This window comes from Duncaniella sp. B8 (genome assembly GCF_005304985.1).
Classification (GTDB): Bacteria; Bacteroidota; Bacteroidia; order Bacteroidales; family Muribaculaceae; genus Duncaniella; species Duncaniella muris.
The window spans coordinates 1,153,432-1,384,117 of record NZ_CP040121.1; the positions used below are offsets into that span (position 1 = coordinate 1,153,432).

Consider the following 230,686-nt stretch of genomic DNA (forward strand, 5'->3'; position numbering starts at 1 on the left):
ACTCACCCGACCCCCTCGAACTCATAGCCGACTACGGAGCCGACGGAGTCCGCATGGGCATCATGCTCGCCGCACCCGCAGGCAACGACATCTTCTTCGACAAAAAACTCTGCGAAAACGGCCGAAACTTCTGCAACAAGATCTGGAACGCCTTCCGCCTCGTCAAAGGCTGGGAAGTAGACCCGGCCCTCGAACAGCCCGAAAGCTCACGCAAAGCCGTCGAATGGTTCAGCGCCAAACTCTCCGAAGCAATAGCCGAAATCAACGACTCCTTCGAGAAATTCCGCATCTCCGAAGCCCTCATGACAGCCTACCGCCTCTTCCGCGACGAATTCTCCTCATGGTACCTCGAAATGGTCAAGCCCGACTATCAGAAACCGATCGACCGCGCAGGCTACGAAGCCACAATCAGCTTCTTCGACAGCCTCCTGCGCCTGCTCCACCCCTTCATGCCATTCATCACCGAAGAACTCTGGCAGCACCTCGCACCCCGCCGCGAAGGCGAATCAATCATGTACGCCTCCATGCCCCAGGCATCCGCGCCTGACACCGCCATCCTCGCCGACATGGAAACCGTCAAGGAAATCATCAACGGCATCCGCGGAGTCCGCTCACAGCGCAACATCCCCTCGCGCGACACCCTCCAGCTCAACGTCATCGGCGCCGACATCCCCATGCAGGCCGTAGCCATCCGCCTCGGCAACCTCTCAGGCATCGCCACAGTCAGCGAGAAAGACCCCGCAGCAGCCTCGTTCATGGTAAGCACAACCGAATTCAACATCCCCCTGCTCAACAACATGGACGTTGAAGCCGAGCTCGCCAAACTCACCAAAGAACTCGACTACCTCCGCGGCTTCAAAACCTCAGTCGAAAAGAAACTCTCAAACGAACGCTTCGTCAGCAACGCTCCCGCAGCCGTAGTCGAAGCCGAACGCAAAAAACTTTCCGACGCCACAACCAAAATCGAAGCCATCGAGCAGACAATCGCCGCACTCAAAGCCTGATAGCCACACAGGCCACGCCCCACACCGCAACGCCAGGAGAGACAAGCCCCGCGCCTGTCACCCCTGGCGTTTCCTTCACCACTCCCACACCCTCCTCCAGACCCGATTTTATAATTATTAAGGAGAAAAATACCTGCATTATGCAGGAATTTTGCTACTTTCGCTTGTTTATTCAACGAGGCAACTCACTTTCGACTATCGCAACCGTTTATTTATGGAAAGAATCAAGGTAAAAATCATCAATGAATCAGGCCACGACCTCCCAGCCTATGAAACCCCATCGTCAGCAGGCATGGACGTCCGCGCCAAACTCGACACCCCCCTGACCCTCCAGCCCCTGCAGCGGGCACTCATACCAACCGGACTGCGCATACAGCTGCCTCACGGCTACGAATGCCAGGTGCGACCCCGCTCAGGCCTCGCCCTCAAACACGGCATCAGCCTCGTCAATACCCCAGGCACCATCGACGCCGACTATCGAGGCGAGATCGGCATCATAGCCATAAACCTCTCCGACACCCCCTACACCATCTCTGACGGCGAACGCATAGCCCAGCTCGTCATCAAAGAATACGTCCGTGCGGAATGGCAACCCGTCAGCACCCTCGACCACACCGAGCGAGGCGACGGAGGCTTCGGACACACCGGAGTAAACTGACAACTAATCTGACTAATTGGACTAATTAGCCCAATTGGCCTAATCCACCCAACCCCGCCCCAAATGAAAAAGCTACCACTGCTAATCCTTGCCATACTCGCCCTCGGCGCCCTCTCGGCCCTCGCCGCCGGCCGCCAGCGGCAGGCGGGGACTGAAACCGAAGACACCCGCAAGGCCGACTACATCTACCTCGAAGCCCTCCGCGCAAAATCGCAGAGCAACCACGACGCAGCCTTCGCCCTCCTCCAGCGCGCCCACGAGCTCAACCCCGCCGACCGCGAAATCGGAGTCGAACTCTCCACCTACCTCCTCAGCCTCTCCCAGACCGACTCAGCACTCCTCACAAGCTCAATGGCCCTCCTCCGCGACTACTGCGAAGCCAACCCCACCGACATCTACTACGGCGGACGCTACGCAATGCTCAACGAACAGCTCCTCAACCGCGATGAAGCCCTCCGTACCTGGAAGCGGCTCCACACCCTCTACCCCGACCGCCTCGAAGTCACCTACCGCTACGCAGGAGCCCTCGCCCAGGGAGGCACTCAGGCCGACCGCGACAAAGCCATAGCCGTCTATGACTCCGTCGAGATAGCCGAAGGCAAAAGCATACCACTCTCCTCAAAGAAAATACAGCTCTACTACTCCCTCCAGGACACAGCCTCGATCCTCGCCGAAGCCGACCGCCTCCGCAACTCCGCCCCGCGCAACGTCGACTTCCAGGTATTCTCAGGCGACATCTACTCCATGTTCGGCCTAAACGACCAGGCCAAACAGTTCTACGACAGCGCCTGCATCCTCGATCCCTCAAGCGGCCTCGCCTACTACTCGCGCGCTCAGTTCTACCACACCCTCGGCGACAGCGCAGCCTTCAACCGCGAAGTCTTCCAGGCTCTCGAACAGAAAAACCTCAACGTAGAGACCAAGCTCGTCATCCTCCGCAGCTACATCCAGGAGATGTTCAACGACTCCACCAACTTCCCGCAGATCGGACAGCTCTTCGACGTACTCATCGACCAGCACCCCCACGAACATGACATCCACGACCTCTACTCCCGCTACCTCATCGTAACCAAAGACTACTCCAAAGCCGCCGAGCAGACCGAACGCGCCCTCGACCTCGACCCCGCCGACAGCGAAGGCTGGGAAATGCTGACCTCACTCTATCTCCAGGTTGACCGTCTCGACGACGCCCGCCAGGCCATCAAACGCTCCCTCCGCTACTACCCCGACAACAGCCGCCAGTATCTCGTGCTCGGCTCAATCTACGACCAGGAAGGCCAGCGCGACAAAGCAACCGCGGAATACCGCCACGCACTCTCACTCACCGACTCAACAGACGTAAGCCAGCTCTCGCGCATCTACGGAGCGATGGGCGACAACCTCTACGCCAGCGAGCAAGCCGACAGCGCATTCGTCTACTATCAGAAATCACTCCTCTACGACCCCGACAACACCCTCGCCCTCAACAACTGCGCCTACTACCTCGCCTGCGAGGGCCGCGACCTCGACCGCGCCCTTGAAATGATCGAAAAAGCTGTAGGCGCAGAACCCGAAAACGCCACCTCGATGGACACCTACGCCTGGGTCCTGTTCAAACGCAAAGACTACGCCAAAGCCCGCGAGATCATTGACCGCACCCTCTCACTAACCGACGAGCGCAGCGAAGAGATCCTCGAACACGCCGGCGACATCTACTTCATGGACGGCGACCCCGACGGAGCACTACGCTTCTGGAAAGAAGCCCTCGAACTCGCCCCTGACAACCAGCTCCTTGCAAAGAAAGTCAAACACAAGACATACTTCTTCAAATGACCCACCAAAACCGCCGCCGCCTCCCGCGGCTCCAAACTCTCGGCCTCCTTCTGATAACACTCACAGCCCTCCTGGCCTCATCATGCCGCTCCGGCCGCAACGCAGCCGGAAGCAACACCGGCGACTACAGCCAAAACACAGGCAAAACCCTCTCGCAGAGCCAGCTGAAAACCATGCTCAACAGCCTCAGCGACAGCTACGGCTCCTGGAGTGACGTAAAAATTCCACTAACCCTCCGCCTCAAAAGCCCCAAAAAGATCAGCATCGGAGGCACCCTCACCATGCAGCGCGACCGCAGCGTCCACCTCTCCCTCCGCTTCCTCGGCATGGAAGTAGCCTCACTCATGGTCACCCAGGACAGCATCTTCGCCCTCTACAAACTCGAAAGGCTCTACTTTGCCGAAAGCATCTCCGACCTGCTCGGAGGCTTCCCTGCCACAGTCGGCAACGTCCAGGACCTCCTGCTCGGACGCGCCTTCATCCTCGGCGACACCCCCCTGGCACCCTCACGCTGCACCCTCGCCGGCACCCCCGAAAACTGGACCATCACCCCCTCAGGCAGCCCCTCAGGCATGTCCTACGCCTTCACCCTCTCAACCCCCACAGGCAATCTTGAAAGCCTCACAGTCACCCCCGCCACCCGCAAACCGCTCACAGCCGAATACACCGACTTCGCCACCGGCCCCGTCGGCCCCTTCGCCGCCACCACCCTCCTCACCGCCGCCGGAGGCAAAACCACCCTCAGCGCCCAGCTTGAACTCAACGCCCGACGCGCCGAATGGAACACCGGAGCCACCAAAAACTGGTCCACACCCAAAGGCTACACCCGCATCAAAGCCGCCGACATTCTCAAAATAGTCACCAAAATGGCCAATTAGCCTAATCAGACCCATCTCAGTCTAATTAGCCCAATCCAATCAAAACCCGCCACCCAGTGCCCCATTCATCACCATCCGGAAACCTTCTGAAACTGTGCCGCAGCCTCGCGGTGCTCCTGCTTGTCGCCATCATAAGCGCAGGCAGCCCTGCCGACGCCCAGACCCGACGCAAGAACACCAAAACCACCACCACTCGCAAAACCGCCACAAAACAGAAAACCGCCACCCGCACCCTCGAATCAGTCAGAAAAGACAAAAGCACCACCGAAAAAAAAATCTCCGAAACCGCCACCAGACTCAACACCAACACCAAAGAGCTCCAGCGGCAGATCAACCGCCTCAACTCCCTCAACGGCGACATAGAAGCCAACCGCAGCAAAGTCCGCGACCTCCGCAGCCACATCGACTCGCTCGGAACAGCCATCAGCACCACCGCCGACTCCATCAAGATCCTCGAAGACGACCTTGAAGCCATGCGCCTGGCCTACGCCAAAGCCCTCCGCGAACTCCAGCCCCACGCAGCCAGCACCGGAGAACTCAGCTTCATCTTCTCAGCAAAAAGCTTCTCCGAAGCCTACAGCCGCATCCGCTACCTGCGCCGCTTCTCCGCATGGCGCGAACGCAGAGCCGAAAACATCCGCCGGGGGATAGACCGCATAGCAGCCCAGCGCGCCCGCCTCACATCGCTGCGCCACTCCCAGGACCTGGCCTACCGCAAAGCCGAAGAAACCCAGACCACCCTCTCACGCCAGCAGGCCGAATCTGAAAAAATGGTCACATCCCTGCGCAAAGAAGACTCAGCCCTGCGCGCCATGCTCAAAGAGCAGAAACGCAAATCGGCCGCTCTCGACCGTGAACTCGACCGCCTCATTGCCGCCGAACAGGCCCGCATAGCCCGCGAGGAAGCCGAAAGAGCACGCCGCGAGCGCGAGAAAGAAAAAAACAAAGCAAAAGGCTCTTCAGGCACCAAAGCCTCTGATACCGGACGCTCGGCCAAAGACGTAGCCTCGGCCAACGCCCCGACCCGCACCGCAGCCTCCACCTCTGCCTCGGCACTGACAGGATCATTCGAAGCAAACAAAGGCCGGCTCCTCTTCCCCGTAGCCGGATCATACAAGATAGTACGCCGTTTCGGACGCCAGCCACACCCCACCCTGCGCCATGTCGAAACCGAAAACTCCGGCATCGACATCGAAGTCAGCCCCGGCACACAGGCCCGATCTATCTTCGCCGGAAAAGTCTCGGCCATCTTCAGGCAAGACGGCTTCAACTCCATAGTAATGATACGCCACGGACGCTACATCAGCATCTACGCCAACCTCTCGGCCGTCACCGTCAAGCAAGGAGACAGCGTCAAAGCCGGACAGAACATCGGCACCGTCTTCTCCGACCCCGACGACTCAAACCGCACCACCCTCCACTTCGAGATCCGCAACGAGCGCCAGAAACTCAACCCCTCGCAGTGGGTCAGATAACAGCCCCGCCGACCGGATATCAGACTTCCGGCGGCATCTAACAGATTGTTTAAGAGTCCGTTTAAAAACCGGCTTTTAAAACAACGCCTCTAAACCAAACCTGTCTCTGACAGGTTATAATCACAAAACCGTATATATGACAACATTTGAAGAACTCGGCGTCAGCCAGCCGCTGCGCAAAGCCGTTGAAGAGCTCGGATTCGAATATCCTATGCCCGTTCAGGAACGCGTGATCCCGCGCCTGCTCGGCGACGCCAATGACATAATCGCCCTCGCCCAGACCGGCACCGGCAAAACCGCAGCCTTCGGACTGCCTCTGCTGCAGCGCATCGACCCCGCCGACCACACTCCCCAGGCCCTCATCCTCGCCCCCACCCGCGAGCTTTGCCTCCAGATAGGCAGCGACCTGGCCGACTTCTCGAAATACATCCCCGATGTCAAAGTGCTCCCGGTCTACGGCGGCTCAAGCATCGAAAGCCAGATCCGCGGACTCAAAAAAGGGGTCCAGATCATAGTCGCCACCCCAGGCCGTCTGATCGACCTCATAAAGCGCGGAGTGGTCCGCCTCGACGGAGTACACACCGTAGTGCTCGATGAAGCCGACGAGATGCTCAACATGGGCTTCCTCGACAGCATCGAAGAAATCCTCTCCTACATCCCCGCCGACCGCAAGATGCTGCTCTTCTCCGCCACAATGCCGCCTGACATCCTCAAGATTGCCAAGCGCTACATGAAAGACTACGAGGAACTCGTGGTCGGAACCCGCAACGAAGGAGCAGAAAACGTGCGCCACATCTACTACATGGTCAACGCCCGCGACAAATATCTGGCCCTCAAGCGCGTGGTCGACAACTCGCCCAACATCTACGCCATAGTCTTCTGCCGCACCCGCCGCGACACCCAGGAGATAGCCGACAACCTCATCCGCGACGGCTACAACGCCGAAGCCCTCCACGGCGACCTCTCCCAGCAGCAGCGCGACATAGTGATGAAGAAATTCCGCGACCGCGTGGTCTCCATACTCGTGGCCACCGACGTGGCGGCCCGCGGACTCGACGTCGACAACCTCACCCACGTCATCAACTACGGCCTACCCGACGACACCGCCGTCTACACCCACCGCTCAGGCCGCACAGGCCGAGCCGGCAAGTCAGGCGTCTCGATAGCCATCATCCACTCGCGCGAAAAAGGCAAAATGCGCGAGATAGAGCGCATCATAGGCAAGACCTTCGAACACAAAGACGTGCCCACTCCCGAACACATCATCGAAAAGCAGCTCTACAACCTCGCCGACCGCATAGAGCGCGTCAAAGTCAACGAAACCGAGATAGCACCCTACCTCTCAGGCATCTCGCGCAAACTCGAATGGCTCTCCGAGGAAGACCTGCTCAAGCGCGTCATCTCGCTCGAATTCAACCGCCTGCTCGACTACTACAAAGACGCACCGAAAATCGACTTCATCGACGCCAAGCCCTCTCGCTCGGAGCGCAAGGCCCGCAAGGCTGCCGCCGAGCGTGAGCACGAACGCCCCAAAAACGACCGCGAGAAAGACCGCCGAACAGCCGAACGCGGCTTCGAGAGAGTCTATGTCAACATAGGCAAGCGCGACGGCTTCTTCGCCGGAAACCTCATCGAAATGCTCAACAGACTCATCAACGGCAAGCGCGTCGACGTGGGCCGCATCGACCTTCTGCCAGGCTACACCCTCTTCGATGTCAAAAAATCCGATGCCCGCAAGGTGGTCGGAGCGCTCACCGGAGCCGAATTCTACGGAAAGCGCCTCCACAGCGAGATAGCCGATCCCGAACGCGACTACAGCCGCATAGCCGAAAAACGCAAGAACAAAGCCAAAAAGACCGCCAGCTGAGCCCCGCGGAACTCTTCACCGAAGCCAACTGAAACTCTCATTCAAAATTCCGTCACACAATGAAAAAACTCCTCCTTACAGCAACCCTGCTCCTTGCCGGAGCCTTGGGTGCGATGGCCCAGCTCACCGCTGCCGACGCCTTCACATCGGCTCCGCAGAACATATTCCCGCTGCTTGACCGCAACACACGTCTCGATATGGTCGACTACGTGAAGAGCGGCCTGTCAACCCCCTCGCAGAACAGCCTGCAGGGGCGCTCAGCCATAACCGAGATCTCGCCCGAATCACTGACCGTCAAGATGTCAGACTCATCGGCAGCCCAGGTCGCAGTGCTCAAAGGGCAGAAAGGCGATATCATAGCCCTGATAAGCACAGTGGCCACTCCCGGACTCGACTCATCCATCCGCTTCTTTGACAGCAGCTGGCAGCCGCTCGACGGCGCCGCCATGTTCACCAAACCCGGATGGAAGGAATGGCTCACCGACGCCGGACGCGACAACAAGGAAGAAGTCACCATGCAGGTGCCCTTCATGCTCGCCTCCTACCGCATCGACCCGGCCACCTCAGAGCTGACGCTGACCAACAATCTGGCCCGCTTCCTCGACAAAGATGTCTACTCCATGATCGAAAGCTATCTCCGCCCCTCGCTGACTTACAGCTGGAACGGCAAGAAATTCACTGCCCGCTGACCCTCCGCCTCCGGAAGGAACAGCGCACAGCCCTGTCTCCACGGCAGACACATCCGCGACCGCAGCCACAACCGTAGCTGCGGCCGCGTCATTTTCTGCCATTTCCACAGCCTCAGGCGTAGCCGCAGTCCGCTCAGCCTCCGCGCGCTGCAGTTCCCTGACATGCCGGCGCCGTTCGGCAGCCGCACGCGCTCTTGCCGACCGCTCCTTGGCCTTGTCGAGCTCCGGCTGTATCATCTTGAAAATCAAAATCGAATCCAGACCGTCGGCCAGCGTCGGCTCACGCCCCGCAGCAAGATAATCATCCACGTGCCGCAAGCTCTTGGCAGCCTGCTCCGACGGATCGTCCAGATAACTGACAGTCACCCCTATACGGCGTTCAATACCTGCATAAAACTCCTCTGACACCGGCCGGCGCAGCTTCTTAACCTTTCCGCGGCTCTTGCCGCCTGCAAATTTCTTATTCATAGCGATTAAAGTGATCAAAATTATTATTTACGGCAAAGATACGCACCGCCACCCCCCGCCGGGGTGCGATAATGCGGAAATGTTAAGATTTTTTATTGCCCTCCTTTAGAGGGTGTTCGCAATATTTTTTGTAATTTTGGGGCTGATATTCACTATTCTCACATCAATGAACACTAACAGCGTGAAAACCAAATCAATCATATTGCTTGCAGTACTCCTGCTCACCGGAGCTGCCTACGTTTCGGCAGGCACTGACAACGTGGCCGAGGAAGTAGCCTGGGTAGTAGGCGACCAGCCCATCTGGAAATCAGAAATCGAGGAAGCCTATCAGACCATGCTCTACGAAAAAATGCCCATTGCAGGCGACCCCTACTGCGTGATCCCCGAACAGCTCGCCATCGAGAAACTCTATCTCCACCAGGCCGAGCTCGACACCGTGGTAGCCCCTGACAGCTGGGTGATGAACCAGGTCGAAGCCTACCTCAACAACTACATAAACAACTTCGGATCAAAGGAAAAGGTCGAACAATACTTCCACAAGTCCATCCCCGCCATGCGCGAATCGCTGCGCGAAATGATCAGCAACCGCTCACGTGTGCAGCAGGTGCAGCAGAACCTCACCTCCAAGATCAAGGCCACACCGGCCGACGTGCGCCGCTACTTCGAAAAACTGCCCGAAGACAGTGTGCCCTGGGTGCCCCTCCAGGTCGAAGTGCAGATCTTCTCGGTATCTCCCTCTGTCTCACGCGAAGCCGTTGAAGACGTGAAAGCCCGTCTGCGCTCCTTCAGCGACCAGGTCAACAAGGGTGAAAGCCCCTTCTCGACCCTCGCCATCCTCTACTCCGAAGACCCCGGCAGCGCCGTCCGCGGCGGTGAGCTCGGCTTCATGGGCCGAGGCGAGTTAGTGCCTGAATTCGCGGCAGTAGCCTTCAACCTCAACGACCCCAAGAAAGTATCAAAAGTAGTCGAGACCCAGTTCGGCTACCACATCATGCAGCTCATCGAGAAGCGCGGCGACCGCGTCAACGTGCGCCACATACTCCTGCGCCCCAAAGTGGCCGAGAAAGACCTCACCGAGGCCGTCAACCGTCTCGACTCGCTGCGCATGGATATCAACGACGGCAAATTCACCTTCGAGGAAGCCGTCACCGTGCTCTCGCAGGACAAAGACACCAGAAACAACCGAGGCCGCATGGTCAACCCCACCACCGGCTCCACCCGCTTCGAAATGGCCCAGCTGCCCCAGGAAATCTCACGCCTGGTCAACGACATGCAGCCCGGCGACATCTCTCAGCCCTTCATCATGACCGACCCCAAGACCAACCGCGAGAAAGTGGCCTTCGTGAAACTTACCTCACGCATCCCCGGCCACCGCGCCAACATCAGCGACGACTACCAGCTGGTCAAGGACATGTATGAAAACTCACGCCGCGAGGAAGTGCTCAACACCTGGCTCGCCAAAAAAATCAAAAACACCTACATCCGCATCGAAGACGGCTGGAAAAACTGCGACTTCAAACACGACTGGAACAAGCAGCAGTGATGAAACTCTCACCTTTACTGGCACTCGCGGCGCTCGGAATAGTCAGCCTGCCCGCCATGCTCGCACAGGCCCCGAAAGACGGCCCCTCGGCCAAGTCTCCGGCGCCTAAATCAGCCCCGGCGCCCAAGAAAAGCGTCGTAAGGCCGATCATACCCGCGGCTGACCGCCACGACCCCGGAAAAGTGTTTCTCGAAAAAGCTGACCGCCTGATGTTTGACCAGGCGCGCGACTCCGACGTGCAGGTGCTTGTGGGCAACGTCATGTTCCGCAAAGGCGACATGTTCATGTACTGCGACAGCGCCCGCTTCAACGAAGCCACATCGTCGCTCGACGCCTTCAACAACGTCCACATGGAACAGGGCGACACCCTCTTCGTCTACGGCGACGAACTCTACTACAGCGGTGCCGACGAACTGGCCGAACTCCGCGCCTACCCCGGCAAAAAAGTCCGCCTCATCAACCGCGACGTCTCGCTGACAACCGACGTATTTTTCTACGATCTGGCCGAACACGTGGGCTACTACGAGACCGGCGGAACGCTGACCGACAAGCAGAACATACTCAAATCGCTCCAGGGCTACTACTACCCCGACTCGAAAGACGCCTTCTTCTATCTGAACGTAGACCTAACCGGCCCGCGCCCGAATGACACGCTCAGAATGTTTACCGACTCGCTCACCTACAACACCGGTACCAACATAGCCCAGCTGATGTGCGAGACACTTATTGTCAGCAAAGACGGCGAAATAACCTCCACCTCAGGATTTTATGACACCAACGCCGGACTGGCCGACCTCTATGACCGCTCCACGGTCCACACCCGCAGAGGCAACTATCTGACCGGCGACACCCTCTTCTATGACCGCAACAAAGGCTACGGCGAAGCCTTCGGCAACATGATTCTGACAGACTCCGCCAAGCAGTCGGAACTGCGCGGCGACTACGGTTTCTATGACGAGCTGAAAGACTCCGCCTTCATCACCGGCAACGCCCTCGCCCTCGAATACTCCCAGGCCGACACCCTCTACCTCCACGGCGACACCATCTGCGCCTACATGCTCACTGACTCCACGAAAGTCACTGACGTGTTCCACCGTGTGCGCTTCTTCCGCAATGACTGCCAGGGGCTCTGCGACTCGATGAGCGTGGTAGAGCGCGACTCCATATTATATATGTATTACAACCCGATCCTCTGGTATGGCGACAAGCAGATTGTAGGCAACGTCATCTACGCCCATTTCAACGACTCGACAGTCGACTGGGCGCGCCTGCCCGAATCGGGAGTGATCGGACAGCACATAGGCGAAGACTGCTATGACCAGCTCGCCGGCTCCGACATGACCGCCTGGTTCAACGACTCGACAATCCGCCGCCTCTACGTGGAAGGCAACGTGCAGGTGATAATGTTCCCGATGGAAAACGACTCGACCTACAACAAGTTTGTCTTCACCGAAAGCAGCACAATGGATGCCTACTTCAACGGCAACGAGATCGAGAAAATCAACATGTGGCCCGAAACCACCGGCAAGGCCACCCCGCTCTATCTGGCCAAACGCTCGGCCTACTATCTGCCCATGTTCCGCTGGTACGCGCCTCTGCGGCCTATGGCACCCGCCGAAGTCTTCGACTACCCCGCAGAGATGGCCGATCTGAAAGCACAGAAACTCATGGGCAAGATACGCCCCGACGCATACACCGTCCGCGGCACTGCCACCGGACGCCCCAGGCCGCTTGAGCCTGAGCGCACAGCGCTTTCCGCGACACTCCCGGCAGACTCACTGCCCGCCGACTCCCTCTCGCCGGCCTCCAGCCTCCAGCTGCCTGACTCGCTTGGCATTTCAGTGCCTGTGACTCTGCCTGACTCGATTGAGATTCCGGAACCCGTAGCCCTGCCTGACTCAATAGAAATTCCGAAGCCCGCCGATCAGCCTGAGCCAAGCGCACCCGTTGATCCGGCACCCGAAGCACCCGAAACTCCCGATGTGCCCGAAGCACCGTCCGCTCCCACACCCGATGCCCCCGGCACCACTGACATCTACAGAAAGGAGGTGATCTCATGAGCGATATCATCCGCCTTCTCCCCGACTCCGTGGCCAACCAGATTGCCGCCGGAGAAGTGATCCAGCGCCCCGCATCAGTCATCAAAGAGCTTGTAGAGAACTCAATCGACGCCGGAGCCACCTCCGTCACCATCATTCTCAAAGATGCCGGACGCACACTCATCCAGGTGATCGACGACGGCTGCGGCATGAGCGACACCGACGCCCGTCTCGCCTTCGAACGCCACGCCACCTCGAAAATAAGCCGCGCCGACGACCTTTTCAGCCTCTCTACAATGGGTTTCCGAGGCGAAGCCCTGGCCTCGATCGCAGCCATAGCCCAGGTTGACCTGCGCACAATGCTCAAAGGCGAGAGCGTAGGCACCCGCCTGACCATCAGCGGATCAAAGGTAGAGAGCCAGAAGCCCGAAGCCTGCGCGCCGGGAAGCAACCTGATGGTCAAAAACCTGTTTTTCAACGTGCCCGCGCGCCGCAAGTTTCTAAAGAAAGACTCCGTTGAACTCAGCAACATCATGCGCGAGTTCGAACGCCTCGCGCTTGTCAACATCGGCGTGGACTTCACCCTGATCAGCAACGACACCACCCTCCACGCCCTGCGCCGCGCATCGCTCAAACAACGCATCTCAGACCTATTCGGCAAATCGCTCGGAAAGCAGATCATACCCGTAGAGACCGACACCTCGATTGTCCGCATCAACGGCTTCATAGGGCTCCCGGAAAACGCCCGCAAGCGCAATCCGCTGCAATATTTCATGGTCAACGGCCGCAACATGCGCCACCCCTACTTCCACAAGGCCATCATGCAGTGCTACGAACGCCTGATTCCCGCCGACGAGCAGCCCAACTACTTCATAAATCTCACCGTCGACCCGGAGACTATCGACGTCAACATCCATCCGACCAAAAACGAAATCAAGTTCGAGAACGAACAGCCTATATGGCAGATACTCAGCGCCGCCGTGCGCGAGTCGCTCGGACGCTTCAACGCCGCGCCGGCCATTGACTTCGACGTGGAAGACGCTCCGGAGATACCGGCCTTCGTGCCAGACACAAGCGCTACCCACGAAGTGGAGCTTGACGACAGCTACAACCCCTTCGCCCAGGGCTCAGGCGGAGCTCGGAGAGTGTCGAAAATGTCGGCCATCGCCGATGACCAGGAGCCCTATTCCCCCTTCGCCCCCTCAGGCAACACAGCTGACAGCCCGTCATTCCGGACCGCAGACCCGTCGGCCCCCCGGCAGCCGCAGACCCGCCGGCGGAGCTCCAACTTCCAGGACTGGGAAAAACTCTATGACGACTTCATCAAAAAACGCGATGACGGCTATGCCTCGATGGTCGAAAGCAAAGTCAACCTCCCGGAAGCCGAAAGCGAGCTTGAGATGGAGAGCGGAGAAGTGACATCAGCCACCCTGCAGCTCAAAAACTCCTACATTCTGACCCCCTCGCGCGACGGACTGATGGTGATCGACCAGCACCGCGCCCACAAACGCATACTCTACGAGACATATCTCTCCAAGGCCCGCGAACACAGCTTCGTCTGCCAGAACACCATGTTTCCGGAGACCGTAGAGCTGTCAGCCGCGCAGAACGCCGTGCTCGCCGGCATAGCCCCCGAACTCGAAAACCTCGGATTCAGCATATCGCCCCTCGGCGACAACACCTGGAGCATCATGGGCATACCCTCGATTCTCAAAGACGCCAATCCGCGCGACACCCTGCTCGGAATGATCGAAAACATCACCGACAGCGGCGAAGACCTTGCCACAGGACTTCAGGAACGTCTGGCCATGTCGATGGCCCGCAGCAGCGCCATCAAGCGCGGACAGGCTCTGAGCGCCGCCGAGATGGACAAGCTCATCAGCGACCTCTTCCGCCTGACCTCGCCCGGACTGACCCCCGAAGGCAACACAGTGTTCACCATCATCAAGCTCGATGACATCTCAAAACTCCTTGGCTGACAAGACTATGACTGACGCGCTGAAAAGAATGGCCATCATGATCGCAGCCATGCTCCTGAGCCTGGCCGCCTCGGCGCAGCTCCCCTCGGAGACTCCGCGCATCTCGCTGCTGACCGCCCATGCAGGCGCGGAGATCTATCAGCTCGAAGGCCACACGGCCCTGCGCATCGTCCACCCCGACCGCGGAGACTACGTGGTCAACTGGGGGCTTTTCGACTTCGCCGCCCCAAACTTCGTCTACCGCTTCGTCAAAGGCGAGACCGACTATCTGGCCGGAGCCTCCTCCACCGACCGTTTTCTTGAAATCTACCGCCGCGAAGGGCGCAAGGTGGTGGAGCAGACGCTTGATCTCACCCCGGAGGAAGCTCTCAGGGTGGTGGAGCTTACCGACCTGAATCTCAGACCTGAAAACCGCGTCTACCGCTACAACTACGTGCTTGACAACTGCGCCACCCGCCCCCTGGCCGTCATAGAGAAAGCCATAGGCGACAGCCTGCGGTTCGGCTCCGACGGGCTCAGGCGCGAACCGTCGTTCCGCGAGGCCATGCGCTCGTATCACCGCGACTATCCCTGGTATCAGTTCGGCATAGACCTCGCCCTCGGAAGCGGCATAGACCGCCCCATAAGCCTGCGCGAGGAAGCTTTCGCCCCTGTGAAACTCGAACTTATGCTCGAACAGGCCACCCGGCCTGACGGACGGCGCATAGCCGCCCCGGCCGTCTGCCTTGTCAGGGAAAAAGACGGAAGAGTGCTGCTTCCCCCCACTCCGTGGTATCTCGGCCCGATGTTCTGGAGCCTCGTGGTGCTCGCACTGGCCCTCGCAGTCTCCGCCGGGCAGCTCAGAAGCCGCCGGCGCACCGCCGCAAGCCGCATTTTCGACAGCATCTACTTCACGCTGCTCGGTCTGACGGGCTGCGTCATAGCCTTTCTGGTCTTCGTCTCGGTCCATGAGGCCACCTCGCCCAACTGGCTGTTTCTCTGGATCAACCCCCTGTGTCTGACCGCCGCAGTGGCCGTCTGGTCAAAAAGACTTGAAAAGTTGTCGGTCTGCTATCAATTTGTTAACTTTGCACTCCTGATGGCACTCGCAGTCATTCTGCTCTGCGGAGTGCAGTCGCCCAACCCGGCCTTCATCCCCCTCATGGCGGCTGACGGCGTCAGGGCTCTGACCACCATATACACCTACTACCGAAACCGCCGATGTCAGCACGCAAAAGCCACCCGATAAGCACCCGGCTTGCCTCAGTGCTCGTTGTCTCACTCGCGACAATGGGCATTCTCGCCCACGCTCAGCAGACAGCACCCCGCCCCGCCACCGCCCAGCGCCCGCAGCTCGTGGTCGGCATCTTCGTGGAGGGCCTTTCTGCCGACTACATCAACCTGCTCCGCGACAACTTCGGCAAAGACGGCTTCAACCGTTTCATCCGTGACGGCGTCAGCATCGAGAACGTGGACTTCGGTCCCGGCATCGACGCCACGGCCGCCACAGCCATGCTGATGACAGGCGCCGCCCCCGGAGTCAACGGCATACCCGCCGCAAGGGTCTGGGACAACAACACGAAATCAGACTACCCGATACTGCTCGATCCGGCCAAGATAGGCAATTTCACCGACGAAACCTTCTCGCCGGGAGCGCTGAAAGTATCGACCGTCAGCGACGAGGTGCGCATCTCGGACGGCGGTCTGGGTCTGGTCCACTCGGTGGCACCCGACGCCCAGGTGGCCATCATCCTCGCCGGCCACGCCGGCAACAGCGGCTTCTGGCTCAACGACACGAACGGCAAATGGTGCACGTCGACCTTCTACCGCGACGTGCCCGCCGCCATAGCCAAACGCAACTACGGAGTGACGCTGGCCTCGCGCCTCGACACCCTGGCCTGGACACCCTCTATGGCGCTTGACCGCTATCCTGACCTGCCCGACTACAAGAAACTATACCCCTTCCGCCATACCTTCCCCGCGCGTGAGACCGACCGCTTCAAGGCCTTCAAGACCTCGGCGCCGGGCAACCGCGAAGTGGCCGCCATAGGCCTCGACTACATCACGTCGCTGAAACTCGGCACCCGCGGAGTCACTGACATGCTCAACCTCGGCTTCAACGTGTCGCCCTATCAGTACGGACGCGAGGCCGACAACCGCATCGAGACAATGGACGCCTATCTGCGTCTCGACTCCGACATAGCCCACATTGTCCGCGCCGTGGAGAAAGGTCCCGGCATGGCCAATTCGGTGATCTTCATAGCCGGCACCCCGGCCCCGACCGGCGGAAAGCGTGACGAGGAGCGCTGGAACATACCTTCCGGCCAGTTCTCGCCCCGCAAGGCCACATCGCTGCTCAACATGTATCTCATGGCCATCCACGGCAACGGAGACTATGTGAGCGGCTATCACAACGGCTACTTCTTCCTCAACCGCAAACTTCTGAAAGACCGCAATATAGACGAGAGCTCAATACGCCGGGAAGCGGCAGACTTCCTTGCGCGCATGAGCGGAGTCAGCGCAGTCTACACCCTCGACGATATCATGGCGCGCCGCGCGGGCGACGAACCTCTGGCCCTGCAGCGCAACACATCGCCCGTCCATGCCGGCGACCTCCTTGTGATGGTCAATCCCGGCTGGGAGATTTCCGATTCGGCGGACGATGAAGTGAACAAAACACAGAATCCGGTCGTTAGATGCGTGGCGACAACCTCGCCCGTCTATATTCTCGCGCCCGCGGTCAGCACGCAGAGCATCGACTCGACAGTCGACGCACGGGCCATAGCCCCGACTGTCACCCGCCTGCTCCGCATCAGGTCGCCCAACGCGGCCTCGGTGCCCCCACTGCGCCTTTCGGCCGTGCGCTGACCGCACACACGCCCCCATCCTCTCCCCCTCCTTTTTTTTTCATCACTCTTTCAGAAAACAAACTTCATCATCAATATGTCTTTACAATCATTTCTCACCAAGATTTTTGGCAACAAATCGACCCGCGACCTCAAGGAGATCGAGCCAATTGTAAAAAAAATCGAGGCTCTTGAGCCTGAGGTGAAACAACTTACCATAGACCAGCTGCGCGAGCGCATCCAGAACGTGCGCGACGACATCCGCCAGGCCATAACCGCCGAGCAGGAGGAAAACGCCCGCCTCAAGGTTGAAGTGGAAGAACTTCCCTTTGACGAACGCCAGCCGGTCTGGGACAAGATCGACCGCAACGAGAAGACCATGCTCGACACGATCGAGGACAAGCTCAACCAGCATCTGCCCGAAGTCTTCGCAGTGGTCCGCGAGACAGCCGCCCGCTTTGCGGCCAACGAGACCATCGTGGTCAAGGCCACCGAGCTTGACCGCGAACTGGCCGCCCAGGGCAAGGACTTCGTAAGCATCGACGGCGACAACGCCATCTGGAAAAACCACTGGCTCGCCGGCGGCAACGAAATCATCTGGGACATGATCCACTACCGCGTGCAGCTCATAGGCGGTATAGTGCTCCATCAGGGCAAGATAGCCGAGATGGCTACCGGTGAAGGCAAGACCCTCGTGGCTACCCTCCCGGTGTTCCTGCGCTCGCTCTCAGGCCGCGGAGTCCACGTGGTGACCGTCAACGACTACCTCTCCAAGCGTGACTCGGAGTGGATGGGACCGCTCTACATGTTCCACGGATCGACTGTGGACTGCATAGACAAGCACCAGCCCAACACCGCCGCGCGCCGCGCCGCCTACAACTGTGACATCACTTTCGGAACCAACAACGAGTTCGGTTTCGACTATCTGCGCGACAACATGGCCATGTCGCCCGCCGACATGGTGCAGCGCAAACACTACTATGCGATCGTCGACGAGGTCGACTCAGTGCTCATCGACGACGCCCGCACACCGCTCATCATCTCCGGTCCGGTTCCCAAGGGCGACGACCAGCTCTTCGACCAGTACCGCCCCAACGTAGAGAAGGTGGTCGAGGCCCAGCGCCGTCTGGTCACCAAAATCCTTGCCGAAGCCAAGACCAAGATCGCTTCAGACGACAAGGAGACCCGCAAGGAAGGCGCCCTGCTTCTCTACCGTGCGTTCAAGGGTCTTCCCAAGAACGGCGCCCTCATCAAGTTCCTCTCTCAGGAAGGCATGAAGAACCTCATGCTTGAGACCGAGGCCTACTATCTGCAGGACAACAAGCGCGAGATGCCTAAGGTAACCGACCCGCTCTACTTCGTCATCGACGAGAAAAACCGCAGCGTGGAACTGACAGACAAGGGTATCGACGAGCTGACCGGCAAGACTGACGACCCGCAGTTCTTCGTGCTCCCCGACATAGCATCGCAGCTTTCGGAGACCGAGCATATCGAGAACGCCGCCGAGCGCCAGCAGCGCAAAGACGAGCTGATGCAGGACTATGCCGTGAAGGCCGAGCGCGTCCACACCGTCACCCAGCTTCTGAAGGCCTACACGCTCTTCGAGAAGGATGTGGAATACGTGATTGACGAAGGCAAGATCAAGATCGTCGACGAGCAGACAGGCCGTATCATGGAAGGCCGCCGCTACAGCGACGGTCTGCACCAGGCCATCGAGGCCAAGGAGCATGTGAAGGTCGAAGCCGCCACCCAGACATTCGCCACCATCACCCTGCAGAACTACTTCCGCATGTATCACAAGCTTGCGGGCATGACCGGTACGGCCGAGACCGAAGCCGGCGAGTTCTGGGACATCTATAAGCTCGATGTTGTCACTATCCCGACCAACAAGCCGATAGCGCGCATCGACATGAACGACCGAGTCTACAAGACCAAGAAGGAGAAATATGCCGCCGTTATCGAGGAGATCCAGGATCTCGTGTCGAAAGGCCGTCCGGTGCTGGTGGGTACCACTTCGGTTGAAATCTCCGAGCTTCTGAGCCGAATGCTTACCATGCGCCACATCCCCCACAATGTGCTCAACGCCAAGCTCCACCAGAAGGAGGCCGAGATCGTGGCCCATGCCGGCAAGAAAGGCATGGTGACCATAGCCACCAACATGGCGGGCCGCGGTACCGACATCAAGCTCACCCCTGAGGTGAAGGCTGCGGGCGGTCTGGCCATCATCGGCACCGAGCGCCACGAATCGCGCCGCGTCGACCGCCAGCTGCGCGGCCGTTCAGGCCGTCAGGGCGACCCCGGATCATCGGTGTTCTACGTTTCGTTCGAAGACCAGCTGATGCGTCTCTTCGCCACTGACCGTGTGATGAAGATGCTTGACACTCTGGGGCTGGAAGAGGGCGAGCGCATTGAGAGCGGCATGGTGACCAACGCTATCGGCAACGCCCAGAAGCGAGTGGAGGAAAACAACTTCGGTATCCGCAAACGCCTGCTTGAGTATGACGACGTGATGAACAAGCAGCGTACCTATATTTATAACCGCCGCCACCATGCCCTGCTTGGCGAACGCATCGGCATCGACATCGCCAACATGATGTGGGATATCATCGAGAACCTCGTCAACAACTACAGCCCGGCTGAATATGAAGAGCTGAGCATGGAGCTGCTGCGGGTGCTCACCATCGAGGCTCCTTTCACCGAGGAGGAATACCGCAACATGTCGAAGGAAGATGCTATCGAGAAGATCCACACCGCTGCCCAGGAGGCTTTTGACCGCAAGGGCCAGAGAATTCTCGACGTGGCTCAGCCGGTGATCACCGACTGCGTTGAAAACCGTGGTTTCAAGGGCCGCATCGCGGTTCCGATGACTGACGGCAAGCGATTCTTCAATCTGGTGGTAGATATCGACGAGGCTTACCGTACGGGCTGCAAGTCGATCGTCAAGGAATGGCACAAGGCTGTGCTGCTTGTGAGCATCGACGAGCTCTGGAAAGAGCATCTCCGCGAGCTCGACCAGCTGCGCCAGAGTGTGCAGAATGCGTCATACGAGCAGAAGGATCCGCTGGTGATCTATAAGGTAGAGTCGTTCCATCTCTTCGAGGCTATGCTCAACAATCTTAACGTTAAGGCTATGGCTACTCTGATGCGCGGCCAGATCTATGTGCAGCAGCCGGCACCCCGGCAGGAGGCTCCGGCGGAGAATGCCGAGGGTGAGGCAGCAGCGGCCGAGGACGAGGGCGCAGAGGCTCCCCGTCAGCAGACTGAGGCCCCCAGGCCGCAGCCTAAGGTTGAGCGCGCTATGCCTGAACGTGCGAACGATTACTCGAAATACCGCGCAAGCCGCGAGAATCTGCCCGGCGAGGCCGCTCAGCGTGCGGCAGCCCAGGGTGCCGGTCAGCAGCGTGTGGCGCCTCAGCCGGTGAAGGCCGGTCCGCGCATCAACCGCAATGATCCCTGTCCCTGCGGTTCGGGCAAGAAGTATAAGAACTGTCACGGCAAGGGTCTCTGACCCCGGTGCCGGCGGCTGCCATGCGGCGGCCCAGACTTAGAATAAACAAGTATTGCAGGGGCGCTTCTGAACTGATGCGCCCCTGCCTTATAAAATAAACCGCTAAACTATCCATGATGAAAAAACTTTTGTTTTCAGTGCTTATAGCCGCCAGTGTGGTTTCGGTCTCATGCACGAAGCGCGTGGAGGGTATTCTGCGCGAGGAGCCTGCCGAGATTTCAAAGAAGGAGGCTGTGAAGATCAGATCTTACTATGAGGAGCAGCTCGCTACGGCTGAGGCTCTGCTTAACGATGGTAAGACGGCTGAGCTTGAGGCTTACCTGAAGGGCCCGGATTGGGCTCTTGCCGAGCGCTGCCACAGCAAACTCACCCAACTCCCCCCGGAACTGGCTACAGAGATGAATATAGCCGGTCTGGAGATAAATTTCGTGGCCTTTGTCAATAAGGTTATCGAGAAGGGTATTCCTCTGAGGGAAGTGGAGGAGGAGTGAGAGACTTGGGAGGCTTTTTTGAGAGCTTTGGGAGGCCTTTTTGAGAGCTCTGGGAGTTCTGGGAGAACTGGGAGTTCTGAGAATCTTTTTTGAAAGCTCTGAGAGCTCCCAAAGCACCCAAAGCTCCCAAAGCTCCCAGCTCTCCCAGAGCTCCCAAAGCTCCCAACTCTCCCAAAAACTCCCAAAACTCCCAGCTCTCCCAGAACTCCCAAAAACTCCCAAAAGCTCCCAAAGCTCCCAAAAATAAAACTTCAAACCTATCCTAAAAAAACTCAATTATCATGCAATCTTCCTTTCTTCCTCAACGTGGTCATTACAAAAGCCTGATCGTCTATCAGAAGGCTGAGTGTATCTATGATGTCACTTATATGTTTGCCCACCGTTTTCTGTCAAGAGGTGACAGGACTGTCGATCAGATGATTCAGGCGGCGCGATCGGGCAAACAGAATATCGCTGAGGGCTGTGCGGCTTCGTCTACTTCACGCGAGACTGAAATCAAGCTTTATAATGTCGCCAAGGCGAGCCTCCAGGAGCTGTTGGCGGACTATGAGGACTTTCTGCGTGTCAGAAGCCTCTGCCAGTGGGAACTGTCTGACCCTCGAAGCATACGCACCAGAAAGGGATGCTCTGAGCACTGCGATTCCGCTTTCTATCGCAATTCACTGCAAAATTCAAGCGAGGAGACTATCGCAAATATAGCCATAACTCTGATTCATCAGGTGGATATTCTTCTCCACCGTCTCATCGAACGGGCCAAAAAGAATTTCCTTGAAGAAGGCGGTATCAGAGAACAAATGACCCGCCACAGACTGGAATATCGCAAAAACAATCCAAAATAAGAATTCAATACCGCTATAAATGACAAGAGGGAAAGCTCAGTTTTAAGCTTTCCCTCTTGTTTTCTATAATACTAATTCTATTTCTTAATCTACAAATTTTATAAACTTAGTATTCTTAAGACCTGATACGCTGCAATAGTTCAGGATGTCACCTTGCAACAACACGCATTTACCCAAATTTGTCGGATTTGCATCCAATGCCAATGTCGCTCTTACAGCTGCCGGCAACTGTACGGGAATACAAAGGTTATAATCTTTGCAATCAGCCGTCGGAGCTAAAACAAGGTTTGTATTCACAGCGCCTTCTGCTGTAAATTGGGTATTTGAAAGCACTGTTTTGTTTGACGGCATAAAACCGACTATATAACCTTTTACATAGACACTTTTGCAACCTTCAGCAGGGGTGGTCTTATCAGTTGCGTTAAGGGCAATCACTTTGGCTACTGAATAGGGATCTGCTTCTGTTCCACTTCCATCAGCGGGGCCGGGGGTGGGGGTTGGATCTACGGGGCCGGGATTTTCACCGCCGCCGGCGTTGAGCTTGACGTTGGTCACACACCAGGTGGCGTACTGGGTGTCAGTTGTGGCATAGTAGCGGAAGCCGATGTAGACGATGCCGCTGAATGAGCTGAGGTCAAGCTCGCCTGAGTTGAGCCATGAAGAGTAGCCGCTGTCAGGTGCTGTAGGGAGCGCGGGGTTGAGCTTGGTCTTGGTGGCTGTGGCAGGATCGGCCGAGGTCATTACGTAGACTTCAAAGACGGTGGTTGTTGAGCCGTAGCCGTTGACCTGGGTGTCAAAGGAGAGTTTCTTGTCAGTGACTTTCGAGAGGTCTACAGCGGGGCTGATGAGCCATGAGTCGTAAGGCGGGGTGGTGCCTTTGTAACCGGTGCATGCCGCATAGGGAAGGTCGTTGAAGACGGTGGCATACCAGGCTTTGTCGCCGGCGGCTTTGACGAGGGTCCAGTCAGCGGGGATCTGCTTGTTGGGGAAGGTTTCATCAAGCGAGGTCACGGCGTTGCCGGGGGTGGGGTCTACGGGGGTGTCACCTCCGGAGATGGTTCCGTCGGTGAGGTTCCAGATAGCGATTCGGTCTTTGTTGACTGCTTGGCCTGAGGGGCATTCGTTGATGATTTCGAGGACGTAGGAGCCGGTGATATTGAAGTCGTGGCTGTAGACGCATTTCTCGAATTTAGTGATGCCTGACTTTTCAAGGATGTCGGAGGCTACTATGGTGCCGTTCTGCTTGATGTTGATGGTCAGTTTGGCTTTGCCGTTGTCATTGAACACCTGGGTGTAGTAGAACGAGAGGGTCTTGAGACCTCCTGAGAGTGTGGGTGAGGTGAGTATGCCGGGCTTGGAGGTGTTGCCGTTGAGGCCTACGGCGAATACAGAGGCGTCGCCGAAGACTTTGAACACGGGGCTTGCGTCTGAGTCACCTCCGCGGAGGAGCTGCGAGTTGGTTGCGGTCCAGCCGGTGGCCGAGGTGAGGTTGACGTAGTAGCCGGTGGCTTCGCCGTTGTTCATGGTGTTGAAGTCGGGGTCGAGGTTGCCGCCGGTGTCGGGGATGTCGAGTCCGTCGATGCGGAAGTTGGCGGCTGCGCCGTTGTTGCCGGTGAGGGCTGCCATGTCAAGAAGGGTTCCGAGGTTGCCTTTGAGCCAGATCTGCGCCTTGTAGTTGCCGGGGTTGTCGGCGAGGTTGCCGTACTGGCGGAGGGGCGAGTCCTGGGGAAGAGATACGACCATGCACTTGGTCCAGTCTTTGCATTCGGGGTCTGAGGCTATGACGAGGGTGTTGTCAAGGTCTACTTCGGCACCGAACTGGATGTCGGTATTGGAGGTCACAGACTGTACGCCTGGAGCTACGGCACCAACGATGTAGCCTGTGAGCCAGATGTTGTTGTCTGAGCCTCCGCCGTTGATTACCGATACGGCTTCATCTACGGTGTAGGGGTTGTCTTCGGCTCCGGGGCCCTGGGTGGGGTTGCCGACGTTCATGCAGCCCTTGCGGTCGATGAGGGTGAGCTGCCAGCCGCCATTTGAGTGATAGCCGAGGATGCCGACGATGTCGAAGTGGCCTTCGGGTAGGACGTCGGAGTAGAAGTTGGAGTAGCCGCTTGTGCGTACCACCATCGAGCTTCCGTCAGAGAGGGTGAGTGTGCGGTTGACAGTTTCCTTGCTTGTGGCGAAGGTTTCCTTGCCGCCGTCGGCGAAGTAGCAGTCGTTGAAACGCACGAGCTGGCTCTGCCATTTCACGAGGGTGGCGGCGCCGCCTCCTGAGATTTCAGAGAGCGAGCGGATGGTGATGGTGTCGAGATCGGCGGGAGCGGGCAGGCCCTGCATCTGGACATGCTGTTCGAAGAATTCGTAGGGCATGAAGGTGGTCTGTGCGCCGTATGACTCGGAGTCTTCGGGGAAGCCGAGCTGCTGGAGACCTGCGTATTTGCCGACTGTCATGCCGGTTACGTCGATGACGAGTTCCTGTCCGCGACGATATTTGTTGTTCATCGAGTTGGCGTTGATGCTCATTGCGAGCGCGCCGGTTGCGTCCTGGATGATGAGCGACTTGTAGATGTTGCCTGAAGCGTCAGATGAGATCACGCGGCCTTTGACGAGCACACGCTTGCCGTCAGCCGCGGCACCTACGGTGGCGTAGTAGTTTTCAGCATCCTGCCAGTATTCGGTCTTGAAGTCGTTGATCGACATGAGCTGATAGTTCTCGCTGTCGGCAAGCCAGGCCGAGGAGGGAGAGGACATTGCGGGATCGTCGAAATCGTCCTGGCAAGCGGTGAAGCCCAGGGTCGCGGCGAAGAGGAGTCCTATGTATTTATTGAATATTCTCATAATTTTCAGAGTATCTTTGGATTATTACTCGGTAATCTTAAGGTTTTTGACTCTCCAGGTGTCAGCTCCTTCAGCAGAAGAGCCGTATTTGAATCCAACCTGGATCTTCTTGCCGGCATAGGCCGAGAGGTCGATCTCACCGGCTGAGACGAAGTCCCAGCTTCCGGCTGCGGGCCATGCGGGAACTGTCAGTTCAGTCCAGTCCGAGGCACCTTCCTCGCGGACAACCACCGAGCAGAGAGTGCGGAGTGTGGTCTGGAATTTGGCGGTCTGATCGAAGGTCATTTTGGCCGAAGTGACGGCTGTAAGGTCGATGACGGGTGAGCAGGCGTAGGCAGTGGCGGGATAGGCCACGCCGCCTACAAAGGCGCTTGCGTTGAGATAGTAGAGACCGTTGTAGCTTTTCCAGGCCCAGATTTCGTTGACGTTTTCGGCCGAGTTGTCTTCAAAGGTCCAGTCGATCGAAGTGGCGTTTTCAGAGAGGCCGCTGTAGATTGCATCGCCTGCCACCGGGGGATTGACGGGGGTGTCAGGGGTGACGGGATGGTTTGCGGTGGTCTCGATGAGCACGTTTCTGATCTGCCATGTTCCGGCCTTGGAGGCTGTGGAGGTGTAGTGGAAGCCGATTTCGACTTTCTTGCCGATGAAGGCCGCAAGGTCAATGTCGCCTGAGTTTGCGAAGTTCCATGACATTGAGGCCGGATAGGCGGGAACCGAGAGGACGGTCCATGCGGTTGTTCCGGCTTCACGGATGCAGACGGAGGTCTCGGTCTTGGCAGTTTCGATGCTGGCGAAGAAGTTGAGGGCCTGGTCGAAGCTCAGGAAGGCTGCTGACTGGGCCGAGAGGTCGATTTCGGGCGACACGAGCCATGAGTCAGAAGCGTAGTTGGCTTTGTTGATGTAGGCTGTGGCGATAGCGTATTTGTGGGAGTCGTATTTCCAGATTTCAGACACACCTTCAGGGAGGAGGTCATTGACGGCTTTGAATTTGCCGAGGCCTGTAGCGAAGGTTTCAGAGAAGATTGCATCGCCTGAAGGGCCTGAGGGGGCATCCACGAATTCAAATCCGTCGATACAGCCTGACTGTGGGTCCATGACGGTGAGCTGCCAGGTGCCGTTGTAGTAGCCGAGGATAGCCACAACAGATCCGGTGCCTTTGGGTAGGATCTGTGAGGCGAATTTTGACTTGTCGCTTGTGCGGACAGTGATTGAATTGCCTTCAGCGTCCTTGAGAGTGCGGTTGGTTGATCCGGTCTGGCCGGGGTTGTTACACCAAGCCTCCTGGCCGCCGCCGTCAAAGCTTACGTTTTCGATCTTGACGAGCTGACACTGCCACTGGATGAGTTTTTCCTTGTCGTTTTTCCAGGCTTCGAGGTCGGAGATCTTGACGGTGTATGGCTCGGCGTCTGTCGCAGCGGGTAGACCCTGGCGCTGTGCGCGGCGGATGAATTCTTCCTTGTCCATGCCGCCAAGGCTTGTCGATCCGGTGTTGGGGTTGGTGTACCAGACGCCGATCTGCATCTGGGTTCCGTAGCCGCCCACGAGGAGGCCGGTGACGTTGATGCGCACTTCCTGGCCCATGTGGTAGCTCTCATTGAGATCGTAGCCGTAGATGCGGAAGTCCATCGCGCCGCTTTCGTCGCGGACGTAGATGCGCTGGTAGACGTTGCCGCTCTGGTCTGATGATATGACACGTCCGGCGAGGATGATGCTGTCACCGTCGGCGTTGACGGGGATGGTCTCCGGAGTGTTGTTCTGAGCCGCATTCCAGAAAAGTTCCTTGAATTCGGCGATCGAAGTGTTGGCCTCGTAGGTGGCCACGGGTACAATCACCGGCGGACGGTCGAGGTCGTCGTCGCAGCTGACGAGAGCGCCAGATGTGGCGGCGACGGCGAGCACGGCGAATATTGATTTATATAGCTTCATATATATTTATGATCTTTTTGGGGATTGATGTTGTGACAGAAATCAGAAGCGGATGCCTACGTTGAGATAGACCTTGATGCCCTGGGCGTAGAAATACTTGTTGGGGTATTTGGTCGAGTCGTAGTTGGTGTAGTCGAAGCGGCCCTGCTGGTAGGCGTAGGTCTGGATGTTTTTGTTGTTGAGGATGTTTTCAACGTTGAGGTTGAAGTTCATCGAGATCTTGCGGTTGATGTAGACGAGCTTGCCGACAGATGCGTTAAGGACGAAGGCGTCTTTGAGCTTGTCCTGCTCGGCGAGCTGGCCCATCTTGGCTTCGAGTTCCTCAAGAGTGGGATATTTCTCCCAGAGGTCGGGAAGAGCCTCGTGGCGGATCGGCGAGAGGTTTACGTAGGCGTCGCCCATCCATGAAGCGTTCACGTTGAAGAACCATGATTTGGGGGCAGCCCAGTCGATGCCGATGTTGGCTGCGGTCTGTGGAGTTCCGCCGATGTAGAAGTTCTTGAGATAAACGGTCTGGTTGATGTCGTCCATCATGCCGTTTTCATATGAGCGTGTGCCTTCGGGGCGGTTCTTGTACTGATAACGTGCGAAGGTTGCGGCTGCCGAGAGGGTGAGCGAGGGAGTGATCTTGTAGGCTGCGCCGATCTCGATGCCTTTGTAGCGGGTGTGTACGCCCTTGAGCACGTAGTTCATGAATGTTGAGTACTGGTCGTCATAGAAAGATGAGCGTTCGGTCTGGTCGAACATTTCGGTCCAAAATCCGGTGATTGCACCGCGGAAACGGCGGTAGTTCCAGGAGTATGATATGTCGCCTGAAAGGATGCGTTCGTTCTGGAGGCCGTCAATGGCGGTGTCTTTGATACGGGGCGAGATGTAGGCATATTCGAAGAGGGGTGCTACGGTCTCATATCCGGCGTGGGCCGAGATGAAGTTGCGTCCGTCGATCTTGTAGGTCGCGCCTGCTTTGAGAGCGCCTGTGTCGAAGCGGTGGGTAGCGCCCTTGCCGTAGGAGTTTTCGGGAGCGCGGCCGTTCTGCATCTGGCCGTCACGGAAGAACTGGGTGTAGCCGATCTTGAGGCCGTAGTTGATGTCCCACTGGGGAAGGGTGATGATGTTCTGGAGCCAGAAGTCACCGTGGAGGGCGTTGATGTAGTAGTCATAACCGAAGGTGTCGCCCTTGCCTACACGGCGGCTGGGGTTGCGGAGGTCGTTCTGGAGCATCTGCGGGTCGCTGGGGAAGTCGCGTTCGCTGTACTGGTCGATGTCGAGCCAGTATTCACCTCCGAGGAGGTCGCGGATGGTCTTGTAGTAGTGGGCGCGGGTGTAGTTGAAGCTTACGCCGGCCTGGAGGGTCATGTGGTCGTTGAGACGGTGGTTGAGCAGAGAGTTAAACATGAAGTTCAGCTGATTGCTGTGGCGGTTCTCAAGGATGTAGCTCGATGAGTGGTTGTCGGGGTTTCCACCGCGTCCGAACTGGTTGTTGAGGTAGTTGGCCTGGTAGAGCTTGTCCCAGTTGATCTGACGGAAGCTGTCATCGTGACGCCAGAGGTCGGTGTAGAGGTTGAAGGCTTCCTGGTTGTCGGCGAAGTAGCTGGGGAGGTAGCGGTAGTAGTCGGGACGGGGGTCGGCGGCGTTGTACCAGTTGAGAGCCGAGGTAGAGTAGTTGACGGCGCGGAATGCGGCACCGGTGTTCAGTGTGGTTCCGTTTTTGGGTTTCCAGATCCAGTTGAGCACGGCAGTGGGGTCGAATGTCTCAACAATCTTTGAAGAGCGCTTCTCGCCGTTCTGCCAGCCCCAGTTGGGGTTGTAGAGGTTGTTGCCGGTGAGCTGGTAGGCTTCTTCGTAGGTTGCGGAGTTGGTGGCGCGCTGGGTGGGGGCTCCCCAAACTGTGAGGTTCAATGAGTGCTTGTCATTGAACACTTTTTCAAGCGAGGCGAAGAGGCCGAAGGAGTTGTAGAAAGTTCCGTCGATCACGCCTTCATTGGCATAGCGTCCGATTGCTGAGACTGTGAATGCCCAGCCGTTCTTGTTGAGACCGGTCGAGTACATAGCCATAGCGCGGAGCATGTAGTTTGAGTTTGTGTAGGCAAGCGATCCGTTGAAGCCGGGAGCGTAGTGCGAGGCGCGGGTGTTGATGTCAGTTGCGCCGCCGATGTTGCCGAAGCCGAATGCGGCTGCTCCGAGGCCGAGAGCCGCAGTGCGGTCACGGAAAGCGCGGTTCATGCCGCCGAGGGTGGAGTAGTTAAAACGTCCGCGGGCCATGTCATTGAAGTTCACACCGTTGATGTAGGTTTCGGAGTATTTGGAGTCGTAGCCGCGAATGCGGAAGCGCATGGGCTGGAAGTCGTAGCTTGCGGAGTTGTAGTAGACGTCGTCGCTGGCGCCGGTGAGGGCTGCTATCGACTGTGCCGATCCTTCTTCGTCTTCAAGGAGGTTCTGGTCGAAGAGCATGTCATTCTGATCTTCATAGAAGACGTTGTTGAGGTTCGAGTCGAGCATCTTGATGATGCCGAGGTTGTCGATGACTCCGTTGACGATGTTGACGTTCATCGTGACGTCCTGATAGCCGTAGGCCACGATGACAAGCATGTCATCTCCGGCTTTGGCGGTGGAAATTCGGAACTCGCCCGAAGGGTCGGTCGTTGCCTGGAGTCCCTGGTTGTCGAGCATCACAGTTGCGCCCGAAACGGGAACGCCGGTGTTGGAGTCGACAACGGTACCGGCTACGCCTGTGGTCTGTGCAAGCGACGGTATTACGGCCGTCAGCAGCAGTAGCAGAAACAGTTTCAGTCTCATAAATTATTGATAATATGATTTTTGATGTTTTGATGTCGTTTTTTTTTCAATCCGGTTATGTCCGGTGTCAGTCGATGAATCCGCGCAGGCGGAGGTAGGCTTTGACGAGTTCTACGTTGTCTTTCATCTGCAGGCGTGAGGAGTCGAGCGTGAGGTCGTAGCTTTTGGCATCGCCCCAGGTCTTGTCAGTGAAGAAGTTGTAGTAGTCGGCGCGCCATTTGTTGGTCTTGCGGGCCATTGCTTCGGCTTTGTCGGCGGCGAGGGCATCGTTTCGGCCCATTATGCGGCGCACACAGTCGGCCATCGGAGCGTGGACAAAGATGTTGACGCAGCGGGGATGGTCGCGCAGGATGTAGTCGGAGCTTCGGCCTACCACCACAAACGATTTTTCCTGGGCAACGGACCGCAGGAAGTCGCTGATGCTTTTGTAGAGTCCGTCATCGGAGATTGATGATGCTCCGGTGTAGTAACACATCGGTGTCACGCCCATCGAGAAGCTGAAAAGACCCTGAAGGAAGGTTGGGAAGCGCTCGTCTTTCTTTTGGAAGAATTCGGGGTTTACTCCGGCGAGTTTGGCCGATTCGACAAGCAGTTCCTTGTCGTAGTAGGCTATGCCGAGAGCGTCGGCGAGGGCTTTGCCCAGTTCACGGCCTCCGCTGCCGAACTGTCGTCCGACGGTGATGACAAACGGAGGGCGGTGAGAGATGCGTGGGCTGGAATCGTTGTCCATCCTGTACAATATATTAAGGTGGTTAAACAAGAATCCCTGTTGGACGGGCGCTTACCGGCGTGTTACCTGCAGAAAGATTTCAGTCGGGAAGTGATCGGAGTATCCGTTGAGCCATGCGCCGGCTGCAAATGTGCGTTTGGGGTAACCCTGACGCTGGCCTTCGGTGTCAAAGAGGAAGTCGAAGTTGTTGACTTTGCAGGTTCTGTAGCAGAGGCGCGCGCCGTTTTTGTTGAGGAGTGTTCCGGAGACGATTATCTGGTCAAAGAGGTTCCACTGGCCTTTGTAGGCGAGGGTGCCGATGCCGCGGTCGAGGATTTTCCACCAGGGATTGTAGAACTGGTGAGGTCCGACGTTTTTCTCGTCGCGCTGCGCGCCGAGGCTTACGGCACATGATTTGTCCTGGGGGTCGTCATTGAGGTCGCCCATGATTATCACACCCTGGTTGGGACGGATGGCCCAGAGGGAGTCGGCGATCTGCTTTGACAAAGATGCCGCTGCTTCGCGCAGGTAGCTCGAACGCTCCTGTCCGCCAAGGCGCGAGGGCCAGTGGTTGACGATGACGCTGACGGTGTCTCCGCCAAGGATACCTGTAACACACATCTGGTCGCGTGTGCGGAAGCTTTCGTAGCCCGGAATCACAAGGCGGTGGTTTGTGACATCGAGGACTTTGAATAGGCGGGGGTTGTAGAGGAGGCCTACGTCGACGCCGCGGCGGTCAGGCGAGTCGTGGTGCACGACCTGCAGACGCCACTGGCGGATGTCTTTGGCGCGCACGAGGTCGTCGAGACAGCTTTTGTTTTCAATTTCAGAGACACCGATGATTGCCGGGCCCATCGGAGTGTTTTTGGTCACCATCTTGGAGATGCAGTAGGCCAGATTGTTGATTTTGCTCCAGTATTTGGAACCGTTCCACTGACGGGCACCGTTGGGAGAGAATTCAAGGTCATACTGGCCGTTGTTGTTGATGGTGTCAAACAGATTCTCAAGGTTGTAAAAAGCCACCCCGTAGACGAGGGGCTGCTTCGGGTCAGACTGGGCCGACGCACCAAACGCCATCAGCACAGCCAACAGCGGGAGTAGGAAAATCCTCTTCATAAGATTGATCAACAGTATTTTACGAGAAGTTTTTAAAAGACAATAATACAAGCCGGACACAACAGATATGCGCCACGGCTCTTTATCACGGTGTAAAAATAGTAATTATTTCACATCTATCCCAATATTAGCGGCTAAAAAATTATCACTGCAGACTGAAAATTGCTGAACGGTCTGTGCTGACAATCAGAAGATAAGCCTCGGCGAGAGGCTCCGTTAAACTTTATTGATTAAATTATTGTTAAACGTCAGCTTTATTATTGTCGGCAGAATGACTCTCTTAACAGATTTTTGTTAACTTTGCGAGTGATTTGGCAACGATTTGTCAGAAAACTATTATTCTATAAGATTGTTTTAGAATATACTGATCATCAACATACACACACCATACCAATTAACATGGCAAAAGTCACAAAAGAAATGGCGCTGGACTATCACCGTTATCCGCGCCCCGGAAAAATCGAAGTAATCCCCACCAAACCCTATGCCACCCAGGCCGACCTGGCCCTGGCCTACTCTCCCGGCGTGGCCTATCCCTGCCTTGAGATCAAAGACAATCCTGACGATGTTTACAAATATACCGACAAGGGCAATCTTGTGGCCGTGATCTCCAACGGCACGGCAGTGCTCGGTCTGGGCAATATCGGCGCTCTGGCCGGCAAGCCCGTGATGGAAGGCAAGGGTCTGCTTTTCAAAATATTCGCGGGTCTCGACTGCTTTGACATTGAAGTCGACGAGACCGACCCCGACAAGTTTATAGATATCGTCAAGGCTCTCGGCCCGACTTTCGGCGGCATCAACCTCGAAGACATCAAGGCGCCTGAGTGTTTCAAAATCGAAGAGCGCCTGAAGGCCGAAATGAACATCCCCGTGATGCACGACGACCAGCACGGCACGGCCATCATCTCGGCCGCCGCTCTGCTCAACGCCATCGAGATCCAGGGCAAGAAGATAGAAGAGATTCGTCTGGTGGTCAACGGCGCAGGCGCGGCAGCCGTGTCATGCACCAAGCTCTACTGCGCTCTTGGCGTGAAGATGGAAAACGTGGTGATGTGTGACAGCAAGGGTGTCATCAGCCACAAGCGCACAGACCTTAACCCGCAGAAGGCACAGTTTGCCACCTCGCGCGAGATCACGACCCTGGCCGAGGCTATGGTTGACGCCGATGTGTTCCTCGGCCTCTCGGTCAAGGATGTGGTGACCCCTGAAATGGTCAAGAGCATGGCACCGAAGCCTATCGTGTTCGCTCTGGCCAATCCCGATCCGGAGATCGCCTACGAGACAGCAATGGCCGCCCGCCCCGACATCATCATGGGCACAGGCCGTTCGGACTACCCCAACCAGATCAACAATGTGCTGGGCTTCCCCTACATCTTCCGCGGCGCTCTTGACTGCGGCGCGTCGGAGATCAACGAGACGATGAAGATCTATGCCGTAAGGGCCATTGCAGAACTCGCCAAGAAACCCGTACCACCGGTGGTGAGCGCTGCCTACAACCGCTCAGACATCCACTTCGGCCGCGACTACATCATCCCCACCCCCTTTGACCCGCGCCTGCTCACATCAGTGGCTCCCGCTGTGGCCAGAGGCGCAATGGACAGCGGAGTGTCACGCCGCCCGATCACCGACTGGGACGAATATGACGAAAAACTCCGTCTTCTCAAAGGCAACGACCGCAAGTTTACCCGCCGCCTGAACGAGGCAGCGCGCACCAACCCGAAGCGAGTGGCCTTCGGCGAGGCCAATACCGACAATATGCTCCGCGCCGCCGCCATCGCTGCTGCCGACGGTCTGTGCATCCCCATCCTGCTCGGCAACGAGGAGATGATCGAGAAACGCGCCCAGCGCCTCGGCCTCAACATAGAGGGAATCGAGATCGTCAACCTGCGCCACGACCGCGAGGCTCCGCGCCGCGAACGCTATGCGGCCATGCTGACCACCAAGCGCCAGCGCCAGGGCGAGAATTTCGAAAGCGCTCTCGACAAGATGTTTGACCGCAACTATTTCGGCATGATGATGGTGGAGACCGGCGATGCCGATGCCTTCATTGCCGGAACCCGCTCGGCCAACAATCCTACCGCGGACATAGCCCGCGAGGTGATAGGTCTGCGCGACGGGTTCAAGCACTTCGCAGCCATGCATGTGCTCGAAACCTCGAAGGGCACATACTTCCTGGCCGACACCATGATCAACGGCACCGCCGACGAGGAGACTCTGACCGACATCACCCGTCTGGCCCACGATGCGGTGAAGTTCTTCGCCCACGAGCCTGTCATGGCCCTCGTCTCATACTCGAACTTCGGCACCAATTCTGAAACCGAGCCGAAGACGGTGCACAACGTTGTCAGCAAACTCCATGAGGAGAATCCGGATATGATCGTAGACGGCGAAATGCAGGTCAACTATGCCCTGAACCGCGCCGTGCGCGACAAGGCTTATCCCTTCACCCGCCTCTACGGCAAGGATGTCAACACACTGGTGTTCCCCAACCTCAGCGCGGCCAATGCGGCTTACCGCATCATGCTTGAAATGGGTGTCGGCGAGTCGATCGGCCCGATCCAGATGGGTCTGAAGAAGCCTGTCCACTTCATGAACGTTGACGCGGAGGTGCGTGACATCATCAATGTCATCGCCATCGCAGGCCTCGACGCCGCCACTCTCGAAAACATGAAGTAAGAAACAGCCGGGAGGGTGTTGCCATAAAACACCCTCTAAAAAACCTAAACCCGGAAGAGCGTTTGTTACGGATGCTCTTCCGGGTTTCTTTATAAAACTAATTTATCTTGGCCGATAGCTGACAGCATGAGTGATACGGACGAGGCTGCGATGCGTGGCCGGCCCAGGGCTCATGGCTCCAAGAGGCGATCAATCATCGTCATCATCGTGATGATGATGGTGCTTCTTGTGCTTCTTATGTTTCTTATGCTTTTTATGATGGTGATGGTCGCCTCCGTCAGGGAAGTCATATTTATATTCATGCTCCATGCCCCAATGGGTTCTTACTGTGCCGCAAGAACTTGTCAGGCCGGACCCGACAAAGGCCAACAGGAGTCCGATAATATAAGCGAAAAATCTCTTGCGTCTCATAATCAGCAGGTAAACGTGAGTTAATCTATATAAGGTTGTTTTTAAACCACCTCTTAAGTATGATCAGGCGTTGAACACCTTCAGGATTTCTAACGTTAGTTATGATAAAAATGTTTATCACCGTTTAATTTTTTCTCATGTATTTTGCGTAATTTTGTGGCTAATGCCCGGTTAAACCATTTCGGCCGGGAGGTGTCATATCCAGAAATGACCGACTGTCGTTTCATCTGTAATTCAAGATATCAAAAACCACTGACCAAGTATAGATTATGAAAAAAATATTCCTCGTACTGTTGCTGGCAGTCACTGCCATCATAAGCGCAAGCGCCAAAGACAAAGCCGAAATGACATTTGTCAAAACCGCCCACGATTTCGGCACCATCAAGGCCGACGGGGGTGCTGTCACCGCCGTCTATGAGTTCACCAACACCGGATCGGCTCCGCTGACCATCATCAATGTGAGCAACGGCGGCTGCGGCTGCACCAAGCCCTCTTTCCCCAAAAAGCCAATAGCTCCGGGCAAAAAAGGCGAGATAAAGATTACTTTCCAGCCCAAGGGACGCGCCGGAGAGTTCAACCGCACGGTCAAGGTGAAGTCAAACGCCACGAAATCACGCATCAACCTTACGTTTAACGGTGTAATCATTCCTGAAACCAAATGATCAGACTGCGCACTATCGCCGCCATGCTCTTAGGCTCGGCGGCTTTCATGGCCCATGCCGACGGCCGGGGTATCTGGCTTGAACAGAAGCACGATTTCGGGGCTTTTGACGAGGATCTGGGCACTGTCTACTGTGACTTCCGCCTGGTCAACGCCTCTGACGAGCCTATAGCCATAATCAGCGCGCGTGCCAACTGCGGATGCACCAAACCGGAGTATTCGCGCGATCCGATAGCTCCGGGCGACACGGCCGTGATCCGCGTGGGCTTCGACCCCAAGGGGCGGCCGGGACGCTTCGTGAAATACGTCAACGTCGATCTCGATTCAGACCCCAAGCGCACGTCACTGACCATCCAGGGCACTGTGATCGGCGCGTCAAACACTCTGAAATCGCGCTTCCCGCTGACGCTCGGCCCGATGAAACTGCGCGGCGACATGATAAGCTACGGAAATATCTACAGCGGCCATACCGGCGGGCAGTATCTCGAATGCTACAATGCGTCGGCCGATACGATCCGCCCGCAGGTGATCAGCAAGCCGTCATATATAAATGTGATCATGCAGCCGGCCGAAGTTCCGCCGGGCGACAGATTCGTGATCTCGACCGTGTTTCACGGTGACCGGGTCAAGACCTGGGGCATAGTGACCGACTCGATGACGATAGCTCCCGATGCCGGATCGGCCGAGCGGATGAAGATCGAGACCGTGGCCATCATAGGCGAGGATTTCTCGAAGCTCACAGCCAAGGAGCGCGCCAACGCTCCGGTGATAGACACTGACGAGACTGCCATTGACCTGCGGCGCATCATCCGCGGCGACGCTCCGCTGAAGCGCACGTTTACCATCGTCAACAAAGGTAAGTCGAATCTGCTGATCCGCCGCATCCACTGTCCGGAAAAGGCTGTGGATGTCAGACTCAAATCCGACAAGATCAAACCGGGTAAGAGCGAGAAGGTGGAGGTGACGGTCAATCCGGCCCTCATCGGCGACACCGAACTGCTCAACGCCCGCATCAATATCATAGCCAATGATCCGGACCATCCCTCGACTATGGTCCGCGTAGTTGCCGAAGTAAAATAAGAGGTTGTCAGAAAACAGTCTCCAAGCATTCACTCATAGACCCACACACAGTCAAGCATCACATCAGTCATGGAACATATTGAAAACGACGATCAGTTCGGCGGCCTCACCGTCAACAAGGGCGTGAGCCAGCCTCCGGTAGTCAACCCCTATCTCAAACGCCGCAAGCGCAAGGCGCTGCCGAGCGCGGGCGAACTCGTGGAAGGAATACTCAAGGGCGACATCACCACCCTCGCCCGCGCCGTGACCCTCGTGGAAAGCCTTTCGCCCGACCATCAGGCCATAGCCCAGGAGGTGATAGAGAAATGTCTGCCCCACTCCGGGAAGTCGCGCCGCATAGGCATCACGGGAGTGCCCGGAGCCGGCAAAAGTACCTCTATAGACGTTTTCGGGCTCCACGTACTCAAGGGGGGCGGCAAACTTGCCGTGCTTGCCATCGATCCGTCAAGCGAACGCACCAAAGGGAGTATTCTCGGCGACAAGACCCGCATGGAGAAACTTTCGGTGCACCCTGACGCCTTTATCCGCCCCAGCCCTTCGGCAGGATCGCTCGGCGGCGTGGCCCGCAAGACGCGCGAGACCATAGTGCTCTGCGAAGCCGCCGGCTTCAACAATATCTTTGTGGAGACCGTAGGTGTGGGCCAGAGCGAGACAGCCGTGCACTCGATGGTCGACTTCTTCCTTCTGATCCAGCTCGCCGGCACCGGCGATGAGCTCCAGGGCATCAAGCGCGGCATCATGGAGATGGCTGACGGTATAGTGATCAATAAGGCCGACGGCGACAACATTCAGCGCGCACAGCTCGCGCAGGCACAGTTCCGCAGTGCTCTCCACCTCTTTCCGCCTACGGAATCAGGCTGGAGCCCGGAGGTGCTGACCTATTCGGGTTATTTCGAACTGGGAATTCCTGAGGTGTGGGACATGATAGACCGCTATTTCGCCTTTGTGGACGCAAACGGCTATTTCGAGCGCAAGCGCAGTCAGCAGGCCCGCTACTGGATGTATGAGACGATCGATGAGCAGCTCCGCGCCCATTTCTACAATAATCCTGAAATCGAGCAGATGCTTGCCGCCAAGGAGATCCGTGTGCTGAACAATCAGCAAAGCTCGTTTACAGCCGCCCGCGATATTCTCGACCGCTATTTCAACCGCTCGCTCTGAATGGGTCTGTTCTGAGCCGGACTGTTCAAAATCCGGGATGAAAGGCTCTCTCAGCGATGGCTGAGAACCCTGCGCAGACGGCGGACAAGCGCCATAGTATAACGATAGAGCGGGTTCGGGGCCGACACGATATCGGTGGCCATAGTCTCGGCCATAGTCATCGGAGCTTCGGTGCCGAACTGGCCCGGATAGAGCACTATGAGATTTGTATTGGCAAAGTATTTCTGCAGATATTCCGGCACGGTGTCCATGTCACTGTCAAACGATACCGATGAGCGGCGCGCACTCACCACTATGAGCAGATCATCGTCATTGACTTCCGCTGATTTCAACACGAAATCGTCATAACTTCTAACCTCGGCAAACGACATCCGTATGCCGAGGTTGCTTTGTCTTACGACCGTGCGGATCAGCGGCACAGTCGACTCCTCGCACCAGAATTCAATGCGACAGCCTATCTGGCGGCAGAGGTTGCCTACGGCCTGCACCCAGCGGCGGAATCCGGTTTCGAACTGGGCTTTCTTCGGCACGGCCACAAGGATGCGGGTGACAGTGTTGAGCGGGATGAAGCAGCGCGGCATGACCACCATGCGATTGGTGGAGCGCAGAAGCTGCTCCACTTTCTCGCCAAGGAAAGAGTCGATGATGCTTGTGCGACGGTGGAGGCCTACGATCAGTTCGGTTATGTCACGCTCCTCCATTGTGTTGAGCACTCCGGTTATGAAGTTGAGATCGAAGCGCTCTATGGGAGTTAGCGTGGTCTCGACGGCTGCAGCGGCTCTTTCGGCCACGTCAAGAGAATTGCGGCCTATGGCACGGGCCGACGCAGAATTGTCGTTGCGCACATGCAGCGCATAAAGATCGCCCGCCACAGAGCTGTCAGGGAAGCGCATCGAGAGGGCGAGGTCTACAATTCCGGGGGCTGTCAGCGGATTCGAGATGGCTATCAGGGTGCGCGGATGGGCGGCGGAATCGTCTTTAGAGTTTTCTTCCTCTTCCTGCTCAAGCATCTGGACCTTGATGCGCGAGGCTGCCCGCTCGGTTCCAAATGATGAGACTGTGCAGGTGACAAGGATCATGACCACCGTGCCGTTCAGCACCTGGATATCAAACAGATGCAGTTCATAGCCGATCATGACCACTGCGAGGGCCACGGCGGTGTGGGCGTTGGAGAGCTGATACATCATGGAGCGGTCAACCGGTGTCAGCCCGTAGACTTTCTGAGTGACAAGGGCGGCGAGCCATTTCGAGGCCATAGCCACGGCGCTCATCACGGCGGCGGTGTAGAGGGTACCCCAGCCGTCAAGCACGACACGCAGGTCGATCAGCATACCGACTCCTATAAGAAAGTAAGGGATGAAAAGAGCGTTGCCCACAAACTCAAGGCGCCCCATCAGAGTGGACCGCGCCGGGATGAAGCGGTTGAGCACCAGCCCGGCGAAGAAGGCGCCGAACACCCCCTCAATGCCTATGAACGAGGCGAGGGCGGCGGCTCCGAACACAGCCACCATCACGTAGATGAACTGGCTGATGCCGTCGCTGTAGTGCTTGAAGAAGTAGCGCGTTATGCGTGGGTAGAGATATGTGATGCCTACGCAGTAGAGGGCGAGATAGAAGAGCACCGGAACCAAGGAGCCCAAGGAGCCGTCGCGGTAGACACCGAGAACACCTGCAAGCACTATCAGCGATCCGAGCACGGTCATGATGGTGCCGGCTATGGCTATGATTACGGCCGGCGATTTGGTGACTCCGAATCGGTTTACAATAGGATAGGCTATGAGGGTGTGGGCTGCGAACATCGAGGCAAGCAGCACGGCCTCAAGCAGGTGCATGCCGAGCGCGGCCATCGCGGTGAGCGTTCCTAAAAGCAGTGGTATTATAAAGGTGAAGGCTCCGAAAGCCATGCCTTTGCGCAGGTTCTTGCGCAGGTGGTACATGTCAATTTCGATTCCGGCCAGAAACATGAGGTAGAGTATGCCTACCTGGCCGAAGACTTCGAAGCTCATGTCGCGGGCAAGCAGATTGAGCCCGTAGGGGCCTACGGCGACTCCGGCGATGATCAGTCCGATTACCTGCGGAATCTTCAGCCTGCTGAGCACGAGAGGTGTCAGCAATATAATGGCCATCACCGTCAGAAATATGGGTACGGGGGCGGTGATCAGAGGCGCAGTGGAGGGTATGGCAAATGACAGTAACATCGCAGTGCAAAATTACTCAAAAGTGCCCGAATTCCGCAAGTGCTGAAATGAAATTTTCACTGAAAAGACTGATTGAATGAACAAAGAGCTGCTAAAAAAGCGGGTCCCCCGCTCTGAGTGCATTGCGCACCCTGAGCGGGGGACGGTATGGTCAGTGAGCCGGATCTGAGGCGCGGGCTTGCGGAATTCAGCGGATGGCTTCGATCACATAAGTGGCTCCCGGCTCAGTGGGGAGATCATAGAGAGAGGTGGCGGGAAGTTCGAGCGCCGGGATCTTGGAGCTGTCTTTTATAACGGGTTTCGGGATGGAGTAGACGCTGTTGAGCGCGTTGGTGTTGGCTCCTTCAGCCGCTTTCAGAGGCTGGCCGCCGGCAAGACGGAGAGCCGAGGCGGAACGCAGGCGGAGATTGCCGCCGAGAGTCGAGCGGACGGTTGCCGACACGAGTTTTCCGTCGGCCCACTTCATGTCAGTGATCTCGAAACCGCCACGGGTGCGGAGACCTTTGACAGAACCCTTGGGCCAGGCATCGGGCAGAGCGGGGAGCAGGTGGACGGCTCCGTCGTGGCTCTGGACAAGCATTTCGGCTATGCCGGCGGTGCAGCCGAAGTTGCCGTCGATCTGGAACGGCGGGTGGGCGTCAAACATGTTGGCATACGTGCCGCCATCCTGATCCTTGATGGTGACGTTGGGATCTTTGAGGCGGAGCTGGTTGCGGATGAGCTTCATGGCGTGGTTGCCGTCGAGCAGTCGGGCCCAGAGGCAGACTTTCCAACCCATAGCCCAGCCACGGCTGGCGTCACCACGTCCGATGAGCGATTTTTTGGCTGCCTGGAAGAGTTCGGGGTTGGTGTATGGCGAGATCTGGTTGCCGGGATAAAGCCCCCAGAGGTGCGAGACGTGTCGATGGCTGCTGCGCTCCTTGTCCCAGTCTTCAAGCCATTCCTGGAGCTGGCCGTATTGACCTACGTGCATGGGAGGCAACTGAGCCTTGAGCGAGTCGAGGCCGGCGGCAAATTCGCTGTCCACTCCGAGCACTCCGGCAGCAAGAGCGGTGTTGTTGAGCAGGTCGTAGACCATCTGATTGTCCATAGTCACGCCGCTGAACACTGCAAGGCTCCGTTTCTTGCCTCCGGCATCCTCATAGGAACCGAGTCCGGGGTGGTTTTCAGGAGAATTTGAGGGGGAGACCACCTTGTAGCCGCTCTTCGGGTCGGTGACAAGGAAATCCTGATAGAATTCGCAGGCACCTTTGAGCACGGGATAGACCGATGCAAGCCAGGCCTTGTCGCCGGTGTAGAGATAGCGTTCCCACAGGTGAGAGGCGAACCAGGCGTTGCAGGTTGGCCAGATGCTGCACGAGGCATTGTCGACCGATCCGGTAGAGCGCCAGAGGTCGGTGTTGTGGTGGAGAGTCCAGCCGCGGCATCCATACATTTTTTCAGCCGATTCGCGTCCGGTGACGCTGACATCTTTCACAAGCTGAAGGAAGGGATCGTGACACTCGCTGAGGTTGGTGACCTCGGCAGGCCAGTAGTTCATCTCGACGTTGATGTTGGTGGTGTATTTGCTGTCCCATGCGGGATACTGTCCGGCATCGGGGTTCCAGATACCTTGCAGATTGGCAGGCTGTGTGCCGGGCTGTGAGGAGCAGATGAGCAGGTAGCGGCCAAACTGGAAGTACATGGCGGCAAGACCGGGGTCGTCAGACGAGGCGAATTCGGCTATACGGGTGTCGGTCGGCTTGGCCTCCTGCACGGGGTTGTGGCCGAGATCGAGGCTGACGCGGTTGAACATCGAGGCATAACGCGCGCTGTGGTCTGCCTTGGCGCGGGCATAGTCGCGGTCAAAGGCCGAGAGTGCGGCCATAGCCTTGGCATCGCTGTCGCCTGAAATGTCTTTATAGTTTTCAAAGTTGGTGGCGGAGGCCACGATGATCAGTGCGCTGTCGGCATTTTTGACCGTCAGCGTGCCTTTTGAGCGGTCGGCGCTCTGCTTTCCGCCATCGGCTATGATCTGTATATAGGTGGTGGCATGCAGGAGGTTGGGGATATTCTCCATTTCCGGCTGTCCGGGGAAGGAGCTTACCCGCAGCAGATTGTCGCTGCCTTTGACTACTTCGGCCGAGGTTTTGACGCGCTTTTCCTTTTCAGGGCCTTTGAATGAAGTAGTGAAGCTGATCTTGCCGCCTTTTGAGGCTGTCAGACGCATGACAAGCACGTTGTCGGCAAGTGAGGTGAAGATTTCGCGGTTGTAGCCCACACCGTCGGCGGTGTAGCTCACGCGGGCCACTGCGTCGGTCAGGTCGAGGGTTCGCGAATAGTCTGTCGGGGTTGCTTTCGGAGTCTTGAAGTCGAGCACGATGTTGCCGAGCGATTCATAGGCCATGCCGTGGGCGGTCACATTGATGTCAGCGGTGATGTTTGACATGGCCAGACGCTGAGCCTGCTCGTAGTCTCCGCGGTTGATGCAGTCACGTATTTCCTGCAGGTGGGCTTTGGCGTTGGGATTGATGTTGTTGTAGGGACTTCCGGCCCAGAATGTGTCTTCGTTGATCTGGATGGTGTCACTTGTCACACCTCCGTAGACCATCGCTCCGAGGCGACCGTTGCCGAGCGGAAGGGCCTCAAGCCAGTAATCGGCCGGGCGGTCATAACGCAGAGTCAGATAGTTCTGAGCCATAAGAGGGATAGCCGTCACGGCCATCATCATGTACATAAAAAGTTTTTTCATTCGGTATAGTTACTTTAGGTATAATTGTTTTATACAGGTTTCATGGGTTCAATCAGAAGGATGCTCAGTTTTTTGTCAGGGCGGTCTCTTCCCAGATGTAGAGGCGATCGGAGGGACGGATTTTGCGCGGCACCTTGATGGAGAAACTCTGGCCTTTCTTCACCACGGGCACGGGGTCGTAGTCCAGACGAAGTTCCTCGACAGTCATGATGATTGCTCCGGTGTCGGTTCCGGTGATTACCACCTCGTCGCCCACATGGAGTTCGCCGCCTTCCATCAGGAACTCCCCTACTCCGAGTTTCGGGAAATAGCGCACACCTTTGGCCAGATAGCGCTTTACGCGGGTGGCCGACGAGCCGTATTTGGCCGACCATTCGCCGAGGCGCTGGCCGAGATAGTAGCCGTTCCAGAAACCGCGGTTGAAGATCTTGGAGAGTTCTTCGTCCCAGCGGGCTATGCGGTCTTCGGTGAACTCGCCGCGGCAGATGGCCTCAATGGCTTCCGAGTAGGCCTGAACGGCGATTTTGACATACTCTGGACCGCGGGCGCGGCCTTCGATCTTGAACACTCTGACTCCCGCGTCGATCATCTTGTTGAGGAAGTGAATGGTCTTCAGATCCTTAGGCGACATGATGTATTTGTTTTCCACGGCAAGTTCGTCGCCAGTCTCGCGGTCGGTGACGGTGTAGCCGCGACGGCATATCTGAGTACAGGCTCCGCGGTTGGCGCTTGAGTTCATCTCGTGGAGGCTGAGATAGCATTTGCCTGAAACGGCCATGCAGAGCGCTCCGTGGCAGAACATTTCGATGCGCACTCTCTGCCCGTGGGGTCCGCGGATGTCCTCGCGCTCGATGGCGTCATGGATGGCCTTGACCTGGTCGAGATTAAGTTCGCGGGCAAGCACCACCACGTCGGCATATTGCGCGAAGAAGCGTACGGCTTCGATGTTTGTGACATTGAGCTGTGTGGAGATGTGGACCTCCACTCCGATGCTTCGGGCATAGCTGATGGCGGCGATGTCACTGGCTATGATGGCTGAGATTCCGCTGTCGCGCACGGCCTCGATGACGGCGCGCATCTTGTCGAGTTCGTTGTCATAGATGATCGTATTGACCGTGAGATAGGTCTTGACTCCGGCCCGGTCACAGATGGAGGCAATGTTGCGCAGGTCGTCAAGCGTGAAGTTGACCGATGAGCGTGAGCGCATGTTCAGCCCTTCGACACCGAAATATATGGCATCGGCTCCGGCCTCGATAGCGGCGTGGAGCGACTCGTAGCTCCCGACGGGAGCCATTATTTCAAAATCCTTTCTGTTCATATTCTGCAAAGGTACTACAAAACGCAAAAAAATACAAACTGCATAGCACAGCCAAGGCTCTCCGCACGGCTCTTTCATTTAAAAATGCTTGGAATTTTCAAAGTGCATGACTGATAGTTAGTTAAAAGTCATTAACCCTTTTATCCAAAATGAGATTAATACAGCCATTGCGTAACTGCTACATATAACTACTTGATTAACAGTGGCGCATTGTAGCATCAAAGTTAAATGAAAGAGCCTTGATTATGTTATCGTTATGCACCGGTGACTTTCAGCGCTCAGAAGAGTGGAGCGTCAGATGGTGCGGCCGGGATAGGCCTTGAGAGCTTCGGAAAGGATCTTCATGGCGCGGGCGAGGTCAGCCTTGTTGAGCACGTAGGCCATGCGGACTTCATCGTGGCCCATGCCGGGAGTGGTGTAGAAGCCTGAGGCTGGGGCCATGAAGATGGTCTCGCCGTTGAGATCGAAGTCTCTCAGACACCACTGGCAGAAGTCATCGGCATTGTCAACCGGGAGTTTGACCACGGTGTAGAATGCGCCCATCGGTATCGGGGTGTAGCAGCCGGGTATCTTATTGATCTCATCGATGAGGAACTTGCGGCGCTCCACATATTCATTATATGTGGCGAGCATGTAGTCAGGCGTGGTGTCGATCGAGGCTTCGGCCACGATCTGGCCAAGCAGAGGCGGGCTGAGACGCGCCTGGCAGAACTTCATGACGTTTGTTTTGAGTTCAGGATGCTTGGTGATGAGCGCGCCGACGCGGATGCCGCATTCGTTGTAGCGCTTGGACACAGAGTCGACCAGCACCACCTGCTCCTCTATTCCCGGCAGATGGAAGGCCGAGATGTAAGGGGCACCGGTGTAGCAGAATTCGCGGTAAACTTCGTCAGAGAAGAGGAAGAGGTCATATTTCTTGACCAGATCGCGGATCTGGAGCATCTCTTTCATGGTGTAGAGATAGCCGGTCGGGTTGTTTGGATTGCAGATGAGTATGCCTTTGGTGCGCGGGGTGATCAGTTCCTCGAATTTTTCAACCGCCGGAAGCGCAAAGCCCTGGTCGATGTTCGATGGAACGGTGACGATCTTCGCACCGGCTGAAATGGCGAAGGCCATGTAGTTGGCATAGGCGGGTTCGGGAACAATGATCTCGTCGCCGGGATCGAGACAGGCCATGAAGGCGAAGAGCACAGCCTCGGAACCACCGGTTGTGACGATGATGTCATCGACATCCACGTCAATACTGAAGCGGTGGTAGTATTCACGAAGTTTTTCGCGGAGCGACATGAGTCCGGCCGAGGGACTGTATTCAAGCACCTTGCGGTCAATATTTTTCAGAGCTTCAAGACCCTCAGGAGGAGTCGGTACATCGGGCTGGCCTATGTTGAGATGATAGACCTTGATTCCACGTGCTTTGGCATCATTTGCCAGAGGGGCAAGACGTCTGATCGGCGATGCAGGCATCAGAGTGCCGCGTTCGGAAACTTTTGGCATAGGCTTCAGAGGGTGTTTTCGTTGATGGTGATAAAAATTTCCTTGTCGACAGGGGTCAGCTCCTTGTGTCGGCGCGCCATCATGCGGGTGGCGGTGTCAAAGAAGCGATCCATGATCACAGGCTTCATGCCGAGAGTAGACCCCTCGGTGAACGAGGGTATGAACGTGCGCGGGAAACCGGCTCCGTAGAAGTTCACGCCTACGCCGACAACCGTGGCGGTGTTGAACATCGTGTTGATGCCGGCCTTCGAGTGGTCGCCCATTATCAGGCCGCAGAACTGCAGGTCGGTCTTGATGAAAGAGTTTTCCGCCATGCTCCAGACTCTGACAGGGGCATAGGTATTCTTGAGATTCGAGGCGGTGCAGCCTGCTCCGAGGTTACACCATTCGCCGATCACGGCGTTGCCGAGGAATCCGTCATGTGCTTTGTTTGAGTATCCGGTCATTACCACGTTGTTGAGTTCGCCGCCCACTTTGCAGTATGGGCCGAGGGTTGTGGCGCCGTAGATCTTGCCGCCCATGTTGACCACGGCATGTTCGCAAAGGGCTATCGGGCCGCGCAGACATGCGCCTTCCATGATTTCGGCGTCGCGGCCCACATAGACCGGGCCTTTGGTCACGTTGATGATCGCACCCTCTACCGTGGCTCCCTCTTCGATGAAGAGCTGCGAGGGATCGCCGATCAGACGGCATGTATCGCTCAGGGGTTGCGACTCGCGTCCGGCAGTCAGGCAGGCGAAGTCGCGGCGCAGGGCTTCGTCGTTGAGCATGAAGATGTCCCAGACGTGGTTGAGGGCAAGCGGATTGCCTTCATAGGCCTTGGTTTTCTGCGGTTCGCCGTTGCCGCGGCGGGCTATGATGGCGGCGCCCTGAGTCAGGGCTTCGCCGGGTTCGAGCGAGAGAATGGCTTCCACAAGTTCCTGATCAGGGTGGAGATTGCCGGCAATGAAGAGGTTGTCGCCGTCGGCGGCCTCTATCATGGGATATTTTGCAGACAGATAGTCCTGGGTGCTGTAGGAATAGGTGCCGGGGATGGCTTTCTGCCATTTTTCCGACAGAGTGGTGATGCCGTGGCGCAGCAGTGCCACAGGGCGGGTAAGGGTGAGGGGAAGCAGCCCCGCACGTGCTTCGACCGGGTCGAAGAGTATTATATTTTTCATATCCGGATTGTATTCTTGTTTTAATCTATTACTTTCTGCAAAAATACTAAATTTTTCAGACAAATGGCACCATCGGCCAACAATCTTTTGCGGCTGCAGACGGGGCAGGATCATCGGAACTTCTGCAAAGATATAACTCCCGGCCGCCGAAAGAGTGCGATAATGCGGTGTCACGGGCTACGAGTAAATCTGCGTCCTCCGGACGCCCATCCGGACCGGCTGCGGAAGCTGCCGTCAGGCCGTCTCCCCCCTCTCAGCCATAAAAAGCAACCCTGACAAACAGCTTGGCAGTCAGTCAGGGCGATTGTCTCCTGAAGTTCTTTAATTCTATAGTGGAAGAGACCGGGTTATTATATATAGTAAGTCAGGTTTAAATTGCATGTCGTTCTGTTTTTATGCGATTAAAGCCTGTGCTTACGGTCTTATTGCAGATTCCTCTGACGGCCAAGCGGTTTCACCTGTTTCCCGACAATAAGAATCCGATACGCAAAAGCCCGCGGAAACGGGGGCTTAATCACATATTCAGGATTCTGTCAGACGGGATACAGAACTTGGTGTTTCAAACTGCTGTCATTCAACGGAGAAGAGCCGTCCCATCACTTTCAGCCATCGCCCTCCCTCCGGAGGCGCAACCGGCCGAATTGCCGAGGTGATGTAATCTCCTGACCCGCCCAAAAGCAGGTTTTGCATTGCAAAGATAGAGATTAGTTGCTTATCAGACAAACCGGCATAAATATTTGGCCGGCCCGGACGGTTAAAAAATCTTAACAGATGTTTTTTCATTATTCCTGCTCCGAAAAACTTTTTACCTTTGCACTTGAAAAGAAACACCAAATCGGTTGCAATCCTTGGACTGATAAAAAATTTTACGCATTAAATTCACTTTTTGAGACTAAGGACAAAGGCAACTGCACTGAGCGGTCTCGTCGCGACGACGCAACGGCAAGTGACCAACTTGGTGTAAGTGTAAGTATGATATAATCTCTACATTATTGGAAAGGGATAGTTTCCTTTCATCACCGAAAGGAATCTATTTCGATTCAATGACGCCTTTTGGCTTTAGTCCTGTTGCTCCTTGATAGAAAGGGGCAGCGGACAATTTTTTTATACACCCCCCTGCTCTTTCGGGGCAGACAGACTGTTACGGTGAAGCAATATTCCGCGCGCGGGCGCGTTACTATAATATATATAATGATATTTTCAGAGGCAACAGTGTGGAGGATGCGCGGGCTGTTAAGGGCCGGGCTTCTCGTGGCGGTCGTGGCGCTTGTCGCGGCCTTTTCGGCTTGTTCGCCTAAGAAAAACACCGCGGCCACCCGTAACTATCAGGCTTTCATCACCCGCTACAATGTCTATTTCAACGGCGACGAGCATTTCAAGGAGACGCTCAAGGAGATGGAGCGCGCCTATGAGGACGACTATTCGGCCCAGGTGCTGATGCACCCTGTCGAGGCCTATTCCAACCCCAAGGCCCCGCAGCCGTCAGGCTCTTTCACCCGCTCGATCGAAAAGGCGCAGAAGGCCATACAGCTCCACAGCATCAAGAAGCGCCCGCGCCGCAAACCGGGCCACAGCAATGATCCGGAATACAAGAAATGGCTCAAACGCGACGAGTATAACCCCTTCCTCCACAACGCCTGGATGATGATGGGGCGCAGCCAGTATTTCAACGGCGACTTCCTCGGCGCGGCTTCCACCTTCTATTATATAGCCAAGCACTTCGGCTGGCTCCCAGAGACCGTTACCGAAGCCAAGCTCTGGCAGGCCCGGAGCTACTGCGCTCTTGACTGGCTCTTCGAAGCCGAGACCATACTGGTGCGCATCAAGCCCGATCAGCTGACAAGCAGCAGGCTGAAAGAGCTTTACAGTTTCACATATGCCGATTTCTACGTGCGCTCCCATGACAACGCCAAGGCCATCCCCATGCTGCGCGAGGCTATCGGATATGCCAAGGGTCCGCAGAAAACACGCCTCAGATTCCTCCTTGGCCAGCTCTACAGCGCCGAGGGCGATGCATCGGCGGCCTACGAGGCCTACCGCAAGGCCGGAAAATCGGCCGGAGCCTCATACCGCACCAAGTTCAACGCCCGCATCAAGCAGAGCGAGGTGTTTCAGGGGGCCGACATAAGCCCTGAGGTCAAGGCCCTGCAGCGCATGACCCGCTATGACCGCAACAAGGAGTATCTCGACCAGATCTATTATGCCATAGGCAATCTCTATCTCTCGCGGCGCGACACCGCCAATGCAATAGCCAACTATGTGCTTGCAGCCGAAAAGTCGACCCGCGGAGGCATCGAGAAGGCCATCTCGCAGGTGACGCTCGGCGGTCTCTACTTCGACCGCCACCGCTATGACCTCGCACAGCCATGCTATGCCGAAGCCGTCCCGCAGTTGCCCGACAATTACCCCGATCTGGCCCGCCTGCAACGCCGGTCAGACGTGCTCGACGAACTTGCTGTTTACTCTCAGAACGTGACTCTCAACGACTCACTGCTGCGTCTGGCAGCCATGCCGGAAGAGCAGCAGTTAGCCGTGATCGACAAAATCATATCCGACCTCAAAAAGAAAGAAAAAGAAGAAGCCGAGGCGGCCAAGCGCGAGGAGTATCTCGCTCAGCAGGAAGCCCTCGGCTCGAACCTCAACAACAGTTCGGCTTCGGCACCGACCACGTTTACGCTCAACACCGACAAGTCGTGGTACTTCTACAACACGGCCACCCGCAATGCCGGACGCACCGACTTCCAGCGCCGCTGGGGCTCGCGTAAGCTCGAAAACGACTGGCGCCGGCGCAACAAATCGTCATTCAGCATGGACGATTTCAGCGGTGACGGCGACGAGTCAGACGCAGACCCCGACAGCGGAGCCGACGAAGCCGACGACTCCTCAGCCGACAAGGCCGACAAAGAGCAGGAAGCAAAGGCCAACGACCCGCACCACCGCGAGTATTACCTGCGCCAGATTCCCAAGACCGATGTGGAGAAAACCACTGCCGGCGAGGTGATCCAGGAAGGGCTCTACAATTCCGGACTCATACTCAAAGACAAGCTCGAAGACTTCGATGCGGCCGATGAGGAATGGCGCCGGCTGATGAACAGCTACCCTGACAACGTCTACCGCCTCGACATCTACTACAATCAGTATCTGATGAACGTGCGCCGCGACCGTCAGGCCGAGGCCGAGCGCTACCGCCAGCTCATACTCAGCGAATTTCCCGACTCAAAATATGCCCAGGCAATGGCCGACCCGAACTATATCGACAAGCTGCGCTCCATGCTCGCCCGCCAGGAAGAACTTTATGAGAACGCCTACAGCGACTATCTCGCCGACCGCAACCCGCAGGTCCATCAGGCCTACGAGACAATGGCGCGCGACTATCCCCTCTCGCCGCTCATGCCGAAGTTCATGTTTCTCCACGCCCTGGCCTACGTCACCGAAAACAAGCCCGAAGAATTCGGCACCACCCTCAGGGAACTGCTCGAACGCTATCCGGAAACCGACATGACCCCGATGGCCTCGTCATATCTCAAAGGCCTTGCCCAGGGCCGGAAACTCCACAGCGGCACCTCCAACATGCGCAGCATGATCTGGGATATCCGCCTGACCAACGACTCGACCCTGCTTGACGGCGAAGCCGCCGATCTTGACTTCACGCTCGCACCGGAAGAGCCCCACTATCTGGTGTTGCTCTTCTCCACCTCGCAGATCTCGCCCAACCAGCTGCTCTTCGATGTGGCCCGCCACAACTTCACCACCTACATGGTGCGCGACTTCGACCTCGAAGTCATGAACTTCGGGCAGCTCGGCCTTCTCCTCGTCAAGGGATTCAGCAATGAAGCCGAGCTCAACCACTACCGCTCGCTGCTCAGCCAGGACCGCGGTGTCATCATACCCGAAGGAGTGCGCCCCGTGCAGATAAGCAAGAGCAACTTCGAGAAACTGCTCCAGGGAGGCGGATCGTTTGACGACTACTTCCGCTTCATCGGCGAAGAAAGCGTCCGCGAGACCCATGAATCAGTCCTGCCACCCGAAGAATATCCGGCAGCATCTGAAATGTACACCCCCGAACCAAACACGGAGACCCCTGAAGCCCCCGCAGAGCCTGCTACAGCAAAGCCTACTACAGCAGAGCCTACACAAACAAGCCCCGCAGAGCCAAAAGCGCCCCAAAAGCCCCAATCCCCCAGCCTCCCCAGCACTCCCAAAACTCCCAAAACTCCCAGCTCTCCCAAAACTCCCGCCCCGCCCAAAAAGCCAACCTCGCCTCCGGTCTACCCTGACTATCCCCTCGGCAGCGAAGGCGATGAAGACTGACCCTCCACCAAAACCCCATAACCAACCCCAACCGACAGCAGAATGCCATCAACCATACTCTGGGCCGACGACGAGATCGACCTCCTCAAACCCCACATAATGTTCCTCAAAGGCAAAGGCTATGAAGTGGTCACCGCATGCAGCGGCGCCGACGCCCTTGAGCTTGCCGGACAACAGAACTTCGACCTCATCATCCTTGACGAGAACATGCCCGGCCTGACCGGACTCGAAACCCTCCAGCGCATAAAACTCACCTCGCCCCACATACCGGTGATCATGATCACCAAAAGCGAGGAAGAAAACATCATGGACCAGGCCGTAGGCAACAAGATTGCCGACTACCTCATCAAGCCGGTAAACCCCAACCAGATACTGCTCTCGATCAAGAAAAACCTCCACTCAGACCGCCTCGTCTCCACCCAGACCGGCAGCGACTACCGCCAGGAATTCTCGCGGATCTCGTCGATGATCGACTCGGCTTCATCGATCACCGACTGGATGAACCTCTACCGTCTTCTGGTCCACTGGGAGATGCAACTCTCGGCCGCCGACACACAGATGGACGAACTGCTTGACATGCAGCGGAAAGACGCAGGCACAGCCTTCGCCAAATTCATCAAAAACAACTACGCCTCATGGATCGCCGACAAGAACACGCCCGGCCGCCCCATGATGTCGCCCGACATCTTCAAAAACCGGGTGTTCCCCCTGCTCGACACCGGCGAAAAGGTGTTTTTCATACTGATCGACAACTTCCGCCTCGACCAGTGGGCCGCAGTCAAGCCCCTGCTTGCCGACACCTTCAACTTCAGCGAGGAACTCTACTGCTCCATACTCCCGACCGCCACACAGTATGCCCGCAACGCCATTTTCTCCGGGCTGATGCCGGTCGACATCGAGCGGATGTTTCCCGACCTGTGGGTCGACGAAGACTCCCCGGAAGGCAAAAATCTCAACGAATCGCCCATGATAGCCACCCAGTTCGAACGCTATCGCCGCCAGTGCAGATTCTCCTACACCAAGATCAACGACTCGGCCGCAGGCGAGAAACTCCTCCGCGAGTTCTCCAATCTGCTTGACAACGATCTGAACGTCATAGTGTTCAACTTCATCGACATGCTCTCCCACGCCCGCACCGAGTCACGCATGATCCGCGAGCTTGCCGCCAACAACGCCGCCTACCGGTCGCTCTCCGAATCATGGTTCCGCCACTCGCCGGCCATCGAGATATTCCGACGCATAGCCGCCAAGGGCTACAAGATAGTCCTCACCACCGACCACGGCACCGTGCGCGTGGACAACCCCGTCAAGGTTGTCGGCGACAAGAACACCAACACCAACCTCCGCTACAAGATAGGCAAAAACCTCGCCTACAACGCCCGCCAGGTCTATGAGGTCAAGCAACCGGGCCGTCTGGGGCTGCCCGCGCCAAACGTATCGTCGACCTACATCTTCGCCACCGGGCGCGACTTCTTCGCCTATCCCAACAACTACAACTACTATGTGCAGTACTATGACGGGACCTTCCAGCACGGCGGCATCTCGCCCGAAGAAATGCTCATCCCGATCATCACTCTGACAGCCAAATAGAATCAAACAAAAGTCACTTACAATAAAAGTCACTTACCGCATGAAAAAGATAATGATTCCCTCCGTCGAAGCCCTTCCGCAGGCCGCTCAGGAGTTTCTAAGCCTTATGGACGACGCCACGGTCTACACCTTCGAGGGTGAGATGGGCGCCGGAAAAACAACTTTCATCAACGCCCTCTGCCGCGCGCTCGGTGTGGAGGAAGACCCGACAGGATCGCCTACATTCTCGATCATCAACGAATATCGCTCCGATACAACAGCCGAGCTGATCTACCACTTCGACCTCTACCGCATCGAGTCGCTCGAACAGGCTTTCGACATCGGCGTGGAAGACTATCTCGACTCAGGCGCACTCTGCCTCATCGAATGGCCCGACCGCATCGACGACATCCTGCCCGACGATACCGTCAGAGTCAAAATCGACGTTCTCCCTGACGGAGGCCGCTGCCTGACCATCGACAATCCCGCCGAAGCCTGACACTGAACCCAAAGCCTCATCATGGAGATAATAGAGCTTGAAGAGACAGCCTCGACCAACAGCTATCTCGCAGCCATAGCCCGCGAAAGTCCCGACGGACTAACGGTGGTCTGCCACCGTCAGACTGCAGGGCGCGGTCAGCGCGGCAACAGCTGGGAAGCCGAGCCGGGCAAGAACATCACCATGTCGCTGCTGCTCAGACCCGCCGGACTTCACCCCTCGCGCCAGTTTCTGATCTCTCAGGCCGTCTCGGTAGCCATCGCCGATGTGCTCGCACGCCATCTGCCCGGCATGGAGGTCAGAATCAAATGGCCAAATGACATCTATGTGGCCGACAGAAAGATCTGTGGCATCCTCATTGAAAACTCGATCACAGCCAACGGCATCAACCACTGCATAGTAGGCATGGGAATCAACGTCAACCAGACCGAATTCCGCTCCGACGCCCCGAACCCCGTATCGCTCTCCATGCTGACAGGCCTCACCTATCCGCTACGCCCACTGACCGAGGAGATCATCACCCGGATCATCGGTGAGACGGCCCGCATCTCATCAGCCTCCGATGACCTGCAGAAGCGCTATTTCAGCCTGCTCTGGCGCCGTGAGGGCTACTGGCCCTACACCGACTGCCTGCGCGGCGAGCAGATCATGGCGCGGATAGCCTCGGTGGCTCCTGACGGCATAATCACCCTCGCCCTGCGGCCTGAAGCTGACGGTGACGCCGGGCAGACCCGCAGCTTCGCATTCAAGGAAGTGGCAGCCTGCCTTCAGCCAATGCCGTAAGCGCGGTGCCGGCCAATATTTGTTAACTTTTATTGGGAACTCCCCCGCCACCTGCAAGCAAACCAACTCCCGACCGGGCGCGTTATAAAGGCATCGAACTGAATTTTTCACTCAACACCTTTATAATACGCCTTAACTATGAACGATTTCAATGAAATAATCGGCAGCAGCAAGCCAACACTCGTCGACTTCTTCGCCACATGGTGCGGCCCGTGCAAAATGCAGGGTCCCATCCTCGAACAGCTTAAAAACAAGGTAGGCGACGCAGCCAACATCGTAAAGATCGACGTTGACCGCAATCCCGACCTCGCAGCCAAATACCAGATCATAAGTGTGCCTACACTCATCATCTTCAAAAACGGAGAGCCACAGTGGCGCGCATCAGGTCTTCAGCAGCTTGAAATACTCGAAGACAAACTCCGCATCCAGGAAGAACCGGGCAAATAGCCCCGGCCTTCACACCTCCTCAAGCGGCTGCCAAAGAAAACAATTTTAAGCTTCCGTAAAATCTCTCGTCCCTCCGCCATGCACCCCACAGGCCATGACGGAGGGATTTTTTCATGGACAGCCCCGCACAGAAATTTTATTTTGGAAGATAGTTCGGGATTTCATAAATTTGTGCTTATATAGTTTAAAAACATTCATCATGGCTGAAACACTTGAAATTTCCGAAATCTACCGCGCGGCCCAGGTGTTGCGCGACGTAGCACGTCATCCGCGCCTGATCGGGGTGCCGAATATCAATCCTGAGGCAGAAGTCTACCTCAAGCCTGAAAACCTCCAGCACACCGGAGCCTTCAAACTCCGCGGAGCCTACTACAAGATCTCCCAGCTGACCCCTGAGGAAAAAGCCCACGGCGTGATAGCCTGCTCGGCCGGCAACCATGCGCAGGGAGTGGCACTCGCGGCCACCCGCAACGGCATCAAGTCAATCATCTGCCTCCCCGCCGGAGCGCCGATCTCAAAGATCGAAGCCACAAAGCGTCTCGGCGCCGAAGTCTGCCTTGTGCCCGGAGTTTATGACGACGCCTATCAGAAAGCGCTCGAACTTCAGAAAGAACACAACTACACACTCATACATCCCTTCGACGACCTCAAGGTCATAGCAGGCCAAGGCACCATCGGCCTCGAAATTCTTGAAGAGATGCCTGACGTGGAAGCCGTCATCGTGCCCATCGGCGGCGGCGGTCTGATAGCCGGCATAGCTTTCGCGCTCAAGCAGCTCAAACCCGACGTGAAAGTCTACGGAGTCCAGGCCGAAGGCGCTCCCTCGATGTACCGCTCGGTCAAGGCCGGCGAACGCGAGCGTCTTGACAAGGTGGCGACCATAGCCGACGGTATCGCAGTCAAGGAACCAGGAGTCAACACCTTTGACTTCTGCAGCAAATATGTCGACGAGATCGTGACCGTCAGCGAAGACGAGATCGCAGCCGCCATCCTTGCCCTGATCGAGCAGCAGAAGCTCGTTTCGGAAGGAGCAGGAGCCGTATCGGTAGCCGCAGCCATGTTCAACAAAGTCCCCATCCAGGGCAAGAAGACCGTCTGCGTGGTTTCAGGCGGCAATATCGACGTGACCATCCTCAACCGCGTCATCACCCGCGGCCTTGTCAAGAGCGGACGCAACTGCACCCTGACTCTCGACCTCACCGACCAGCCCGGACAGCTTTCAGGAGTCTGCCGTGTGCTCGGCGAAAACGGAGCCAACATCATCTCCGTCACCCACGAACGCAACTCCCACATGACATCCATCAACGGCTGTCTGATCCGCGTCGAAGTCGAGACCCGCAACAACGAACACATCGAGATCCTGCGCAAAGCCCTCTCCACCGCAGGCTACCACGTGGTCTGAACAATCGGTTCCGAATCCACCTTATACATATATAATATATAAGCTCATCCGTACAACACACTCACTGCCATTATGTATCGACGCTTCAAATTCATGCGGCTTCTGCCCGTTGTCGCCGCACTGACAGCCACTCTTCTGACCGTCAGCTGCAAGACCAGTGAAAGCAACTACCGTCAGGCCTATGAGACGGCGGTTGCCAAAAACCGTGAGGCTTCAGGGGTGGATTCGACAATCTATGCCCGCATACGCAACAGCGCGCAGACCTCTGATCTGATAGCCGGATCAGACACTCTGCCCATGCGCACAGAATATGTAGGCTATACGGAAAACGGAGGTGCCTCACGCGAGATGCTCAAGCGCTACAACGTGGCAGTCGGGCAGTTCAAACAAAAGTTCAACGCCCGCGAAATGCGTGCGCGCCTGCAAGCCAACGGCTATCCCGACGCATTCATAATCCACACCCGCGAACCGCTCTACTACGTCTGCACGGCCACCTGCCAGACCCCTCAGGAAGCCGCCACGGCTCTTGAAAAGGTGAAGACCGACAAGTCGATAGTGCTCCGCTCTCCCCTGCCCTTCATTCTCCGCCCGGCCCATCTGGCAAGATAACGGAGAACAGACCACACTCCCCTTTCAGAATCACAACTACATTCTCTATATCAGAAAACACTTGCAACATGAAACAGTCATTCCCATACATTCCGCCTGCCACTGACTCACAACAGGTCTACACAGACGGAGAGACAATGGACGAGGCTGTCGAGGCTTTTGAAAACCACGACTACCTCAAGTCACTGCAACTGCTGATCGATGCTCTCGACTGCGATTTCCGCGAACGCTACGGCAATCCGGAAGGCACTTCGTTCAGAATTCCCCACGGCTCGATAGTGGTCCGCATCAACATAACGCCAGAAACACTCCATATCTCGGCCGATTTCCTGCGTCTGCCCGAAAAAGGGCGCGTGGCCATGCTGCGCCAGATCGCGGAAATGAACATCAACAATCTCATGCTCGCCCGTTTCGTCAAGAGCGGCGACTATCTGAAGATGGAATACTCTTGCCCGCTGACTGACACTCATCCCCACAAGATCCACGCCATCATCCACAACATCTGCCTCATCGGCGACAAATATGACGATGAACTCTGCACCCGCTTCAATGCCGAGCGCTGCTACACTCCCAAAGTGACACCTTTCACTCCGGATGAAGTCGACACTGTCTATGACGCGCTCCATACCATCGGACAGCTTGCTCTCAATGCAGCCGCCGACTACAGTTCTCAGCGGCGCTACGTCTATGCCTGGACAATCTTAAGCGGTGCCATCCACCAGTTCACATTCATTGTCAACCCGCAGGGTCAGCTGATCAACGAAATCGAAAAGGCCATCGAGTCAATGAATGACGAGCGGCCGATCGAAGAACTTGTCTCCCGCGGCACATCGTTTCTCAAGAAACTCTTGTCGATGCCCAAGGAAAAACTGGCCGAAGACCTCTACACGGTCGAGATGATGGTGTCAATAAAGCCTAACGCACCACTCCAGAGTGTGCAGGATGATTTCGAGAGTCTCCACGAAGGTGTCACCGAAGCCATGCAGAAGAGAGACTATGACCAGGTGGCCGTGCGCATCTACTTCTCATTCTATCAGCTGCTCGCCGAAAGCAATATCTCTCTGCTGCTCGAATATCTCATCATCACCGCCCTGCGCGAGAGCGCAGGCCTGCCGCTTAAGGAGGCGGCTGAAATCCTGCTCAAAGCCCTTGACAAGATCATGGACGGCGACATCGAACCGGATGATGACGACGATGATGAAGAGGACGAAGATGAAGATGACGATGACGAGGATGACGAGGATGACGATGACGAGGACGACGATGACGAGGACGACGATGACGACGATGAGGACGATGAGGACGATGAAGAAGATCTCTCCGAGGCTCACGCCAACATCATGGCCGCACACCAGAAACTGGCCGAAGCCATGAGCGGCGAAGAAATCGTGGCGATCCAGCGTCAGATGGATGAAGCTCTGAAAGCCGGCAACATGACCGAATACATGCGTCTCGCCACCGAGCTCCAGATGCGTATGCTCAGCTCTCTCGGCTCATGAAACGTAGGCTGAAACGCCATGCTTCAACCAATTTTTTAGAGCTTGTTCTTAAACGACCTCTTAACCAATCATTCTCTACGCCTTATGAATCCAGAAATAAACAAACTGATATATAAAGTGACCCATGCCGATGGGTCAGGCAGCTGCTTCTACCTCCGGAAGCACGACATTTTCGTCACCAACTACCATGTAGTGGCCGGCTACCGCACAGTGGCCATCCATGACAATGACCGCAACCCATACGAAGCGCGAGTAGTGGCCGTCAATCCCGAACTCGACCTTGCTCTGCTGGCCGTCGACGCCGATTTCAGCCATCTTCCCGATTTCCCTCTCGCAGGAGACGATGATCCGGCCATCGGATCGAAAGTCCACGTTGCAGGCTATCCTTTCGGCATGCCTTTCACCATCACCGAAGGCTCTCTCTCTTCACCCCGCCAGCTGATGGACGGAAAATATTACATCCAGGTCGATGCCCCGGTCAATCCCGGCAACTCAGGAGGCCCGATTGTCAATGACAAGGGCGAGGTGATCGGTGTGACCGTCAGCAAATTCGCGACTTCATCGGCTGACAACATGGGTTTCGGCGTACGCATCGAGGCCTTGGCTCAGCTGCTTGACGCCATCGAGGATCTTGACCGCAGCGAGTTTCACGTGCAGTGCGACAGCTGCGATGAACTGATCAGCGGTGACGAGGAATACTGCCCCTCATGCGGCGCGCATCTTGACGAAAGGGTGTTTGCCACCCACGAAATGTCGCCCCTTGGAGAGTTCTGCGAAAGCGCCATTGCCCGCATGGGCATCAATCCGGTGCTTGCCCGCAGCGGCCACAACGTGTGGGTGTTCCACCGAGGCAGTTCCGAAATCCGGCTTTTTGTCTATGACCGCAACTATCTCTTTGCCGTATCGCCGATCAATCTTCTGCCAAAGAAGAATGTAGAGAAAGTGCTCGACTTCATGCTCGACACTGACTTCTATCCCTACAAGATGGGAGTTGACGGACGCCAGATCTATCTGTGCTACCGCATCCACCTCGCCGACCTCACCGAAGAGTCGCGTGAACGCATTCTCAACAACATTGTAGGTCTTGCCGAGAAAGTCGACGATCTTGACAATAAGCTTGTGGATGAATACGGCTGCGAGTTCTCGCTCTACTCCAAGGCCTGATCCCAATCCATAAACCTCCACGGGGGCTGTCAGAGGCTCCGCTCTATCGCAGCGAACGCTGTGCCCGTCTGAAAGGCACAGCGTTCGCTGTTTTTATCATTTACGCATGTCAGGCCCTGCTCACTCTTTCGGGGTCAGATAGGAGTTGTAGAGAGCGGGACTGTTGATGATCTCTACCGCGGCGGCAAACGTGGGGTCGAGCGGACTGACCACACGTGAATAGACAGACTGGTCATAGATGTCACGGCCTACGAGGCCTTTGACTATGGCGCGGAGCATCGGTTCGGAACGGCGGAACTGCGCTTCGTCATAGGTCACACCGTCAGCCGTACCGCGGTCTATGAGGCCCTGCATGATTTCAGGAGTGACGGTGAATCCGGCAATATAGCTCTCTTCTGTCGGATAGGCGCTCTTGATTTTAGAGCGGTTGGCATCTACATAATCGACAGTGAAATTATTGACCGCTCCTTTGGCTATAAGGTCACGGTAGTAGGTGGAATACATGGTGGTGTCAATAGGCACAAAGCGGTCAGGCATGATGCCTCCTCCGCCATAGACGGGGCGTTTGAGCCGGCGGGTATGGAAGAGCAGCGAATCGGCGAAATGATGGATGCTGTCAGCATTGGTGAACTCTCCGGAGTTATAGCGGTTGATCATGTCGAGCTGATAGCTTTCGTCATCGCCGTCAACGTAGGGTTTCTGAATGCAGCGGCCTGATGGGGTGTGGTAGCGCGATACGGTCAGTCGCATCATCGAGCCGTCAGGGAAGGGGAAGGGACGCTGCACGAGGCCTTTGCCGAAGGTGCGGCGGCCCACTATCACGGCTCTGTCATTGTCCTGGAGCGCTCCTGAAAGGATCTCGCTGGCCGAGGCGGAATACTGGTTGACCATCACTACCACGCGCCCGTCAAGGAAGGAGCCGTTTTTCTGGGTGATATATTCGGCTGTGCCGTTTTTGGGTGACTCGGTGTAGACCACCAGATCGCCTCTGCGGAGAAACATGTCTGAGATATCAGTGGCCGGACGCATGTAGCCGCCGCCGTTGTCAGTGAGATCGAGTATCAGATGGCGCATGCCTTTTTTCTTGAGCTTGCCCATAGCTTCGGCCACTTCTTCGGCTGTGGCTTCAGCGAAACGGCTGACGCTGATGTAGCCCACGGAGTCGTTGATCATATAGGTGGCCTCGACGCTGTAGATGGGTATGTTGTCACGCTCCACACGGAATTCAAGCAGCTGCGGGTTGCCCTTGCGGAGCACTTTGAGGGCGGCTATTGTGCCCTTGGGGCCGCGGAGCACTTTCATGATGCCGTTGTTCTTCATCTTGACTCCCGAAATAACGGTGTCGTTGCATGAGATGATGCGGTCGCCGGGAAGTATGCCTACCTTTTCCGAGGGTCCGCCGGCCACTGACTCGATGACATAGAGAGTATCGTTGTTCATCTGGAAGCGGATTCCGATTCCGGAGAAGTTGCCGTCAAGCGGTTCGGTCAGCTCGCGGGTCTCTTCGGGCGAGGAGTAGGTGGAGTGCGGGTCAAGGGTCTTGAGCATGGCCACGATCGCTTCTGTGACCACCTTGGCGGTGTCGATGCGGTCTACATAGTATGACTCGATGATCTGCTCGGCATAGCGCAGCTTGCGCTCAGGGGTAAACTCAATCTGCCCTACTGAGGTCAGGCAGACGGCAAGGAGGAGTATGGAGGAAAAAAACAGTTTTTTCATCAGTCGGTAAAATCAGTATATATGTGATGTTTGTTCTGTATTGAGATATCGCGCGCGTGTGTGCTGGTCCGGTCATGGCTTTCCGGGCCCTTCGGGCAGGAATTCGCTGACGTCACGGCCATAGGCCTGCAGTTCGCGGACCACCGAAGAGGATACGGCCGCGTATTCCGGAAGTGTGAACAGCAGCAAGGTCTCTATGCCTGAGATGCGCCGGTTGATGTCGGCGAGGTTGCGCTCATATTCGAAGTCGGCAACCGAGCGGACTCCGCGCAGCATCCAGCGCGCGCCCTCGGCCTCGCAGGCATCGACGGTGAGACCGCTGTAGGCTATGACCGAGACTTTAGGCTCTGCGGCATAAAGGGCGCGGATGGCGTCGAGACGCTCACGGGTCCGGGCTTCGCAGGCTTTCTGAGAATTGACTCCGATGGCTATCACTACGCGGTCGAAAAGCGGCAACACGCGCTCTACGAGCGACCGGTGGCCTACGGTGAACGGGTTGAACGAACCGGGAAACAGGATTGTATTCATCTTCTGAGTTGGTTACATTGACCGACGGTCTGAGGTGCTATCCGATCTGGGAGTCATCCTCAACAACAAGATTGTCAATGATAAAGTTCTGTCGTTCCATAGTGTTTTTGCCCATGTAGAATTCCAGCAGCTCGGCCACGGCATCTTCCTTGCGGAGGCTGACGCGGTCAAGACGGATGTCGGGCCCGATGAAGCCGCGGAATTCCTCCGGCGAGATTTCGCCGAGACCTTTGAATCGGGTGATCTCGGCATTGTCGCCGAGTTTCTCGATGGCGGCTATGCGCTCCTCATCGGTGTAGCAGTAGTAGGTGTCGTCGCCGGCGGCTGAGCCTCCGCGGGCGCCGCGCTTGGTGGTCTTGTGGTTGCGCACACGGAAGAGAGGGGTCTGGAGCACGTAGAGATGGCCTTTCTTGATCATGTCAGGGAAGAACTGGAGGAAGAAGGTCATCAGCAGCAGGCGTATGTGCATGCCGTCGACGTCGGCATCGGTTGCGATGATCACATTGTTGTAGCGCAGGCCGTCAATGCCCTCTTCGATGTTGAGCGCGGCCTGGAGGAGGTTGAACTCGTCGTTTTCATAGAGGATCTTGGCGGGAACGCCGTAGGAGTTCTTGGGTTTTCCGCGCAGCGAGAACACGGCCTGGGTCTCGACGTTGCGGATCTTGGTGATTGATCCGGCGGCCGAGTCACCCTCGGTGATGAAGATGGATGATGCGAGTTTCTTTTCCTCGTTTCCGCGGCTGTCGTTGAGATGCACCCGGCAGTCGAGCAGCTTCTTGTTGTTGAGATTGGCTTTCTTCTGCTTTTCGCGGGCCAGTTTGGTTATGCCAGCCATAGCCTTGCGGGCGCGTTCGCTCTCCTGGACTTTTTTCAGGATTATGTCGGCAACGTCGGTGTTGCGGTGGAGATAGTTGTCAAGTTCGGTCTTGATGAAGTCGCCGATGAATTTTGCCACGGTAGGTCCGTCGGGGCCCATGTCGCGGCTGCCGAGTTTGGTCTTTGTCTGCGATTCGAACAGCGGTTCCTCTACCTTGATTGAGATGGCGGCTATCATGCCGTTGCGTATGTCGGAGTAGTCTAAGTCGCGCTTGAAGTATTCTTTGAGTGTGCGCGACACCGATTCCTTGAAGGCTGCGAGATGGGTTCCGCCGTGAGTGGTGTGCTGGCCGTTGACAAACGAGTAATATTCCTCGCCGCGCTGGTTGGCATGGGTTATGGCCACTTCGATGTCGTCGCCCTTGAGATGGATGGGCGCGTAGAGCGGATCGGTGGTCATTGCGTCGCGCAGGAGGTCGAGCAGACCGTGACGCGAGATGTAGCGCTTGCCGTTGAACATCATGGCAAGGCCGGTATTGAGGTAGGTGTAGTTCTTGATCAGCGGCACTATGAACTCATCGCGGTAGGCATAGTCGCGGAATATGCTTGCGTCAGGAGTGAAGCGCACGAGTGTGCCGTTGGCTTCGGTGGTAGGCTCGATGTCGCTCTCCTCCACCTTGTCGCCGCAGCGGTAGAGCACGCTTTTCATCTGGCCGTCGCGCACGCTGCAGATGAAAAATTCGGTGGAGAGGGCGTTGACGGCCTTGATGCCGACGCCGTTGAGGCCTACGGATTTCTTGAAGGCCTTGGAGTCATATTTGCCGCCGGTGTTCATCTTGGATGATACGTCGACCAGTTTTCCGAGGGGCACACCGCGTCCGTAGTCGCGCACGGTGACGGTTCCGTCAGCTACATCGACTATGATCTGCTTTCCGAAGCCCATCATGTATTCGTCAATGGCGTTGTCGAGCACTTCTTTGATCAGCACGTAGATGCCGTCGTCAAAGTTCGATCCGTCGCCGAGTTTGCCGATATACATGCCGGGACGCCGGCGGATGTGCTCTTTCCAGTCAAGGGTCTTGATGTCGTCTTCATCATAGTCAGGGACAGGGGCTGGAGTGGCCCCGGCTGATTCCGGAGTCTCGATGTCATCGTGGATTAATTCGTCATTCTCGGTCATGGCACGTATCAGTTATGATAAGTAAGCACAAATTTACGAATTTTTCGCGGATTAAGCAATCATTTATTGCCAAGCTATTGTTAAGAGGGTGTTTCATAACAATAGTTAAAATCTGAGCGAAAGATTTGAGATGGATATGGCTCTGAATTGAAGGAGCATAGCGAGCTATGTGACTGAGATGAAGAGCCATAGCCACTCAAAGCTTTCGGAGGCGATTGTATTGCTTTTTTTTGTAAATAGTATATTCCATTTGTGAAAATTTTTAAGTTACCTGAGCCTTGGTGTCTCTTTTGCTAAATTGTTGAAACTCGTCAGTCGCATAGCTCGCTATGCTTCTTCCTCCTTTGCAACAATTTATCTAAAAGATACACCACTCAGATTTTAACTCTTGTTATGAAACACCCTCTAAGACGGGACAGACCGGTGATGGCTCGGAGAGCCTATGTTTACGAAACCCCTGGGTCTGCGAGTGCCGAGGCGGCAGCGGAGGCCGAGCGATGCCTGAGATCCATGTGCGTGGACACAGATCCATCGGCCCTGGGGTGAGGATACAGTGAACCCCGCTTGTCCGGATTCGGGCAGGCGGGGTTCGGTGTTTTTATGGATGACCGGCTTTTTGGAGCCGTCAGGATCAGAGTTCGGTGTGGGCTACGTCGACTGCTTCGGGGGCTTCGTCGCGGGTGACTACGGGGATATCAAAGGCGTCTTCGATGTCATCCTTGCCACCTACCACGATGCGTTCGTAGGAGCGGAGACCGGTACCTGCGGGAATGAGGTGTCCGCAGATCACGTTTTCCTTCATGCCCACGAGGTAGTCGACCTTGCCGTTGATAGCGGCTTCGTTGAGCACCTTGGTGGTTTCCTGGAATGATGCGGCCGACATGAACGATGATGTCTGCAGGGCGGCACGGGTGATACCCTGGAGGATCTGTTCGGAGGTGGCGGGCTGTGCATCGCGTACCTGGATGGGACGGAGGTCACGGCGCTTGAGCGATGAGTTTTCGTCGCGGAGCTTGCGTGCGGTGATGATCTGGCCGGGCTTGACGTTTTCGCTGTCGCCGGCGTCGGTGACAACTTTCTTGCCCCAGATGCGGTCGTTTTCGTCCATGAAGTCGCGCTTGTCGACCACCTGCTGTTCGAGGAAGTTGGTGTCGCCGGGATCGAGGATGTTGACTTTGCGCATCATCTGGCGTACGATGACTTCGAAGTGCTTGTCGTTGATCTTCACACCCTGCATACGGTAGACGTCCTGGACTTCATTGACGATGTATTCCTGAACGGCTGTCGGACCCATGATGTTGAGGATGTCGGCCGGTGTGGTGGCGCCGTCTGAGAGCGGGGTGCCTGCGCGCACATAGTCGTTTTCCTGAACGAGGATCTGTTTTGACAGGGGCACGAGATATTTCTTGGTCTCTCCGAGTTTGGAGGTGACGGAAATCTCGCGGTTGCCTCGTTTGACCTTTCCGAACTTGACTTCACCGTCGATTTCAGATACGATGGCGGGGTTGGAGGGGTTACGGGCTTCGAAGAGTTCGGTCACGCGGGGGAGACCACCGGTGATGTCACCTGCAGAGCCTGCGGCGCGCGGGATCTTGACGAAGATTTCGCCGGGTTTGAGTTCGGCGTTTTCGTCGACCATGAGGTGGGCGCCCACGGGGAGTGCATAGGTGCGGAGGATCTGGCCGTTTGCGTCAACGATGTTGGCTTCAGGCACTTTGCCGCGTTCCTTGGATTCGATGATGATTTTTTCGCGGAGACCGGTCTGCTCGTCGGAGTCGACGCGATAGGTGACGTTTTCGGTGAGGTTGACGTATTGTACCTTACCACCTGCTTCGCTGACAATGACGGCGTTGAAGGGGTCCCATTCGCAGATCACATCGCCTTTCTTGACACGTGCGCCGTTATCGAAGAAGAGTTTCGCGCCGTAGGGGATGTTTGCGTTGGTGAGCATCATCTTTGTGGTGGGGTCGATGATGCGCATTTCTGCGAGTCGGCCGATAACCACATCGACCTTACGTCCGCTGGCGTCGACCTCTTCGGTCTGCACGGTGCGGAGTTCGTCGATTTCAAGGATGCCTTCGTAGCGCGAGGTGAGCGAGTTGACAGCGGCGATGTTCGAGGCGACACCACCGACGTGGAATGTACGGAGGGTGAGCTGTGTACCGGGCTCGCCGATTGACTGTGCGGCGATCACGCCGACAGCTTCGCCCATCTGGACCATGCGGTGTGTGGCGAGGTTGCGGCCGTAGCACTTGGCGCAGACACCCTTCTTTGATTCGCAGGTGAGCACCGAGCGGATCTCGACTGATTCGATGGGTGATTCGTTGATGCGGTCGGCTGCAAGGTCGTTGATCTCTTCTCCTGCGGCGACGATGAGTTCGCCGTTGGTGGGGTCGATAATGTCATGGACAGAGACGCGTCCGAGGATGCGTTCGCCGAGTGAAGCGACGACTTCGTCGTTGTTCTTGATCTCGGTGCAGACGAGTCCGCGGAGGGTTCCGCAGTCTTCTTCGTTGATGATGACGTCATGGGCCACGTCGACCAGACGGCGGGTAAGATAACCGGCGTCGGCTGTCTTGAGCGCGGTGTCGGCAAGACCCTTACGGGCACCGTGGGTCGAGATGAAGTATTCGAGCACCGAAAGGCCTTCCTTGAAGTTTGCAAGAATCGGGTTTTCGATGATCTGGCCTCCTTCGGCACCGCTCTTCTGGGGCTTGGCCATAAGGCCACGCATGCCGGAGAGCTGACGGATCTGGTCTTTAGAACCACGGGCGCCGGAGTCGAGCATCATGTAGACAGGGTTGAAGCCCTGCTTGTCGGCCGAGATCTGTTTCATGAGGGTGTCGGCCAGACGTGAGTTGACGTGTGTCCAGATGTCGATGATCTGGTTGTAGCGTTCGTTGTTGGTGATGAAGCCCATCGAGTAGTTGTTGAGGACTTCCTGCACCTGTTCGTAGCCCTCGCGCACATATTCTTCTTTTTCGGCAGGGATGAGTACGTCGCCGAGGTTGAATGACAGACCGCCCTTGAATGCCATGTAGTAACCGAGGTTCTTGATGTCGTCAAGGAACTGTGCCGAGCGGGGAATACCGCAGTGTTTGATTACGCGCGAGATGATGGTACGCAGTGATTTCTTGGAGAGGATCTCATTGACGTAGCCGATTTCTTTGGGCACGTAGCGATTGACGAGCACACGGCCTACGGAGGTATTCTCGACGAGGTGCTTGATGGGGTTGCCGAATTCGTCGATGTCTTCGACTACAACCGACACGGGTGCGTGGAGTGTCACGCGGCCTTCGTTGTAGGCGATTTCAGCTTCTTCGGGTCCGTAGAATTTGAGGCCTTCGCCCTTGTCGCCTTTGCGGAGCTTGGTGATGTAGTAGAGACCGAGCACCATGTCCTGCGAGGGCACGGTGATAGGTGCGCCGTTGGCGGGGTTGAGGATGTTGTGAGATCCGAGCATAAGGAGCTGGGCTTCGAGGATGGCTTCGTTGCCCAAAGGAAGGTGGACTGCCATCTGGTCACCGTCGAAGTCGGCGTTGAATGCCGTACATGCGAGGGGGTGGAGCTGGATTGCCTTTCCTTCGATCATTTTGGGCTGGAAGGCCTGGATGCCGAGACGGTGGAGGGTCGGGGCTCGGTTGAGGAGCACGGGGTGGCCCTTCATTACGTATTCAAGGATGTCCCAGACGACTGGTTCCTTGCGGTCGACGATCTTCTTGGCAGACTTGACGGTCTTGACGATGCCGCGCTCGATGAGCTTGCGGATGACGAAGGGCTTGTAGAGTTCGGCAGCCATGTTTTTGGGGATACCGCACTCGTGCATCTTCAGTTCGGGACCTACGACGATAACCGAACGGGCCGAGTAGTCGACACGCTTACCGAGGAGGTTCTGACGGAAGCGGCCCTGCTTGCCCTTGAGCGAGTCGGAGAGCGATTTGAGGGGACGGTTGGCTTCGGTCTTTACGGCTGAGGATTTGCGTGAGTTGTCAAGCAGTGAGTCGACGGCTTCCTGGAGCATACGCTTTTCGTTGCGGAGGATGACGTCAGGGGCTTTGATCTCTATGAGGCGTTTCAGACGGTTGTTGCGGATGATGACGCGACGATAGAGGTCGTTGAGGTCGGAAGTTGCGAAGCGGCCGCCGTCCAGAGGCACGAGCGGACGGAGTTCAGGCGGAATGACGGGTACTGCCTGGAGGATCATCCATTCGGGACGGTTGCGTTCACGCGATGCGCGGAACGATTCAACCACCTGGAGGCGCTTGAGGGCTTCGGTCTTGCGCTGCTGCGATCCTTCGGAGTTGGCCTGGTCGCGCAGGGCGTAGGAGAGGTCGTCGAGGTTGATGTCTTTGAGAAGATCGTAGATTGCCTCGGCACCCATTTTGGCAACGAACTTGTTGGGGTCGGTGTCGTCAAGGAGCTGGTTTTCGCGGGGCAGACGGTCTATGATCTCGAAGTATTCTTCCTCGGAGAGGAGGTCGAGACGCTGTATGGGTTTCTCTCCTTCGGCTGCAACGCCGGGGTTGATGACCACGTAGCGTTCGTAGTAGATGACTGCATCGAGTTTCTTCGAGGGAAGGCCCAGGAGGTAGCCGATCTTATTGGGGAGTGAGCGGAAATACCAGATGTGGGCCACGGGAACCACAAGTTTGATGTGGCCCATGCGCTCACGACGTACTTTCTTTTCGGTCACTTCAACACCGCATCGGTCGCAGACAATGCCTTTGTAGCGGATGCGCTTGTACTTGCCGCAATGGCATTCGAAGTCCTTGACGGGACCGAAAATGCGCTCGCAGAAGAGGCCGTCGCGCTCAGGCTTGTAGGTGCGGTAGTTGATTGTTTCAGGTTTTAACACCTCGCCGCTCGACTTCTCAAGAATCTCCTCAGGCGATGCGAGCCCGATGGAGATTTTTGAGAAACTGTTTTTTTGCTTATTGTCTTTTCTAAAAGCCATATATATAATATGAGAACAATGTTAAAATTAAGGATGTCGCCGTGGCTGACATTACTGCTCAAGGTTGATGCTGAGACCGAGACCGCGGAGTTCGTGGAGAAGCACGTTGAGTGATTCGGGAATTCCGGCCGGCGGCATTGCCTCGCCCTTGACGATGGCCTCGTAGGTCTTCGAGCGGCCTGTGACGTCGTCAGACTTGACAGTGATGATCTCCTGGAGGATGTGGGCGGCGCCGAATGCTTCGAGCGCCCAGACTTCCATCTCACCGAAACGCTGACCACCGAACTGGGCTTTACCGCCGAGAGGCTGCTGGGTGATGAGTGAGTACGGGCCGATGGAGCGTGCGTGCATCTTGTCTTCAACCATGTGGCCGAGCTTAAGCATGTAGATCACGCCTACGGTTGCGGGCTGGTCGAAGCGTTCGCCTGTGCCGCCGTCGTAGAGGTAGGTCTTGCCGTAGCGTGGTATGCCGGCTTTGTCGGTCCACTCGTTGAGGTCTTCGAGGGTTGCGCCGTCGAAGATGGGGGTTGCGAATTTCTCGCCGAGTTCGCGGCCTGCCCATCCGAGCACTGTCTCGAAGATCTGGCCGAGGTTCATACGCGAGGGCACACCCAGCGGGTTGAGGACGATGTCGACCGGAGTACCGTCGGCGAGGAAGGGCATGTCTTCCTGACGCACGATGCGCGAAACGATACCCTTGTTGCCGTGACGGCCTGCCATCTTGTCACCGACGCTGATCTTACGCTTCTTGGCGATGTAGACCTTGGCAAGTTTCATGATGCCTGAGGGAAGTTCGTCGCCAATGGAGATGTCGAACTTCTTGCGGCGGAGTTCGGCGTCGATCTCCTTTGATTTGCGCAGGTAGTTGACGATTGTGGCGCGGATCATGTCGTTCTTGTGAGCGTCGGCTGTCCACTTTGAGAGATTGATGGTGTCGTAGTCGATCTCACGGAGTGTTCCGGCTGAGAATTTGGCTCCCTTGGGGATGATGTCTGTGCCGAGGAAGTCTTTCACGCCCTGCGATGTCTTGCCGTTGGTAAGGGTCATCAGCTTTTCAACAAGGAGGTCCTTGAGGGCGTTGAGACGGTCTTCATATTCTTCGTCGAGCTTGGGCAGCACTGCGCTTGCGCTCTTCTTGGTTTTCTTCTTTTCGGCTTTCTGGAAGAGGTGGGTTCCGATGACAACGCCTTTGAGCGAGGGCGATGCCTTGAGCGATGCGTCTTTGACGTCGCCGGCTTTGTCGCCGAAGATGGCGCGGAGGAGTTTTTCTTCCGGAGTGGGATCGCTTTCGCCCTTGGGTGTAATCTTACCGATCATGATGTCGCCGGGGACGATGTGGGCACCCACGCGGATGATGCCGCGCTCGTCGAGGTCTTTGGTGGCGTCTTCAGAGACGTTGGGGATGTCAGAGGTGAGCTCTTCCATACCGCGCTTGGTCTCGCGGACTTCGAGGGTGTATTCGTCGACGTGGACAGAGGTGAGGATGTCTTCGCGCACCACTCGTTCGTTGAGCACGATAGCGTCCTCATAGTTGTAGCCCTTCCAGGGCATGAAGGCTACCTTGAGGTTGCGTCCGAGTGCGAGTTCGCCTTTTTCGGTCGAGTAGCCTTCGGTGAGGATGTCGCCTTTCTTGACGCGCTGGCCCTTGTTGCAGATGGGACGGAGGTCGATGGTTGTGCTCTGGTTGGTCTTGCGGAATTTGGGGAGGTGGTATTCCTTGACGCTGTCTTCGAATGATACGAATTCTTCGTCTTCGGTGCGGTCATAGCGGATGCGGATGACGGTTGCGTCGACGAATTCGATTGTGCCTTCGCGTTCGGCCATGATCTGGGTGCGGCTGTCGCGGATGAGCTGGCCTTCGATGCCGGTGCCGACAATCGGAGACTCGCTGCGGAGCAGGGGCACGGCCTGGCGCATCATGTTCGATCCCATGAGGGCACGGTTTGCGTCGTCGTGTTCAAGGAAGGGGATGAGCGATGCGGCGATCGAGGCGATCTGCGTTGGCGATACGTCCATAAGCTCTACCTGGTCAGGAGCGACGATAGGGAAGTCGGCGTCCATACGGGCTTTGACTCGATCGTTGATGAAGCCGCCGTTGTCGTTGACCGGCGCATTGCCCTGGGCTATGATTTTGCCTTCTTCGATTTCGGCTGTGAGATAGACAACTTCGTCGTTCTTGAGGTTGACCACACCGTCTTTCACTTCACGGTAGGGGGTCTCGATGAAGCCGAGGTCGTTGATCTTGGCGTAGACACAGAGCGAGGAGATAAGACCGATGTTCGGGCCTTCAGGGGTTTCGATCGGGCAGAGACGTCCGTAGTGGGTATAGTGTACGTCTCGGACCTCGAAGCCTGCGCGCTCGCGCGAGAGACCGCCGGGGCCGAGGGCCGACATACGGCGCTTGTGGGTGATTTCGGCCAGCGGGTTGGTCTGGTCCATGAACTGCGAGAGGGCGTTGGTGCCGAAGAATGTGTTGATGACGCTCGAAATGGTCTTGGCGTTGATGAGGTCAATCGGGGTGAAGACTTCGTTGTCACGCACATTCATGCGTTCGCGGATGGTGCGCGACATGCGGGCGAGGCCTACGTTGAACTGGTTGTAAAGCTGTTCGCCTACGGTGCGCACACGGCGGTTGCTCAGGTGGTCGATATCGTCGACATCGGTCTTCGAGTTGATGAGCTCGATCAGATATTTGATGATGGCGATGATGTCTTCCTTTGTGAGCACCTTGACATCCATCGAGGTTGTGAGGCCGAGTTTCTTGTTGATACGGTAGCGGCCTACTTCGCCGAGGTCATAGCGCTTTTCAGAGAAGAAAAGGTTGGTGATGACTTCGCGCGCGCTTGCATCGTCCGGCGGCTCGGCGTTGCGGAGCTGTCGGTAGATGTACTGGATAGCTTCTTTCTCGGAGTTGGATGTATCTTTCTGGAGTGTGTTGAATATGATGGAGTAGTCGGAGGTGTTGGCGTCTTCCTTGTGGAGGAGTACGGTCTGCACGCCCGAATCGAGGATTTCCTGGATGTTCTCTTCTTCAAGGACAGTCTCGCGGTCGAGGATGACGTCGTTACGCTCGATCGACACAACTTCGCCGGTATCTTCGTCAACGAAGTCTTCAACCCAGGTCTTGAGCACGCGGGCGGCGAGTTTGCGGCCTACGGCTTTCTTTAGGTTTGTCTTGTTGACCTTGATTTCCTCGGCAAGTCCGAAGATTTCAATGATGTCCTTGTCACTTTCAAGGCCTATGGCACGCAGAAGAGTGGTCACGGGGAGTTTCTTCTTGCGGTCGATGTAGGCATACATGACGTTGTTGATGTCAGTGGCAAACTCGATCCAGCTTCCGCGGAAGGGGATGATACGGGCGCTGTAGAGCTTGGTTCCGTTGGCGTGGGTGCTCTGTCCGAAGAACACGCCGGGCGAACGGTGAAGCTGCGACACGACAACGCGCTCGGCACCGTTGATGACAAAGGTGCCCTTGTCAGTCATGTAGGGGATGGGGCCGAGATAGACGTCCTGAATCACAGTAGCGAAGTCCTCGTGGTCAGGGTCAGTACAGTAGAGTTTGAGCTTGGCCTTGAGGGGAACGCTGTAGGTCAGACCGCGTTCAAGACATTCGTCGATTGTGTAACGCGGAGGATCGATGTAATAGTCAAGGAACTCAAGCACAAAGTTGTTGCGGGTGTCTGCGATGGGGAAGTTTTCGGCAAACACCTTGAAGAGTCCCTCGTTTTTTCTTTTTTCCGGGGGAGTGTCGAGCTGAAGGAAGTCCTGGAACGACTTCAGCTGCACCTCCAGAAAGTCGGGATAAGGGAGAGGATTTTTAACCGACGCGAAATTTACGCGGGGTTTTGCTAAAGTGATATCTGACATCTAAAAAGAAGGATAATGAATTAAGATTTTTTAACTCCAAAAATTCGATGTGAAGAAGAGAATCAGAAGGGTTTGTAGCCTAAAAGACTAAAAATAGGGCAATTTGCCATGCCCGGCAGGGCAAATTTTTATTTTTAAATATAAATAATTATGATTTTTTATCTAAACCCGTCTATTGTAACGCAAATAGGTTAAGAAACTCCCTGACGGGAGAATCTTAACCCATTATAGCTTAAAAGGAGTATGCTTATTTGAGCTCTACTTCAGCACCTGCTTCTTCGAGCTGCTTCTTGAGGCCTTCAGCATCAGCCTTAGCCATGCCTTCCTTAACTACTGAGGGAGCACCGTCAACCATTTCCTTAGCTTCCTTGAGGCCAAGACCGGTGAGTTCCTTCACGAGCTTAACGACAGCGAGCTTAGAAGCACCGGCTGATTTGAGAACTACGTCGAAAGAAGACTTTTCTTCTTCAGCAGCAGCACCAGCAGCGGGGCCGGCAGCAACAGCAACAGCAGCAGCTGCGGGTTCGATGCCATAAGTTTCCTTGAGGATCTGAGCAAGTTCGTTTACTTCCTTAACGGTGAGGTTAACAAGTTGTTCTGCAAAAGCATTAAGATCTGCCATGATTTTATAGTTTTATTTGTTGTTTTTTAATTTAATAGAATTGAGGTTGAGCAGAGAGGCTTGGAGAATGGAGCTTGGCGCTTAGGCCTCCTTCTTCGAAAGAGTTTCGAGGATGCCGTGAAGTTTGCTGCCACCAGAAGTAAGGGCAGAGATAACGTTCTTGGCGGGAGACTGGAGAAGAGCGACAACGTCGGCGATGAGCTCGTTTTTGCTCTTGATTGCGCAGAGAGCGTCGAGCTGATCCTCGCCCATGTAGATAGTCTCTTCAACGTAAGCAGCCTTGAGGCGGGGAAGGACGGCGTCCTTGTCGGCCTTGCGGATATCCTTGATCAGCTTTGCGGGAGCGTTGCCTACGTTGGCAAGCATCAGCGAAGTTGATCCGTGGAGTGCTCCGTAGAGTTCAGAGTAATCGCCTTCAAGTGATTCGAGCGCCTTGTGAAGAAGGGTGTTCTTCACAACCATGAGCTTCACGTCGGCCTTGTTGCATTCGCGGCGTAGGGCTGTGGTCTTTTCGGCGTCGAGGCCGGCGGTTTCAGTGAGGTAGAAGCAGCTATACTCCTGGATAGTTTTAGCTATGTTCTCAATAGCAATGATTTTATCTTCCTTTTTCATTTTGTACAGTCAGCTTAAGAAGTTATTCGTCGATCGACTTGGGGTCAATCTTGATACCCGGACTCATTGTGCTCGAAAGATAAATGCTCTTGATGTAGGTACCCTTTGCAGCAGCAGGCTTGAGTTTGATCAAGGTGTTGATGAATTCACGCACGTTGTCAGCAGCGGCGGCAGCTTCGAAAGAGACTTTGCCGACTGACGAGTGAACGATACCGTTCTTGTCAACCTTGAAGTCGATCTTACCCTTCTTCACTTCTTCAACAGCCTTAGCGACATCGTTGGTCACAGTACCGCTCTTGGGGTTCGGCATGAGGCCACGGGGACCGAGAACACGGCCGAGGGCACCTATCTTACCCATGATAGCGGGCTGAGTGATGATCACGTCGACATCGGTCCAGCCACCTTTGATTTTATCAATGTATTCGTCAAGACCTACATAGTCTGCGCCGGCAGCCTTGGCGGCAGCTTCAGCGTCTGAGTTGCAGAGCACGAGAACGCGCACCTGCTTTCCGGTTCCGTGGGGAAGTGTCACAACGCCACGTACCATCTGGTTAGCCTTACGGGGATCGACACCAAGGCGAACATCCACGTCAAGTGAAGCGTCAAATTTGGTGAAAGTGATTTCTTTCACGAGGCTCACTGCTTCAGCAAGTGTGTAAACCTTTCCGGCTTCAACCTTTTCCTGGGCAATCTTTTGATTTTTCGTCAGTTTACTCATGTCAATTGAAGTTTAGAGGTTTTCGGGGAATGTTCCTTTCACGGTGATACCCATGCTTCTGGCTGTTCCGGCAACCATACGCATTGCCGAAGCTACGTTGAAACAGTTCAAATCGGGCATTTTGTCCTCGGCAATCGCCTTAACCTGTTCCCAGGTGATTTCTGCGACTTTCTTACGGTTAGGCTGAGCGGAACCGCTTTTGAGCTTTGTAGCCTCAAGGAGCTGGATAGCTACCGGAGGAGTCTTGACAACGAAGTCGAAGCTCTTGTCGGAGTAATAGGTGATTACTACAGGAAGTACCTTACCGGCCTTGTCCTGGGTGCGGGCATTAAACTGCTTGCAAAACTCCATGATGTTGATACCCTTGGAACCAAGAGCAGGACCAACTGGAGGTGAAGGATTTGCGGCTCCTCCTTTGATTTGCAATTTGATCTGTCCAGCAATTTCTTTAGCCATGATAAATCTAAATTTTGTTAATGATTCGGTTAAAACGATGACGTCTGTTCTTTCACCAAGATATCTCTCCGGCGTCTTTCGTAACCAAGTGCCGGAGAGCCATCATTGAATTCAGGCTCGGAAACTGCGTCATCTCCCGTGGCGCGGCCAACGGCTTTGCAGCGATTGACAGCGCCGCGCGATGTTTATTCACGCTCTACCTGCGAATTTTCGAGTTCCAACGGAGTTTTACGTCCGAAGATCTTGACCATAACCTTGAGTTTCTTTCTCTCGCGGTTGACTTCCTCGATGGTTCCGGAGAAACCGCTGAAAGGACCGAATGTCACTTTCACAGTCTCGCCCACCATGTAGTCGTTTCCTTCGTCGGTCGGGTCAATCATTTCATCGGCCGTTCCCATCATTCTGAGCACTTCGCTTTCACGAAGGGCTTCGGGGGCGGCGTTCTTGCCACGTCCACGCAGGAAATCAATCACATTAGTGGTGTTACGGAGTTCATACAGGACCTCACCGGTGAGGATACACTCCACAAAGACATAGCCGGAGTAAAGGTTTTTCTCCTTCACTACCTTCTTGCCGTTGCGGACGGACATAACCTTTTCGGTAGGAATCAAGACCTGAAAAACATAATTGCCGAGGCCGGTGTTGCGGATGGCTCCATCCAGAACTTCTTTAACCTTAGCTTCCTTGCCTGAGATAGCGCGAAGCACATACCAGGCTTTTTTCAATTCTTCCGCCATTGATTTTCTTCCTTTTAAAGATTACTGACCGAGGCTGTAAATGAAGTGCATAATGGTATTGACCACCTGATCCATAGCGAAGACAATCGCCGCTATAATGATGGAAGCTATCAGCACGATGACTGCGCTCTTGACCAGCTGGCCCCTTGTAGGCCAAGAAGTCTTATATCGAAGTTCGGTATAAGACTCCTCTATATCCGTAAGTAGTTTAAGTTTACTCATTTGTCGTGTTTTTTAGCACGGGACGAGAGGCTCGAACTCCCGACACCCGGTTTTGGAGACCGGTGCTCTACCAACTGAGCTAGTCCCGTATAGGAAAACCGACCCTCGATCCGCTTCGAGTGTGACCCGTCAGTGAGACAAGGGTCGGTTTTGGTTTTATTCAGTGACCGGTCTTAAAGACCGATTCGTGAATGACTTTATGAGTGGTATTACTCAAGGATCTCAGTGATCTGGCCTGAACCCACGGTACGACCGCCTTCACGGATAGCGAAGCGAAGACCTGCGTCGCAAGCAACCGGGTTGATGAGCTCAACGTTGATCTCAACGTGGTCACCGGGCATTACCATTTCTACACCTTCGGGGAGAGTGATCTCACCGGTTACGTCAAGAGTACGGATGTAGAACTGAGGACGATAGTGGTTGTGGAACGGAGTGTGACGGCCACCTTCTTCTTTCTTCAGGATGTAGACAGAAGCTTTGAACTTGCTGTGGGGCTTAACAACTCCGGGGTGGCAGATTACCATACCACGCTTGATATCTTTCTTGTCGATACCGCGGAGGAGAAGACCTACGTTGTCACCGGCTTCACCCTGATCGAGGAGCTTGCGGAACATTTCAACGCCAGTTACAACTGACTTCATGTCTGCGCCGAGACCCATGATCTGAACTTCGTCACCAACCTTTACGATACCAGTTTCAATACGACCGGTAGCAACGGTACCACGACCAGTGATTGAGAACACGTCTTCAACAGGCATAAGGAAGGGCTTGTCGATGTCGCGGGGAGGCAGGGGAATCCAGTTGTCAACGGCATCCATGAGCTCCATAACCTTAGCTTCCCATTCGGGTTCGCCGTTGAGGGCGCCGAGTGCAGAACCGCGGATGATAGGAGTTTCATCACCGTCATATTCGTAAGTCGAAAGAAGGTCGCGCATTTCCATTTCAACGAGGTCGAACATTTCTTCGTCGTCAACCATGTCGCACTTGTTAAGGAACACAACAAGACGAGGAACGTTCACCTGGCGAGCGAGAAGGATGTGTTCGCGGGTCTGGGGCATAGGACCGTCAGTTGCAGCAACCACGATGATAGCACCGTCCATCTGAGCAGCACCGGTAACCATGTTCTTCACGTAGTCAGCGTGTCCGGGGCAGTCAACGTGAGCGTAGTGACGGTTTGCAGTCTCATACTCTACGTGAGCGGTGTTGATTGTGATACCACGTTCTTTTTCCTCAGGAGCGTTGTCGATCTGGTCGAACGACTTAACTTCAGAGAGACCAGCCTTAGCGAGCACTGTAGTGATAGCAGCAGTCAGAGTGGTCTTACCGTGGTCAACGTGACCGATAGTACCGATGTTAACATGCGGTTTGGTTCTTTCGAATTTCTCTTTAGCCATAACTTTGCTATTATTTTCTTGATTAAATGATTGACTTTTCTAACAAGACGCCACGATAGCGTAAGCGCACTATCGGGGCTGTCATTTTATAGATTGGTTTGAGCCGATGGCGGGATTTGAACCCGCGACCTCTTCCTTACCAAGGAAGTGCTCTACCCCTGAGCTACATTGGCGGTATGTGTTAGAGCGGAAGACGAGGCTCAAACTCGCGACCCTCAGCTTGGAAGGCTGATGCTCTATCAACTGAGCTACTTCCGCATTAGGATTGTTTTGTGGGCGAAGATGGATTCGAACCACCGAAGGTATAAACCAGCAGATTTACAGTCTGCCCCATTTGGCCACTCTGGTATTCGCCCTTTCGTAAGTGAACCGCCGAGCGATTCGCTACGTTGTTAGTTTAGTTGAGCCTCTTGTCGGATTCGAACCAACGACCCCGAGATTACAAATCACGTGCTCTGGCCAACTGAGCTAAAGAGGCAACAAGTTATTGTGCGCTTGCTTTTGGAGGAGCGTTCCCTTTCAAAAGCGATGCAAAATTAGCGCAAATATTTTTACCGTGCAAATTTTTTCACATCTTTTTCACAAGAAAATTACAACTTTTTCGCAGCAAAAAGCGCACAATCACACACATCTCGCTAATTAGCAACTGATTAACGGCAGTGATTTTTTATCCACTCATAGTGCGCTTTTTCGGTCTGCGGAGTGGTCCAGTGCTCATTGATCGGTGTAAGATGCGCTTCCTTGGGGGTGGAGACGGCGTTGAACACTTCGTAGCTCGTGGTCGGCGGACAGGTGTTGTCATTGAATCCCCAGGTCATTCTGACCGGACATGTCAGATGGCGCGCGAAGTTCACCACGTCGTAATACTCCAGTGTGCGGATCTTCTCAGGAGTGGCAGTCTGCGGATCTTTGCGGAAATGATGCGGGTATCCGCCGGTCTTGTCGCCGAGATAGCCTGTCATATCGGAGAGCGCCGGATGATTCGCCACACATCCGTTGACTCTTTCGTCGAGCATCGCGGTTGTGATGGCCAGCGCTCCGCCCTGCGAGCCTCCCTGCGTAAAGAGATTTTTTCCGTCCCATTCAGGAAGCGATGTCAGCAGATCGAGGAATCGTCGGCATCCGAGATAGACGTCCTTCATATAATATTCATCCGGGTCATCGAGGCCGAATTTAAGATAATCGCCCTTGACCTTGCGCTCGGCGGCAAACTCAGCCTCGCTCAGTTCAGGATGCAGACCGTGGATTTCGATTTCCAGTCTGATCATCCCACCTTCTCCGTAGTAGCGGTGGGCCATCGGGTCTTTGATTGTCTTCACTCCGGCTCCCGGAGGGGTCAGCACGGCAGGATATTTGCCTCCCCCTTTCGGGATGAAGAGATAGCCATACATGGCCCGGCCCCGGTCATTGAGCTGCAGACGCACCAGCTGACAGGTCATTTTGTCAGTTGAGTATTTTTCTACCGGCTCGGAAGTATATTTCAGAGGATATTTCTTGTCTTCATCCACGGCTTTTTTCCAGAATGCGGCAAAATCAGTCGGCTCCTTGACAAAGGGCTGAAGTTTTTCGGGCGAGAAGCCCACTTTGACATGGTGGGAGAATTTATGTCCGCCAATTACGGTTTCAAGTCTCAGATCCCGGAACCCCGGCTTGTCCATAGTTCCGATATTGAGCACTCCCCTGCCATTGCTGTCAAGCACAAGACTGCCGTCGGTATCAGCCTGGAGCATATCGGGGCCGATGGAATAGTTTACGGTCATTTCCGAGGCAGGCACACCGTAGCGGTAAAGTTCGATTGAGATCCGGGCGCTGTCTCCGGTCTCATAAAGCCAGTCGGGATGATCTGGATTTGTGACCCACAGCATATCGCTGCGCGAAGGGTAGTTTTCAGCACTGACTCCGGCGGTAAGAGAGGCTCCTAATATAATTAAGGTGGTAAGTCGGAAAAGTTTCATGGTAAATCTGGTGTCAAGTCTCTTATTTTATAAATATGTAGCAAAATTAGCGATTTTCCTCAAAATGGCGTAATTTTGCCTTTAGAATATAATCATTACATGAAACGACAACTCATACTCGCCGCATTGTGCTGCGCCGCCGCAGGCGCCACCGTAGCCCAGGTCAACAGCCCTGATGCCGGAGGTTATCTCGAAAGAGGCATCCTCATGTTTGACGACCGCAATTATGAAGGCTGCATAGACCAGCTCGCCAGAATCCATAGCCTCAGCCCCACCCCGGAGCAGGCCGAACGTGCCCTTTATTATCTCGGACTGGCTTCCCAGGGGCTCGGAGATGACGAAGCTCTCGCATTGTTCCGCAAATTTCTTGCCGACTACCCAGTCTCGCCGCTCAGAGCCGACGTGATGATGTCAGTGGGCGACTACTGGTTCAACCGCGGCAACTATGCCGAAGCGCTGCAGGAATATGCTCAGGTCAACCCTCTCGCACTCACCGGAAACCGCTGCGATGACATGAGTTACCGCACCGCCTATTCCTACATGATGCTCGGCGAACATGCCACGGCGGCCAGCCAGTTCCGCACCCTCCAGAGCTCGGAGGAATACGGCAATGTGGCCCGCTTCTATCTCGGCTACATAGCCTACGTCAACAAAGACTACACTCTGGCGCTGCAATATTTCCGCAACGTCGACACCTCGCGCGAGCCTGGCAACGCGGCGCCCTATTACGAGGCGCAGATCGCATTCGCGCAGGGCGACTTCAACCGGTCGCTCGACATCTCGCGCCGCCTTCTGGCCTCAGGCTCCGTGCCGGCATTCACTGCCGAATGCAACCGTCTTGCCGGCGAATCGCTCTACAACCTGGGCGATGAGAGCGAAGCTCTCCCCTATCTCTGGAAATATTGCGCCGAAGCATCTGACCCGCAGCCTTCGGCATTCTACATACTCGGTGTGAGCGAATACCGGCGCGGCGACTACGATGCCGCCATCAAACTGCTCCAGCAGTCCATCGGGACCCACTCGGCAATGGAGCAGAGCGCCTACCTCTTCCTCGGACAAGCCTATCTCAAACGCGGCGACAACAACTCGGCCCTGATGGCTTTTGAAAACGCCTACCGCGTGGACTACGACCGCGAAGTGCGCGAAACCGCCTTCTACAACTACGCCGTGGCCCGCATGGACGGCGGACGTGTGCCCTTCGGCAACTCCGTGGCCCTGCTTGAAAACTTCCTCCAGGAATATCCCAACTCAACCTACAGCGCCGACGTGCAGCGCTATATCGTCAATGGCTACATGTCAGACAACGACTATGAAAGCGCTCTTGCCGCACTCGACAAAATACAGAATCCGTCAGCCGAACTCATCCAGGCCAAACAGAGAGTGCTGCTTGTACTCGGATCGCGGGAATACACCTCCGGAAAAATCTCCCAGGCCATAAGCCATCTCACCCAGGCGCGCCGCCTCGCCTCTGACAATCCATCAATCCGGCGCCAATGCGACCTTTGGCTGGGCGACTGCTATTACACACGCGGCAACTACGACGAAGCTGCCTCAAGCTACCGCTCATTCATAGCATCGGCACCGAAATCCGACACCCGCAACCGTGCCATAGCCTATTACGATCTGGGCTACACCCGCTTCTGTCAGGAGCGCTACTCCGACGCGCTGACCGACTTCCGCGACGCCGTGACAGTGATGCAGTCAGCACCTGCCGACATCTCGCGCTCGCTTCTCGCAGACTGCTATAACCGCATAGCCGACTGCCACTACTATCAGACCGACTTCACCTCTGCCGCCGAGGCCTACAACAAAGCCTATGACCTCAACCCCTCGTCAGGTGACTACGCACTCTATCAGCTCGCCATCATGAAGGGTCTCCGCAAAGACCACGCCGGCAAGATCGAAAGCATCGACGCTCTGTCAGAACGCTTCCCCTCATCGGGCCTCATACCCAACGCCCTGCTCGAAAAAGCCGAAAGCCAGTCAGCGCTCGGCCAGACCGACCAGGCGATAGCCACCTACCGCCACCTTGTGCAGCAATATCCCAATACCGCCCCCGGCCGCAACGGCTATCTGCAACTCGCCATCACCTATATCAACCGCGGCGAGCGCAGCCAGGGCATCGAGACATACAAGAAAGTCATCTACACCTTCCCTTCAAGCGAGGAGGCCCGCATCGCTGCCGACGACCTCAAACAGCTCTATGCCGCTGACGGCCGTCTGCAGGACTTCGTGGCATTCATCAACTCCGTGCCCAACGCACCGCGCTACGAAGCCTCCGAGCTTGAAAAACTTGCATTCCAGGCCGCCGAAAACGACTATGTGAACTCCGGCGCCACGTCCAAGCTCTCGGCTTACATAGCCGAATATCCTCAGGGAGCCGACCGCGCCCAGGCCCTCTACTATCTCGCCGATGCCGCCTGGAACGAAGGCAAGCCGGCCGAGGCCCAGGGCTATGCCATGCAGGTGATACAGACCCATCCCGACTCCGAAGTGGCCGAAGACGCGATGCTCATCAAAGCCGCAGCCGAAAGCTCGCTCGGCAAGACAGAGATAGCCTACTCCACCTATCAGCAGCTCGAAAACCGGGCTTCAGGCTCAAACATGCTGCGCGAGGCCCGCATCGGACTGATGCGCACTGCTGCCGACCTTGGCAAATATGCCGAAGTGGTCAACACCGCCGACAAGCTTCTCGCATCGACAGCCGCCAACTCGCCGGCCGACCTCAACGAAATCAGATTCATGCGCGGTATGGCCAACAACAGCCTGGGCAACTACGACAAGGCCTATGAAGACTGGTCGGAACTCGCCGAGAACCCCGCTGACATCTTCGGAGCCAAGAGCGCCTACTACATGGGCAACTCACAGCTCGATCGTGGCCTTGTCAAAGGCGCTAAATCGACAGCCGAAAAGCTCATCGACTCCGACACCCCGCACCAGTACTGGCTTGCACGCGGATTCATCCTCTACAGCGACATTCTGCGCAAAGAAGGCAAAAAATTCGAGGCAGACGAATATCTGAAATCACTGAAAAGCAACTATCCCGGCACCGAAGCCGACATCTTCCAGATGATCGACTCACGCCTCTGAACCTGACAGCAGGAAGCTGCCACGAACCATCACCACCCTTCACCACCCATTCATTTCAGACTCAAAGCAACAATGAATACAAGATCAACCATATTTTCACTCTGCCTCGCACTCGGCACCCCGCTCTTCGGCCAGGGGCTCCACAAGGAAATCAACGTAGAGCAGGAGATAGTCCCGGTCAAGCGCGACGCGGCCCGCATCACAATACTCCCCACCCTTCAGCTGCCAGCCGTCAGCAAACCGCAGCTGGCATTCAGCAACCGCGTGGTCACCACCCGTGTGCCCAACGCCATCTCGACTCTTGAGCCTGTGGCCTATGGCGAAAACCTCTTCTCGTCGCCCTACCGCGGCTATGTGGCCCTCGGCCTCGGCGCTCCGCTCTTCAACGGAGCCTTCTCGGCCGGTTACCGCATTCTCGACACCGACCGCACCCGCCTGAGCGCCTGGGGGCAGTATGACGGTGATATCTACACACAGAAAACAGACGAGCGTAAGGAATACTGGCGTGACCACAGCGCATCACTCGGCGTAGACCTCCATCAGGCCATCGGAAGCAAATCGTTTCTCAATGCCGGCGTGGACTACACCTACGGCTATCACACCATCCCCTCTGCCTGGGACTCATTCTCGCAAAGCATCAGCCGTTTCAACCTTTCGGCCCTTTACACTTCGCGGGCACAAGGCCTCGACTGGACCGCAGCCCTCCGCTACCGTCATTTCGGCTTCTACAACTCAAATGCACCGCAGAGGCTACACTTCATCTCATCTGTACCTGACACAGACTTCCCCATCCACATCTTCACTCCAGGCCAGACCGGCACAGCAGACTCGCCTGCACCCGGCCAGACCGAGGTCTACGCCGTGCCCGGCGAATCACCCGTACGCCAGAACCTCTTCGGCGCATCGCTCACCGGCAAGCTCTCGTTCGGCGACAACACATCGCTCGGACTTGACGCTGACGCAGACTTCCTGCACACCGGCAGCCATCTGAGTCCCCGCTACCCTTATCTTTCCTACGGCGACTACTCAGCCAAAGACGGCTCGACAGTCGGCCTGATAGCCCTGACCCCCCATCTCGACTACTCGTCGGCCACGGTCAAAGCCCGCATCGGCGCGCAGGTGGATGTCAGCATCAACAACGGCCGCGTCTTCCACATAGCCCCCGAAGCCTCCCTGGCCTGGACACCCTCGCAGCTCGTGGGCTTCGAAATCAAGGCTCACGGCGGCTCCGACCTCAACCAGCTTTCGTCGCTCTATAACGTGACCCCTTACCTCAACTCCTCGATGGCCTATTCGCAATCACACATACCCTATGCTCTTGACGGGCGCGTGACCGTGGGCCCCTTCTTCGGTGCCTACCTCGAATTCTTCGGAGGATATGCCAAGGCAAATGACTGGCTCATGCCCGTGGTAGCCGACAGCTATCTCGGAGGCGCAGTCTTTGACCGCATCGATCTTTCGGCCTGGCATGGCGGTGCCGCCGTCGGCTACGACTACCGCAAGCTGCTCTCGGCCCGTATCAGCTACGAGACAGCGCCCAATGACTATGACAACAGCTTCTATGAATGGCGCGACCGTGCCCGCCACGTGGTCAACGCCGAACTCAAGCTCCGCCCACTGACACCCCTGCAGATCACTCTCGGCTGGCAGTTCCGCGCCGGACGCCGCTGCTACGGCATGGCCCACAATCTCTCCGGCGCTACCGGAGATCTTCAGGTCTACTCGCCTCAGGCCCGGTCGCTTGGCTGCGTGTCAGACCTTTCGCTCGGAGCCTCCTATGCCGCCACCGACGCCCTCTCCATCTTCGCCGGCGGAGAAAATCTGCTCAACCGCCGCTACTACCGCATAGGCGACCGCTACTCGCAGGGCATCCGCTTCATGATCGGCGCATCACTCAAATTCTGACCACACAATTCTAAACAAATATCAAATCTCCATGAAAAAATTCGCAATGACACTGCTGGCGCTTCTCGCTTGCGCCACATCAGGAGTCCAAGCCCAGTACAGCACCTATTATAAAGATATGCCTGTGGAAGTCCGTCAGGTAGAACCGTTCGCCATAGCCGACCGCAGCGTGAACCTTGCCGAACGCGGAGCCACCGGTGACGGAGCCACACTCAACACCGACATAATACAGAAAGCCATCGATGAGCTCTCACAGGCCGGCGGCGGTCATCTCGTAATCCCCCAGGGTGTATGGCTCACCGGCCCGATCGAACTCAAGAGCGGTGTGGACCTCCATCTGGAGCGCAACGCCATACTCTATTTCTCGCCTGACAAGGCCCTCTACATAGACTCCAATCCCAAAGCATCGCGCGTACGCGCCTGCATCAGCGCCAACCGCTGCCGCAACATCAGCATCACCGGACTCGGCACCCTCGACGGCAACGGCGCGCAGTGGCGCCCGGTGAAACGCTCCAAGGTCAGCGACGTGGAGTGGAAACGCTTCCGCAAAATGGGCGGCGTTGAACGCCAGAACGGCTCGCTTTGGTATCCCTGGGAACTGAAATCAGGCTATCCCGACGTAGCAGACACCCCTGAGAAACAGGAGAAAAAGCGCAACGACCTCTTCCGCATAAACAACTGCGAGAACGTGTTGCTCTCCGGAGTCACTTTCCAGAATGCCCCGAAATTCCACGTCCACCCCTTCAACAGCCGCAACATTATCATTGACGGCATCACCGTCCGCTGCCCCTGGAACGCCCAGAACGGAGATGCAATAGACCTTAGCGACTGTCACCAGGCTCTCGTGGTCAACTGCACGGTCGATGCCGGCGATGACGGCCTCTGCATGAAAAGCGGCGAATACAAGCCCAAAGCACTCGTCAATGGCTGTGAAGACATACTCCTGCAGGACAACACCGTCTACCACGCCCACGGCGGCTTCGTGATCGGCAGCGAAGATATCTGCGGCATGAAACGCATAGTGGTGCGCAATTCGACTTTCTCCGGAACCGACACCGGTCTGCGTTTCAAAAGCGCTGTGGGCCGTGGCGGCAAGACCGAAGACATCTACATCAGCGGCATCATGATGGCCGACATCCAGGCCGAAGCCATAATCTTTGAATGCAACTACGCCGACCGCCCCGCCGGATCGAAAGACAGCGACATAGCAAGACCACAGGAAATGGTGAAGGTGCCCGAATTCACTGACATCCATATCTCCGACGTGGTCTGCCGTGGCACCGCCACCGCCATAGCCGCAAGCGGAATCGCCGGCCTCAACTGCGTTCATGACATCACGGTAGAAAACTCCACCTTTATATATACAGCCAACGCAACTGAAATCGACAGCGCGACAGCATCGGTGACTACCAAAAATGTAAAATTCATCAAAGACAAGAAGTAAGAGACCATCAGTAGGCCGGCAACCGTCCTAAGACCGTCTCACAAAACCTCATAGCCAGACAGTACACAGCAGTGTGCTGTCTGGCCGAAATGATCTACAACGAAGCCGAGGCCCTCTGTATGCTCGGAGGCAATGAGACCAAAGTGCGCAGCCTCCTTGAAGAAGCCGTGCGCCCCTATCAGCCCGGCTACAGCTGCACACTCTCAGGCGATGCGCTCCTTAGGCAGCCCTCAGGCTGTCTGACAGAAGGAATCCATACACGTCCCATCCGGTGGTAATGCCGGATGGGATTTTTAATTTTCCTGAATTTCAGACAAAATTCATTTATATTTCCACATTTCTCATCTGATATTGCAAATAATTTGACATTAATTTCGTACTTTTGCAGACATTTTATTATTTTCAAAAAAGTATTTATTTATAGCAGTTAGATGAACAATGATCAGATAAAGGTGATCTTTGCCGAAGAAGAGCATACAAAATATGCCGAGCAGATTGTCACCCTAATCTATGAATCAGCCCTTCAGCGCGGCACCGGCATAGCCCGCCGCACACCTGAATATATCGCACAGAAGATACGTTCGGGGAAGGCTGTCGTTGCTCTCTGTGATGACCGTCTCATCGGCTTCAGTTACATTGAGAGCTGGGAACATGGTGATTATGTGGCCACTTCAGGCCTTATCGTCGATCCGGAATTCCGACGATTGGGGCTCGCAGCACGAATCAAGGCCAAGACATTCGAACTTGCCCGCCTCCGCTTCCCGTTCGCCAAACTGTTCAGTATCACCACTTCTCTGCCGGTGATGAAGTTAAATTCACAGATGGGCTACAAGCCCGTCACCTTCTCGGAACTTACTGACGACGAGGAATTCTGGGCCGGATGCAAGGGCTGTGTCAACTATGACATACTCCAGCGCAACAACCGCCGCATGTGTCTCTGCACAGGCATGCTCTATGACCCCAAAGCCAAACTCGAACGGCCTTCCAAGCGAGCCCCCTACGTAATGTGGCTGCACAACCGCGTCAAAAAATTGCTCCACCTGAAATAATCTCCTCCGCGCGAGAGCCTGCAGGGCCCCATCACCCCTCTCCGGCGCTCTCCCGCCGACATCAAATTTAACAACATCATCCCCCCTAATCCAATAGATTCAATATTATGGAAAAGAAGAAAAAAGTGGTTTTAGCCTTCAGCGGCGGTCTCGACACGTCATTCGCTGCAAAATATCTTTCAGAAGACCTCGGTTATGAAGTGCACACCGCAATCGCCAACACTGGCGGATTCTCTGACGAGGAACTGAAGACCATCGAAGAAAAAGCTCTGCGCCTTGGCGCCGCATCTCATGCATCTCTTGACGTCACCGGCGACTACTATGACAAGAGCATCAGATATATGATAGCAGGCAACGTACTGCGCAACGGCACCTATCCCATCAGCGTGTCGTCAGAACGCATCTTCCAGGCTATCGCCATCGTCGAATACGCCAAGAAGATCGGAGCCGATGCCGTGGCCCACGGCTCGACAGGCGCCGGAAACGACCAGGTGCGTTTCGACCTCACATTCCAGATCCTCGCCCCCGAAATCGAGATCATCACCCCGACCCGCGACATGACTCTCACCCGCGAGTATGAGATCGACTATCTGAAGAAACACGGCATCGAGGCCGATTTCAAGAAGATGGAATATTCCATCAACAAGGGCCTCTGGGGCACCAGCATAGGCGGCAAAGAGACTCTCCACTCAGAGCAGACTCTCCCCGAAAGCGCATATCCCAGCCAGATCACCGAAAAAGGCGAGGAACACATGACCATCACCTTTGAAAAGGGTGAGATTTCGGCTGTCAACGGCAAGACTTACGCCGACAAGATCGACGCCATCCGCGAAGTGGAACGCCTCGGCGCCCGCTACGGCATAGGCCGCGACATGCACATCGGCGACACCATAATAGGCATCAAAGGCCGCGTAGGCTTCGAGGCCGCAGGCCCGATCCTAATCATCGCAGCCCACAAGATGCTCGAAAAACACACCCTGACCAAGTGGCAGCAGTACTGGAAAGACCAGATCGGCACATGGTACGGCATGTTCCTCCACGAGTCGCAGTATCTCGAACCCGTCATGCGCGACATGGAGGCCTTCCTTGAAAACTCTCAGCGCAACGTCAGCGGCACTGTAGAGATCATCCTCCGCCCCTACAGCTACACCCTTGTAGGCGTAGACTCACCCTTCGACCTCATGAAGACCGACTTCGGCGAATACGGCGAGGTCAACAAGGCCTGGAGCGCCGATGATGTCAAAGGATTCACCAAGATCCTCGGCAACCAGATGAAGATCTATCACAACGTGCAGAAACGCAACGGAGCCGAGGAGTAAGCCGATGAAAAAAATAGGAATCATAGGAGGAGCCGGCTACACAGCCGGCGAACTCCTCCGCCTCCTGATCAATCATCCGGAGGCTCAGATTGTATTCATACATTCCACCAGCAATGCCGGGCGCCCGGTCTGCGAGATCCACGAAGGTCTGACCGGCGACTGCGACCTGCACTTCTCTGACAGCTACGATCTCAATGCGGTCGATGTGCTCTTCCTCTGCCAGGGCCACGGCTTCAGCCGCAAGTTTTGGGAGGAAAACGAGCGCCCCGAAGGCCTGAAGGTGGTGGACCTCGCCCAGGACTACCGCGACGAGAGCGAAGGCTACACCTACGGACTCCCCGAAGCCAAGCGCGAGGCAATCCGCGAGTCATCGCTCATAGCCAATCCCGGCTGCTTCGCCACAGCGATCCAGACCGCCCTGCTCCCCCTCGCCGCAGCCGGACGGCTCGGCGGAGAGATCCACGTCACCGGCATCACCGGATCGACAGGCGCAGGCGTGAAACCCGGAGCCACAACCCACTTCAGCTGGCGCACCGACAACCTTTCGGTCTATAAGGCATTCGAACACCAGCATCTGGCCGAAATACGCCAGACACTCCGTCAGCTCCAGCCCGGCTTCGACGCAGAGATCAGCTTCATACCCGTGCGCGGTGACTTCGCAAGAGGCATCTTCGCCATGACCTATATCGACACCGATCTTTCAATCGAAGAAGCCACCCGCATCTACAAGGATTTCTATGCCGGAGCCGCATTCACTCATGTGTCAGACCGTCCGGTCGACCTCAAGCAGGTGGTCAACACCAACAAGGCGCTGATCTCGCTTGAAAAACACGGCTCGAAGCTGCTGATAATCTCCGCCATTGACAATCTTCTGAAAGGAGCCTCCGGCCAGGCCGTGCAGAATTTCAATCTCATCTGCGGTCTGCCCGAAGACTGCGGCCTGCGGCTGAAGCCCTCGGCATTCTGATGCGGTCACCGCTTTGGCTGCTCTCTGACACTCGACCTTTTTTGCTACCACACTCTCCCGTTCAAAAAATCATTTCTCTGAAAAAAGATGAATCTCTTCGACGTATATTCACTATATGACATCGAACCGGTCAAAGGACTCGGCTGCCATGTCTATACAGCCGACGGCACGGAATATCTCGACCTCTACGGAGGCCACGCCGTGATCTCCGTGGGCCACGCCCATCCACTCTATGTGTCGGCCATTTCCGACCAGGTAAGCCGTCTGGGCTTCTATTCTAACTCCGTGCAGAACTCCCTCCAGCAGAAATTCGCCGACCGACTGGGACGCATCTCCGGCTACGATGACTATGCCCTCTTTCTCTGCAACTCCGGAGCCGAGGCAAACGAAAACGCCATGAAACTCGCCTCGTTCCACACCGGACGCCGCAAGATCCTCGCCTTTGACCGCGCCTTCCACGGCCGCACCTCCGGAGCCGTAGCCGCAACTGACAATCCCAAGATCCAGGCCCCTTTCAATTCGACCGAAAACGTGGTCTTCGCCCCGCTCAACGACGTCGAGGCCACAGAGCGCCTTCTCGCCACCGGCGAATTTGCCGGAGTGATCATTGAAGGCATCCAGGGAGTGGCAGGTATCCGCATGGTCGATGACGACTTCATGCGCCGCCTGCGCGAACTCTGCACAGCCACCGGCACTCTGCTCATACTTGATGAAATCCAATCGGGCTACGGACGCACCGGACGCTTCTTCGCCCACCAGTACACCGGCATCCGCCCCGACATCATCACCTGTGCCAAAGGCATAGCCAACGGCTTCCCGATGGGCGCGGTGCTCATCTCTCCATCGATCCCTGCGGTCAAAGGAATGCTCGGCACCACCTTCGGAGGCAACCACCTTGCCTGCGTAGCCGCCATTGCCGTGATCGATGCTCTTGAAGGCGAGGCCATGATAGCCAACGCCGCCGCCGAAGGCGAATATCTGATGGAAGAGCTGCGCCGCCTGGCCACCGAGTGTGACGAAATCACCGAAATCCGCGGCCGCGGACTCATGATCGGCATCGAGATCAAAGGCTCGGCATCGGAAATCCGCAAGCGCCTGCTCTTCGAACACCATATCTTCACCGGAGGAGCCGGCGAACACACCGTGCGTCTGCTCCCAGCCCTCTGCCTGCCGCGCTCCCACTCGCGCCGCTTCATCGATGCATTCCGCCAAGTACTCACAACTAAAAAACCTTCCTGAAAAATGCACAACTTCACTAACGTCACAGACATAGGCCCTCTTGACCTCGCAGTCAAAGAGGCACTCGAAATCAAAGCCAACCGTTTCGGATTCAAAGAACTCGGACGCGACAAGACTCTGATGATGATCTTCTTCAACTCCAGTCTTCGCACGCGCCTGAGCACCCAGAAAGCCGCCATGAATCTCGGCATGAACGTCATAGTCCTCGACGTCAACCAGGGAGCATGGAAGCTCGAAACCGAACGCGGCGTAATCATGGACGGCGACAAGGCCGAGCATCTTCTCGAAGCCATCCCGGTGATGGGTTCCTACTGCGACATCATCGGGGTCCGTTCGTTCGCCGGTCTCAAAGACAAGGCCGAAGACTATGAGGAGAGAGTGATCAACCAGTTCATCCGCTACTCCGGCCGCCCCGTCTTCAGCATGGAGGCAGCCACCCGCCACCCACTCCAGAGCTTCGCCGACCTCATCACCATAGAAGAGTTCAAGACCAAGGAGCGCCCCAAGGTGGTAATGACCTGGGCGCCGCATCCGCGCGCGCTTCCGCAGGCCGTCCCCAACTCCTTCGCCGAATGGATGAACGCCACTGACTATGAATTTGTAATCACGCATCCTGAAGGCTATGAGCTTGCCCCTGAATTCGTGGGCAAAGCTCGTGTAGAATATGATCAGCGCAAAGCCCTCGAAGGCGCTGACTTCGTATATGCCAAGAACTGGTCGGCCTACGCCGATCCGAACTACGGCAAGATACTTTCGACCGACCGCGCATGGACAGTCGACAGCGAAAAGATGGCCCTGACAGACAACGCCTTCTTCATGCACTGCCTCCCGGTGCGCCGCAACATGATCGTGACCGACGATGTCATCGAGTCAGACCGCAGCATAGTCATTCCGGAAGCCGCCAACCGCGAAATATCCGCCCAAGTGGTCATCAAACGTCTCCTTGAAGGTCTGAAATGATGGAAGAGACAATCAAAGTGATCAAAATCGGGGGCAACGTGGTTGACAACCCCGAAGCCCTCGGCCGCTTCATAGACGACTTCGTGAAGCTGCCGGGCAAAAAAATCCTGGTCCACGGCGGCGGCAAGGAAGCCACCCGCATGAGTTCGCGCCTCGAAATACCCACCACTATGATAGAAGGCCGACGGGTCACCACCCGCGAGACCCTTGACGTGGTGACGATGGTATACGCCGGACTGGTCAACAAACGAGTGGTCTCCATGCTTCAGGCGGCCGGATGCAACGCGCTCGGACTGACCGGAGCCGACGGCAACGCCATCCGCGCCACCCGCCGCAAGCCGGAGCCGATCGACTACGGCTTCGTGGGTGACATAGCTCCGGAAGGTGTCAACGCCTCACTCATAGGCTCTCTGCTCGATGCGGGCGTCACCCCGGTGTTCTGCGCAATCACCCATGACGGCAATGGATCGCTTCTGAACTGCAACGCCGACACCATAGCCTCAGCTGTGGCTACCGGAACAGCGAGTCTCTCACCGGTCGAGCTGATCTATTGCTTCGAACAGCCAGGCGTGATGGAAGACATCGAACGCCCCGACTCCGTGATACCGCTCATCACGCCTGATATCTACAAGCGCCTGCGCGCCGAGGGTGTGGTCAGCAAAGGCATGATCCCGAAAATCGACAACGCATTCGCCGCAATAGCTGCCGGCGTCAGATCTGTAACCATAAAACATTCCGATGCCCTCAACCGGACCTCAGGCACTGTCATCAGAGATTGATCTGCTCAGACGCATGATCGCCACCCCGTCGTTCTCACGCGACGAGGCTGCCACCGCACAGCTCATTTTCGACCATCTCGCCGAAAATGGAGCCGCACCGAGACGCTATCTCAACAATGTCTACGCACTTTCGGAGGGTTTTGCCCCCGGCCGGCCAACCCTGCTGCTCAACTCCCATCACGACACCGTGCGGCCGGCTGCGAGCTACAGTCTCGATCCATTCAGCCCTGACATGCGCGAGGGTTGCCTATACGGACTCGGCAGTAACGATGCCGGAGCCTCAGTGGCCGCACTGACCAACACATTTCTCAGGCTGCGCACTGCCTCTCTGCCCTTCAACCTGCTCCTGGCCGTCACGGCCGAGGAGGAAGTAGGCGGCGAGAACGGCATGAGAGCTTTCCTCCCACATCTGAAAGAGGAAGGCATCGAGATAAGTTGTGCCATAGTGGGCGAACCGACAGGCATGCAGCCGGCCATAGCCGAACGCGGCCTCGTGGTGCTCGACTGCATAACCACGGGAGTCACCGGCCATGCCGCCCGCTCGGAGGGGATCAACGCGATCTACCGCGCTATGGCCGACATAGAAGCTCTCCGCTCGTTCCGCTTCCCGGATGAATCGAAGATACTCGGACCGGTCGGGCTGAACATCACCCAGATCAACGCCGGATGGCAGCACAACGCCATTCCCGACGAATGCAAATGGGTGGTCGATATCCGCACCACCGACGCATATACCAACGAAGAGACCGTCAGCCTTCTGCGCACTGCCGTCAGCCCCCACAGCTCGCTCACCCCGCGTTCAACCCGTGTGCGGGCCTCCGTCATCAGCAGTGACCATCCGCTGGTCAGTGGAGCTATAGGCCTCGGCCTGGCTCCATTCGTCTCGCCGACCACCAGCGACATGTCGCTGATGTATGACTTCCCCTCGCTGAAAATCGGGCCCGGAGAGTCATCGCGCAGCCATTCGGCCGATGAATTCATCCGCCTCAGCGAAATCGAAGAGGCCATTCCGGTCTACCACTCCCTCATCACCGGTCTGCGGCTCTGATAAATCCCCCCACACACAATCTCACACAACAAAACCCCGCAATCCACACATCAAGATATGAAACTCTGGAGCAAGGGCTTCGAGCCCGACAAAATGATAGAAGAATTCACCGTAGGCCGCGACCGCGAACTTGACCTGCGTCTGGCCCGATATGACGTTGAAGGCTCGATGGCCCACATCAGAATGCTCGAAAGCATTGGTCTTCTGAAAGCCGATGAACTCGAAGTGTTGCTGAAAGCCCTCGGAGAGATCGCCGAAGTGATCGAGCGCGGCGAATTCACAATCGAGCCGGGAGTGGAGGATGTCCACTCGCAGGTGGAATTCATGCTGACCGCAAAGCTCGGCGATGTAGGAAAGAAGATCCACTCAGGCCGCTCCCGAAACGACCAGGTGCTCGTAGACCTCAAACTCTTCATGCGCGACGAGCTGCGCCGCATAGCCGACGCTGTCAGCCGTCTCTTCAAGCGCCTGCAGTCTCTGAGCGAGGAATACAAGGATGTGCTGATGCCTGGCTACACCCATCTGCAGGTAGCCATGCCGTCGTCATTTGGCCTCTGGTTCGGAGCCTATGCCGAATCTCTTGCCGATGACATGCAGATGCTTGTGGCAGCCTACAACATAGCCAACCAGAATCCGCTTGGCTCAGCCGCTGGCTACGGATCATCATTTCCCCTCGACCGCGAGATGACCACCAGTCTGCTCGGATTCGAAACCCTTCATTATAATGTGGTGGCCGCACAGATGTCGCGCGGAAAGACCGAACGCGCCGCCGCGATGGCCATCGGGGCCATCGCCTCGACACTCGGCCATCTGGCTATGGACGTCTGCATGTGGATGTGTCAGAATTTCGGCTTCGTCTCCTTCCCTGACGAGCTTACCACCGGATCTTCTATCATGCCCCACAAGAAAAATCCGGATGTATTCGAGATCATGCGCGGAAAATGCAACCGGCTGCAGAGCATCCAGAACGAGATCGCACTGCTCACTGCCAATCTCCCCCTGGGCTACAACCGCGACCTGCAGTTGCTCAAAGACATCATATTCCCGGCCACGACCGAGATGACCGATTGCCTTGACATGGCTGACTTCATGCTTCAGCACATACGCATACGCCGCGACATCATCGATGACCCGCGCTACGACTATCTCTTCACCGTTGAGGAGGTCAACCGCCTTGTGCTCGGCGGAATGCCGTTCCGCGAAGCTTACAAGAAAGTAGGGCTTGAAGTGCAGGACGGCACCTACCGTCCGGTCCGCGCCGTCAGCCACACCCACGCCGGATCAATCAACAACCTCTGCAACCCCGAAATAGCACTGAAATTCCAGAAACTTTACGACCGTTTCGGTTGTCAGGCCTCTTGTAAGGAATCGTAAAAAATATTCGGTTCTGCAAGGCTTTTTTTACAAAAAGTTCTTACTTTTGCTTTCTGAAATTTATAAACCCAAATCAAGCACAACAATGTTAAACAACAAAGTTCAGGACGCAATCAACGCCCAGATCAACGCCGAATTCTGGAGCGCATATCTCTATCTGTCAATGTCGCTTCACTTCCAGGCTGAAGGAATGCCAGGAGTGGCAAACTGGTTCAAGATCCAATTTCAGGAAGAACAGGCCCATGCCACCATCTTCATGAACTACGTTAACCAGCGCGGAGGCCGTGTGGAACTGAAAGCCATCGAAGCCGTTCCCACCAGCTGGGCATCTCCGCTTGAGGCATTCAAATCTACTCTCGAACACGAAAAGAAAGTCACAGCCCTCATCAACGACCTTTACGCACTGGCCGAAGCTGAAAAAGACTATGCAACCCGCGATCGTCTCAACTGGTTCATAAGCGAACAGGTAGAGGAAGAAGACAACTGCCGCACTCTTATCGACAAGTATTCGCTCATCGGCAACGACGGCATGGGACTCTATATGCTCGACCAGGAACTTGGAAGCCGCACCTACACCGCGCCCTCCATCCTCTCTGAATAAGCCGGAAGCCGCGCAACAGACACACGTGTCGGCGAGAGCTGCCGCAAAGCAGCAACACCCGCCGCCCCCGATAACACAATACTCCTTCAGACCAATGAGCTGAAGGAGTGTTGTGTTATAGAAAGATATTTTATAGAGCTCAGTTAAATTATGTTAAATATTTCGGGGGGGGTAATTTTTTTAATTATTTTTGCTAAGTAACTCTGAAAAAATTAATTTATACTATATGCGGAATTTATTCAGAGGCAGAATCGAGGAATGAAGAGGGAGTTTATAGACATAAACGACCGATGAAGAACTTGATTCTGACCGGAATAAAACCGCAGAGAGTATAAAAGATCCTCCATAGGAGATACTAATGTACATTATATCGTTTAATTTTGAAGAGTTACTTATCATAAAATTAGAATTTAATTCGATTCTACATTCATATAGTTCAACCACAATTTTCAAAAGATATCTAAATTCTATCACCGCATTTCCACAAAATCTTTTAATCCAATTAACCTCAAAATGATTTTGTGGTTCCACTATAACTCATATAACCACTGATTTTACGTGTGTCTTGATCCTCATGGGCTACTTGAGGCCTGAAATCTACAATCGGAATGGATCTAAGACTATAATTTTATAATTTTTTTACAGACAAATTGTTACTACCGACGGAGGACATCGTGATGATGCCCTTCGTTATTTTTCATATCGGAAATGCAATGAATTTAGAGTAACTATTCAGCGAAAACAAAGGATGCGAAGATATAGCCCGTCAGTTTAGACGAGCGCCAATATAGCATCGAGAGGAGATTGTCCGTTTTTCCAGGCCGTGTCAGCAATGGAATGTAGTGCGTGGAAGGCATCGGCACCGGTACCGGAGCGGAAGCATCCGGATATTTTCTGCTTGACCTTGAGTTTTCGGATTCCACGTTCTGAAGCGTTGTTGTCAGATGGTATGGCCGGATTTTCAAGGAAGTTGAAGATGTAGTCCCTGCATTTTATTATCCCCCTCTTCAACTCATTAAACTCTTTGCGCAGACTGTCAAGATTCCGTTTGAGCAAGCCATCAAGCCTTGTGAGCCAGTCATCTTTCGGTATTATATCGACCGGTTTTTCGTTTCTCTGATGAATGGCCTCGCGTAATAAGGTCTGTACTTCCTTTGCCCATGTCTGCTCCTTGTCAATATCGTTAAGGTATTCCAGGTTTCTCAGCAGATGAGCCAGACATATCTGATTATTTAGGAAGTCGATGGCAAAGTACGCGCTGTGGCGGTCAGTTACGGCTGTCATTTTCTTCAATGAGTCACCAAAACGCTCTTCAAGCACTTTTGCACTACGGCCCGCACCGCGGAACACGAGGGTCAGATACGCAGTCTGTGCAATCCACGACCAGTTGAGCCTGCCTTTGACATAGCATCCGGACTCGTCAAAGCCGACTACGGATGATTCTCTGAGCAGACGCTCTATAAGTTCGATTGCCGGGCGGGATTTGTCAAGCGTCTCACGGACGATATTGACAAGCGTCCCCTGACTGATGCGTACATTGAACATCGTGGCGAACAGGGATTGCAACCGCTCGTAAGGCACGCATTGCACCACACTCAGATAAGTCGCAATGGCTCGTATGTTTTTGCCGAAAGTAATGGCATTACCTCCCCTGCGACGCGGTGCATAATCACGATTGCAACATCCGCAGATACAGACTTTTTTATAGAATCTGCGTTCACGATAAATTGGCCGTATCTGAGGCAGATCTATCTCTTGGCTGACATAATCAAGTTCTCCTTCAACATCCGACAGATCGCGCCCGCACTCACTGCAATAGCTGGATGACATATCCTGAATTTCGTCAGGCGTCTCCACCATTTTGCGTGTAGTTCCCTCATGCCCGTATTGACCGCCTACGGGTCTTTCCGATCTCTTCCGCAATGATTTTGTCCGGCGTTCCACCTCAGCCTTTATCGGTTCTTTCGATGGTGGAGTACTGCTGTTGCCGGAGTCCATCGGCGGCTTTTCATACTTCTCCAGACGCTTGCGTAACTCACGGTTTTCCTTAAGAAGTCTATCAACATTACGATTTAGCGAACATATCTCGGCATGCTGGGAATCGATAGTGCCCTGCATGGACTTGAGTTGTTCTGACATTCCGGATAGAATGGATGATATGTCGCTAATCTGTTGTTTCACAGATACAAAGATAGCTAATTTATTTGACATTTGCAAATACAATGATTCGGTAAAAATTACAGAAGTAGTTGAAACTTAAGTTAATATAACGAATTGTCAAATACAAATGAATCGCCAAAGCGTTCATTATAAAAATCTTAGCGTATGAACGTATTGACGATTCTCAAAGACTTCACCTTTCGGTGTAAGTCGGTATTTGAAAATACTACAACCAAGATGAGCAAAAGGTTCCTCAACTGGCTGATTTTAACAATACGCACTGTGGCGTTGATTCCGGGCAAAGTCAATTTTACCCGGCTGTCGCGCTATGGCGGTCGTACAGCCAAGACCTTTGCCTCCAATTTCAAGACACCCGTAGACTGGATGAAAGTCAACATAGGTATGGCACAGGATTGTTTTGGACCGTCCGATGACATGGCAGTGGCAATCGATCCGTCGTTTATCTCCAAATCCGGCAGCCTGACGTATGGCATAGGCCGTTTCTGGTCAGGGGTGGCACAACGTGTCAAACGCGGTCTGGAGATAATGGCGATCGGGGCAATAAGCCTGAGTAAACATACATGTGTGATGCTCGGTGCTGTTCAGTCACCGAACTTCAGGACTCTTGAATCTGAGAAACAAATGTCAATGCTTGACTGGTATGTGGCACTTGTCAGGTCAAAGGCGACAGAGCTGCTCTCACTGACGGATATTCTGGTTGCCGATGCCTTTTTCTCCAAATATGAATTTGTGAATGAAGTGGTTGGCATGGGCTTCCGGTTTGTCGGGAGATTACGTGCCAACTCATATCTGAGGTATCTGGCCATGCCGGATTCCTCCGCCCCGCGAAGACGCGGCAGAAAGAAAAAGTATGGAGAGAAAGTGGATTTCTCCAGCCTTGATATGTCCGTGTTCACTTCATTCATATATGAGGATTCCAAAGGAAACAAAACCCGATGTCACACGGCGGTCGTACACTCGAGGGCATTGAAACGCGACATCCGTATCGTGGTCTGTCCGGTTGAAAACGGAGAGCCTCTCCTGTACTTCTCCACCGACACCGACATGAGGCCTGAAAAGATCATCGGTTTCTACCGCACCCGCTTCCAGATTGAGTTCGGCATACGCGATGCCAAACAGTTCACAGGACTCCAGTCTCAGCAGACCCGGGACAGGGATCGGCTTGACTTTGCGTTCAATCTTTCCTTCACTGCCCTCAATGTCTGCAAAGAGGTCATAAGGAAAGATTATCCGGGTCTTTCGTTAGCGCAGTTCAAACGGCTTATGTTTGAATCTTATCTCGCCTCAACAATTATTTCGACTTGCGGAAAATCTCCGCATCTCAAAATAATTCAGAAAATAAATCATCGGTTGGCTCAGTTAGCGGCTTAGCCAAGGCTGAACAACCTCAAATTTTACCGAATCATTGCAAATAAATTAGCTATTAAATTACTGAAAGATCACGGCTCTTTCATTTAAGATTTCGTCTCATTCTCGACAAATGTGTTATTTTATAGCGAGAGCAGTACGGGCGGAGAGGCTTTAACCTCTGATTTTCAAGAAAATAAGTGCAATGAAAATTTGGCCAAGTGGCAGATTTTTAGTAACTTTATAGGTGATAATCAAAGAGTTACGCCAAAAATGAAGCCACTTGACCAAGTCTGTTCGACTGACGCCTATGCGCCTGATCATACTGCAAAAGTACACAATAAATTTGACACAAGGCGCAGTATTATGGAAGAACTTCGAGCGTTTGCCTCATCCGTGCCGGATTTCCGTAGATTGGACAAAGGCAATTTCCGTCACAGCCTCAACGATATCATCATGCTGATGATACTCGGACGTATGGCCGGATGCATCGGACGAGCCGAGATATTGGAGTTCGGCAGATACAACCTCAACAAATTACACAAAATGGGCCTGTTAAGGAACGGCGTACCATCTGAGGCCACGCTTTGCCGTGTGGAGAACGGCATCAACGATATGGATATGGCCGACAGGATGCAGCAGTTCGCAGACATATTCCTTGAAAGACTTACTTGCGCCAGCCGCATCATTGAAATAATCTGCATTGACGGCAAAGCCGAGCGCGGCACCGTTCAGGAAAACGGGCGAAGCCCGGATATCGTCTCTGCCTATTCGTTCAGCACCGGCATAACAATCGCCACCGAAGCCTGTCAGGAAAAGAGCAACGAGATAAAGGCCATACCGATACTTCTTGATAAAATAGATGTCGCAGGAAAGATTGTCACAGCCGACGCAATGTCTATGCAGAAGGATATTGTCGAGAAAATCAGAAAGAAAGGCGGAGACTTTCTGATAGAACTCAAAGCCAACCAGCCGTCATTGCGATACGGCATTGAGGACAGGCTAGTGGAACACACACCGGTATATTCTTACACCGAAGGTCCCGAACTGGCCCACGGCAGGATAGAGACGAGAACCTACCGCGTATATGACGGACTGGACATTATCGCAGACAAGAAGAAATGGGGCGGAAACATGACCATCATAGAGTATGAATCGTCCACAGTCAAAAAGTCAACAGGAGTACACACCTCAGAAAAACGCCTGTACGTCAGCAGTATGCCCACGGATACTCCGCAGCCCGGAACCATCGTACGCAACCACTGGTCAATAGAAAGTATGCACTGGGGGCTGGACTACAATCTTCAGCAGGACAATATAAAACGCAAGTCGTCGAGAGCTGCCCGAAACCTCGACACCATACAGAGAATCGTTTACTCGGTGTTCTCAATATGGAAAGGACTTCGCAAAAAACAATCGGATAAGAATAAAGGCATGGCCGAACTGATCAGACATATCTCGATGAGCTTTACCCGACTAATGCGATTTTTAAGCCAAAAATGAAAAAAATAAGATTTTAACGAAGAGATAAACAACTGAAATACAGATACAACAGATTACCCGCTTCAGCTCGAAACGGGTAAGGGCAGGTATACACTTTATTTTATCTTAAATGAAAAAGCCGTGCTGAAAGATAAGATCTTAATTCAATATCCTCAAGATTTGGTGCCTATATCTTCCATTCGCTGAATAGTTACTGCTAAGAGGGTGTTTCATAACAATAGTTAAAATCTTTCGGAGGCGATTGTATTGTTTTTTTGTAAATAGTATATTCCATTTGTGAAAATTTTTAAGTTACCTGAGCCTTGATGTCTCTTTTGCTAAATTGTTGAAGCTCGTCAGTCGCATAGCTCGCTATGCTTCTTCCTCTCTTGCAACAATTTATCTAAAAGATACACCACTCAGATTTTAACTCTTGTTATGAAACGCCCTCTTAGTCATTCGACTTGCTCCTCAGAGAGCCAGGCTGCATAGTCAGCGTCAATCCTGATCGCCTGCAGCCTGATAGGCTCCGAGGTTGGGGGCCTCCTGTAGACGGCTGACTCCATAGAAATCAGCCGAAGCCTCCGGCAGAATCAGTGCCGGGTCGGCTGCTCCGAGCGCCGGAGAGTCCGGCTTCAGGCGATAGTCGAAATAGTAGTCGCTGCGCACGGTGTAATAAAGCGGATCGGTGTCCCAGATGCAAGCGATGAAATTGTCATCGTCTTCTCCGTTGCTCTTCAGCAGGCAGCGGCGCAGAGTGACCAGAGAGCCTGAGAAGTCGCCAACTGACAGGTCAGTTCCGTTGCCATAGATGATGCAGTTGGTAAAATCTGCTGTCAGATAAGGCATGGACGAACCGTTGTCACTTTCAGCATCGTAGTGATCAAACTGCACAGAGGGCCCGCGCAGGGCGGCGAAGAGATAGTAATTGGCTATGGTTGTGTGATTGACCACTGCTTTTCCGCCTGTGAGCGAGAGGACACCGTCAGCAGCCTCTGCAAGCTCGCAGCCCACGATCCGCAGATCGGCATATCTGGAGCGCAGTGTGTAGCCGGCGCTGTTGCGCAGACGGCAGTTGACCAAGGTGACCTGCGAAAGCGAATCGGCCAGGACTCCGCTCACGGTGTTGCGGACAATGGTGTGGCTGAGCCTGTTGCCGCGGCTTTCAGGAGCAAACTCCAGTCCGCGCCACTGTGAGGCCATGAGGTCAAAGGAGATCTGCCCTACTACATTGCCGGTGCGGTCACCGCAGAAATTCACCGGGAGTTCCGGAGTGCCTTCGCTGACGAGAGTACCCTCCACGCGGCAATAGGCTTTGTCATGGAAATGCAGAGTGGTGCCTGGAGCGAGAGTCAGAGTGGCTCCGGGGCTGACCACGAGCGAATCGAAAATCTGGTAGGGGTAGACGGCATCGAAGCGGGTGTCGGTGTCAATGATCTCACCGTTCAGCTGTCTGACGTCTTGCCCCTCGGCGTTGATCACCACGCTGCGGGTCACACCGTTAGTGGTAAAGTCGATTGTCTGGTTGATTTCCGTAAGTTCAGGGCGTCCGTTAGGCGCGAGTGTAGCCTCGACAAACACGAAGATCGAATCCTTGGGCCGTATCTCCACATTGTGGAAGTTCTCTCCGGCAAAACCGTCGACGTTCAGGCGGAAAACCCGGCTCCCGCCACGGATGGAGATGTCACTGATGCTTATAATCCGGTTATGCCTGTTGTAGACCTTGAAGCGGCTGGTCGGAGTAGGCTGACCGGTAAATACGGTACCCATATAGAGGGTGTCCACTGAAAAATCGGGCTGCGAGGAGGGAGATGTGTCGATGCCGTCCTCTATACATCCGCCGAGGATGAGAGCGAGGGCTGACATGAGGACTATGCCGAGGAGTGTTTTCATTTTCTAAATTCAGATGTCATGTTATGGTAATCATGCCTACACATAACGCTCTGCAGCCCCTTTTTATTGTCTGTCTTACAGCCTGCGTGTCAGTCGGCTATGGAATCAGCCGGAGTCTCGTCTCTGAAATATGGCGCCAGACGCGAACGCAGAGTGTCAGAGGCCGCGCTGACCGAGCCTCCGCGGTAGACCTGATGACCAAGACTGTCAGTCACGATAAAGAAGGGCACATAAGGCACCTGGACAGCTCTCACGGCGTTGTGAGCCACGCCGCCGGGAAGCCATGCCTGGACCCACTTGGCGCTGTCGCGGCGAATCGAGGCCGCCCACGTGGCGCTGTCAGACATCACGGTCATCTCAATCTCCGTGAAGCGTTTCTTGGGAAGCGTGGACTGCATTTCACGGAGCACCGAGCGTATGCTGTCATGCTTAGACCTGCCAACGAAGACCAGCAGACTGTAGCTCTGCATGGCCGGGACATAGCGGACCACCGTGTCAGGCGCGGCACGGAAAGTCATGGTGCGCACATCGCCGCGCACTGCGGGCGTGAGCTGTTCGCCTACCAGCCCGGCAAAACCGCCTATGACACCCTCCGGACGCGCTTCGGGAGTCAGAGTGTTGATGAGCGAATCGGCAAGCAGTTCATAACCGCGGGCATTGAACCTGGTGGCAAGCAGCATAGCTGAAGATATATATGACGGATTCGCACGCACCTCGCGGGCTATCAGAGCATTGACAGCCGCCGCATCGCCGCTGCGCAGTATCGAGTCGTTGGCCGACAGGAAAGCGGCATAGCGCCGGGAGTCATCGTTTCCCTTGATCTCTATCTTTGAAGGATCGGCAAGTGACATCTTCACCTCCAGATCGTCGCCGTTACGGGCCACACAGCCGAACAGCCACTCACCGTCGACCGTAAAGACATCCACAAATACCGGCTCCTGCGAACTTCCGCGCAATGTCACCTTGTCATCGGCCGGATGGAAAGATGCACGGTGCAGCCCGCGGTCGGCATAAAAGATCTCGACCCCCTTGTTGCCGAGCCCCTTGATGTCACATTTGATAAGAAACTCTTCATCGTTGCCGCATCCGGTCAGCAGGCCGAGCAGCACCAACGGCAGCAGCATGAGTTGGACGAAAAGGCGCGGAAATATGTAGGAATAACGCATAGTGTCAGATTTTTGAGGCAAAAATACGAAATTATTCTTAATTTTGCATCCGGCTGACAACTCTTGTTTTCAAACTTCTTAGCCCCTCCGGCCCTCTGTAACGGCCATAGCCCACCAGACCAATCAGATGAAAAAACTCCTGCGCTTTGCCCTGACCGTCACCGTACTGACTCTGATTTCCGTCGCTGTCCCGCTGCGGACAAGCGCCCAGATAGTCAACATCAACAATGACGAGCTCGACTCCGACAGCGTCAGACGCGCCTTTGACGACGGCCCGTATTTCGGACTCTACAAGGACAACTACTTCATATTCGGCTGCCCCGTGGGCCAGCGTGTCACCCGCGAGAACACCAACATCAAGTTTCAGATCTCCATTGCCCAGCGCCTGACCCGAAGCACTCTTCCGGGGGGCACATATCTCTTCCTGTTCTATTCTCAGAAGTGTTTCTAGAATGTGCTTGAGAACTCATTGCCGATGACCGATCTGAATTTCAATCCGGGCATCGGTCTGACCAAACCGCTTTTCGTCAAAGACCGCTTTGTAGGCAAGATAAACCTTATAGCCGAACATGAGTCAAACGGCCGCGACGGAACCGCATCACGCTCCTGGAACCGCATCAGCCTCGGCGGAAGCATCATGATCGACCCGCAGGTGGTAGTCCACGGCAAAGCCTGGATTCCGATCATCGACGGCGTAGAGAACAAAGACATCCTCGACTATTGCGGCATCTATCAGGTCGGCACGAGCTTCACCTCGCAGAACGGGCGCTTCGGCCTCGCCGTGAACCTGGTCAAGCGCAAAGGCTGGAAACTGAACTATAACACCACGGTCGAACTCAACTACCGCATTTTCAAGCGCGACAACCAGTTTCTGTTTCTGCAATACTACAACGGCTACGGCGAAGGGCTCCTTGCCTACAAGGAATTCCACTCCACGGTGCGCGTAGGCCTCGTGATCAAGCCGCGTCTGTTCAGCGACTACTGATCTGCAACATCATCATCAGCCCCCTGACATAAACAGACATCCCCGATCCGCAGCATCCGTGAAGATGCCACAGCTGAAAAATGGGCAAAGATGATGCGGGAATTCATTTTTTTTGTATTTTTGCACTTATGAGATTAGTTATACAACGTGTAAAAGAGGCTTCGGTAAGCATCGGAGGCTCGCTTCACAGCGCTATCGGCCCCGGACTGATGGTGCTTGTCGGTGTGGCCGACGGCGACAGTGCCGATGATGCCCGCTGGCTCGCAGCCAAATGCACCGCCATGCGCATCTTCGCCGACTGCGAGGGTGTGATGAACCTCTCGGTCATTGATGCCGGAGGCGACATTCTTGCCGTCAGCCAGTTCACTCTGTGTGCATCGACCCGCAAGGGCAATCGGCCGAGCTACATCCATGCCGCCGGCCATAATCTGGCCATTCCTCTCTATGAGCTTTTCTGCTCTGAATGCCAGAGTCTGCTCGGACGCGAGGTCAGAAAGGGTGTGTTCGGCGCCGACATGCAGGTGGCGCTGGTGAACGATGGCCCAGTAACAATTGTTATAGACTCAAAACTACGTGAATAGAAACTACGCGGACAGAAGCCATGAAAATCAATTCTACACCAGATGATTCGATCTCTCTGCGCTCGCTGCAGGCAGTTGTCGACGAGTGGATCACCACCACCGGGGTGAGATATTTCTCCCCGCTGACCAACATGGCCATCCTGGCTGAAGAGACCGGAGAAGTGGCCCGCATCATGGCCCGCAGATTCGGCGACCAGTCATTCAAGCCCGGCGAAAACGCCGATGCCCTTGCCGATGAGCTCGCGGATGTGCTCTGGGTGCTGACCGCCATTGCCAACCAGACCGGCATAGACCTGACCGAGGCCTTCCGCCGCAACATTGAGAAGAAAAGCGTCCGCGATGCCACCCGCCACGCCTCCAACCCGAAGCTGCGCGATGACTGACAGCCACCGACACCTCAGCCTCCACCACCAACCAGTATTAATAAACTTGAAATATTAACCATAAAACCCTGAAAAATATAATCATCATGGATAAGTATCAGCAAGTCATAGCTGACAGCCGCGTGACCACATCTGACGCGGAAGTCGCAGCAAAGGTACAGGAGATTCTTGACAAGCATCTTGACGAGAACCGCACTCCTGAAGTCCTTAAGAAACTTTTCAGTTCCATTGACCTCACCACACTGAAATCCACCGACTCACAGCAGTCAGTGGCTAATTTCACTGAAAGAGTCAATGCCTTTTCCCACGAATATGCCGATCTGCCCAACGTGGCCGCCATCTGCGTCTATCCCAACTTTGTGCCCGTAGTGCGCACAGTTCTCGAATGCAGTGACGTCGACATCGCGGCTGTGGCCGGCTGTTTCCCCAGCGCCCAGAGCTTCATCGAAGTGAAAGTGGCTGAAATCGGTCTCGCAGTAGAAGCCGGAGCTGATGAAATCGACATTGTGCTCGGCCTCGGCGACTTCCTTGACAAGGACTATGAGGAAGCCTGCGACCAGATGATCGAGATGAAACACTCCTGCCGCGACTCCCTGATGAAAGTCATACTCGAAACCGGAGCCCTCAAGACAGCGGAAAACATCCGCAACGCCTCGATCCTGGCTCTCTATTCCGAAGCCGACTTCCTCAAGACCTCAACCGGTAAGGAATATCCCGGCGCATCGCTCGAAGCCACCTACATTATGTGTGAATGTATCAAGGAATACTACGAGAAAACCGGCCGCATGGTAGGCTTCAAGGCAGCCGGAGGCATCTCGACCACCGAAGACGCTCTGAAATACTACACCATTGTCAAGACAGTTCTTGGCGAAAAATGGGTGGAAACCGCTGAGTATTTCCGTCTGGGCGCATCGCGTCTGGCCAACTCCATCCTCTCCGACATTCTCGGCAAAGAGATCAAATTCTTCTGATCGGATGAAATACTGGATAATCATAGACAGCGTGCAGAAAGGCCCGCTGTCAGTCGAGGAACTTTATGCCATACCGGGTCTCAGCATGTCGACCCCGGTATGGCATGAAGGCCTTGCCGACTGGACCACAGCAGCAGCCATCCCCGAAATTGCCGCTATCATAGCTTCGCGTCAGAACGGATTCAGCAATCAGCAGCCTTACGGCCAAAACTACGGCGCCGCACCTCAGCATCCCTACGGCACCCCTTACGGCAATCAGTATTCACAGCCATATGGCGGAGCATACAGACAGCCGACATACGGACAGCCCCAATACGGCCAGGAACCCTTCGATCCTGAGCGTATGCCCCCCATGCCTGACAACTATCTTGTCTGGGCCATCATAGCCACCATCTGCTGCTGCATTCCCGCCGGAATCCCCGCCATCATCTATGCCTCGAAAGTCTCACCCGCCTACATGCGCGGTGACTATAACGGAGCGCTTGACGCCTCGTCGAAAGCACAGATGTGGATCATCATAGCCTTTGTGGCCGGCCTGATTTGGGCTCCGTTCTCGATGTTGCTCGGCCTCTTATGACAAAACCGCCGGTCTACATACCGCCCGAACCGCCTGCCGGCCCTCAGCCCACAGTCAAAGCGCGCGTCACTCGCCGCATGATACTGACAGCCGTCATCCTCATTGCCGCCACAGGTGCGCTTATCCTCTATGCGTCAGTAGACCCTTCGACCAATCTTTATCCGCGCTGCAGCTTCAGGATGCTCACCGGGCTCTCATGTCCGGGATGCGGCTCCCAGAGAGCGCTCCACGCATTGCTCAACGGAGATCCGGCCGCAGCCCTCCGCTTCAACGCTATCCTTGCCATCGAGATCCCGCTGATAGTGCTGCTGATAGTCTCGCGCCTTGCCGGCAACCGAGCCCCAAGGCTCCGCAAATTTCTCAGCGCGCGGGCATTCATCCTGCTCCTCCTCTCGACCATCATTATCTGGACCGTAGTCCGAAACATTTTAGAGATATGAACAAACTGCCATCCCGACAGCTTACATTCCGGGCTTTGCTATTCGTCATCGTGGTATCTGTCTCCGTCTACTTTCTTCCACGCACCAGCGAAAACCATTATGTTTTCGAGGAAGGACGCCCCTGGAGCTATGCCCTTCTCACTGCTCCGTTTGATATCCCCATCCACCTCGATTCACTGAGCGCGGCCAGGATCAGAGACAGCCTGCAGACTCATTTCGAGCCTGTGTTCACCCGCGACGTCACGGCCGAGAAGACCATCGTATCGGACTACACCACCAGGCTCAATTCCACCACCGGACTTGACATCACCCCCTCACAGCGCAACCAGATCATACGCGAGATCCGCAACATCTATGAAAACGGCATCGTGGACCGCGACACCTATAGCAAAATCGCATCAGGCCGGCTGCCGTCAGTGCGCTTCATCCATGACAACGTGGCCATCAGCATGCCCACTTCAGCCTACCTCTCGGCATTCCGTGCCTACGAACATCTCGACAGCATCTTCCGCGACAAGGGGATGCACCAGGCCCTGTCAGCCACACACCTGTCTGAAATTCTTCAGCCCAACATACTGATAGACACCGTAACCACCCGACGTCTTCTTGAAGAAGCACTCCAGAAAGCAATGGCCCCGGTAGGCATAATCCAGCAGGGAGAACGAATCATTGACAAGGGTGACATTGTGACCACTCGGCTCGCCACCGTACTGAAAACATATGAGGAGATTGCCGATGAAAGAGGCAAAGGCACCATCAGCCAGCACTACTATCCTCTGGCCGGACAGATTCTCTATATGGTGATCCTCTTCGGCGCTCTCTACGGCTATCTCTACATCTTCCGCCGCGACTATTTCGATGATGACCGCACGGTGCTCTTCATAATGACCATAATGGGGCTCTTCACCCTATTTGCCTTCGCCATGCAGGCGGCATTCAGAACCGGGCTCTACATCACGCCGTTTACCATCGTGCCGATTCTGATACTGGTCTTCCTGGACTCGCGTACGGCATATTTCTGCCATCTTATCCAGGTGTTGATCTGCGCTATCATCACATCATTCGCGCTGGAATTCGTGTTCATCCAGTTCATAGCCGGAGTGGTGGCCATCGACTCACTCAAAGACCTCTCGCGGCGCAGTCAGCTCATACGCACCGCCGCCCTGATCTTCATTGCCTACGCTGCCTGCTATGCGGCCGTCGAGATCATGCAGTCAGGCTCGCTCTCAAAAACAGAGGGCCGCATTTTCGGCTGCTTCGCCATCAACGCCATCCTCATATCGTTCAGCTATGTCCTGATGTTTCTCGTTGAAAGAGTGTTCGGATTCACCTCCCGCGTGACACTGGTGGAGCTCAGTGACATCAACAACCCGCTGCTGCGCGAACTTTCAGAAGAATGTCCGGGCACATTCAACCACTCTATGGCTGTCAGCAATCTCGCTTCTGCGGCCGCCGGCCGCATCGGAGCCAACGTGCAACTGGTGCGAACCGGAGCCCTCTACCATGACATAGGCAAAATCAAGAATCCGGCATTCTACACCGAAAACCAGCACGGAGTCAATCCGCACGATGCCCTTGACCAGATCCAGAGCGCTCGCATAGTCACCGGCCACGTCAGAGAAGGCCTCGCCCTTGCCGAAAAAGCCAAACTGCCCCAGATGATACGCCGTTTCATTTCCGAGCACCACGGAGCCGGCATGGCGCGCTATTTCTATACCACATACTGCAACGCCCATCCCGACGGAAATGTAGATCCGGCCCCGTTCAGCTATCCTGGCCCGAATCCTCAGTCAAAAGAGACTTCACTGCTGATGATGGCCGACGCTGTCGAGGCAGCCTCAAGGTCTATGCCCGAACACTCGCCGGAAGCAATTTCAGCGCTCATCAACAAAATCATCGACAGCCAGATTGCCGAAGGTCTCCACAACGAATCGCCGATATCGTTCCGCGATGTAAGCACAATCAAAGAGGTCTTCGCACAACGCCTGCGCACCATGTATCACTCGCGCATATCCTATCCGGAACTCAAAAAGGCATCTTCGGCAGAGGCTGACAATAAGAAGTTGTAAAAAAACGGCATCTAAGAATACAAATCAACCTACAAGTTAATAGACTCTCATGCTACGCAAATCACTCCTTCCACTCCTGGCCCTGGCCCTTCCGGCTTTCGCCTACGAACCGATAACACTTCCGGTCATCCCCTCTGATCCGGCAATCGAGAAAAAAGTCAGCGAGACCCTCTCCCGAATGACTCTCGACGAAAAAATAGGCCAGATGACCCAGATACAGCTCGATATACTCGGTGAAAACGGCCCTGACGGCTTCCGCCTCGTCCAGGCCAAACTCGACACTATCTTCGGGGTCTACAAAGTTGGCTCCATTCTCAACGCACCCTATTCCTACTGCCTTGACGCGGAGGCATGGAACGTAGTCATACCTCAGATTCAGGAAGCTTCGATGAAATACATGGGCATCCCCTGCATCTACGGTCTTGACCAGAATCATGGAACAACCTATACCAACGGAGGCACACTCTTCCCCCAGAACCTCAACGTTGCAGCCTCGTTCAACACCGAAATTGCCCGCAGGGCTGCGGAAATCACGGCTTATGAGACCCGCGCGAGCGACTGCCCCTGGACTTTCTCGCCGACTCTCGACCTGGCCCGCGACCCCCGCTGGCCGCGCTTCTGGGAAAACTACGGTGAAGATCCGCTGGTCAACGCCCTGATGGGCGCCGCTGCTGTCAGAGGTTTCCAGGGCGATGACCCGAACCACATCGACGGCAATCACATAGCGGTATCAGTCAAGCATTTCATGGGCTACGGAGTGCCATTCTCCGGCAAAGACCGCACACCGGCCCATATCTCACCGTCAGACCTACGTGAAAAGCATTTCGCCCCCTACCTTGAAGCCATCAAGAACGGAGCGCTGACCGTGATGGTAAACTCTTCGTCAATCAACGGCACTCCGGTCCACGCCGACTGGACTCTGCTGACCAAGTGGCTCAAAAACGACCTGCAGTGGGACGGCCTGATTGTCACCGACTGGGCCGACATCAACAATCTCTACACACGCGAGAAAGTGGCCCGCGACAAGAAAGATGCCATCCGCATAGCCATCAACGCAGGCATCGACATGGCGATGGAACCCTATAAGGTTGACTACTGCACCATTCTCCGCGAACTTGTGGAGGAAGGCAGCGTCAGCATGGAGCGCATCGACGATGCTGCCGCCCGCGCGCTGAGACTCAAATACCGTCTGGGGCTCTTCGACCATCCCAACACCACTCTCAAGGAGCATCCCGACCACGCTTCGAAAAAATTCCGCAAAGAAGCTCTTGAAAGCGCTGTCGAGACTATGGTCCTGCTCAAGAACGAAAACAGTCTCCTGCCGCTGAGTCAGGGCACACGCCTATTGGTGACAGGACCTACAGCCAACTCAATGCGCTCGCTCAACGGAGGCTGGTCATACACCTGGCAGGGCCATCTTACCGACAGCTATGCCAAAGATTACAACACAATCCTCGAAGCCCTCAGTGCCACCTTCGGAGCGGCAAATGTAAGCTATGTCCCGACTGTAAGCTTCAACAACGAGGGGCATTATGAAGACGAAACTGTCAGCGATTTCGCACCGGCGCTCAAGGCTGCCGAAAAGGCCGACGTGATCGTGGCATGCATCGGCGAAAACTCCTACTGCGAGACTCCCGGCAATCTGACCGACCTGCATCTCTCTGCCAACCAGCGCGAAATGGTCAAGGCCCTCGCCAAGACCGGCAAACCGATACTGCTCGTCATCAACGAAGGCCGTCCGCGCATACTGGCCGACATCGAACCACTGGCCCAGGCTGTGGTCGACGTGATAATCCCCGGCAACTTCGGCGGCGATGCCCTCGCCCTGCTCCTGAGCGGCAAGCGCAACTTCTCGGCCAAGCTCCCCTTCACCTATCCGCGTGAAATCAACTCGCTCGTCACCTATGACTACAAGGTCAGCGAGGAGGTAGGAAAGATGGAAGGTGTCTATGACTATGACGCCCGCGTCAACGTGCAGTGGCCTTTCGGCTATGGAAAAAGCTACACCACCTTCTCTTACTCAAACCTCCACGTAGACAAGCATCAGTTCGGCCCCTCTGACATGCTCACCGTCACAGTCGACATAACCAATACCGGATCAGTCGACGGCAAGGAAGCCGTGTTGCTCTACTCTTCTGACCACGTGGCATCCGTAGTGCCTGACAACAAGCGCCTGCGCGCCTTCGACAAACTCGCCCTCATGCCAGGCGAAACCCGTGCGGTACGCTTCACGATTCCAGCCTCCGACCTCGCGTTTGTCAACGCCCAGGGCCTGTGGACACTCGAAGCTGGCGACTTCACCCTGAGCATTGGTCCGCTCAGTGCCACTGTGAGCTGCTCCGAGAGCTACACCTGGACAAGCCCGAACATCTGATCTCCCCTCCTGACACATTAATATAGAAATATTATCTGACAAAATGAAGACCATCTTTCTCATCGGCTACATGGGCTGCGGCAAATCCACCCTCGGAAAGGCGCTTGCCCGGCGTTGCGAACTTGATTTCATAGACCTCGACGATTACATCGAGGCCCGCGCCGGCAAGAAGATCCGCGAAATTTTCGCCGAGGAAGGCGAGGAAGCTTTCCGCGACATGGAACGCCGGATGCTGCGCGAAGTCAGTGCCGACGGCAAGCGTGATGTTGTGGTGGCCTGCGGAGGCGGCACTCCCTGCTTTGCCGGCAACATGGAACTGATGCAGTCAAGGGGTCTGACAGTGCTGCTCGCAGCCTCCGAGGAACGGCTGTTTGAAAGGCTCAAACGCGGACGCCACAAACGACCGCTGATCGCAGCCCTCGGTGACAGCGAACTGGAAGAGTTTGTCAGAAAGCAGCTGGCCGCCCGCATGCCTTTCTACAGCCGTGCGGCCGAGATCTTCGACAGCACCTGCCTCGAAGACGAAGACCAGATAGAAGAAAAATGCCGGGCCTTCATCAGCCGTTTCGGTCTGCGGCTGAAAGAAAACGGATCTCAGGACTGAACAAAGTACAAGCATATGCCACAGTTCACCCACACACCCCAGGAACAGCCCCAGGAGACTCTGACTGACCGCCAGAGCCTCACCATAGGCCTGCCCGCCTGCCAAAGCCCCTCGGAACGGCGCTTCCCGCTGACACCAGAGGCGGCCGCCGAGCTGACTGAACGCGGTTTCCGCATAAAGATGGAAGCCGGAGCCACGGCGGCGATCAACTACACCGACAACCAGTATATGCGCGCCGGTGTCAGCGTAGGCACCCGCAGTGAGGCCTTAGGCTGCGACATCGTCATACACCTTGCCCCGCTTGAAGCTGCCGATGTGCGGAAAATGCGTCGCGGAACCATGCTCCTTACCCTGCTCAAGCCGCAGAACCAGCATACCGATGCCATAAAGGAACTTCTGAAGCGCCATATAATCGCCATAGCCCTCGACCTCATTGAAGACTCAGGCGGCTGCACTCCGTTTGCCGATATCCTTGCCGAAATCGACGGCCGGGCCTCGGTGGCTATGGCATCATCGCTGCTTGCCGACGCCACACGCGGAAAAGGGATACTGCTCGGTGGCGTGGCCGGAATCATACCCTGCGAAGTGCTTGTCATCGGGTCTGGCATCGCGGCCTGTGCGGCAGCACGGTCGGCAGTAGGGCTCGGCGCAACCGTCAGAATGTATGACAACGACGTCTATTCCCTGCGCCGCGCATCGCAGCAGCTCGGCCCGTGGGTGATAACCTCCACGCTGCATCCCCACACACTTGAAAACGCGCTTCGTGCGGCCGATGTGGTGGTGGCCACTCCCACCACAGAGCCTTTCAGCGCCGGATCAGAGCTTACCTCGGTGATGAAACGCGGCGTGCTTGCCTTTGACCTTTCCTCTGACAGCGGCAAGGCGTTCCCGGCCATGACACCCGTTGATCTCGCCGACGCATTGGCAGTAAGAGAATCGGCCTCTCTGCGTGAACGTATCTGCTTCGTACATGCAGGCTGCGCCGTTGCCCGCACAGCCGCAATGGCTCTCAGCAACACGCTGATCACCCTGATGAGCTCAATTGTCAGCTGCGAGGGAGTGAGCAATGCCCTTAAACTGCTGCCGGGCATGCAGAAAGCCACCTATACATTCTTCGGGCGCATTGTCAACCCACAGGTGGCCAAGGCTGCCGGGATGCGCAGTGTAGACATCAGCATTTATCTAACCCTTTCATAAGCTTCCTCCTCCACCTATATAATATGGCCCCACGCAAAAAATTCTATGTAGTCTGGAACGGCTTTGCCACCGGAGTCTTCGACTCCTGGGAAGAATGTCAGTTACAGGTCAAAGGTTATCCCGACGCGCGCTTCAAGAGCTTCGACTCGCAGGAAGCGGCTGTAGCAGCCTACCGCGGAGATCCGGCCGAACAGCTCGAACTTCTCAGCGCCATAGCCAAAGGCCCCTCCCATGAGCATGTCAACTATGAAGCCTTTCCGGAAATCCGCCTGGATGCTCTGGCAGTCGACGCCGCCTGCTCGCGCAATCCAGGTCCAGTGGAATATCAGGGCGTGTGGGTTCGCACCGGCGAGCGCATCTTCCATTCCGGACCGTTTGAAGGAGGTACCAACAACATCGGCGAGTATCTCGCGCTGGTCCACGGGCTTGCGCTTCTCACGCAGCAGGGACGACACAATGTGCCCATCTATACAGACTCGCGCACAGCCCGCTCATGGGTGCGCAACCGACAGCCTAAAACCAATCTGAAACCAACCGCCGCCAACGCACCTCTGTTCGAGATGATCAGACGCGCCACTCTGTGGCTTCAGACTCATGAGATCACCAATCCGATACTCACCTGGGACACTCCCGTCTGGGGAGAAATCCCCGCCGATTTCGGCCGAAAATAAAGCCAATCAAGGCCTGCGGCAAAACAGAATAGTTTTTCGCCAATTTGGGATAATTATCGTAAGAAAAAATTAAACATTTAATCTCCAAAAGAGGTTATATTTGCAGACCCGTTTCAGACACACATTTTACGGGCCAGGATCTCACGTTTTTCAACTAAGCTCCCAATCATGGCAAAACGCAGACTTTTAATCGCCTTGCTGGCACCTCTGGCGCTCGGCGCCGCCGCTGTCTCTCCCTCTGACATTCCTTCGGAAGGAAGCGTCATGAGCCTTGAACAGTGCCGGCAGCTGGCATTGGCCAACAACAAAGAACTCCGCCGTTCGGCCCAGCAGATCAAGGTGGCCGGTTACGAGAAAGACCAGGCATTCGCCGCCTATCTGCCGTCACTTGACTTTGCAGGCGGCTATATGTATAACCAGAAAGGTATTTCTGTATTAGAATCAGACCAGCTTCTGCCCATCAAGTCGTTCAACCCGGAGACCAAGGGCTATGAATTCGATTTCGTCAAGAACCCCATTGACGGAAAGCCGGTGATGGTCGACGGCAAACCCATCCCCTCACAGGTGGCCTATCTGCCCAAAGAAGCTCTGAGCTATGACCTGCACAACGTGTTTTTCGGCGCCGTCACCCTCACCCAGCCTATTTTCATGGGCGGAAAGATCGTGGCGATGAACAAGATAACCGGCTATGCCGAACAGCTTGCCACAGCCATGCACGACAACTCGGCGCAGGATGTCATCTACGCCGTCGATGCCGCCTACTGGCAGGTGGTCTCGCTTAAGGCAAAGCAGAAACTCGCTGTGAGCTATGTCAATCTGCTTGACACTCTCAGCCACAACGTCAGTCTGATGGTCAAAGAGGGCGTGGCCACCAAACGCGACCAGCTCACAGTAGATGTCAAACTCAACTCCGCCCAGATCGACCTGACGAAGGTTGACAACGGACTGGCGCTGTCGCGCATGGCCCTGGCCCAGGTGTGCGGTCTGCCTGTACACACTGTTTTCACTCTCGCTGACGAAGATACCGAAACCATTAGCACAACCGCGCCTGTAGCCAAGAGCTACGACATGCAGCAGGTCTACGCCTCGCGCGACGACCTCCGCGCCCTTGAACTCGGAGTGAAAATCTACAAGGAAAAAGAAACCGTGGCCCGCGCCTCAATGATGCCAAATCTTGCACTGGTAGGAGCCTACTCGTTCTCGAACCCCAACATGTTTGACGGCTTTCAGAAAAAATTCAACGGCATGTTCTCTGTCGGAGCCATGCTGACCATTCCTATCTGGCACTGGGGAAGCAACTACAACAAGCTCCGTGCAGCCAAGGCTCAGACAGTGGCCGCCAACCTTCAGCTCGACAACGCCCGCGAGATGGTAGACCTGCAGGTCAACCAGGCCTCGTTCAAAGCCGATGAGGCATTCAAGACTTTCAGCATGACTGAATCCAATCTCGCCAAAGCCGATGAGAACCTGCGTTGCGCTCAACTCGGATTCCGCGACGGAGTGATGACCGTTGACAATGTCATGGAAGCCCAGACCGCATGGCTCAAGGCACACTCCGAGAATATCGACGCCCGCATCGACGTATATCTCTGCGATGTCTACCTCAACAAAGTGCTCGGACGGCTTGACGTTCAGGCCGCACAATAAGTGGCTGAAACCTCTGAAAAGCCATCCGGAACTCAAGAATTCAAAATCAACATCATAACAAAACCACCTACAGTCATGTCAGACAAGCAGAACATATCCGCCGCCAATGCCCAGCGCAGCGAGAACCGTATCCTCATGACGGCTCTGGCCGTCATGGTAGTAATCTGTATCGTCCTTGCCATCATAGGATTCTGTTTTCTTAACAAACCATCGGAGATAATAGAGGGTCAGGCCGACGCCTCTTCGATCCGCATCTCCGGCAAACTTCCAGGACGTGTGGTCAGACTCTACGTCCATGAAGGAGACATTGTCCATGCCGGCGACACACTCGTCCACATCCACTCCTCACTTGCCGATGCCAAACTCATGCAGGCGGAAGGCATGGAAACCGTGGCCCGCACCCAGAATCAGAAAGTAGATGCCGGCACACGCAAGCAGATCATTCAGTCGGCCCGTGATCTTGCCGCACAGGCCGAGGCTGCTGTCACCATCACCCAGAAAACCTACAACCGCATGGAAAATCTCTTCCGTGAAGGTGTGGTTTCAGAACAGAAGCGCGACGAGGCCAAAGCCGCCTATGACGCAGCCGTGGCCGCACACCGTGCCGCACAGAGCCAGGTAGATCTCGCCGTGACAGGCGCTCAGAAAGAAGACAAAGAGAGCGCGGCCGCGATGGTCAACGTGGCCAAAGGCGGAGTAGCCGAAGTGGAAAGTCTGCTGGAAGACCAGTATCTGCTGGCACCGTGTGACGGACAGATCGACCAGATCTACCCGGCAGAAAGCGAGCTCGTGTCGCTCGGAGCACCGATCATGAGTCTTCTGAAACTCAGCGACAAATGGGTCACATTCAATGTGCGTGAAGAACTCCTTAACGACATGCCTCTCGGCGGCGAAATCGAGGTCATGATCCCGGCCCTCGACAAGAAGACCGTGAAGGCCAAAATCTACTATGTCCGCGATCTCGGCAGCTATGCCACCTGGCAGGCCACAAAGGCCACCGGGCAGTGGGACAGCAAGACTTTCGAAGTCAAGGCCCATCCGCTCGACACCATAGCCCAACTGCGGCCCGGCATGAGTGTGGTCTACTTCAAGAAATAATCCTCCCCTTTCAATCTGTTAATCGATGGTGCTTCTCGACATAATCAAACGCGAACTCCGGCGCTTGACCTCCCGCAAGATCTATGTGGTCATGATGCTGGTGGTGCCTCTTGCATGTTCATTCTTCTTACTGAATCTCATGCACGAAGGTCTGCCGCTGAAAGTGCCCGTAGGGATGGTAGACCTCGATCACTCTTCAATGTCACGCCAGATAGCCCGTTCGCTCAACGCATCTCCACTCATTGACATTGACTCTGATTTCGAAAGCTATCATGAGGCTATCAACGGAGTGAAAAGCGGAGATATATACGGTTTTTTTCTCATCCCCTCCGACTTTCAGCAGAAAGCGATAGCAGGAGAGAAACCCACGCTGTCGTTCTTCTCCAACATGACAATCTTCGTGCCCGGATCGCTCAGTTTCAAAGGCTTCAAGACAATAGCTGTCACCACAGCCGGAGGCATCGTCAAGACGACACTTGTCAGCGCCGGTGCCGACGAAAATATGGCAGGAGCCCTGATTCAGCCGCTTGTCATCCGCACTCATCCGCTCAACAACCCCTGGACCAACTATTCAATCTACCTCTGCCAGTCGTTCATCCCCTGCCTGCTGGCTCTGATAATACTACTCGTGACAGTGTTCAGTATCTGCCAGGAGCATAAAACCGGCACTTCGGTCGAATGGCTTGAGGAGGCTCGCGGCCATATGGGCATAGCCTTGCTCGGCAAACTCCTGCCGCAGACGGTGATCTTCACCTCCGTCGGACTCGCCATCCAGGCCGTGATGTTCGGTTTCCTCGGCTTCCCGCTCAACAACCATCCGGTCCACATGGTGCTGGCTATGCTGCTTCTGGTGACAGCCACCCAGGGATTCGCCGTGTTCATTACCGAGATGCTGCCAAACTTCCGCATAGCGCTCTCAATCGTATCACTGACCGGAATTCTGTGCTTTTCCGTGGCCGGGTTCTCGTTTCCGGTAGAAAAGATGTATGGCGGAATAGCAATATTCTCCTATATCGTCCCGATCCGCTACTACTTCCTGATCTACATCGACCAGGCCCTCAACGGAATCCCCATCTACTATTCGCGATTCTACTATGTGGCCCTGCTGCTGTTCACCCTCCTGCCTCTGATAGGGCTCAGACGGCTCCGCCGCCAATGCGAGCATCCGGTCTATATACCCTGACCTCCGCTCCGGGCCTCACTACTGATTCCTAAAGCACTCAATCCACCCCCTCCTACCTCCCTGACTGGTATATTCACTTCCGAGACTATGAACTGGTTTAAAAGCTTATTCCGCGTATGGCGCCGCGAGACCCGCCTGGTCTTCACCGACATCGGCGTCCTGCTCTTTTTCTTCGCACTGCCACTGGCCTACCCGATCGTCTACACCCTCATCTACAATCCTGAGGTTGTCAAGAAGATCGACACCGTTGTGGTTGACAACTGCCGCACAGCCGACAGCCGCGAGTTCGTGCGCAATCTCGGAGCAACCCAGGGGTTCAACATCATAGGCTATGCGTCAGACATGCAGGAGGCCAGACGCGCATGGATGGAAAAGAAAGCCTACGGAGTGGTGGAGATTCCGGCCGACTTCTCCCGCAAGATAGGCCGCGGCGAGCAGGCCGTCTGCTCCTTCTATTCCGACATGTCACTGCTTCTGCGCTACCGCCAGTATCTGTTTTCGCTGACCGACCTGCAGATGCATGAAGTCACCGCCATCACCGCCCGGAGGCTTGCCGACGGCGGCCTTCTGACGAGCACCGTGGGCGGACTCCCGGTCAACACCCAGGCCAACTTCCTCGGCGACGTCTCTCAGGGCTTCGCATCGTTTGTCATGCCGGGAATTGTAGTTCTCATTCTCCAGCAGAGCCTTCTGTTAGGCATCACCATGATAGCCGGCACCGCAGCTGACCGCCGCCGCAAAAACAAAGGCTATGACCCGCTCGACTATGAGACCGGGACACTCGCCACCGTCCTTGGCAAGTCGCTGTGCTATCTCATGATCTATCTTCCACTGAGCTACTACATACTCGAACTCATCCCCTGGATGTTCTCCCTGCCCCACATAGGCCGTTTCATGGACTTCATGCCTCTGATCTTCGTGATGCTTCTGGCCACCAGCTTCCTCGGTCAGACACTCCAGGTCTTTGTCCGCGAGCGCGAGTCATCACTGCTTGTCATAGTGTTCACATCTGTGGTATTCCTCTTCCTCTCAGGTCTGACATGGCCACGCTACGCTTTCAGCCCCTTCTGGAAAATGATCTCTGATCTCGTGCCGGCCACATGGGGCATGGAAGGATTCATCCGCATCAACAGCAACGGATCGACTCTCGCCGATGTCAGCCACTATTACATGGGACTGTGGGCTCTGACCGGACTCTACTTCATAAGCGCCGTGGTGCTACGCCACTTCACCTCAAAAGCGCATGCCGACTGTCAGCGTCAGGGAAGAGAATGTGCTGAAGTGAGTGAAATTTGAGTTGTAATACAGTGAGCCCGTTGACCGCAGCTGAGCCGAAGCGAAAAGCTTGCGGTGGTTGTAGACACAGCTCAGACAAGCCTTGTAGTTATTGGCCAGCAGGTTGCGGCTTGCGTCAGTAGCGTCCTCATATGTACGCTTGTAGCCTAGCGCGCCCATCAGAGTCATGTTCAGAAGCCATCGCCTCGGCTTGAGCACCCAGTTGCGGGCATAGCCGCCAAGCACCGCTATGTCGCGGTGATGAAACTTGAAATATGGCTGCTCAAGCGGCAAAGCATCGCGCATATCCTCAGGCAGCCCTGAAAAATCAAGATTTGAATCCATCTCGGCGAGATTCAGCCCCACGATGGCCGTGCCGGCCGTGCGCAGCTGATATTTCGAAAAACTGTAGGCCGCCGCATGTGAATACCGGCTGTGGTTGAAGAAATAATAAGCGTCGATATTCGTATTCTTGATGCTCACGCCGTCAAAATCATATCTGAAATCCTTCCCGTCGTTATAGTCTCCGAGACTGGTCAGAATCATGCCGCCTTCTGACGACACAGAACTATAGTTGATCGAGAATCGCGAACAGGTGAAATCGAAATTAAACGTGTGGCGCTTGGTGTTATGATCGAAAAGCTTGTCCATGTTCCACATATAGCCCACGCTGACAGCCATGAAACTGATATAGGCACCAGCATCGGAATAGAGATTCGAGTGCATGGACAGCAGCGAGTTTTTCGGAAACAGCATGGTCTGCGTCTCGGCCCAGCCGTAGGCCTTGCCCTGAAGCTTCCAGTTCGTGCCCGTACCGACCACATATCTCTCGTCATAAGAATTGAACGTGCGGTCACCCCAATTGTAGATATCAAGGATCACACGCGGAAAAGCAGGATAATATATAGTGGAGTCATGTATCTGGAAACGGTTATCGATCAGCTGTCCGATCCAGCGCGTCTGGCTCTTGCTGCCGGATACGGAATCAGCCGGCATTTCCAACGCCGACATTCCCAAGGGCGCTGCAAGTGTCATGACCGCCAGCAATATATGCCTTACTCTTATCCACATAACCTGTTTGAGACCTAAATTGAATGCAAAATTACGCAATTTTCCTGCAATTTCCTTGCGATTCAAGAGTCATTATCGTAAATTTACCAACAGTATATCCCATCATACATTTCAAAATTTCATTGTAAATCATTGTGGATTGGAATTTTATTACTACCTTTGCAGCGCCTTGACCTCCAGTGGGTCCGGGCAGAGTAATTAACCATATTTATTAACCCAATTAGTTTAATGTCTAACGAATTAAAAAACTCCCCTATCGAAGATTTCGATTGGGAAGCCTATGCCAACGGTGAGACCAAGGGTGACAAGACCCGTGAAGAACTCACCAAAACCTATGATGAATCGCTCAACACCGTGCGTGACAAGGACGTAATCGAAGGTACCATCATCTCGCTCAACAAGCGCGAAGCAGTGGTTAACATCGGCTACAAGAGCGATGGCATCATCCCCATGAGCGAATTCCGCTACAACCCCGACATCAAGGTGGGCGACACCGTTGAAGTCTTCATCGAAAACCAGGAAGACAAAAAAGGCCAGCTCATCCTTTCTCACCGCAAAGCCCGCGCAGCCCGCTCATGGGACCGCATCAACGAGGCTCTGGAGAAAGACGAAGTCATCAAGGGCTACATCAAATGCCGTACCAAAGGCGGCATGATCGTCGACGTATTCGGCATCGAGGCCTTCCTCCCCGGATCACAGATCGACGTGAAACCCATCCGCGACTACGACATCTTCGTAGGCAAAACTATGGAGTTCAAGGTCGTGAAGATCAACCAAGAATTCAAGAACGTCGTTGTCAGCCACAAGGCACTCATCGAAGCCGAACTCGAACAGCAGAAGCGCGAAATCATCGCCAAGCTCGAAAAGGGTCAGGTGCTCGAAGGTTCTGTCAAGAACATCACTTCTTACGGTGTGTTCATCGACCTTGGCGGCGTAGACGGCCTCATCCACATCACTGACCTCTCCTGGGGCCGCGTAAGCCACCCCGAAGAAGTGGTTCAGCTCGACCAGAAGCTCAATGTCGTTATTCTCGACTTCGACGATGAGAAGAAGCGTATCGCCCTCGGTCTCAAGCAGCTCCAGCCCCATCCCTGGGACGCCCTCGACGCAAACCTCAAGGTTGGCGACAAAGTCAAGGGCCGCGTAGTTGTCATGGCTGACTACGGTGCATTCGTTGAAATCGCACCCGGCGTAGAAGGCCTCATCCACGTAAGCGAAATGTCTTGGAGCCAGCACCTCCGCTCAGCTCAGGACTTCCTCAAGGTTGGTGACGAAGTTGAAGCTGTCATCCTCACCCTCGACCGCGAAGACCGCAAGATGTCACTCGGCCTCAAGCAGCTCAAGAACGATCCCTGGGAAAACATCGAAACCAAATACCCCGTCGGAAGCAAACACACTGCAAAAGTGCGCAACTTCACTAACTTCGGCGTATTCGTTGAAATCGAAGAAGGCGTTGACGGTCTCATCCACATCAGCGACCTCTCCTGGACCAAGAAAGTCAAGCACCCCAGCGAATTCACTCAGATCGGTGCCGACATCGAAGTGCAGGTTCTCGAAATCGACAAAGACAACCGTCGTCTTTCTCTCGGCCACAAGCAGCTCGAAGAAAACCCCTGGGATGTATTTGAAACCGTATTCACCGTTGGTTCTATCCACGAAGGAACCATCATCGAAATGGTTGAAAAAGGCGCTGTCATCGCCCTCCCCTACGGCGTTGAAGGCTTCGCTACTCCCAAGCACCTCGTCAAGGAAGACGGCTCGAAGGCCCAGGTTGACGAAAAGCTCAACTTCAAGGTGATCGAATTCAACAAGGACAGCAAGCGCATCATCCTTTCTCACAGCCGCATCTTCGAAGATGAGCAGAAGGGCGAACGCGCTGAAGCTCCCAAGAAGCCCGCTGCCGCACGTCGTGGCGCTGGCCGTCGCGAAGAAGCAGCTCCCGCGCTGACCACTCCGCTTGAAAAGACCACCCTCGGCGACCTCGAAGCTCTCGCTGAACTCAAGCAGAAATTCGCAGGCAAGTAATAAGCCTCAGTCCATGCGGCTGAACGCCTCCGGCGCTTAAGCCTGCCGACACAATATTTAAGAGCGATGATTCGTTATAACAAATGATGAATCATCGCTTTTTCATATCCCTGCGTCTGCTCGTCATCCTGCTTGCCTCAATAGCCGGATGGCAGGCCACAGCATCAGCCCAGAACCTCAACGACAAGCTGATGAACCGCCCCTATGCCGACCTGCGAAGATGGCATCTGGGCTTCTCAGTAGGCCTCCACACTCAGGACCTGACATTCACCCACAACGGATTCGTCACCGAAAACGGCGAATCGTGGTTTGTAGACCAGCCCGGTTTCCAGCCCGGTTTCTGCGTCAACGGCCTGATAGACTTCAGGCTCGGAACCTACTTCAGCCTCCGCTTCACGCCCGGAATGTATTTCGGCAACCGCGACGTCACCATGCGCGAATACAACAGCGGCACACAGCTGCGCCAGAACATCAAGTCAGCCTTCCTCGTATTTCCCTTCGACCTTAAATTTGCCGGACAGCGCTACCGCAACTCACGCCCCTATGTAACGGCAGGCGTAATGCCCACAGTCAACCTCGTGCGCAAATCCGGCGACTATCTGCGCACCAACAGCGCCGACTTCTATCTTACCTGCGGCTTCGGCTGTGACTTCTATCTGCCCTACTTCAAGCTCAATCCGGAAATCAAATTCTGTTTCGGCCTGTCAGACGTCCTTGACCACAAACGCACCGACATAGCCGAAGAGCCTGAGAAGTTCAAAATCACACAATCGCTCAAAAAGGCCGTCTCACGCATGGTCGTCCTAACCTTCTACTTCGAATGACACAGCCGCTCCGCATACTTTCAAAAATCACCTTTGCCATAATCCTCGCCCTCGCCGCCGGCATCCCGGCCGCAAGAGCACAAGGCGATGCCATGCTCACGCAATACTGGGCACTCCCCACCTATTATAATCCGGGAGCCGCCGGCGACACCGACAACCTGCGCCTGCGCGGCGGCGGCCGTCTCCAGTGGGTCGGCATCGACAATGCTCCCAAAACCTTCGTCCTGGCCGCCGACATGCCATTCAAACTCTTTGACAAGCGCTTCGGAGCCGGACTCGTGGCCCAGCAGGAATCAATGGGCCTTTTCAGAAACCTCACCGTCAACGCCCAGATAGGCTACAAGGTAAAGATCCTCAAAGGCGAGCTGACAGGATCACTCCAGATAGGCTTCCTCAACGAACAGTTCAGAGGATCGGAAGTCTACATACCCTCTGACGACGACTACCACCAGCCAGACGACGACGCCATCCCCAACCGCGACGTGGCAGGCAACGCCCTCGACCTTGGCGTGGGCCTCTTCTACACCCACCGCCGCTTCTGGGTCGGAGTATCGCTCCTCCACGCCAACAACCCAACCGTCACCTTCACCTCCGACGGCCAGTCGGCATCAGGCTCCACATCGGCCCCTTCAGGCGACGGACTTGCTAAAAAATATCAATTCACCGCAAAGCGTACAGCTTATTTCATGGCCGGCAGCAATATTCCGGTGAAAAACACGTTATTTGAAGTGATACCATCGCTTTTAGTCCGAAGCGACTTCAGCATCACAGACTTCGAAGTCACCGGACGCCTGCGTTACAACAAACTCTTCACCGCAGGCATCGGTTACCGTCACAAAGATGCCGTCTCCGTAATGCTTGGAGCCGAAATCAAAGGCATCTTCATCGGCTACAGCTATGACTATCACACCTCCGATATCTCCAGAGCCTCCTCCGGAAGCCACGAGATAGTGGCAGGCTACAACCTTAAACTCGATTTCTCCGAGAAAAACCGCAACAAACACAAGAGCATCCGCATAATGTAACCTATGAAAAAAATAATCCACCTCATCATAGTCATCACACTGCTTTCGGGCGCCGCATCGTGTGCCACCGGAAGCCGTAGCGCCACCGGCGGTGAAGTCACCGGCGTAGGCGGATCGTCATGGGCCGAACCCATACCCTACGGCATGGTCCTCGTCTCCCGTGGATCAGTCAAGATGGGCCCCGCCAAAGACGACTCCCTGTGGAACATCCGCGCCAACTCGCGAGGAGTGTCTGTCGACGCCTTCTGGATGGACGAGACCGAGATCACAAACTCGAAATACAAACAGTTTGTCTTCTGGGTGCGCGACTCCATAATCCGCGAGCGCCTTGCTGATCCGGCCTTCGGCGGCAATGAAGAATTCAAGATCGAGGAAGACCGCGAAGGCAACCCCGTCACCCCACATCTCAACTGGTCAAAACCGATCCCCTGGCGCAACGCCAACGAAGACGAGCAGCGGGCCATCGAAAGCCTCTACCGAACCAACCCGATCACCGGTGCACGCGAACTCGACCCCGAACAGCTCAACTACCGCTATGAGGTCTACAACCACACCGAAGCCGCCCGCCGCAAACACCGTCTCAACCCCGCGCGCCGCGAATATAACACCGACCGCCCCGTCCCCACAGCCACTCCTCTCATCTCGAAAGACACTGCCTGGATCAGCGACGAAGGCGAGATCATCCGTCAGACCATCTCACGCGGACTGACCGGCGACTTTGACTTTGTCAACACATATATAGTAAATGTGTACCCCGATACAACAGCCTGGATCAACGACTTCGACAACGCCTACAACGAACCCTACGTCCGCCTCTACTTCTCCCACGGCGGCTACAACGAATATCCCGTGGTAGGTGTCAGCTGGGAACAGGCCACAGCCTTCGCCAACTGGCGCACAGACTTCCTCCGCCGCTCGCTCGGACGCGAAGGCGTCTACATCGAGCCCTACCGCCTACCGACTGAAGCTGAATGGGAATATGCCGCCCGCGCAGGAAAGAGCGAAAACATGTATCCCTGGGACGGCGACCTGCCCATGACAGAAGACCAGGGTTGCTTCTACGCCAACTTCAAGCCTCAGGAAGGCAACTTCGTGCAGGACGGACACCTGATCACCTCGCGCGTAGGCACCTACTCGCCTAATGACTTCGGCCTCTATGACATGGCCGGCAACGTCAGCGAATGGACCTCGACGGCCTACACCGAGAGCATCGACAAGCTCACAAGCGACCTCAACCCCGAATACCGCTATAATGCAGCTCTTGAGGACCCCTACAAAATGAAGCGCAAGATTGTACGCGGCGGTTCATGGAAAGATGTGGCCCACAACGTCCGCTCCGACCTGCGCATGTGGGAATACCAGAACGAACAGCGATCCTACATAGGCTTCCGCTGCGTCCGCACCCAGATAGGCTTTGCCAAAGGCACAAAAGCCAAGAAATAAAAAAGCTCAACCCTCAACCTTAAAACATCCATCAGCCGTGACAAAAGAAAAGTTACAGACAAAGATAGAAACCATCATGCGGTGGGAAGGCGGACAGCGCCTTTTCAACTTCGCTTACAGCATAGGCGCCGCCATCGTGATCTGGGGTGCGCTCTTCAAGATCCTGCACCTCCCCGGCGGCAACACCCTCCTGTGCATCGGCATGGGCACGGAAGTCATCATGTTCATCCTGACAGCCTTTGACCGCCCGCCGAAAGAATATCACTGGGAAGACGTGTTCCCCGAACTCGACGGCGGCGAAAGCCGCGAACTTCCGCTGCGCGCTCCCGCCGCCGAACGCCAGGCCGCCACAGAAGAGATCGCCGCTACCGAGACCTCCCGTCCCGCTCCCGTAGCAGCTCCGGTGGCCGAAAGCGCCGACCTCTCGGAACTCACGGCAGCCACACAGAACTATCTCGCTCAGATGAACGCCATTTCCGAGCAGATGGAGCTCCTGCGTTCCACAACCGAAGCCCTCAACTCCGTGTCAGCCGTCCTGCTTGACAGCTACCGCGCAATCACCGAAAACTCAGCCTCCGTGACCGAAAACTCACGCGGATACATCGAGCGCATGGCCGATCTGAACCGCAATCTCGGCGGACTGAACACCATCTACGAGATACAGCTGAAAAGCGTCTCCACCCAGCTCGAATCAATTGACCGCGTCAACCGCGGCATCAAGGACATCCGTGACATGTACGAAAAAAGCGCCGCTCAGAGCGCCCGCTACTGCGAGGAAACCGAAAAAATGGCCCGCAACATGCAGCAGCTCAACTCGGTCTATGAAAAGATGCTCCACGCCATGACCGTCAACATGTATCGCCCGATGATGAATGACATCCCCGGCGCACAGTCATCAGGCACCGTCTGATCCACGTCACCCGCACGTCACACCATCCGCCCAGCCGTTCCACCACACTCCACCACAGTCCAACCCCCATCAAACACCATAAATGGCAGAATCAGTAGTCAGGCTCTCACCAAGGCAGAAGATGATAAACCTCATGTATATCGTCCTCACAGCCATGCTCGCCCTCAACGTCTCCAGCGATGTCCTTGACGGCTTCGTGCAGGTCGAGGACGGCCTCGCTCGCACCAACTCCACCGTGGGCCGACGCAACGACGCCGTCTACTCCTCGCTCGAATCGTTCACAGCCCAGAATCCCGAAAAAGGAACACCCTGGCTCGAAAAGGCCTCACAGATACGCCGGCACTCGGCCTGCCTCTACGCCACGATCGACTCCCTCAAGCTCGCAATTGTCCGCGAGGCCGACGGCGCTGACGGAAACCTACAGGAAATAAACCGTCGCGACGATCTTGAAGCCGCCGCAGTGGTCATGCTCAGCCCCTCGGCAAACGGAGGCCGCCGCCTGCGCGAGGCAATTGACGCCTACCGCAGCCATGTGACATCGCTCGTCAGCGACTCGGTCAAACGGGCAAGCATCAACGAAGCCCTGTCCACCGATCCCTTCCGCCGTCCGGGCACCGTCAGCCCGCAGAAGTGGGAAGAAGCCAAATTCGAGAACCAGCCGGTGGTAGCCGCCATCACTCTTCTGACAAAACTCCAGAATGACGTGAGATATGCCGAAGGCGAAGCCCTCGCCAACCTCCTCGCGGCTGTCGACGCAGGCGATGTCCGAGTCAACGAGATCAACGCATTCGTCATCCCGCAGTCACGCATGGTAATGCGCGGAGGCAAATACTCAGCCAATATAGTCCTCGCCGCTGTCGACACCACAGCGCGCCCCGAAATCTTCATCGGAGGCAAAAAACTCACCGATGAACACGGCCTCTACGAATTCGTGACCTCCTCCACCGGCACCTTCGACTACAGCGGCTACCTTGAAGTCAGCCACGGCGACGGCACCTCCACCCGTCATCCATTCTCTTCAAGCTACACCGTCATGGAACCCACGGCAACCGTCTCGGCAACCATGATGAACGTGCTCTATGCCGGAATCGACAATCCGGTCAGCATCTCAGTGCCCGGAGTGCCCATGAATGCCGTAAGCGCCGCAATGACCAACGGCACCCTCACCCGCAAGGGCGACGCCTGGGTGGCCCGCCCCTCGAAGATCGGCGAAAACTCCACCGTGACAGTCACCGCCACAATCGACGGCCGGCAGCAGACGGTCTCATCGACTTCATTCCGTGTGCGCAAACTCCCTGATCCGACAGCATTCATCTCCTACACCGCGCCAAACGGCACCAAGGAGCGCTACAAAGGCGGATCTGGCTTCTCAAAGACACTCCTGACCTCCGCTCCAGGCATCGAAGCCGCCATTGACGATGACATGCTTAACATCGGCTTCACCGTTCTCGGCTTCGAAACCGTGTTCTTCGACCAGATGGGCAACGCCATCCCAGAAGTCTCGCAGGGAGCCTCGTTCTCACAGCGCCAGAAAGACCAGTTCCGCCGTCTTTCACGCGGAAAGCGCTTCTACATCTCCCGCATTCGCGCCAAAGGTCCTGACGGCATCGAGCGCACACTCAATCCCGTCGAAGTCATAGTAAACTAATCACCCCTCTTGCATATACAATCCATGAAGAAATATCTTCTCACCGCCATAGTAATGTTGATCTCCGCCGCCGCTTTCGCTCAGCAGTCAAGCAGCAGCAGTGTAGTGCGCAGGCGTGGTGCCGATGACCGCAATTCAGCCAAATCGGCCACCGGTGTGACCCAGCGGATGCAGGCCCACTACGAAGACCGGGCCACCTCCGACTCCGAGATGCAGTGGATGCGCGTCATGTACCGTCAGCTCGACCTTAAAAAAGATGAAAACGCCGCCCTCTACTATCCCGACGAGCCGGTTGAAGATCAGGAAAACCTCTTCCGCATCATCATGCGCCACATGGCCTCAGGCAACCTCACCGGCTATGAATACCTTGACGGCCGCGAAGTCTTCTCTGACAACTACAAGGTCAAGATGGCAGATGTTCTTGACCGCTTCCACATACTCCACACCCAGGCCAAGGGTTCAACCGAAAAGAATCCGCGCTTCACTATCGAAGACGCCGACGTGCCCGCCTCGGAAGTCCTGAGTTACTACATCATTGAGCGCTGGGAGTTTGACAAGCGCTCAAACCGCATGCGCACACGCATCGAAGCTCTCTGCCCCGTGCTTCACCGCGACGGCGATTTCGGAGCCGAAGCCATCCGCTACCCCATGTTCTGGGTGCGCTACGCTGATCTCCGCCCCTATCTCTCCACCCAGAACATCTTCACTAACGATGACAACAATCTTGCCACCTGCACCTATGACGACTACTTCCAGCTCGGCCTCTACAAAGGCGAGATCTACAAGACCCGGAATCTGAAAAACAAGTCGCTCATGCAGCTCTACCCCGACCCAGACGCTCTGGCTCATGCGCAGGACAGCATACAGCGTCGACTCGAAACATTCGAAGACAAACTCTGGGTGCCTTCGCTTGAAGAACTCGCAGCACGCCGAGAAGCCGCCGAGAAAGCCGAACTCGCAGCAGCCGGCCAAAACTCCGCAGCAACTGATGCAGCAGCAAGCGAAGCTCCGAAAAAAAAATCAAGCGTCCGATCGAGCCGTTCGAAACGCGGATCTTCCGAGGCAAGCAAGAAAAGCAAACCGGCTAAAGTCAAAAAAGCCAAAGCCCCGAAAGCCTCATCATCGTCATCAGCGGTCAGATCGGTCCGTAACCGCAAACGCTGATACCCACCCGAAGCCCAAGGCAATCCTTGTCTCCAAAAGAACCCTGGATTCCAGCGCCACGGGTCCACCCAAAGCATTTCCCCCCTCCAGTCATTTTACTCCCGCCGGGCGTCTCCCCCACAAAGACCTTTCTCACAGCTTGCCAATTCAAAGGTCCGGAGCGCCAGGCGGGAGTCTTTCTGTAAACAATCCTGCCGCAACGGTTGTTATTCGTGTATATCTCCAACATGCACCCACCAATTTCAACTGTTATGAAGGCTAAATTATTCGCTATGGCACTGGCGCTGACCACCCTGCTTGGCGCACAGCATGCCGAAGGCTGCTCACGAGTGCTCTACGTCGGCTCCGACAGTCTGCGCATCGTAGGCCGTTCACTTGACTGGAAAACACCTATCCCCACAAACATATATGTCTATCCGCGCGGCATAAAAAAAGCCGGCAACTCTCTGCCCGGATCTGTGGAATGGACTTCGAAATACGGCTCTGTCTACGCCGTAAGCTATGAAGGCGGCATCACCGAAGGCATGAATGAAAAAGGACTTGTGGTCAACGGTCTGTTCTGCAAAGGCACCGTCTATGTCAACGACTCGACCCGAAACCGCCCGCCGATGTCGCTTGCCATGTTCCCCGCCTGGATTCTCGATCTCTGCGGGACCACAGACGAAGCCGTGGCGATGCTCGCGCGCCAGAACTTCAACATCTCCGGAGCCACATTTGACGAAGGCACCTCCTCGACACTCCACTGGGGCATCACAGACCCCTCCGGCAAATCGGCAGTGGTGGAGTTTGACCACGGCACAATCAAGATCTATCAGGGCCAGGACATGCGCGTGCTGACCAACGACCCGAATTATCCTGAAATGAACGCCATCAATGACTATTGGGTCAAAAAAGGCGGCTCACACACTCTGCCGGGCACCGTTTCGAGCCCCGACCGCTACGTCCGCGCCGACTTCTTTGACCGGAATGTAGAAAAGACCGGTGACGCAGATCTCGGAGTAGCCATCACACGCTCCATACTGTTCAACGTATCGGTGCCTTACACCTATACCATCCAGGGAGATGGCAACATCAGCTCCACCCAGTGGCGCAGTTTCTCCAACATCCGTGACCGCCTCTACTACTTCGACGTGGTCACCAATCCCGGCCTCTTCTACATCGACCTCAAGAAATGCGACCTCCGTCCCGGAGCCCCGGTAATGAAGCTTGACGTCTCAAAGAGCAAGGACTACATCGGCGATGTAACTCACAAGATGTTCAAGTCCAAACCCTTCACCCCGATGTATTGATCAACACAGAGACACTACTCTATCAACTATAAAAAACACACACTTACTGTTATTAACCCCTCATTCGCATAAGCTCCGGATGAGGGGAATTTTTTGTGTGGTGGATTTTTTTTATTACTTTTGTAATCCATATAGGATAATTTCAACCGGAAAACATGCGAAAACTGCTTGTCATACTGATTCTTGGACTGACATCGCTCCTCTCCGAAGCCGCCGCGCGCTGGGAGACGGTCGATGCGCCTGACCGCATGTTTACTGAAATGCGCTCCGACCCTGAGGCCCAGGCGGAGATGGCCGTCCGCGACAACTTCATCTACATCGCCGCACCGCGCCCCGTCACCGTCAAAGTGTTCACCATTCTCGGTCAGCTTATCTCGCAGACCACACTCCCGGCCGGAATCCACAGACTCCCCATGAGCGCAAAAGGAATCTACATTATTAAAATCGGAAGCTCCACCCGACGTGTAACTATCTGATGCCCAAAGCCCGACTAATTATCAACCCAATTTCCGGAACCAGAAACAAAGCCGGACTTGACCGCATGGTCCTTGATGTTCTCAGCCAGCTGGGCTGGGAGGTAGAGGTAGCATATACCAAAGGCCACGGCGATGCCACACGCCTCGCCCTCTCAGCCATTGAAAAAGGTTGTGACACGGTCATCGCCGCCGGTGGCGACGGAACCATCAACGAAACTGCCGCGGCTCTGTGTGGCACGGGGGTTATTCTCGGCATATTGCCCTGCGGATCGGGCAACGGCCTGGCCAGACATCTCGGCATACCTGTCGACCTTAAGGAAGGGCTGAAAGTCATCATCGAAAACCATGCGATGGAGATAGATTACGCAACCGTCAACGACTGCAAATTTTTCTGCACCTGCGGAGTCGGCTTCGATGCGGCAGTGAGCGCGGCTTTCGCAAAAAAGAAAACACGCGGCAAACTGACCTACATACAGAGCACCTTCCAGACATATGCCAGCTATGAGCCTGAACACTACACCATCATGGCCAACGGAAAGACTCTGACTGAAAAAGCCTTTCTCGTGGCTGTCTGCAACGCTTCCCAGTATGGCAACAACGCCTACATCGCTCCAAGCGCCTCGATCAACGACGGTCTGCTTGATGTCACCATCATCCACGCAGGCAATACCCTGTCAACCGCCCTTGTCGGAGTAGACATGCTCACCGGATTCATAGAGCGCAATATGCTCATCCACACCTTCCGCACCGACAACATAATCATCGAACGCGAGCGCAAAGGAGCCTCGCACGTCGATGGCGAACCAATGGAAATGGACCGCAGACTCTCGATCCGCTGCCACCACAACGGACTGAAGGTTTTCACTCCTACAGTCGTACATCCTTTCAGACCGATTCTCACACCGGTCTCAGCCATGTTCAACGATTTCAGGATCGCTGTCAACAATTTGTTTCAGAAATAAGAGGTTGTTTAAAAACAATAGTTAAAATCTGAGTGGTGTATCTTTTAGATAAATTGTTGCAAATGAGGAAGGAGCATAGCGAGCTATGTGACTGACGAATTTCAACAATTTAGCAAAAGAGACACCAAGGCTCAGGTAACTTAAAAATACTCAAACATGAAATTACTGAAAGAAAAAAGACAATACCCTCGCCTGCGAAAGTTTTGGGCGCCTATGACTCTTCATCTCAGTCACATAGCTCGCTATGCTCCTTCGATTCAGAGCCATATCCACCTCAAAACTTTCGCTCAGATTTTAACTATTGTTTTTAAACAACCTCTAACACATTTTATCATAGCGCCGGGTGAACACTACTGCCCGGCGCGACGTTTTTATAATGAACGTCAACTATTGTTTTTTATGAAAGGGATCGCAAGATTGTTAATGGTGTTAACAGCGTCATATCCCTTGGGCATATCCGCCCAGGGGATAGCTGATATTGTCTCAAAACTTGAATCAACAGGTTGCTACGAGTCACAGGCACGCTTCAGCGTCACACTTCCCCAGAGCGAAAACGATGTGGTCTACACCATCAGTCTCGCCTCTGCGCCGGCTCCGGCTGACCCGCTTGCTCCGTGCGACTATCTGACTGACTGGAGCCTTGAGACCCCTACAGGCACAGTCAACGGCTTCTCCGCCTACTTCAACGGCCATCACTACCGCTATCACAACGAACGCCTGCAGGAATACCACATGGAGTGGGACTCGATTCCCTTCATGCCGTCAGCACGCTCGGCCGGAGTGCAGGGAAGCGCCCAGTTCGCCGATCTCTACCCGGCCTTCATAGCCCGCGAACTCCGGAACATGGAAGCAGACCCGCGCTACAGCATCTCGGTAGCCGCTCCGGCAGTCTTCAACGGACGCAAGGCCATAAAGGTATCCACCACTCTTACCGTCAGTGATGTTGTGGCAAGCGAAAAAGACTTCATATTCGATGCAGAGACCATGCTCCCGCTGCGCATCGACACCGAAAGCAACCCCGGACAGATCACCGAGCAGACCATACTCGTCAGCTACAATTATCCGGCTGAGATGCACTGCCCGGAACTGTCAGACAGCTCCATGACAGCCCGCTACCCTGAGATCTTCGAAAAATATCGCGAAAACAACTTCCACATCGAGAATCTCGCAGGTGCTCCGATGCCCACTTTCACACTCCCCACCACTACAGGCGAGCGCTACACCCACCACCGGGGCGAGAAATTCGCGGCACCCACAGTAATAGTCCTCCTCGACCCGAACTCAGGCTTCAACTCCGAGATAGTAGAGGCTGTCCGCGGAGCCGCCGACTCACTCCCGAAGGCCTTAGACATCATCTGGGTCTTCAACTCGACAAACATTGATGCCATCGAAGCCGTGATACCCTCCATCCGCCCCGGAGAACATCTGCTGATGAACGGCAAATCGCTGACCCGCGACTGCGGCGTCACCTCTCTGCCGGTGATAATCATGACCGACAGCAACGGCACTGTCAAAAATGTCAACCTCGGACTCAACCGAGAGCTGCGGAATGTTGTTTTACAGACGATGGCCCTTGCCGACTGACAGAGTCACGGCTTTCCGCCTACAATAAACAAACGCAAAACTAAAAAAACAATATAAAGATATGGAAACCGTATTTTTCAAAGGACAACCCTGCCATACCTGCGGCACCGTTCCGTCAGTAGGCGAAACCGCACCCTGCTTCCACCTCTCAGGTCCGGATCTTTCACAGATGATCTGCACTGATTTTGCCGGAAAGCGCGTTGTGCTCAACATCTTTCCAAGCCTTGACACCGAAGTGTGCGCCATGAGTGTGCGCCGCTTCAACGAAGAAGCAGCCAGACTTGACGATGTGGTGGTCATCTGCGTCTCTATGGACCTGCCTTTCGCAATGGGCCGCTTCTGCACCATCGAGAATATCAAGAACGTGATGTTCGGCTCTGCTTTCCGCTCGCCTCTTTTCGGACAGAAATACGGTGTGCAGCTCGTTGACGGCCCATTGGCCGGACTGCTCACCCGCGCCGTCCTCATCCTCGATGAAAACCGCCGCGTGATCTTCCGCGACCTGGTGGAGGAAATCACTCATGAACCTGACTATGAAGCAGCTCTGAAAGTGCTTTCCGCAAAGGCATAGAAAGCACCGGACCGGCTCTAAAGAGTCAAAAGATATCACCGGGTGACTGTTCAACAGACATCACCCCCAAAAAAGCAATCACTCCCTGCAGCAGTTGATCCGCGCATACAGAGAGTGATTGTTTTTTTCTGTAGATATTACCGGGTGGTCAGGAGACCGCATCAATAGGCCACCACCTGCCAGAGGTCGCGGATGCGCTTTTCAGGATCCCACTTTCCATCAAAAGTCCACCGGGCAGTGACAGCATGAAACTCCGGAGAACCTTCGGCAGACGAGATATTGTCGGCCAACCAGCCGCTGTGACCGCCTTCGCGCACACAGCCGTAGTAGTAGACACGGTGTCCCCAGGGGCAGAGATCGAGATTCTTGCCCTCGGCAAGTTCCGGCTGCCGCTTGTAGGCATGATCGATATCTGAGTCAATGATGTTGCGCGACATACGGCAATTGAGGATCAGGAACTGCGAATCGTGGTGATAGCGACCGAGAGGCGTTGGCTTCAGGGCGTCGAATTCGGAGTTGGTCACAACGAATTTGTTGTTTATATCTCCGCGTCCGTCATGCCAGAGAATGGCGCGTGTGTCGCCGATAAAACGGCAGCGGGTGGCATAGCAGGTGCCACGCGGACAGATGAAATCCACTCCGGGACAGCGCAGATAGAGATCTGAGTGGTAATAGAGACCACCTCGGCCGTCTTCTCCCTTGCCCCAGAGCGAAAGCGCGTCATTGCCGTCGGAAATAATGTTGCTGTTTATGATTATGGTGCGTGTGGCTTTGCCGAATACGGCAAACTGGTGAGAGGTTGTGTTGGAGACCGTCGTGCCGTAATTATTGATGACCGTGAGGCCGCTTATCAGGCAGTCATCGGCCTTTTCAGTAAGACTGATGATGCCGCGCGGAGCTTTCTCGCCACGGAATTCACTGACCATCACTGAACCCTGGCCTTCGGCACCGACTATGATGCAGCTGTCACGCTGTTCGCCTACAAGAACTATGTTCGGGCGGTCAATGATCACCTTCTGATTGTAGAGGCCCTTGCGCACAAGAATCCTGTAAGGCTCCGAGCCGTTTTCAGGCGCTTTGTCAATGGCTGCCTGAATGCTCTCGCCACGGCTGACTATCGCATCGAAATGCGACTCCCTGACTTTAGGCTGCACTCCGAGGGTGAAAGTTCCGTTCTCGTTGGCACCCTTGGTCCGGAAGCTTATGCTGACCTTGTTCTGCGGATCATAGCGGTCGGCCCACTTGTCATAGAGATCGTAGAGTTCGGCCGGACGGTTGCCGAACCAGGCATAGCCGTTGCGGCGCTCGCTGCCTATGTCCTCAAGACTGCGGCGGGGAATCCCGTCACGGTCACAGACAAAAGGCACACAGTGGTCAAGATCGTAGTAACGCGCCCATATAGGCCCGGCAAGCGAATCCGAGGTGAGCACAGCATTCCACTTGCCGTTCTCCATAACCCTGCGGTAGCGCAGGCCTGTCAGTTTATACTTGTCAAACCAGGCCATAGCGGCATGCACTGCTGCTTTAACCTTTTTGTCAGGATCAGGGATTTCCATGAGCATCCTGACAATCCATGCGCTCTCCTGAGAGCAGTATGACGGCAGTTCATATGCGCGGGCAGGCGCAGGCTTAAGAGTCTCGCGGTCGTGTTGCTGACACCACACTGTCGCCACTCCGTCAGTGACGATTTGGGTTGCGAGAATACATTCCACTCCCTTATCAAAGGCCTTCTTCATTTTGTTTTTTCTCGTCCGATCGCAAAGATCGCCGCCGAAAGGTTCAAGGCCGAGACTGATATCGCGCAGCAGCACCATAGTGTTGACCATCGCATCATCATTGTAGGTGATATGAGGCTGATAGTCACGCTGCACGGGCCAGAACTGAGGCCAACCCCCGTTTTTATACTGTCCGGAAAGAAGATAATCCACTCCGGCGCGGAAGCCGGCGCGGTATCTCACATCGCCAGTGGCCTGATAGAGACGGGCGAGATAGATCATTTGGGTTGTGGTCGCGTCATTGTCGGTGGTCGAATCGTAGCGGCGCTCCTTGTTGGCAAGCACGGCGGCTTTTTCCTCCTGAGTCATCGGAGTGACCATGTCGATGTTCTTGGGCCATCCGCCGGTCACACGCTGCCAGAGCAGCACCTGATCACCGATGCGCCGGGCCTCGTCTGAACGGAGAAAGTCAGGGTCAGAGATGCGCAACATGCGTTTGGAATAGCGCGATCCCTTACCGACCTCTTTTGCACCACCGTCAGTGGCGGCGACAGCCTCTCCGAGACCGCCCATGAAGTTCGCGGCCCTCACTGACCAGCAGTCAGCCGAAGAGTCAGAACCGATATTGTAGACCGTATCGGTTGTAAAGGCCACTACTTTGCCATGACGACACACGGCATAGAGCAGAGCTTCGTCACTACCGGTCCATCTGAGCTGATTGTTTTTAACATGCACATTCTTTGGCAGTGGTGCGGCAGCTATAGCGGCATCAGGATTCCAGCCGTCGAGCACTGCGGTTTTGGTATATGAGCGTGCTTCGGCTTCTGTCAGCACCGGGCTGTTTGAGTGATCCTTTCCCTCGCGGTCCACATAGAGAGAGCGGCGTCCGGAAAGATCGAGGGCTTTGCCGGAGGTGAGGCAGGTATTGTATTCGGCGAAACGTGCCGGCCAGCCGCCGCTCATGTCGGCCCAGCCGTTATAGCCGCGCTTGTCTTTGGTGATGGGCGAGACATCGACCGTGGTGTTGATCCAGATAGCGGTCGGGGTGCCTTTGCCCCAGGGACGTCCGAGATAATATGTGACATCAGGTGTCTCGCTCTTTATGTAGCAGCTGTCCATCACATAGCCATACTTGCGCGGCACAGAGGGCACGGCCAGATAGCCTCCCTGGCCGCACTGCTGGAAAGTCACTCCGTCATAATAGACATCGCCTTTGCCGCAGATATAGTCAGTGCGGCCGCGGATGACTCCACCGTCAAAGTAGAAGCGGCCGTCTCTGTTATTGGAGACGTAGGTATCCTGATAGCCCCAGATGCAGATATTACGGGCTATGGTCTTGTCTGAGCGGTCATGGAGCACGATGTTGCGGCCTGTGTGGTCGGCCATGCCGCTTTTCATGGTCAGATCCTGAAGATAGGTGTCATGGGCGGGATATTCGATGATCAGCACATCGCCCTTGCCGATTCCCTCAAGCGGGCAAGAGGGACCGAATCCGTTGTCCCACGTGGCAGGAGGAGTGGTGTTGACAAGCACTGTCCCTTCACGGCTCTCGCCGATAATGGAGACATTAGGGGTTTTGAGCCATGAACGCGGATCGCCATATTCCTTGCCGTCACCGCCGGTGGTCTTTCCTGCTGTCGGGATCACATAGTCACCGTCCATCAGGAATATGCGGAACCGCGCTGTGGTGTCAGCGCGGTTATTGGCGGCTTCAATAGCCTCGCGGAAAGAACCGTCGCGCGGAACCACGAAGTCATAAAGTTTCTTCCCGGCGGCATCGGCACTGAAAGCAAGAGCCAAAGCCGCCACTAAAGGAAATAATCTCATAAATAAGTAATTCTTAGATTTAGAGGTGTTTAATTCCAAATGTGAAGACAAATCAGATCCGAACCCTATCTCAGGCTTCTGACCTTACGGCGCTCTTCCCTTATGAGTCTGGGAAGGATGCGGATGAATCCCCAGTATCTGGGAATGTTCTTTTTAGGCTGTTCAAATGCCCTGTAGAGCCACTCCAGCCTCATCCGGAGCATCAGTTTCGGAGCGCGGCGCACCTCTCCCACTCCGGCATTGAAGTTGAAAATGGCACCATAGCCGAACATCACGCCTCTTTTGAGATAGGGTTTCAGACGGGCCATGAACATCTCCTGCTTGGGAGCTCCGAGGCTCACCCATATGATGTCAGGATTGTCGGCATTGATCATGGCGGCGATCCCTTCATAGTCAAAATCATCGACGCTGCGAAACGGGAGGGTTTCGAAGCGCATACCGGCAATGGCAGGGTCAATCTCCGAGAGATTCTTCCTGAGCCCGTCAAGCACCTCGCGGGTATTGCCGAGGAAGAACTGGCGGAAACGCTTCATCTTTATATATTTGATAAAGATGTCGGCCCCGATGTAGCTGTCGATCGGCTCCTTGTGAATCCATGCAAGTATCTTGGCCAGCACACTTCCGTCACAGTTGTTGACGAGCGCGCCGTTGAGCACTTCAAGGAATTCCGGATTGCGGTTGGCCACGGTCAGATTGTTAGCCTCGACCGAGCAGCTGTAGCCGGTCTCGCCGGTCTCTATGGCCTTGAAGATCTTCCGGTCAAGGGCATCGCGGTCAAACTCGATCCTTACGTTGAAATATTTTTTCTCACTTGTCATAAGCAATCCCTATAGTCATAAATTTCATTTCAGTCAGCGCCTGCAGTTCGTGAAGCGATCCGGCGCCCACAAGGAGATAATCGCCCGGACGGCATTCATAGCTTTGGCCATCGACGGTCATCAGCCCTTCTCCCTCTATGAAGAGATAGTGCTCGTCCATAGTCGGATGACGGTGGCTTCCGGCTTTCTCTCCGGTCCGGAAGGTGGTGACGGCTATCTGGGTGACCGCGCTCCGGGTCTCTCCGGCCGAGAGGAGCACTTTCTTCAGTCCGACCGCATGGGCCGTCGGAGCAGCCTCGATCTCAGACAGACGGCGGTAAACAGTCTTTGCGCCGTCCATCACTTGCCGAGGCGCTGTCTGATCCATTCATACTGCTGGCGCAGTCCGTCCTCAAGGCTGACTTTCGGTTCCCAGCCGAGTATCTCGCGGGCTTTCGAATAGTCGGCGCTGCGGGCCTTGTCGCCCTCCGGCTTTGAGGTGTCGTAAAACGGTGTGATCTCTTTACCGCTGATTCTGATCACAGTCTCGGCAATCTCGGCTATAGAGGTGCACACCGAGGGACCTACCTGAATCCAGCCGTGGCCCCAGCCTTTTTCAAGCGCGAGCATCAAGGCGCTGACCACATCGTCGACATGTATGAACGCGCGGCCCTGCTTGCCGCTGCCCCAGACGTTGAACTCCTCCTCCGGATAGTTGATGGCCTTGCGTATGAGAGCCGGAATCACCTGGCTGCGCGCTCCGAAATCGCAGGGCGAGCCGTAGACATTGTGAAACTGCAGTGTGCAGCACGGAATTCCGGTTTCTTTTTCTATATAACCTATCTCAAGCTGCCCTACGAGTTTGCTCCAGCCATAGGCCGATTCCGGAAGGGCCGGGAAGAGTTCGTCTTCGCGCAGAGGCACTACGTCAAGCGAGTTCTGGCGCGTCAGCGGATAGCTGCATGCCGTGCCGACGTAGATGAGGCCCTTTATCCGGTCCTTTCCGGCCTTGCGCACAGAGTGAAAAAGATTGGTGTTGATCAGATTGTTCTGACGGAAAAGGTCGCCCTGATTGCCGAACACGTAGTCAATGCCGGCCACAATGTCGGCCAGATGGATCACGTATTCATTGGCGCTGACAATCGAGTCGACCTCCGGGCTTTCTTTCGAGAGGTCTATGCAGTGGAAACGTGAGGACGTGTCAATCACCGGCTTACCGTCGGGCCCGTCAAGATATTCAAGTTTCCCTCTCCAGAGATTGTCAATGACTGTCACATCGTGACCTTCGGCAACGAGTCGCTTCACGAGATTGCTGCCTATCATACCGCAGCCTCCGGTAACAAGTATCTTACTCATACATCTGTTTTATTCCTGCCGCAGCAGAGAGTCATAGATCTCTCCAAGCCGGCGGCCTATAGTTTCAATATTAAAATCTTCATCCGCAAGGCGTAGTGACTCCACCTTCATCCGCTCGCGCAGACCACTGTCTGACATCAGTTTCTCAAGTTGCCCGGCAAGAGCCTCGCAGTCGCCCGGCTCAAAGAGCAGAGCCTCGCGGCCGTCAGTCACGATGTCGGGCAGACCTCCGACAGGAGTGGCCACAACCGGCAACCCGTAGGCCCATGCCTCCAGCACCGCCATAGGGAATCCCTCGGCATAGCTTGGAAGGCAGAACACCGAAGCTTTGCGAAAAAGACGGTCCTTGGTCTCGCCTGCCACCCATCCTGTGAACTCGACCTGAGATGCAATGCCTAATTCTCCGGCCAAAGCATTCGCATGGTAAATCTCACCGCTTCCGGCAAACACCAGTTTCCAGTCAGGGAAACGCGGTGCTATGCGAGCGAAGGCCCTTATCAGTTCCGCATAGCCTTTACGTCTGTTTAGCACTCCGGCGTAAAGTATTCTTCGGTATTCGACTGATGCATCCGCAATGCCGTCCTTGTCGATTTGCGGGCAGGGATTATAAAGGACAGTCATTTTGCCCCGGAGATCAAAGACGGAACCCACAAGCCGTTCCCATGTGGGTGACAGCAACAACAGCCGATCAGATTTTCCGAAGAGTTTCCTGTAGACTTCCTTGTATGAACTTTCGATGGTCGACTGCATATCAAAGGCGTGAAAATGCACCACCACCTTTTTACGGGCAAGAAGCGCCAATCGGGCAAACAGCCATTTGCGTCTTGCCGACGGGGGCTCGCTGGTGTGGATATGGACTATCCGACACCAGGGGAGAAAGCAGAGATACTGCGTCATGCCTGCTGCAAGATAAGCAAGCTTGGTCAGCATCGAACCGCTGCGGTGAGTAGGAATCCAGCGGCAACGGTGTTCCCGCCATTGGCGTGTACGCTCATGGGCCATCACCACAGAGGAGATCCCTCCGTGACTATGGCGCGAGGTGGCAAGCACCAATACATCCGGCATTTTGAATTTCATTCCTAAAGATACTCTCGATTAAGAGGTTGCTTAAAAACAATAGTTAAAATCCGAGCAAAAGTCCTGAGGAGAAAAGGCTTAAAAAGCAAACTATGGCATCTGATCAGTGTTAACTGATATTAAAACGCTTTACCCTACACTTATATTGCATGGCATCAGCAGGTAATCGCACTGAGAGGTCGTTTAAAAACAATAGTTAAAATCTGAGTGGTGTATATTTTAGATAAATTATTGCAAATGAGGAAGGAGCCATATCCACTTCAAAACTTTCGCTCAGATTTTAACTATTGTTTCTAAACGACCTCTGAAAAATTTTGGGGCCGGCTTCATTCACATGGAGCCGGCCCGATGGGTTCAATTGTGTGCTCTGCCTGAGAGCTACACATGGTCAGGATTTAAGGCGATTCTACAGATTCATACCAATTGTGTATTGTTCATCAATTTTCTTTACCTTTCTCTATACCATCATATCTATCATCTTAATATTGCTCTTATCTATCTTCTTTTCTGTAGCCGTTAATCCCGGATGACGAAACCCGAAGGTGTTATCACCCGGCCGCAAATTTACAAAAAGAAACCAATCTACCAAAATAAAATTTCAAATTTTATAATTTTAATTTCGAAACGAAACCACAATCTTACTTCACTAAATCTGCAATCGCAACCATCATTCTGTGTTACAATCAATTAAAAAAAGAAACCCGATCTGTCTGGTGTGACGGATCGGGCTGTAAGACGGCATTCCGGAAAGCTGGAGCCAAGAGGCTATCAAAAAAACAACCTCTAAAGCAGCAGTCCGGCAGCTACTTCGTCGGCCTTGGCCTGCGAGTCAAGAGCCTTGATGATTGAAAGCGCGAAAGGAATTGCTGATGACGGCCCGTTGGCGGTGATGACATCGCGGTCCACAACCACACGCTGGTTCTTGTGGCGGGCACCTCCGGCTGCCAGACCTTCCTCGAATCCGGGATAGCAGGTGGCATCATAGCCGTCTATGATTCCGAGCGGCGCGAGCACCACAGCCGGAGCGGCGCAGATAGCAGCAATCTTGCCTCCGCGTTCATGCTGGGCTGAAAGCAGTTCACACACTCGCGCATTGGCAGCCAGATTTGACGCTCCTGGCATACCGCCGGGGCAGATAAGCATCCGCGCTTCCGGCTCACAATCGGCAAGCATCGTATCGGCAGCCACTTCTATGCCGTGGGCGCCTCTTACTGCAAGAGTCTTGTTGATCGACACGGTTTCGACTTCCACTCCGGCACGGCGCAGAAGATCGACAGTGGCAAGGGCTTCGACTTCCTCAAAGCCGTCAGCGAGGAAAAGATAAGTCTTTTTCATAAGCAGCTCTTATTTAGAGGGTGTTTCATAACAATAGTTAAAATCTGAGCGAAAGATTTGAGATGGATATGGCTCTGAATTGAAGGAGCATAGCGAGCTATGTGACTGAAATGAAGAGCCATAGCCACTCAAAGCTTTCGGAGGCGATTGTATTGTTTTTTTGTAAATAGTATATTCCATTTGTGAAAATTTTTAAGTTACCTGAGCCTTGGTGTCTCTTTTGCTAAATTGTTGAAGTTCGTCAGTCGCATAGCTCGCTATGCTTCTTCCTCCCTTGCAACAATTTATCTAAAAGATACACCACTCAGATTTTAACTCTTGTTATGAAACACCCTCTTATATTATATATTATGTATTGATGATTATATCCGGCTATTGAGAAACACACGGGGAAGACAAATTTATTGATTATTTTTAGATTCTTTGTAATTTTGAAGAAAATTTACCACTTATTCATGAAAACCATAAGCCGCTACTGCGCCGTCATACTCCCGATTGTATCCGTCATACTCAGCCTTGCAAGTTGTCAGGGAGGGAAATCCTACCGCACACTTCAGGGAGGAGTGTGGAACACCACCTATAATATAAGCTACTGCGCCGACCGCGATCTGCAGGATTCGGTCATAGCCGTGATGCGCCGGGTTGAGCTATCGCTCTCGCCCTTCTGCGACAGCTCTCTGATCTCGCGCATCAACCGAGGCGAAGACCTTACCGCCGACTCCATGCTCAGGCGCATATTCCTTGCCTCTGTCCGGGTCAACGCCGAAAGTTCCGGCGCATTCGACCCTACTGTGGCCCCGCTTGTCAACCTCTGGGGCTTCGGCTACCGCAAGACAGGCATTGAGCCCTCGCAGCAGGCCATTGACAGCATTATGCCCCTGGTCGGCATCGCGGCCTGCGCCATCGACTCCGCAGGCCACATCCGCAAGAAGTCACCGCAGACCGAATTCAACTTCTCGGCCATCACCAAGGGCTACGGCTGTGACCTTGTAGGCGAGATGCTGCGGCGCAACGGCTGCACCGACTATATGGTCGAAATCGGAGGCGAGATCGCACTCGCCGGTAAAAATCCGCGCGGTGACAAGTGGCACATCATGGTCGACGCCCCGGTTGAAAACGACAGCGCCGTGGTCCACGAACGTATGACCGTCATCGGTCTGACCGACGCCGGAATCGCCACCTCAGGCAACTACCGCAACTTCAAGACCACATCGGCAGGGCGAATCTGGCACACTATAAGTCCGGTCAGCGGCAGTCCGGCCCACACAGATCTGCTCTCCGCCACCGTGATAGCTCCCAATGCCATGCTTGCCGATGCCTATGCCACCTCATGCATGGCCATGAACTCCCGCGAGGCACTCGCCATGCTCGAACGGCTCGACGGTGTGGAGGGTCTGCTCGTCACCCTCAACCCTGCTGATTCAAGTTTCGTAGCCTCCGCCACCTCCGGATTTCCCGCCGGAAAATAGCGAATCAGCGATTTTAAGATTACTTAACATTGTTAATTAACATTTGCAAATCAGCTGACAGAGCACCTTTTTAGCCCGATTTTATGTTAAACAACATATTTTTATAGCATAAATTCAGAAATTTAATCTAACTTTGCACCGGGTTTAAGCGTATATAGTACAGAAGCGCCTCTCAAGAGGACGCACAGAATAAATAAATTAGAGCAACTATATTTTAAGATTGTTTTTAGGTTCAATTTAAATTTCTGCAACTATGACCAACATGCTTAAGGTTCTCAGAGCAGATGTCAACAACATCTTCCGCTCACTCGGCTCAAGTGACAGTTTCCGTGTCACCGGTGACTGTACCATCCGTATCAACGAAGAGACCAAGTAGAAAGATCGCTCTGAAGCAGAGTTTTTTCGGAAGCGCCACCTCACCGCGCATTCCACAATCAATTAACCCATGTATGTTAAACTTTTAAAATGAACACATTATGAAAGTAACAAAAATGGTAAAAAAAGCCATCGAGTGGTATTGCGAATCAGCAGCCCTCATGTATCACCCCGACCACAACAACGATCGCCGAGAAATCTGGTAATCGTAGAGTGCGGAGTGATACCCCTCCTCACTCCGAGGGACATTGAACGTCACTGTCAGAGGACAGAACAAAGCGTTCAGATTCGTTCCCACCGCAACACCGTCTGATAATCAAGCAATTATCGAAAGGACACACGAAAAAAATACACGAAGCGACCCCGAAAGTCACATTTCCGGGGTCGCTTTTTTTGTGTGAGTAACCACTCACACAAAAAAAGAAAACTTCCGACAAGCTGCCGGGCGAATTGTCATTGTTCCCCTTTCGGGGCTTTCGCAACAATGATGTTGCAAAGGTAAGAGGGTGTTTCATAACAAGAGTTAAAATCTGAGTGGTGATCTTTTAGATAAATTGTTGCAAGGGAGGAAGAAGCATAGCGAGCTATGCGACTGACGAGCTTCAACAATTTAGCAAAAGAGACACCAAGGCTTAAGTAACTTAAAAATTTACACAAATGGAATATTCCATTTACAAAAAGACAATACAATCATCTCCGAAAGCTTTGAGTGGCTATGACTCTTCATTTCAGTCACATAGCTCGCTATGCTCCTTCAACTCAGAGCCATATCCATCTCAAATCTCTCGCTCAGATTTTAACTATTGTTATGAAACACCCTCTAAAAAAGTCAAATGTAGGGTGTAAGATTAAAAATTAAGTCGTACTTTTGCGGAAAGGCTATACAAGAAGCCTCATTTTTTCAATCAAATCATTATCTCCCCAAAGCACCATGTCACTTTCCCGTAATTTAGCTTACGCCACTATGACAACCTTGGCTTTAGGCACATTAGCCGGATGCTCCAATCAGAAACAGCTCGCTTATCCGGCAGCCCCGTCTGACAACACAGTCGACACGATCTTCGGCATGACAGTACCTGATCCCTACCGTCCGCTCGAAAACGACACCGCAGCCGAAACCCTCCGCTGGGTCGAAGCCGAGAACAAGGTGACCGAAGACTACCTCTCGAAAATCCCATTCCGTTCGAAAATCAACTCCCGCTTGACCGAACTCAACAACTACGTCAAGCGCGGCATGACCTATCGGGAACATGACGGCATGTTCTATTTCTTCGAAAACGACGGCCTGAAGAACCAGTCGGTGCTCTACCGCAAACCCACCGTTGACAGCACCGAGCGCGAAGTCTTCCTCGACCCCAATACCCTGAGCGATGACGGCACAGTGGCCCTCACAGGAGTCTTCCAGTCAAAAGACGGCAAATACACAGCCTACACCATCAGCCGCAGCGGTTCAGACTGGACCGAAATCTTCGTGATGGACACAAAGACCAAAGAACTCCTTCCTGACCACATACTCTGGGGCAAGTTCACCGATGCTTCCTGGGACGGTGACGGCTTCTACTACAGCGCCTACCCCGTGCCGGAAGAAGGAAAGGAATTCTCCAACGCCAACCAGAACCACCTCGTCTACTATCACAAGCTCGGCACTCCCCAGAGCGAAGACACCATAGCGTTCAGCGACCCGCAGCACCCATTCCACTTCCACAGAGCACAGGTGGCCGAATCGCAGCCTGTGACCTTCGTTCACATCGGAGGTGCCGGTGTGGGCGATGCGCTTAAAGTGCGCAAAAACGGTGTCTGGACCGACATGCTCCCCTCTCAGGACTATAACAATAGTGTCATCGATGTAATCGACAACAAAATCTACATCGTAACCTCCTACGGCGCTCCCAAAAACCGCCTAATGGTGGCCGATCTCGCCAACCCGTCTGTTGAAAACTGGAAAGAGCTCGTCCCCGAAGCCGACGGAGTGCTCACCGGCGCGCAGTTCTCAGGCGACAAACTCTTCCTCACCTATGAAAAAGATGCAGCCAACCAGGTGGCCATCTATGACATGAACGGCAAGAAGGAGGCAGACGTAAAGCTTCCCGGCTACGGATCGGTATCAGTCTACACCGAACGCAAGCATCCCGGCGAAGTCTACTACAGCTTCTCATCATTCACAGCTCCCGCCGCACAGTATGCCTATGACATGGCAACCGGCGAAAGCAAACTCATCTTCCAGGCCGAGATCAACGGCGTGGACCTGGGCGAATACGTCACAGAACAGGTGTTCTATCCCTCGGCTGACGGCACAAAAGTCCCCATGTTCCTCACCTACAAGAAAGGCCTTGAGCGCAACGGCAAGAATCCCGTCTATCTCTATGGCTACGGAGGCTTCAACGTCTCGCTGACTCCCGGCTTCTCGGCCAACCGCCTCTTCCTCCTCGAAAACGGCGTGATCTACGCCCAGGCCAACCTGCGCGGCGGCTCGGAATACGGCGAGGAATGGCATCAGGCCGGAACCAAGATGAACAAGCTCAACGTGTTCAACGACTTCATCGCAGCAGCCGAATATCTCGTCAAGGAAGGCTGGACATCTCCTGACTTCCTCACCATAGAAGGCGGCAGCAACGGCGGTCTTCTCGTGGGAGCCTCAGTCAACATGCGCCCCGACCTCTTCAAGGTAGCCATTCCACGTGTAGGCGTGATGGACATGATGCGCTACCACCTCTTCACCATCGGCTGGAACTGGGCTTCGGACTACGGCACAAGCGCCGACTCGCCCGAAATGGCAAAATATCTCCTTGACTACTCGCCCCTCCACGCCATACGCAACGACGGCACTCCTTATCCGGCTATCCTTGTCACCACGGCCGATCATGACGACCGTGTGGTGCCCGCCCATTCCTTCAAATATGCCGCCGCCCTCCAGGCCGCCGACACCGGTGACGCTCCCAAACTCATCCGCATCGACTCAAAGGCCGGCCACGGAGCGGGCAAACCCATAGCCAAAGTGCTCGAAGAGTACACCGACATGTATTCTTTCATGTTCGAAAACCTCGGAATCGAGCCTAAATAAACCGAACCCATTCACACCTCTCCGAGGATCCAACACTTGATGAAACCACTGAACCGGCTCCCGCTTTTCATAACCGCAACATTACTCTCCATAGCACTTCACAGCTGCTTCACAGGCGTGGAATACACACCTAAAGTCTCGGAGCGCGATGTGCGGCGCGAAAACATAGTTTCCACTCCGGAGGACACCTTTCTGGCCAACGTGGCCGACAGCCCCCTCCCGGAGTGGAAGCCGGGGAAAAGGTTTTTCGTCACGGACGACAAAATCCGTCTCATCTTCGGAGCAACCGCCACGCCCTATGATTCGCTCGGAGGAAGCACCATCGAGTTTCTTGACGTGCATGAAGCCCCCTCGATAGTCGGCACTTCTGTGACCGACCTGACATTCGTTGCCCCTGACGGACGCCGCTTCGTCTACCGCATCAACCGGCCGCTTGCATCAGTCATGAACCAGGAAAACCTGCATGTGCCATTTACCATCCAGGAGAGCCTGGTAAACTCGGCCGACTCTCTGCTCCGGGGCAAAAAACTCTATGTCATGACCCGCACCTGGCGCGACGACGCCGACAACTCGGTCAGCGGACGCCAGTTTGTAGAGATCCGCGTCGACTCCGTGACTCCCGGCAACGACATCTACCCGATCAAGGTCTCTTTCACTGATCTTCTCGGCAACTCGGCCCGTATCTTCCTCCATCCCGGCCCACGCGGCCACACCCCACGCTCCTTCCCGGTATTCTTCTCTTTCACTGACCCGCGCCTGAAATATCCCGCCATCAGCGATGCCGTTTGGGAAAATATCATCAACGGCCGCGTGGCCCTCGAAATGACCCGCGAGGAATGCCGCCTTGCCCTCGGTGCACCACACGAAGTGGACCGCGGAGCCGACAATTCCTATCTGCGCGAAGTCTGGCTCTACGAAAACGGCATCTACCTCGTGTTTGAAGACGGACTCCTCAAACGTTTCCGCCGCTGATCCCAAGGTCTGACAGACCTCTCCGCTCTCTCTCCTCTCCCCGCTCTACACCTGACCTCCTCTCTCGTTCAACTGCAAACCGACAACCCGCCTGACATTCTTACCTTAAGAGGGTGTTTCATAACAAGAGTCAAAATCTGAGTGGTGTATCTTTTAGATAAATTGTTGCAAGGGAGGAAGAAGCATAGCGAGCTATGCGACTGACGAGCTTCAACAATTTAGCAAAAGAGACACCAAGGCTCAGGTAACTTAAAATTTTTTACAAATGGAATATCCTATTTCCAAAAAGACAATACAATCGCCTCCGAAAGTTTTTAACTGTTGTTATGAAACACCCTCTAAATTATAATCAATCCTTCTCATGTTTCTACGCTATTACCTATTTTTGCTATTCACATTGCTACTCTCGTCAACATCGCTTGCGCAAGAAGACGTAATCATCGTCAAGCAAGGCACCTGGAACGTTGATCCTACCGAAGCCGGCCGCCTATACCCGACGGGCAACAGCCAGTATGTCGGCAACATTACCGACGGCCACCTGTGGGCCTTGGAATATCAGGGGACAACCTATAATCCGGAAGGCTGGGAAGACTACTACAACAAGTCGCCCCTCAACAAGACTTTCACATTCAAGAAAAACGCCTCCGGATCATTGCAGACAGGTCAGACCGGCCAGAAATACAAGCTCCGCGCCACTCTCTCGGCCGACAAGAGCTCGATCGACCTGGAATTCCTCGTCCCCGACCCCCCAAGACCCATCACCACCACCATAGACTCAAAAAACATCACCCTCATAGATGACAGCGGAATAGCATCAGCCACGTTCACCTGCAACAGAACCTTAAACCGAAACAAAAAAGACATCACAATCGGCGCACTCTCTTTCGAGGGGCAGACCTACGGCATCGCAGAGCAGCCATCATTCACAGACTCACCTGATTCGCAGAGCCGCACACTCCGCCTCACCCCCGGCACAAACGCAGGCATCACACTCTCGGTCATCGGCTACTACACTCTGTCTGTCCGCACAGTCAATGGAGTTCCCGTAGAGCTTACTGTCCGCAAACTCGCCGCCGATGAAGAACCGAACACCCCGCTTTCCGCAACCTTCCCCGAAGCCATGCTCGGATGCTCCAATGCTCTGCCATACATCCCTGATGAACCGCTGACCCTTTGGTCAAACGAAGAGGGCTATGGCAGAAACCCCGTCGATGTAGGCAATTACGGAGCCAATTACAGCAATGTTTTCCTCCTTGGCAACGGAAGCCTCGGCATAGCCACCGAATGCAACCAGTCGGAAGGCATACTCATAAACGAGAAAACTAACTATGACTCCAACCCCGACCCTGACCACAAATATGTAAACACCGGCACCTACTGTCCGATCGGCGCACTCAAGATTACACGCGGCGGCGAAAGCCCGGCCCACGGAAGCACCTTCCTGCGCCAGCTCGACCTGACAACAGCCGTGGCCTCGGCCATGAACCGCTGGACAGCAAGCGGAAAAGAAAAAATCTACACCCGCGAATATCTCGTCAGCCGCGCCAATGACGTCGGAGTGCTCCACTTCACCACCAACGGCGAGGTCAAACTCAACTACTCTTTCGAATCAAGCATAGCCGGCAGCGGCTCTGAAGGTCTCGTCTCTGCAACCTCCGGCAACACCTCCAACTGCCGAATACGTTTCAACCTCACCTTCAAAGTGATTCAGAAAGGCGGCTCGCTGACCACCTCAGGCAGCACCGTAAGCGTGACCGATGCCGATGAGATCACCGTGGTCTTCGGCGTAGGCACAAACTATGACATCGACTCGCCCACCTTCTACTCCGGCGAGAGCGACAACCGTCTTGCCGAGCGCGTCCGCTCAACCGTAGAAAGCGCCGCGGCCCTCGGATGGCAAGCTCTATATGACAATCACATAGCTGAATACAGCCCCCTCTTCAACGCCGCCCGCTTCGAACTGGCCGAAGCCACAAACAACGCCCCGACCTCACTGCTCAAACAGCACTACGAAGGCGCTTTCACAGCCACAGCCGCTGACTCCGACGACCGGACCCGAATGATCGACATGCTCCTCTTCGCAATGGGCCGCTACCTCAACCTCGCCTCCTCACGCGGCGATCTCGCCCTCCCCAGCAACCTCCAGGGCATCTGGGCCAACCAAAGCCCGCAATGGAACTGCGACTTCCACGCCAACATCAACCTCCAGATGAACTACTGGGCCGCGGAAAACACCAACATCTCCTCAGCCCACATGCCCTTCCTCAACTACCTCAAAAAGATGGCGGCCACACAGTGGAAAGGCTATGCCGACAAACTCGTGGCAGGCACAGGCGGATGGACCCACCACTTCGCCACCAACACCTTCGGGGCATCAGGCGTCTACAACGGCGAATACACCGAAGCAGCCGCCTGGAACTGCACCCACATCTGGCAGCACTATCTCTACACACAGGACCGCCAGTTCCTCGCCGACTTCTTCGACACCCTCTACGGAGCCGCCCGCTTCTACTTCGGCTATCTGCGTGACACCGACGGCGACGGACTTCTCGAAATCCCCAACAACTACTCGCCCGAACTTGCCGGAGGCACATCTGTGGCAGTCCACGCCCAGCAACTCGTCTATCAGCACCTCTGCAACACCCGCGATGCGGCCGTCATCCTCGGCAAGACTGCTGAAGCCGCCAACTGCCAGTCATATATCGACCGCATGTACAACGGCATCGACATTGTCAACGGCGAACAGTGCGAATGGAAAGGAGCCCTCACCTCCGAGCCGACCCATCGTCACCTCTCCCACCTGATGTGTCTCTACCCACTGGGCCAGGTATCGCCCTATGACAGCGACCCCACTAACTTCAATGGTTCCTACAAGGCCCTGCTCAAACGCGCCGATGCCGACGGCGGTGAAGACGCCGCATGGAACACAGCATGGAAAATGTGCTGCTACGCCCGCTCGCTCAAAGGAGACCTCGCCCTGCGTCAGCTCGCCTACGGAATGGCTGAACGTATCACCCCCGACCTCCGCACCACCTGCAAACACACCTTCCAGATCGAAGGCGGAGCAGGCATCTCGGCCGCGATCGGCGAAATGCTCCTGCAGAGCTACTCCGGCACCCTCGACATTCTCCCCGCCCTCCCCTCCACATGGCCCACTGGCTCTGTCAAAGGACTCAAGGCCGAAGGCAACTTCACTGTCGACATCTCATGGGAAGAAGGAGAGATCACAGAGATCCGCATCGCCGACGGCCTGAACCAAGCCATCCGCGAAGGCGGTGTGCAGCTCCGCATCCATGCCGCCAACATGTCGGACAACGGCATCTATATCGACGGCAAACCCTATCAGAGCCGTTCATCAGCCCTGCTCTATGAACCCCGGACTGACAGCTACCTGCTGACAATCCCCGCCGGCACTCCCAACAACGCCTCAATAACACTCGGCGCCTCCACCACAACCGGAATCGACACTCCTGAGCTCGGCACCCCTGACAGCGAAGCGCCCGTCAGACTCTTCGACCTCCAGGGCTGTCCGGTCAGCGGAGATCCGCAGCCGGGCATCTACATCCGCCGCCAGGGCAACTCCGTCAGCAAAATCCTCATAGGCGGCTGCTGACAGCCGTTGAACTCCGCAGGGCGCGTCAGCGTTATAGTTGCAGTACTCATTGACAAAAACAGGATTCCGGACCTGTCCGGCATCGAATTTTAACAACCAACAATTATGATTACTGTAACATATCTCGACCACAGCGGTTTCGCGCTGACCACCCCCGGAGCGGTGATGGTATTCGACTACTACAAGGACCCTGACAAAAAACTTGAAAAAGTGCTGCGCGACTCGCCTGAAAAGCTCGTGCTCTTCTTCGTCTCGCACCATCATCCCGACCACTTCAACACCTCGATCTTCGAACTGGCCCAGGACCGCAAGCGCACCTACATCCTGGCCAACGACATCTTCTCTAAGTTCGTCCCGAAGACGGGACTCTCAGTTGCCTGGATGTCGGCCGGCGACGTGATCGACAGCATCCCCGGCACCACCCAGGTCAAAGCCTACGGATCGACCGACACCGGCGTAAGTTACGCCATCACCCTCACTGACGGGAGCGTCATCTTCCATGCAGGCGACCTCAATGACTGGCACTGGAGCGAGGAATCGACCGAACGCGAAGTGGCCAAGGCCGAAGAGCGGTTCAAGGTCATAGTAGACCGCATAGCCGAAGAGATCCCAGAAATCAAGATCGCCATGTTTCCGGTCGACGCCCGCATGGGAACTGACTTTGCCAAAGGCGCGCAGATCTTTCTCTCGAAAGTCAAGGTCGACAACTTTTTCCCGATGCACTTCTGGGGAGAGCCGCAGAAAGCTTGTGACTTCAACACCTATGTCCCCGTAGGCAACGCCACCCGCTGCTACTGCCTCGACCGCCCCGGCATGAACGTCGAGATCAAAGGCTGACACCCATCGGATTCTTCAAACCATACCGGCTCGAATGGGCTCTCTAAAGCCCATTCGAGCCCATGAAAATGTTCTTTACAAAAATTTTACTTTTGTAAGGAACATTTTTTGTAACTTTGTGCTCTTACCATATTATAATAGTTGCCTTAAGCAACATAACCAACCCGCCCGATAATGAGAAAGCTGATAGTCCTCCTGGCCGTAATAGCCTCAAGCGCCATCATAGTTACCTCCTGCGGAGGCAAAAAGACTGCCGAGATTCCCGCAGCCACCGCCGAAACAGTCGAAGGACAGAAATCGCAGCTCGCCGAAGCCCTCTCCACCGGAAATCTCCGGCAGGCATCAGCGATGGCTGACAGCATGTCGCTCTTCGTTGACGACTTCACCCCCGAACAGACCGTGCAGGTGCTCAGTGCCTTTGTCAAGGTCTATTCCGACGCCCAGTCGAAGCGTGAATCGAGACGCGCACTGGAAACCGTGCGCAAATACGTCGATGTCTATGACATAGCCCTGAGCGTCAACCCCAAAGACACCCGTGCGGCTTTCGAGAAAGCCCGCCGGGCCGGCACCGGACTCGATTTCGACTCCATAGCCCGCGCCTTCCGCGAAAAACTCTCCAACTATGACGCCATGCAGGACGGCTCGCTTACAGCGCAGAGCAGCGAACCCGCTGACACCGCCAAGGCCCAGGCCGACACCGTCAGCGCCACGGCTCCGGTAAAAGAAATCCCGCTCGAACACCGTCCCGCCGAATAAGAGGTTGTTTAAAAAAACAACGACCTCTAATCATCCACCAACACCCAACCACGTTCCACGCACACCCAACTCATGCAGTCAATAATCAGCCGTTATAAATCTCTCTTCACATTTCTGGCCGGCATCATAGTCATAGCCGGCATAGCATTCGCATTCTTCTACCCCGACGCCGCCGAGGGCAACCAGCTCCGCCAGCACGACATGCAGCAGGGCGCCGCCATAGGCCAGGAAGCAAAAGCCTATGCCGAAGCAACCGGCGAAGTTTCCCGCTGGACCAACTCGCTCTTCTCCGGTATGCCCAACTTCCAGATCTCGCCGTCATATCCCTCAAGCCGCCTCTTCAGCTGGATCGGATCAGTGATGAGCCTCGGACTCCCCTCCCCCTCGTCGCTCCTGGCCATGATGATGGTCGGATTCTTCATTCTGCTGATAGTCATGAAAATGCGCTGGTATGTGGCACTGCTCGGAGCCATAGCCTACGGATTTTCGTCATACTTCATAATCATCATCGGCGCGGGCCATATATGGAAATTCGTAACCCTCGCCTACATCCCGCCTACAATCGCCGGCATAATCCTCTGCTACCGCGGACGCTACCTTGCCGGCGGCGCTATGGCCGCGGTATTCGCCATGATGCAGATAGCATCGAACCACGTGCAGATGACCTACTACTTCCTCTTCGTCATCCTCGCCATAGTCATCGCAAAACTCGTCGCTGCCATTCGCGCCAAAGAGATGCGCCGCTGGGGCATAGCCACCGGAGTGCTTGCCATTGCCGCCGGACTGGCTGTGACTGCCAACTCGCCAAGCCTTTATCTGACCTACGAATACTCCAAGGAGACCATGCGCGGACGCCACAGCGAACTGTCGCAGCCCGCGACCGACAATTCGAACTCAACTGCAGGTCTTGACAAGGACTACATCACACAATACAGCTATCAGCCATCCGAAACATTCTCGCTCCTCATCCCGAACATAAAAGGCGGAGCCTCGGCAAAACCGGAGAAAGGACGGATGACAACACTGGGTCTCTCAGACCTGCCCGATGCCAGAGAGATGGTGGCCAATGGAAAGATCGACTCCATGCAGGAACAGTATCTAAGCTACATGAGCCAGTATTTCGGCGATCCGGAAGGCACCAACGGCCCGGTCTATGTCGGCGCGCTCATTTTCGTTCTTTTCATTCTTGGCTGCATGATAGTCCGCGGCCCAATGAAGTGGGCGCTGGTCATACTGACAGTATTTTCCATAGTCCTCGCCTGGGGACGCCACGCGATGGTCTTCACCGACATCATGCTCTCGATAGCTCCGATGTATTCCAAATTCCGCACCGTGGAGAGCATCCTCGTCATAGCCGAGTTCACCATGCCACTACTCGCAGTCATGGCTCTCCAGCAACTCGTGGCTGACCGCAGCCGTCTCGACTCCTACCGCCGCCCGGTGATCTGGAGTTTCGGCATCACCCTCGCCATCTGCGCCATAGCCTTCATAGCCCCCTCGATGTTCGGAAGCGTCATCACTGACAATGACCGCTACATCGACAACATGATCACCTCACAGCTCATGCAGCAAGGCTACGACGCCGCTACCGCCCGCCAGTTCAGCCTCCAGAATCCGGCCATCTACTCCGCCATCGAGAGCCTGCGCGAGGGGCTGATCTCAACAGACGCCATCCGCTCATTCGTCATCACAGCCCTCGGCTTCGTGATGATCATGCTCTACATCCGCCGCCGCATCTCGGCCGCCATCTCAATGGCAGTCATAGGTGTCATAGTCCTCGCCGATCTCTATTCGGTCAACAAGCGCTATCTGAGCCACGACAGCTTCGTGCCGCGCCAGCTCACTGCGGGAGCACCGATTGAAATGACACCGGCTGACCGGACCATCCTCCAGGACACCGGCATGAACTACCGCGTCATGGACATCCCCCGTTTCTACAGCGCCGATCCGTCGTATTACCATAAGATGATAGGCGGCTACCACGCGGCCAAACTGACCCGCTATCAGGATCTTATTGACCGCCATCTCGCCAACTTCACCCGCGGCACCGAGTCAGATGCCGACTGGAATGTGCTCAACATGCTCAACGCCCGCTACATAGTCGACATGCAGGGACAGCCGCTGCGCAACCCGGAGGCTCTCGGCAACGCCTGGTTCGTTGACCGTGTCAGCTACGTCGGCACTCCTGACGAGGAAATGGCGGCTCTCTCGGTCATCAACCCCGCATCGGCAGCCGTGGCCGACAGGAAATTCGAGTCAGCACTCGGCTCCTCGGCTCCAAAAACGCCCGGCGACACAATCATCGAAACCTCATATGCCCCCAACCGCCTGACCTACACAGCCAACAGCGCCAAAGGAGGAGTAGCCGTATTCTCTGAAGTTTACTTCCCCTGGGGATGGAAGGCCACAATCGACGGTCAGGAAGTGCCCCTGAGCCGTGTCAACTACGTGTTGCGCGCACTCCCCCTCCCCGCCGGCAAGCATGAGATCGTGATGACTTTCGACCCGCAGTCGCTCCACACCACTGACACAGCGGCCACCATAGCCGTCTTCCTCATCTATCTAGCAGCGGCCGGAGCCATCGTCACAGCGCTGCGCAAAGGCGGCAGGAAGCCGGAATCCGAGACCCAGACAGCAGAGACCGATGCCTCTGAAAGCTAAACTGCGCCTGACACTCCGCAGACTCTGGCGTCCGCTCGGACGCGCCCGCCGCAGCCGTGGCTTCGGTGTGCATTCGCCTTTTGCCTTCCGCTTCATCACCCTGGTGCTGCGTGACAGCCGCAGCGTCTACTATTCCACCGGAAAAATCCGCGACTTCGCCGCAGGTCGCCGCCGCCGGCGCAATCTGGCCATGCTCTTCCGCATAGTCTGTGACCGCAAGCCTCAGACTCTGGTCCTTCCGCCTGACCTGCCTGAAGCGGAGCGCCGGGTGATCCACATGGCCGATTCGCGGCTGCAGCCCATCACTCCGGCCGAAGCTCTGACACTGCCTGCCGGCTCCTGCCGGCTCTTCATCTGTCTTCCGGAACTTTCAGCTGAGAATCTTCAGGCCGGCCGCCGGGTGCTTTCTTCTGAAGACTCCACACTCGTGCTTCTTCGCGCCGACTCACACCGGCTCGCCACTCTGAAAGACGGACTTGACCACATCATGACTTTCACCAACGGAAAATATGCCGTGCTCGTAAGCCGCCACGGTCTCCCGATGCAGAATTTCGAGATCAATTTCTGACCGTCAACACCCACTCTGACCCCGATGCGTGACATCACTGACATACAGCGCATACTAAATGACTACGATGCCTATCTCTCCGTGGAGAAAGGCATGGCAGAAAACACCCGCGAGGCCTATCGCCGTGACATAGACAAACTCCATGCATGGCTCACGGCCGGCGGACTGTCGCTGCGCGATGTCACCATCGACATCCTGCGCGAATTTCTCGGCGACCTCCACGATGTAGGCATAGCCGAACGCTCCCAGGCCCGCATCGTCTCAGGCCTCCGCTCCTATTTCTTCTTTCTGAGCATAGAGGACTATCTCAACCCCAACCCCGCCGAACTGCTCGAACAACCCAAAACCGGACTCCATCTGCCCGAAGTGCTGACTCAGGAAGAGATCGACTCGATGATCAGAGCCATCGATCCGGAAAAAGCCGAAGCCTCGCGTGACCGCGCCATCATCGAGACCCTCTACGGCTGCGGCCTGCGCGTCAGCGAACTTGTCAATCTTGAGATCTCGAAGATCTACGGCCAAGAGGGCTATCTGATAGTACGCGGCAAGGGCAACAAGGAACGCATGGTACCCATGTCAGAAGTATCGCTCTTAGAGATCAGCGACTATCTGATGGACCGCATGCATCTTGACATCAAGTCTGACAGCCGCGACATACTCTTTCTGAACCGCCGTGGCGGACGCATGACCCGCGTGCGCATATTCCAGATAGTCAAGGACCTCGCCGCCGCCGCCGGCATACGCAAGACCATCTCGCCCCACACCCTGCGTCACTCCTTCGCCACCCATCTGCTCGAAGGAGGCGCCAACCTGCGCGCCATACAGCAGATGCTCGGCCACGAAAGCATAGCCACAACCCAGATCTACATCCACCTCGACCGCTCGACACTCCGCAGCGACATCCTCACCTACCACCCCCGCAACCACCCCCGCAGAGATTAGCCAAGCGTCATCTGTCTCGCCATCCTTCTATTCCTCTTTTCTCAAAAAATCGTTAGCGCAGAAAATTCAGAGGGTGTTTCATAACAAGAGTTAAAATCTGAGTGGCGTATCTTTTAGATAAATTGTTGGAATGGAGGAAGAAGCATAGCGAGCTATGCGACTGACGAGCTTCAACAATTTAGCAAAAGAGACACCAAGGCTCAGGTAACTCAAAATTTTTCACAAATGGAATACTCTATTTACAAAAAGACAATACAATCGCCTCCGAAAGCTTTGAGTGTCTATGGCTCTTCATCTCAATTCTTTCGCTCGGATTTTAACTATTGTTATGAAACACCCTCTTAGCAGTAACTATTGTCTATATCTTCCCAGATAGCCTCCGGCAACCTCTGCTCCATGATCCAAGTAAACTTCACGGCATTTTCAAATGTTATTCTTGTGATTACCAAATATTTTTCCTATCTTTGCGCGAATTGAAAAAATTAAGCAATGGGGAAACAGATCATTCTTTGGTTATTGGCAAACGCGCTGTTGCCGATTGCTGTTCCGGCTTTATTCCTTGCCGTCGTAGCATGGTTTATTGACGGATCGTTTCCTTTTGGGGATCTAATGATACAGTTGATCAAAGAAGGTTTCTACATTTTCTCCGCTCTAACTCTTGTTTTCAGCCTCTATGAAGAATACGACCTGCTAAAGAAATGTGTGGGGCCTCTTATGCAGACATGGCTCGTGCTGATGGCAATAGCTACACTTGGCATGTTCTATGTAATGAGGAAAGATGCCACCACCAATTATGTTGCAGCCCATCAGTTTCAATTCTATGTTGTCTGGATCGCAACAGCAATTTCTGCCATTGTTATAAAATTTAAAATTTTAAGATTAAAGACAAATCTCGGTTTATGAACTTCGATCTCACATACATAATAGATATTATCGCTATAGTAAGTTCCATTGTATCGGTTGCTATACTGTGGAACACAATCCGCGATGTTCGTAACACTAAGAAAAACTTGCGTCTGAAAAAGACTCAGACCGAGATCAACCTGTCTGACTACGATCAGATACTCCGCGCCACACATGAAATAGAAACCGAACGTCAAAGAAATCAGGGTTCGCATTTTGAAGATGAAACCGTCTATCTGAACCGAGCGAAATTAATACGGGAAAAATCGGCTTTCTTTTCATGGGTTAAATGATTGTCTATCACTATGGCCACTGAAACTCCGATTATCCAGCCTAACGCCGATGCTATCCGCAAACGCTATGAAACCCTTGTAAATCTTTACGTGGATGAGTTCTCCACAGGGTTAGGTGAAAAGTATTCGGAATACCTCTATCTATCCAAAGAGCTGCTTCACTGTGCTGTCAACGCTTACTTTGATGACATTGCCAAATACAAGGCCTATGCCGGCTCTCAATTTGCAGACCGCCACAAGCAGGGGGCTTTCACTATGATCTGGATTTCACGCTTCAAGCCCATACAGATCAAAGCCGGAGCCGAAGTGAATACCACATTCCTCACCATTAACGAAGCTTTTGCCATATACGCCGGATTAATGTTTCTTGATCCGGATGTAATGGAAGGCATGACCGAATCTTTTTATAATCATTTAGTTTATACACTTACCTACCGGCCTATAGCAGGTCGCGGATTGGCCACTGTTCTCTATCTGATGGAAAAAGCGGCACTCAAAGGTGTGAAATTCTGATTTCATCCAACCTCTTGGGTTCTTGTGAAACATTAGCCAATTAATGTTAAATAGCCTCCGGTCAGATTGGCCAATCCGATTATTCTCCCTATCTTTGCAGAAGTCAACAATTGGCAACCGTACATATCAAAATCAACAATATTCATTAGGGGTCTCGTAGCCGCAAGCATCGGGATTCTTTATTTTTTAACTCCCTCTTTAACAAAAATCCACAGCAATCATGGCTATAACTTTCATGACCAAAGAAGGTTACAAGAAAAAAATGGAAGAAATCGCGTTCCTCGAATCAGTTGAACGTCCACGTATATCAGCCGCAATCGCAGAAGCCCGTGACAAGGGCGACCTTTCGGAAAACTCCGAATATGACGCCGCTAAAGAAGCACAGGGCATGCTCGAAATGAAGATTTCGCAGCTCAAAGACCTCGTTGCAAACGCCCGCATCATTGACGAAAGCAAGCTCAACAACGAGGAAGTGCAGATTCTCAACCGCGTGAAAATCAAAAATACCGCCAACGGCATGACAATGGAATATACCATCGTGGCCGATTCCGAAGCAAACCTCAAGGAGAAGAAAATCGGTTCAAGCACCCCGATAGCCCAGGGCCTGCTCGGCCACAAGCTCGGCGAAGTGGTCGAGATCAAGGTGCCAGCCGGACTCATGAAGTTCGAGATCGTAGAAATCAACTACTAATCCACCTCACAAACTCTCAATCAAAATAGAGCTATGTCAACAATCTTCAGCAAAATCGCCGCAGGAGAAATTCCCTCCTACCGCGTGGCAGCCGACGAACGCCACTATGCATTTCTTGACATCAACCCCGTGGCACCCGGACATGTGCTTGTGATTCCCCGAAAGGAAGACGACTACATATTCCATCTCTCCGACGATGACTACCAGGCTCTGACTCTGTTTGCCAAGCGAGTGGCCGAAGCCATCCGCGAGGCAGTCCCCTGCAAGCGCGTCGGCGTGGCCGTCATAGGTCTGGAAGTGCCCCACACCCATATCCACCTTATTCCTATCAACACCGAGGCCGATATGAACTTCAACCATAAAGTGGAGCTCCCGGCCGAGGAAATGGAAGCAATCGCAAAAGCAATCGCAGCAAAATTCGACGAACTCAACGCTTAACCCGGAACCACAGACAGACCTGCTACAGATGAGCGCGACCAAGAGATCAAAAACCGCCTGCTGGATCGAAGCCATGCGCCTGCGCACACTCCCGGTGTCGCTCGCCGGGGTGATCTATGCCGCCGGACTCGGACTCCTCTCATGGCGTTTCAGTCTTGTCCCCGCGCTGCTCTGCCTGCTCTTTGCACTCCTGGCCCAGATAGCATCGAATTTCGCCAACGAATATTATGACTTCAAGGGCGGCCTTGACCGCGCAGGCCGTCAGGGTCCGCGCCGCGGAGTCACCGAAGGCGACATCACTCCCGGAGCCATGAAGCGGGCCACATTCGCCACGCTTGCCTGCGCCTGCCTTGCGGGCTGCATACTCGTATGGCTCTACGGCAGCTGGTGGATGTATCTCGTGGGCATCGCCACGGCTCTCGGTGTCATGGCCTACAGCGCCGGACCTTACCCGCTCTCCCACCACGGATTCGGAGAGGTGGCGGTAATCTGTTTCTTCGGCATCATCCCCGTCACCCTGACTTACATGCTCATGGGCGGTCCGTTCGGATGGTGGCTGGCAGCCGCAGCGGCCGGAATCGGACTGATGGGCGCAAACGTACTGATAGTCAACAACTACCGCGACATAGAGGATGACCGTGCGGTAGGCAAGCGCACTCTTGCCGTGCGCCTCGGCCTCCGCGCCATGTCAGCCATCTATCTCGCCAACGGCATTCTGGCCCTGATCCTTACCCTGCCGCCCTGGCTTGCAGCCGGTCCCGGCTGGTGGATAGTCCCGGCCCTCTACCTCTGCGGCCACACCGTACTCTATTTCAGACTCACGCATCTCAGCGGTGCCCGGCTCAACCCGCTCTTAGGCATGACCGCGGTGCTGATGCTCATCTATGCCGCAGGCTTTGTGATTACCGTAACCGCATCAGCCTGACATGCGGAAACTCCAGTCTCTCATCACACTTTACTTTTTGACATGAGCAACTTCTACGCCTGGTGCAAACGTTATCTCTCTCTGACACTTCTCGCCTCACTGGTGATAGGCTCTCTCGTGCTCTTCTTCAATGAAAACTCCCTGCTGCGCACGGTAGAGCAGGAACGCCGCATCACCGAACTCGAAGCCAGCATCAGCGAGGCTACTGACACCCTCAACTATTACCGCGACCTCAACCACTCCCTTGACACCGACAAGGAGACAATGGAGCGCATAGTCCGCGAGCAATACCACATGCAGCACCCCGATGAAGATGTCTATATCTTCGAATAACCCCCTCCTCTCTCACCCACACCAACCTCCCACACAACTCATCAATTCAGCTAATGGACAGAACATCAGCCTCCAACATAATGGTCACTGCCGGGCTCCTCGCCATCATGGCAGCCGCACTCTTCCCCCTTCTCCACATGGCCACCCAGTGGGGACGCTATCTCTACGCAGCAGGCTCTCTCATACTGCTTGCCGGACGCTTTGTGGCCCCGAAAGTCAAGGACGCCCCCCTGCGTCTGCGCCGCCTAATACGGGTGGAAGTCTGGACTGCCCTGATTTTCCTTGCCGGGGCAGTCTTCATGTTCATACCGTCAGCCGGAAAGACAGACTGGCTGGCCTTCACTCTCGCCGGCGGACTGCTGACCATCTACACATCCGTCATGATTCCAAGGCAGAAAGCTGATAATAAACGTTAAAACACCCGACTTATCCGGCACTCCGGAAGAAGGCAAGTGCAAAAATAGCCGTATGATGGCCGTGAAATTGCCACATTATTAGTAATTTTGCCACGCAAATAGAAAAAGCCACCGTCACTGAATGTCGCAATATCTGACAATTGATCAAGGCAACACCGAAGCGAAGATCTCGCTCTGGGAGGATAAAGAGCTCGTTGACACCGTCATCGACACACGTCTCACACCCTCGTCCGTCGAAGAATTCGTAGGCGGGCGCCGCCTCAAAGGGGCCATCTATTGTTCTGTGGTTCAGAACAACGGCCCTGTCATCAACAAACTCAGCCATCTGGCGCGCTGTGTCTACCGCCTGTCACCCTCCACCCCTCTGCCCATCAAACTCGACTATGCGACTCCGCAGACACTCGGAGTGGACCGCATAGCATCGGCCGTAGGAGCCTGGAGCGATTTTCCCGGACGCAACATCCTCGTGGTCGACGCCGGCACCGCCGTGACCTACGACTACGTAGACTCCACCGGCACCTACCGCGGCGGCAACATAGCCCCCGGCATCAACATGGAATTCAAAGCCCTCAACCAGTTCACCGCACGCCTGCCCCTCGTGCCGTTTCCGGAACACATGCCGGAGCTGCGCGACAAGGTGATAGGCCGCGACACCGTTGAGGCCATAACGCTCGGTGCTGTCTACAGCGTCGTAGCATCAATAGGATATTATCGCAGCCGCCTGCCGAAAGACACCGTGATAGTGCTCGGCGGAGGCTGTGGCCATCATCTCGCTTCTCTGTGCGACTTCGATGTTCTCCCAGACGAACATCTCGCCAGCAAAGGTTTAAACAGAATTTTGCTTTACAATGAAAATTAAGTCATTTCTCCTCCTCGCCGTCATGGCCATGACCGCAGCCCCCGCCGCGCTGGCCCAGACCACAAGTCCATACTCAAAATTCGGCTATGGCCTTCTTGGCGACAATGCCACTTCCGCACAGCGCCAGATGGGCGGAGTGGGCTATGCCATGCGTTCCGGAAGGCAGATCAATGTCATGAACCCGGCATCATATGCCGCCATTGACTCTCTGACATTCCTTTTCGACATGGGAACCGATGTCTCCATGTACTGGCGCAAGGACAACACCGGCAGCTCCAAGGACTGGGGAGGCGGACTCGAATATGTCACAATGCAGTTTCCCGTCACAAGCTATATCGGCGTGAGCGCCGGCATACTGCCCTACTCATCGGTGGGCTATGCCTTCGGATCTGACATTGAAAACGGTGTGGCCACCCACCAGGGCACCGGCGGCATCAACCAGCTCTACCTCGGAGCCGGTGTCAGACCGTTCAAAAACTTCACCGTGGGTTTCAACGCGAGCTATCTTTTCGGCAACACGTTCAACGACGTCTATGCCGTAGGTTCAACCTCATCGCTCTTCGAGCAGGTGATGGAAGTCCAGGATTTCCACTTCCAGTTCGGTATGCAGTACACTCTCAACCTTTCGCGCAAGAACGACCTGACTCTCGGCGTTACGTATTCGCCCGGCAAGACCCTCCTCGGCAAGACCTATGTGCTCAAATATGACACCTCGCAAGACAGCAAGCCCGACACCGTGGCTTCGACAAGTCTCCGCAACAAATTTTCGATAGCCGACACCTGGGGCGTGGGCATCAACTACGAATGGAACAAACAGTTCCAGGCCGAAGTCGACTTCACCTACCAGAACTGGGCCAAAGCCAAATTCACCGAAATAGAAGACTTTTCGTCGACCAAATTTGACAACCGCTGGCGCATCGGAGCCGGTGTGAGCTACATCCCCAATCCCCACGGAGGCTATTTCAAGCGCATCACTTACCGTGCAGGCGGATTTTACAACCGTGACTATGTCATGGTAAAGAGCAAAGACACCTATAATAATGTACGTGACTACGGATTTTCATGCGGTTTCGGTTTCCCGACCGTAAAATCAAAAAACGTCATCAATCTCGGTTTTGAATATCACCACCGCCAGTCGACCCCAAACGCACTGCTGACCGAACAGTATTTCAACATCACACTCGGCATAAACTTCAACGGCCTTTGGTTCTTCCAGCCCAAGCTCCGTTAAAGACCGCCGGGCCTCACCACCACTGATCCCTCAAGCCCCAAAAGGCCGAATCACACCAACCCTACAGCCACACCATGACGACCTCAACCGTCACCCGCCTGCGCCTGCTTCCAGCCTTGATCCTCGCGACCATCACCGGAGCCTCGTTTGTTGTCAGCGGATGCAAAGACAGCGACCCTGTGGCCACCGGCTCTGTCGATCCGACCCACACACCGACAATGCTCACCCGCGACGTCGAAACCCTCATCTCTGACTCAGGAGTGACGCGTTATCGCATCGTGACCCCGATATGGTATGTCTATGACGAGACTCCGGAACCGTTCTGGCGTTTTCCTGAGGGGCTGAGACTTGAGCGCTACGACAACTTTTTCCGAATCGAGGCCACTGTCACAGCCGATTCGGCCACATATTTCAAGAACAAGCAACTCTGGCGGCTTGACGGAAACGTCAGCCTGACCAATGTCATGAACGAAAAATTCCAGACCAACCAGCTATTCTGGGACCAGCGTCAGGAAAAACTCTACTCAGATTCGTTCATCCACATCGAGCGCCCCGACAAGGTGCTTGAAGGCTATGGCTTTGACTCAAACCAGAACCTGACGCGCTACACCATCCGCCGCGTTTCAGGCATCTTTCCGGCCGGAGCCTTCACTCCGGGCGGTAACTCATCAGCCCAGAGCCCGAAAGCTCCACAGCCTGCGGCTGATACTCTGCCGGCAGCCTCACGCCCGTCCGGAGCCAAGCCTGACAGAAATACCGCGGCACCGAAGATGCAAATCCAGCAGCCGCCACAACAAAAGGTATCCGCAAGCACGTCTGAAAGCCTCCAGACACAGACAACCCGCTTCTAAACCGCAAGCCAATGACACTCACCGCCTGGATTATACTCGCACTGATCTCTCTCTGCTTCTCCGCCCTGTTTTCAGGAGTGGAGATCGCCTATATTTCAGCCGACCGTGTCCGCATCGGTCTCGACACCAGCCGTGGAGGCATCATCAACCGGATAATAGGCCGCTACTATTCACATCAGGACTTTTTCATCTCGACCATCCTTGTGGGCAACAATATCATGCTCGTGATCTACGGCATGGGGGCGGCCGCTCTGCTCGAACCCTGGATAGCCGAACACATTTCGGACAATCAGGCTGTCATTCTTATTCTCCAGACCATTATCTCGACCCTTGTCATACTCTTCACCGGTGAATTTCTGCCGAAATCCGTGTTCCGCATCAATCCGAACACCTCGCTGAAGGTATCGGCTCTTCCGGTCTACTTTTTCTACATAGTGCTTTACCCGATTTCCTGGTTCACTTCATGGCTTTCAAAAATGCTCATGCGCATGGCAGGGATCAAGGCCGAGGACACCCGTCTCGGAGTGCTCTCCATCAATGAGCTCAACGATTATCTCGACACCAAGATCGACGATCTGGAAAATCCTGAGGAAGTGGAGGTTGATAACGAGGTAAAGATTTTCCACAACGCTCTCGACTTCTCGACCACACAGCTGCGCGACTGCATGGCTCCCCGCAACGAACTTGTGGCGGTGGACATCGACTCCACCTCGCGCGATGAGCTTTCGGAGCTCTTCACCTCGTCAGGCCGCAGCAAGATCCTGGTCTACCGCGATGACATCGACAATGTGGTGGGCTATGTGCATGTGTCGGAACTCTTCGATCCGACGAGTGACTGGAAGGAACATATCAAGGAGGTGCTCTATGCCCCTGAGACCCTTCTGGCCAACACCATGATGCGGCGTCTGCTGAGCGAAAAGCGCTCGATGGCGGTAGTAGTCGATGAATTCGGAGGCACCGCGGGCCTTGTCACTCTCGAAGACCTGGTAGAGGAAATCTTCGGGGATATCCAGGACGAACATGACAAGACACGGCTGACGGCATCTGAGGTAGCTCCCGGTGTGTTTGAATTCTCAGGCCGGATAGAAGTGCGGACTCTCCGTGACGATTTCCGTCTTGACATTCCTGAAGATGACGAGTACCAGACCCTTGCCGGCTATCTGATCAACTCGACCGGAACTCTCCCGGCACAGGGCGACACCATTGAGATCGACGATCTGAAATTTACAATCCTCGGACGGTCGGCCACACGCCTTGATCTGATCCGGGTGGAAAAGGCCCAGACTGAGCAATCATAGCGGATGTTTCATACCCCTGTTTAGAAAAAACAGCAAGAGCCCGTTCACACCGATGTCAACGACACCGGGAAACGGGCTCTTATAGCATCCCACAAAGAAACCCCGGTCAGGAGCGGGTTGCGGTGGTGGAAAGAGCAACACGTCACGCGAGAGGACCGGGGGAATTTGTAAATGTGTTGGATTTATGATATTAGGGGGATCTCAGTCGAGTTTATCGGCCAGATTCGATGCAGTATCGGCTATCGAATTGAGCGCGCTGGCAGCTCCTGATTTGATCTTGTCGATCAGCGGAGATGATTTTTCTTTAATATCGTCAAGTTTATCTGCCAATGTCTCTTTGGCGTCTGCAATCTTGTCGGCAAGGTTTTCCTTGGCTTCAGCAAGTTTTTCTTTTGCGTTTGCCTGAGCTTCAGCTGCAGTAGCTTTAATTTCAGCCTTATCGGCTTTATACTGGGCTTTGGCGGCGACTTCAGCGGCTTCCGCGCTGACTTTGGCAGCCTGAGCGGACACCTGGCCCGCCTTGTCAGCTATGTTCTGCTGCATTGATTCCATAATTCATTAAGCTTTAAAGGTTGTTTGTTATGTTTTTTCTCACATCTTTATAACAACCCTTAAGAAAGGGAGTTGCAGCAGAGTGTCTTAAATGAGCTTAAAGAATGTTTAGAGGGTGTCAGCTACAGAACCTACAGTACCGTCGGTGAGAGTGGTCTCGATCCTTACGCCCGGCGCGATATCGGCAACCGATGTCACTGCACGGCCGTTGACACGGGTGATGGAATAGCCGCGGCGAAGAGTGGCCAGGGGCGAGAGCACATCAATGAGCCGGCCGGCTGACTCAAGGCGCGATTTCTGTCGGTCGACAGCCGCCCGTGCAAGAGCTGGAATCCGCTCCGAGATCATATCGAGCTGCGATATGCGCGGACGCAGACGTCCGCGGACGGTTTCTGAAAGAGCCATCGCATAGCGGTCGAGCCGCCGCGATGAATTTTTGAGAGCTGTAGCCGGGAGGTGCGGCAAAGTCGCTGAAATGTATGAAAACTGCTCACGGGCTCCGCTGAGCATGGCTGAAGCTGTGTGATGGATCTCCGAGGCAAGCTGATCGAGACGGTCAAGGGCTTCTGCGCCACGGCCAATCAGCCATTCGGCGGCTGCTGTGGGGGTCTTGACACGCATGTTGGCAACATAGTCAAGCACCGTGACATCGCGTTCATGCCCTATCCCTATAATGACCGGCAGCGGGAACTGGGCAATGTTGGCGGCAAGATCATAGTTTTCAAACGCGGCAAGATCGCTCGTGGCTCCGCCGCCGCGTATGATCACCACCCCATCCCACATTTCCTCGTCGGCAGCTATCTGTTCAAGAGCCTCGATTATAGTGTAGGGAGCCTCACGCCCCTGCATCAGCGCCGGATAAAGGCGGATGGCAAAACGCAGATGACGGCGGTTGGTGTAGAGCTGATGGATGAAATCGCCGTAGCCGGCCGCTCCGGGGGCGGAAATCACAGCGATACGCGAAGGCACATCGGGCCACTGCAATTCACGGTTCAGTTCCAGAACTCCCTCTTTCTGGAGCCGTGAGAGGATTTCGAGACGCAGACGCATCAGATCGCCCATAGTGTAGGCCGGATCTATATCTGTGATATTGAGCGAAATCCCGTAGGAGGGATGGTAGTTGACCGAAACAAGGACTCTGACTTTCATGCCGCTTGCAAGACGGCTGCCGGTAGCGGCTGCGAAATCAGCGTCAATCCTGGCAAGAGCCGAGCGCCAGACAGTGGCGCGCATCCGGGCTACCGGCTCACCGGTCGACGGATTTTTCTGGACCAGTTCGAGATAACAATGCATGGCACGGCGCACGTCAGAGGTCTCGGCCGTGACCCAGACATTGCGTAGCGACGGTTCGGAGGCAAGCACCGCACCCAGACGCGAGGTAAGTTCTTCAAGAGTCAGCGTTTCAGAATTCATAAGTGCAAAATTACAGAAATTCATATTATCCACAGTCACCCACACTGCAAAAATACATCCCTGCGCCGGGCATTTCAGTGCGATAATGCGGAGCGGGAGGATTATTTTTTCGCTTTTGAGAGATTTTGTTTATCTTTGTGATTGCAAAATTATACATTAGCCAGAACGAATGAAAATCAAACGACTGCTTCTCTGCCTCATGGTCTTCCTCGGCGTAAGCCTCGGAGCCAAGGCCGACACATATTTCCAATATCCCATAGTGCCTGACTCGATCAAGCTCTTTCAGAGCCGTTGCGACTATATGGCTCGCCATTTCTGGGACTTCTGCGAGCTGAAAAAGGCCTTCTCGGCCAAACACAAGATGGCCCAGGAGTTCAATGTCTATATCTCGATACTGCGCAACGCCACTCCCGATTCGGCAATAGCCTCGGTCAACCGTTTTACCAAGAAGCTTGAAAAGCAGCCGGCTGACCAATTGTTCATGGCCGAATGTGCCGAAAACCTACTCTATGGCGATACCGCCGAGATGTGGATCGATGAGCTCTATCTGCCCTTTGCCGAGGCTGTGGCTTCAAACAAGCGCATTGACAAAGCCTCAAAAGCCCGCTTCGCGCATCAGGCCAAAATACTGAAAAACTCTATGACCGGCAAGCGCTTCGCCTCTCTGCCCTACACTACCCGCGAGGGACAGAGCAGGAATCTCGACAGTGACTCGGCCCAGGTTCTGGTAGTGTTTTTCAACGATCCAGACTGCGATGACTGCAACATGGCCCGCATACGCCTCGACGCCGACATATCAATGACCGAGCTTATCAGCGAGGGCAAAGCCAAAATAGTGGCCATTTCGCTGACAGAACCTTCGGATGAATGGAAACAGTCCGTGGGTTCCTACCCGTCGGCATGGAGCGTGGGAGCCAATCCCGACGCCGACCTTACTGTAGACCTCAGAAACGGCACTCCGGATTTCTACATCATCGACAAGAATCACAACGTGCGCTTCAAGCATCTTACCATAGACCAGGTGCTTGACGTGGCCCGACAGTTAAAGAAACGCTAATCAGAGAGATCAAAAAAATCTATGAGTTGGTATAATTCCTGGCCGGTCAACTGCTTCGTAAAGCTTTCCGGCTACACTTATTCGAATCTCGCACGACTGTTTATCCGTCTCTTTGTGGGCATGATGCTGCTGCAGTTCGGCATACGCCATCTGGTAAACTACAGTGTGCTCTGCAACTCTTTCCCGACGGTTCTGAACATGTCATCGGAATGCTCGCTGATCATCATGATCACCATCGAGCTCGTCTGCTCGCTGCTGATCATGGCAGGTTTCATGACCCGTCTGAGCACCCTCCCGCCTATTTTCGCCATGATCGCCGCCGAGTACTACATACTCCACGATATGGTGCCCTTCCTGCCGGTCTACGGTCTTGACAGCACCGACCCCGGCTATCTGCCCATCATGTTTATCGGCATCTATTTCTACCTGCTCATAGCCGGACCGGGCAAAATATCACTCGACTATTTAATATCACTCTATATCATCAACCTCAAAGGCAAATCAGAGGAAGAAGAGATGGAGGAGGTCTGATCCTCCCCCTGAAAACCCTACCGATGACTTTAGCAAAACCAAAGAACGACTGAATGAAGATTGCCGCACTGATATCAGGAGGCGTTGACAGCGCCGTGGCCGTCCACCGGCTTGTGGAGGAAGGCCATGACCTGCACCTTTTCTATATAAGAATCGGGCTTGACAACGGCGAGGGCGACTGCTCGGCCGAGGAAGACATCGAGATGTGCTCGTTCATAGCACGCCGCTACGGACTGCCATTTGATGTGGTGTCGCTCCACCAGGAGTATTGGGACAATGTGATGGACTATGCGCTCCGGACCGTGCGCTCCGGACTCACTCCGAACCCCGACATCATGTGCAACAAGATGATCAAATTCGGCTTCTTCGAAGAGCGCTGGGGCCATGAATTCGACAAAACCGCCACGGGCCACTATGCCACTACCCATGAGATCGACGGTCTTGTCTATCTCGGCACCGGCATTGATGCCGTCAAAGATCAGACCGATTTTCTATGCCGCATCAGCTACCCTCAGCTGAGCCATCTGATGTTTCCTATCGGCGACCTGCCCAAAAGCCGCGTAAGGGAAATTGCAGTGACCACACAGCTGCCCAACGCATTCCGCCGCGACAGTCAGGGCATCTGCTTTCTGGGCAAGATAAACTACAACGACTTCATCCGCCGCCACCTTGGCGAAAAGCCGGGCCCTATCATCGAGATCGAGACCGGCCGCAAGCTCGGAGAGCACCGCGGATTCTGGTTTCACACCATAGGGCAGCGCAAAGGCCTTGGGCTGAGCGGAGGCCCGTGGTATGTGGTGAAGAAAAACGTCAATGACAACGTGGTCTACGTCTCGCAGGGCTACGACACCGAAAAGCAGTATGGCAAACTGATCCATCTTGACGAGATGCACTGGATCACCCGCGATCCGTGGCCCGATGACTGTGACGGCGTTGAGATCCGGTTTAAAAACCGCCACTCGCCCGAATTTCTGCCGGCCCGCCTGAGCCGCATGGGGCAGGGCGAATATATCATCGAATCCGAGGTCCCGGTCCAGGGCATAGCCCCCGGCCAGTTCGGAGTCATCTATGACCGCGATGCCCGCCTCTGCTATGGCAGCGGAGTGATCACCGGCCGCAATATCTCATAGACTGAAAATAATAACCGAAAAACACCTCATATATAATATATATAGCAAGAGCCCATGTCAGAGAACGATGAAAACCGGGTAAGGCTCAAAGTGATGGGCCTTTCCTACAGCCAGATCCAGTCAGGAGCCTACGCGCTGATTCTCGCGCAGGTGGGTGGTCCGATGCGCATTCCGGTGGTGATCGGCGCGGCCGAAGCCCAGTCAATCGCAATGAAGATGGAAAACATCACACCGCCACGGCCTATGACCCACGATCTTTTCGTGAGTTTCGCCCACGCTTTCGGCGTGAAACTGACCGAAGTTTTCATCTACAAATTCGAAGACGGTATTTTCTCTTCGGAAATCACATTTTCTGACGGTGACCGGACTGTGACCATCGACTCCCGCACAAGCGATGCCATAGCGATAGCCATGCGCACCGGCGCACCTATCTATACCACTCCTGACATACTCGAAGCCACGGGCTTCGAAATGGAAATAGCCGATGAAACGACAGACGATGGAGACGTAGAAGCTCCGGCCTTCGGCGATGAAGACGGACACAGCGGCAGCCATTCCGAGCCCAAGCTGGAAAACTACGCCATAGAGGAACTCGAAAAAACTCTCGCCCGCCACATAGAGCGTGAGGAATACGAGGAAGCCGCCCGCGTAGCCGAGATATTGAAACGCAAACGCGCCAAAGACACCGATCAGGCCTGACAGAATCACACTGACGTCAGAAAAACATGACTCCCAATAGCTTAAATTATCTAAACCATGCAACTATAAGTAATTCATACAAGTTACTATAAAACAGAATTTAAAACTACACGGATATGGCAACAGCAAGATCCCTACAAGTAAAACTGGCTCTCCTCAGCTTCCTTGAATTCGGAGTCTGGGGCGCTTACCTGATTTCATTAGGCAACTATCTGGCTCGAATCGGACTGGCCACTCAGATCGGCTGGTTCTACACAGTCCAGGGAATAGTCTCTCTCTTCATGCCAGCTATCATAGGCATCCTTGCCGACCGCTGGATCCAGGCCCAAAAAATGCTCAGTCTCTGCCACATCCTCGCCGGTTGCTTCATGGGGGCCGCAGGTGTCTACTGCCTTACCACATCTCAGGTGGAGTTCGGACCACTCTTCGCTCTCTACACCCTCTCAGTGGCCTTCTTCATGCCGACAATCGGCCTCGGCAACTCAGTTGCGTTCAACGCTCTGACAGAAGCCAATCTCGACACCATCAAACACTTCCCGCCGATCCGCGTATTCGGAACCGTAGGCTTCATCTGCTCGATGCTCTTCGTCAACTTCACCCAGTTCCAGACCAACGCCTACCAGCTCATAACCTCGGCGGCCCTGAGTTTCATTCTCGCGGCCTACGCTCTGACAATGCCCGCCTGCAAAGTCAAGAAAGGCCAGAAAAGTTCTCTGGCCGACAGCCTCGGACTGAAAGCCTTCAAACTCTTCAAGCAGAAGCGCATGGCCATATTCTTCATTTTCAGCATGTTCCTCGGTGTCTCGCTCCAGATCACCAACTCTTACGGCAACACGTTTATCACCTCATTTGAAAATCTTGCCGAATTCGCCGACACCTGGGGTGCCCACAATGCCAATGCCCTCATATCCCTATCGCAAATCAGCGAAACCCTCTGCATACTCCTCATACCCTTCTGCCTCAAGCGCTTCGGCATCAAAGGCGTGATGCTGATGTCGATGTTCGCATGGGTGCTCCGCTTCGGGTTCTTCGGAATCGGCGACACCGGCAGCGGCCTCTGGCTCCTGATTCTCTCCTGCATTGTCTACGGCGTGGCCTTTGACTTCTTCAACGTCTCAGGCGGTCTCTACGTCGACAAGGAAACCACCAGCGACCTTCGCTCAAGCGCCCAGGGCCTCTTCATGATGATGACCAACGGGCTCGGAGCCACCATCGGTACTCTCTGCGCCCAGGCGGTAGTCAACCACTTCGTATTCTCACAGACCACAGCCGAAGCCCAGCACGAAGGATGGGTCACCTCTTGGATGATCTTCGCCGGCTATGCCCTCGTAGTGGCCGTGCTCTTCATGTTCATCTTCAAGGATGACAGCAAGAAAGCGACCCCGCAGATGGAAGAAGCCGTCATCGACGGAAACGGCTCGGCTGCCGACGGCATGGTCAACGACTGACCCTCCCCCGCCCGCGGGGAATCGCCTCTCGGTCTCAACCGGCAACGGCCCCCCCAGGGCCTCTTATAAACCAAGAATTTCACTGACAGATGATACAATTTTTCGCTCCTGACATAGCCACCTCTCCTGAGCTGCCCGAAAGCGACTCACGACATGCCGTGAGAGTGCTGCGAATGCGCGAGGGCGACGAACTCCAGGTGATTGACGGCCACGGCAACGCCTACCGCTGCCGGCTGGCCGACGCCCACCCGAAACATGCCTCGGTAGAGATCCTCTCCGTCAGCCCCATGCCCCTGCCCTGGAGCCAGCAGCTTGCAGTAGCCGTGGCACCCACCAAGCATCTGGACCGCATGGAATGGCTCGTGGAAAAGATGACCGAGGTTGGAGTCAACACCATCATTCCGCTGCTCTGCGACCGCAGCGAGCGCCGTGAGATCAAGATCGAAAGACTCGAAAAAATCGCCGTGGCCGCCATGAAGCAGTCACTCAAAGCCACCCTCCCCACCGTCATACCGATGACACCGCTCCGCGAAGTAGCCGCAATGATGCCCGGAGCACAACGGCTGATGGCCTACTGCGACCCCGACATACCCCGCAGAGACTTCACGCAGGTCTACCGGCCGGGGCTCGACACACTGATCCTAATCGGCCCCGAAGGTGACTTCTCTCCTCAGGAGATACGCCTCGCCCTTGACTCCGGATTCAGCCCCGTCACCCTCGGCAACAACCGCCTGCGCACCGAAACCGCCGCCCTCTACGCCCTCTCGGCCTGCCACATCCTCGACCAGAGCAGCGCTGCGCCGGAAAGCTGACCGCCGGCACTCCTCAGCTGAACCATAATATATCACCGTCAACTATTTTAACGGTGTCCCCTCGCCAATCACCTCCGGCCCCTGCCGGAAGCAAGCCGGACACTCCATCATATCCAATTCTGCAATGAACCTAAGAAAAATCGCAATCTCACTCCTGCTCTCAGCCGGTGCATTCAGCTTCACCGCCTCAGCCGAAGCACCCAACCCGATGAAAGAAGCGCTCATGAAGGCCTACCAGGCTCTTCTCGACGAAGATCCGCACGATGCGGAGACCCTCTTCCGCCGGGCCAACGAATATTACCTCCGCAACGACTACATCAAGGCACTCGATGACATTAACAACGCTCTCAAATATCTCCCGGAGGAAGACCTTGACACCCGCTTCCAGGCCATACAGCTGCGGGCCAACATCAACATGATGCTCCACCGCTACGAGCAGGCCATCGGCGACCTCAACTCCGAAATCTCGCTCGACCCGCAGAACTATGTGGCCGTCTACCAGCGAGGCACGGCCCTCTACGAACTCGGCCGCTACCCCGAAGCCAAAGCCGACTTCCGCCTGCTACAGCAGCGCAATCCCCGCAGCCAGGAAGCCCTCTTCGGGCTCGCCCGCGTGGCCGTCAAGGAAAACAACCTCGGTCTGGCCGACGAACTCTGCGACCAGGCCGTGGAACTCTCCCCGTCAAACAGCCAGGTCTACCTGCGCCGCGCCTCAGTGCGCACCCTTGCCGGAAATGAACAGGGCGCTGTCGACGACTATATCCTCGCCATCTCAACCGACCAGGAAAACACCCCGCGGGCACTCCGCGAACTGGTGGAAATATCCAAAACCAACTACCCCGTAGTTATAGCCGGCCTATCGACCGCCATACGCCAGGCCCCGCGCAACGGCATGTACTACTTCATCCGCGCCATGATAGCCCAGGGCCACTGCAACTACCTCGCAGCCATAGCCGACTATGACCGCATCATCAACGAAAACCTCGACTCATATCCCGGCCTCAACGCCGCACTCGCCGAATGCTACTACGCCCTCGGCAAGTTCGACACCGCCCTGCTCAACATCGACTATGCCATCAGCGCCACCCGCGACAACGAGCGCTACTATGTGATCAAATCGCAGATCCAGCGCGCCTTAGGCAACTATGACAGCGCCCTCTCCTGCGCTGAAACCGCCCTTGAGAAAGAACCGGACTCAAACGAAGCCCTCATAGCCAAAGCCCTCGCACAACTGCGCCTGGGCAACAGCGCCGATGCCTCCGTATGTCTCAGCGAAGCCACGATGAACGCCCCTGAAAACCCCTATCTCGCTATAATCCGCGGATGGGTGCTCAAAGACTACCGCCGGCAAAAGAAAAACGCCGACATGAGCTTCGAACGTGTGCTCGACATGGACCTGGCCCACGACCAGATAAAATCATACCGCGGATTCGCCCTCCTGCAGCTCGACCGCAAGGAAGAAGCCGACCGCTGGATAGAACGAGTGCTCGCCATAGCCGATGACTATGACGGCGAAGTCAACTATCTCGCCGCCTGCTACTACGCCCAGGCCGGCAACAGCGACAAAGCCTTCAAGTGCATGGCCGCATCGCTCGAAAAAGGCTATGCCAACTACTATAACTGGGCCGTCAATACCGAAGCCGATGTCAACGTGGAGCCCATCCGCAAAGACCCGCGCTTCAGCGCGCTGCTCAAAGCCAACGGCGCCATATTCGGCCGCTGATCCGCACCCACAGGCAAATTGTTAAACCGGGGGCTGTCTGATTTTCGTCAGACAGCCCCCTTGATTTGTGGCCGGTCTTTAACCCAAAGACCGGCCACACGTGTGTTTCGGAACCGTAATTCTCTTGCTTAGAGATACTAAATATTCGGTAAAATTAAGCAAAAAAAATGAAATTCTGGGTATTAAAGTGTTATTATTGGTTAAAACGATATGTTAATATGTCGGAAGATGTTTCACATATTTTTTCCGGCTGCATGGTTAGGGGCTTGTTATATAATATGTTGTGCGGGTTGGAGATCTCTAAGCAAGAGATACGCCATGCTATATGCCATCGCATTTCATACTATCACAGTAGCAAAAAGGGAAATAACAAGTAATTAAATAAATATCCAAATCTAAACCATGCGTGTATGAATTTTAGTCAGAAACTCCGTTACTGGTTTGTCTTCTTGCTGACCGTAACCTTCTCACTTTCAATCTGCGCCCAAAACATTTCCGTAAGCGGAACAGTTGTTGACGACACCGGCGAGCCCCTGCTCGGCGCCACCGTCATGCAGAAAGGAACCCAACACGGTGTTGCCACCGACCTTGACGGCAACTTCACTATCAGCGTTCCGGCCAAAGCCGTCCTCGTTGTGAGCTACATCGGCTATGACAACAAGGAAGTGCCCGTCAACGGCCAGACTCACCTCGACATCACCCTCTCCACCAACGCAACCATGCTTGACGAAGTAGTGGCCATCGGCTACGGTACAGTCAAGAAAAAAGACCTCACCGGCGCCGTCAGCTCCGTGTCAGGTTCTGAACTCGCCAAGGCGCCCGTGACCTCCGCGGCAGCAGCCCTCCAGGGCAAAGCCGCCGGTGTGAACATCGTGTCACAGAACGGTGCTCCCGGTGCTTCGATGAACGTCACTGTCCGCGGCGGTGCATCTCTGACCCAGAACACAAAGCCGCTCTACATCGTCGATGGCTTCGAAATGTCTGACGCACTTGCAAACATCGACATCAACGACATCGAAACAATCGACGTGCTGAAAGACGCCTCGTCGACCGCCATCTACGGTGCCCGCGGCTCAAACGGCATCATTGTGATCACCACCAAATCAGCTGCAGCCGGCAAAACCAAAGTCGATTACAACGGCTATGTTTCTTTTGACAGACTGTCAAAAAAACTCAGCATGATGAAAAATGTCCGCGACTACGTCGGATATCAATATGAACTTGCAGAGCTCCAAGGCAAAATCAACAACTGGTCTACAGTCTATGACGATGACTATGGAGTAGATATGGACGACTTCTACACCGGTGCATTTGACCGTATCGCATCACGCTATGGCAACAATCCTTACTCTGTCGACTGGCAAGACGAGGCTTTCGGCGGCCACGCAACCACCCAGAACCACAACGTATCTATCTCGACAGGCACTGAGAAAACCAGAGTCCTGCTTTCTTACAACCATGTCGACCAGGACGGTCTTCTCGCCAACCATGACTATCGCCGCAACTCCCTTCGCGCGAAAATCAACGCCGAACTCTGGAAAGGTGTAAAGATTGATTTCAACTCATTCTTCTATGACAATCTTACTCATGGCGGCGGTAACTACGGTCATATGGACTACGTGCTTCTTCAGCCCATCAACGGCGGCACACTCTTCACTCAGGACGAGCTCATGAACTCAGAGACTTCAATCCAGTTCAAAAAACTTGACTCCTTCTATAACCTTAACAACCCGCTTGTCCAGAATCTTGCATCTGTTTCATCAAACCACACCAAACGCTTTGAAGCCAACGCCGGCATCACCATTGACTTCCTCAAGTATTTCTCATGGCGTACACAGGGCAACTATACCACCTCATGGGGCAAAGGCACATCTTTTGCCGATGAACGCTCTACCGGCTATCTCTCAGATCCCGAAAACACCGGAATGCAGGGTTCTATCAAGAACTCAAGCAGTTCAGCCTGGCATATCTCCAACACCCTCAACTTCGTGAAGACCTTCGCTGAAAAACATGACCTCACAGTCATGGTCGGTCAGGAATACTCTTTCTCAAAGAGCGACAAAAACAACTGGTCTATGCGCAAGTTCCCCTATCCCAACCACGGGCTCAACGACATCAAGAATGTCGAAGTCTATGAAAAGGAATCAGGCTACTCAGAAGGCAACATGCTTTCTTTCTTCGGCCGTGTGAACTACGTTTATGACGACCGCTATCTTCTGACCGCCACAATGCGTGCCGACGGTTCTTCGAAATTCGCCAAAGGCAACAAGTGGGGCTACTTCCCCTCAGCATCAGCCGCATGGCGAGTGAGCCAGGAAAAATTCTGGCAGGAAGCAGGAATCAACAACTGGTTCAACAACCTCAAATTCCGCGTAGGCTACGGTGTCACCGGTAACAACGGCATCGGTTCAAACCTCTACGTAACCAACGCTTCGATGACAACCTACCCGATGGACGGCGATGTAAACTCACCCGCCTATGTGGTCGGCTCAACCCTCGGCAACAAAAAGCTCAAATGGGAAACCCTCCATGCAACCAACGTCGGTCTTGATATCGGCATGTTCAACAACCGCCTGAATCTTACAGTGGAATGGTATAACAACCAGATCTCCGACATGCTTATGAACTGTGTGATCCCCACTTCGACCGGCTACTCCAAGCAGTATCAGAACGTAGGCAAGATGCGCAACCGCGGTTGGGAATTCCAGCTCAACACCGTCAACATCGCCACCCGCGACTTCCAGTGGACATCATCACTCAACATTTCACTCAACAAGTCAAAAGTCATCTCCCTTGAAAGCGGCGAAGACCACAAGACATTCGGAGCCGGCGGCAGCCGTGCAGGCACAGTCACATATTATGCTACTGTCGGTGAAAGCCTCGGTGACATGTATGGCTACAAATATGAAGGCATCTACACCACTGATGACTTCGAGATCAATGAAGACGGTACTTACGGTGCCCTTAAAGACGGCGTTGTGCGTCCCTATTCAGGCACACCCAAACCCGGTGACATGAAATTTGCCGCCGACACCGAAAACGAAGACGGCACAAAACAGTTCACCCGCAAGCTCGTCAAGATCGGCAACGGCACTCCCGATGTGATCGGAGGTTTCAGCAACACCTTCACATACAAAGGTTTTGATCTCAACGTATTCATGAAGTTTAATATCGGCAACGACATCTACAATGCTACCAAGCATGCCATGAGCCCCTATGCATCGTTCGAGAACGTACCCACCGAGTTCGGCAACAACTACTACCGTCTCATCGATCCGTCAACCGGACGCGAGACCAAAGACGTGGCAACCATCAAGGCACTCAACCCCAATGAGTCAGACCGCACCTGGAGCTTGACAAAGACCAATGCCGAATATATCTCCTACCCGAACTCCTACTTCGTTGAAGACGGCAGCTACCTGCGCCTCGCCCAGGTTACTCTCGGCTACACCTTCCCTGCAAAATGGATGAAGAAAGTCCATGTAAGCAACCTTCGTCTCTACTTCACAGCCAATAACCTTGCCACTATCACCGGTTATTCAGGCTATGACCCAGACGCATCGTCGAAGAACGACAACATCATCTGTACTCCGGGCTACGACTCATCGACCTACCCCCTCTCACGCAGCTATGTTATCGGTCTCAACCTTTCGTTCTAACCTTAGTAGTCTAACATCAAGAATTCAACATGAAAAAGAACAAAATATATAGCATCCTCGCGGCTGCCCTTCTCTTCGGTGCCGCCCCGGCGCTCACCTCATGCGAGGATCTGCTGGAGAAACCGTCATTCACTGCTGATGACCTTGATTTCGTTTTTTCTGACGAAGACAAGGCAGAACTTTACGTGAAAGGCTGCTACCGCGCACTCGTCTTCTCTGAACTCTGGCGTCCATTCATTGATCCGGGTGTCACTGTAATCAGCGAGGACGCGATTGACGGCGGACGCCCCCGTTCAGCAAACTTCGCCTATGACCCCATCCTCCCCGCAACAGCCACTACCGTCTACAGCCAGTCATACAAGACCATCGAATCCTGCAACGTTGCGCTCAAACGCCTTGCCGGACTCCATGAGACTGCTAAGCTCAAAGCATTGAAAGCTGAGGTGACTTTCATCCGGGCTTTCGCATACAACGAACTTATCCGCTTCTATGGCGATGTGCCTGCCGCTTTTTCACCGATCAGCGAACAGCAGGACCAGTCATGGTATCCTAAGCGCACCAGCCGCGATGAGATCTATGACCGTATCATCGGAGAGATGCAGGACTGTGTGGACGATCTCCCCTGGTTCTCTGAATCAAATTACGGTTCTGCCCCGGAACGTCTGACCCGTCAGGCCGCAAAAGGCATTCTTGCACGTATCTGTCTGTATGCAGGCGGTTACTCTCTGCGTTGGGACCTTGAGACCAACGATGCCTCTTCGCTCCACTTTGACCGTCGCCCGGATGAAGCCCGCGTGAAAGAACTTTATGAAATCGCAGATGCCGCTCTTGCAGAGGTAATCGGAAAAGGTGAAAACAGCCTCATCACCCAGGGTCGCGACGGCATGAGCCCCTATCATACTCTTTTCTACAACTACTGCCAGCGCAATTTCGGTGTCAGCTCTCAGGAAATGATGTGGCAGATAGCCCAGCTTGGCGAATCAACCAACTCGGATTTCGGTATCTACAACGGACAGCCCGGATGTATGGGTGGCCCCTTCGGCGGCCGCAAGACTCTCCAGGTCAAACTGCCTACGTATTACCTTTCGTTTGATCCGGCAGATATGCGTCGCGATGTGATCTGCGCCAACTACTCTATCACATTCCTTAGCGATGCTGAAAAGTTCGATGGTACAAACTGCGCTACCACTTTCTCAAGCATCATGCCCGGCAAATACCGCATCCAGTGGTGTCAGGCTCCTCAGGCTGCTGCAAAACGCAACGTTGACGTGCCTCTTCTGCGCTATGCCGACATACTTCTCATGTATGCCGAAACCCAGAACTACCTCCACGGCCCCAATGACGCCGCCAAAGCTGCTCTAAAGCAGGTTCGCGACCGAGCCGGAATCGGAGCCATGCCTATCGCAGCCGCTAACAAGGAAGAATTCCTCGAAACCATCATGCAGGAACGCAAATGGGAACTTGGCGATGAACTTCTTGTCCGTGGCGACCTTATCCGCATGAACCTTATCGAAAAGGAAGTGCGCCAGGCTCAGCAGGACATCAAGGATCTTTCAGACCGCACAGGCAAATATGCCGATGTCCCCGCTCTGCGCATTGTCAAACTCCAGATGAGTTCATGCGAATATGGCGAAAAGGCTCTCACAGTGCCATATATCGAAATCTCAGATCCGGCTGAAATTTCCAAACTCACAGCCATGAAGAATGCCTCGACCGCAAGCAACCGAAACAAGCACAATCAGGCTGTGAAGGAAGTTCTTGCAGCACACGGCATAACTCCCTCTGACAGCGAAGTCTGGTACACTGTAAACATGTTCCAGGCCTGGACAAGCACATATAACAAGAACTCCCGCCGCTGCGCCGGTTACTCTCCCGCCGCGATAACCGCCCTCAACATCGGCTCTACAGTTTATACCAAACCGCTTGCCAGTTCCGAAAACAACGGAGCATATCCCGACTGGGTTGCAGGAGAATACGGTATTTATCACGGTTTCGTCAAGAACAAAACCGAGATTTGCCCGTTTGCCGGCAAGAGCGCAGGTCATCCGCTGATCGACAACCCCAACCTTACCCAGCATCCCGCCTACAAGTAAGGACGGTCTCAATTAGCAACTGAGTACTAAAAGTCTTTCATGACCTCTGTGTTAAACAGCGGTCAAAAACCGCAAGCAGAAACGGAGTTCTGACACTCCGGCATCCGGCTAATCAGAATTCCGTTTCCGCTTTCATATATCCAGATCATTATTCACCAAATAATTTTATATTCTATCAAACATTTCTACACAATGAAAAAATCATTAATCCTTTCCGCCGTTATGATGGCGGCTCTCGGAGCTAATGCAGAAGTCTTCACTTATGACTTCAATAACACTCCTCTCTACTGCAAGGCTATCTTCAGCCCCGCCGGCGAAATCGTTGACGAAGCAACTGAACTCGAAGGCCTCGGATTCGGATCAAACTATGATTTCATTGACAAAACCGGCATGGCTCTCAACACCTGCGGTTCAATGTTCAATGTAAAAAATGCAGATGGCAAATGGGAAGCTGTCAAAAACCGTTGCATCGACCTCGTTGACGGCCAGACCTACACTCTCGAAGGAGAAGACGGTGACTTCACTGCTATTGACATGACTCATCCTTTCATCTGCTGGAACCAGGATGGTGTTGGCCCGGCCCGTACACTCCTCATGAAAGGCTGGGGTGGAAATCATGGCGTAGATACTGACTACGGTGCAGCTTCAGAAGCTGATGCAGTGGAAACTACTCACGCCATCGCTTTCAACCGTAACTCAAACACCGGCAGCCGCACAGGTACTTACATCCAGTTCCCCGCTATCGGCAACCCGACCAAGCTCACTATCTGGATCGGCCATGCAGGTGGCAAATACATTGACAAAGGCCTTTACGCAGAAGTAACTCCCGTTGTCAACGGTGTTGTAGGCGAAACAATCGCAGTCAACGGTCCCTCTGATGCAAAAGAAAAACGCTACTACAAGCAGGAAGTCGCTCTCCCCGCCGGTCTCACAGGCAACGTTGCATTCCGCATCGGTTGTGGCGGTAGCGAACTCGGCCTCTACCATGTGGTAATGGAAGGTTCTGCACCTGAACAGTCAGGCATCGAAGATATCATTGCCAATCCTGAAACTGACGAAAACGCACCTATCTACAACGTGCTCGGCGTTCAGGTTGACGAAAACTACAAGGGTATCGTCATCAAAAACGGTAAAAAGTACATTCAGAAATAATCAGTCAGTACTGATAATCTAAAAAAATCTGAAATTGCCCCGCAGGGTTGCTTATAAAACCTTGCGGGGTTTTCAAAATCTAATCCAATCAAAATTTAACCATGAAATTTCTTAAAAAACTTGCTATTGCCTGCTGTGCGCTCTCTCTGAGCACAGGAGCGATGGCTGCTGACAACGGCATCCTCGCTTTTCCTGGTGCTGAAGGTTTCGGTAGATTCACCACCGGCGGCCGAGGCGGAGAAATCTACCACGTGACCAACCTTAACGATTCCGGAACCGGATCTCTGCGCGATGCCGTCAGCAAACCCAACCGCATTGTAGTCTTTGACGTCAGCGGCGTCATCGAGCTGAAATCAGTCCTGGTTTTCAGCAGCAACCTCACAGTCCTCGGCCAGACAGCTCCAGGCGAAGGCATACAGGTATATGGCAATCGCGTCTCATTCTCCAACGCAAACAACACTATCATTCGCTACATCCGCTTCCGCATGGGCATTAAAGGCGATAACGGCAAAGATGCCGCCGGTGTGGCCAGCGGTCATGACATGATCTTCGACCATCTTTCCGTGCTTTGGGGTCGTGACGAAAACTTCTCGATCTCATCAAACTCAAAAGGCACTGGTCCGCAGAACATCACTGTCCAGAATTCAATCATCGGCCAGGGCCTCCTGTCTCACTCCTGCGGAGGTCTGATCCAGACTGACGGCGGTGTGACTCTATACCGTAACCTCTATATCGAAAACAAGACCCGCAACCCGAAAGTCAAAGGGCTTAACCAGTATGTCAACAATGTGGTCTACAACTGGGGTGACGGAGGATGCTATATCATGAGCGACTCCGAAGGTGACTCCTGGGCTGACATTCAGAACAACTATTTCATGAGAGGCCCCTGGAACGGTGCGACAAAACCTTTCTCACGCGGCAAACAGGGATTCCGCTTCTATGGAGCCGGCAACTACTATGACGACAATAAAGACGGTATTCTCAACGGCTACCTCATGCCCGTAGAGGAGATGCTCGGCACTCAGTCAGACGGATCTCAGAGCATATACCTTGAAAGCATTGATGCCGTAAATGCTACAATTGATGAATTCAATGCAGCAAACGCCGATAAGATCGCAGCCGGTACTCAGATTGAAGTCCAGCACATAACTCCGATACAGAACATGATGACTGCGGAAGAATCTTATGCCTGGATTCTTGAGAATGTAGGCCCGACGCTTCCTGTCAGAGATGAAGTGGACCAGTATATTATCGACGAACTCGCATCATACGGCTCCAAAGGAACCAAAAACGGCATCAGCAGCGAATCGCAGCTTCCCCACAGAGGCACAGGCACAATCTCAGGCGGCGTGAAGCCCCTCGACACTGACGGTGACGGCATTCCCGATTCCTGGGAAACAGCAAACGGTCTCAACCCGAATGATGCTTCCGACGCTGCAAAAATCGATCCTGCCACAGGTTACGCCTGGATAGAGCTTTACGCCAACTCCATCACCGAGGCTTTCCCCTACATCAAGAAGCCCATCAAGTTCGCCATCGGCACTCCCTCAAAGACCTCGCTGTCTCTGAGCTGGGATGTCAACAAGAACACCGAACACGGTTTCGTTATTGAAGTCTCCACCGACGGCGGCCTCACATTTACCGAAGTGGCCACTGCCCCCGCCGGCGCCACTACCGCCGAGCTGACAACACTCCAGCCAATGACTGCCTATCAGATCCGCCTGCGCGCAACTGACGGCAAGCGCCTCTACTCGGACTACACCGACACCCTCTCGTTCGAGACCTCAGGCGACCCGACCGTGCCCTTCGCTTCTGAACTCATCTTCCCTGCCAACGGTGCCAAGGAAGGCATTGCCAACGGCATCAACTTCACCTGGAAGAACGACCGCAAGGCCTACGGCGGAGATGTGACCTACAGCCTCTTCCTCGGAACCGATGCCGAAAACCTCACCGAAGCCGTTTCCGGCCTCACTGCCACTGAATGGAACTGCACCACTCTCGAAGCCAACAAGACCTACTACTGGCGCGTCGATGCCACCAACTCTCTCGGCACCACCCCCAGCGAAGTCTTCAGCTTCACCACTACCGCAGGCGGTGTGCTCTTCTACACCGACTTCCACACATGCCCCGCATCTTATGCAGAAAAATTCGGTTCGAGGACAGACAACCCCAACGTGTTCAACGCCGCAAACCAGCGCGTGGAATTTGACGGCATGGTGATCGGCTCCGGCTCCAACGCCATCCGCGTCGTAGCTATGAGCGGCTGCTTCTCTGAAGACCTTAACGAGAACTACGGCCCGGCTTCTGAAGAAGACCGCGGAGCAACCGCAAAGGCACTCCAGTTCTACACCACCAAGGCTGGCGGCTACATCGAGACTCCCGAAGTGCAGGGTCCCTGCGTGCTGACCGTCTACTTCGGCAACACCGGCTCTTCTCAGCAGACCGTCAAGATCGTCACCATAGCAGGCGGCGAGGAAAGCACCGAAAGCTACGCCATCGGCGCCAAGAAGCGCATCTTCAAATACACCAAGACCTATACCAACGCCGGTGCAGTCAAGTTCCGCATCGACGCCAACGGAAAGAAGTTCAACATCAATGACATCCTCGTGGAACGCTACATTGCCCCCGAAGGAGACCAGCCCCTCGAACTCACCTCAGGCGAACAGAACAACTCGATCGACTACACCGACGGCAACATCAGCCTCGGCTTCAACCAGGAAGTCAAATATAACGGCGGAGCCACAATCTCCGGCATCAAGAGCTACGAAGACATCACAATTGCAGCCGGCGGCACCCGCATGACCGTCAGCTACGAAGCTCTTGACGCAAACTCCGAATACGTTATCAACTTCCCGGCAGGCGCTCTCACCGATGCCGGCGGAGAGAAATCATTCGTAGGCGAAGTGAAACTCACCACCGGCGACTTCCCCCGCGCCAAGCAGAGCGGCGAAACCCACTGGGGCAAAGCCATCAAGACCCTCCCTGTCAACTTCGCGCCGTTCAACACCGTGGCACCCTTCGAAACCGTAGGCGGCCTCGTGCAGACCTCGCAGAACGACTACCCCCACTGGTGCTACACCGCCGGCGGCTCTAACGCAGGCGAAGTAACCGCCGACCACGTGACCTTCCGTTCAGCCTCAAGCAACGACAAAGTGATGGCCTACTTCGACGGCACTGCCAAGAAAATCTACCTCGAAGTATCGGCAAGCGAAGGCTCGGCCTGCCGCCTCAAGATCCAGGAGACCCGCAACGCCGACATCGCACCCACCTGGCGCACAATCCGCGTCCTCTCCCAGGACGAACTTCCCTTCAAGGGCGAACTCGAACTCAACCCCGAATCGCGCTTCGTGAAGATCGTCCCCGCCTCTGTCAGCGGCGACGTCACCCTCAACGCCTTCCGCATCTCAGATGCCGACGGCAACTTCGGCCCTGACTTCAGCGGCATCGCCGACATCATCGCCTCAGACCTCAGAGTAAGCACCACCGCCGGAGGCATCCGCGTCAGCGGCCTCGCAGCCGGCATCCGTGTCAACGTATATGACATCGCCGGCCGCACAGTGGCAAGCGCTGTTTCTGACGGATCAGACACCGAGCTCGCTCTCGCCAAAGGCGGATTCTATCTGGTCAACGCCGCAGGCAAGACCTTCAAGATCCGCTTCTGACAACCGGCCTGCCGCCACACTGACGGCATGACATCCATCAGCGCCGCCTCCGCTCACCCCGGAGGCGGCGCTTTGGTTAAATAATGTTTCATAGATTTAATTTCCGTGTCAAAACTTCCCGCCGTTCGGGAATTAATGCTTACATTTGTGATATAATTCAGACAAGCATGGCCGCCAACCTTCAGCATCGGGTCGATAAAATCGAATCAAAGGCCGCGCTCATCCTTGAGCGCTACAGGCTGATATCGCAGGCCAGACAGGAAGCCGAAAACCGCATGAGAGAGCTCACCGGCACTGTGGAGCGCCTCGAACGCACCATCGGCGACCTCAACAGGCAGATTGAATACCTCAAAGTGGCCTCAGTGCTCACCCCAGACCACAAAGACGTTGAAGCCACGCGCGCGGTGCTTTCCGAATTAGTGCGCGAAATCGACAAATGCATCAACCAGTTAAGCATTTGATGAACGAAAAGATACTCAATATATCAATCCGCATAGCCGACCAGCCACGAATGGCGCTGCGAATCCCCGCCTCACAGGAAGAGGTGGTCAGAAGAGCCGAGGCCAACATCAACGAACTCTGGCGAAAATGGTCAGCGATGGCGGAATTCAAAGATAAATCCTCAGCCGAGATACTGGCAATGGTGACCTTCAGGTTCGCCCAGCTTTATTTCAGCGCCGAGGAAGCGTCAGTCAGAGCCGACAAGACCCTGGAGAGCCTGGAGAGGAGCCTCGACCGCATCATCCACAATCTCCCTGACACAGCTGACTGACACGCTGACCACCTCATCTCTGACCCGCCCGGCCATGCACGACAAGAGAGCCGGATAAGACATCCGGACGGATCAGACCCGAAAAAAACGAATTCACGCACGCTCAACACATCTGACGAGCGCCTCTCCCGCGGGATGCCGCGGCGCCTGAGAGGTCCGGATGGTTGACACGTGCATTTTTTATATACATACATTTTTCATACCTTTTTGTAGTCCTTAAATTTATGGATATATTATTCTACATCTGCGCCGCCCTCATAGGGGCCGCCATCGGAATAGTGATCATGGTAGCCGTCCAGCGATCAACCGCCCGCTCGCGCGCCAAAACGATAATCGACGATGCCAACCGCGAGGCAGAAGTGATCATGAAAGACAAACTTCTCGAAGCCCGCGAACAGGAACTCCGCATCAAGACCGAAGCCGAAAAGCAAGCAAATCAGCGCTTGCAGCGCATCCAGAGCGAAGAGTCGAAACTCAAACAGCGCCAGACTCAGCTCAACCAGCAGCAGAGCGAAAACGCCCGCGCCAGAAACGAAAACGAGCAGACCCGCCAGAATCTCGAAGCCCAGCTCGCCGTGGTCGACCAGCGCAAGGAAGAACTCGACCGCCTGCGCCGCACCGCCCAGGACACCCTCGAACACATCTCAGGACTCTCAAGCGAAGAAGCCAAGGAAAAGCTCATCGAATCGCTCAAGGACGAAGCCAAGACAGCCGCAAGCGCCTACATCAACGACATCATGGACGAAGCCAAGATGACGGCCAACAAGGAAGCAAAGCGCATCGTGGTCCAGTCAATCCAGCGCCTCGCCACAGAGACCGCCATTGAAAACTCCGTGACAGTCTTCCACATCGACAGCGACGAGATCAAAGGCCGCATCATAGGCCGCGAAGGCCGCAACATCCGCGCCCTCGAAGCCGCGACAGGGATCGAAATCATCGTCGATGACACCCCTGAAGCCATAGTGCTCTCAGGCTTCGACCCCGTGCGACGCGAGATAGCACGCCTCGCCCTCCATCAGCTCGTGGCCGACGGCCGCATCCACCCCGCCCGCATCGAGGAAGTTGTGGCCAAAGTGCGCAAACAGATCGAGGAAGAGATCATCGAAACCGGCAAGCGCACAGCCATTGACCTCGGCATCCACGGCCTCCACCCCGACCTCATCCGCATGGTCGGAAAAATGAAATACCGCTCAAGCTACGGACAGAACCTCCTGCAGCACTCGCGCGAGACCGCAAACCTCTGCGCCATCATGGCCGCCGAGCTCGGACTCAACCCCAAGAAAGCCCGTCGCGCAGGCCTGCTCCACGACATAGGCAAAGTGCCCGACGAAGAGCCCGAACTGCCCCACGCACTCCTCGGCATGAAACTCGCCGAGAAATACAAGGAAAAACCTGAGATCTGCAACGCCATCGGCGCCCACCACGACGAAATCGAACAGACCTCGCTCCTGGCCCCCATCGTCCAGGTCTGCGACGCAATCTCAGGCGCACGTCCCGGCGCCCGCCGCGAGATTGTCGAAGCCTATATCAAGCGTCTCAACGACCTCGAACAGCTCGCCCTCAGCTATCCCGGCGTGATCAAGACCTACGCCATCCAGGCCGGCCGCGAACTGCGCGTGATTGTCGGAGCCGACAAGATCGACGACGTCGAGACCGAAAAGCTCTCATCGGAAATCGCCCGCCGCATCCAGGACGAAATGACATATCCCGGACAGGTCAAAATCACCGTAATCCGCGAGACCCGCTCCGTAAGCTTCGCCAAGTAAGGGAGGGTCTGCGCCATGGAAGAAAAAGACAGAAAATGCCCCCGCGGAAAGCTCCATTGCTTCAACTGGATGGAGGATATTCCCGGCGGAGTGACAGACTTTGACATAGTCGAAGTCCAGTTCAAGAACACCCGCAAGGGTTTCTACCGCAACTCGGCCAACATCGACCTGGCCATCGGCGACACCGTGGCCGTCGAATCGGCTCCCGGCCATGACATCGGCGTGGTCACCCTGACCGGCAAGCTCGTGGCCCTGCAGATGCGCCGCGCCAACGTAAAGCCCGACGCCGAGATCAAGCGCGTGTTCCGCAAAGCCAAACCCGCCGATCTTGAGAAATACGAAGAGGCAAAGGCCCGCGAGAACGACACCATGATCCGCGCACGCAAGATAGCCGAATCGCTCAACCTCAACATGAAGATCGGCGACGTCGAATATCAGGGCGACGGCAACAAGGCCATCTTCTACTACATAGCCGATGAGCGAGTGGACTTCCGCCAGCTCATCAAGGTCCTTGCCGACACCTTCAAGGTGCGCATCGAGATGAAGCAGATCGGAGCCCGCCAGGAAGCCGGACGCATAGGCGGCATCGGCTCCTGCGGACGCCCGCTGTGCTGCGCGAGCTGGATGACCAACTTTGTTTCTGTAGGCACCAGCGCCGCCCGCTATCAGGACATCTCGCTCAACCCCCAGAAACTCGCCGGACAGTGCGCCAAACTCAAATGCTGCCTCAACTTCGAGGTTGACACCTACGTTGAGAGCGCCCGCCATCTCCCCGGCCGCGAGATTCGCCTCGAAACGGCTGACAACACCTATTTCCACTTCAAGACCGACATCTTCAAGAAGGAGATAACCTACTCGACTGACAAGCAGATCGCAGCCAACCTCGTCACCATCTCCGCAGCCCGCGCCTTCGAGGTCATCGACATGAACCGCCGCGGCGAAAAACCGCTTCAGCTCCAGGCCGACGATGCCGAAAAGAGCTCGGCCAAGGCCAAGCCAATTGACCTCGCCTCGCAGGACGACCTCACCCGCTTCGACAAAGCCAAAAAGAAAAAGCGCAAAAAGAAAAGCGGAGGCGGCAACGGACAGAAGCAGGAAGGCCAGCAGCAGAAACCTCAGGCCGAGAATCAGGATGCCCCAAAAGCGCCAAAAAACGCCGGAGAACAGCCCCAGAAGCAGCAGCGCAGACGCAACGACAACCCCGAAGCCAACGCCGCTACCCAGCAGCCCGGACAGCAGAAAAACCAGCGTCAGCGCAACAAAGACAACCGCCGCGAGCCAAAAGCCCAGCAGCCACGTCAGCAGAATGCCCCTCAGACTGAAAAGCCCGACGCTCCCGCCGAACGCCCCAACCGCATCCCGAAAGCCTTCCGCGACAACCAGGAATAAGCGATCGTTTTGACAACGCCTCCAGAAGAGATTATCCAGATGCGATCAACCACCTATATTATTATAGCAGCAATCTCAATTCTCGCGCTTCTCGCAGCCTGTGGCCGCGGGAAGCGCGATTACAGCAGCTGGCAGCAGCTTCCGGCTGACGGATGGGCCTACAACGACACCATCAGCCTCCTGCCGGTCGACACAACGCTCACCGACAACGACTCGATACTCAACGGCAGCACACTCCACGTGGCTCTGCGTCACAGCAACGCCTATCCCTACTCCAACATCTGGCTTGAACTGACCTACCACGGTGACGGTCCTTATCTGCTGCGTGACACCATCAACATGCCCCTCGCCGACCTCTACGGCCGTTGGCTCGGAAGCGGTTTCGGCGCCGGCTACCAGCACGAACTCATTGTCAACCCCGACACCCGCATCGACCTCACGCGCCCCGTGGCCCTGCGCCACATAATGCGCATCGACACCCTCCGCGGAGTCGAACAGATCGGAATCCTTGTAGAGAAAAATTAGAGAGCAAATCATAACAGAACACCCTCTCCCACCTCCCCACAAATGCAGAGGCTGCCTATCGGCTCCAAAACCGAAAGCAGCCTCTGTCTGTTTATCGTCCCTCACTTATCTTTTCACCTCCTTTGAAAGGTTATGAAAGAAAGCAATCAGATAGCACAAAAAGCCGATTGTCAGACATCCGAATGGCACCGATGTCAAAGATCCTCTGACAAAAAACACGACCGTCACAACGTAGATCAAGCTCCAGATAGCGAGCAGAATATTCTTATAAAGTCTCATGCGCAAGATGTCACATTAGGTTCTTCAAGATGTTGATTCTGACAAGATGAGAGGAAGCAACTACACATCAGAATACTAAAACTTAAAAACGCAAAAGTGCGAGGCCAAAAATACTAAAAATTTCCGGTATCTCCGCATTATCGCACTAAAACCGGGCATTCCCGGCATTAACTTTGCAAGCACAACCCCTCCCGCCCGCACACACACAACACTCCATTTCCAACAACAACCTCCAATTCTCCCACTCCCATGCGCACCATCACCGAAATCATCATCCACTGCACCGCCACACCCGCCGGCCGCCACGTCAGCGTGGCCGAAATCGACCTCTGGCACCGCCAGAGAGGCTTCCGCACCATCGGCTACCACTATCTCATCGACCTTGACGGCACAATCCACACCGGACGCCCCCTGAGCGAGACAGGCGCGCACTGCCTCGGCCACAACTCCCACAGCATCGGCATAGCCTACGCAGGAGGCCTCACAGCCGACAGCACCCGTCAACCCGCCGACACCCGCACAGAAGCCCAGAAAACCGCCCTCCTGAAGCTCCTGAGCGATCTCCGCCTCGCCTATCCCAAGGCCCGCATACATTCCCACCGCGATTTTGCCGCCAAAGCCTGCCCCTGCTTCGACGCCACCGCCGAATACGCCTCCATCTAAAAACCGCTTCACCCCTCCCCCTCTCGGCCACCCCTGAAAAAACAGACAGTCCCGGAAGATTGCTCTTCCGGAACTGTCAATATAATCAAGATGTGATGAATAGGCTTAGTCGATTTCTTCGTCAGCCTCGTAGCCACCCATTTCGCGGATAGCGTTCTTCAGCATGGTGTACTGCTGGAAGAGGTGGTTGACGGGCACTTCACCCTTGGTGTAGTCATGCATCGGGCTCTTGAGGAAGAAGCTCAGGAAGCGCTGGATGCCGTGACGGCCTGCACGTGCGGCGAGGTCGCTCAGAAGCACGAGGTCAAGGCAAAGAGGAGCGGCAAGGATAGAGTCGCGGCAGAGGAAGTTGATCTTGATCTGCATCGGATAGCCCATCCAGCCGAAGATGTCGATGTTGTCCCAGCCTTCCTTGCTGTCGTTGCGCGGGGGATAGTAGTTGATGCGCACCTTGTGGTAGTAGCCCTGGTGGCCGCCTTCCTCAGCACCGCCGCAGTTTGCGTTGTAGAGATCGGGCTGATCTTCGGGAACGAGGATTGACTCAAGGGTAGAAAGCTTGGAAACCTCCTTGGTACGGAAGTTTGCGGGTTCGTCGAGCACGAGACCGTCGCGGTTACCGAGGATGTTGGTCGAGAACCAGCCGTTGAGACCCAGACAGCGGGTGCCGATGATGGGGGCGAAGCCTGACTTCACGAGAGTCTGGCCGGTCTTGAAGTCCTTGCCTGAGATAGGCATGCCGGTCTTTTCGCTGAGTTCCCACATTGCGGGGATGTCAACGGTTGTGTTGGGAGCGCCCATGATGAAGGGAGCGCCCTCGCAGAGGGCTGCGTATGCATAGCACATTGAGGGTGCGATGTGTTCCTTGTCGTCAGCCTTCATTGCTGCTTCGAGAGCTTCGAGAGTTCCGTGGATCTTTTCGTCAACCGGAACATATACTTCAGTTGAAGCTGCCCAGAGCACAACAACGCGGTCAACACCTTTTTCTTTCTTGAAGTTGCGGATATCTTCGCGGAGCTGCTCTACCATTTCCCAGCGGGTCTTGCCGGCCATCACGTTGTCACCGTCGAGACGCTTTGCATAGTTGTGGTCGAAAGCGGCCTTCATCGGAACGATCTTTTCGAGTTCGTCCTTCACAGGCTCGATATCCTTGGGCTGAAGCACTTCAGCATAGACTGCGCTCTGATAAGCATTTGCAGGATAAACATCCCATGCGCCGAACACAATGTCGTTCAGGTCGGCCATCGGAACGATGTCCTTGTAGTGGAGATATTTTTTATCAGCTCCCTTGCCAACACGGATCTTGTCATATTGGGTCATTGAGCCAACAGGTTTTGCGAGACCTTTGCGGGCCATGAGGACGCCGGTCATAAACGTGGAAGTCACGGCGCCAAGTCCTACTACGAGTACGCCAAGTTTACCATTGGCGGGTTTTACAGTAGATTTAGTCATGATTGTTCGTTACTAACTGAATAGTAGTTTATTAAGGTTAATTTTTGATATCTGGTCTTTAGCTCGTCGCAAAGAGAGTTTCCAACTTTACATTTGAGCTTTCAAAAGTACTGAGTTTTTTCGGATTGTGAAATTATTATTATTTAAAAATTACCTTATTAATTTTAAAATATGCAAAATAGAGCGCATAACACTCAATTTTCATTAAAATCTGCACAAAAACACTGATTATTAGCAAACATATGTTAACACAGCCCCGAAAATCCGTCATAGCCACTCCTCCAGACCGACAGATATAACAGACCGCCGGCAGAAATCCTTCTGCCGGCGGTCATTGCCTTTCACGTCAGGCCGGAAAACCATATCCGGCCATGAATTTTAGAGCTTGCTCAAAAACAATCTCTTATTGAGAATCTGCTTATTCCACAGTCCAGGTCTCGCCGGCGAGAACCATGCCACGCAACGACGAGAAGTTCTTGCGGCCGCGCACCTCTTCGATCTGAGCGTCGATCTCTTCATTATAGACCGGAGAGTCAACATCGCGGATCACACCCAATGCCAGCGGCAGATCGTGGCCGTCCATCATGGCGAGCTGCTGGTGCAGGAAGTTCGACTGCGTGTGCGCGTCATGAACCAGCACATCATCCATCGTATAGCCGTCTTCGCCCACCTTCACTGCTTTCAGCAGGAAGCCGTCGCGCACGAGGCCCATCTCCTTGTCCTTACCGAAAAGCATCTTTTCGCCGTGCACCAGATGGATGGTGCGTTCAGCACGGTGTTCGCGGTCGGTGATGAAATTGTGGATACCGTTGTTGAAGATCACACAGTTCTGAAGCACCTCTACAACTGACACTCCCTTGTGGAGAGCGGCGGCCACAAGCACCTCCTGCGAGATCTGAAGCTCTACGTCTATGCTGCGGGCAAAGAAATTGCCGCGGGCGCCGAACACGAGTTCTGCCGGGATGAACGGATCTTCGGTTGTGCCGTAGGGCGACGATTTCGACACGAAGCCGCGGTCGCTCGTGGGCGAATACTGACCCTTGGTCAGACCGTAGATCTTGTTGTTGAACAGAATCATGTTGATGTCCACATTGCGGCGCACAGCATGGATGAAGTGGTTGCCGCCGATGGCGAGACCGTCACCGTCGCCTGAAATCTGCCAGACACTCATGTCCGGGCGGGCCACCTTGAAGCCGGTAGCGATAGCGGCCGCACGTCCGTGGATGGTATGAAAACCGTAGGTGTTCATATAGTAAGGCAGACGCGAGCTGCAGCCGATACCTGAGATGACTGCCGTCTTGTGGGGAGGCACACCCACGGTTGCCATTGCCTTGTGGAGTGTGTTCAGGATCGCATGGTCACCGCAGCCGGGACACCAGCGCACTGATTGATTGCTCTTATAATTGGCGGGGGTATATTGAGTCTGTTCCATGATTATTTGTCCTCCATGATTTTTTTGACACCGTTGACAACTTCGCTTACGAGGAATGGCTGTCCCTGAATCTTGTTGATGCGCTCTATGTGCAGATCAGGGAACTTGGCCTGGAGATAGTCGGCAAACATGCCGGTGTTGAGCTCGGCCACGATCACCCGCTTGTAGCCGCGCAGCACTTCGGCTGTGTTGGCGGGCAGCGGATTGATGTAGTTGAAGTGAGCGAATGCCACAGGACGGCCTTCGGCACAGAGTTCGCCGGCGGCAGTGCGCAGATGGCCGTAGGTACCGCCCCAGCCCACAAGAATTGTGTCAGCGCCCTTCGGATCGAGCACTTCGAGCGCAGGGATGTGGTTGGCTATGCGTTCTATCTTCTCGCGGCGGGTCTGCACCATTTTCTCATGGTTGACCGGATCGGTCGAGATAGCGCCGGTGTTATAGTCTTTTTCAAGACCGCCCACACGGTGTGCGGCTCCTTCGGTTCCGGGGATAGCCCAGTAGCGGACCAGATCCTCGTCCTTGCGGGTGTAAGGCTGCCAGGCTTCGTCGATGGCATTTGGAGCCAGCAGCGGAGGATGGATTTCGGGCAGATCTGACGCTTCGGGCACACGCCATGCGCTCGAACCATTGCCGATGAAGGCATCGGTCAGGAGAATCACCGGTGTCATGTGTTCCATTGCTATTCTCGCGGCCTCAAACGCCATAGTAAAGCAGTCGGTCGGAGTCGATGCGGCCACTACTGCCAGAGGCGACTCGCCGTTGCGGCCGTAGAGAGCCTGCATAAGGTCGGTCTGTTCAGTCTTGGTGGGCAGACCGGTGGAGGGACCGCCGCGCTGCACGTCGACAATCACCAGCGGAAGTTCGGCTATCACAGCCAGACCGATGCCTTCGCTCTTGAGAGCAAGACCGGGGCCTGAGGTCGAAGTGACCGCAAGATGGCCTGCGAATGATGCGCCTATGGCCGAGCAGACTCCGGCAATCTCGTCTTCCATCTGCAGAGCCTTCACTCCGAGATCCTTGCGCTTTGCAAGTTCCTGGAGTATGTCGGTGGCGGGAGTGATGGGATAGCTGCCGAGGAAGAGCGGACGCCCGCTCTTTTCAGAGGCTGCGATGAAGCCCCATGCGGTGGCGGTGTTGCCGTTGATGTCCGTATAGACGCCGGGCACAGCCTCTTCGGTCTCGATGCGGTAGGTGCTGACACTGGCGTGGATGTTGTTTCCGTAATTGTAGCCGGCCTCGATAACCTTGGCATTGGCTTCATAGATAGCGGGCTTCTTGGCGAATTTGCCCTTGAGCATACGGAGAGCGCCTTCAAGCGGACGGTCGAAAAGCCAGCAGACAAGACCGAGGGCGAATATGTTGCGGCACTTGAGGATGCTCTTGTTGTCCAGTCCCGACTCGGCCAGCGCGGATTTGGTCATCGAAGTGACGGGCACTTCCACCACCTGGGCCTTGATGTCGAGTTCCTTGAACGGATCGAGAGTCTCGAAAAGCGCCTTTTTGAGATCTGATTCCTTGAATGAGTCGATGTCGACAATCACCACACCGCCAGCCTTGAGAAACTTGATGTTCTGCTTGAGAGCCGCGGGGTTCATGGCGATGAGCACGTCGCAGAGGTCACCCGGAGTGTGCACGTCGACACCTACACTTACCTGAAAGCCCGACACTCCGCTGAGCGATCCCTGCGGAGCTCGAACCTCGGCAGGATAGTCGGGGAAAGTTGACACTTTGTTTCCTAACCCTGCGGAAACATTTGTGAAAATGTTGCCTGCAAGCTGCATGCCGTCACCGGAGTCTCCGGAAAAACGGACCACAACCTTGTCAAGGGTCTTGACATTGGTCTTGTCTAACATAATTAGATTGGTTTGATTAGATGAATGTGGTTATCATGGTTGATTATAAGTTCCTGTTTCAGGGCTTTTCGCCGGTCGTGCCGAATTCGAGCGCCATAGCCGCGCCGCTCTGCGGATCGGAACCGGCCTCGTAGACCACCGTTCCGTTGACCATTGTCATCTCGATCCGCGCCGGCAGAGTCATTCCGGCGAGCGGAGTCCAGCCGCAGCGGCTGATCACCTCCGAATCGCTCACCGCAGTCCGGCATCCGAGAGGATCCACCAGCACCAGATCGGCCCAGTAACCTTCGCGGATATAACCGCGCCCTTTGATGCCGAACAGATCGGCCGGACGGTGACACATCAGTTCCACCACCCGCTCAGGTCCGCAGCCTTCGAGTTGCGGATCTGACGCCACAAGCTCAAGCATGGCGCGCAGCGAAAACTGCACCATAGGCATACCCGACGCGGCAGTCAGCGCATCGCCCTCTTTCTGCGCGGGCAGATGCGGAGCATGGTCAGTGGCAATGGTGTCGATGCAGCCTCCGGGCTGGATAGCGCGCAGCAGCGCTATGCGGTCAGACGGTTCCTTGATAGCCGGATTGCACTTGATGCGCGCGCCGGCTCTCTGAAAATCATTCCGGTCAAAAAGTAGATATTGCGGGCAGGTCTCAGCCGTCACCTTCACTCCCTCGGCCTTGGCTTCGCTGACAAGCTGCAGCTCCTCGGCAGTGGACAAGTGGCAGATGTGCACACGCGCACCCGTTTTCCGGGCAAGTTCTATAGCCTTGCGTGTGGCTTTCACGCAAGCCTCGCGGGGCCTGACATCCGGATGTCTTTCAACCGGAATCGAGCCGCCGCATTCCTCCAGCAGCCTTTCGCGGGCCGCACGGATCGTCGCCTCGTCTTCCGCATGCACGGCTATCAGCGCCGGAGCGGAGGCGAAAAGTTCTTCAAGTGTATTGTTGTCGTCAACAAGCATGTTGCCCGTCGACGATCCGAGAAACAGTTTTATGCCGGCCGTCCGGCTGTAGTCGGCCTTCAGCAGCTCATCGGCATTGTCATTTGTGGCGCCGATAAAAAAGCCGAAGTTTGCAGCCGAGACTTCAGCTGCGCGCCTGATCTTGTCCCCAAGCGCCGCGCAAGTCACAGTGGCAGGCTTCGTATTTGGCATATCGACAACCGAGGTGACACCTCCGGCCACCGCCGCACGGCTTTCCGTGGCCATGTCGCCCTTTTCCGTCAGACCCGGATCGCGGAAATGCACATGCGTGTCAATCACTCCGGGTATCAGCAGTCGCCCTCCGCAGTCAACAGCCCTGTCGGCTGTCTGCTTCAGGCGCATACATTCGGCGCCGTCGGCCGTGCCTTCGCCCACTCGGCCTATCTTCTGCCCGTCAACAAGCACATAGCCTCTGAACCGGCGGCCTTCGTTGGCAATCTCTGCATTATATAATAAGGTGGTAGCCATCTGCAACGCTTGAGTTTAAAATTTATCAGATAGAGGAGGCTTACACTGTCTTGCGTTCATATTTCGTAAACAGACTCGACCATTTCAGCCTCATCACCCCGAAAAATCCCTCGCTGAAGATACCGGAGCTCATTTTCGAAGTTCCGAGCACACGGTTCACAAAGATGATGGGCACTTCCTTGATCCTGAATCCATACTTATAGGCCAGGAATTTCATCTCGATCTGAAATGCATAGCCCTTGAAACGGATACCATCCAGAGGCAAGGTCTCAAGCACCCGGCGGCGGTAGCAGACAAATCCGGCCGTAGCATCGTTGATCGGCATCCCGGTCACAACCCTCACATAGCGCGAGGCGTAGTACGACATCAGCACCCTGCCCATAGGCCAGTTGACCACATTGACACCCGTCACATATCTCGACCCGATGGCCAGATCGGCGCCGTCCCTGGAGCAGGCGTCATAGAGCTTCAGCAGATCGGCGGGATTGTGCGAGAAGTCGGCGTCCATTTCAAACACAAATTCATAGTCCCGCGCCAGAGCCCACTTGAATCCGGCTATATAAGCCGTGCCCAGTCCCTGCTTGCCGGCGCGCTCCACCAGATGCAGGCGTCCGGCATACTTCTTCTGGAGATCTTTCACTATCGCGGCTGTGCCGTCAGGAGAATTATCGTCAATTATCAGCACGTCAAACTCACGTGGCAGTCCGAAGACAGCCTCGATAATCGCAGCCACATTCTCCTTTTCATTATAGGTGGGAATGATGACCACGCTGTCGACAATATTTTTTTCAGAAACCGGTCCGGTCGCCAGTTGCTGGCCGCCTGCCGGCTCTTTCTGTTCCTGCTGCATGATGTCAGGCCTTAGATTTTTATAGATTGGTTAAATTCCAAATTACACTTGTAGATTTCCGTTTAAAAAAAGCTCTGCAATTAAGAATTTTTGCAAATTTAGAAAATAAACTTTGATCCCTCCAACCTTTCCTTCAAAAAAATCCACACCCATGCAATCTTTTTTCACTACCCCTTTCATATCATTTTTAACTGTCAGGGCCAACCATTATCATCCACTCGCCCGCTATTCCGACCAATAATTCTACGATTTCTCCCTTTTAAGCCCTATTTTTCAAAAAAATCGAAAAAACTTTCAAAAACATTTGGTCGATTCAAAAATCCTCTCTACCTTTGCAACGCTTTAAGCGAGAAAGGGCGCTTAGCTCAGCTGGTTCAGAGCGTCTGCCTTACAAGCAGAGGGTCGGGGGTTCGAATCCCTCAGCGCCCACCAACTCAGAAACTTTCTCGCATCTAAAGCAAAACCGGATAGCGCAAGCGGCGCAATCAAAATCCGGGCGCTTAGCTCAGCTGGTTCAGAGCGTCTGCCTTACAAGCAGAGGGTCGGGGGTTCGAATCCCTCAGCGCCCACCAAAGAAACCCACGGTCAGATTCATCACCCCCTTGAATCAGGCCGTTTTTCTTTGCTCCTGGCGGCAAATGTTAAAACAAGACCTTCCCGAATTACAATATTTTACATAAATTCACACGCAAAATCAAAAGCCGAAACCGCCCGACATATTTTATAGTATTTTCACATTGACGTCCAAACACCTGACAAACAATCCGATACAAACCGAAATTAAACTCTGTTTCCCAAAATTCACACTTTTTATCCCGCCCGATTTTTTTCAATCGCCTCAAAATGACTAAATTTGGAAAGTGCTTACGAAAACCGTAAACATCTGTTAATCGTCACTCTAAATGGAACAGACTCTAATCATATTCAAGCCATCAGCAATCGAGCGCGCTCTTGTCGGCAAAGTTCTCTCCCGCTTCGAGCAGAAGGGCCTCACCATTACCGGCATGAAAATGATGCAACTCTCCGAAGAGCTTCTGCACCAGCACTACTCTCACCTCGTCAGCAAACCATTCTTCCCTTTGATACTACATTCGATGACCGCATCGCCCGTCATCGTCATGGTCCTCCAGGGAATCCAAGCCATCTCTGTGGTCCGATCGCTCACAGGCGCCACTAACGGACGCGAAGCTCTTCCCGGAACAATCCGCGGCGACTTCGCAATGTCGAATCAGGAAAACATCATCCACGCATCCTCCTCACCCGAAGATGCCGAAACCGAGATCCGACGCTTCTTCCGCCCCGAAGAACTCTTCCCGCGCACTGCAGCAGCCACCCCATTCATCAATTCAACCGACGAGCTCGGCATCCCGGCCAGTCCCCCGCAGGGAACCGACAGCCAGGATAAAAAAGCATAACCATCAACTCTCCATCTTCTTGCCGGAAAAAATTTTGAATACTCCAATGAAATTACTAAAATTCAATACACTCCTCATCTCACTCCTCGCTTCAGCGGCAGCATTCACCGCACAGGCACAGCTAAAACTCCCCGAATTACACACCAACCAGCACAACTCTCTGATAGCCAACCAGCGGCCATCAGTCAACCCCTTCAAGATCGAAAACAACGACCTTCTCCTAAACCAGATCAAAGCTCGCGAAGCCGCCATTGACAACGAAATCTTCAACTCTTTCTGGAACAGCGAAAGCGTCAACCCCTACGGAACAGCAGTCACAATCCCTGACCATCATGACATCGACGTCTCGGAATTCGTGTCACCTTGTCCCGGCCACATCACATCAAACTACGGCTACCGCTCTCGCTTCGGACGCATGCACTACGGAACTGACCTCAAGCTCCAGGTTGGCGACACCGTCCGCGCAGCATTCTCCGGAAAAATCCGACTCACGAAATATGAAGGACGCGGCTACGGCTACTACGTAGTGATGCGCCACGAAAACGGCCTCGAAACAGTCTACGGCCACCTCAGCCGCTTCCTCGTGAAACCCAACCAATACGTCAAAGCCGGCGACCCCATAGCTCTCGGAGGCAACACAGGCCGTAGCACCGGACCACACCTCCACTTCGAATGCCGCTACCTCGGAATCCCCATCAACCCAGCAGCAATCATCGACTTTGAAAACCAGGTGCCCCACAAAGACATATTCGCCTTCGACAAACGCACCTACGGAAAATCTCAGAAATACGCCCCCGCCAAAAAGCGCAAAGCCAAAACCACAGCATCACACAAACGCAGAACCAAACGAGCCCGCAAATAACCCAGGTCCCAAAAGAACCCTCAGGCCACCACCCTTGACCAGAACACCCTGGCCACCTCAAGCCACACCGGAAGTTTCAGACCATCCGGAGCTACCGGCACTTCAGATCCTCATCGTCTCCTCTTTCTTGGCTAATTTGCAAATATTTTGTAATTTTGCAACCAAACCGGAGACTTTGATGTTTATTTGACACAAAACACATCAAATCGACGGCTCTAACGCAAATCCATCTTACAATTTCTTTATGTCATCTGAGCACTTGCGCGGCATGGGAGTTGCACTCACCACGCCATTTCTCGAAAACGGAGATATCGACTTTCAGACACTTGACGCCCACCTTGATTATCTGGTCGACGGCAAAGCCGACTACATTGTAGCCCTCGGCACAACAGCAGAAACACCGACACTCACCCCCGACGAGAAACACCGCCTCGCGCTCCACATACTCGACCACATCAACCACCGTTGCCCCGTAGTGCTCGGAATCGGCGGAAACTCAACCCGCTCCGTAGTCAACGAACTCCTGACCACAGAGCGCCTCGACGAATTCGACGCAATCCTCTCAGTGGTCCCCTACTACAACAAACCGACCCAGGAAGGCATGTACCGCCATTTCGCCGAAATAGCCAAGGCATCGCCAATCCCCGTAATCCTCTACAACATACCCGGCCGCACAGGAGTCAACATGAACGTTGACACCATCATACGCCTTGCCCGCGAATTCCAGGGCAAAATCATAGGCATCAAAGAAGCAAGCGGCAACATGGAGCAGGCGCAGAACGTAATCACCCGCCGCCCGGAAGGCTTTCTCGTAATCTCAGGCGACGACTCCCTCGCCCATAGCATGATCCGAATCGGCGGCGACGGCGTAATCTCCGTGCTCGGCAACGCCTACCCCGAACGCTTCACCGAAATGATCCACGCGAGCATGACCGACGAAACCCCCGATCACGCCGCCAAACTCCACCAGCAATTCTCAGCCCTCTACTCCCTCCTATTCAAAGACGGCAACCCCGCCGGCATCAAATGCCTGCTCCACATCCTCTTCCCGCGTTACAAAGAAGTCCTCCGCCTCCCCCTTGTCCCCGCCACCGACGAAACCCGCCACGGCCTCGAACGCGAAAAACTCTAAGAGATTGTCTAAAATCTATATCACTTTGCTATTGAAGGCCTTGTCGGTGTCTTTTTACTTATTCTTAGACAATCTCTAAAGATAATTTGCACTTTTTTTATATGGATGACCTGATTATAATAATCGCTTTAATACTTCTCAACGGTGTATTCTCAATGTCGGAGGTCGCCCTTATATCAGCACGAAAATCCAAGCTGTCGGCAGAAGCCAAAGACGGCAATCGTAGTGCCGCCAATGCCTTGAAACTCCAGAGTGAGCCAGATCGGTTCTTATCGACCGTACAGATAGGAATAACACTTATCGGGATTCTTACCGGTTTGTTTTCAGGTGCTACAATAGCAACGGAAGCAGGCAATTATTTGACATCAATAGGTCTCGCCCCAAAAATGGCGATGAATATTGCGAAATTTGTCATTGTCGCGATAGTAACTTATCTGTCGATAGTTGTTGGTGAACTTGTGCCGAAACGAATCGGCATGGGACATGCTGACGGGATTGCCAAACTGGCGGCGGGTCCAATGAGACTGCTTTCTCTAATAACATATCCCATTGTATGGCTGCTGTCTGCGTCAACATCGGCCATTGTCAAGATTTTCAAACTTGGAAACAATACATCAAAAGTAACTGAGGAAGAAATCAAATCTTTGATTCAGGAAGGCATAGATTCCGGAGAAGTGCGTGAGGTTGAACAGGACATCATGGAGCGAGCATTAGTTATGGGTGACAGCCGTATCGGCGCGATTATGACCAGTCGTAAAGAAGTGGCGACTCTGACTATTGATATGGATGAAGAGAGCATCCGGAAAGTATTATGCGATGACCTTCATTCCTCATATCCCGTTTTCGACAGAGATAAAGAAGACATCTGTGGTGTTATATCTCTTAAAAGTCTCGTGCTGTCGCTCGGCAAGCCCGACTTCAATATCGAAAAAGCGATTATACCTCCTATGTGTCTTCCTGAGTCCATGACGGTATATGACGCGCTCGAAACGTTCAAAACCACCGACAACCACTTTGCTCTTGTTTACGATGAGTTCGGTAGCTTCCAAGGCATTATAACACTCCGCGACATACTCGACGGTCTTGTTGGCAATATCGCCCAGTCCGGAGAAGGGCCTATGATTGTGAAGCGTCCGGATGTGGACGAATGGCTCGTTGACGGGCAGTGCCCCATATATGATTTTCTTGCATATTTTGACTGTGAGGAGCTGTACAAACCGGCAGGATATACGACAATCGGAGGTCTGATAATGGAGACTCTGCGCAAAGTACCCACTGAGGGCGACACAATAAAATGGCATTCTTTCAAAATTGAAGTCGCGGACATGGACCGTGTTCGCATCGACAAGGTCGCGGTGTCCCGTCTTACTGCCGGCAACCTATAATCATGTCCGGACGAAAGATTCCGTTTTTTATACAAGCCCTTCATAACACTTCAGCCGTACGGTTCTTATGAAGTGCCTATACCGAACTCACGTTAAATAGGAGTATTCCATTTGTGAAAAATTTTGAGTTACCTGAGCCTTGGTGTCTCTTTTGCTAAATTGTTGAAGCTCGTCAGTCGCATAGCTCGCTATGCCTCTTCCTCACTTGCAACAATTTATCTAAAAGATACACCACTCAGATTTTAACTCTTGTTATGAAACACCCTCTTATAGTTCATTACACCCGAACGATTGGTCCGAAAAGTCATAACTCGCCATCTGTCAAATGAAGTGCTTCAAGAAATCGGCACACTGTTGCTTCATCGCCGGAATATTTGCCTTTGTCTTCGCTTAACTTACATGTGCTGCAATAGAATGTCCATGATTCGGTAATCTTCACCGCGACAAGTTTGATGACTATGTTACGTGGTCTGACATCCTCGAAATCATTGGTAAAATGAGTGCCAATGCCAAATGATGGTATGCACTTGTCTTCGGCATATCTCTGTATCTCGATTGCTTTATCAACATTCAAGCCGTTACTGAACACAATCTGCTTGGTGCGTGGATCAATGTTAAGACTCCTGTATTTTTCGACAATGAGATCGAGTTCATGGCAGTTATCGCCGCTGTCCACTCTCAGCCCCTTGAACATATTGGCATAATCCTCAGAGAAATTAAGGCTGAAAATCCGCCAGCCATAGGTGTCGTAAAGGAATGTGCCCAACGCACCCCGATATGTAGATGCCCATGTTTTCATGGCAAGATAATTTGCCATCTGCGGACCATACATTCCGGCAATGGCACATATAAGTTCATGGGCCATCGTCCCTATTGGCACGAGATCATATTTCATGGCGAAATACACATTGCTGGTGCCTATGAATCTTCCGGGGCCAGACATTGTGTCCTGACAATCTTTCATTGCCTTGACCACCGTGTCCTGAGCCTGAAATGATGCTCGGCGGCGGGTGCCGAAATCACTGAACGTGCAACCGGCCTCAATCAGTCTCCGTGCTTTGTCATGCGATTTTCGGTAGTATCCTTCATAATCGAGTTTCTCTGCTTCTCCCGTCATTATATAATACAGTTCCGAGATGATTGCGAGGACTTTCACTTCGAGAAGTATTGTGTTGCTCCAACAGCCTTCGAACTCTATGTCAAGATGTCCGTTTTCATCTTGATTTATCCTTACCCATTTGCTGTCATACCGAAATCCTTTGAGATAGCTGCAAAACCAAGCGGGGATATAGCTGCATTTTTCTTGCAAAAACGCAATTTCCTCTTCGGTGATTATCACGTCTTCAAGCATTTGTATCTGACGAAGGAGCTCATCGGCAAAGCCATCAGGATAAACGGTATTGTCCCGGTCATTAAATTTGTAACGTACCTGTGTGCGTGGGAAGTTTTCAATTACCGCGCAGCACATTGTGAACTTATACAAGTCGTCATCAGTAAAATGTCGTATTATCTGGCGCATATAATTTATTTTTGGAGATTAGCATATCTTTATGCAATTGTTTATTGCAAATATAACAATCCGGAACAGAAAAACGCGACACTAAGAGGGTGGAAGATTTAATTTTTGTTAATTCATAGTACTATGTATTGCATAGTACTTTGCCAATCCCTACCTTTGCAACGTCCGAGAGACAAAACCGGTAGTCACTCCGACAGAAAAACATCCAAAAATCATGAACATAGACAATCTGAAATCCCAGATGCGCAAAGGAATGCTGGAATTCTGCGTACTGCTCATACTCCGGCGCGGCGACGCCTACGCCTCCGAGATGATAGCCCGGCTAAAAGAAGCGCATCTAATCGTAATGGAAGGCACTCTCTATCCGCTGCTGACCCGCCTCAAAAATGACGGACTCCTCGCCTACCGATGGGAAGAATCCCTCCAGGGGCCGCCGAGGAAATACTACTCCATAACCCCGCTTGGGCTCGAATTCCTCGGACAGCTCCAGGCCTCCTGGGACGAGATCAGCAACTCCGTCAACCTCCTCCTCGCAAACCCTCCTATTATAACACCCATCACACCCAACCCTCTCAGACTCAAAGACTGACATGAAAAAGAGCTTCCCCGCCAACATAAACGGCAAAATCTTCTACATCGACGAAGACGCCTACACTCTCCTCCTCGACTACCTCTCCCAGCTCCGGGCCACTTTCGCCGACAACGAAGCCGACGAGATAGTCAACGACATCGAACAGCGCATCTCCGAACACTTCGAAGAACGCATTGCCCGCGGAGCCAACGTAATCGTCATTGACGACGTCAACCGCGTCATCGAGACAATGGGCCGTCCCGAAGAACTCTCCGAAGAAGACCCTGACAGCACCTCCCGCCACAGCAGCGAACCGACCGGCGCCACCCCTCCCGACCCCAAAGCAGCCCCACAGAGCCGCCACAGCACCGGTCAGGCCACACCGCCCCCGCCGCCAATCCACAAACGGCTCTACCGCGACGTGCGCCATAAAGTGTTCGGAGGTGTCATAGCCGGCCTCGCGCAGTATCTCGGCTGGGACGTAACCGTCATGCGCATCCTCGCCACCATCCTCACCGTCTGCACCTATTTCTGGCCCTGCGTAATAGTCTACATGGTGGCATGGATGATCATCCCCGTGGCCCACACCCCGCGTCAGATCCTCGAAATGCAAGGCCAGCCCGTCACACTTGACAACATAGGCCAGACCGTGATCAACAACTCCACACCCCCCGCAGCCCCCGTGCCTGACGAAAACTCATCGTCATTCGCCACCTTCATCAACACCTTCTTCTCCATAGCCGCCAAATTCATCCTCGGATTCTTCGGAATGGTCTGCGCCATAGTAGCCTTCGTGATGCTCTGCCTCATCCTCTCGCTCGTAGCAGGCATAATAGTCTACTCCGTCACCGGCAACCCCAACATCCTCGACGGACTCGACATATTCTCCGAAAACTCACCCGTCACCACCGCCTGGGCCTTCATCTGCCTCTTCTTCTCCATCATGCTCCCCTTCATACTGATAGCCCGCTACGCTGCCGTCCCGCTCCTGCGCTTCAAAGTACCCTCGGCAGCAACGCTCATCACCGCCATCATCATCGAACTGCTCTTCATCACCGCCACAGTGGTCCTCTACAACATAGCCTACAACTTCGACAGCGCCGGCACCGTCTTCGCCGTCGTGCAGACCACCGGCAGCCTCGGAGCCGACCCGATCCACAGCCTGCTCCCCTTCGCCGCCGCCATACCCGCCAGCATGCTCCTCGCCCCCTCCATATCAGCCTGATCCATCAGCCTGTAGGCCCGTTCTCCTCTCTCCTCTCCCACCTTCAACCCGCACCCGCCTGAGAAGTTTCCTGCAAAATCAGCGCAAAAAGATTTGCTTCTTACAAAAACATTTCCTATATTCGCGCTAACGGCAAACCAACCGAAGCCCCGAATGTTATGGAACTGATCAATCAATTCCTCGACCACCTCAGCCACGAGCTCAACTACTCGACGCTGACAGTCAGTGCCTACCGCACCGACCTCATGGCGTGGGCCGATTTTGCCACGGCAGGCCGTCCCGAACTCCTGCACCCGCTTGACGTCACCACCTCGGATCTGCGCCAGTGGATCGGCTCTCTGGGCCGCGAAGGCCGCTCGCCCCGCACCATCCGCCGCAAGGCTTCATCGCTGCGATCATTTTTCCGCTTTCTGATGTGTCACCACGGGCTCAAATCAAACCCCGCATCGGCTCTTACACTCGCCAAAATACCCAAAGACCTTCCGGTCTACATACGCCCCGACGACACAGCCCGCGTTCTTGACGACGCCCCGACCGACACCTTCGCCGAACTCCGCGACCGTCTGATCATAGACCTGCTCTACTCCACCGGCATCCGCTGCTCTGAGCTGACAGGCCTGCTCGACCGCGCCACCGACACCTCCAGAGGTGAACTAAAAGTGCTCGGAAAGCGTAATAAGGAGAGAATAATCCCGATCGGGCCCGAACTCTGCCAGGCAATAGAAGACTATCGGTTGACGCGCGACTCCTCTCCGGCCACCGCCATCTCTCCGGCCGACCCGACAGCACCGCTCCTGGTCCGCGACGACGGACTTCCGCTCTACCGGAAATTTGTCTACAACGTGGTCCACCGCACCCTCTCCGAAGAGGGAGTCCATGCCAGCCGGCTGAGCCCCCACGTGCTGCGCCACTCCTTTGCCACTGACATGCTCAACTCCGGAGCGCCTCTCACCTCAGTCCAGACCCTGCTCGGACACCAGTCTCTGACATCTACACAGGTCTACACCCATGTGACCTACAGTGAACTTAAACATAATTACCAACTCGCACATCCGCGTGCATTAAAAAAAGGAGGAAAAAATGGAAACTAACATCAAAGCCATCCACTTCGACATCAGCGAAAAACTGACCTCTTTCATCAACAAGAAAATCGAGAAGCTGACCCGCCGTTATCCCGAAGTGATGAGCGCCGAGGTTTCGCTTCGTGTGGTAAAACCCGAAACAGCCCTCAATAAACAGGCCATCGTCAGCCTGAGCGTACCCCAGGAACGCGAACAGGTAGCCGACAAGACCGCCGACACTTTTGAAGAAGCCATTGACCTCTGTCTCGAAGCCCTCGACCGTCAGCTCGAAAAAATCAAAAACAAGAAATAAAACAATCGTCCCCGGATGCCTGGCAGCATAGCATAGGGGATACACTGAAATCATAACGCCTCCGGATGCCTGGGTTTTCCGCATCCGGAGGCGTTTTTTTGGGCCAGCAGCAAAACCCGGCTGAAACGTAAAAAAACTATCCGAATGTGAAATGATTTAGGCACAGCGGATTCCGGGTGCCGCGAATTCCGAGACCATCCGGAACGGTAAATCGGTGTCCTCAACCGGACACCACATTGGTTTTAATGTCTTCTCCCCGACACCTACGCGCAATGCGCTACGGTGTCGGGGGCTATGAGTAAATCGGTGTCCTGCCGGACACCCGCCGACCACGGCCAAGACGAAACCCGCATTGCCGGAAACCCGACATCAACAGCCCGGACGGAACACATCTCGTCTGACATGGGAACTATCCGGATCACGCTGCGCGTACTGAGGCCGGATGGTGATGTCCGACAGGACATCGGTTTACTCATAGCCCGTGACACCGAAGCGCACAGCGCGAAGGTGTCACGGGGTTGCCGTCTTCCCCTGCATATGGTGTCCGGTCGAGGACACCGATTTACCGCTCCGGACGGGGGCTCTCCGCATTATCGCACTCCCGGCGGATGTTTTAAATTCTTTTTCAACAACCATTTTTACCATTTCCCCCTGACCTGACGGCCCTGACAATAGCCTCGGTGGCCGGGGTAGAGAAGGTGCATGGATAGCTCTGAAGTCCTCTCACGGCTTTCAGCCCCTTCTGATGATAGCGCCATACTGACAGCCGTGAGGCCCAGCCAAGCAGAGGATGGCGGTCAAGAAAAGCATTGACCCGGCGCTTGAACAAAACGGAAGGCTTGTCGGCAGGCGCCGAAACCACACGTCTGATCAGAGCCTCGGACTCAGACTCCGGCATCCCGGCGCACTCCGAAAGCAGAAGTGTGAGCCCGCGGACAAAGCCGTCGAACTCCGGCCGGTATTCCGGCGAATTCTTGATCACCGATGACGGCACGGTGATCTGCGCCGCAGAATTGCGTATCTGCTCGCGGGCACTGTAGAAGCAAGGCAAGGTGGCATAGCAGCCGTGGATCAGCATCGAGTTATGAAAAAACTCCTCTGCGAGATACAAATTGCAGAAACGCGGCTCCCCCTTGTCGAAACAATATTGATAGGTGCGGATGAAAGCATCGGTCCTCACCACCCCGTAGAGCACCGAAGCATACATTCCGAACTGACCGGTTAGTCGCTCCACAGCGCTGTCACCGTCCACACGGCTGTCGAAACTGCGGATATAGCGGGGAGTGAAGCGCACGCCGTCACCGCAGGGGGTGAAGGTCAGATAGTGGCCCTGCGCGCAGCTGTATGACGGATTCCGGTCAAGAAACTCCGCAATCTCACAGACCGCTTCGGGCACTATGAAGTCATCGTCGGCACAGTAAAACACATAGCGCGTGCTGATCATGGGCAGTATCTCCCTTATCTTAAGCAGGAAATGCAGACCCGGACGGTGGAGATAGACCACCTGTTCCGGATCCATACGCCCGGTAAACAAAGCGTCTGACGAGTCGGGGACAATCACCCGCAGGCCTGTGCCTCTGTAATAATCGAGCAGGCGCTGCAGACGCTCCGGCCGGTTGTGGGCCGGGATTATCACCGTGACATTCTCAAGTATATCCATATCCTTTCAGAGTTATTGCAAATAGATTTTTTCAGAGTTTCAGGCGCCCTTTGGTCAGATAGCCTATGCTCTCGCGGAACACTACGGATTTCAGCCTCCACATCAGCAGACCGTAGAGCGCGGCGGCCATGAAGATCTTGGCAAGAAGCGAGACAATGGCGCTTTCGATCCGTGCGGTAGCAGCTACCGTGACGGCCATGACGGCAAGTGACACAGCTATGTAGGGCATCATGCTCTTAAGCACCCCGGAGAGGCGCAGCCCGATGTGTCGGGCCGCAAAATAGTGCCAGACAAAAAGCCAGCATACATTGACTCCGGCATAGACCTCAAGCATCACCGTCAGCCCGTAGGGGTAACTGAGCATCACACAGAGAAGCTGCATGAGCCCCAGCGAGATAGTGTTCCACATATATATGTTCGGACGGCCAATGCTGTTGAAGAGGTTGCCGTAGAGAGTAGCCACAGGCATGAATGCGCCCCAGACACAAAGAATCTGCATCACCGGCACACACGGAAGCCACTTGGCCGTCACGCTCAGCACAATCAGTTCTCTGGCCACGATTGCCAGGCCGAACATGGCCGGAAAGCAGACAAAGGAGGTGAAACGGAGCATTTTGAGAAACACCCGGCAGAGGCGCTCACGCTCTTCGGATGCCTCGCGAAACACCGGCTGGGCCACACTGTTGAGCATTCCGGAGATGGTCGAATAGCCCATAGTGGTCCACTTGCTGCCCTGCGTATAATAACCCGTGGGCTGCATTCCGTAGAAGCGGCCCAGCAGCACGGAGAAGAAATTGTTGTTGATGTGGGTGAAGAGCGAGGTCATCAGCTGCCGGGTGCTGAACGGTAGCATCTCGCGCAGCGGGGCCATGCGGAACGATAGCGTGGGATGCCAGGGCGAACGCAGCCACAGCAGCAGCGCGTTGCAGCCTGAATAGGTGACCGTCTGGGCCGCTATGCCCCAGTAGCCGCATCCGAACGCGGCGCAGGTGACACCGACGGTGCCGGAGAGAAGTATGGCGCAGATCTGTATCTGGCTGCGGAGCTTGACATTGAGACTGCGGAAGAAGTAGGCCGACGGCGCGGTGGCTATTCCTCCGAAAAGGAAGCCCAGGAAGAGAAAGCGCGAGAGCCACACCATTTCGGGCTGATTATAGAAGCGGGCTATCAGCGGGGCAAGCGCGAAAAGCAGCCCGTAGAGGCCGAGTCCGGCCACAATGTTGAACCAGAACACGGCGTTGTAGTCGTCATGGCCGATGTTTTTCCTGTTGACTATAGCCAGAGTGAAGCCGCTTTCGGCAAAGAGTCCGGCCATAGCCGAGAATATGGTCAGCGCCCCGACCACACCGTAGTCGGCCGGAGAGAGAAGTCTTGACAGGAATATGCCGAAAAGCAGATTGAGCAGCTGCATGGTGCCGCTGCCTATTCCGCCCCAGAGAAGCCCCTTGGCGGTTTTCTGTTTGAGTCCGCTGTCTGACATTCGGTTGATGTGATTGTTGGATTGGTTCAGTTTGGTTTTGGTCGACTGTTGTTTCCCAGAGCTGGGAGAGGGATTCAGACCTGCCGCGAGGTCAGCCAAGGCTGTCGAGAAGCTGCACGGCGGTCAGTCCGAGGAGCGGATGGCGCCACGACGGATCGAGTTGCGACAGAGGCCGGAGCACAAAGTAGCGCTCATGCATGCGGGGATGCGGGATGATGAGCTCCGGAAGCGAGACCACAACTGAACCTACGGCTATCAGATCGATGTCTATGGCGCGGTCAATGTAGCGGCCCTCGCTGTCGCGGTGGGGCGAGGGGTCGATTCCGCACTCAATCTCTCTGAGACGCCTCAGCAGACCTATGGCAAATGCTTCCATGTCGGTGCTGTCAGGCAGGGAGACCACGGTCATGAGACCAAGGTTCAGAAAGGTATTGTCTGACTCGAAGCCCCAGGGTTCGGTCTCGATGATATCCGAGCGGAGCACCTCTCCGCCCAGGGCGGAAGAAACGGCGGCTGCCGCGCGCTCGATCAGAGCGTGGCGGCAGCCGCTGTTTGAGCCTATGTTGATATGGATATTGTGCGTCATAGAGCTGCGGCACTTAATCCTTTCATTTTCCTTTCACTCTCCTTTCAGGGTCCGTATCAGTCCCCCAGGTCAGAGAGTCTTCTTAACCTCGACTTCTTCGTAGGCTTCGATGAGGTCGCCTTCCTGCACGTCGTTGTAACCGGCTATCGAGAGACCGCAGTCATAGCCAGAGGTGACTTCCTTGACATCGTCCTTCATGCGCTTGAGCGATCCGAGCTCACCGGTGTAGCGCACAATGCCGTCGCGGATCAGGCGCACTTTGCAGCTACGCTTGATGCGTCCTTCGCGGACAATGGCACCGGCGATTGTGCCGACCTTGGAGATGCGGAATGTCTGAAGCACTTCGGCGGTACCGATGACTTCTTCCTTGATTTCGGGGGCGAGCATGCCTTCCATCGCGTCCTTGACCTCCTCGATGGCCTGATAGATGACCGAGTAGAGGCGGATCTCCACACCGTCACGCTCGGCGGCACGGCGGGCGGCCTGCGAGGGACGCACCTGGAAGCCGATGATGATGGCATCAGAGGCGGCTGCGAGGGTGACATCGCTTTCGGAGATGGCGCCGACAGCCTTGTGGAGCACGTTGACTTTGACTTCTTCGGTCGAGAGTTTGATGAGCGAGTCGGAAAGAGCCTCGATCGAGCCGTCGACGTCACCCTTGACGATGATGTTGAGCTCGTGGAAGTTTCCGATGGCGCGGCGGCGGCCGATCTCTTCGAGAGTGGTGCGCTTGGAGGTACGCAGACCGAGTTCGCGCTGGAGCTGTTCGCGCTTGGTGGCGATCTCGCGGGCTTCCTGCTCGGTTTCCATCACATTGAAGGTGTCGCCTGCAGTCGGAGCGCCGTTGAGACCCAGGATGAGGGTAGGTTCGGCGGGACCGGCCTCGGTGATGCGCTGGTTACGTTCGTTGAACATAGCTTTCACGCGGCCGAAGTGGGTTCCGGCAAGAATGATGTCTCCCACACGGAGTGTGCCGTTCTGCACGAGCACTGTGGCCACATAGCCGCGGCCCTTGTCAAGCGACGATTCGATGATCGAACCGGTGGCGCGGCGGTTCGGATTGGCCTTGAGGTCGAGGAGTTCGGCTTCGAGAAGCACTTTCTCCATGAGGTCCTCTACTCCGATGCCCTTCTTGGCAGAGATGTCCTGCGACTGGTATTTGCCACCCCATTCCTCTACGAGATAGTTCATCTGGGCCAGCTCTTCCTTGATCTTGTCAGGGTTTGCAGCGGGCTTGTCGATCTTGTTGATGGCGAATACGATGGGCACACCGGCAGCCGAGGCATGGTTGATGGCCTCGATGGTCTGCGGCATGACATTGTCATCAGCAGCGACGATAATGATACAGAGGTCGGTCACTTTGGCACCGCGGGCACGCATGGCGGTGAAGGCCTCATGGCCCGGAGTGTCAAGGAAGGTGATGTGGCGGCCGTCCGAGAGTTTCACGTTATAGGCACCGATATGCTGGGTGATGCCGCCGGCCTCGCCTGCGATCACGTTGGCATTGCGGATATAGTCGAGAAGCGAAGTCTTGCCGTGGTCTACGTGGCCCATGACGGTCACGATCGGCGGGCGGGTCACGAGTTCGTCTTCCGAATCCTCTTCCTGCTGGATGGCTTCCACAACCTCAGCCGAAACGTATTCGGTCTGGTAGCCGAATTCCTCGGCCACGATGTTGATGGTCTCGGCGTCGAGACGCTGGTTGATAGACACCATCACACCAAGGTTCATACAGGTGGCTATGACGTTGTTGATGGGCACGTCCATCATTACCGCAAGGTCATTGGCGGTCACAAACTCTGTGAGCTTGAGCACCTTGCTTTCAGCAGCTGCCTCGGCGGCCGCTTCATGGGCACGGTGGGCCACAGCCTCGCGTTTTTCCTTGCGCCACTTGGCGCCTTTCTTCTGGTTCTTATCTTTCGAGGTCAGGCGGGCGAGAGTTTCGCGCACCTGCTTCTGAACGTCTTCTTCATTGACTTCGGTGTGAACCGGACGTTTGTTGCGTTCGCGGTCTCGGCCACGTCCGCGGTCATTGCCGCCACGGTTGCCGCCGCCGTTGTTGTTACCGCCGCCGTTTCCGCCACGGTTGTTGCCACCTCCGCCGTTGTTGCCACCGGCGTTCTCACCGCCCTGGGCTGCTTTCTCGATGTCTACCTTGCCACCGATACGACGACGCTTCTTGCGGTCGCCGCCCTGCGATGAGGCATTGGCACCGGCCGCACCCTTGATGCGTTCGTTGCGGCGCTCTTCCTTTGATTTCTTTTTCGGACGGGTAGACTGGTTGAGGGCCGACAGGTCGATATGGCCCACCACTTTGGGAGCCACTACCTGGGCGTCAGACTGATAGCGGAACACTTCGTCTTCCGCAGGTTTTGCAGGAGCCGGTTCGGCAGGCTTCGCCTCGGCCTTAGGAGCCTCAGGAGCTTTCGGAGCTTTCGGAGCCGTGGGAGCGGGGGCCGCCGGCTTGGGAGCCTCAGGGGCTTTCGGAGCCTCGACTGCAGGCGCGGCGGCCTTGGCGGGTTCTGCCTTGGGGGCAGAAGTTTCAGCCTTGGGCGCGGGAGCCTCAGCCTTGGGGGCTTCAGGAGCCTTGGGGGCCTCGACCGCAGGCGTGGCGGGCTTGGGAGCTTCGGCCTTCATCTCTTCCTTCTTCACGGCAGGTTCAGCCTGAGCGGGCTCGGCAGGCTTGGTCTCAGCCTTCGGAGCCTCAGGGGCGGGAGCTGCGGGTTTCGCAGGCTCAGCCTTGGGCACAGGAGCTTCGGCTTTGGGGGCTTCAGGAGCCTTGGGAGCCTCGGCCGCCGGCTCAGACTCAGGCTTTGCGGGAGCCGCAGGTATGGGGTTATTGTTTTTGTCAAGCTCTATCTTGCCAATGACGCGGGGTCCGTGGGTGACAGAGGCAGCCGCTTCACGGTCAGATGAAGTAGCGACAGCTGATTTTTCTTTTTCTTTCTGACGCATGCGGTCGATACGCTCGCGCTCCTTGCGGTCGGGCTGGAAAGCCTCGACGAGGATATCATAGGCGCTCTCATCCAGACGGGTGTTAGGATTCGAGGCATCGATTGTGATACCCTTTTTACTCAACTGGTCAGCTAACGACTGGATAGTGACGTTGAATTCTTTAGCGGCTTGACTTATTTTTATTCTCGGCATATTGAGAGATTGGTGTTACAATTTTTATTGAGGAGGAGAGGTGCGGAATTCCGCCGGCGGAAGGCATCACAGTGCCTTGTGTGCTTATTCAGCTGGTTCTTCGGCGGGAGCTTCTTCGGCAGAGACAGCGGCTTCAGCCGAGGGAGCGGCTTCTTCGGCCGCGGGAGCCTCAGCAGGCGCTGCGGGAGCTTCGTCTTCGAATTCGGCGCTGAGGATGCGGATCACGTTGTCAACGGTGTCTTCCTCAAGGTCGGCCTTGTCAATGAGTTCCTGACGCGGGGTGCGGAGCACGCTCTTGGCGGTGATGCAGCCCATGTCCTTGAGGGCGTCGATAACCCAGCCGTCGATCTCGTCCTTGAATTCGTCGAGATAGATATCTTCGTCGATTTCCTCAGGGCTGTCGCGGTAGACGTCGATCACATAGCCTGTGAGCATCGAGGCGAGTTTGATGTTGAGACCGCCCTTACCGATTGCCAGCGAGACTTCTTCGGGGTGGAGGAAGACTTCAGCCTTCTTCTCTTCTTCATCGAGGTGGATGCTTGAGATCTTGGCGGGGCTGAGAGCGCGCTGGATGAAGAGCTGGGGATTGGCGGTGTAGTTGATCACGTCGATGTTCTCGTTGCGGAGCTCGCGGACGATGCCGTGGATTCGCGAACCTTTGACTCCCACGCATGCGCCCACGGGGTCGATGCGGTCGTCAAAGCTCTCGACTGCAATCTTGGCGCGTTCGCCCGGAATGCGGGCCACGGCGCGGATGTTGATCAGACCGTCGACAATTTCAGGAACCTCGCGTTCGAAGAGGCGGCGGAGGAAGGTCTCGTTTGTACGTGACACGGTGATCTTCGGGTTGTTGTTCTTGTTGTCGACGTTGGCGATAACGGCAAGCACGTTTTCACCCTTGCGGAAGAAGTCGCCGGGAATCGACTCGCTCTTGGGGAGGAGAAGTTCGTTCTTCTCATCGTCGAGCAGCAGAGTCTCGCGTGACCAGGTCTGATATACTTCGCCTGACACGAGCTGGCCTTCAAGTTCCTTGAACTTGGTGTAGATGGCCTCTTTCTGCAGGTCGAGGATCTTCGACTGGAGGGTCTGGCGGAGGTTGAGGATGGCGCGGCGGCCGAAGTCGGCAAAGAAGATTTCCTTGGTGTGTTCCTCGCCGATCTCCACGTCGGGATCGTCATCGGCGCGGGCGTCGGTGAGCGAGATCTGGAGGTTGGGGTTTGTGACTTCGCCGTCAGGCACTACTTCGAGATTCTGGAAGATCTGCACGTCTCCCTTGTCGGGGTTCATGATGACGTCGAGATTCTCGTCGGTGCCAAACATTTTGGCGAGCACGTTGCGAAATGACTCTTCAAGCACACTGATCATAGTGGTCTTGTCGATATTTTTCAGTTCCTTGAATTCGGCGAAACGCTCCACCATGTTGGGAGCTTCTTCTTTTCTTGCCATAGGGGTGGTTATGATATCTTTGTGTTTACTTTTTTATTCTTCTGTCTGTTAAAAAACCGGTCTGCGGCCGCTCACTTGAAGTTGATGACGTAGCAGACCTGCTTTGCCTGGGCCATAGGGATCACCGTCGGCTCGGCCACCATCACGGGGCGCTTCGCTCCGGGTTCCTTGACCTTGCGGGTGACTTCGAGGGTGAAGTCTTCGTCAGTCACGGCTGTGAGCACACCCTTGAGTTTCTTGCCGTCGCGGGTCAGCACTTCGACCTCGTTGCCGAGATTCTTCTCATACTGGCCTTTGACTTTGAATGGTGCGGTGAGCGAAGCGGTGCCCACTTCGAGGCTGTAGTCCTCATCCTCGCGGTCGAGTTTTTCGTTGAGACTTCTGTTGAGGTCGGCACAGAAGTCGAGATCTATGCCGGTGGCGCTGTCAAGCTCCACCACAATATCGTTTGCGGCCGAGACGGTCACGTCAACCACAAAGGCATCGGTTCCGGCAATGGCCTCTTCCACCAGGCGGCGGACTTCGTTCTTGTCAATCATTTGTACTTTTCGCACTTATAAAAACAATGGAGGAAGCTCGTGGCCTCCTCCGTGACTTTCTGAGTGCAAAGTTAATAAATTTTAGTTTTTTCAGCAAATCAAGCGACTTACCCACAGAGGAAGAGCGCCTTATTTAAGTTTTTTTAACCTCCGATTCGTTCTTCGGGGCGGTAGATGAGCGTGCAGGCATGGGTGGGATCGAGCACACGGCGTGCGGTGGCCACGACCGACGAGGTGGTCACCCTGCGGTAGGCCGGGACGATGTCATTGATATCCTCGCCGTGCATCTCGGCCATAGCGAGTGACTGCGCGCGCTGCAGATAACTGAGCGATGAGAAGGTGAATTCACTGGCGAAGCGGTTGATGGCGCGTTCGACCTCGAAGGGACTTACGCCGTCAGGACGGGCTTCGGCGTGGACATAGGAGAGGCGGTCGGGGCGGCCGGCGTGATAGCAGAGCCGCGAGGCCTCGTCTTTGAGACGGCTGACGGCCGTGCGGGCCGCCTGGGCCGAGTTGTCGGTCAGACGCGCCTGGAGCATCAGCATTCCCGGCTCCTCGCTTCCGGTGATCATGGCGTCGGCTGTGGCAAAGAGGTCGTCGCCGAGCACGAGGCGGCGATAGAAGCGCGACGAGTGGCCTGAGGCGAGAATGTCGGTGATAAGGTCACACTCTATATAGCCGGGCTCTCCGTAGCCTGGCATGGGATATGCCACCACCACACAGGTCTGAGGGACGGCTCCGCTTACTTCAAGCTCGCGGGGCGCAGTGACCGGAGGTTCCCGGTAGTATTGGCGCGGGCTGACCGGACGCGAGGGGATGGAGCCGAACCAGCGCTCCACACTTTCGCGCACCTGCTCCGGGCTGACGTTGCCGCTGACGGCGAGCACGGCGTTGTTAGGCGCATAGTGGGTGAAGAAAAACTGTCTGACATCAGCATCGGTCACTTTCTCGATGTGAGAGGGCTCCTTGCCGATGGTCGGGAAGCGGTAGGGGTGCGATGTGTAGACCAGTCCGCGCAGATAGTGGTGGAGATCGCCGTATGGGCGGTTGAGATGGGTTTCCTTGAACTCTTCGATCACCACGCTGCGCTGCACTTCGAGCGCCTTTGGCGAGAAGGCCAGGCCGAGCATACGGTCGCTTTCGAGCCAGAGAAGTGTTTCGAAATTGCGGGCCGGGGCCACGTCATAGAAGTTTGTGAAGTCATTCGAGGTCCATGCGTTGTCCATGCCGCCGGCGCGTTCCATCTCGGCATCGAAATCGGGGATGTTGACCGAGCCTCCGAACATGAGGTGTTCGAACAGGTGGGCCAGGCCGGTCATCGAGGGGTCTTCGTCGCGGGCACCTACGTTGTAGAGAACGTTGACGGCAACCATTGCCGTCGAGGGATCATAGTTGTGGATGACCCGCAGTCCGTTAGAGAGTGTGAATTTATGGCAGTCGATCATTTTTTTGCTGAAATCTGGACTTCAAAGTTATAAAAAAGCGCCGATATGGCATCGAAAAAAGCAAAAAGAGTGGATTATAGGGCTTTTAGCAAATAATTTTTAACAGATTTCTTGGAGATATAACTTTTTTGTCCGTATATTTGCAACATGAGCAATAGGTCATAATGGCAAGCCTATACTTTCCGGCCCTTTTACTCTCAATTATCTTTTATTAATCTTTTAATCTCAAACTCATCGCAATGAAAACTCTCGTTGAACAGCTCGCTTCCAACTTTGAAGCTTTCGCAAAAGACGCACAGGCTCAGGTTGAAAACGGCAACAAAGCTGCCGGTGCCCGCGCACGCAAAGCATCTCTCGAAATCGAAAAACTCCTCAAGCAGTTCCGCAAGGAGTCTATCGCAGCAGGCAAGTAATCAGAAAGCCCGCCTCCTGGGGGATTATCTCTTTTTGCCTCCCTTCAACAAACAAAAAGAGAGCAAAAAATATAAACCGCTGCCAGTCGAAAAGACCGGCAACGGTTTGTTTTTTTGTATAGCGGGTAGGTCTGGGCGGTCACCTGATGCAGTGGCGCAGAATGGCGTTGAGATCCTCGCGGGTGAAGCGGAGCGCCACCGAGGACTGGGTGGAGGCGTGGATGTAGAGCGAGATGGCGCGCGTCATCAGCACATCGTCATGGCAGCCCTTCATGGCCGAATAGCCGCCGTCAGGCAGGGCCTCATACTGCATCAGTTCATCGCAGGCCGTGGGGCAGCGCTCGGTGTAGGCCCCGTCGCGCACATAGGCCACGAGATTGGCTATCAGCGCCGCCTTGGTGCGTACATTGACGTGGAAGCCCGGCAGGCGCTGCCCGCTCTCGCCGCTGCGGCAGTAGAGGTAGGGATATGACTGCCTGAGAGTTTCGAAGATGTAGTGGCCGTGGCCCTCCGAGGAGCTTTCCCATGAATTGCTTTCTACAACGAGCATGGCATTGTTGAAATAGCGTCCGATGGCCGAAGCCTTGGCTGCGAGAAGATCATGGTCGATGTGGCCGCGCCACTGGCCCACTATCTCCGGCCGTCCGAGGGTGTCGGTGTGGCGGTCGAGCACGGAGATGACCGAATAGTCCGACCCGCGCGAGCGGCCCCCGATGTCGACACAGACAATGTAGGCCCCGCCCCTCCGCGGCTCTTTCCAGCGCACGAAAAGCCCTTGGGGCGAGGGTGAGAAGCGGGGCACTCCACCGGGACGGCTGACATCGCCCTGCTCCGAGAGCACCACCTCTCCCCTCTCGCCTTCCTCGCCGCAGCCTGCGCGCAGGCGCTCCACATCAGCCGGGGCGAAGACTCCGCGCGAGGTCGACTCGAAGGCCTCGGCGGCCACGGTGGGATATTCGGCTTTCATAGAGCGGTGGTCGGGGAAACCGAGCCGCTTGTCGTGATACCACTTTATGGCCTCCAGAGTGCAGCCGTGGTCGGTCCACAGACTGCGTTCGTAGGCATCGAGAGAGTCCCAGAGCTGCTGCGGATCGTCTACTTCGGAGCGATTGATGTCTATCTCATGCCAGGGCACGAAGAACGGAATCTTGTCACTGCGCCCCGGAGTGCAGGCGCGCATCCATTCGCGGTGGAAGAAGTTGCCGGTGCCGTTGGCGGTGCTTTCCATTGCTATGAACGAGAGCGGTTTGGAGGCAATGCCTGAGGTGACCGAGCGCAGCAGGTCGGCGGGATTGTGGAGCGGGGAGTCTTTCCAGAAAGCCACCTCGCTGAGATGGGCCAGCGCATAATCCTGGCCGCGTGTGGCTTCCTGATTCTCGCTCGAACAGACCGTCACCTTGCACTCGCGGCCGGGAATGACGCGGGTGTTGGTCATGCGCTCGAAGGGGCGGAATTCGGGTTTCACCTCCTCTTCCCAGTATTCTTCGGGATAGCGGGCAAGGAGGCGCGAATACATGCCTCTGATGGTAGCCGAGGTGTCTTTGACATGGGCGCAGATCAGCGAGTTCCAGCCACGGCAGTGGATTATCTGTATCCAGGCGAAGTAGATCTGTATCAGAGTCGAGCCGCCCCACTGGCGCGCTTTGAGCATGATCAGGCGCAGAGGATGTCCGGCGCGGCGCTCGGCCTCAAGAAGCGCTGCGAGCCTGCGCTGCGGACGGTTGAGGCGGAAAGGGATGTCGCGCGAGGAGATCTTGTCGGTGATCACTACGCAGCTGACGGCCCAGAAGGGGAAGTCATATCTGAACCGCAGGCGGGCTAAGTCGCGTTCAGAGGCTGCAAGACGGAGTTTCGGGTCGTCAAGCATTTCGGCCGGAATCCAGTAGGTCTTTCCGCCGAAGCTGTAGGGGACGCGGGTGGGATCCGAGGCATCGCCTGTCACCGGATCCGGATCATCGGCAAGTGCGGCATTGCGCCGCGCGTTTTCAAGGAGTATTTCTTTCATAAGTCAAGAGGTTTTCAGAGGGTGTTTAATAACAACCTCTTAGTACTGCCCGATGCGGAAGTCTCCGACTGCCACGCGGGCGGTGAGCGAGAGTGTGAAGCGGTGACGGTGGGGAGCGTGGAGTGCCACCGGAGGCAGATGGGTCAGCAACCCGGCGATCTCATAAGACGCAAGCAGATCGGAGTAGGCACCGCCGCAGCCGTTGTCGCCGAGCAGACTGACGCTGCCTTCGCCAACCTGCCCTCTGAAGGGCATCACAAATCGGCGCCAAAGCGCTGACGGTGCGCCGGGGCTGACCGAGACCGAGGCCGCAAAGGCTATCTCGCATTCCTCATCAAGCTCTTGGGTGAGATCATAGAGCCTGCCGTCAGCTCCTGCGCCCCAAAGTCCGGGCGGATGGCTCAGAAGCGAGGCAAGAGGCTGACAACTGCGGGTGAAGCGCACACGGCCGTCAGGCGAGGTGACGGCCACCGGTTCTGCGGCTTCGGCGGGGAAGCACCACAGCTCATCGGCGGCGCCTGAATAGCCGAGTCTGACGGCTCCGGCCGAGGGCCTGATGGTGGTGACACGGCGCCCGCTCACGCTGACCAGATCGCCTCCGGCAATGGCGGCGACCGAGGCCGAGGTAACGCAGACTGCCTCACTGCAGGAAGTGGGGCGCGGATCGAGGGTGCGCACCGTCAGGCGGCTGCGCAAGGAGTTGACAGTCAGACTCTGTATGCCTGACTGCCCGAAGAGATAGAAGCGTGAGCTTTCAGAGTCCCGGCCTGAGGCTCCTCCTACGGCGGCTGTGATGGCTACCGGGGCGGATCCGGCGTTTTCCACAGCGGCCTGAGGCGAAAGCGGCGAGGCAAGGGTGCTGACGGCAAGCATTCCGGGGAAACGGCGCGACACGGGGGCTGAGGCGGGGAGCACGAAGGCCGGAAGCGATTCGGTCAGCTCCACCGGAGCGGCCGAGGGGTGGAGCCAGTAGGCCATCGAGCCGGAAGGATCGGGGCGGAGGCTGACGCGGAGCACCGAGCGGCCGCAATAGAGCCTCATCTCCACCGCGTCAGGCGAGGGATAGACCAGCAGCGGCGACAGGAGGCTGACGGCAGGGCTTTTCCCTACGGCACTGCGTACCACCGACGATCCGTCGGCAAAGACAACTTTCACGGCCATTGGCTGAACCTCGCCGGAGCCGCTGTCAAGCTTCACGGCCATTTCGGCCGGCAGACTGCCGCTGAAACGCCGGGCCGACAGTCCGCCGGCCACTATGCAGTCGCCGCTGAGGCCCATGACAGATGCGCTCATCACGTGGGGCGGACTCAGCGCACGGATAGCCTCGCCGACAGGAGTCAGAGGCTTCACCGGTGCACCGGTCACAGAGCGCAGGGCTTTGAGATCGGCCCGGCAGTCGCGGCGGTCGGCATACCAGGGGTTTTCAAGCCCCTCCCACTCTCCGGCGGCGCTGTCGAAGCGGGCCGAGCCGAGGGTTTCGAGCGCGCCGCTGTCAAGACGGGCAAGGACGGCGGCCACCTGCGAGCTGAGCAGCGTGGCCGGAGCGGCCGGTGAGGCGAGGCTGTCATGCACTCCCGGCAGGCGCAGAGAGAGCACTGCCGAGGTGGCCGTGAACGAGCCGAGGGTGTGGGCGGCACGAAGGTTCCCTTCAAGCGGATGGAGCTGCGGGCTTACCTGGAGCTCGACGCTGCTGATCGTCCGGGCCCACAGTCCGTCAAGACTGCCGCGCAGACGCAGGCTGAATGTGCGGGCGGTGAGAGTAGTGGCCGCGACCTCGCTGAGAGAGCCGCCGCTGAGGCTGAAGGCGGCTCCGGTGAGCTGCGGTCCGCTGTCTGGGCCAAGGAGCACGGGCTGGGAGGTGTAGATGACACGGCCGTCGGCCCCGCGGAGGCGGTAGCGGGCTATGACGGGCTGAAAGAACACCCGCCGGGCCACTGCCCTGTCGCCTATTGCGAGATAGGCTTCGGTAAGCGCCGACTGCATGGAGGCAAGATCGGCCGACGTGAGACCGGCGGAGCGCGAGCTGTAGCTGCCGCGGAGGCTGCGGGCGTCGATCGTGGCTGAGACCAAGCCTTGGTCAATGCGCTCTATGGTCAGGGGCGGCGGGAGTTCAGAGGCACTGCGGGCGGTCCAAAGTCCGCTGAGGCTGTCGCGGCTCAGCATCTGAGGGTCTTCACCCTCGGAGGTCATTAGCAGAAGACTTTCGCCGGTGGCCACGGCACAGCGGGGAGTGCCTGAGGCTCCGGCTGGACGGTAGACTTCCTGACCGTCAAAGCAGAGGAGTCCGCTGTCATCGGCAAAGAAGAGGGTGAGCACTCCGGCGGAGTCGCAGAAAACTCCGCCGGGCAGAAGCCTGGCGCCGGGAATGACCTGGGATGTGAGGTGACGGGGCGGTCCGACAGGCACGAGGGAACTGCCTGCGGCGGCGGGACGCAGATTGTGGCAACGGCTGACTGATCCGTCATCGCGCAGCGGGCCAATAGGGAAACGGAGAGCTGGTGGAGGTGTGGTTTTCATGAGCAGGAAGCGGGTTCATTGACTGAGGCTTAGAGGGTTAATGATTCGGATTAACAATTCACGGAGTAATGGAGTCGGTGTGGAGCTGATGATTTTCTGATGCAAATTTACGGTCTCAGGAAGCGGATTTGGTGCGATAATGCGGAGAGAGGCAAAAAATTGTAAAAAAATTTCTGAGAAGCATATTGACTTGCAGGATAAAAAGTTGTAACTTTGCGTCAAATCGGCCAATTGCATAATCGACCGGAGACAATGGCAACTGATCAGCGTACACGCCCGGCAGTCGCCTGAATACCATGAAGAGTTTTATACCTTAATATATATAATAGGAATCAAAGATTATACATAACACTAATTCATTTAATACCAATTCAACTATCATTTAATTCTACACCATGATTAAAAGAATCAGGAGCATGGTCCTTGTTCTGGCATGTCTGTTGGGGGTTTCCCAGGCCAATGCAGAATTCAGGAATTTCAAGCTCAACCTCGGAGAAGAGGGCCTGCTAACAGCCGACGAAATTGCCGGCAAACAATCAGTTTCTTTTGGAGTTGTGGTCAATGCCGATGGATCGCTCACACGCGTCGATGCATCTGACACTTCAGCTAACTTGTTTTTTTCAGGCAATTACCACAGCGAACACGGCTGCACCGGAAGCACTCTGAAATTTGCCGTTGACGGCCCGGTAAAAATCACTCTCGGCACATGCCAGTTTGGCACAGGTGATGCCACCGTCACCAATGCCGCAGGCGAAACCGTGGCTTTCTTAAACAGCAACAACGGCACATGCTACCACGGCAACCGCACTGACAATGTCGTATCGGCCTATTATAAAGGTGGTGCGGCACAGCTCACTCTCACTCCCAAGAACTACACTCCCTACATCGCTGTAGAAGTGGCTGATCCTTCTGAAATCGTTGAAGACGCAACCGTCAGCTTCGATTTCGGCGAATATGCCGGCGCCGGTGTGCTCCCGGCAGGAGAAAAAGTAGAGATCGGCAAGACTTTCACAATCCCCAGCAACTACACAATCTACCAGGAAGGCAAAACCCTCGTAGGCTGGACCGATGGAGCTAAAAATTACGAGATCGGCGAAATCGTCACTGTCAACGGAGATCTGACCCTCACTCCCCGCTTCGTCAGCAACACCGTAAGCCTCGCCGACCGCACCGAAGCTCTGACACTCAAATGGAACTTCCGTCGCGACCAGGGTGTTCCCACAGTGGCTTGGGAAGGAAAAACAGGCGTATTCATGGTAGCTCAGGCCAAGATCGGCACTGAAATCATTGATGTCCAGCTCCCCATCTCTACCTCGCCAGGCAAATTCAACAACGGCAGCAACACCGACTGGGCTCAGGTTAACTCAGGAACCACATTCACCGTACCTTCATGCAAAGGAGCTATTATTTCTTTCGAATCATACAACCTCACAAATTCCAAGACTCCCGTCACTACAATTGACGGACAGACTATCAAATCAAGCAAGAATCCTTCATTCCAGATCGCAGGCAATGCCGAAACTGTTGATATCGTGGCCGGTTCTGACATCGGCTACATGCGCTACGTACAGGTTGTGCTTCCCGTCGCAGAATCAACCGGAGGCAAAACCTTCGACAACGTTGCGGGCACTCTCACCTGGGCCGTCGGTAACGAATCCGAACCCTCTGCAGACAGCGCCATCAACGGAGCCTACTCCACAGCCGGTGTGAACGCCGGATCAAGCCTCAAGGTCGAGACTGCCACTTATTTTGACCAGGAGATGGCTAAATATACTCCTGAGTCAGACAATCTCGGAACCGTAGCGGGCGCTATGATTGAATATCGCATCAAAGCCGCCAAAGGCATCACTTTCACTCCTTCGGAAGTGAAATACGATGCTGTCAAGGTCGGCACAGACAACGCAACTTTCTCCTACAGCTATGTGCTTGACGGCACCGAAAGCACCATCACCAAGGTAGATGCTTCAACCGTGCTGCGCAACAACGGCGCAAACGCCGCTACAGCCCAGCTCGGCCACTCTGTGACTATTCCGGAGAAAGCTGTCAACGAGTTCGCGTTCCGCTTCTATATCTCCAACACAGCAAGCACCAAAAACATTGCACTGAGCAACATCATTATCAACGGTGTGTTCAACGGCACTACCGAGGAAGTAGCCCTCTACACACTCAACGCATCTGTAAGTCCTGAGGAAGCAGCAGCGCTTACTGTCTACCCCAAAGCGGCTGAATACGAGGCCGGCAGCGAAATTTCACTCTCTGTAAACCCCAACTTCGGCTTCCACTTCGTGAACTGGACCGATGCAAGCGGCAATGTCGTTTCTACCGATCCTCAGTTCACCTACACTCTCAACGAGAACTCTGACCTCACCGCCAACTTCAAGTCAGTTGCAACCTATGAGCTGAAATATGACGTTGAAGGCGGTGCCAACACTTACATGGTGGAAGTCTCTCCGGCCCCGACTGTTATTGACGGCAAAAACATGTATGAGACCGGCTCTAAAGTCACACTCAAAGCCACCTCCAATTCAATCCTTACGTTTAACAACTGGAACGACGGGACAACATTCCCTGAAGTTTCACTGACAATGGATTCCGACAAGGAGATGACGGCTGTCTATTCGGCCATCGATTATATCATCGGCTGGGACTTCTACCGTCCAGGAAACAACGGCCGTCCCGCAGACTTTGCGTCGACTCCTGAAAACGAAAGCGTGGCCCTTGTGCTTTACAACCCCGAAACCAAGGAGACAAGCGGCTGGCTTGACAAATCTACAGAAGCAGCCGGAGGCTATGAATCGCTCCTGGGTGCCGCTGTCAACTGGACCAAAGGCTCCGCCGATGGCGACATAGGCCACAACTATTTCCAGACCACTGCCATCAACGCACGTGATTTCTCCAACATCAAGGTCAGCGCTGATCTTCTCTACAACTACAACGCCTATACCCGCGTGATCCTTGAATATTCACTTGACGGTGAAGAGTGGAAAGAAGTAGCTGACGTCAACATGCCGGTTGAAAAGACAGTCTACCCCATTGCAGGCACACTACCCGCTGAGGCAGACCATGCCGAGACTCTCTATCTCCGCTGGCGTCCTGACCTTTCAAGCTCTATAAACGGAACTAAATCTGCTAATGACGGCACAGCCATCGCCAACATCTATCTCACCGCCGATGCCGCTATCTATGACGATGGCACCGCACCCGTGGTTCTTTCTACTGTTCCTGCTGACGGAGCCGAAGGCGCATCTGCGACCGGCAAGATCGTCATCAACTTCGACGAGAAGATCAAACTCACAGACAATGCCAAAGCCACCCTCAATGGCGAAAGCATCGAACTCGCTGTTTCAGGCAAGACTGTTTCGGCAAGCTACCGAAACCTCGCCTACGCTACCGAACAGACTTTCGAACTTGCCGCAAACTCCGTATGTGATCCCGCCGGCAACACACTCACTTCTGCCGTGACCGTGAAGTTCACCACTATGGAACGTCCGACAGTCGAGAAGGCTCTCTACCACCACGAAGTCAGCACCACTGAAGAATTCCTTGCCGCCCTCGAAAAGGCCAACACCCGTCAGAACACAGGCGAACGTTACCGCATCTATCTCCACAACGGAACTTATGACCTCGGCAACCGCTGTCTGACCGCCATCTCAGGCAACAACATCTCGATCATCGGACAGAGCGAAGAAGGTGTCATCATCGTCAACCATCCTCAAGATGAAGGTATCGGTGTTACAGCTACCCTCTTCAACACCAGCACCGGCCTCTATCTCCAGGACATCACTCTTAAGAACGCCTACAACTATCTCGGCACTACCGGCCGCGCTGTCTGCCTCCAGGACAAGGGCGACAAGACTATCGCCAAGAATGTCAAGTTGCTCTCATACCAGGATACATATTACAGCAACAAGTCAACCAGCCGCTTCTATTGGGAAGATTCTGAAATCCACGGCACTGTCGACTTCCTCTGTGGCGGTGGCGATGTTTACTACAACCGCGTGAACCTCGTGCTTGAAAAACGTTCAGGCAACGTTATCGCAGCCCCCAACGGTCAGCTCAAATACGGCTACGTATTCCTTGACTGCGAGATCAACGCTGTTGCAGGCGGAGAATCTACCGTAAACGGCGCTTACACCCTCGGTCGTCCCTGGGGAGCTGACTGCCGCGCCCAGTACATCAACACCCGCATGAATGTCACTCCCTCTGCCGCAGGCTGGGCTGAGATGGGCAAGAACAAGCCCCTGGTATTTGCAGAATATAATAGTACTGACAAAAACGGAACTCAGATCGACCTCTCGTCACGCAAAGTGAAATTCGACGGTGGAACTCAGGCAAGCGCCATCCTTACAAAGGCTCAGGCCGACGAACTCTCTATCGAGAACGTGATGGGCGGATCTGACAACTGGAATCCGCTTGCCTTCACCGAACAGGCTCCTGCCCCCACCAACGTAACTATCAATGAAAATGGTGAGATCAAATGGGACCGCAGCGACTATGCACTCTGCTGGGCTGTCTGCAAGGACGGCAAAATCATTGCCTTCGTGACAGAACCCACCCACACAGTTGAGGCTGAGGTTTCACGCGCGGCTGCTCCCGTCTACACTGTCCGCGCCGCCAATGAAATGGGCGGTCTCGGCGAAGAAGTCAAGGCAGTCTATACTGAAACCACCGGCATCACAGACATCACAGCCGACCAGGAAGTAGTCTCAACCGTCTACTACAACATCCAGGGCATCGCCGTAAGCCCCAACACCACCGGCCTCCTCATCAAGGTAGAGACACTTGCTTCAGGCGCAACCCGCACAAGCAAAGTGATTGTGAAATAAGTTCAGCCGAAAAATCAGACACCATCGGCAGTCAGCACTGACTGCCTCCCCCACTCCACCGCGGCCCGGCACCACGCCGGACCGCGGTCTTTTTTCAACCGAAGCTTCAATCAGACCAATCAGGCTAATCAGGCCAATTAGACCAATTGGTCAAAACCCAAAAAGAAAGCGCTTTCAGGCAAATCAATAACCTGAAAGCGCTTTATGCTTTTAAATCCTAAGGCCTTACTCCGTCACCGTTCCAAGCTCACGGACAGAACCTGTCAGCGGATTGAAATGCAGGTAAGACGGAGACTTCTTATTGGTAAACAGGCTCGGATCAAGTCCGAAGACAACTCCATACTGCGCCACATCGAAAGTATCTTCGGCAAGAGTCTCGTCGTCATAGCTCAGGGTCACACGCGCAGTGCCCGGAATGCGGTAAGCCACACCCCCCTTGGGGAAAGTCTTGGTAATGCCCTTCTCATTGACCGGCAGCTCGCCGCGGGTCTGCGGAGTGATCGAGATATAGATCGGCGCACCGGAAAGATCATTGGCGTCCACAAGGCCGTCCAAAGCCGACAGGCGAGCCACCACCTTGCGGCTCACAGCTCCGTCGTCAGGCAGATAGACCGTATAGGTGCGGACCTCGACTGACTTCTGGACAGTGCCGAGAAACATCGCCGTCAGAGCCTCTTCCTGCGAGGCAAGCTGATCAAGGGCAAGCTTCATGGCAGCGCCGTCAGAGGGCATAGCGTCAGCCTGACCGGAGATGATCTCGTTGCGGTTGTTGCGGAACTCATAGATCTTGTCGGCGGCAAGCTGTGCACGCTTGGCCAGTGACTTGCTCTGGATCATCTCAGGCGTGATGGCCTGCTGTGCCACCGGAAGCTGCAGAATGGTCGGTTCGGCCTCTACCGGCTGCGGAAGCGGCGAGAGGCTGACTGTGGCCTCGTATGACTCATCGTTGACCGACAGCGGAAAATTCAGGTCGCTCACGGTCATGTAAGTGCCGGCTCCGCCCTTGAATGTGGCCAGATAGCGTTCCTTCTCATCGGCTATGGCTATAGGATTGACCACCGCCTCGGTGATGCGCCAGCTTGTCGACGGCTTGAGGATCGGAGTCGCGTTGAGATAACGGCGCGCATACTGATAGAACTCTCCGGGAGTGCTGACGGTCTTTTCAACCGCCACTGTGACCTCAAAGGCGGTCAGCGGCAGAGTGTAGATCAGGCCATACTCGCTGGCCTTTGTCGCGCTAAGTTTTGTTGAAGTCTGGGCAGCGGCCGGAACAGCAGCGGCGGCCGCTCCGAGCAGCAGTATTGATAGTAGCTTTTTCATCTTGACTGTTATTGCTGTGAATTATGACAGATCTGTTTGTAAGAAACCCTGCGGTGCAGACTCGGCCTGACGGAATCAGGCGCCGAGAATCGACTTGATGGCCTTGCCGGTGGCGGCGGCTATGTCGCCCGCCGTGGTGCCGTACTCGCCCTCTTCGGCTGCGGCTATGTCACCCGCAAGACCGTGGATATAGACTCCGGCGGTAGCGGCTGTCTCCGATTTATATCCCTGGGCAAGGAGCGCGGTGATGATGCCCGTGAGCACGTCGCCGCTTCCGGGAGTGGCCATTGCCGACGAGCCTGTGGAGTTAAAAAACACTTTGCCGTCAGGGCGCACAGTGGCACTGTAGCGGCCTTTGAGCACAATGATCAGCTTGTATTTATGGGCCACTTCGAGAGCTTTCAGCAGACGGGTCTCCGCCGAAGCCTGCGAGCCGAAAATGCGGTCGAACTCCACAGAATGGGGAGTCAGTATCGACCCCGGAGTCAGGTGGTCGATCAGCGCCGGATTGCGGGCTATGATGTTGAGCGCGTCGGCATCGAGAACCATCGGGCGCTTGATGGTCTTGATCAGAGTTTCAAGCGCGCCCTTGGTGGCATCGTTGGTGCCTATGCCTGGACCGGCCCCGATAGCCGTGTAGTTGAAGCGCGGGGTCATGTCGGAAATTACGTTCTCCTCGCGGTCGGGCAGGAAAAGCGCCTCCGGAACTGAATTCTGAATCACGCCGAAACCACAGCGCGGCGAGTGGACCGTCAGCTTGCCGACCCCTGCGCGCAGAGCGCCGCGGGCAGCCATGACGGCAGCTCCCATCATGCCGTAGCAGCCGGCAAAGAGCAGCGCATGACCGAAATCGGCCTTGGAGCAGAAATCAGGACGGCGTTTGAGCACCCGGCAGACGTCATCTTTCTCTATGAGATAATATTTCGTGGTGGTTTCCTCGATGGCCTTGCGGCTCAGACCGATATCTACTGTCTTCCACCGCCCGACAAGCTCGGCGTTGTCGCTCAGGAAAAATGCGAGACGGGGGAACTGAACGGCTATGGTGAGATCGGCGTGGACCACATTGCGCGCGAGCACACGGGTGTTCCAGTCGCCGAACATGCCTGAGGGCACGTCGATCGACACTACCGTAGCGCCCGACTCGTTGATGTAGCGCGCCATAGCCATGTAGCCACCCTCAAGCGGATTGCGCAGGCCGGTTCCGAAAAGGCCGTCGATCACAAGGTGGTCGGGGGTAAGGGGCGGAATGTGGGCTGTGTGCACGATCTCAGTCATCGAGACATTGCCCATGCGCATCAGCTCCTCGCGGGCCATACGGCAGTCGCGCGAGAGAGAGTCGCCCTTGACATTGATGAGCACCACGTGGGGATTGAAGCCGGCCTCGATCAGCAGCTTGGCCACTATCAGGGCATCGGCGCCGTTGTTGCCCGCGCCGGCAAAGACCATAGTGGGTTTCGACTGACGCCAGCGGCTGAGAATCTCATTGACCACACCCTCGGCCACCCGATGGATAAGCTCCATAGAGCTGACACCCTCGTCGTCGATGGTGACGCGGTCAATGTGGCGTATATTTTCAGTAGTAAATATTTTCATGATCCGGAGATGAGTCTGTGAGTGACGGAAGCCCGACAGCCGGCTGTCGCTTTTCAGCCTGCGGCCCAATCACTTCTATTGCAGATTACAAAATTACAAAACAAGATTGTCATGAGCAACCCCACCCCGAAACTTTTTCATCTGATCACTACGAAGCCGCCACCGGGCTGCATGGTGACCGACGGGGCTTTTTTGCCGGCTGTCAGATCTTTTCTGACAGGATTACGGTCGGCATCGTCGCAGTAGAGCGTATAGGCATCGCCCTTGGCAAGACTGTCAAGAGTGACTGTCACGGGCTTGCCGGTGGCATTTACCCCGGCTATGTACCACTTGTCGGCATGGCGGCGCGCCAGCACCACATAGCGGCCCGGATAGCCTTCGATGAAACGGGTTTCGTCCCATACGGTGGGCACCTCGCGCAGATAGTCCATGCAGACGGCCGGCGCGT

General features: G+C 55.0%; 174 protein-coding genes, 7 tRNA genes and 1 pseudogene (2 of these 182 running past the window's edge). 121 read left to right on the forward strand and 61 right to left on the reverse strand.

All coding sequences use genetic code 11. The annotated features are described in order from the left end of the window. From FDZ78_RS05175 to FDZ78_RS05250, 15 genes are all read left to right on the forward strand, one after another. Positions 1-1,004: the end of a valine--tRNA ligase gene (locus FDZ78_RS05175; protein ID WP_136408161.1), read on the forward strand. The gene continues 1,618 nt to the left of window position 1, outside the view; 1,004 of the gene's 2,622 nt are visible here — the last part of the coding sequence; its start codon lies beyond the left edge, outside the window; its stop codon occupies positions 1,002-1,004. Positions 1,005-1,227: 223 nt separating this feature from the next. After that, on the forward strand, positions 1,228-1,662 hold the full coding sequence (gene dut / locus FDZ78_RS05180) for a dUTP diphosphatase (RefSeq protein WP_107032966.1): 435 nt from the start codon (positions 1,228-1,230) through the stop codon (positions 1,660-1,662). A gap of 63 nt (positions 1,663-1,725) precedes the next feature. Then, on the forward strand, positions 1,726-3,474 hold the full coding sequence (locus FDZ78_RS05185) for a tetratricopeptide repeat protein (protein WP_123397972.1): 1,749 nt from the start codon (positions 1,726-1,728) through the stop codon (positions 3,472-3,474). Further along, positions 3,471-4,352 (forward strand): DUF4292 domain-containing protein, encoded by an 882-nt coding sequence (locus tag FDZ78_RS05190; RefSeq protein WP_123397971.1) that lies wholly within the window; start codon positions 3,471-3,473, stop codon positions 4,350-4,352. Before FDZ78_RS05185 ends, FDZ78_RS05190 begins: the two co-directional genes overlap by 4 nt. A gap of 56 nt (positions 4,353-4,408) precedes the next feature. Next, positions 4,409-5,827 carry a murein hydrolase activator EnvC gene (locus FDZ78_RS05195; RefSeq protein ID WP_123397970.1) on the forward strand — a complete coding sequence of 473 codons (1,419 nt, stop codon included), beginning with the start codon at positions 4,409-4,411 and terminating at the stop codon, positions 5,825-5,827. A gap of 136 nt (positions 5,828-5,963) precedes the next feature. Next, positions 5,964-7,694 (forward strand): DEAD/DEAH box helicase, encoded by a 1,731-nt coding sequence (locus FDZ78_RS05200; protein WP_123397969.1) that lies wholly within the window; start codon positions 5,964-5,966, stop codon positions 7,692-7,694. A gap of 59 nt (positions 7,695-7,753) precedes the next feature. Beyond that, entirely contained in the window at positions 7,754-8,383 is a 630-nt protein-coding gene (locus FDZ78_RS05205; RefSeq protein ID WP_107032943.1) for a DUF3256 family protein, read from the forward strand. A gap of 634 nt (positions 8,384-9,017) precedes the next feature. Further along, on the forward strand, positions 9,018-10,394 hold the full coding sequence (locus FDZ78_RS05210) for a peptidylprolyl isomerase (RefSeq protein ID WP_107032945.1): 1,377 nt from the start codon (positions 9,018-9,020) through the stop codon (positions 10,392-10,394). Next, positions 10,394-12,454, forward strand: coding sequence for an OstA-like protein (locus FDZ78_RS14725; RefSeq protein ID WP_136408162.1), 2,061 nt, complete (start codon positions 10,394-10,396; stop codon positions 12,452-12,454). The genes FDZ78_RS05210 and FDZ78_RS14725 overlap by 1 nt, the downstream gene beginning before the upstream one ends. Beyond that, positions 12,451-14,412 carry a DNA mismatch repair endonuclease MutL gene (gene mutL, locus FDZ78_RS05220; RefSeq protein ID WP_136408163.1) on the forward strand — a complete coding sequence of 654 codons (1,962 nt, stop codon included), beginning with the start codon at positions 12,451-12,453 and terminating at the stop codon, positions 14,410-14,412. The genes FDZ78_RS14725 and mutL overlap by 4 nt, the downstream gene beginning before the upstream one ends. Continuing rightward, positions 14,405-15,640 (forward strand): DUF4105 domain-containing protein, encoded by a 1,236-nt coding sequence (locus tag FDZ78_RS05225; RefSeq protein WP_168181947.1) that lies wholly within the window; start codon positions 14,405-14,407, stop codon positions 15,638-15,640. Before mutL ends, FDZ78_RS05225 begins: the two co-directional genes overlap by 8 nt. Then, a complete protein-coding gene (locus FDZ78_RS05230; RefSeq protein WP_136408165.1) occupies positions 15,613-17,259 on the forward strand; it encodes an alkaline phosphatase family protein in 1,647 nt (548 codons plus the stop codon). The genes FDZ78_RS05225 and FDZ78_RS05230 overlap by 28 nt, the downstream gene beginning before the upstream one ends. Before the next feature lie 75 nt (positions 17,260-17,334). Continuing rightward, positions 17,335-20,745 (forward strand): preprotein translocase subunit SecA, encoded by a 3,411-nt coding sequence (secA, locus tag FDZ78_RS05235; protein WP_136408166.1) that lies wholly within the window; start codon positions 17,335-17,337, stop codon positions 20,743-20,745. Between the two features lie 113 nt (positions 20,746-20,858). Continuing rightward, positions 20,859-21,236: a hypothetical protein gene (locus tag FDZ78_RS05240; protein ID WP_107032951.1), complete on the forward strand. Its 378-nt coding sequence runs from the start codon at positions 20,859-20,861 to the stop codon at positions 21,234-21,236. Positions 21,237-21,517: 281 nt separating this feature from the next. Next, entirely contained in the window at positions 21,518-22,075 is a 558-nt protein-coding gene (locus FDZ78_RS05250; protein WP_107032952.1) for a four helix bundle suffix domain-containing protein, read from the forward strand. Positions 22,076-22,159: 84 nt separating this feature from the next. Here FDZ78_RS05250 and FDZ78_RS05255 read toward each other — a convergent pair whose 3' ends face one another. The 5 genes from FDZ78_RS05255 to FDZ78_RS05275 all read right to left on the reverse strand — a co-directional run bounded on the left by FDZ78_RS05255 (position 22,160) and on the right by FDZ78_RS05275 (position 31,463). Next, positions 22,160-24,916, reverse strand: a complete 2,757-nt coding sequence (locus FDZ78_RS05255; protein WP_136408168.1) for a DUF5689 domain-containing protein — start codon at positions 24,914-24,916, stop codon at positions 22,160-22,162. A gap of 24 nt (positions 24,917-24,940) precedes the next feature. Continuing rightward, positions 24,941-26,842 (reverse strand): DUF5689 domain-containing protein, encoded by a 1,902-nt coding sequence (locus FDZ78_RS05260; protein ID WP_123397959.1) that lies wholly within the window; start codon positions 26,840-26,842, stop codon positions 24,941-24,943. 42 nt (positions 26,843-26,884) lie between these two features. Then, on the reverse strand, positions 26,885-29,638 hold the full coding sequence (locus FDZ78_RS05265) for a carboxypeptidase-like regulatory domain-containing protein (protein WP_123397958.1): 2,754 nt from the start codon (positions 29,636-29,638) through the stop codon (positions 26,885-26,887). Between the two features lie 67 nt (positions 29,639-29,705). Then, on the reverse strand, positions 29,706-30,368 hold the full coding sequence (locus FDZ78_RS05270) for an AAA family ATPase (RefSeq protein ID WP_107032956.1): 663 nt from the start codon (positions 30,366-30,368) through the stop codon (positions 29,706-29,708). 51 nt (positions 30,369-30,419) lie between these two features. Beyond that, positions 30,420-31,463, reverse strand: a complete 1,044-nt coding sequence (locus tag FDZ78_RS05275) for an endonuclease (protein ID WP_107032957.1) — start codon at positions 31,461-31,463, stop codon at positions 30,420-30,422. A gap of 399 nt (positions 31,464-31,862) precedes the next feature. Between FDZ78_RS05275 and FDZ78_RS05280 the strand changes: the two genes are divergently transcribed. Further along, the gene (locus FDZ78_RS05280) at positions 31,863-34,139 is read left to right on the forward strand and encodes an NADP-dependent malic enzyme (RefSeq protein WP_123397957.1); all 2,277 of its coding nucleotides are present in this window, start codon (positions 31,863-31,865) and stop codon (positions 34,137-34,139) included. Positions 34,140-34,328: 189 nt separating this feature from the next. Here FDZ78_RS05280 and FDZ78_RS05285 read toward each other — a convergent pair whose 3' ends face one another. Next, entirely contained in the window at positions 34,329-34,550 is a 222-nt protein-coding gene (locus tag FDZ78_RS05285; protein WP_133166551.1) for a hypothetical protein, read from the reverse strand. Positions 34,551-34,819: 269 nt separating this feature from the next. Between FDZ78_RS05285 and FDZ78_RS05290 the strand changes: the two genes are divergently transcribed. From FDZ78_RS05290 to meaB, 3 genes are all read left to right on the forward strand, one after another. Beyond that, positions 34,820-35,212, forward strand: a complete 393-nt coding sequence (locus FDZ78_RS05290; RefSeq protein WP_240740349.1) for a DUF1573 domain-containing protein — start codon at positions 34,820-34,822, stop codon at positions 35,210-35,212. Then, a complete protein-coding gene (locus FDZ78_RS05295; protein WP_136408170.1) occupies positions 35,209-36,291 on the forward strand; it encodes a DUF1573 domain-containing protein in 1,083 nt (360 codons plus the stop codon). The genes FDZ78_RS05290 and FDZ78_RS05295 overlap by 4 nt, the downstream gene beginning before the upstream one ends. Before the next feature lie 69 nt (positions 36,292-36,360). Further along, positions 36,361-37,452 carry a methylmalonyl Co-A mutase-associated GTPase MeaB gene (meaB, locus tag FDZ78_RS05300; RefSeq protein ID WP_107032962.1) on the forward strand — a complete coding sequence of 364 codons (1,092 nt, stop codon included), beginning with the start codon at positions 36,361-36,363 and terminating at the stop codon, positions 37,450-37,452. A 50-nt stretch (positions 37,453-37,502) separates the two neighbouring features. Here the strand turns inward: meaB and FDZ78_RS05305 are convergent, their stop codons facing one another. The 6 genes from FDZ78_RS05305 to FDZ78_RS05330 all read right to left on the reverse strand — a co-directional run bounded on the left by FDZ78_RS05305 (position 37,503) and on the right by FDZ78_RS05330 (position 47,136). After that, positions 37,503-39,650, reverse strand: coding sequence for a cation:proton antiporter (locus FDZ78_RS05305; RefSeq protein WP_136408171.1), 2,148 nt, complete (start codon positions 39,648-39,650; stop codon positions 37,503-37,505). A gap of 187 nt (positions 39,651-39,837) precedes the next feature. Beyond that, positions 39,838-42,381: a glycoside hydrolase N-terminal domain-containing protein gene (locus FDZ78_RS05310; protein WP_123397952.1), complete on the reverse strand. Its 2,544-nt coding sequence runs from the start codon at positions 42,379-42,381 to the stop codon at positions 39,838-39,840. Between the two features lie 64 nt (positions 42,382-42,445). Further along, positions 42,446-43,699 (reverse strand): peptidase U32 family protein, encoded by a 1,254-nt coding sequence (locus FDZ78_RS05315; protein WP_123397951.1) that lies wholly within the window; start codon positions 43,697-43,699, stop codon positions 42,446-42,448. Positions 43,700-43,993: 294 nt separating this feature from the next. After that, positions 43,994-45,193, reverse strand: a complete 1,200-nt coding sequence (locus tag FDZ78_RS05320; protein WP_107032237.1) for a pyridoxal phosphate-dependent aminotransferase — start codon at positions 45,191-45,193, stop codon at positions 43,994-43,996. 5 nt (positions 45,194-45,198) lie between these two features. Next, positions 45,199-46,353, reverse strand: a complete 1,155-nt coding sequence (locus tag FDZ78_RS05325; protein ID WP_123397950.1) for a putative sugar nucleotidyl transferase — start codon at positions 46,351-46,353, stop codon at positions 45,199-45,201. A 570-nt stretch (positions 46,354-46,923) separates the two neighbouring features. Beyond that, on the reverse strand, positions 46,924-47,136 hold the full coding sequence (locus tag FDZ78_RS05330) for a hypothetical protein (protein ID WP_136408172.1): 213 nt from the start codon (positions 47,134-47,136) through the stop codon (positions 46,924-46,926). 408 nt (positions 47,137-47,544) lie between these two features. Here FDZ78_RS05330 and FDZ78_RS05335 point away from each other — a divergent pair, with 408 nt between their 5' ends. The 9 genes from FDZ78_RS05335 (at position 47,545) to FDZ78_RS05375 (ending at position 58,636) form a co-directional block, all read left to right on the forward strand. After that, positions 47,545-50,664 carry a tetratricopeptide repeat protein gene (locus FDZ78_RS05335; RefSeq protein WP_205746911.1) on the forward strand — a complete coding sequence of 1,040 codons (3,120 nt, stop codon included), beginning with the start codon at positions 47,545-47,547 and terminating at the stop codon, positions 50,662-50,664. A gap of 42 nt (positions 50,665-50,706) precedes the next feature. Further along, a complete protein-coding gene (locus tag FDZ78_RS05340; RefSeq protein ID WP_123397949.1) occupies positions 50,707-52,254 on the forward strand; it encodes a bifunctional response regulator/alkaline phosphatase family protein in 1,548 nt (515 codons plus the stop codon). Between the two features lie 40 nt (positions 52,255-52,294). Further along, a complete protein-coding gene (gene tsaE, locus FDZ78_RS05345; protein ID WP_107032234.1) occupies positions 52,295-52,732 on the forward strand; it encodes a tRNA (adenosine(37)-N6)-threonylcarbamoyltransferase complex ATPase subunit type 1 TsaE in 438 nt (145 codons plus the stop codon). Positions 52,733-52,753: 21 nt separating this feature from the next. Next, on the forward strand, positions 52,754-53,515 hold the full coding sequence (locus FDZ78_RS05350; protein ID WP_136408173.1) for a biotin--[acetyl-CoA-carboxylase] ligase: 762 nt from the start codon (positions 52,754-52,756) through the stop codon (positions 53,513-53,515). Between the two features lie 138 nt (positions 53,516-53,653). Beyond that, positions 53,654-53,962: a thioredoxin gene (gene trxA / locus FDZ78_RS05355; RefSeq protein WP_136408174.1), complete on the forward strand. Its 309-nt coding sequence runs from the start codon at positions 53,654-53,656 to the stop codon at positions 53,960-53,962. 199 nt (positions 53,963-54,161) lie between these two features. After that, positions 54,162-55,364, forward strand: a complete 1,203-nt coding sequence (gene ilvA, locus FDZ78_RS05360) for a threonine ammonia-lyase (RefSeq protein WP_107032231.1) — start codon at positions 54,162-54,164, stop codon at positions 55,362-55,364. A 72-nt stretch (positions 55,365-55,436) separates the two neighbouring features. Next, the gene (locus FDZ78_RS05365) at positions 55,437-55,973 is read left to right on the forward strand and encodes an SPOR domain-containing protein (protein ID WP_136408175.1); all 537 of its coding nucleotides are present in this window, start codon (positions 55,437-55,439) and stop codon (positions 55,971-55,973) included. Between the two features lie 68 nt (positions 55,974-56,041). Next, a complete protein-coding gene (locus FDZ78_RS14605) occupies positions 56,042-57,472 on the forward strand; it encodes a YbjN domain-containing protein (protein WP_168181949.1) in 1,431 nt (476 codons plus the stop codon). A gap of 84 nt (positions 57,473-57,556) precedes the next feature. Next, a complete protein-coding gene (locus tag FDZ78_RS05375) occupies positions 57,557-58,636 on the forward strand; it encodes a serine protease (protein ID WP_136408176.1) in 1,080 nt (359 codons plus the stop codon). 120 nt (positions 58,637-58,756) lie between these two features. Here FDZ78_RS05375 and FDZ78_RS05380 read toward each other — a convergent pair whose 3' ends face one another. The 18 genes from FDZ78_RS05380 to FDZ78_RS05465 all read right to left on the reverse strand — a co-directional run bounded on the left by FDZ78_RS05380 (position 58,757) and on the right by FDZ78_RS05465 (position 78,416). Further along, complete coding sequence (locus tag FDZ78_RS05380; RefSeq protein ID WP_136408177.1) at positions 58,757-60,355, reverse strand: S41 family peptidase; 1,599 nt, start codon at positions 60,353-60,355, stop codon at positions 58,757-58,759. A gap of 72 nt (positions 60,356-60,427) precedes the next feature. Continuing rightward, positions 60,428-60,883, reverse strand: a complete 456-nt coding sequence (coaD, locus tag FDZ78_RS05385) for a pantetheine-phosphate adenylyltransferase (RefSeq protein WP_136408178.1) — start codon at positions 60,881-60,883, stop codon at positions 60,428-60,430. A gap of 37 nt (positions 60,884-60,920) precedes the next feature. Then, positions 60,921-62,879, reverse strand: coding sequence for a DNA topoisomerase IV subunit B (locus tag FDZ78_RS05390; protein ID WP_136408179.1), 1,959 nt, complete (start codon positions 62,877-62,879; stop codon positions 60,921-60,923). A 631-nt stretch (positions 62,880-63,510) separates the two neighbouring features. Beyond that, positions 63,511-67,833: a DNA-directed RNA polymerase subunit beta' gene (rpoC, locus tag FDZ78_RS05395; protein WP_107032224.1), complete on the reverse strand. Its 4,323-nt coding sequence runs from the start codon at positions 67,831-67,833 to the stop codon at positions 63,511-63,513. 51 nt (positions 67,834-67,884) lie between these two features. Further along, positions 67,885-71,700 carry a DNA-directed RNA polymerase subunit beta gene (gene rpoB, locus FDZ78_RS05400; RefSeq protein ID WP_107032223.1) on the reverse strand — a complete coding sequence of 1,272 codons (3,816 nt, stop codon included), beginning with the start codon at positions 71,698-71,700 and terminating at the stop codon, positions 67,885-67,887. Between the two features lie 247 nt (positions 71,701-71,947). Next, on the reverse strand, positions 71,948-72,322 hold the full coding sequence (gene rplL, locus FDZ78_RS05405; protein ID WP_107032222.1) for a 50S ribosomal protein L7/L12: 375 nt from the start codon (positions 72,320-72,322) through the stop codon (positions 71,948-71,950). A gap of 81 nt (positions 72,323-72,403) precedes the next feature. Next, entirely contained in the window at positions 72,404-72,934 is a 531-nt protein-coding gene (gene rplJ / locus FDZ78_RS05410; RefSeq protein WP_107032221.1) for a 50S ribosomal protein L10, read from the reverse strand. 22 nt (positions 72,935-72,956) lie between these two features. Then, complete coding sequence (gene rplA, locus FDZ78_RS05415) at positions 72,957-73,652, reverse strand: 50S ribosomal protein L1 (protein ID WP_107032220.1); 696 nt, start codon at positions 73,650-73,652, stop codon at positions 72,957-72,959. 12 nt (positions 73,653-73,664) lie between these two features. Continuing rightward, positions 73,665-74,108 carry a 50S ribosomal protein L11 gene (gene rplK / locus FDZ78_RS05420; protein WP_107032219.1) on the reverse strand — a complete coding sequence of 148 codons (444 nt, stop codon included), beginning with the start codon at positions 74,106-74,108 and terminating at the stop codon, positions 73,665-73,667. Between the two features lie 185 nt (positions 74,109-74,293). Continuing rightward, complete coding sequence (gene nusG, locus FDZ78_RS05425) at positions 74,294-74,845, reverse strand: transcription termination/antitermination protein NusG (RefSeq protein ID WP_107032218.1); 552 nt, start codon at positions 74,843-74,845, stop codon at positions 74,294-74,296. 21 nt (positions 74,846-74,866) lie between these two features. After that, the gene (gene secE / locus FDZ78_RS05430; RefSeq protein ID WP_107032217.1) at positions 74,867-75,067 is read right to left on the reverse strand and encodes a preprotein translocase subunit SecE; all 201 of its coding nucleotides are present in this window, start codon (positions 75,065-75,067) and stop codon (positions 74,867-74,869) included. A 16-nt stretch (positions 75,068-75,083) separates the two neighbouring features. Further along, positions 75,084-75,156, reverse strand: a tRNA-Trp gene (locus tag FDZ78_RS05435). A gap of 120 nt (positions 75,157-75,276) precedes the next feature. After that, positions 75,277-76,461, reverse strand: a complete 1,185-nt coding sequence (gene tuf / locus FDZ78_RS05440; protein WP_107032216.1) for an elongation factor Tu — start codon at positions 76,459-76,461, stop codon at positions 75,277-75,279. 101 nt (positions 76,462-76,562) lie between these two features. Beyond that, a tRNA-Thr gene (locus FDZ78_RS05445) sits at positions 76,563-76,634 on the reverse strand. Positions 76,635-76,646: 12 nt separating this feature from the next. Continuing rightward, positions 76,647-76,719: transfer RNA gene (locus tag FDZ78_RS05450), tRNA-Gly, on the reverse strand. A 15-nt stretch (positions 76,720-76,734) separates the two neighbouring features. Next, positions 76,735-76,817 (reverse strand) — tRNA-Tyr (locus FDZ78_RS05455). Positions 76,818-76,865: 48 nt separating this feature from the next. Further along, positions 76,866-76,939 (reverse strand) — tRNA-Thr (locus FDZ78_RS05460). Between the two features lie 172 nt (positions 76,940-77,111). Beyond that, positions 77,112-78,416: an acetylxylan esterase gene (locus FDZ78_RS05465; protein WP_136408180.1), complete on the reverse strand. Its 1,305-nt coding sequence runs from the start codon at positions 78,414-78,416 to the stop codon at positions 77,112-77,114. 99 nt (positions 78,417-78,515) lie between these two features. On the opposite strand from FDZ78_RS05465, the gene FDZ78_RS05470 reads away from it, so the two are divergent. From FDZ78_RS05470 to FDZ78_RS05530, 13 genes are all read left to right on the forward strand, one after another. Continuing rightward, entirely contained in the window at positions 78,516-81,506 is a 2,991-nt protein-coding gene (locus FDZ78_RS05470; protein WP_136408181.1) for a tetratricopeptide repeat protein, read from the forward strand. A gap of 72 nt (positions 81,507-81,578) precedes the next feature. Beyond that, a complete protein-coding gene (locus FDZ78_RS05475) occupies positions 81,579-83,411 on the forward strand; it encodes a TonB-dependent receptor (RefSeq protein WP_136408182.1) in 1,833 nt (610 codons plus the stop codon). Between the two features lie 31 nt (positions 83,412-83,442). Continuing rightward, positions 83,443-84,855: a glycoside hydrolase family 28 protein gene (locus tag FDZ78_RS05480; protein ID WP_124075444.1), complete on the forward strand. Its 1,413-nt coding sequence runs from the start codon at positions 83,443-83,445 to the stop codon at positions 84,853-84,855. 71 nt (positions 84,856-84,926) lie between these two features. Continuing rightward, a complete protein-coding gene (locus FDZ78_RS05485; RefSeq protein ID WP_136408183.1) occupies positions 84,927-85,133 on the forward strand; it encodes a hypothetical protein in 207 nt (68 codons plus the stop codon). A 153-nt stretch (positions 85,134-85,286) separates the two neighbouring features. Continuing rightward, entirely contained in the window at positions 85,287-85,904 is a 618-nt protein-coding gene (locus FDZ78_RS05490; RefSeq protein WP_107032210.1) for a GNAT family N-acetyltransferase, read from the forward strand. Positions 85,905-86,011: 107 nt separating this feature from the next. Beyond that, the gene (argG, locus tag FDZ78_RS05495) at positions 86,012-87,223 is read left to right on the forward strand and encodes an argininosuccinate synthase (protein ID WP_124075446.1); all 1,212 of its coding nucleotides are present in this window, start codon (positions 86,012-86,014) and stop codon (positions 87,221-87,223) included. A gap of 4 nt (positions 87,224-87,227) precedes the next feature. Then, positions 87,228-88,190, forward strand: a complete 963-nt coding sequence (argC, locus tag FDZ78_RS05500; RefSeq protein WP_136408184.1) for an N-acetyl-gamma-glutamyl-phosphate reductase — start codon at positions 87,228-87,230, stop codon at positions 88,188-88,190. 87 nt (positions 88,191-88,277) lie between these two features. Next, entirely contained in the window at positions 88,278-89,429 is a 1,152-nt protein-coding gene (locus FDZ78_RS05505) for an aspartate aminotransferase family protein (RefSeq protein ID WP_136408185.1), read from the forward strand. Positions 89,430-89,432: 3 nt separating this feature from the next. Beyond that, complete coding sequence (locus FDZ78_RS05510) at positions 89,433-90,389, forward strand: acetylornithine carbamoyltransferase (RefSeq protein ID WP_136408186.1); 957 nt, start codon at positions 89,433-89,435, stop codon at positions 90,387-90,389. After that, on the forward strand, positions 90,389-91,168 hold the full coding sequence (gene argB / locus FDZ78_RS05515; RefSeq protein WP_136409153.1) for an acetylglutamate kinase: 780 nt from the start codon (positions 90,389-90,391) through the stop codon (positions 91,166-91,168). Before FDZ78_RS05510 ends, argB begins: the two co-directional genes overlap by 1 nt. Continuing rightward, positions 91,128-92,216, forward strand: a complete 1,089-nt coding sequence (locus FDZ78_RS05520) for a M20/M25/M40 family metallo-hydrolase (protein ID WP_136408187.1) — start codon at positions 91,128-91,130, stop codon at positions 92,214-92,216. Before argB ends, FDZ78_RS05520 begins: the two co-directional genes overlap by 41 nt. 57 nt (positions 92,217-92,273) lie before the next feature. Beyond that, on the forward strand, positions 92,274-93,590 hold the full coding sequence (gene argH / locus FDZ78_RS05525) for an argininosuccinate lyase (protein ID WP_240740350.1): 1,317 nt from the start codon (positions 92,274-92,276) through the stop codon (positions 93,588-93,590). Positions 93,591-93,675: 85 nt separating this feature from the next. Then, complete coding sequence (locus FDZ78_RS05530; protein WP_107032203.1) at positions 93,676-94,191, forward strand: ferritin; 516 nt, start codon at positions 93,676-93,678, stop codon at positions 94,189-94,191. Between the two features lie 771 nt (positions 94,192-94,962). Here the strand turns inward: FDZ78_RS05530 and FDZ78_RS05535 are convergent. Beyond that, the gene (locus FDZ78_RS05535) at positions 94,963-96,330 is read right to left on the reverse strand and encodes an IS66 family transposase (protein WP_240743525.1); all 1,368 of its coding nucleotides are present in this window, start codon (positions 96,328-96,330) and stop codon (positions 94,963-94,965) included. A gap of 186 nt (positions 96,331-96,516) precedes the next feature. Here FDZ78_RS05535 and FDZ78_RS05540 point away from each other — a divergent pair, with 186 nt between their 5' ends. Continuing rightward, complete coding sequence (locus FDZ78_RS05540) at positions 96,517-97,743, forward strand: transposase (protein ID WP_136408189.1); 1,227 nt, start codon at positions 96,517-96,519, stop codon at positions 97,741-97,743. Positions 97,744-97,992: 249 nt separating this feature from the next. Beyond that, positions 97,993-99,222 carry an ISAs1 family transposase gene (locus FDZ78_RS05545; RefSeq protein WP_240740351.1) on the forward strand — a complete coding sequence of 410 codons (1,230 nt, stop codon included), beginning with the start codon at positions 97,993-97,995 and terminating at the stop codon, positions 99,220-99,222. A gap of 477 nt (positions 99,223-99,699) precedes the next feature. On the opposite strand, the gene FDZ78_RS05550 is transcribed toward FDZ78_RS05545, so the two are convergent. Together FDZ78_RS05550 and FDZ78_RS05555 are read right to left on the reverse strand one after the other, a co-directional pair. After that, the gene (locus FDZ78_RS05550) at positions 99,700-101,094 is read right to left on the reverse strand and encodes a hypothetical protein (protein ID WP_136408190.1); all 1,395 of its coding nucleotides are present in this window, start codon (positions 101,092-101,094) and stop codon (positions 99,700-99,702) included. A gap of 89 nt (positions 101,095-101,183) precedes the next feature. Then, positions 101,184-102,260, reverse strand: a complete 1,077-nt coding sequence (locus tag FDZ78_RS05555; RefSeq protein ID WP_136408191.1) for a hypothetical protein — start codon at positions 102,258-102,260, stop codon at positions 101,184-101,186. Positions 102,261-102,387: 127 nt separating this feature from the next. Between FDZ78_RS05555 and FDZ78_RS14810 the strand changes: the two genes are divergently transcribed. From FDZ78_RS14810 to FDZ78_RS05630, 16 genes are all read left to right on the forward strand, one after another. Beyond that, entirely contained in the window at positions 102,388-102,711 is a 324-nt protein-coding gene (locus FDZ78_RS14810; protein WP_240740352.1) for a hypothetical protein, read from the forward strand. 3 nt (positions 102,712-102,714) lie between these two features. After that, positions 102,715-103,245 carry a phospholipase A gene (locus FDZ78_RS14815; RefSeq protein WP_255575978.1) on the forward strand — a complete coding sequence of 177 codons (531 nt, stop codon included), beginning with the start codon at positions 102,715-102,717 and terminating at the stop codon, positions 103,243-103,245. 128 nt (positions 103,246-103,373) lie between these two features. Beyond that, complete coding sequence (gene dtd, locus FDZ78_RS05565; RefSeq protein WP_136408192.1) at positions 103,374-103,826, forward strand: D-aminoacyl-tRNA deacylase; 453 nt, start codon at positions 103,374-103,376, stop codon at positions 103,824-103,826. Between the two features lie 20 nt (positions 103,827-103,846). After that, complete coding sequence (locus FDZ78_RS05570) at positions 103,847-104,209, forward strand: nucleotide pyrophosphohydrolase (RefSeq protein ID WP_107032199.1); 363 nt, start codon at positions 103,847-103,849, stop codon at positions 104,207-104,209. Positions 104,210-104,295: 86 nt separating this feature from the next. Next, complete coding sequence (deoC, locus tag FDZ78_RS05575; protein WP_136408193.1) at positions 104,296-105,180, forward strand: deoxyribose-phosphate aldolase; 885 nt, start codon at positions 104,296-104,298, stop codon at positions 105,178-105,180. A 4-nt stretch (positions 105,181-105,184) separates the two neighbouring features. Beyond that, positions 105,185-105,757, forward strand: coding sequence for a CD225/dispanin family protein (locus tag FDZ78_RS05580; RefSeq protein WP_136408194.1), 573 nt, complete (start codon positions 105,185-105,187; stop codon positions 105,755-105,757). Next, complete coding sequence (locus FDZ78_RS05585) at positions 105,754-106,197, forward strand: DUF2752 domain-containing protein (protein ID WP_123397921.1); 444 nt, start codon at positions 105,754-105,756, stop codon at positions 106,195-106,197. The genes FDZ78_RS05580 and FDZ78_RS05585 overlap by 4 nt, the downstream gene beginning before the upstream one ends. Continuing rightward, positions 106,194-108,266 (forward strand): HD family phosphohydrolase, encoded by a 2,073-nt coding sequence (locus tag FDZ78_RS05590; RefSeq protein ID WP_160630690.1) that lies wholly within the window; start codon positions 106,194-106,196, stop codon positions 108,264-108,266. The genes FDZ78_RS05585 and FDZ78_RS05590 overlap by 4 nt, the downstream gene beginning before the upstream one ends. A gap of 49 nt (positions 108,267-108,315) precedes the next feature. Continuing rightward, the gene (locus FDZ78_RS05595) at positions 108,316-110,640 is read left to right on the forward strand and encodes a glycoside hydrolase family 3 N-terminal domain-containing protein (RefSeq protein WP_123397919.1); all 2,325 of its coding nucleotides are present in this window, start codon (positions 108,316-108,318) and stop codon (positions 110,638-110,640) included. A 43-nt stretch (positions 110,641-110,683) separates the two neighbouring features. Next, the gene (locus tag FDZ78_RS05600) at positions 110,684-111,244 is read left to right on the forward strand and encodes a shikimate kinase (RefSeq protein ID WP_123397918.1); all 561 of its coding nucleotides are present in this window, start codon (positions 110,684-110,686) and stop codon (positions 111,242-111,244) included. 15 nt (positions 111,245-111,259) lie between these two features. After that, complete coding sequence (locus FDZ78_RS05605; RefSeq protein ID WP_123397917.1) at positions 111,260-112,441, forward strand: hypothetical protein; 1,182 nt, start codon at positions 111,260-111,262, stop codon at positions 112,439-112,441. Between the two features lie 23 nt (positions 112,442-112,464). Beyond that, entirely contained in the window at positions 112,465-113,112 is a 648-nt protein-coding gene (locus FDZ78_RS05610; RefSeq protein WP_124075448.1) for a viroplasmin family protein, read from the forward strand. Positions 113,113-113,280: 168 nt separating this feature from the next. Beyond that, complete coding sequence (locus FDZ78_RS05615) at positions 113,281-114,759, forward strand: TolC family protein (RefSeq protein WP_124075449.1); 1,479 nt, start codon at positions 113,281-113,283, stop codon at positions 114,757-114,759. A gap of 75 nt (positions 114,760-114,834) precedes the next feature. Further along, the gene (locus FDZ78_RS05620; protein WP_137426186.1) at positions 114,835-115,857 is read left to right on the forward strand and encodes an HlyD family secretion protein; all 1,023 of its coding nucleotides are present in this window, start codon (positions 114,835-114,837) and stop codon (positions 115,855-115,857) included. Positions 115,858-115,882: 25 nt separating this feature from the next. Then, positions 115,883-117,040, forward strand: a complete 1,158-nt coding sequence (locus FDZ78_RS05625; protein ID WP_123397914.1) for an ABC transporter permease — start codon at positions 115,883-115,885, stop codon at positions 117,038-117,040. A gap of 87 nt (positions 117,041-117,127) precedes the next feature. After that, a complete protein-coding gene (locus tag FDZ78_RS05630; RefSeq protein WP_123397913.1) occupies positions 117,128-118,336 on the forward strand; it encodes an ABC transporter permease in 1,209 nt (402 codons plus the stop codon). On the opposite strand, the gene FDZ78_RS05635 is transcribed toward FDZ78_RS05630, so the two are convergent. Further along, complete coding sequence (locus tag FDZ78_RS05635; RefSeq protein WP_160630691.1) at positions 118,274-119,350, reverse strand: DUF4421 domain-containing protein; 1,077 nt, start codon at positions 119,348-119,350, stop codon at positions 118,274-118,276. The genes FDZ78_RS05630 and FDZ78_RS05635 overlap by 63 nt on opposite strands. A gap of 264 nt (positions 119,351-119,614) precedes the next feature. On the opposite strand from FDZ78_RS05635, the gene rpsA reads away from it, so the two are divergent. The 12 genes from rpsA (at position 119,615) to tpx (ending at position 133,307) form a co-directional block, all read left to right on the forward strand. Beyond that, positions 119,615-121,411, forward strand: coding sequence for a 30S ribosomal protein S1 (gene rpsA, locus FDZ78_RS05640; protein WP_107032186.1), 1,797 nt, complete (start codon positions 119,615-119,617; stop codon positions 121,409-121,411). A gap of 83 nt (positions 121,412-121,494) precedes the next feature. After that, a complete protein-coding gene (locus tag FDZ78_RS05645) occupies positions 121,495-122,235 on the forward strand; it encodes a porin family protein (protein ID WP_136408195.1) in 741 nt (246 codons plus the stop codon). Further along, a complete protein-coding gene (locus FDZ78_RS05650) occupies positions 122,232-123,260 on the forward strand; it encodes a PorP/SprF family type IX secretion system membrane protein (RefSeq protein ID WP_123397911.1) in 1,029 nt (342 codons plus the stop codon). Before FDZ78_RS05645 ends, FDZ78_RS05650 begins: the two co-directional genes overlap by 4 nt. 3 nt (positions 123,261-123,263) lie before the next feature. Continuing rightward, entirely contained in the window at positions 123,264-124,703 is a 1,440-nt protein-coding gene (locus FDZ78_RS05655; RefSeq protein ID WP_123397910.1) for an SUMF1/EgtB/PvdO family nonheme iron enzyme, read from the forward strand. A gap of 37 nt (positions 124,704-124,740) precedes the next feature. After that, entirely contained in the window at positions 124,741-125,613 is an 873-nt protein-coding gene (gldL, locus tag FDZ78_RS05660) for a gliding motility protein GldL (protein WP_240740354.1), read from the forward strand. An 82-nt stretch (positions 125,614-125,695) separates the two neighbouring features. Beyond that, a complete protein-coding gene (gene gldM, locus FDZ78_RS05665; RefSeq protein WP_123397909.1) occupies positions 125,696-127,261 on the forward strand; it encodes a gliding motility protein GldM in 1,566 nt (521 codons plus the stop codon). Positions 127,262-127,285: 24 nt separating this feature from the next. Continuing rightward, positions 127,286-128,425 (forward strand): gliding motility protein GldN, encoded by a 1,140-nt coding sequence (gene gldN, locus FDZ78_RS05670; RefSeq protein WP_123397908.1) that lies wholly within the window; start codon positions 127,286-127,288, stop codon positions 128,423-128,425. Positions 128,426-128,676: 251 nt separating this feature from the next. Then, positions 128,677-129,714, forward strand: coding sequence for a linear amide C-N hydrolase (locus tag FDZ78_RS05675; protein WP_161553567.1), 1,038 nt, complete (start codon positions 128,677-128,679; stop codon positions 129,712-129,714). Between the two features lie 155 nt (positions 129,715-129,869). Beyond that, positions 129,870-130,190, forward strand: coding sequence for a T9SS type A sorting domain-containing protein (locus tag FDZ78_RS05680; RefSeq protein ID WP_107032180.1), 321 nt, complete (start codon positions 129,870-129,872; stop codon positions 130,188-130,190). Next, complete coding sequence (locus tag FDZ78_RS05685; RefSeq protein WP_107032179.1) at positions 130,190-131,152, forward strand: diacylglycerol kinase family protein; 963 nt, start codon at positions 130,190-130,192, stop codon at positions 131,150-131,152. The genes FDZ78_RS05680 and FDZ78_RS05685 overlap by 1 nt, the downstream gene beginning before the upstream one ends. A 447-nt stretch (positions 131,153-131,599) precedes the next feature. Further along, complete coding sequence (locus FDZ78_RS05690; RefSeq protein WP_137426187.1) at positions 131,600-132,736, forward strand: hypothetical protein; 1,137 nt, start codon at positions 131,600-131,602, stop codon at positions 132,734-132,736. 61 nt (positions 132,737-132,797) lie between these two features. Beyond that, positions 132,798-133,307, forward strand: coding sequence for a thiol peroxidase (gene tpx, locus FDZ78_RS05695; protein ID WP_107032177.1), 510 nt, complete (start codon positions 132,798-132,800; stop codon positions 133,305-133,307). 161 nt (positions 133,308-133,468) lie between these two features. On the opposite strand, the gene pelA is transcribed toward tpx, so the two are convergent. The 7 genes and pseudogenes from pelA to FDZ78_RS05725 all read right to left on the reverse strand — a co-directional run bounded on the left by pelA (position 133,469) and on the right by FDZ78_RS05725 (position 141,414). Beyond that, positions 133,469-135,595: a pectate lyase gene (gene pelA, locus FDZ78_RS14820; RefSeq protein ID WP_240740417.1), complete on the reverse strand. Its 2,127-nt coding sequence runs from the start codon at positions 135,593-135,595 to the stop codon at positions 133,469-133,471. A gap of 363 nt (positions 135,596-135,958) precedes the next feature. Beyond that, positions 135,959-136,849 (reverse strand): annotated as a pseudogene (locus FDZ78_RS14950) (pectinesterase family protein); the annotation flags it as partial. Between the two features lie 65 nt (positions 136,850-136,914). Continuing rightward, positions 136,915-137,667, reverse strand: a complete 753-nt coding sequence (locus FDZ78_RS05705; RefSeq protein WP_123397904.1) for a WecB/TagA/CpsF family glycosyltransferase — start codon at positions 137,665-137,667, stop codon at positions 136,915-136,917. Then, the gene (locus tag FDZ78_RS05710) at positions 137,657-138,034 is read right to left on the reverse strand and encodes a cupin domain-containing protein (RefSeq protein ID WP_240740355.1); all 378 of its coding nucleotides are present in this window, start codon (positions 138,032-138,034) and stop codon (positions 137,657-137,659) included. Before FDZ78_RS05710 ends, FDZ78_RS05705 begins: the two co-directional genes overlap by 11 nt. Next, complete coding sequence (locus tag FDZ78_RS05715) at positions 138,007-139,002, reverse strand: NAD-dependent epimerase/dehydratase family protein (RefSeq protein WP_136408198.1); 996 nt, start codon at positions 139,000-139,002, stop codon at positions 138,007-138,009. The genes FDZ78_RS05710 and FDZ78_RS05715 overlap by 28 nt, the downstream gene beginning before the upstream one ends. Before the next feature lie 9 nt (positions 139,003-139,011). Beyond that, complete coding sequence (locus FDZ78_RS05720) at positions 139,012-140,079, reverse strand: glycosyltransferase family 4 protein (protein ID WP_136408199.1); 1,068 nt, start codon at positions 140,077-140,079, stop codon at positions 139,012-139,014. 783 nt (positions 140,080-140,862) lie between these two features. Continuing rightward, positions 140,863-141,414 carry a DJ-1 family glyoxalase III gene (locus tag FDZ78_RS05725; protein WP_136408200.1) on the reverse strand — a complete coding sequence of 184 codons (552 nt, stop codon included), beginning with the start codon at positions 141,412-141,414 and terminating at the stop codon, positions 140,863-140,865. A gap of 455 nt (positions 141,415-141,869) precedes the next feature. On the opposite strand from FDZ78_RS05725, the gene FDZ78_RS05730 reads away from it, so the two are divergent. The 21 genes from FDZ78_RS05730 (at position 141,870) to FDZ78_RS05830 (ending at position 165,419) form a co-directional block, all read left to right on the forward strand. Next, entirely contained in the window at positions 141,870-142,883 is a 1,014-nt protein-coding gene (locus FDZ78_RS05730) for an FAD:protein FMN transferase (RefSeq protein ID WP_136408201.1), read from the forward strand. Positions 142,884-144,222: 1,339 nt separating this feature from the next. Further along, positions 144,223-146,319, forward strand: a complete 2,097-nt coding sequence (locus FDZ78_RS05735) for a prolyl oligopeptidase family protein (RefSeq protein ID WP_136408202.1) — start codon at positions 144,223-144,225, stop codon at positions 146,317-146,319. A 39-nt stretch (positions 146,320-146,358) separates the two neighbouring features. After that, positions 146,359-147,291, forward strand: coding sequence for a hypothetical protein (locus tag FDZ78_RS05740; protein WP_136408203.1), 933 nt, complete (start codon positions 146,359-146,361; stop codon positions 147,289-147,291). Positions 147,292-147,652: 361 nt separating this feature from the next. Next, on the forward strand, positions 147,653-150,904 hold the full coding sequence (locus tag FDZ78_RS05745; protein WP_136408204.1) for a glycoside hydrolase N-terminal domain-containing protein: 3,252 nt from the start codon (positions 147,653-147,655) through the stop codon (positions 150,902-150,904). Positions 150,905-151,009: 105 nt separating this feature from the next. Further along, complete coding sequence (locus FDZ78_RS05750; protein ID WP_136408205.1) at positions 151,010-151,741, forward strand: MBL fold metallo-hydrolase; 732 nt, start codon at positions 151,010-151,012, stop codon at positions 151,739-151,741. 174 nt (positions 151,742-151,915) lie between these two features. Continuing rightward, a complete protein-coding gene (locus FDZ78_RS05755) occupies positions 151,916-152,497 on the forward strand; it encodes a hypothetical protein (RefSeq protein WP_123397895.1) in 582 nt (193 codons plus the stop codon). A 72-nt stretch (positions 152,498-152,569) separates the two neighbouring features. Beyond that, positions 152,570-155,158 (forward strand): YfhO family protein, encoded by a 2,589-nt coding sequence (locus tag FDZ78_RS05760; protein ID WP_136408206.1) that lies wholly within the window; start codon positions 152,570-152,572, stop codon positions 155,156-155,158. Beyond that, positions 155,142-155,726 carry a hypothetical protein gene (locus tag FDZ78_RS05765; protein WP_107032498.1) on the forward strand — a complete coding sequence of 195 codons (585 nt, stop codon included), beginning with the start codon at positions 155,142-155,144 and terminating at the stop codon, positions 155,724-155,726. Before FDZ78_RS05760 ends, FDZ78_RS05765 begins: the two co-directional genes overlap by 17 nt. Before the next feature lie 24 nt (positions 155,727-155,750). Continuing rightward, positions 155,751-156,668 carry a site-specific tyrosine recombinase XerD gene (gene xerD, locus FDZ78_RS05770; protein WP_123397893.1) on the forward strand — a complete coding sequence of 306 codons (918 nt, stop codon included), beginning with the start codon at positions 155,751-155,753 and terminating at the stop codon, positions 156,666-156,668. 489 nt (positions 156,669-157,157) lie between these two features. After that, on the forward strand, positions 157,158-157,571 hold the full coding sequence (locus FDZ78_RS05775) for a hypothetical protein (protein WP_123397892.1): 414 nt from the start codon (positions 157,158-157,160) through the stop codon (positions 157,569-157,571). Further along, complete coding sequence (locus FDZ78_RS05780; RefSeq protein ID WP_123397891.1) at positions 157,568-157,864, forward strand: hypothetical protein; 297 nt, start codon at positions 157,568-157,570, stop codon at positions 157,862-157,864. The genes FDZ78_RS05775 and FDZ78_RS05780 overlap by 4 nt, the downstream gene beginning before the upstream one ends. Before the next feature lie 12 nt (positions 157,865-157,876). Then, entirely contained in the window at positions 157,877-158,377 is a 501-nt protein-coding gene (locus FDZ78_RS05785) for a hypothetical protein (RefSeq protein WP_123611066.1), read from the forward strand. 220 nt (positions 158,378-158,597) lie between these two features. Beyond that, the gene (gene greA, locus FDZ78_RS05790) at positions 158,598-159,068 is read left to right on the forward strand and encodes a transcription elongation factor GreA (protein WP_107032496.1); all 471 of its coding nucleotides are present in this window, start codon (positions 158,598-158,600) and stop codon (positions 159,066-159,068) included. 33 nt (positions 159,069-159,101) lie between these two features. Further along, a complete protein-coding gene (locus FDZ78_RS05795) occupies positions 159,102-159,506 on the forward strand; it encodes an HIT family protein (protein WP_124075453.1) in 405 nt (134 codons plus the stop codon). A 28-nt stretch (positions 159,507-159,534) separates the two neighbouring features. Continuing rightward, positions 159,535-160,431 (forward strand): 1,4-dihydroxy-2-naphthoate octaprenyltransferase, encoded by an 897-nt coding sequence (gene menA / locus FDZ78_RS05800; RefSeq protein WP_107032494.1) that lies wholly within the window; start codon positions 159,535-159,537, stop codon positions 160,429-160,431. A gap of 42 nt (positions 160,432-160,473) precedes the next feature. Next, positions 160,474-160,764, forward strand: a complete 291-nt coding sequence (locus FDZ78_RS05805) for a septum formation initiator family protein (protein WP_107032493.1) — start codon at positions 160,474-160,476, stop codon at positions 160,762-160,764. A gap of 53 nt (positions 160,765-160,817) precedes the next feature. Beyond that, positions 160,818-161,180 carry a hypothetical protein gene (locus FDZ78_RS05810; RefSeq protein WP_107032492.1) on the forward strand — a complete coding sequence of 121 codons (363 nt, stop codon included), beginning with the start codon at positions 160,818-160,820 and terminating at the stop codon, positions 161,178-161,180. A 121-nt stretch (positions 161,181-161,301) separates the two neighbouring features. Next, positions 161,302-162,039 carry a type III pantothenate kinase gene (locus tag FDZ78_RS05815; RefSeq protein WP_136408207.1) on the forward strand — a complete coding sequence of 246 codons (738 nt, stop codon included), beginning with the start codon at positions 161,302-161,304 and terminating at the stop codon, positions 162,037-162,039. Continuing rightward, positions 162,029-163,270, forward strand: coding sequence for a hypothetical protein (locus FDZ78_RS05820; RefSeq protein ID WP_123611067.1), 1,242 nt, complete (start codon positions 162,029-162,031; stop codon positions 163,268-163,270). Before FDZ78_RS05815 ends, FDZ78_RS05820 begins: the two co-directional genes overlap by 11 nt. Before the next feature lie 74 nt (positions 163,271-163,344). Then, the gene (gene lptC / locus FDZ78_RS05825; RefSeq protein ID WP_136408208.1) at positions 163,345-164,121 is read left to right on the forward strand and encodes an LPS export ABC transporter periplasmic protein LptC; all 777 of its coding nucleotides are present in this window, start codon (positions 163,345-163,347) and stop codon (positions 164,119-164,121) included. An 11-nt stretch (positions 164,122-164,132) separates the two neighbouring features. Beyond that, on the forward strand, positions 164,133-165,419 hold the full coding sequence (locus tag FDZ78_RS05830) for a hemolysin family protein (protein ID WP_107032488.1): 1,287 nt from the start codon (positions 164,133-164,135) through the stop codon (positions 165,417-165,419). Positions 165,420-165,620: 201 nt separating this feature from the next. Here the strand turns inward: FDZ78_RS05830 and FDZ78_RS05835 are convergent, their stop codons facing one another. Both FDZ78_RS05835 and xseA read right to left on the reverse strand, forming a co-directional pair. Beyond that, on the reverse strand, positions 165,621-165,971 hold the full coding sequence (locus tag FDZ78_RS05835) for a hypothetical protein (protein ID WP_107032487.1): 351 nt from the start codon (positions 165,969-165,971) through the stop codon (positions 165,621-165,623). Between the two features lie 108 nt (positions 165,972-166,079). Further along, on the reverse strand, positions 166,080-167,384 hold the full coding sequence (xseA, locus tag FDZ78_RS05840) for an exodeoxyribonuclease VII large subunit (protein WP_168181953.1): 1,305 nt from the start codon (positions 167,382-167,384) through the stop codon (positions 166,080-166,082). Between the two features lie 169 nt (positions 167,385-167,553). On the opposite strand from xseA, the gene FDZ78_RS05845 reads away from it, so the two are divergent. The 17 genes from FDZ78_RS05845 to FDZ78_RS05930 all read left to right on the forward strand — a co-directional run bounded on the left by FDZ78_RS05845 (position 167,554) and on the right by FDZ78_RS05930 (position 190,744). Then, the gene (locus FDZ78_RS05845; RefSeq protein WP_107032485.1) at positions 167,554-168,441 is read left to right on the forward strand and encodes a DUF5106 domain-containing protein; all 888 of its coding nucleotides are present in this window, start codon (positions 167,554-167,556) and stop codon (positions 168,439-168,441) included. Between the two features lie 21 nt (positions 168,442-168,462). Further along, positions 168,463-168,972, forward strand: a complete 510-nt coding sequence (locus FDZ78_RS05850; RefSeq protein WP_107032484.1) for a DoxX family protein — start codon at positions 168,463-168,465, stop codon at positions 168,970-168,972. 53 nt (positions 168,973-169,025) lie between these two features. Further along, positions 169,026-170,102: a tRNA 2-thiouridine(34) synthase MnmA gene (gene mnmA / locus FDZ78_RS05855; protein WP_107032483.1), complete on the forward strand. Its 1,077-nt coding sequence runs from the start codon at positions 169,026-169,028 to the stop codon at positions 170,100-170,102. Positions 170,103-170,156: 54 nt separating this feature from the next. Beyond that, positions 170,157-170,801 carry a bifunctional nuclease family protein gene (locus tag FDZ78_RS05860; protein ID WP_107032482.1) on the forward strand — a complete coding sequence of 215 codons (645 nt, stop codon included), beginning with the start codon at positions 170,157-170,159 and terminating at the stop codon, positions 170,799-170,801. Between the two features lie 116 nt (positions 170,802-170,917). After that, positions 170,918-172,249 carry an MFS transporter gene (locus tag FDZ78_RS05865; protein ID WP_136408209.1) on the forward strand — a complete coding sequence of 444 codons (1,332 nt, stop codon included), beginning with the start codon at positions 170,918-170,920 and terminating at the stop codon, positions 172,247-172,249. An 89-nt stretch (positions 172,250-172,338) separates the two neighbouring features. Then, entirely contained in the window at positions 172,339-173,061 is a 723-nt protein-coding gene (locus FDZ78_RS05870; RefSeq protein ID WP_136408210.1) for a 16S rRNA (uracil(1498)-N(3))-methyltransferase, read from the forward strand. Between the two features lie 124 nt (positions 173,062-173,185). Further along, positions 173,186-174,784, forward strand: coding sequence for a tetratricopeptide repeat protein (locus tag FDZ78_RS05875; protein ID WP_136408211.1), 1,599 nt, complete (start codon positions 173,186-173,188; stop codon positions 174,782-174,784). Between the two features lie 410 nt (positions 174,785-175,194). After that, complete coding sequence (locus FDZ78_RS05880; RefSeq protein ID WP_136408212.1) at positions 175,195-178,443, forward strand: TonB-dependent receptor; 3,249 nt, start codon at positions 175,195-175,197, stop codon at positions 178,441-178,443. 29 nt (positions 178,444-178,472) lie between these two features. After that, positions 178,473-180,536 carry a RagB/SusD family nutrient uptake outer membrane protein gene (locus FDZ78_RS05885; RefSeq protein WP_136408213.1) on the forward strand — a complete coding sequence of 688 codons (2,064 nt, stop codon included), beginning with the start codon at positions 178,473-178,475 and terminating at the stop codon, positions 180,534-180,536. A gap of 192 nt (positions 180,537-180,728) precedes the next feature. After that, entirely contained in the window at positions 180,729-181,688 is a 960-nt protein-coding gene (locus FDZ78_RS05890; protein ID WP_136408214.1) for a hypothetical protein, read from the forward strand. Between the two features lie 101 nt (positions 181,689-181,789). Then, positions 181,790-185,350, forward strand: a complete 3,561-nt coding sequence (locus tag FDZ78_RS05895; RefSeq protein WP_137426188.1) for a fibronectin type III domain-containing protein — start codon at positions 181,790-181,792, stop codon at positions 185,348-185,350. Between the two features lie 167 nt (positions 185,351-185,517). After that, entirely contained in the window at positions 185,518-185,811 is a 294-nt protein-coding gene (locus tag FDZ78_RS05900; RefSeq protein ID WP_136408217.1) for a DUF3450 domain-containing protein, read from the forward strand. Beyond that, positions 185,811-186,122: a cell division protein ZapA gene (locus tag FDZ78_RS05905; protein WP_160631634.1), complete on the forward strand. Its 312-nt coding sequence runs from the start codon at positions 185,811-185,813 to the stop codon at positions 186,120-186,122. Before FDZ78_RS05900 ends, FDZ78_RS05905 begins: the two co-directional genes overlap by 1 nt. Positions 186,123-186,346: 224 nt before the next feature. Next, positions 186,347-187,888: a ribonuclease Y gene (gene rny / locus FDZ78_RS05910; RefSeq protein WP_107032472.1), complete on the forward strand. Its 1,542-nt coding sequence runs from the start codon at positions 186,347-186,349 to the stop codon at positions 187,886-187,888. Positions 187,889-187,903: 15 nt separating this feature from the next. Further along, positions 187,904-189,277 (forward strand): regulatory iron-sulfur-containing complex subunit RicT, encoded by a 1,374-nt coding sequence (gene ricT / locus FDZ78_RS05915; RefSeq protein WP_124075458.1) that lies wholly within the window; start codon positions 187,904-187,906, stop codon positions 189,275-189,277. A gap of 39 nt (positions 189,278-189,316) precedes the next feature. Then, positions 189,317-189,802, forward strand: coding sequence for a gliding motility lipoprotein GldH (locus tag FDZ78_RS05920; RefSeq protein ID WP_136408219.1), 486 nt, complete (start codon positions 189,317-189,319; stop codon positions 189,800-189,802). Positions 189,803-190,330: 528 nt separating this feature from the next. After that, a complete protein-coding gene (locus FDZ78_RS05930; protein ID WP_107032468.1) occupies positions 190,331-190,744 on the forward strand; it encodes an N-acetylmuramoyl-L-alanine amidase in 414 nt (137 codons plus the stop codon). 105 nt (positions 190,745-190,849) lie between these two features. Here the strand turns inward: FDZ78_RS05930 and FDZ78_RS05935 are convergent, their stop codons facing one another. From FDZ78_RS05935 to FDZ78_RS05955, 5 genes are all read right to left on the reverse strand, one after another. After that, the gene (locus FDZ78_RS05935; protein WP_107032467.1) at positions 190,850-192,193 is read right to left on the reverse strand and encodes an inositol-3-phosphate synthase; all 1,344 of its coding nucleotides are present in this window, start codon (positions 192,191-192,193) and stop codon (positions 190,850-190,852) included. A gap of 418 nt (positions 192,194-192,611) precedes the next feature. Then, a complete protein-coding gene (locus FDZ78_RS05940) occupies positions 192,612-193,625 on the reverse strand; it encodes a 2-oxoacid:ferredoxin oxidoreductase subunit beta (RefSeq protein ID WP_123611069.1) in 1,014 nt (337 codons plus the stop codon). 2 nt (positions 193,626-193,627) lie between these two features. Next, on the reverse strand, positions 193,628-195,478 hold the full coding sequence (locus FDZ78_RS05945) for a 2-oxoacid:acceptor oxidoreductase subunit alpha (protein WP_123611070.1): 1,851 nt from the start codon (positions 195,476-195,478) through the stop codon (positions 193,628-193,630). A gap of 58 nt (positions 195,479-195,536) precedes the next feature. Next, positions 195,537-196,928: a dihydroorotase gene (locus tag FDZ78_RS05950; RefSeq protein WP_136408220.1), complete on the reverse strand. Its 1,392-nt coding sequence runs from the start codon at positions 196,926-196,928 to the stop codon at positions 195,537-195,539. 40 nt (positions 196,929-196,968) lie between these two features. Beyond that, the gene (locus FDZ78_RS05955; protein ID WP_136408221.1) at positions 196,969-197,778 is read right to left on the reverse strand and encodes a polyprenol monophosphomannose synthase; all 810 of its coding nucleotides are present in this window, start codon (positions 197,776-197,778) and stop codon (positions 196,969-196,971) included. Positions 197,779-198,132: 354 nt separating this feature from the next. Between FDZ78_RS05955 and FDZ78_RS05960 the strand changes: the two genes are divergently transcribed. From FDZ78_RS05960 to FDZ78_RS05985, 6 genes are all read left to right on the forward strand, one after another. Further along, positions 198,133-198,210 (forward strand) — tRNA-Val (locus tag FDZ78_RS05960). A gap of 62 nt (positions 198,211-198,272) precedes the next feature. Further along, a tRNA-Val gene (locus FDZ78_RS05965) sits at positions 198,273-198,350 on the forward strand. A gap of 330 nt (positions 198,351-198,680) precedes the next feature. After that, positions 198,681-199,193: a nucleoside-diphosphate kinase gene (ndk, locus tag FDZ78_RS05970; RefSeq protein ID WP_107032462.1), complete on the forward strand. Its 513-nt coding sequence runs from the start codon at positions 198,681-198,683 to the stop codon at positions 199,191-199,193. Positions 199,194-199,239: 46 nt separating this feature from the next. After that, on the forward strand, positions 199,240-200,055 hold the full coding sequence (locus FDZ78_RS05975) for a M23 family metallopeptidase (protein WP_136408222.1): 816 nt from the start codon (positions 199,240-199,242) through the stop codon (positions 200,053-200,055). 244 nt (positions 200,056-200,299) lie between these two features. Then, positions 200,300-201,187, forward strand: a complete 888-nt coding sequence (gene dapA, locus FDZ78_RS05980) for a 4-hydroxy-tetrahydrodipicolinate synthase (RefSeq protein WP_240743526.1) — start codon at positions 200,300-200,302, stop codon at positions 201,185-201,187. Between the two features lie 101 nt (positions 201,188-201,288). Then, positions 201,289-202,572 (forward strand): hemolysin family protein, encoded by a 1,284-nt coding sequence (locus FDZ78_RS05985; RefSeq protein WP_107032460.1) that lies wholly within the window; start codon positions 201,289-201,291, stop codon positions 202,570-202,572. Positions 202,573-202,876: 304 nt separating this feature from the next. Here FDZ78_RS05985 and pncB read toward each other — a convergent pair whose 3' ends face one another. Then, the gene (gene pncB, locus FDZ78_RS05990) at positions 202,877-204,091 is read right to left on the reverse strand and encodes a nicotinate phosphoribosyltransferase (protein WP_123397872.1); all 1,215 of its coding nucleotides are present in this window, start codon (positions 204,089-204,091) and stop codon (positions 202,877-202,879) included. Positions 204,092-204,305: 214 nt separating this feature from the next. On the opposite strand from pncB, the gene FDZ78_RS05995 reads away from it, so the two are divergent. From FDZ78_RS05995 to hpf, 4 genes are all read left to right on the forward strand, one after another. Then, positions 204,306-204,680, forward strand: coding sequence for a PadR family transcriptional regulator (locus FDZ78_RS05995; RefSeq protein WP_107032458.1), 375 nt, complete (start codon positions 204,306-204,308; stop codon positions 204,678-204,680). A gap of 1 nt (position 204,681) precedes the next feature. Beyond that, the gene (locus FDZ78_RS06000) at positions 204,682-205,887 is read left to right on the forward strand and encodes a PspC domain-containing protein (RefSeq protein ID WP_123397871.1); all 1,206 of its coding nucleotides are present in this window, start codon (positions 204,682-204,684) and stop codon (positions 205,885-205,887) included. Positions 205,888-206,045: 158 nt separating this feature from the next. Then, complete coding sequence (locus tag FDZ78_RS06005; protein WP_123397870.1) at positions 206,046-206,978, forward strand: tyrosine-type recombinase/integrase; 933 nt, start codon at positions 206,046-206,048, stop codon at positions 206,976-206,978. Further along, on the forward strand, positions 206,968-207,261 hold the full coding sequence (gene hpf / locus FDZ78_RS06010) for a ribosome hibernation-promoting factor, HPF/YfiA family (RefSeq protein ID WP_107032455.1): 294 nt from the start codon (positions 206,968-206,970) through the stop codon (positions 207,259-207,261). Before FDZ78_RS06005 ends, hpf begins: the two co-directional genes overlap by 11 nt. Before the next feature lie 625 nt (positions 207,262-207,886). Here hpf and FDZ78_RS06015 read toward each other — a convergent pair. The 7 genes from FDZ78_RS06015 to FDZ78_RS06045 all read right to left on the reverse strand — a co-directional run bounded on the left by FDZ78_RS06015 (position 207,887) and on the right by FDZ78_RS06045 (position 217,564). Further along, a complete protein-coding gene (locus tag FDZ78_RS06015; protein WP_136408223.1) occupies positions 207,887-208,921 on the reverse strand; it encodes a TIGR00180 family glycosyltransferase in 1,035 nt (344 codons plus the stop codon). Between the two features lie 31 nt (positions 208,922-208,952). Next, complete coding sequence (locus FDZ78_RS06020) at positions 208,953-210,401, reverse strand: lipopolysaccharide biosynthesis protein (RefSeq protein ID WP_136409156.1); 1,449 nt, start codon at positions 210,399-210,401, stop codon at positions 208,953-208,955. A 91-nt stretch (positions 210,402-210,492) separates the two neighbouring features. Then, positions 210,493-210,987, reverse strand: a complete 495-nt coding sequence (gene folK / locus FDZ78_RS06025) for a 2-amino-4-hydroxy-6-hydroxymethyldihydropteridine diphosphokinase (protein WP_136408224.1) — start codon at positions 210,985-210,987, stop codon at positions 210,493-210,495. A 69-nt stretch (positions 210,988-211,056) separates the two neighbouring features. Beyond that, a complete protein-coding gene (gene infB / locus FDZ78_RS06030; protein WP_136408225.1) occupies positions 211,057-214,134 on the reverse strand; it encodes a translation initiation factor IF-2 in 3,078 nt (1,025 codons plus the stop codon). 84 nt (positions 214,135-214,218) lie between these two features. Next, positions 214,219-215,580 (reverse strand): transcription termination factor NusA, encoded by a 1,362-nt coding sequence (gene nusA, locus FDZ78_RS06035; RefSeq protein ID WP_107032450.1) that lies wholly within the window; start codon positions 215,578-215,580, stop codon positions 214,219-214,221. 71 nt (positions 215,581-215,651) lie between these two features. Then, on the reverse strand, positions 215,652-216,119 hold the full coding sequence (gene rimP, locus FDZ78_RS06040) for a ribosome assembly cofactor RimP (RefSeq protein WP_107032449.1): 468 nt from the start codon (positions 216,117-216,119) through the stop codon (positions 215,652-215,654). Positions 216,120-216,262: 143 nt separating this feature from the next. Next, entirely contained in the window at positions 216,263-217,564 is a 1,302-nt protein-coding gene (locus tag FDZ78_RS06045; protein ID WP_136408226.1) for a pitrilysin family protein, read from the reverse strand. 239 nt (positions 217,565-217,803) lie between these two features. Between FDZ78_RS06045 and FDZ78_RS06050 the strand changes: the two genes are divergently transcribed. Next, positions 217,804-217,977: a histone H1 gene (locus FDZ78_RS06050; RefSeq protein ID WP_107032447.1), complete on the forward strand. Its 174-nt coding sequence runs from the start codon at positions 217,804-217,806 to the stop codon at positions 217,975-217,977. A 139-nt stretch (positions 217,978-218,116) separates the two neighbouring features. Here the strand turns inward: FDZ78_RS06050 and FDZ78_RS06055 are convergent, their stop codons facing one another. Beyond that, positions 218,117-219,982 (reverse strand): hypothetical protein, encoded by a 1,866-nt coding sequence (locus FDZ78_RS06055; RefSeq protein ID WP_107032446.1) that lies wholly within the window; start codon positions 219,980-219,982, stop codon positions 218,117-218,119. 39 nt (positions 219,983-220,021) lie between these two features. Beyond that, positions 220,022-222,499 carry a hypothetical protein gene (locus FDZ78_RS06060; protein ID WP_137426189.1) on the reverse strand — a complete coding sequence of 826 codons (2,478 nt, stop codon included), beginning with the start codon at positions 222,497-222,499 and terminating at the stop codon, positions 220,022-220,024. 395 nt (positions 222,500-222,894) lie between these two features. On the opposite strand from FDZ78_RS06060, the gene FDZ78_RS06065 reads away from it, so the two are divergent. Then, on the forward strand, positions 222,895-227,325 hold the full coding sequence (locus FDZ78_RS06065; protein WP_136408228.1) for a pectinesterase family protein: 4,431 nt from the start codon (positions 222,895-222,897) through the stop codon (positions 227,323-227,325). 225 nt (positions 227,326-227,550) lie between these two features. Here FDZ78_RS06065 and FDZ78_RS06070 read toward each other — a convergent pair whose 3' ends face one another. The 3 genes from FDZ78_RS06070 to FDZ78_RS06080 all read right to left on the reverse strand — a co-directional run. After that, positions 227,551-228,645 (reverse strand): DUF4831 family protein, encoded by a 1,095-nt coding sequence (locus FDZ78_RS06070; RefSeq protein WP_136408229.1) that lies wholly within the window; start codon positions 228,643-228,645, stop codon positions 227,551-227,553. 75 nt (positions 228,646-228,720) lie between these two features. Continuing rightward, complete coding sequence (locus FDZ78_RS06075; RefSeq protein ID WP_123611074.1) at positions 228,721-230,238, reverse strand: NAD(P)H-hydrate dehydratase; 1,518 nt, start codon at positions 230,236-230,238, stop codon at positions 228,721-228,723. A 137-nt stretch (positions 230,239-230,375) separates the two neighbouring features. Continuing rightward, positions 230,376-230,686, reverse strand: the final stretch of a protein-coding gene (locus tag FDZ78_RS06080) for a glycoside hydrolase family 97 protein (protein WP_137426190.1). Its footprint extends 1,624 nt past the window's final position; the window shows 311 of its 1,935 coding nt (coding positions 1,625-1,935); the start codon falls outside the window, past its right edge — the gene reads right to left on this strand; the stop codon is at positions 230,376-230,378.

Bases quoted from the DNA above. Each gene is read 5' to 3' on its own strand.
- FDZ78_RS05185 (WP_123397972.1), top strand. From the start codon at position 1,726: ATGAAAAAGCTACCACTGCTAATCCTTGCCATACTCGCCCTCGGCGCC.
- FDZ78_RS05190 (WP_123397971.1), top strand. From the start codon at position 3,471: ATGACCCACCAAAACCGCCGCCGCCTCCCGCGGCTCCAAACTCTCGGC.
- FDZ78_RS05200 (WP_123397969.1), top strand. From the start codon at position 5,964: ATGACAACATTTGAAGAACTCGGCGTCAGCCAGCCGCTGCGCAAAGCC.
- FDZ78_RS05205 (WP_107032943.1), top strand. From the start codon at position 7,754: ATGAAAAAACTCCTCCTTACAGCAACCCTGCTCCTTGCCGGAGCCTTG.
- FDZ78_RS05210 (WP_107032945.1), top strand. From the start codon at position 9,018: ATGAACACTAACAGCGTGAAAACCAAATCAATCATATTGCTTGCAGTA.
- FDZ78_RS14725 (WP_136408162.1), top strand. From the start codon at position 10,394: ATGAAACTCTCACCTTTACTGGCACTCGCGGCGCTCGGAATAGTCAGC.
- mutL (WP_136408163.1), top strand. From the start codon at position 12,451: ATGAGCGATATCATCCGCCTTCTCCCCGACTCCGTGGCCAACCAGATT.
- FDZ78_RS05230 (WP_136408165.1), top strand. From the start codon at position 15,613: ATGTCAGCACGCAAAAGCCACCCGATAAGCACCCGGCTTGCCTCAGTG.
- secA (WP_136408166.1), top strand. From the start codon at position 17,335: ATGTCTTTACAATCATTTCTCACCAAGATTTTTGGCAACAAATCGACC.
- FDZ78_RS05240 (WP_107032951.1), top strand. From the start codon at position 20,859: ATGATGAAAAAACTTTTGTTTTCAGTGCTTATAGCCGCCAGTGTGGTT.
- FDZ78_RS05250 (WP_107032952.1), top strand. From the start codon at position 21,518: ATGCAATCTTCCTTTCTTCCTCAACGTGGTCATTACAAAAGCCTGATC.
- FDZ78_RS05255 (WP_136408168.1), bottom strand. From the start codon at position 24,916: ATGAGAATATTCAATAAATACATAGGACTCCTCTTCGCCGCGACCCTG.
- FDZ78_RS05260 (WP_123397959.1), bottom strand. From the start codon at position 26,842: ATGAAGCTATATAAATCAATATTCGCCGTGCTCGCCGTCGCCGCCACA.
- FDZ78_RS05265 (WP_123397958.1), bottom strand. From the start codon at position 29,638: ATGAGACTGAAACTGTTTCTGCTACTGCTGCTGACGGCCGTAATACCG.
- FDZ78_RS05270 (WP_107032956.1), bottom strand. From the start codon at position 30,368: ATGGACAACGATTCCAGCCCACGCATCTCTCACCGCCCTCCGTTTGTC.
- FDZ78_RS05275 (WP_107032957.1), bottom strand. From the start codon at position 31,463: ATGAAGAGGATTTTCCTACTCCCGCTGTTGGCTGTGCTGATGGCGTTT.
- FDZ78_RS05280 (WP_123397957.1), top strand. From the start codon at position 31,863: ATGGCAAAAGTCACAAAAGAAATGGCGCTGGACTATCACCGTTATCCG.
- FDZ78_RS05285 (WP_133166551.1), bottom strand. From the start codon at position 34,550: ATGAGACGCAAGAGATTTTTCGCTTATATTATCGGACTCCTGTTGGCC.
- FDZ78_RS05290 (WP_240740349.1), top strand. From the start codon at position 34,820: ATGAAAAAAATATTCCTCGTACTGTTGCTGGCAGTCACTGCCATCATA.
- FDZ78_RS05295 (WP_136408170.1), top strand. From the start codon at position 35,209: ATGATCAGACTGCGCACTATCGCCGCCATGCTCTTAGGCTCGGCGGCT.
- meaB (WP_107032962.1), top strand. From the start codon at position 36,361: ATGGAACATATTGAAAACGACGATCAGTTCGGCGGCCTCACCGTCAAC.
- FDZ78_RS05305 (WP_136408171.1), bottom strand. From the start codon at position 39,650: ATGTTACTGTCATTTGCCATACCCTCCACTGCGCCTCTGATCACCGCC.
- FDZ78_RS05310 (WP_123397952.1), bottom strand. From the start codon at position 42,381: ATGAAAAAACTTTTTATGTACATGATGATGGCCGTGACGGCTATCCCT.
- FDZ78_RS05315 (WP_123397951.1), bottom strand. From the start codon at position 43,699: ATGAACAGAAAGGATTTTGAAATAATGGCTCCCGTCGGGAGCTACGAG.
- FDZ78_RS05320 (WP_107032237.1), bottom strand. From the start codon at position 45,193: ATGCCAAAAGTTTCCGAACGCGGCACTCTGATGCCTGCATCGCCGATC.
- FDZ78_RS05325 (WP_123397950.1), bottom strand. From the start codon at position 46,353: ATGAAAAATATAATACTCTTCGACCCGGTCGAAGCACGTGCGGGGCTG.
- FDZ78_RS05330 (WP_136408172.1), bottom strand. From the start codon at position 47,136: ATGAAAAAACATCTGTTAAGATTTTTTAACCGTCCGGGCCGGCCAAAT.
- FDZ78_RS05335 (WP_205746911.1), top strand. From the start codon at position 47,545: ATGATATTTTCAGAGGCAACAGTGTGGAGGATGCGCGGGCTGTTAAGG.
- FDZ78_RS05340 (WP_123397949.1), top strand. From the start codon at position 50,707: ATGCCATCAACCATACTCTGGGCCGACGACGAGATCGACCTCCTCAAA.
- tsaE (WP_107032234.1), top strand. From the start codon at position 52,295: ATGAAAAAGATAATGATTCCCTCCGTCGAAGCCCTTCCGCAGGCCGCT.
- FDZ78_RS05350 (WP_136408173.1), top strand. From the start codon at position 52,754: ATGGAGATAATAGAGCTTGAAGAGACAGCCTCGACCAACAGCTATCTC.
- trxA (WP_136408174.1), top strand. From the start codon at position 53,654: ATGAACGATTTCAATGAAATAATCGGCAGCAGCAAGCCAACACTCGTC.
- ilvA (WP_107032231.1), top strand. From the start codon at position 54,162: ATGGCTGAAACACTTGAAATTTCCGAAATCTACCGCGCGGCCCAGGTG.
- FDZ78_RS05365 (WP_136408175.1), top strand. From the start codon at position 55,437: ATGTATCGACGCTTCAAATTCATGCGGCTTCTGCCCGTTGTCGCCGCA.
- FDZ78_RS14605 (WP_168181949.1), top strand. From the start codon at position 56,042: ATGAAACAGTCATTCCCATACATTCCGCCTGCCACTGACTCACAACAG.
- FDZ78_RS05375 (WP_136408176.1), top strand. From the start codon at position 57,557: ATGAATCCAGAAATAAACAAACTGATATATAAAGTGACCCATGCCGAT.
- FDZ78_RS05380 (WP_136408177.1), bottom strand. From the start codon at position 60,355: ATGAAAAAACTGTTTTTTTCCTCCATACTCCTCCTTGCCGTCTGCCTG.
- coaD (WP_136408178.1), bottom strand. From the start codon at position 60,883: ATGAATACAATCCTGTTTCCCGGTTCGTTCAACCCGTTCACCGTAGGC.
- FDZ78_RS05390 (WP_136408179.1), bottom strand. From the start codon at position 62,879: ATGACCGAGAATGACGAATTAATCCACGATGACATCGAGACTCCGGAA.
- rpoC (WP_107032224.1), bottom strand. From the start codon at position 67,833: ATGGCTTTTAGAAAAGACAATAAGCAAAAAAACAGTTTCTCAAAAATC.
- rpoB (WP_107032223.1), bottom strand. From the start codon at position 71,700: ATGTCAGATATCACTTTAGCAAAACCCCGCGTAAATTTCGCGTCGGTT.
- rplL (WP_107032222.1), bottom strand. From the start codon at position 72,322: ATGGCAGATCTTAATGCTTTTGCAGAACAACTTGTTAACCTCACCGTT.
- rplJ (WP_107032221.1), bottom strand. From the start codon at position 72,934: ATGAAAAAGGAAGATAAAATCATTGCTATTGAGAACATAGCTAAAACT.
- rplA (WP_107032220.1), bottom strand. From the start codon at position 73,652: ATGAGTAAACTGACGAAAAATCAAAAGATTGCCCAGGAAAAGGTTGAA.
- rplK (WP_107032219.1), bottom strand. From the start codon at position 74,108: ATGGCTAAAGAAATTGCTGGACAGATCAAATTGCAAATCAAAGGAGGA.
- nusG (WP_107032218.1), bottom strand. From the start codon at position 74,845: ATGGCGGAAGAATTGAAAAAAGCCTGGTATGTGCTTCGCGCTATCTCA.
- secE (WP_107032217.1), bottom strand. From the start codon at position 75,067: ATGAGTAAACTTAAACTACTTACGGATATAGAGGAGTCTTATACCGAA.
- tuf (WP_107032216.1), bottom strand. From the start codon at position 76,461: ATGGCTAAAGAGAAATTCGAAAGAACCAAACCGCATGTTAACATCGGT.
- FDZ78_RS05465 (WP_136408180.1), bottom strand. From the start codon at position 78,416: ATGAAACTTTTCCGACTTACCACCTTAATTATATTAGGAGCCTCTCTT.
- FDZ78_RS05470 (WP_136408181.1), top strand. From the start codon at position 78,516: ATGAAACGACAACTCATACTCGCCGCATTGTGCTGCGCCGCCGCAGGC.
- FDZ78_RS05475 (WP_136408182.1), top strand. From the start codon at position 81,579: ATGAATACAAGATCAACCATATTTTCACTCTGCCTCGCACTCGGCACC.
- FDZ78_RS05480 (WP_124075444.1), top strand. From the start codon at position 83,443: ATGAAAAAATTCGCAATGACACTGCTGGCGCTTCTCGCTTGCGCCACA.
- FDZ78_RS05490 (WP_107032210.1), top strand. From the start codon at position 85,287: ATGAACAATGATCAGATAAAGGTGATCTTTGCCGAAGAAGAGCATACA.
- argG (WP_124075446.1), top strand. From the start codon at position 86,012: ATGGAAAAGAAGAAAAAAGTGGTTTTAGCCTTCAGCGGCGGTCTCGAC.
- argC (WP_136408184.1), top strand. From the start codon at position 87,228: ATGAAAAAAATAGGAATCATAGGAGGAGCCGGCTACACAGCCGGCGAA.
- FDZ78_RS05505 (WP_136408185.1), top strand. From the start codon at position 88,278: ATGAATCTCTTCGACGTATATTCACTATATGACATCGAACCGGTCAAA.
- FDZ78_RS05510 (WP_136408186.1), top strand. From the start codon at position 89,433: ATGCACAACTTCACTAACGTCACAGACATAGGCCCTCTTGACCTCGCA.
- argB (WP_136409153.1), top strand. From the start codon at position 90,389: ATGGAAGAGACAATCAAAGTGATCAAAATCGGGGGCAACGTGGTTGAC.
- FDZ78_RS05520 (WP_136408187.1), top strand. From the start codon at position 91,128: ATGCCCTCAACCGGACCTCAGGCACTGTCATCAGAGATTGATCTGCTC.
- argH (WP_240740350.1), top strand. From the start codon at position 92,274: ATGAAACTCTGGAGCAAGGGCTTCGAGCCCGACAAAATGATAGAAGAA.
- FDZ78_RS05530 (WP_107032203.1), top strand. From the start codon at position 93,676: ATGTTAAACAACAAAGTTCAGGACGCAATCAACGCCCAGATCAACGCC.
- FDZ78_RS05535 (WP_240743525.1), bottom strand. From the start codon at position 96,330: ATGTCAGAACAACTCAAGTCCATGCAGGGCACTATCGATTCCCAGCAT.
- FDZ78_RS05540 (WP_136408189.1), top strand. From the start codon at position 96,517: ATGAACGTATTGACGATTCTCAAAGACTTCACCTTTCGGTGTAAGTCG.
- FDZ78_RS05545 (WP_240740351.1), top strand. From the start codon at position 97,993: ATGAAGCCACTTGACCAAGTCTGTTCGACTGACGCCTATGCGCCTGAT.
- FDZ78_RS05550 (WP_136408190.1), bottom strand. From the start codon at position 101,094: ATGAAAACACTCCTCGGCATAGTCCTCATGTCAGCCCTCGCTCTCATC.
- FDZ78_RS05555 (WP_136408191.1), bottom strand. From the start codon at position 102,260: ATGCGTTATTCCTACATATTTCCGCGCCTTTTCGTCCAACTCATGCTG.
- FDZ78_RS14810 (WP_240740352.1), top strand. From the start codon at position 102,388: ATGAAAAAACTCCTGCGCTTTGCCCTGACCGTCACCGTACTGACTCTG.
- dtd (WP_136408192.1), top strand. From the start codon at position 103,374: ATGAGATTAGTTATACAACGTGTAAAAGAGGCTTCGGTAAGCATCGGA.
- FDZ78_RS05570 (WP_107032199.1), top strand. From the start codon at position 103,847: ATGAAAATCAATTCTACACCAGATGATTCGATCTCTCTGCGCTCGCTG.
- deoC (WP_136408193.1), top strand. From the start codon at position 104,296: ATGGATAAGTATCAGCAAGTCATAGCTGACAGCCGCGTGACCACATCT.
- FDZ78_RS05580 (WP_136408194.1), top strand. From the start codon at position 105,185: ATGAAATACTGGATAATCATAGACAGCGTGCAGAAAGGCCCGCTGTCA.
- FDZ78_RS05585 (WP_123397921.1), top strand. From the start codon at position 105,754: ATGACAAAACCGCCGGTCTACATACCGCCCGAACCGCCTGCCGGCCCT.
- FDZ78_RS05590 (WP_160630690.1), top strand. From the start codon at position 106,194: ATGAACAAACTGCCATCCCGACAGCTTACATTCCGGGCTTTGCTATTC.
- FDZ78_RS05595 (WP_123397919.1), top strand. From the start codon at position 108,316: ATGCTACGCAAATCACTCCTTCCACTCCTGGCCCTGGCCCTTCCGGCT.
- FDZ78_RS05600 (WP_123397918.1), top strand. From the start codon at position 110,684: ATGAAGACCATCTTTCTCATCGGCTACATGGGCTGCGGCAAATCCACC.
- FDZ78_RS05605 (WP_123397917.1), top strand. From the start codon at position 111,260: ATGCCACAGTTCACCCACACACCCCAGGAACAGCCCCAGGAGACTCTG.
- FDZ78_RS05610 (WP_124075448.1), top strand. From the start codon at position 112,465: ATGGCCCCACGCAAAAAATTCTATGTAGTCTGGAACGGCTTTGCCACC.
- FDZ78_RS05615 (WP_124075449.1), top strand. From the start codon at position 113,281: ATGGCAAAACGCAGACTTTTAATCGCCTTGCTGGCACCTCTGGCGCTC.
- FDZ78_RS05620 (WP_137426186.1), top strand. From the start codon at position 114,835: ATGTCAGACAAGCAGAACATATCCGCCGCCAATGCCCAGCGCAGCGAG.
- FDZ78_RS05625 (WP_123397914.1), top strand. From the start codon at position 115,883: ATGGTGCTTCTCGACATAATCAAACGCGAACTCCGGCGCTTGACCTCC.
- FDZ78_RS05630 (WP_123397913.1), top strand. From the start codon at position 117,128: ATGAACTGGTTTAAAAGCTTATTCCGCGTATGGCGCCGCGAGACCCGC.
- FDZ78_RS05635 (WP_160630691.1), bottom strand. From the start codon at position 119,350: ATGACACTTGCAGCGCCCTTGGGAATGTCGGCGTTGGAAATGCCGGCT.
- rpsA (WP_107032186.1), top strand. From the start codon at position 119,615: ATGTCTAACGAATTAAAAAACTCCCCTATCGAAGATTTCGATTGGGAA.
- FDZ78_RS05645 (WP_136408195.1), top strand. From the start codon at position 121,495: ATGATGAATCATCGCTTTTTCATATCCCTGCGTCTGCTCGTCATCCTG.
- FDZ78_RS05650 (WP_123397911.1), top strand. From the start codon at position 122,232: ATGACACAGCCGCTCCGCATACTTTCAAAAATCACCTTTGCCATAATC.
- FDZ78_RS05655 (WP_123397910.1), top strand. From the start codon at position 123,264: ATGAAAAAAATAATCCACCTCATCATAGTCATCACACTGCTTTCGGGC.
- gldM (WP_123397909.1), top strand. From the start codon at position 125,696: ATGGCAGAATCAGTAGTCAGGCTCTCACCAAGGCAGAAGATGATAAAC.
- gldN (WP_123397908.1), top strand. From the start codon at position 127,286: ATGAAGAAATATCTTCTCACCGCCATAGTAATGTTGATCTCCGCCGCC.
- FDZ78_RS05675 (WP_161553567.1), top strand. From the start codon at position 128,677: ATGAAGGCTAAATTATTCGCTATGGCACTGGCGCTGACCACCCTGCTT.
- FDZ78_RS05680 (WP_107032180.1), top strand. From the start codon at position 129,870: ATGCGAAAACTGCTTGTCATACTGATTCTTGGACTGACATCGCTCCTC.
- FDZ78_RS05685 (WP_107032179.1), top strand. From the start codon at position 130,190: ATGCCCAAAGCCCGACTAATTATCAACCCAATTTCCGGAACCAGAAAC.
- tpx (WP_107032177.1), top strand. From the start codon at position 132,798: ATGGAAACCGTATTTTTCAAAGGACAACCCTGCCATACCTGCGGCACC.
- pelA (WP_240740417.1), bottom strand. From the start codon at position 135,595: ATGGGCGGTCTCGGAGAGGCTGTCGCCGCCACTGACGGTGGTGCAAAA.
- FDZ78_RS05705 (WP_123397904.1), bottom strand. From the start codon at position 137,667: ATGACAAGTGAGAAAAAATATTTCAACGTAAGGATCGAGTTTGACCGC.
- FDZ78_RS05710 (WP_240740355.1), bottom strand. From the start codon at position 138,034: ATGGATCAGACAGCGCCTCGGCAAGTGATGGACGGCGCAAAGACTGTT.
- FDZ78_RS05715 (WP_136408198.1), bottom strand. From the start codon at position 139,002: ATGAGTAAGATACTTGTTACCGGAGGCTGCGGTATGATAGGCAGCAAT.
- FDZ78_RS05720 (WP_136408199.1), bottom strand. From the start codon at position 140,079: ATGAAATTCAAAATGCCGGATGTATTGGTGCTTGCCACCTCGCGCCAT.
- FDZ78_RS05725 (WP_136408200.1), bottom strand. From the start codon at position 141,414: ATGAAAAAGACTTATCTTTTCCTCGCTGACGGCTTTGAGGAAGTCGAA.
- FDZ78_RS05730 (WP_136408201.1), top strand. From the start codon at position 141,870: ATGAAAACCATAAGCCGCTACTGCGCCGTCATACTCCCGATTGTATCC.
- FDZ78_RS05735 (WP_136408202.1), top strand. From the start codon at position 144,223: ATGACAACCTTGGCTTTAGGCACATTAGCCGGATGCTCCAATCAGAAA.
- FDZ78_RS05740 (WP_136408203.1), top strand. From the start codon at position 146,359: ATGAAACCACTGAACCGGCTCCCGCTTTTCATAACCGCAACATTACTC.
- FDZ78_RS05745 (WP_136408204.1), top strand. From the start codon at position 147,653: ATGTTTCTACGCTATTACCTATTTTTGCTATTCACATTGCTACTCTCG.
- FDZ78_RS05750 (WP_136408205.1), top strand. From the start codon at position 151,010: ATGATTACTGTAACATATCTCGACCACAGCGGTTTCGCGCTGACCACC.
- FDZ78_RS05755 (WP_123397895.1), top strand. From the start codon at position 151,916: ATGAGAAAGCTGATAGTCCTCCTGGCCGTAATAGCCTCAAGCGCCATC.
- FDZ78_RS05760 (WP_136408206.1), top strand. From the start codon at position 152,570: ATGCAGTCAATAATCAGCCGTTATAAATCTCTCTTCACATTTCTGGCC.
- FDZ78_RS05765 (WP_107032498.1), top strand. From the start codon at position 155,142: ATGCCTCTGAAAGCTAAACTGCGCCTGACACTCCGCAGACTCTGGCGT.
- xerD (WP_123397893.1), top strand. From the start codon at position 155,751: ATGCGTGACATCACTGACATACAGCGCATACTAAATGACTACGATGCC.
- FDZ78_RS05775 (WP_123397892.1), top strand. From the start codon at position 157,158: ATGGGGAAACAGATCATTCTTTGGTTATTGGCAAACGCGCTGTTGCCG.
- FDZ78_RS05780 (WP_123397891.1), top strand. From the start codon at position 157,568: ATGAACTTCGATCTCACATACATAATAGATATTATCGCTATAGTAAGT.
- FDZ78_RS05785 (WP_123611066.1), top strand. From the start codon at position 157,877: ATGGCCACTGAAACTCCGATTATCCAGCCTAACGCCGATGCTATCCGC.
- greA (WP_107032496.1), top strand. From the start codon at position 158,598: ATGGCTATAACTTTCATGACCAAAGAAGGTTACAAGAAAAAAATGGAA.
- FDZ78_RS05795 (WP_124075453.1), top strand. From the start codon at position 159,102: ATGTCAACAATCTTCAGCAAAATCGCCGCAGGAGAAATTCCCTCCTAC.
- menA (WP_107032494.1), top strand. From the start codon at position 159,535: ATGAGCGCGACCAAGAGATCAAAAACCGCCTGCTGGATCGAAGCCATG.
- FDZ78_RS05805 (WP_107032493.1), top strand. From the start codon at position 160,474: ATGAGCAACTTCTACGCCTGGTGCAAACGTTATCTCTCTCTGACACTT.
- FDZ78_RS05810 (WP_107032492.1), top strand. From the start codon at position 160,818: ATGGACAGAACATCAGCCTCCAACATAATGGTCACTGCCGGGCTCCTC.
- FDZ78_RS05815 (WP_136408207.1), top strand. From the start codon at position 161,302: ATGTCGCAATATCTGACAATTGATCAAGGCAACACCGAAGCGAAGATC.
- FDZ78_RS05820 (WP_123611067.1), top strand. From the start codon at position 162,029: ATGAAAATTAAGTCATTTCTCCTCCTCGCCGTCATGGCCATGACCGCA.
- lptC (WP_136408208.1), top strand. From the start codon at position 163,345: ATGACGACCTCAACCGTCACCCGCCTGCGCCTGCTTCCAGCCTTGATC.
- FDZ78_RS05830 (WP_107032488.1), top strand. From the start codon at position 164,133: ATGACACTCACCGCCTGGATTATACTCGCACTGATCTCTCTCTGCTTC.
- FDZ78_RS05835 (WP_107032487.1), bottom strand. From the start codon at position 165,971: ATGGAATCAATGCAGCAGAACATAGCTGACAAGGCGGGCCAGGTGTCC.
- xseA (WP_168181953.1), bottom strand. From the start codon at position 167,384: ATGAATTCTGAAACGCTGACTCTTGAAGAACTTACCTCGCGTCTGGGT.
- FDZ78_RS05845 (WP_107032485.1), top strand. From the start codon at position 167,554: ATGAAAATCAAACGACTGCTTCTCTGCCTCATGGTCTTCCTCGGCGTA.
- FDZ78_RS05850 (WP_107032484.1), top strand. From the start codon at position 168,463: ATGAGTTGGTATAATTCCTGGCCGGTCAACTGCTTCGTAAAGCTTTCC.
- mnmA (WP_107032483.1), top strand. From the start codon at position 169,026: ATGAAGATTGCCGCACTGATATCAGGAGGCGTTGACAGCGCCGTGGCC.
- FDZ78_RS05860 (WP_107032482.1), top strand. From the start codon at position 170,157: ATGTCAGAGAACGATGAAAACCGGGTAAGGCTCAAAGTGATGGGCCTT.
- FDZ78_RS05865 (WP_136408209.1), top strand. From the start codon at position 170,918: ATGGCAACAGCAAGATCCCTACAAGTAAAACTGGCTCTCCTCAGCTTC.
- FDZ78_RS05870 (WP_136408210.1), top strand. From the start codon at position 172,339: ATGATACAATTTTTCGCTCCTGACATAGCCACCTCTCCTGAGCTGCCC.
- FDZ78_RS05875 (WP_136408211.1), top strand. From the start codon at position 173,186: ATGAACCTAAGAAAAATCGCAATCTCACTCCTGCTCTCAGCCGGTGCA.
- FDZ78_RS05880 (WP_136408212.1), top strand. From the start codon at position 175,195: ATGAATTTTAGTCAGAAACTCCGTTACTGGTTTGTCTTCTTGCTGACC.
- FDZ78_RS05885 (WP_136408213.1), top strand. From the start codon at position 178,473: ATGAAAAAGAACAAAATATATAGCATCCTCGCGGCTGCCCTTCTCTTC.
- FDZ78_RS05890 (WP_136408214.1), top strand. From the start codon at position 180,729: ATGAAAAAATCATTAATCCTTTCCGCCGTTATGATGGCGGCTCTCGGA.
- FDZ78_RS05895 (WP_137426188.1), top strand. From the start codon at position 181,790: ATGAAATTTCTTAAAAAACTTGCTATTGCCTGCTGTGCGCTCTCTCTG.
- FDZ78_RS05900 (WP_136408217.1), top strand. From the start codon at position 185,518: ATGGCCGCCAACCTTCAGCATCGGGTCGATAAAATCGAATCAAAGGCC.
- FDZ78_RS05905 (WP_160631634.1), top strand. From the start codon at position 185,811: ATGAACGAAAAGATACTCAATATATCAATCCGCATAGCCGACCAGCCA.
- rny (WP_107032472.1), top strand. From the start codon at position 186,347: ATGGATATATTATTCTACATCTGCGCCGCCCTCATAGGGGCCGCCATC.
- ricT (WP_124075458.1), top strand. From the start codon at position 187,904: ATGGAAGAAAAAGACAGAAAATGCCCCCGCGGAAAGCTCCATTGCTTC.
- FDZ78_RS05920 (WP_136408219.1), top strand. From the start codon at position 189,317: ATGCGATCAACCACCTATATTATTATAGCAGCAATCTCAATTCTCGCG.
- FDZ78_RS05930 (WP_107032468.1), top strand. From the start codon at position 190,331: ATGCGCACCATCACCGAAATCATCATCCACTGCACCGCCACACCCGCC.
- FDZ78_RS05935 (WP_107032467.1), bottom strand. From the start codon at position 192,193: ATGACTAAATCTACTGTAAAACCCGCCAATGGTAAACTTGGCGTACTC.
- FDZ78_RS05940 (WP_123611069.1), bottom strand. From the start codon at position 193,625: ATGGAACAGACTCAATATACCCCCGCCAATTATAAGAGCAATCAATCA.
- FDZ78_RS05945 (WP_123611070.1), bottom strand. From the start codon at position 195,478: ATGTTAGACAAGACCAATGTCAAGACCCTTGACAAGGTTGTGGTCCGT.
- FDZ78_RS05950 (WP_136408220.1), bottom strand. From the start codon at position 196,928: ATGGCTACCACCTTATTATATAATGCAGAGATTGCCAACGAAGGCCGC.
- FDZ78_RS05955 (WP_136408221.1), bottom strand. From the start codon at position 197,778: ATGCAGCAGGAACAGAAAGAGCCGGCAGGCGGCCAGCAACTGGCGACC.
- ndk (WP_107032462.1), top strand. From the start codon at position 198,681: ATGGAACAGACTCTAATCATATTCAAGCCATCAGCAATCGAGCGCGCT.
- FDZ78_RS05975 (WP_136408222.1), top strand. From the start codon at position 199,240: ATGAAATTACTAAAATTCAATACACTCCTCATCTCACTCCTCGCTTCA.
- dapA (WP_240743526.1), top strand. From the start codon at position 200,300: ATGTCATCTGAGCACTTGCGCGGCATGGGAGTTGCACTCACCACGCCA.
- FDZ78_RS05985 (WP_107032460.1), top strand. From the start codon at position 201,289: ATGGATGACCTGATTATAATAATCGCTTTAATACTTCTCAACGGTGTA.
- pncB (WP_123397872.1), bottom strand. From the start codon at position 204,091: ATGCGCCAGATAATACGACATTTTACTGATGACGACTTGTATAAGTTC.
- FDZ78_RS05995 (WP_107032458.1), top strand. From the start codon at position 204,306: ATGAACATAGACAATCTGAAATCCCAGATGCGCAAAGGAATGCTGGAA.
- FDZ78_RS06000 (WP_123397871.1), top strand. From the start codon at position 204,682: ATGAAAAAGAGCTTCCCCGCCAACATAAACGGCAAAATCTTCTACATC.
- FDZ78_RS06005 (WP_123397870.1), top strand. From the start codon at position 206,046: ATGGAACTGATCAATCAATTCCTCGACCACCTCAGCCACGAGCTCAAC.
- hpf (WP_107032455.1), top strand. From the start codon at position 206,968: ATGGAAACTAACATCAAAGCCATCCACTTCGACATCAGCGAAAAACTG.
- FDZ78_RS06015 (WP_136408223.1), bottom strand. From the start codon at position 208,921: ATGGATATACTTGAGAATGTCACGGTGATAATCCCGGCCCACAACCGG.
- FDZ78_RS06020 (WP_136409156.1), bottom strand. From the start codon at position 210,401: ATGTCAGACAGCGGACTCAAACAGAAAACCGCCAAGGGGCTTCTCTGG.
- folK (WP_136408224.1), bottom strand. From the start codon at position 210,987: ATGACGCACAATATCCATATCAACATAGGCTCAAACAGCGGCTGCCGC.
- infB (WP_136408225.1), bottom strand. From the start codon at position 214,134: ATGCCGAGAATAAAAATAAGTCAAGCCGCTAAAGAATTCAACGTCACT.
- nusA (WP_107032450.1), bottom strand. From the start codon at position 215,580: ATGGCAAGAAAAGAAGAAGCTCCCAACATGGTGGAGCGTTTCGCCGAA.
- rimP (WP_107032449.1), bottom strand. From the start codon at position 216,119: ATGATTGACAAGAACGAAGTCCGCCGCCTGGTGGAAGAGGCCATTGCC.
- FDZ78_RS06045 (WP_136408226.1), bottom strand. From the start codon at position 217,564: ATGATCGACTGCCATAAATTCACACTCTCTAACGGACTGCGGGTCATC.
- FDZ78_RS06050 (WP_107032447.1), top strand. From the start codon at position 217,804: ATGAAAACTCTCGTTGAACAGCTCGCTTCCAACTTTGAAGCTTTCGCA.
- FDZ78_RS06055 (WP_107032446.1), bottom strand. From the start codon at position 219,982: ATGAAAGAAATACTCCTTGAAAACGCGCGGCGCAATGCCGCACTTGCC.
- FDZ78_RS06060 (WP_137426189.1), bottom strand. From the start codon at position 222,499: ATGAAAACCACACCTCCACCAGCTCTCCGTTTCCCTATTGGCCCGCTG.
- FDZ78_RS06065 (WP_136408228.1), top strand. From the start codon at position 222,895: ATGATTAAAAGAATCAGGAGCATGGTCCTTGTTCTGGCATGTCTGTTG.
- FDZ78_RS06070 (WP_136408229.1), bottom strand. From the start codon at position 228,645: ATGAAAAAGCTACTATCAATACTGCTGCTCGGAGCGGCCGCCGCTGCT.
- FDZ78_RS06075 (WP_123611074.1), bottom strand. From the start codon at position 230,238: ATGAAAATATTTACTACTGAAAATATACGCCACATTGACCGCGTCACC.